The organism is Streptomyces cinereoruber (assembly GCF_009299385.1).
In the GTDB taxonomy this organism is placed as follows: Bacteria; Actinomycetota; Actinomycetes; order Streptomycetales; family Streptomycetaceae; genus Streptomyces; species Streptomyces bikiniensis.
Window position 1 is genome coordinate 3,187,293 of the sequence record NZ_CP023693.1, and the last position, 225,046, is coordinate 3,412,338.

Here is a 225,046-nt window from a genome sequence, read left to right on the forward strand (position 1 = left end):
TGCAGGTCGGCGAGCTGGTCGACGGGGGTGGAGGCGAGGAAGTACGCCGGCAGGCCGGGGTCCTCGACGAGCTTGCGGTAGGCGGTGTGGGCGGCGTCGGAGACGGTGTCCATGGCCGCGTCCCAGCGGGCGAGGGCCTCGTCGGACTGGCGCGGCGCGGTGTGCAGGGCGGAGGCCTGCAGGGTGGCGGCGACGGTCAGTTCGAGGTTCTCGCGGGCGAGGGACGGGATGAGGTACTTGTCGGAGATGACCTCGCCCTGCTCGGTGACCTTGATCTCGCCCTCCAGGGTGCCCCAGGGCTGGGCGAGGATCGCGTCGTGGGAGGGGCCGCCGCCGCGGCCGACGGTGCCGCCGCGGCCGTGGAAGAGGCGGAGGCGGACGCCGTAGCGGTGGGCGACGTCGCGCAGGCGCCGCTGGGCGCGGTGGATCTCCCACTGGGAGGTGGTGATGCCGCCGAACTTGGAGGAGTCGGAGTAGCCGAGCATGACCTCCTGGACGTCGCCGCGGAGCGAGACGAGGCGCCGGTAGGAGGGGTCGGCGAGCATGTCGTCGAGGATGACGTCGGCGGCCTTGAGCTCGTCGGTGGTCTCCAGGAGCGGCACGATGCCGATCTTGGCCCAGCCGGCGTGCAGGTCGACGAGGCCGGCCTCGCGGGCGAGGACGGCGGCGGCGAAGACGTCGTCGGCGCCCTGGCACATCGAGATGATGTAGGACTCGATGACCTCGGGGCCGAAGCGCTCGAAGGCCTCCTTGACGGTGTGGAAGACGCCGAGGGTCTTCTCTCCGGCGGCGTCGAGGGGGGCCGGGGTGGGGGCGAGGGGGCGGCGGGAGCGCAGCTCCTTGGCGAGGAGCTTCTGCCGGTAGTCGCGGGGCATGTCGGCGTAGCGCCAGGACTCCTCGCCGAGGCGGTCGAAGAGCTGTCCGAGGGCGTGGTGGTGGGCCTCGGCGTGCTCGCGGACGTCCATGGTGGCGAGCTGGAGGCCGAAGGCGGAGAGGGTGCGGATGACCCGGTCCATGCGTCCGTCGGCGAAGAGGGCGCCGCGGTGCTCGCGCAGGGAGGTCTGGATGAGGGTGAGGTCGTGGATCAGCTCGGCGGTGCCGAGGTAGTCGCGGCCGTCCTGGTGGGGGGTGCCGTTGGCGAGGCGCTCACGGGTGTTGACGAGCTTCTGCCGGACGCAGGTGGCCTTGAGCCGGTAGGGCTCCTCGGCGTTGAGGCGCTTGTAGCGGGGGCTGATCTCGGGGAGGAGTTCCAGGTCGCGCTGGAGGGATTCCAGGAGTTCCGGGGTGGCTCCGGTGTAGCGGATGGAGTTGGAGAGGAGTCCGCGCAGGAAGTCGACCAGTTCGAGGGCGTCGGTGATGCCGTGCTCGTGCTGGAGGATCAGGATGTCGCGGGTGACCTGGGGGGTGACGTTGGGGTTGCCGTCGCGGTCGCCGCCGATCCAGGTGCCGAAGGTGAGGGGGCGGGTGCCGGCGGGCAGCTCGACGCCGACGCGCTCCAGTTCGGCGGCGAGGTCCTCCAGGACGTCGCCGACGGCGCCCGCGTGGAGCTCGTCGAGGTAGTAGATGGCGTTGCGGGCCTCGTCGGCGGGCTCGGGGCGGACCACCCGGAGTTCGTCGGTCTGCCAGATGAGGTCGATGTTCTCGGCGAGGCGCAGGTCGGTGCGGCGCCGGTCGGCCTGGCCGACCGGGGTCTCCAGGAGGGCGGCGATCCGGCGCAGCTTGTTGAGGACGGAGCGGCGGGCGGCCTCGGTGGGGTGCGCGGTGAAGACGGGGCGCACGTTGAGGTTCTTGACGGTCTCGCGGACGTGCTCGGGGTCGCCGTCCTTGAGCATGTCGACGGTGCGGGCGAGGAGGCCGCCCTCGGCGGCGCGCTTCTCGCGCAGTTCGCGGCCGCGGTGGACCTGCTCGGTGACGTTCGCGAGGTGGAAGTAGGTGGAGAAGGCGCGCACGAGCTTGGCGGCCGTCTCGAGTTCGACGCCGCGGAGCAGCTCGGCGGCGGCCTCGCCGTCCTCGCGGGTGAGGCCGCGGACGCGCTCGACGAGGTCGAGGAGGTCGTGGCCCTCCTGGCGGACGAGGGTCTCGCCGAGGAGGTCGCCCAGTCGGCGGATGTCGGCGCGCAGCTCGGTGCTGGCGGTGGGGGTCTGGTCGGCACTGCTCACAGGTGCGGCTCCTTGCAGTGTTTGAGCACGTCTGGAGGTGTTCTGGAGGCTTGCGGACCGCGCTGTCCGACGCACCAAGGATAGGTGGCCGTCCCTCCGGTGGCGGCCGGGGCCCTCTTGTGCCCTCTTGCCGCGCGCCACGACGCTGCCATACTTACGACACCGTAGGTTACGGAGCCGTAGCCACGGGACCGTTCACGTGCGCGTTTCCGCGCGCGTCACCCCTTCTGCCCCTCACCCCCAGGGAGACCCATGACCATGAGCCCCGAGATGACCTCGGCGCCCGAGGCGCCGGACAGTCCGGACGGCGCCGGGGCGCTGCCCTTCGCCACGCTGGGCGGTGACAAGAAGGGGTCGGTCGAGCAGATCGCCCTGTCGCTGTTCATCGTGGTGCCGTTCCTGGCGCTGCTCGCGGCGGTGCCGCTGGCGTGGGGCTGGGGGGTGAGCTGGCTGGACCTCGGTCTGATGGTGGCGATGTACTTCATCGGCTGCCACGGGATCACGATCGGTTTCCACCGGTACTTCACGCACGGGTCGTTCAAGGCGAAGCGGCCGCTGCGGATCGCGCTGGCGGTCATGGGGTCGCTGGCGGTGGAGGGGCCGCTGGTGCGCTGGGTGGCGGATCACCGCAAGCACCACAAGTTCTCGGACGCGGAGGGCGACCCGCATTCGCCGTGGCGGTTCGGGGAGACGGTTCCGGCGCTGATGAAGGGCCTGTGGTGGGCGCACATCGGCTGGATGTTCGACGAGGAGCGGACGCCGCAGCACAAGTACGCGCCCGATCTGATCAAGGATCCGGCCATCCGGGCGATCTCGCGCCAGTTCGTGCTGTGGACGATCGTGTCGCTGGCGATCCCGCCGCTGGTGGGCGGTCTGGTGACGTGGTCGTGGTGGGGGGCGTTCACGGCGTTCTTCTGGGGCTCGCTGGTGCGGGTGGCGCTGCTGCACCACGTGACGTGGTCGATCAACTCGATCTGTCACGCGGTGGGCAAGCGCCCGTTCAAGTCGCGTGACCGTTCGGGGAACGTGTGGTGGCTGGCGGTGCTGTCCTGCGGCGAGTCGTGGCACAACCTGCACCACGCGGACCCGACGTCGGCGCGGCACGGGGTGCTGCGCGGGCAGGTCGACTCCAGCGCGCGGCTGATCCGCTGGTTCGAGAAGGCGGGCTGGGCGTACGACGTGCGCTGGCCGGCGAAGTCCCGCATCGAAGCCCGGCGCCAGAGCGTGTCCGCAGACGCGGCATGATGGAGGACGTGGCGATCGAGGGCAGGACCGGCGGCAGTGGCGGCAGCGGCGGAGAGCAGAAGCCTCCCCGGCGCGGGCGCCGGGTGCGGATGACGGGCGCGGAGCGCCGGGAGCAGCTGCTCGACATCGGCCGCACGCTGTTCGCCGCGAAGGGCTTCGAGGGCACCTCGGTGGAGGAGATCGCGGCGAAGGCCGGGGTCTCCAAGCCGGTGGTGTACGAGCACTTCGGGGGGAAGGAGGGGCTGTACGCGGTCGTGGTCGACCGGGAGATGCGGCAGCTCCTCGACGGGGTGACGGGGGCGCTGACGGCGGGGCATCCGCGGGAGCTCCTGGAGCAGGCGGCGTTCGCGCTGCTGGACTACATCGAGAACTACACGGACGGTTTCCGGATCCTCGTGCGGGATTCTCCGGTGGCGCAGTCGACGGGCACGTTCGCGTCGCTGATCAGCGACATCGCCACGCAGGTGGAGGACATCCTGGGCCTGGAGTTCAAGGCGCGGGGGTTCGATCCGAAGCTGGCGCCGCTGTACGCGCAGGCGCTGGTGGGGAGTGTGGCGCTGACGGGCCAGTGGTGGCTGGACGTCCGCAAGCCGAAGAAGGCGGAGGTCGCGGCGCACCTGGTGAACCTGGCGTGGCACGGCCTGGACGGCCTGGAGCAGAAACCGCGGCTGATAGGGCACCGGAAGAGCTGACGGAGGGCGGGAGCCCCCGGGGCCGGAAGGGGCGGGCCCGGCAATCGGAGGGGTCTCCGGTTGCCGGGCATATTCGTTGATGCCCTGTCGCACCGAGGGGATATGCTCCTGCCACAGCCGGGAGGGTGTTCGCCCCTCGCACGTGTCTTCGACGTGCGGACGTGTCGCAGAGCCCCTCCCCGGTCCACTGTCATTCTGATCCCTGGGGGGGATCTTTTGCGTTCTGTGTCCTCCACGCGTGCGCGCCTCGCGGCCTGCACCGCCCTCGCCCTCTCCGCGGGCATGCTGCTCGCGACCCCGGCGTCGGCCGACGAGCCCTCGCCCCGCCCGGTCGCCGAGAAGTCGGCGACCGCCTTCACCCCGCCGCCGGTCCTGGAGCGGCCGACGGCCGGCGCGCCCCGCGCGGGCGCCGCGGCCACCACCGGCGTCGGCGCCTCTCCCCAGCTGTCGGACTTCGACGGCGACGGGTACAGCGACCTGATCTACCGCGCCTGGAACGGAAACCTCTACACCAACACCCCGACGAGCGACGGGCCCTTCCTCGGGGACACCTCGGAGCCCGTCAAGGACGTCATCCCGATCGGCAACCAGGACGGGGACGCCAGCGGCCCCGAGGTCCTGACGCTCTCGGCGCACGGCGTGCTCTCCCTGTACACGGACGCCACGCCCACCTACGCGTCGTACGCCTGGCAGGGCGGGGGCTGGCAGATCTACAACAAGGTCCTGGCGCCCGGCGACGTGAACGACGACGGCCGTGCGGACCTGGTCGCCCGTGAGCACAACGGCGACCTGTACCTGTACTACGCCACCGGCAACCGCTACGCGCCGTTCTCCGCGCGCGTGAAGATCGGCGTCGGCTGGAACGTCTACGACCAGCTCCTCGGCATCGGCGACAACAACGGCGACGGCTGGGCCGACCTGGTCGCCCGTGACGCCTCCGGCGGTCTGTGGTTCTACGCCGGCAAGGGCGACAAGTCGTCGCCGTTCGCCGCGCGCCGGTCCATCGGCGTCGGCTGGAACGGCTACAACCAGATCTTCCCCGTCGGCGACGACAACCACGACGGCAACGGAGAGATGATCGCCCGCGACCTGAAGGGCACCTTCTGGTACTACACGGGCAAGGGCGACGGCACCTTCTCGGCCCGCCGGCAGATCGGCACGGCCGGCGGGTGGGCCGGGGTCCCGCAGTTCGGCGGCGCGGGCAACATCCCGGTCACCGGCGCCAAGGAGGGCCTCTACGCGCGGGACAAGGCCGGGACGCTGTTCTGGTACGGCAGCACCACGACCGGTCAGATCGGCAAGCGCGACCAGGCCAGCGACACGGGCAACTGGGCGGGCGCCGTCTTCACGCACCTGTCCACGCTGAACCCGGACGGTTCGTCCGACCTCGCGCAGATCTACCAGAACGGCCTCTACGTCGACAACGCCTACATCGGCTCCGGCTGGAGCGCGTACAACGCGCTCGTGGGCCCGGGCGACCTGTCCGGCGACGGCAGGGGCGACCTGCTGGCCCGGGACAAGGCCGGCGTCCTCTACCTGTACAAGGGCAACGGCTGGGGCACCGGCTTCGCGACCCGGATCAAGGTCGGCACCGGCTGGGGCGCGTACAACGCGCTCGTGGGCGCGGGCGACTACACCGGCGACGGGCGGGCCGACATCGTGGCCCGCACCCCGGGCGGCGATCTGTACCTGTACGCGGGCACGGGCAGTGCGACGACCCCGTTCAAGGGCCGGGCGAAGATCGGCGCCGGCTGGAACACGTACACCAAGCTGGTCGCCCCCGGCGACCTGAACGCCGACGGCAAGGGCGACCTGCTCGGCGTGGCCTCCAACGGCGACCTGTACTCCTACCTGAACACCACGCCGGGCAAGTTCACGGCGCGGAGCAGGATCGGCTACGGCTACGGGATCTACAACACCATGTCGTGACGGCCCGAGGGCCGTGGGCGCCCCGCACCGGGACCTCCGGTGCGGGGCGCCCGCGCGTTCACCCCGCCCGCGTTCAGGCCGGTTTGCGGGCGACGGCGAAGATCCGCCGGAACGGGAAGACGGTTCCGTGCGGACCGGGCGGGTAGGCCTCGCGCAGGAGGGCGCGGTACTGGCCGAGGAAGGCGTCGGCCGCCTCCCGGTCGTCGTCCAGGGCGGTGAGGACGGGCCGCAGGGCGGTGCCCTTCACCCAGTCGAGGACGGGGTCCTCGCCCTGGAGGAGCTGGCAGTACGTGGTCTCCCAGACGTCCGCCTCGCAGCCGAGGCCGATGAGGCGGTTCAGGTAGTCGGCGGTGTCGAGGACGTGGACGAAGCGGCGGCCCTGATCGCCGAGGCGGTCGCGCCACTCGGGGGTGTCGCAGAGCTCGCCGAGCAGGGCGTGGCTGGGCGAGACGAAGTTGCCGGGGACCTGGAAGGCGAAGGTGCCGCCGGGGCGCAGTCCGTCGATCCAGGAGGCGAAGGACTCGGGGTGGTTGGGGACCCATTGGAGGGCCGCGTTGGAGACGATCAGGTCGTAGGGCTCGTCCGGGGTCCAGTGGGCGGCGTCGGCGGGCCGGAAGTCGATCCAGCCGCCTCCCCGGGTGGTCCCCGCCCAGTCCTTGTCGGCCCGTTCCAGCATCTCGGGCGAGAGGTCGAACCCGGTGATGTGCGCGTCGGCCCACCGGTCGGCGAGGAGGGCCGTCACGTTGCCGGGGCCGCAGCCGAGGTCGGCGATGCGGGCGGGCCGGTCTCCGGCCGGCAGCCGGGGTATTCGGGCGAGCAGGTCGAGGAAGGGCCGGGCGCGGTGTCCGGAGTGGCGGAGGTACTGCTGTGGATCCCAGGTGGGTGCGGCGGATTCCACGGAATGCATGTTCGAAGCCCCCTTGCTGGAACGAATGGCCGAAACGGAACGGTGTTCCGGCCGGGTCCCTTCCCCATAGTCCAGCGAAATATATCTTGGTGACAAGAATCTTTAAGTAAAGAAACTTGCCATCAAGAGACTTTATGTCAACAGACCCTCTACACTGATCGTCATGGAGGACGAGGTCGACCGACTGGTCGCAGCATGGCGCCGCGAGCGCCCGGACCTCGACGTGGAACCGCTCGAGGTGCTCAGCCGCGTCTCGCGGCTCGCCCGGCACCTCGACCGCGCCCGTCGGCTCGCCTTCTCCGAGCACCAGCTGGAGCCCTGGGAGTTCGACGTCCTCACCTCGCTCCGCCGCGCCGGAGCGCCCTACCAGCTCTCCCCCGGCCAGCTCCTCACCCAGACCCTGGTCACCTCCGGGACCATGACCAACCGCATCGACCGGCTCGCCAAGAAGGGCCTGGTCGAGCGGCTGCCCGACCCCAGCGACCGCCGCGGGGTCCTCGTCCGGCTCACCCCCGAGGGCCGCGACCGCGCGGACGAGGCGCTCGCCGGGCTCCTCGCCCAGGAGCGCGCCATCCTGGCCCGGCTCTCCGGCGCCCAGCGCGCCGAACTGGCCGCCCTGCTACGCCGGCTGACCGCCCCGTTCGACAACATCCCCGGCTAGTACGGCCGCGGCCGCGGGCAGCGGTTCCGCCGGGCCCACGCCCGCGCGGCGGGCCAGGGCCACCGCCGCCAGGGTCGAGTGCACGCCCAGCTTCCCCAGCACGTTCTGCATGTGGGTGCGGACGGTGTGCGGGGAGAGGAAGAGGCGCTCGGCGACCGCCTTGCGGCCCAGGCCCGCGACCATGCAGCGCAGCACCTCCCGCTCGCGCGGGGTCAGCGACTCCACCAGCCGCTCGCTGTCCGTGCGGTGCTTGCGGGCCGCCGTCAGCTCCCGCAGGACACCCGTCAGCAGGGCCGGAGGCAGGTGCGTCTCGTCCCTGAGGACCCCCCGGACCACCGCGAGCAGCCGCTGGAGCGAGCAGTCCTTCGCGACCCAGCCCGACGCCCCGGCCTGGAGGGCGAGCGCGGCCCGGTGCGGGTCGTCCCGCTCCGCGAGGACGACGGTGCGGACGGCGGGCTGCACCCGGCGCACCCCGGCCACCAGCGAGATCCCGTCCACCGCGCCCTCGGCGTCGTCGGGCACGGCGCGGGCCGGTGCCGTGCCGGGCGGGCCCGCGCCCAGCTCGGCGTCGACCAGAAGCACGTCGAACCTGCGCCCCTCCGCCGCGCCGCGCTCCAGACAGCGCAGGGCCGCCGGGCCGCTGCCGGCCGCGGCGACGTCGACGTCCGGCTCCGCCGCGAGGGCGGCGGCCAGCGACTCGGCGAAGATCCGGTGGTCGTCCACCACCAGGACCCGGATACGTGCCACGGACACCCCCATGCGTCGAGGAACGGACCGGCGCGGGCACGGCGCCGGGGGCGGGTCCGTCGTGGGACACGGCCGCCGCCGTGCGTGGATGGATACCCCGCTCACGGCGCCGTACCCGGCGGGTCGCGCCCCCTGAACGGCGCCGGCCCCCGCCGACGCCGTCCCTCAGGGTAGGGGCGGGGGGTCACGGCGGGGGCCGAAACGGGGAACTGCCGAGGGCGGAGACCGGAACCGCCGGCGGCCGGCGGCCGGAAAGGGCTCCTCAGAGGCGGCGGGGCCCGTCTACGGAGAGGCCTCCGCTCCCCGGACGCGGCGGGCGCCCGCCGACGGGACGGCCGGGAAGACGCCCGGGGCCGCGTGCCCGGCCGCGGCGAAGGCCTTCTCGACGGCGGCGGCGACCTTCTCCGCCCGGTCGGTCCCCACCAGGACGACGGCCGAGCCGCCGAAGCCGCCGCCGGTCATCCGGGCGCCGAGCGCCCCGGCCGCGTTCGCCGCCTCGACCACCAGGTCCAGTTCGGGGCAGGAGACCCGCAGGTCGTCCCGGAGGGAGGCGTGGCCCTCGGTGAGGACCGGACCGACCGCCCGGGGGTCCCCGGCGTCCAGGAGCGCGATCACGCGCTCCACGCGCGCGTTGTCCGAGACGACGTGCCGCACGTACCGCCGTACCGTCTCGTCGTCCAGCCGGGCGAGCGCGTCGGGCAGACGCGCGGCGTCGACCTCGCGCAGGGCGCGCACGCCGAGCGCCCGCGCGCCCGCCTCGCACCCGGCGCGCCGCTCGGCGTACGCGCCGTCCCCGAGCGCGTGCTTCACGCGCGTGTCGACGACGAGCAGCGTCAGCCCCTCGGCGGCCGGGTCGAAGGGGACCTGGCGGTGCGACAGGTCGCGGGTGTCCAGGTGGAGGGCGTGGCCCTCCAGCGCGCAGGCGGAGGCCATCTGGTCCATGATCCCGCAGGGCACGCCGACGAAGGCGTTCTCGGCGCGCTGGGCGATCCGGGCCAGCTCGGGCCGGGAGAGGCCGAGGCCGAACAGGTCGTTCAGGGCGAGCGCGGTGACGACCTCCAGGGCGGCCGAGGAGGAGAGTCCGGCGCCGGTCGGCACGGTCGAGGCGAGGTGCAGGTCTGCGCCGGTCACCGGGTGCCCGGCCTCCCGCAGCGCCCAGACGACCCCGGCGGGGTAGGCCGCCCAGCCGCCGCCGGAGAGCGGCTCCAGGGTGTCCGTATCGAGCTGGACGATCCCGCCGTCGACGTCGGCCGAGTGCAGGCGCAGGACGCCGTCGTCGCGGCGGGAGACGGCGGCGACGGCGGTGTGCGGCAGGGCGAGCGGCAGCACGAAGCCGTCGTTGAAGTCGGTGTACTCCCCGATGAGGTTGACCCGCCCGGGGGCCGCCCAGACCCCGTCGGGGGCGGCCCCGTAGAGGCTCTGGAATCCGGTGGCGACGTTCACGGGCGCTCTCCTTCTCCGCTCCGGGCGAAGGCCCAGGCGTCGGCGACGACGTCCGCCAGGTCGGGGCGGGAGGGGGTCCAGCCGAGCCGTTCGCGCGCGGTGTCGGCGGAGGCGACGAGGACGGCCGGGTCGCCGGGGCGGCGGGGGGCGACGGTCTCGGGGACCGGGTGGCCGGTGACCTTCCGGACGGTCTCGATCACCTCGCGGACGGAGAAGCCGTTGCCATTGCCCAGGTTGCAGACCAGGTGCTCGCCCGCCGTCACCGCGTCGAGGGCGAGGAGGTGGGCCTCGGCGAGGTCGGCGACGTGGATGTAGTCGCGGACGCAGGTGCCGTCCGGGGTCGGGTAGTCCTCGCCGTACACGGAGATCGCCTCGCGGCGGCCCAGGGCGACCTGGAGGACGAGCGGGATCAGGTGCGACTCGGGGTCGTGGCGCTCGCCGTACGGGCCGTACGCCCCGGCCACGTTGAAGTACCGCAGCGAGACGGCGGCCAGGCCGTGGGCGGCGCACTCGCCGGCGATCATGTGGTCCACGGCGAGCTTGGTCGCCCCGTAGGGGCTGGTGGGGGCGGTGGGGGCGGTCTCGGGGATCGGCACGGTCTCCGGTTCGCCGTAGGTGGCGGCGGTGGAGGAGAAGACGAGGCGGCGGACCCCGGCCGTGCGCATGGCGGCGAGCAGGGCCGTGGTGCCGCCGACGTTGTTCTCCCAGTACTTCTCGGGCTTCTCGACGGACTCGCCGACCTGGGAGGAGGCGGCGAAGTGCAGGACGGCGTCGTAGGAGCCGTCGAGCCACCGCGCGGCGTCCTGGACGCGCCCCTCGACGAACTCGGCGCCCTCGGGGACGGCTTCGGCGAAGCCGGTGGAGAGGTCGTCGAGGACGGTGACCCGGTGGCCCCGCTCCAGGAGGTGGGCGGCGACGACGCTGCCCACGTACCCCGCCCCGCCCGTCACCAGATACCTCTGCCGCGTCATGCGTCTGCCACCTCTCGGAGTCGTCGGGCCGCGTCCTCCGGCCGCACGTCGTTCATGAAGGCCCCCATGCCGGACTCGGTGCCGGCGAGGAACTTGAGCTTGTCCGGGGCCCGTCGGACGGTGAAGAGCTCCAGGTGGAGCCCGAAGTCCTCGCGCCGCCCGTCCGTGAACGGCGCCTGGTGCCAGGCGGCGATGTAGGGGGTCGGCGGCGCGTCCGGGCCGAAGATCCGGTCGAAGCGCCTCAAGAGTTCCAGAAGGACCTGTGGGCACTCTGTGCGGGCGCCGCCGTCGAGGGCGAGCAGGTCGGGCACGCGCCGCTTGGGGTGCAGGTGCACCTCGTACGGCCAGTGGGCGGCGTACGGCACGAAGGCGATCCAGTGGTCGGTCTCCAGGACCACCCGCTCGCCGTCCCTCTTCTCCCGGGCGACGACGTCGTCGAAGAGGTTCCGGCCGGTCGCCTCGCGGTGCGCGTCGATCCGGCGCCTCATGGCGGCCGTCCGGGGCGTCACGTAGGGGAAGGCGTAGATCTGGCCGTGGGCGTGGGGGAGGGTGACGCCGATCTCGGCGCCCCGGTTCTCGAAGCAGTAGACCTGCTCGACGCCGGGGAGGGCGGAGAGTTCGGCGGTGCGGTCGGTCCAGGCGTCGAGGACGAGGGCGGCCCGCTCCTCGGTGAGGTCGGCGAAGGAGTCGGTGTGGTCGTCGGTGAAGCAGACGACCTCGCAGCGGCCGACGCCGCCGGAGAGGGAGGGGAAGCGGTTCTCGAAGACCGCGACCTCGTAGCCCTTCTCGGGGATCTCGCTCTCGCGTCCGTCCCGGGAGGGGCAGAGCGGGCAGGCGTCGGCCGGCGGGAGGTAGGTGCGGTCCTGCCGGTGGGAGGCGACGGTGACCGGGTCGCCGGTCAGCTCGTCGTACCGGATCTCGGAGCGGGAGACGACGCGGGTGAGGGGGCGGGGGTCGACGGCGTCGCGGACGGTGTCCGCGCGCGCGTCGTAGTAGATGAGCTCGCGCCCGTCGGCGAGCGTGGTGACGGTCTTCTTCACGGGATGCCCTCCGGGCAGAACCAAGCGCGATCAAACAGAATCCCGCACAAAAAATCACATTCAAACATCGCCGTCAATGGCGAAGCCGGCCCCGGCCCGGGGCGGGGCGGGATTCTCGCGATTCCGGCGGGCAGGCGCCGGACAAGCTCCGGGCGGGCGCCCTAAGAGGCGTCCCTGGGGCCCGGGATCGCTCGGTCCAGGAGGCCCGTGCGGGCTGCCAGGGCCGCTGCCTCCAGGCGGGAGCCGACGCCCAGTTTCATCAGGACCCGCTGCACGTGCGTCCGCGCCGTGCTCGGCGCGATCCCCATCCCCACCGCGATCACCTGGGTGTCCTCGCCCTCCGCGACCCGCACCAGGACCTCCACCTCCCGCCGCGTCAGGAGCCGCAGCAGCCGCTGCCCCTCGTCGTCCGGCTGCTCCGACGGGTGCAGCAGCTCCGCGAAGGCGCCCTGGAGCAGCTGCGGCGCCACCGCCGACTCCCCCGCCCTGGCCTTCACCAGGGCCCGCTCGACGCCCTCGATGCGCTCGTCGTGGCGGACGTATCCGGAGGCCCCGGCCGCGAACGCCGCCGCGATCCCGCGCGGCGACGGCACCGGGCCGAGCACCACCACGGCCACCTGCGGCCGTTCCCGCTTGATCCGCACGACCGGGTCGAAGACCCCCGGACCGTCCGGCGCCGCCGTGCCCAGGAGGCAGACCTCCGGTGCCCGGCCCACCACCAGCTCCGCCGCTCCCGCCACCGGCGCGGCCGCCGCGAGCACCCGGTGCCCGCGCAGCTTGAGCGCCGAGGCGAGCGCCTCCGCGTGCAGCCGGTGGTCGTCGACCACCACGAGGCGTACGCCCATCCCCGTCATTCCCCCTTCTCCGAGGCGCGCCGGAGCTCCGGCGGGCCTGAACCCGGCAAGCTACACGCTCCCCCGCCCCGTATCCCGCCAATCCCGGACATCGGAACGCCCGCGGGCCCCTCCGGTGGTCCGGAGGGGCCCGCGGGCCGTGCGGTCCGCCGTCAGCGCGGGACGGCGAAGGAGACCAGCAGGTAGTCCTTGGAGCCGGTGCTCGACTCCCGGGGCTTGCTGATCAGGTTGTCCGAGAGGAAGAACCGGCCGTCCTGGTACCGGAGGTCGGCGCCGTTCAGGCTGAAGCTCCGCTCCGGGTTCTGGGACGTCTTGTCCGCCGGGTTCTCCAGGAGCAGCGTCTCCTTCATCGTGGCCCCGTCGACCGAGACGATCCGGCCGCCCTTGTCGTACGGCGCCTCCTTGTAGGCGATGATGTTGGCGCCGTCCATCCGCATCGGGACGAAGGTGTACTGGTCGCCCGCGTCGGCCTTCTCCGGCGCCATGCGCCCGGTGGCCAGGTCGAAGGCGATGATCTCGTTGGTCTCGGAGCCGTACTCGCCCGTGCTGCCCTCGTGCTCCTCGGTCGGCACGTACAGCTTGCCGTTGCCGACGAGCGCCTGGGTGCAGGACTCGACCTGGGTCGTGCGGCAGCGGGCCGCGTACTGCTCGGCGTCCGCCGTGATCTTCGCCTTCAGCTTCCCGGTCGTCTCGTCGATCGAGAAGAAGTCCGAGATGCCGCTGCCGTCGCCGGCGCTCTCGCCGACGTCGGCCGCGACGACCAGCGGCTTGCTGGAGACGACCGAGGCGTACTTGACGCCGGCCGGCATCTTGAACTGCGAGAGCGGCTTGCCCGACACCGGGTCCAGGTTCTGGATCAGGACGCTCGGGTTGTCGTACGTGCCGCACTTGCGGACCGCGACGAGGGCCGGGCCGCCTCCGTAGCCCAGGTCGTAGCAGCGGTCGCCCTCGTCCTTCGGCTTCCAGCGCGGGTTGCCGCTGGCGAGGTCGAAGGCCGCGCCCCCGTCGGTGCCGCCGGCCGCGACGGTCGTCCCGCTGAGCGTGACCTCGCTGAGCCGGGCCTTGTCGTCGCCGACGGAGACCGCGTCGGACCACACCAGCTTGCCGGTGTTCAGGTCGACCACGCCGACCTGGGTGCACGGCTGGAAGTAGCGCGGCGCGACCCGCTTGGTGGCCTCGAAGAGGATCGGCAGCTTGCCGTCGGCGCTGACGTGCCGCGAGGCGCCGCACATCTGGCCGGTCAGCGGCAGCGTCCACAGGACACCGCCCTTGTCCAGGTCGTAGGCGACCAGCGAGTCGAGGCCCGGCTTCACGAACGCCTTGTCGGTGATCCAGGAGCCGGAGACGTCGGTGACGTCCGGGACCTTCGGGATGTCGATCTTGTAGGCCACCTTCGCCTGCGTATTGGCGGGCACCTTCTCCTTGCCGCCGCCACCGCCGCCGCCCTTGCCGCCGGTGTCACCGCCGCCGGTCGCGGGGCCCTGTGTGGTGCCGTCCGGGCCCTTGGCCTCCTCGGAGCCGTCGGAGTTGGCGTACCAGATGCCGAAGCCGACGATCAGGGCGACCGCGACGGCCGCGGCGATGACGATCTGGAGCTGTGCCGACAGCTTCTTGCCGCCGCCGGGGGCCGGGGGCGGGACGGGCGGGTACGCGCCGTACTGCGGCTGCGGCTGCGTGGGGTAGCCGTACGGGGCCTGCGGCTGCTGCGGCTGCGTCGGGTAGCCGTAGCCCTGGTCGGGCTGGGGCGGCTGGGGCTGCCCGGGGTAGCCGTACGGGGCCGTCGGCGGCTGCTGCGGGTAGCCGTAGCCCTGGTCGGCCGGGGGCTGCTGCGGGTACCCGTAACCGGGCCCGGACTGCTGCGGGTGGCCGTAGCCGGGATCCTGCGGCGGAGGCGTCGGGGCCCCGAAGCCGCCCTGCGGGTCCGGCGGTTGGTTCGGCGGGGGCGGGGGTGGCTGCGTCATCGGTCCGTGTACCTCACTTGCTGAAGGCCATCATCGTCTTGACCAGCTTCTCTTCCTTGTCGTTCGTGGCGGAGACGCGTCCGCTCGCCACCACGAAGGCGCCGTTGCCGTAGGCGTAGCCGGCGCTGTAGAAGCTGTTCTCGATCTCCGCGGTGGAGGCCGGGTGCTGGAGCAGGATCTTCGGCGCGCCACCCGTCGGGGCGATGGTGGCGACGGCGCCGCCCTTGTTGTACGAGGACTTCACGTACGTCAGGACCTCGGAGCCCTCCATCCGCAGCGGCACCACGGTCTGCTCGCCGGGGGCCTTGGAGCGCCACTTGGCCTTGCCGTTGTTCAGGTCGAAGGCGACGACCTCGTTGGCCTTGCCGTAGCCGGTCTCGGTGGCCATGTAGAAGGTGTTCGCGTCGGCCGCGACACCGGTGCAGCCCTGGAGGTTCTTGCCGAAGATGACGAAGCTGCCGCCGCACGAGGGGGCGAACTTGTCGGTGCCGCCCTGGATGTTCGAGCGGAGCTTGCCGTCGGCCCGGAGGGAGAAGATGCCCCACTTCTTCGGCTCGCGCTGGGTGGCCGAGACGACCAGCGGGTCGACCGAGTAGACCTTGTCGACCTCCCAGCCGGCCTCCAGCTGGAAGGTGAACTTCGGCTTGCCGGTGTCGGGATCGACCTCGCCGACCGCCTGGACCTTCTTGCCGCCGCTGCCCGAGGAGCAGTTCATGGCGGCGACGAGCTTCTTGCCACCCGCGTAGGCGAAGGGCTTGCAGCCGGTGGTGGGGCCGGTGAAGAGCTGCCGGCCGTCGGTGAGCGAGAAGCCGTACGCGCTGCTGGAGCCGGCCGCGGTGACCGTGTTGCCGCTGATGGCCAGGGTGTTGTCGGAGAAGGCGAAGAAGCCGGTGGCCTTCGGGACGGCCTTCTTCCAGCCGGGCTTGCCGGTCTTCAGGTCGATCTGCTGGAGCTCGGTGCACTTGGCGCCGTCCTTGGCGCTCTCCTCGTACCCGAAGACCATGATCCCGTTCGCGGAGGGCTCCGTCGGGGCCGCGCACAGCTGGAACGGCAGCGGGACGGTCCACTTCACGGCGCCCGTGGTGAGGTCGTAGCCCTCGACGCTCTTGTACATGGCCTTGACGACGGTGTCGCCGACGATCCAGGGGCCCTTGACGTCGGCGCCGTTGCGGGGCAGGTCGACGGTGTTCTTCGTCAGCCAGTTGACCTTGGCCTCGCCGTCCTGGCGGCCCGCGTTGAGGTCCTCCTCGCCGTTGCGCCCGTCGCCGGAGCCGTCGCCCTCGTCGACCGACTCGGACGGCTTGGGGGCGCCGGAGGTCGGGGCCGCGGTGGCGGTGGGCCGGGCCACCGGGTCCTTCTCGTCGTCACCGCCGCCGACGACGGCCCAGGTGGTGACGGCGGCGATCAGGACGGCCGCGGCGGCCACACCGGCGACGAGCGCGGTCCGGTTCTTGCCCGGACCGCCGCCGGGCGGCGGGGTCGGGGCGCCGGGGTATCCGGGCTGGGTGGGATAGCCGCCGTAGGGGCCGGGCTGCTGGCCGTACGGGCCGGGCTGCTGGCCCTGCTGCGGGTACCCGTAGGGCGGCGGCACCGGCTGCCCGTAGGGGCCGGGCTGGCCCGGCTGCTGGCCCGGCTGCTGCGGGTAGCCGTAGCCGGCCCCCGGCTGCGGGGCCTGCCCGTACGGGCCGGGCGCGGCCGGCGGCGGGCCCTGCGGCGGGGTGGGCGGGCCCGGCGGGACCGGGGGCACGGGCGGCTGTCCCTGCTGCGGGGACTGGCCCGGGGACTGGTTCGGGTCCTGAGGGGCTCCGAAGCCCCCCGGCGGCTGGTTGCTGGGCGGCTGCGACATGGCTGGTTCCCCCTAGGCGTGAACGGGTTTTCTTTCTACCACCCACGCCATGGCGCAAAAGCGACCGGTCCGCCCCTTGTTCCCAAGGGAGGACCGGCCTGTGATGCCCTCGTTATGCGTCCTCGGCCAGTTCCAGCCAGCGCATCTCCAGCTCCTCACGCTCCGCGACGAGTTCGCGCAGCTCGGCGTCGAGCTTCGCGACCTTCTCGAAGTCGGTGGCGTTGTCCGCGATCTGCCCGTGCAGCTTCGCCTCCTTCTCGGAGACCTTGTCGAGCTGCCGCTCGACCTTCTGCAGCTCCTTCTTCGCGGCGCGCGCGTCCGCGGCCGAGACGCCGGGCTTCGGCTGCGCGGGGGCGGCGGCGGGCGCCGGGACGGACGCCTCGACGGCCCTGCGGCGCCGCTCCAGGTACTCGTCGATGCCGCGCGGCAGCATCCGCAGCGTCTTGTCGCCGAGCAGGGCGAACGTCCTGTCGGTGGTCCGCTCGATGAAGAACCGGTCGTGGGAGATGACGACCATGGAGCCCGGCCAGCCGTCGAGCAGGTCCTCCAGCTGGGTCAGGGTCTCGATGTCGAGGTCGTTGGTGGGCTCGTCGAGGAAGAGGACGTTCGGCTCGTCCATGAGCAGGCGCAGCAGCTGGAGGCGGCGGCGCTCGCCGCCGGAGAGGTCCGCGACCGGCGTCCACTGCTTCTCCTTGGAGAAGCCGAACTGCTCGCAGAGCTGCCCGGCCGTCATCTCGCGGCCCTTGCCGAGGTCCACCCGGTCGCGGATCTGCTGCACGGCCTCCAGGACGCGCAGGGTGCCGGGGAGCTCGGTGACGTCCTGGGAGAGGTAGGCGAGCCGGACGGTCTTGCCGACGACGATCCGGCCGGCCGGCGGCTGGACCTCGCCGCCGCTGCGGGCCGCGTCCGCGAGGGCCCGCAGGAGTGAGGTCTTGCCCGCGCCGTTGACGCCGACCAGGCCGACGCGGTCGCCGGGGCCGAGCTGCCAGGTGAGGTGCTTGAGCAGCTCCTTGGGCCCGGCGGTGACGGTCACGTCCTCCAGGTCGAAGACCGTCTTGCCCAGGCGCGCGTTGGCGAACTTCATCAGTTCGCTGGTGTCGCGCGGCGGCGGCACGTCGGCGATCAGCTCGTTGGCGGCCTCGATGCGGTAGCGGGGCTTGGAGGTGCGGGCGGGGGCGCCGCGCCGCAGCCAGGCCAGCTCCTTGCGCATCAGGTTCTGCCGCTTGGCCTCCTCCGTGGCCGCGATCCGCTCGCGCTCGGCGCGGGCGAAGACGTAGTCGGAGTAGCCGCCCTCGTACTCGTGCACGTCACCGCGCTGCACGTCCCACATGCGGGTGCAGACCTGGTCGAGGAACCAGCGGTCGTGGGTGACGCAGACGAGCGCGGAGCGCCGGTTCTGCAGGTGCTGGGCGAGCCAGGCGATGCCCTCGACGTCGAGGTGGTTGGTGGGCTCGTCGAGGACGATGAGGTCCTGGTCCTCGATGAGGAGCTTGGCGAGCGCGATCCGGCGCCGCTCGCCGCCGGAGAGCGGGCCGATGACGGTGTCCAGGCCGTTCTCGAAGCCGGGCAGGTCGAGCCCGCCGAAGAGGCCGGTGAGCACGTCGCGGATCTTGGCGCTGCCAGCCCACTCGTGGTCGGCCATGACGCCGATCACCTCGTGCCGGACGGTGGCCTCCGGGTCGAGCGAGTCGTGCTGGGTGAGGACGCCCAGGCGCAGGCCGCCGCTGTGGGTGACGCGACCGGTGTCGGCCTCCTCCAGGCGGGCGAGCATCCGGATGAGGGTGGTCTTGCCGTCGCCGTTGCGCCCCACGACCCCGATCCGGTCCCCTTCGGAGACGCCGAGCGAGACGCCGTCGAGCAGGGCACGGGTGCCGTACACCTTGCTGACGTTCTCGACATTGACCAGGTTGACGGCCACGTTGACTCCTGTACGGGGTGATCGATCGACGTCCAGGGTAGACCGTGGGGCGACCCGTCACTCTCCGTCACTGACGGGGTGGGGTGCGGGCGGCATCCGATCCGGGCCGGTCCGCGCGAACGCCCCTCCCGCCGGGGTGATCACCACTAGGGTCTCTCCGGCGGATCGGGGCCGGGCGGCCCCGATCCGCGGACCTCACGGGGGAGGGATGTCACGCATGGAACGACTCGCCGGGAGCGACCCGCGGCAGGTCGGCCCGTACACGCTGGTCGGCAGGCTGGGCGCGGGCGGCATGGGCGCCGTGTACCTGGGGCGCTCGTCCGGGGGCCGCACGGTGGCCGTGAAGGTGGTGCGGCCGGACCTGGCGGGGGACGACGGGTTCCGGGACCGGTTCCGGCGCGAGGTGGCGGCGGCGCGGCTGGTGTCGGGGGCGTTCACCGCCCCGGTCGTGGACGCCGACCCGGACGCCGGGGTGCCGTGGATGGCGACGGCGTTCGTGCCGGGCGTCCCGCTGAGCCGGGCGGTCACCGCCCACGGGCCGCTGCCGGAGGCCGCGCTGCGGATGCTGACGGCGGGCCTCGCGGAGGCCCTGGTGGGGGTGCACGCGGCGGGGGTGGTCCACCGGGACCTGAAGCCGGCGAACGTGCTCCTCGCCCTCGACGGGCCGCACGTCATCGACTTCGGCATCGCGCGGGCCACCGACGGCACGACCCTGACCTCCACCGGCTCGGTGATCGGCTCGGCCCCGTACATGTCCCCCGAGCAGGCCCTCGGGCAGCACCTCACCCCGGCGAGCGACGTGTTCTCGCTCGGGACGACGGTCGCCTTCGCCGCCCTCGGGGAGAGCCCCTTCGGGGACGGCGCGGGGGCGGCGGTGCTGTTCCGGGTGGTGCACACCGAGCCGGACCTGTCGGCCGTCCCGGAGAGCCTGCGGCCGCTGGTCGAGCGCTGCCTGGCCAAGGACCCGGAGGAGCGCCCGGCCCCGCGCGAGGTGATCGCCGCCGTCGCGGGCGCGGACCCCGGCGCGCCCTCCGATCCCCGGCTCGCGCTGCTCGCCGGGGCCCGGCCCGGCGGCGCCCCGGTGGACATGCCGCGCCTCTCGGACGGCTGGCTGCCGGAGCCCGTCGCCGCCGACGTCCTGGCGCTGCGGGCGGCGCTCGCGGCGGAGCTGCCGCCCGCCGCCGAGCCGGCCGCCACCGACCCGTACTCCTCCCGTCCGTCCTCCTCCGATCCGTACTCCTCCGGCCCGTCGGGTCCCGAGTCCGGTCCGGCGGGCTCCGAGCCGCCCGGTACGGCCCCGACGCGGCCGCTGTCCGGCCCGCCGCCCGCCGACGCGCCGCCCGCCGGGCCGAACGGCCGGCGGCGGCTGCTCCTCGGCCTGGCCGCCGGCGCGGTCGCCGCCGCGGCCGGGGCCACCTGGGCGCTGGCCCGGGGCGGCGGGAGCACCGACGAAGGCTCCGGCGGCGCCGGGGGGAGCGCGAAAGGCGGCGGGGGCACGGCGTCGCCCCGCCCGTCCGCCGACGCGGTGCCCGACGCGAAGCTGGCCTGGCAGGCGCGGCTGCCCGCCTCCGTCGCGCAGGTGCTCCCCGGCGGCGGGATCGTCGCCTGCGTGATGCCGGAGACGGTCGTGGGGCTCGACCGCCGGGGCCGTACGGCGTGGACGGTGAAGGTCGGGGACCACGACCTGCTCCCCTCCGTGGCGGGCCCGAACGTGCAGACGCTCGCCGCCGTCGACGGCGACCGGCTGTACGTCTCCGGATCGAGGTTCGCGCTGTCCGGCTCCCGGGCCGGGGTGCTCTCCGTCCGCATGACCGACGGCAAGGACGCCCGGGTGACGCTCCTGGACGACCCGCCCGCCATCGGCGTGCTCTCCTTCCCCGGCGTCCGCGGGGGCCGCGCCTTCCTCTCCCCCATGCTGCAGGCCGGAAGCGGCACGACCTCGACGGCGGTGTGGGCGCTGGACCTGGCCGGACGCCGGACCGCCTGGGTCCACACCCCCGAGGCGCTGCCCGTCTTCTGGGGCCTGCCGCAGAGCGGCGGCGGCCTGCTGTACGCCGACACCCAGCAGCTCGTCGCCCTGGACGCCGGGGGGAAGACCGCCTGGACGAAGGAGACGGCCGCCGTCCTGGTCGGGGCGGCCGGACGGTACTTCCTCGCCGCCGACAAGCAGGGCACGCTGTCCGCCCTGGACCCGGCGGACGGCCGGGCGGTGTGGAAGGTGCCGAAGGTCGTCCCCGCCTCCGCCCGGGGCGGCGGCTGCGCGACCGACGAGAAGGGCGAGACCGTCTTCGTCCTCCTCCAGGACGGGGACGGCGGGCTGTCGCTGGCCGCCCTGGGCGCGGCGGACGGGAAGGCCCGCTGGCGCACCCCGCTGCCCGTCGAGCCCGAGGGCGGGTCCCTCGGGGGCGTGGGCGCCCGGCTGCTGTACGCCGACGGGAACGTGTACCGGATGGGGGCCGACGGAACGCTGTGGGCGTTCTCCGCCGCGAGCGGCGCGGCGCGCTGGAAGTACGGCGGCTTCAAGGGGAGCGACCTCCTGAAGATCGCCTGGAGTGCCGGTGACCGGAGACTGTGCGTCTCCGACGTCGCGGCGACGACCGTCGCCGCGCTCGACGCGAACGGAGCCTGAGGATGAGCCCGCTGGAACCGCTGGATCCCGCCGACCCGCCCCGGATCGGCCCGTACGCCCTCCTGGGCCGGCTCGGCGCCGGCGGCATGGGCGCGGTCTACCTGGGCCGCTCGCCGGGCGGCCGGACCGTCGCCGTGAAGCTGATCCGCCCCGAGCTGGCCGACGAGGCGTTCCGGGCCCGGTTCCGGGCCGAGGTCACCGCCGCGCGGGCCGCGTCCGGCGCGTTCACGGCGCCCGTGGTCGACGCGGACCCCGACGGGCCGGTGCCGTGGATGGCGACCGCGTACGTGCCGGGCGTCTCGCTCGGCCGGGCGGTCGCCGCCCACGGCCCGCTGCCGGAGGACGCGCTGCGGGCGCTCGCCGCCGGGATCGCCGCGTCCCTGGAGACGGTCCACGCGGCGGGCCTGACCCACCGCGACCTCAAGCCCGGGAACGTCCTGCTGGCCCTCGACGGGCCGCACCTCATCGACTTCGGCATCGCGCGGGCCGTCGACGGCACGGCGCTCACCGCCACCGGCATGATCCTGGGCACCCCGGCGTACATGTCGCCCGAGCAGGCCGTGGCGGGCCCGGTGGGGCCCGCGAGCGACGTGTTCTCGCTGGGCTCGACCCTGGCGTTCGCCGCCCGGGGCGCGGGCCTCTTCGACGGCGGGGCGCCGACGGACGTGCTGCGGCGCGTGGTGTACGAGGAGCCGGACCTGTCGGGGGTGCCCGAGGGGCTGCGGCTGCTCGTCGCCGCGTGCCTGGCGAAACGCCCGGAGGACCGGCCCACGCCCCGGCAGATCGTCGGGATCGTGGAGCGGGGGGCGGCCCCCCTGACCTCCGGCGCGTGGCTGCCGCCGGCCCTGATCGCGATGATCGAGGAGGCCGCCTCGGTCCTCGCGCCCTCGGTGACCCCGACCCCTCCCCCTCCCCCGGCCCCGGCCGCGCCCCCGGCTCCTCCCGCCGGGGCCCCGGCCACCGGGCCGACGCTGCCGTTCCCGCCGCCCGTCCCCGCCGCTCCCCCTGCGCCGCCCGCGGTCCCCGACCCCGGCCGCCGCCGGCTGGTGCTGTTCGGCCTGGCGGGCGGCGCCGCGGCCCTCGCGGGCGGCGGCACCGGCCTCGGACTCTGGCTCGCGGGGGACGGGGGCGACGACCCGAAGAAGGCCGACGGGAAGCCGCAGGCCGGGAAGCAGGAGACCGGCCCCGCCCTCACCGACCCCGAGCGCCCCCTCGGCACGAAGACCACGGCGAAGCCCCTGTGGACGGCGCCGGTCTCCGAGCCGCTGGTGCAGCTCCTGCGCGAGGGCGACACGATCGTCGCCCTCAGCACCAAGAACATGTGGGCCTTCGACGGCACGGGCCGCAAGAAATGGGGTCCCCTGGCCCACCCGGCGGAGCTGTCCACCGGCGCCTACGGCGGAGGGCTCGTCGCGACCGTCGGCGGCGGCACGGTGTACGGCGTGATGCGGCAGGGCGCGAGCGGGCTCTCCCAGGTCCTGCGCGCCGTCCGCCTCGACACCGGCGCCGAGGCGTGGACCGTCCCGCTGCCGTACGAGACGTCGAACCAGGTGTCCGTGGTCGGGATGCTCGACGGGCGGGTGTACGTCGACGGGACGGCGAGCACGGGCGGCTTCGACCCGAAGAACCCGAAGAAGGGGTTCACGATCGCCTCGGGCCCGTTCGTCTGGTCCCTGGACCCGGCCACCCGGAAGGGCTGGCAGGTGATCCTCACGGACCCGGAGGTCAAGTACCCCCAGGGGCAGCTGCTCGTCCCGTCCTCCGGCACCAGCCTGTTCTGGGCGAGCCGGCAGACCGACGGCAGCGCGCAGAAGATCGCGGCGCTCGACGTGCGCACCCGCAAGCTCCTCTGGGAGCAGCCCTCGCCCGGCGCCGAGGCCGCGGCCGGCTCGTACGACGTCCTGCTGCAGGGCCGCCACACGCCGTGGCGGGACGGGCCGTACGTCTCGGCGGGCGGCCTGTTCCTCCACGTCTCCGACCGGCTCCACGCGGTCGATCCGGCGAACGGGAACGTCGTCTGGTCCTCCCCCGAGGTCCCGCTGAAGACGGTGGTGGCGAGCCCCGACGGGAAGACCGTCTACGCCGCCGCCATGGCCCCCACCGCCCTCGCGATCCGGGTGTACGCGCTCGACGCCCGCACCGGCGCCGTCCGCTGGGCGGGCTCGGTCGACACCCTGGAGCAGGGGGGCGGCGGCCTGCCCGTGCTGCAGAGCGCGGACGACACCGTCTACCTCACCGCCGGCGGGCACCTGTGGGCCCTGGACGCGGCGGACGGCCGGGCCCGCTGGACGTACCGGCTGTCCACCTCGGTCGGCAGCGGCGTGCTGCGCGCGTTCCGGGCGGGCGGCGGGAAGGTGTACGCGATGGGGACGAAGGGCCTGGTGGCGCTCAGCGCGACCGGCCGGTGACCGCCCCGGGCGCCCGGCCCGCCCGGCCCGCCCGGCCCGCCCGCTCCACGGCCAGCCAGCCCGCCAGGATCAGCGCCACGGCGGCCGGGGCCGTGACCGGGAGGACGATCAGGGTCGCCGTGTGACCGTCCAGGAGCCCGGCGAAGCCGGTCAGGGAGAGGCCGAGGACGCCGAGCAGGGCGAGGGTGATGCCGAGCGCGGCGAGCGGGCCGCCCGTCCCGGTCGCCGGGGCGGGCGGGACCGGGGCCTCGAAGCGGCGGAAGGCGGCGACGAGGAGGGCGGCGAGCACGGCCGCCGCCGCGAGCCGCAGCGGCACCTGAGCCCACCAGGCCCCGGAGGCGGGCTCGGGCAGCCGCACGCCGGAGCCGAGGAGCACCCCGTACACCCCGAGCATGGCCGTCAGGTGCCAGAGGAACGCGGTCATCGCGACCCCGTTGGCGGCGACCACCGCCCGCCAGACCCCGGCGCGGGCGGCGAACCGGGCCCCGGGCCCCCTCAGCAGCTCGACCGCGCCGACCAGCCACAGCCCGTGGCAGAGCAGGGCGAGCGTGGGCGGGGCCATGTTGGAGACCTTCTCGCCCGGCATCCCCACCATGGAGAGCGGGTACGGCCCGAGGGCGACGAGCGCGGCCGCGCCGGCCAGGCCCGCGCCGGCGAGCAGGGCGGGGCGGCGGATCATGCCGTCGGCGCGCAGGAAGCCGAGCTGGTGGACCGCCAGCCACACGAAAGCGAAGTTCAGGAACTCGACGAACGGCACGTGTACGGCGAACCGCAGGAGGTCGACGGCGACCGTGCCGCCCGCGAGCACGGCGAACGCGCCCCAGCCCCACCGCTCGTGCAGCTTCAGGAGCGGCGGGGTGAGGGCGACCATCGCCAGGTAGATCCCGATGAACCAGAGCGGCTGGGTGACGAGCCGCAGCGCGACCCCGGTGAGCCCGCCGTCGGCGCCGAGCAGCGGGAGCACGAGCGCGGCGGCGCCCCACACGGCGACGAACACCATGGTGGGCCGCAGCAGCCGCTGGAGCCGGGCCCGCAGGAACTCCGCGTACCGGGGGCGGGAGCGGCGGGCGAGGGCGTGCGAGAAGCCACCGACGAAGAAGAACACCGGCATGACCTGGAACACCCAGGTCACCGCCTGGAGTTCGGGCACGACCGCCAGCAGGTTCCCGACCTGCCCGTCCGGGCCGACCGCCGCCATCAGCCAGTGCCCGAGCACGACGACGGCGAGCGAGGCGACCCGGAGCAGATCGACGTACCGGTCCCGGGTGGCGGGCGTGACGGCGGCGAGGTCACGCGCGCGGAGGCGGTTGCCGCTTCCCGTGCCGGGGCTTCCCGTGCTGCTGCTTCCCATGGGGGTACGGTCCCGCGGGGGCCCGGTCCGGGAACAGGGCGCGGGTACTCAGCTGCCGGGTGAGTACGGGGGCTCCGGCCGCCGGTCCCGCAGGCCTCGGACGAGGGCCCGGGCGGAGTCGACCATGAGGCCGGGCACGACGACGAGGAAGAGCGGGACCGGGATCCGGTCCGGCAGGAGTGCCGGGGGTTCGCCGTGAACGAGCCAGAGGACCGAGGCCCAGCAGCACGCCCCCGTCACGAGGGCGTGCGCCACCGGCCGTACCCGTGCCGGCACCGGCTTCCGCCGCTTCTTCACGTTCCCCCTGGCCCGCCGCCCCGGCCCGTCCGGTCCGGCGGGCCAGGGTGGCAGGCGCGGGTGAAGGGAAGGTGTCAGTCCGGCAGAATCGTCGCCCCGGCCGCCGGGGACGTCGCCGTGCGGGCCGTGCGGCAGGTGCCCGAGGCGGTCAGGGCGGCGGCGACCGCCTGTGCCGCCTCCGCGTCCTTCACCAGGAACGCGGTCGTCGGGCCCGAGCCGGAGACCAGGGCGGCGAGCGCGCCCGCTTCCGTGCCGGCCGCCAGGGTCGCGGCGAGCGAGGGGCGCAGGGAGAGCGCCGGGGCCTGGAGGTCGTTGGCGAGGGCGCCCGCGAGGGCGGTGGTGTCACCGGTGCGCAGGGCCTCCAGGAGGGCCGGGGAGGCGGCCGGTTCGGGGACGTCGGTGCCCTCGGTGAGCCGGTCGAACTCGCCGAAGACGACCGGGGTGGAGAGCCCGCCGTCCGCGACGGCGAACACCCAGTGGAAGGCGCCGCCCACCGGCAGCTCCGTCAGCTTCTCACCGCGGCCGGTGCCGAGCGCGGCCCCGCCGACGAGGCTGAACGGCACGTCGGAGCCCAGCTCCGCGCAGATGTCGAGGAGTTCGGCGCGGGGAGTGTTCAGGCCCCAGAGCGCGTCGCACGCGAGCAGCGCGCCCGCGCCGTCCGCGCTGCCGCCCGCCATGCCGCCGGCGACCGGGATGTCCTTGGCGATGTGCAGGTGCACGTCCGGGGCGATGCCGTGCCGGGCGGCGAGGAGTTCGGCGGCGCGGGCCGCGAGGTTGGTGCGGTCGAGCGGCACCTTGTCGGCGTCCGGGCCCTCGCAGGTGACCGTCAGGGCCTCGGCGGGGGTGGCGGTCACCTCGTCGTACAGGGAGACGGCGAGGAAGACGTTGGCCAGGTCGTGGAAGCCGTCGGGGCGGGCCGCGCCGACCGCGAGCTGGGCGTTGACCTTGGCGGGGACGCGGACGGTGACGGACCGCCGCCCCTCGCCCGTACCGCCGCGCACCGGCTCCGTACCGCCGCTCATGCCTTCGCCTCCGCGATCCGCGCGAACTCCTCCACCGTCAGGGACTCGCCGCGCGCCTGCGGCGAGATCCCGGCCTTCACCAGGGCCTCCTCGGCCGCCGCCGGGGAGCCCGCCCAGCCCGCGAGGGCCGCGCGGAGGGTCTTGCGGCGCTGCGCGAAGGCCGCGTCCACGACCGCGAAGACCTCCTGCCGGGTGGCGGTGGTCGCCAGCGGCTCGGTGCGGCGGACCAGGGAGACCAGGCCGGAGTCGACGTTCGGCGCGGGCCAGAAGACGTTGCGGCCGATCGCGCCGGCCCGCTTCACCTCGGCGTACCAGTTGGCCTTCACCGACGGCACCCCGTACACCTTGTTCCCCGGCCGGGCGGCGAGCCGGTCCGCGACCTCGGCCTGGACCATGACGAGGGTCCGCTCGATGGTCGGGAAGCGCTCCAGCATGTGCAGCAGGACGGGCACGGCCACGTTGTACGGCAGGTTCGCGACGAGCGCGGTCGGCGCCGGGCCCGGCAGCTCCTCGACCAGCATGGCGTCGGAGTGCACGAGCGCGAAGCGGTCGGCGCGCGCGGGCATCCGGGCCTGGATCGTGGCGGGCAGCGCGGCGGCGAGGACGTCGTCGATCTCGACGGCGGTCACCCGGTCCGCGGCCTCCAGGAGGGCCAGGGTGAGGGAGCCGAGGCCGGGCCCCACCTCCACCACCACGTCGTCGGGGCGCACCCCGGCCGTGCGGACGATCCGCCGGACGGTGTTGGCGTCGATGACGAAGTTCTGGCCCTTCTGCTTCGTGGGGCGCACGCCGAGGGCGGCGGCCAGCTCACGGATGTCGGCGGGGCCGAGGAGGGCGTCGGGGGTTTCGGGACCGGTGGTGTCGCTCACCAGTACAGACTAGGGCTTGCCCGGCACCCGGCCCGTCGCACGCCCCGCCCCGCGACCCGCCGCACGCCTTGTCGCACGCCCCGCTCCGCGACCCGCCGCTCACCCGCCCAGCCTGCGCCCGCAGTGGGGCCACGGGCTCGCGCCCCGCTGCACGTACAGCTTCTTCGCGCGGAAGGTCTGCTCGGCGGCGGGCGCCTCCTGGGCGGTGCCGGTGCCGCCGAGCGAGCGCCAGGTGGCGGGGTCGAACTGGTACAGCCCGCCGTACGTCCCCGAGGGGTCCACGGCGTCCGGCCTGCCGCCGGACTCGCAGGCGGCGAGCGCGGCCCAGTCGAGGCCGTCGGTGCCGGCGACGGAGGCGGGCGGGCGGCGGGTGCCGACCCGCACCGTGCGGCTGACGGGCTCGCGGACCAGCTCCTCGCCGATCCGGCGGGGCCGTCCCTGCACGCCGTTGACCGTGCGCAGGGCGTACGTGACGCGGCGCAGGCCGTGGACGCCCTGCCGTTCGACGACCTCGGTCCCGGCGAAGAGCTCCGGGTCGCGGACCCGCTCGACGGCGTACGGGACGGTCTCCTCGCGCACCCGCCTGCTGTCGGTGATCCGCAGCACGGCGACCGTCTGGCCGTCGCGCGGGAAGGAGCCGGGCTCGACGGAGAGGGCGTCCTGCCCGGCGAGGACGATCCCGGACTCGGCGAGCGCCTCGCGGACGGTGGCGGCGTTGGTGCGGACGGTCCGCTCGCGCCCGTCGGCGAGGAAGGTGACGGCCCGCTCGGTGCGCACGTCGAGGGCGAGGCCGTGCCGGGAGATGGCGGCCGAGCGGGAGACCGAGAGGTAGGCGCCCTCCGCGCGGACCCCGAGCTGCCGCAGCGCCTCCTCGACGTTCCGCGCGGTCGTCCACACCCGGTGGCGGCGCCCGTCGAGGGTGAGGGTGACCGGGCGCCCGTAGCGGACGACGACTTCGTCGCCGTCGGTGAGGGCGTGGCCGGCGGCGGGGGCGACGATGTCGTGCCCGTCGACGGCCAGGCCCTCGTCGTCGAGGAGCTCCCCGACGTCGTCGGCGAAGGTGTGCAGGGTGCGCGGGACGCCGTCCACGGAGAGCCGGACGGTCTTGTCGTCGGCGACGAAGGCGGTGGTGCCGCCGGCGAGGAAGGCGACGACGAGGGCCTGCGGGACGAGCCGCCGCAGCCCGTCCCCGGCGGACTTCGCGAGCCCGGGGGCTCCGGAGGGGCCGGTGGCGGGCCCGGAGGCCCTGCGGCGGCGGGCGGCGCGGCGGGCCCCGGCGCGGGTGCCCTGGCCGGGGACGGCGACGGGAACGGTGCCGGGGGCCGTACCGGGGGCGGCCCCGGGCACCACCAGCGGTGCCGCCTGCGTCGGCTGTTCGTGCAGGGAGAGACCGGCGGGGGGTGTGCCGCCCCGGCGTCCGGCCCGGTGACTGCCCTGGGAAGTGCTCACGAGGCCGGGACCCTAGCCCCGACCCCGGTCACGCTCCACGGCGACCCGACTACTTCCCGTAACCGTTATGGATCGGTGACAGTAGGTGCGGCGCCCTCGCGCTCAGTAGTCGAACGCGCGGGCCGTGTTCACCGCGATCGCCTCCGCCAGCTCGTTCTCCCCGATTCCGCGCACCTCCGCCATGGCCCGGACGGTGACCGGGATCAGGTACGAGGCGTTGGGGCGGCCCCGGAAGGGCGCCGGGGTGAGGAAGGGGGCGTCGGTCTCGACGAGGACGAGCTCCAGGGGGGCGACCGCGAGGGCGTCCCGGAGGGGCTGGGCGTTCTTGAAGGTGACGTTGCCGGCGAAGGACATGTAGTAGCCCTTGGCCGCGCAGATCTCCGCCATCTCGGCGTCGCCGGAGTAGCAGTGGAAGACGGTCCGGTCGGGGGCGCCCTCCTCGTCCAGGACGCGCAGCACGTCGGCGTGGGCCTCCCGGTCGTGGATGACGAGCGCCTTGCCGTGCCGCTTGGCGATCTCGATGTGGGCGCGGAAGGAGCGCTCCTGCGCGGCGACGCCCTCGGGTCCCGTGCGGAAGAAGTCGAGGCCGGTCTCGCCGACGCCGCGCACGTGGGGCAGGGCGGCGAGCCGGTCGATCTCGGCGAGCGCGTCGTCCAGGGCCGCGTCCCCGCCGCCCTCGCGCGCCCCCTGCCGGGACCAGCCGTCGGGGTCGCCGAGAACGATCCTGGGGGCTTCGTTGGGGTGCAGGGCGACGGCCGCGTGCACGTTGGCGTGGGCGGCGGCCGTCTCGGCGGCCCACCGGGAGCCCTTCACGTCGCAGCCGACCTGCACGACCGTGGTGACGCCGACGGCGGCGGCCTTCACCAGGGCCTCCTCGACGGTCCCGGACTGCATGTCCAGATGGGTGTGCGAGTCCGCGACCTCCACGAGGAGGGGTTCGGGCAGCGGCGGCGGGGCGTCCTTGGCACTCATGGCCCCGATCGTACGAGGACCACGAGCGCCGGGGACGCGCCCTTTTCCGCTAGCCGCGCCTGCGGAAGGGGTGCAGCAGGTCCGACAGGTGCCAGTGGTGCGGCACGGGCGGGACGTCCGGGCCCTCGGTCAGCTCCTGCCCGATGGGCCCGGCGGGCCCGATCGGCTTGGTCTCCTTGGATCCGCGTCCGTGCTTCTCCGTCGCGGCGATCAGGTCGAGCACCGAGGACACCTGCCCCGCCCGCATGATCCGGACGACGTGGCCGCCGCAGTTCAAGCAGGTGGGGCTGGACAGCGGGGACGGCACCCGCTCTCCCCCGGCCTTGTAGACGACGAATTCCTGGCCGGCGGCGTCGACGTGGTGCTCGATGTCGTACGCCTGCTCCCAGCCGTATCCACAGCGCATGCAGGCGAAGGCGTACGCCTCGTGGACGACGGATGTACCGGTGCCGGTGATCTCGCTCATGCCAGCTCCTCTCCACTGATCAGTGGACGCCTTTTCGGGCCGGAGCGCATCGGCGCGGGTCGAACCATGGGGGGCTTTTGGCCCTTCCCTTGCCTAGCGCCCTGCGAAGAGTCCCGGCGCCGGTTTCGGCTTTGCCTTTCAGGTTAGCCCTTTACCGTTTCCGGGGCTCTGCGCGGCTTTTCCGGGAGCCTGCGCTGCCGCGTTCTTTGCCGCGACGACGGCATCGAACACCTCCCTCTTGGGAAGGCCCGCCTCAGCGGCGACGGCGGCGATCGCCTCCTTCCGGCGCTCCCCCGCCTCCTCGCGCACCCGCACCCTGCGTACCAGCTCCTCGGCGTCGAGTTCGGCGGGCCCGGTCTCGGGGGCGCCCTCGACCACGACGGTGATCTCGCCCCGTACGCCCTCGGCCGCCCAGGCGGCCAGCTCGCCCAGCGGGCCGCGCTTGACCTCCTCGTACGTCTTGGTCAGCTCGCGGCAGACGGCGGCCCGGCGGTCGGTGCCGAAGACCTCGGCCATCGCGGCGAGGGTGTCGTCGAGGCGGTGCGGGGCCTCGAAGTAGACGAGGGTCCGGCGCTCGTCCGCGACCTCCCGCAGCCGTCCCAGGCGCTCGCCGGCCTTCCTGGGCAGGAAGCCCTCGAAGCAGAAGCGATCGACGGGCAGGCCGGAGAGGGCGAGGGCGGTGAGGACGGCGGACGGGCCGGGCACGGCCGTGACCTTGACGCCCTCCTCGACGGCGGCGGCGACGAGCCGGTAGCCGGGGTCCGACACGGACGGCATGCCCGCGTCGGTCACGAGCAGCACCCGCGCCCCGCCGACCAGGGCCTCGACCAGCTCGGGCGTCCGGGCGGACTCGTTGCCCTCGAAGTACGAGACGACGCGCCCGGAGGTGTGGATGCCGAGCGCCCGGGTCAGGCCGCGCAGCCTGCGGGTGTCCTCGGCGGCCACGATGTCCGCGTTCTCCAACTCGGTGGCGAGCCGGGGCGGGGCGTCCGCGATGTCGCCGATGGGGGTCCCTGCGAGTACCAGCGTTCCTGTCACAGGTGCCATCCTCCCAGCCCGGACAGGCGACTCGCACAGGCGCGTTCCCTACGATGGCGCGGTGACCAGTACCGCACCCGAGACCCTGGAGGGCCGGCAGTCCGTGGCAGAGCCCTCTTCGTGGCAGCAGCGGCTCCGGCGCTTCGGCTACGCGCCGCCCGCCGGAAGCGCCGCCCCCGTCGGGCTGCGGGAGCGGCTCGACCCCCCGTACACCCGTCCCTCCGCGCGCGTGTGGTCGCTCCTCGGCGTCGGCCCCGGGCAGGCCGACCGGCTGTGGCGGCTCCTCGCCTGGGGCGGTCCGCTCCTGGTCACGGCGGTCGCGGGGCTCCTCCGGTTCTGGAACCTGGGCAAGCCGAACGCGGTGATATTCGACGAGACGTACTACGCCAAGGACTCCTGGGCGCTGATCAACCAGGGGTACGAGGGGGCCTGGCCGAAGGACGTCGACGGGACGATCCTGCGGGACCCGGGGTCGGTCGTCGTGCCGACCGACCCGGGCTACGTCGTGCACCCGCCGATGGGCAAGTGGGTGATCGGCGTCGGCGAGAAGCTGTTCGGCTTCGAGCCGTTCGGCTGGCGCTTCATGGTGGCCCTGCTCGGCACCCTGTCGGTCCTCATGCTGTGCCGGATCGGGCGGCGCCTGTTCCGCTCGACGCTCCTGGGCTGCCTGGCGGGCCTGCTGCTCGCGGTCGACGGGCTGCACTTCGTGATGAGCCGCACCGCGCTCCTCGACCAGGTCCTCATGTTCTTCGTGCTCGCCTCCTTCGGCTGCCTCGTCCTGGACCGCGACCGGGTCAGGAAACGGCTGGCGGCGGCGCTCCCGGAGGACGAGGAGGGGGTGCTGCGGCCGGACGCGGAGATCGCGGAGTCCCTGCGGTTCGGATGGCGGCCGTGGCGGATCGCGGCCGGCGTGATGCTGGGGCTCGCGGCGGCGACCAAGTGGAACGGCCTGTACGTCATGGTGGCCTTCGGCCTGATGACGGTCCTGTGGGACGTGGCGGGGCGGCGCACGGCCGGCGCGGTCCGCCCGTACGTCTCGGTGATCAGGAAGGACCTGGTCCCGGCGTTCGTGTCGGTGGTGCCGGTCGCGATCGTGACGTACCTGGTGACCTGGACCGGCTGGATCGTCGGCGACAAGGGCTACTTCCGCACCTGGGCCGCCGACCAGGACAAGCTGCACGGCGGCGGGACCTGGAGCTGGCTGCCGGACTGGCTGCGCAGCCTCTGGCACTACGAGACCGAGGTCTACTCCTTCCACGTGGGCCTGACCTCGCCGCACACGTACGAGTCGAACCCCTGGTCCTGGATCGTCCTCGGCCGCCCCGTCTCGTACTTCTACGAGTCGCCGGCCCCCGGCACGCAGGGCTGCCCGGCCGACGCCGGGGAGAAGTGCGCCCAGGAGGTCCTGGCCCTCGGCACCCCGCTCCTGTGGTGGGCCGCCTGCTTCGCGATCCTGTACGTCCTGTGGCGCTGGGCCTTCCGCCGCGACTGGCGCGCGGGCGCGATCGCCTGCGGCGTCGCGGCCGGCTGGCTCCCCTGGTTCCTCTACCAGGAGCGCACCATCTTCCTCTTCTACGCGGTCGTCTTCGTCCCGTTCCTGTGCCTGGCGGTCGCCATGATGCTGGGCGCCCTCATCGGCCCCCGGGGCTCCACGGAACGCCGCCGCACCTTCGGCGCGGTGGCGGCGGGATGTCTCGTCCTCCTCATCGTCTGGAACTTCATCTACTTCTGGCCGATCTACACGGGCACGCCGATCCCGCTGGAGGACTGGCGGGGGCGGATGTGGCTGGACACGTGGGTCTAGCGGGGAGAACGTGGCGATGGGGCGCGACCGGTGGTCGCGCCCCATCGGTTGTCGCTGGTGGCTCGCGGTGGCTGCCGACGGCCCTCGGACGGCCCGGGAGCCGGCCCACCGGTTCCGCCACCGCGCAGGCAAGAGCAAGGTCCGGGGCGTGAGCGAGGTGGCGGCCACGGCGTTCGCCGACGCCGTCACCGCTCGTCACCACGTCAAAGGCCAACCCGTTCGTCCACAGCGGCAAACACCGTCGCCGTACCGGACCAAAGGTCGTGCATGCGGGCCTTCTGCCGTCGTACCTGTCAGTGGGGGCCGATGGGGCGATGAAACCGCGTAGCGGCGGGCGGAAGCCTGCGGATACGGTCCTCGCTGTGGCGCGTTGAATCATGCACGCGTCACATCAGGGAGGGAATTCATGCGTACACCCCTGTTCCGGCGTCTGGCCGCCACGGCCGCCGCGCTGGGACTCACTTCGCTCGGCCTGCTCGGCGCGGGCGCCGCGCCCGCGCAGGCCGCGGTGAGCGACTGCCCCACGGGGTACTTCTGTGCGTGGGCGAACACCGACAGCACGGGGTCGATGTTCAAGACGCAGTCGAGTAAAGCCACGCTGGGCACGTGGGACAACAAGTTCCGCCTGATCATCAACCGCACGCCGGGCTTCGCCTGCACGTTTGACGAGCCGAACTACGAGGACGGGGCCGGACGGTACGGGAACGACGGTTACACCACCACCATCGCCAGCAGGTCCGTCAGCTCGGTGAAAATCGTCCGCACGATCCGGGAGTGCGAGGGGCCGGCGTACCCCTACTGGATCTCGGAGACCTCGCCCAAGGCCGCCGGATTCGGCGACATGAACGGCGACCGGAGGGCGGACGTCCTCGTCCGCGACCTGGTCGGACGCCTGTGGTTCCTGCCCGGCGTCGACGGCAGCGGCCGACTCGTCGGCACGGGCGGCTGGAACACCTTCAACGCCATGGTCCGGCACGGCGACTTCAGCCGGGACAACCGCGAGGACGTGATCGCCCGCGAGGCGGCCACCGGCAAGCTGTGGCTCTACCCCGGCACCGGGACCGGCGGCCTCGGCACGCGCAAGCTGATCGGCAGCGGCGGCTGGAACACCATGAGCCGGATCGCCGCGTTCGGCGACCTGACCGGCGACGCGCGCTCCGACCTGCTCGCGGTGGAGAAGTCCACCGGGAAGCTGTGGCTGTACCCGGGCACCTCCACGGGCACCCTGGGCGCGCGCAAGCTGATCGGCACCGGCGGCTGGAACGGCATGAACGCCCTGGCGGGCGTCGGCGACATGAACGGCGACGGCCGGGCCGACTTGTACGCCCGCGAGGCGTCGACCGGCAAGCTCTGGCTCTACCCGGGCAAGGCCGGTGCGCTCGGTGCGCGGGTGCTGGTCGGCAGCGGCGGCTGGAACGGCATGCCGACGCTCATCGCCAACGGCGACTGGTCGGGCGACGGCCGCCCGGACCTCATCGCGACGAATGCCGCCGACGGCATGCTGTACCGGTACGCGGGTACGGGCAGGGGCGGCCTCGGAGCCGGCGACTGGCTCGGCGGCGGCGACTGGCAGGACCTGAACGGCGCCTTCTGACCCTCGCAAGGGCCTCCGCTTCCGCGCGGGGGCCCTTCCCACACCCGGCAAGGTCCGCTGCCGTACCAGGACGAAAACCATCCGCCGCCGACGAAACGGTTACCGGACGAAGGTCGCCGAGGTCGCCCTGCTTGCGACCGTCACGGCCCAGGGACGGCCCAGCCTCGGCACGGCGGCCCCAGAAGCCGGAGGAGTCGCTGGTCAGGGCCGTACGGGCCGGGATTCGCGAGGCTTCATCCACTTCTGGCCGATCTGCACGGGAACGCCGATCCCGCTGGAGGACTGGCGGGGGCGGATGTGGCTGGACACGTGGGTGTAACGGTTCCGGGACGGGTGTGACGGACATAAAGAATGTTGCTCGACACCCCCGGGAATCCACTGCTTGACTCGTGGGTCCACACGGGGAGGGAAACGCAGTCATGCGCAGTGGAGCCAAGGTCGCGATCGTCGGAGGGGTCTTCGCGGTCGTCGCGGGCGGGGTCGGTTACGGGGGCTACAACCTGTGGAACGGGGTCACGGGCGGCGACTCGACCGTGAACACCCGGAGCGAGGCCGCGCCGGAGAAGAGATCGGGGCCGGTCACCGCCGAGGAGACGACGGCCGTCTCGAAGGAGTTCCTGGCGGCCTGGGCCGCCGGTGAGTCCGACAAGGCCGCCCAGTTGACGAACGACCCGGTCACGGCGGGCCCCGCGCTGCTCGCCTACAAGGAGGGCGCGAAGGTCTCGAAGGCGGTGATCACACCGGGGACGCCGGTCGGCACGAAGGTGCCGTTCACGGTGAGGGCGACGGTCTCGTACGAGGGCGTGTCCAAGGACCTGGCGTACGCCTCCGAGCTGACGGTGGTCCGGGGCCAGACCACCGGCCGGCCGCTGGTGCAGTGGCGGCCGGCCGTCCTCCACCCGAAGCTGACCGCCGGCGCGACCCTGCGCACCGGCACCGCGAAGGTCGCCTCCGTGAAGGCCGTCGACCGGAACGGGGCCGAGCTGACCAAGGAGAAGTACCCCTCGCTCGGCGTCGTCATCGACACCCTGCGGCAGCGGTACGGGGCGCAGGCGGGCGGCACGACCGGCGTCGAGACCTGGATCGACTCGGGCAGCGAGTCCGTCGCCGACACCCCCCTCCTGGTCCTGCGGCAGGGGAAGCCGGGCACCATAAAGACCACCATCGACGCGAAGGTCCAGGCGGCGGCCGAGAAGGCGGTCAAGACGTACGGCCAGGCCTCCGTGGCGGCGGTCGAGCCGTCCACGGGCGCGATACGGGCGGTGGCGAACAGCCCGGCGGAGGGCTTCAACGCGGCCTTTCAGGGGCAGCAGGCCCCGGGCTCCACGATGAAGATCGTGACGGCGGCGATGATGATGGAGCACGGGATCGCCGGCCCCGACGACCGGGTGGAGTGCCCGCCCGACGTCCAGTGGCTCGGCAGGACCTTCCAGAACCTGGACCGCTTCGAGATCAAGAACGGCACCCTCACCGAGGCGTTCCGCCAGTCCTGCAACACCGCCTTCATCAAGGCGATCACCCCGCTCAACAAGAAGGGCATCGCGGACACCGCCCTCGGCGAGACCGCCCGCCGCTACTTCGGCATCGGAGCCACCTGGGAGGTCGGCGTCCCGACGACGCCGACGGACGGCAGCGTCCCCGCGTCGGACGGACCCGAGACGGCCGCCTCGTACATCGGCCAGGGGAAGATCACGATGAACGCCCTGAACGTCGCCTCGCTCTCCGCGACCGTGAAGAACGGCGGCTTCCGCCAGCCGTACTTGGTGGCGAAGGAGTACGGCGACCGGGAGTTCGCCACGGCCGAGCGGCTGCCCCGGGGGATCGCCTCGGGGCTGAGCACGATGATGAGGGCGGCGACGACCCCCGGCGGCACCGCGGCCAAGGCCATGACGGGGGTGCCGTCCCCGAAGGGCGCGAAGACGGGTTCGGCAGAGGTCGACAACCAGGGCACGTCGAACAGCTGGTTCACCGGCTACTCCGGCGACCTCGCCGCGGGGGCCGTCGTCCAGGCCGGCGGGCACGGGGGCGACGCGGCGGGCCCGGTGGTGGCGCAGGTCCTCAAGGCGGGCTGAGCGGGCGGCGGGGCCGGGCCTCTCAAGGAGTGAAAGCCGATCGCGTGGCCCGTACACGGACCGCTGGCGTCCCCCCCATGACGACCGACCGCACCGCCTACCCCCTCTTCGCCTCCGCTCTCCAGGAGTTGGGGCTCGACGTCGAGGTCCGCCGCTTCCCCGACGAGACCCGCACCGCGCAGCAGGCCGCCGACGCGATCGGCTGCGCGGTCGCGGAGATCGTGAAGTCCCTGGTCTTCGCGGCGGACGGGGTGCCGGTGCTCGTCCTGATGGACGGCGCGTCCCGGGTGGACGTCGAACGGGTACGGGAGGAACTGGGCGCGGAGAAGGTGACCCGAGCCGACGCGAAGGTGGTCCGGGAGACGACGGGATACGCGATCGGCGGCGTCCCGCCGTTCGGCCACCGCACCCGGACCCGAGTGCTCGCGGATCGGGGCATCCTCGCCCACGAGGTGGTGTGGGCGGCGGCGGGCACCCCGCACACGGTCTTCGCGGTCGACCCGAAGACGCTGGTGACCCATGCGGGCGGCACGCTGGTGGACGTGCGCGAGCCTGCGGAGTGACCTCGCTCGTCACGCGCTCCGACCGGCCGAACGTTCAGACGCAAGCCTGTCATTCGGCTTCGGTCCGGGCACGAGGGCTCAACTCTCCGCGCCAGTAACCCCCTTGAAGTTCTTGCACCCTCCCTCGCAGCAGTCGACCGTACGATCCCCCGCCCGCATCACCACGGTTCACCATCCACGGGCAGCTCGGCCCACACCAGCTTGCCGGGGCCGCTCCGGTCCTCGACGCCCCATCTCGCGGCAAGGGTGTCGACCAGTGGGAGCCCCCGCCCGCCTTCCGCTCCTTCTTCGGCCGGAAGAGCCATCGCGGGCCGTCTCTCCGAGGCGTCATGGACTTCGACCCGCAGTCCTCCGGGGAGTCGGATGAAACGCGTCTCGACCTCCCGGCCGGGCACCCGGCCGTGGCGCACGGCGTTCGTCAACAGCTCGGACAGGACCAGCGAGGCGACACCCTCGATGGCGCCCCACTCCCACCGTTCCAGCGTCCGGCGCAGCTCGTGTCGGGCAAGTGGCACACTCTTGGCCGTCTGTCGCCAACGCAACACGATCGACTCGGCGTTCTGCGGTTTCACCGAAGCGGTGTCCATCAGGCCACCTCCTCACCGCGGTCGATCCGAGGCGGTAACGGACTCGGAGCCGGGCCGGCAAGGTGAATAGGGTTGTTCACGTGACGCTCCTCGAAGCGTTGGCCATGCCCCCAGACCGGTCGCTCGGTCGTGGGGGTCCGTTCATTCCGCAGCTCACCTACTCACTGTCCTAGGACTGCGGAACGCAGAGGCAACAGTGACGCACAGTCCCGAGACTGTCAACAGTCCTGGGACTGTGTTTGACTGAAGCGTTGAAAGGAGCTGGCGTGACACCCAAGTGGCGGGAACTCGCGGACAAACTGGCCGAACGCATCAGGAGCGGCGAGTACGCCGCCGGTCAGCGGCTTCCCCACATCCGGGACTTGGTGGAGGCCGGCGAGGGGTCGAAGTCCACCGTTCACGCGGCTTACAAGGCCCTGGAAGCCGAAGGGCTTGTCACGTCGTCCCGGGGTCACGGCACCGTCGTGCGCCATCAGGCGCCGTTGAAGCGGCTCGGCATCGCCCGGTACGACAAGGCCAAGTGGCGCGACGGCGACGAGGTCGCGTTCATCGCCGACCGGGTCGCCTCCGGGCGTGCGTACAGACGCGGGGAGCAGACCCAGACCGTCAGTCGTACGACCGCACCCGCGACCGTCGCCTCCGCGCTCGGCGTACCCGAGGGCGCGGACGTCTACGCGAGGGCGCGCCTGGTCAAGGAGGACGGTCGACCGACGCACACCCTGACCAGCTACTACCGTCCCGAGCACGTCGAGGGGACGCGGCTCGTGGATCCGGCCCCCGGCCCCGCCGGACGTGGTGGCGGCTTCCGCGTGCTCTACGACGCCGGGTACGAGATCGACCGCATGCGCGAGGAACTGCACGCCCGGACGGCCACGCCCGAGGAAGCCGCGCAGTTGCGGCTGGCGCCGGGCGAGTGGGTCGTGGAGCTGCACCGGACCGCGTACACGGCGGACGGCACCGTCGTGGAGTTCGCCGTCGGCGTCCACGCGGCCACGCGGTTCGCCTGGTCCTACGAGTTCGAGGTTCCCGACAGCGCCCGGGAGGAAGCACCGTGATCCCCGATCGGTTCATGGCCGACGCCCGGCTCCTCTGGGACTTCCAGCGGATGGGGCACGCGCCTCGGCCCTGTTCCGTGGCCGTCGGGCTCGGGAGTCACGATCTCGGGGTGGCCGACGTGGCGGTGGAGCTGTACCGGCGGGGCATGGCGCCGTTGATCGTGTTCACCGGGGCCACCAGCCCGACGACCCGGGACCGGATGCCGCGCGGCGAGGCCGTGCACTACCGGGAGCGGGCGGTGGAGGGCGGGGTGCCCGAGGAAGTCGTGCTCGTGGAGACGCGGGCGCGGAACACCGGGGAGAACATCCGGTTCTCCCGGGAACTGCTCGCGGAGCGGGGCGTGGACGTGTCGTCCGTACTGCTCGTCAGCAAGCCGTACGAGGAGCGGCGGGCGTACGCCACCGCCCGGCGGCTCTGGCCGGAGGTGGAGGTCGTCAGCGCGTCCACCCCCTTGGCGCTCGGCGCGTACGTCACGTCCGTCGGCGACGCCCGGCTCGTCCTCGACATGCTCGTGGGGGCCGTGCAGCGGCTGATCGTCTACCCGGCCCGGGGGTTCATGATCGAGCAGGAGATCCCCGAGGACGTGGTCGCCGCGTACGAGCGGCTTCGGGGTGCCGGGTTCACCGGGCGGCTCGTTCCCGAGTGAGCGGGGCGGCCGTCAGGCCGCGTGGGCGCAGAGCGGGCCCGGGGCCGTCGTCGGGATGCGCATGCGGCGCAGGAGGTCGCGGGTGGCGCGGAGGGTGAGGGTGCTGTGCCAGGTGGTGCCCGGGTGGCGGGCGCGGAGGTGGGAGAGGGCCCGGGTGCCCAGGCCGCTGCCCCGGAAGCGCTCGTCCAGGGCGACGTCGGTGATGACGCCCCGGGCGCACCGGGCGCACATCCGGTAGTGGATCTCCCCGACGACCTGGCGGGCGTGGACCAGGAGCAGGCGCTCCTCGCCGGGGCCCGGGTCGTCCGGGACGTGCGTGGACAGGAACTCGACCGCCCCGTACGCCAGGAACCGGCGGCGCAGGCGGGTGGTGAGCCTGCCCGGTCGGGAGTGCCTGGCCGCGGGGCGGTCGGTCGGCGGGGTCAGGGCTGAGCCGAACATGGTGCTGCTGCCGGGGCGCGCATGGTGTCCGTTCATGGAACCCGTGTGCCCCGGCCCCGGGGAGGTATCCCCCCGGGGCCGGGGCACGCGTCAGTGCCGGTGTCGCTCAGCGGCGCCCGCGGTGGCCCCGGACGATCCGGCGCACGAGCAGGAAGCCGGCCAGGGCCGCGGTCGCGGCGACCAGCGGGGTCCTGTTGGCCTTCGCCTTCTGCGCGACCGCCTCGGCCTTCTCCAGGACCGGGTCGGGGGTCTTCTCCTTGACCAGGTCCGTGGCGGCCGCCGTCTTCTCCTTGACCTGCTCGGTCGCGACCGCCGCCTTCTCCTTGGCCTGCTCCGTGGCGACCGCCGTCTTCTCCTTGACCAGGTCGGCGGCCACCACCGCCTTCTCCTTGGCGCGTTCGGCCGCGACCGCCGCCTTCTCCCGTGCCGCGGCGACCTTCTCCTCGGCCTGCGCCTTGACGTCCGCCTTGGCCGCCAGCGCCTCCACCGTGCGCCCGAGTTCGTCGCGGGTGTGCTCGGCCTGCTCGCGCAGTTCCCCGAGGTCGTTCGCGGTCCTGCCGCCCTGCGTCCGGTGGTTCATCGGTGCGCCCTCTCCTTGATCTCGGCCACGTCGGCCCTGACGTTGTCGATGGTCTGCTCCGGGGTCGGCGCGCCGGCCTCCTCGATCCGCTTCTTCCCGGCCGCCGCCATGCCCGCCGCGCCCGCCGCGAGCAGGACCGCGACGATCAGGGCCGAGGCCCAGATCGGGAGGACCAGGGCGAGGGCCGCGATCACGGCGACGACGAGGGCCTGCGCGGCCAGGACGCCGACCAGGCCGGCGCCGCCGAACAGGCCGCCGCCCGCCCCGTACCGCTTGCCCTTCTGCGTCATCTCGGCGCGCGCGAGCCGCATTTCGTCGCGTACCAGCTCCGAGAGCTGCTGCGACGCCCGCGAGACGAGGTCGCCCACCGACGCGTCGGCGGCGCTGCCGTGGACCGGTCGTTGGATGGTGCTCATCGCGTCCTCTCTTCGTCCGTTCCCGCACTTCTCCTCTCCTGCGCCTGCTCGGTCGGAGCGTTTTCACACGGGCCCGTTCGCCCCCGGCGCCCCTCAGTCGCCCAGTACCTCCGCGAAGTGCCGGTTCACCGCGAGGAGTCCGCCGTCGACGCGGAGGACCGTGCCGGTGACCCAGGAGGCGTCCGGGGAGGCGAGGAAGGCGACGGCGGCGGCGATGTCCTCGGGGGTGCCGACGCGGCCCAGCGGGTAGACCCGCTCGGCGAGGGCCGCGAGGCCGGTCTCCTTGCCCTCCCACGCCCGGGTCGCGATCGTGCCCGGGTTGATCTGGTTGACCCGGACCCCGCGCGCCGCCGCGTCCCCCGCCAGGGTCCGGGTGAAGGAGGCGAGTCCGGCCTTGGCCGCGCTGTACGCGTGGTTGCCGAAGTCCGCCTCCGCGTTGACCGACCCGATCGTGACGATCGCCCCGCGCCCGCCCGCCGCCAGGTGCGGCAGCGCCGCCCGCGAGCAGCGCACCGCCCCCATGAACGTGACGTCGTGCTGGACGGCCCAGACCTCGTCCGGCTCCTCCTCGAAGCGGTCCCGGTCGGGGGCCACTGGCCCGAGCGCGTTGTTCACGAGGACGTCGAGGCCGCCGAAGGCCTCCACCGCGTACGCCACGGCCGCGTCCACCGACCCCTGGTCGGACACGTCGCAGCGTACGGCCTCCGCCCCCGGCACCTCCGCCGCCGTCGCCCGCGCCGCCTCCTCGTCCACGTCCGTGACGAGGACCCGCGCGCCCTCCGCCGCCAGGCGCCGCGCGGTCGCCGCGCCGATGCCGCGCGCCGCGCCCGTGATCAGTACTCCGTACCCGTCGAGTCGTGTCCCGAGGTCGATGCGTCCCGCATGCTCCGTGTGCTCCATGGGGTGATCACAGCATCGGCGGCGACGGCCGCGCCAGAGGACCGGGCAAGTGAAAGGGGTCGCCCGGCGCGCCCGTGATCACCTACTGTCGTGCCCATGGGTCAGCTCGTCGCCGTCGCGGTCATCACCGTCCTGGCCGTCATCAGCCCCGGCGCGGACTTCGCGATGACCGTCCGCAACAGCTATCTGTACGGGCGGACCGCCGGGGTCCTCGCCGCCGTCGGCATCGCCCTCGGCGTCCTCGTCCACGTCACGTACACCATGCTGGGCGTGGGACTGCTGCTCTCCAGGACCCCGGCGCTCTTCACCGCGATGAAGCTGATCGGCGCCGCCTACCTGGTGTACGTCGGCTACCGGACCTTCGTCACCAGGCCCCGGGCGGACATCGACCTGTCGGACGGGGGCGGGATGTCGAAGGCGGGGGCGCTGCGCACCGGCTTCCTGACGAACGCGCTCAACCCGAAGACCATGCTGTTCGTCCTGAGCACCTACACCCAGGTCGTCAGCGCCGACACCCCCGTCCTCCAGCAGGCCGGCTACGGCCTGTTCATGTCGCTCGCGCACCTGGTGTGGTTCTCGCTCGCCGCGCTGCTCTTCTCGCAGGAGAGCCTGCGCGCCCGGCTGCTGCGGCGGCAGACCGTGCTCAACAAGGCGATCGGCGCCGTGCTCGTCGGCCTCGGTGTCGTCCTCGCGCTGACGCCGTCGACGGCCTGACCGCCCGGGGTACGCATCAGGCCGTCGAGATCCGCTCCACGCGCGGCTCCGCGATCGCCCGGTAGTCCTCGGTGGAGAGGGCGAGCGAACGGTCCAGCCTGGCCGCGTTGAAGTAGAGCTCCGGGTGGACGAGAAGGTCCGGGTCCACGATCAGTTCGAGCCGCTCGTCGAAGGCGAAGGGCAGGATCGTGCCGCTCGGGGAGCCCGCGAGGTCCTCCGCGATCTCCGGGGAGGCGAAGGAGACGTACGTGCCGCCGTACAGCGCCTTCACCGCCGCCAGGTCGATCCGGCGGTCGCCGGGGACGACCGCCAGGACGAACCGCTTCTCCTTCTTGCCGATCTTGACCATCGCGATGATGCACTTGGCCGCCTGCGCGAGCGTGTTGCCCCGCAGCGCGCTGACCGCCTCGGTGGCGCCCTCGGGGGCGTGTTCGAGCACCCGGTGGGCGGCCCCGCGCTCTTCCAGCAGGGCGATCAGCTTCTCGTACGTGTCGGTCGTACCGGTCAGGGGTCCTTCGGTCCCCACGGCATCCGTGGTCATGCGGCCGCTCCTCGCTGTCTCGCGTCAACTCGCCTCTGTCACCTGCGGATCGACCCTACGCCCGCCACCGCCGCCACCGCACGCACGAGCGCCTGGGCGCGCGGGTCCGCCGTGACCGTCTTGCGCATGCCGTTGGTGACGTACCCGAAGGCGGTCCCGGAGTCGGGGTCCGCGAAGCCGAGGGAGCCGCCGCGGCCCGGGTGGCCGAAGGACGACGGGCCGAGGAGCGGCGAGGCCGGGCCGTGCAGCATGTGGCCGAGGCCGAAGCGGGTGCCGACGAGCAGCACGCGGTCCGGGCCCGCGGACTCCTCGGTACGGGCGAGGGCGAGCGTCTCCGGGGCGAAGAGGCGCTCGGCGCCGTCGACCGGGCCGAGGGTGGCGGCGTAGAAGCGGGAGAGGGCGCGGGCGGTGGCGACGCCGGCCGAGCCGGGGAGTTCGGCGGCCCGGTAGGCGGGGTCGTTCTCGTCGGGCTTCGGGTCGATGACGCCGAAGGCGCGGCGGGTGAGGGAGTCGGGGTCCCGGTAGGCCTCGGTGACCGCGCGCTTGGGGCGGAGCCTGAGCGCGCCGCTCCCGGGCGGTTCGACCTCCTCGACGGGGCCGATGCGGCCGACCCGGTGGGCCTCCGCGTCCGGGAGTCCGATCCACAGGTCGAGGCCGAGCGGGTCGGCGATCTCCTCCGCCACCCAGCGGCCGACGGTCCGGCCGGTGACGCGGTGGACGAGGCCGGAGAGCAGCCAGCTGAAGGTGTGGGCGTGGTAGCCGTGGGCGGTGCCGGGCTCCCAGACGGGGGCCTGGGCGGCGATCGCGGCCGTCGCCGTCGGCAGGTCGGCGGCTTCGGCGAGGGTGAGCGGCCGGTCGAGGACGGGGACGCCGGCCCGGTGCGCGAGGAGGTCCCGTACGGTCGCGCGGTCCTTGCCCGCCGCCTTGAACTCGGGCCAGTACGCGGCCACGGGGGCGTCCAGGTCGAGCAGGCCGCGCTGGTGGAGGAGCAGGGGGACGGCGGCGGCGACGCCCTTGGTGGCCGAGCGGACGACCTGGGCGGTGTCCTCGGTCCAGGGCGCCCCGCCACCGGCGCCGGCGCCGTCCGCGCCACCGCCACCCGCCTCTGCGGCCTCCCCGTCGCCGTCCTTCGCGCCCGCCCACAGGTCCACGACCCGCACGCCGTCGCGATGGACGGCGACGGCCGCCCCGCGCTCGCCGCGCTGTTCGAAGTTGCGCAGGAACGCGTCCCGGACGGGCTCCCAGCCCGCCGCCACCGTGCCCCGGACGTCCACGTTCCCGCTCCTCGCCTTGCCGTGCTCCGACCCCCCATGGTGCAACGCGGCACGTGGGGGGCCGATTCCGGGGCCTCGGAACGGCTCAGGCCACCGACTGAGGTACGAAGCCGAACGGCAGCTCCAGGCGGTGCCGGGCCATCAGCTCCCCGTCCGCGAGGAGCGCGCCGGTCGGCCCGTCGGCGGCGATGACGCCCTCGCTGAGGACCACCGCGCGCGGGCAGAGCTCCAGGGCGTACGGCAGGTCGTGGGTGACCATCAGGACGGTGACGTCCAGGGAGCGCAGGACGTCGGCGAGTTCGCGGCGCGAGGCCGGGTCCAGGTTGGAGGACGGCTCGTCGAGGACGAGGATCTCCGGCTCCGTGGCGAGGACCGTCGCCACGGCGACCCGGCGGCGCTGCCCGAAGGAGAGGTGGTGCGGGGGCCGGTCCGCGTACTCCGCCATCCCGACCCGCTCCAGGGCCCGCCGCACCACGGCGTCCAGTTCGGCGCCGCGCAGTCCGGCGGCGGCCGGGCCGAAGGCGACGTCCTCGCGGACGGTCGGCATGAAGAGCTGGTCGTCGGGGTCCTGGAAGACGATGCCGACCTTGCGGCGGATCTCGGCCATGTGCTTCCCGCCGACCGGGAGCCCGGCGACGGTGACGGTGCCCGCGCCGCCGGTGAGGATGCCGTTGAGGTGGAGGACGAGGGTGGTCTTGCCGGCGCCGTTGGGGCCGAGCAGGGCGACCCGCTCGCCGCGCCCGACGGTCAGGTCCACCCCGAAGAGGGCCTGGTGGCCGTCGGGGTAGGCGTACGCGAGGCCGCGGACGTCGAGGGAGGGCGGAGGGGTCATCGGAGGGTCCATCCCAGGAGGCAGATCAGGAGGGCGGTGAGCGGCAGCGCGGCGGCGTGCGCCCACTGGGCGCGGGTGGCGGTCGTCTCGTCCGGGACCGGCATGGTGCCGGTGTAGCCGCGGCTGACCATGGCCAGGTGGACCCGTTCCCCGCGCTCGTACGAGCGGATGAAGAGCGCGCCCGCGGACTTGGCGAGGACGCCCCAGTGGCGCACGCCCCGCGCCTCGAAGCCGCGCGAGCGACGGGCGACGGACATGCGGCGCATCTCGTCGGTGATGACGTCGCCGTACCGGATCATGAAGGAGGCGATCTGGACGAGGAGCGGCGGCAGCTTCAGGCGCTGGAGGCCGAGGAGCAGGGCGCGCAGTTCGGTGGTGGCGGCGAGGAGGACGGAGGCGGCGACGCCGAGGGTGCCCTTGGCGAGGACGTTCCAGGCTCCCCACAGGCCGGGGACGCTCAGCGAGATCCCGAGGACCTGCGTCTGCTCGCCGGGCACGACGAACGGCATGAGCAGCGCGAACGCGACGAACGGCACCTCGACGAGGAGCCGCCTCAGCAGGAAGCCGGCCGGGATCCGGGCCTTCGCCGCCACGGCCGTGAGGAGCGCGGCGTACGCGGCGAAGGCCCAGACGGCCTCGCGGGGCGTCGAGACGACGACCACGACGAAGCCGAGGGCGGCGACGATCTTGGTGTGCGGGGGCAGCCCGTGGACCGGCGAGTGCCCGTGCCGGTAGAGCTTGTGGGCGTGGCCCGCACCCATGTCAGGCGCTTTCCGGTGCGGCGGTGCGTCGGCGGCGGACGACCAGGAAGACGCCGGTGCCGGCGGCCAGGGTCGCGCCCACGCCGATGACGCCGGCCAGGCCGCCGGAGAGGCGCTCGGCGGCGATGCCCCGGACGCCGTAGTCGGCGAGCGGGGAGTCGGCGGTGGCGTGCTCGTACTCCTCGGCCTTGGCGTCGATGCCCTGGTCGGCGGCGACCTTCTCCAGGCCGTCGGGGCTGGCGGAGGCGTAGAAGGAGACGAAGCCGGCGAGGACGAGGGCGGTGACGACGCCGCCGATCCACAGCTTCCGGGGGGAGCCGGCGAAGGCCGGGGTGGCCGGGGTCGCGGGCGCGGCGTCGACCAGCTCGCCGCCCACCCGGAGCTTGAGCGGGGCGGTCAGGCCGCGCGCGCCGTACACCAGGTCGGGGCGGACGGCGAGGACCGCGCCGACGGTCAGCATGGTGATGACGGCCTCGCCGATGCCGATGAGGACGTGGACGCCGACCATCGCGGTGAGGACCTTGCCGAGGGGGACGTCGGTGGTGCCGCCGACCGCGTATACCAGGGTGAAGGCGGCGGCCGAGGCCGGTACGGAGACGAGCGCGGCGACGAAGGAGGCGAGGGTCACCGAGCGGCGGGTGCGCGGCAGGACCAGGACGAGGCCCCGGAAGAGCGCGTAGGCCGTGACGACGGTGACGACGCCCATGACGTCGATGTTCACGCCGAGGGCGGTGAGCCCGCCGTCCGCGAAGAGGACGCCCTGCATGAGCAGGACGACCGCGATGCACAGGACGCCGGTCCAGGGGCCGACGAGTATCGCGGCGAGCGCGCCGCCGAGGAGGTGTCCGCTGGTCCCGGCGGCGACCGGGAAGTTCAGCATCTGGACGGCGAAGACGAAGGCCGCGACGAGCCCGGCGAGCGGAGCCGTCCGCTCTCCCCCGTGGCCTTCGGCACGGGAGGCGCCCCCAAGCTCGCGGCGGGCCCCGCGCAGGCTGACGGCGACGGCGCCGGCGGCGACGACACCGGCGACGGCCGATACGGGGGCGTTGATGAATCCGTCAGGTACATGCACGTCGGCATGATGGGCGCTCCTGCGAAGGGCTTGCAAGAGCGCATGGGTCACATCATGGCCGCACCTTTCCCCGCATGAGCCGTGCGATCACGGGGAAGAAGTGCCACATTGGCTTATAGAAGGACAAAACGTCAGGAGCCACCGATGGCCACCGCCCCTGCCCCCGCCGTCGACGACCGTGCCAAGGGTCGGATCATCACCGACGCCCCGCTCTCCCGACCCGTCCCGGTGGCCCTGCGCTACGACCCCGGCTACTCCCCCGCGACCGTCCGGTTCGTCTTCCCCGGCGCCGTCGAGTGGTCCTTCCCGCGCGCCCTCCTGGAGACGGGTCTGCGGACCCCGACCCGGCGCGGCGACATCGGCGTCTGGCCGTGCGGCCGGGTGCAGACGGTGGTCGAGTTCCACACGGAGGAGGGGGTGGAGGTGGTCCAGTTCGACACGGCCGCCCTGCTCCGCTTCCTCCGCCACACGTACTCCTCCGGCCCCGCCGGGGCCTCCCGTACGGCGGGCACGCGAACGCCGTCGGCGCGTCGCTGAGACGACACGCCGACGGCGTCGGGGGTACTGCCGGAGGCCTCAAGGGCCGAAGGCGTCAGGAGCCGGAGGCGTCAGACCTTCACGAGGTCCGGCTTCTCCTCCGAGCCGGCCCCGTCGACGTGCTTGGCGAGGCCCTCGCCCTCCACGTCCACGTTCGGCAGGAGCCGGTCCAGCCACTTCGGCAGCCACCAGGCCTTGTGGCCGAGCAGCGCGAGGACGGCCGGGACGATCGCCATGCGGACCACGAAGGCGTCGAAGAGGACTGCGACGGCCAGGCCGAAGCCGATCATCTTGATCATCTGGTCGGTCATCCCGATGAAGCCGGAGAAGACCGCGATCATGATCACCGCGGCGGCGGTGACCACCCGGGCGCTGTGCCGGAAGCCGGTCACGATCGCCTCGCCGGGACGCTCGCCGTGGACGTACGCCTCCCGCATCCGGGTGACGAGGAAGACCTCGTAGTCCATCGCGAGGCCGAAGACGACGCCCACCATGAAGATCGGCATCATCGACATGATCGGGCCGGTCTGCTCGACCCCGAAGAGGCTGCCGAGCCAGCCCCACTGGAAGACCGCGACGACCGCGCCGAGGGCCGCGACCACCGAGAGCAGGAAGCCGAGGGCCGCCTTCAGGGGGACGAGGACCGAGCGGAAGACCAGGGTCAGCAGCAGGAAGGCGAGGCCGACGACGAGGGCCAGGTAGGGCACCAGGGCGTCGTTCATCTTCTGCGAGAAGTCGATGTTCATCGCGGTGGCGCCGGTGACGAGGACGTCGTCGCCGGTGGCGCCGCGGATGTCGTGGACCAGGTTCTCGGTGGCGACGGAGGACGGGCGGTCCTTCGGGACCACCGTGATCATCGCGGCGTCGCCGGCCTTGTTCGGGGTCGCCGGGGTGACGGCGGCCCAGCCTTCGAGCTTCTTGATCGCGGAGACGGTCTTGTCGGCGGTGGCCTTGTCGCCGTCCACGACGACGAGCAGCGGGCCGTTGAAGCCGGGGCCGAAGCCGTCGGACAGCATGTCGTACGCCCGGCGCTCGCTGGTGGAGACCGGCTTGGCGCCGTCGTCCGGCAGGCCCATCTCCAGGGAGGCGGCGGGCACGGCGATCGCGCCGAGGCCGAGGACGCCGACGAGGAGCACGAGCACGGGGCGGCGGATGACGAAGCGGGCCCAGCGGGTGCCGCCGTTCGGCTTGCCCTCCTTGGCCTCCTCGCCGGTGGCGGCGCCCTCGCCCGCACCGGCCTCCGCGCCCTTGCGCTGCTTGCGGCCCAGGACCTTGTCGCCGGCGAAGCCGAGCAGGGCCGGGATCAGGGTGAGCGCGATGAGGACGGCGATGACGACCGTGCCGGCGGCGGCGAAGCCCATCTTCGTCAGCATCGGGATGTTGACGACGGCCAGGCCGACGAGGGCGATGACGACGGTGAGTCCGGCGAAGACGACGGCGGAGCCGGCCGTGCCGGTCGCGCGGCCCGCGGCCTCCTCCTTGTCGCGGCCCTCGGCCAGCTCCGCGCGGTAGCGGGAGACGATGAAGAGGGCGTAGTCGATGCCGACCGCGAGGCCGATCATCATCGCGAGGGTGGAGGTGGTGGAGCCGAGGTCGAGGACGTTGGCGAGCGCCGTGATCGAGGAGACGCCGATGCCGACGCCGATGATCGCGGTGAGCAGCGGGAGTCCGGCGGCGACGAGCGAGCCGAAGGTGATGACGAGCACGATGCCGGCGATGACCACGCCGACGATCTCGCCCGCGCCGGTCTCGGGCATGGTCTGGAGGGCGTCGCCGCCGACCTCGACCGTCAGGCCCTTGCCCTGCGCCTGCTCGCCGGCCTGCTTCAGGGCCTCGCGCGTCCCGTCGGTCAGCTCCATGGCGTTGACCTTGTACGCCACGGAGACGTAGGCGGTGGAGCCGTTCTGGGAGACGGCCTGCGTGGTGTACGGGTCGGCGACCGAGACGATCTGGTCCGAGCCCGACTTGAGCGCGGCGACGGTCTCCTCGACGACGGCCTTGTGGGCCGGGTCGGTCACCTTCCGGCCCTCGGGGGCCTTGAAGACGATGCGGGCGGTGGCCCCGTCGGCCCCGGCGCCCGGGAACCGCTCTTCGAGCAGGTCGAAGGCGCGCTGGGCCTCGGTGCCGGGGATCGAGAAGGAGCTGGAGGTGGCGGCGGGCGCGGTCGCGGCGCCGACGCCGGCGAGCGCGAGGAGCGCCACCCAGAGGAGGGCGACGAGCCGTCGGCGCCGGAAGGCGGAACGACCGAGCTTGTACAGGAACGTGGCCACGGGGGCGTACTCCCGGTGTTGAGGGACAAGGGCATGGGGAGCCGGCCCGACGGCGTGAGCGGCGCGACGTCAGGTGGAGAGGGTGGTGCCGGGGCCTCCGGGGAGGCGGCCCCGTGGGGCTCAGACGCCGAGTGAGGGGAGCACGACGGCGTCGACGTAGACGCTGAGGAACGCGTGGTCGACCGGCTGATCCTCGATCAGCGGGCGGGCGACGAACGCGCCGATCAGCATGTGCGGGACGAGCTTCAGCGCCGGGTTCCCGGCGTCGACCTCGCCCCTGCGGACCGCCCGGCGCAGCACTTCCTCGAAGCCGTTCATCTCGGGTTCGATGAGGAGTTCGCGCAGCGCCCGGTGCAGGTCGGGGTTGTCGTGGACGGCATGGGCCAGACCCCGCATCAGCGCGGAGTCCTTCTCCATCTGGCAGTCGTCGGTCCGTTCGAGCATCTCCCGGAAGTCGCCGCGCAGCGATCCGGTGTCGATCTCGGAGAGGTCGGACGGCTTGTTGGCGCGCAGCGCCCGGGCGACCAGCTCGGGCTTGCTCCCCCACTGGCGGTAGAGGGTGGCCTTGCTGGAGTGGGTGCGGGCGGCGACGGCGTCCATGGTGAGGGCGTCGTAGCCGACCTCGCGGAGGAGGTCGAGCACGGCCGCGTACAGCTCGGACTCCCGCTCGGGGGTGAGCCTGCTGCGTGCCATGCCGTGTCTCCTGCCCAGCGGATCGACAGAGTGCGAACGAAACCGTTTCGTACAGTACGACGGTACCCCCGCCTCCAGCGAAACGAAACCGTTTCGTACGTGTTCTGAGCCACACCCGGACCACGTACCCGAAGACGCCCGCAAACACGTACGAGTTGCCACGCCCCCTCCGCGCGGAAAGCATGGGGAGGTGAGTGACGACGTCGCGTATCTCCGCTTTCCGCACCTCCACGACGACCTGCTGTGCTTCGCCGCCGAGGACGACCTCTGGGTCGCCCCCCTCCCGGCCGAAGGGGAGCACCCCGGCCGGGCCTGGCGGCTCACCGTCGACCGGACCCGGGTCGGGCACCCGCGCTTCTCGCCGGACGGACGCCACATCGCGTACACGAACTGGCGCAGCCTCGACCCCGAGATCCACCTCGTGCCGGTCGGCGGCGGGGCCGCCCGGCGGCTGACCTACTGGGGCTCCACCGACACCCGGGTCTGCGGCTGGACGCCCCCCGACAAGGACGGCCGCTCCGACATCCTGGCCGTCTCCTCGCACGGTCAGCCCTTCTCGTACTACTCCTGGGCCTACACCGTGCCCACCGACGGCACCCCGGGCCGCCGGCTGCCCTGGGGGCCGGTCTCCGACATCACCGTCACCGACGACATCACCGCCCCCGGCCACGACGGCGAGCGGTGCACGCTCCTGCTCACCGGCAAGCCGCCGCACGAGCCCGCCGCCTGGAAGCGGTACCTGGGCGGCGCCACCGGCCGGCTCTGGCTGCACGGCACGCGGCTGCTGGCCGACCTCGGCGGGCACCTGGACTGCCCGATGGCCGTGGGGGGCCGGATCGCGTTCCTCTCCGACCACGAGGGCGTCGGCAACCTGTACTCCTGCCGGCCCGACGGCACCGACCTGCGCCGCCACACCGACCACGACGACTTCTACGCCCGGCACGCCTCCAGCGACGGGCGGCGGGTCGTCTACCAGTGCGCGGGCGAGCTGTGGATCGTGGACGCCCTCACCCCCGACTCGCGCCCCCGCCGCCTCGCAGTGCGGCTCGGCGGCCAGCGGGTCGGCCGGCGGTGCTACCAGGTGCCCGCCGCCCACCACATCGACTCCCTCTCCGTGGACGAGACCGGCCGGGCCAGCGCCGTCTCCGTCCGGGGCAGCCTGTACTGGCTGACGCACCGCGACGGCCCGGCCCGCACGATCATCGACTCCCCCGGCGTCCGGGTCCGGCTGCCCGAGATGCTCGGCAGCGGCGGCCAGGTCGCCTACGTCACCGACGCCGACGGCGAGGACGCCGTCGAGGTCGCCCACCTGCCGCGCGCCAGCGGCGACCGGCCGCCGCGCCGGCTCGCCTCCGGGGACCTCGGGCGGATCGAGGAGCTGGTCTCCGACCCGGACGGCGAGCGGCTCGCCCTCGCCTCCCACGACGGCCGGCTCCTCCTCCTCGACGCGACCGAGGAGTCCAACGGCGAGGTCACCGAGCTGATCAGGTCCGTCAACGGGCCCGTCCGCGACCTCGCCTTCTCCCCCGACGGCGACTGGCTGACCTGGTCCCACCCCGGCATCGGCCGCTCCCTGCGCTCGATCAAGATGGCCCGGATCTCCGGCCCCGGCGCCCGCACGGTCGTGGACGTCACCAACGGGCGCTTCGAGGACGAGAACCCGGTCTTCACCCGGGACGGGCGCTACCTCGCCTTCCTCTCCTGGCGCGGCTTCGACCCGGTGTACGACGTGCACACCGGCGACCTGTCGTTCCCGCTGGGCTGCCGCCCCTACCTCGTACCGCTCTCCTCCGCGACCCCGTCCCCGTTCGCGCTGCTCCCGGACGGGCGCCCGGCGGCCGGCGGCCTGGACCCGGCCGACGACGACACGGCCCCGGCCGAGGGCACGGTGACGGTGGAGATCGAGGGCCTGGCCGAGCGGGTCACGCCGTTCCCGGTGGCCGCCTCCAAGTATTCCGCGCTGCACCCGGTCAGCGGCGGCGGCCTGGTCTGGCTGCGCTGGCCCATCTCGGGCGCGCTCGGCGAGACCTTCGCCAACCCGGCCGACACCTCGGGCCGCCCCACCCTGGAGCACTTCTCCATCACCAAGGCCCGCAAGAGCGAACTCGCCTCCGACCTGGACTGGTTCGCGGTCAGCGGCGACGGCACCCGACTGGTCGTCGCGGACGAGGGCGAGCTGCGGGCGGTGCCCGCGACCGAGGCCGGGGACGGCGACTCGACCGTCTACCTGGACCTGCGGCGCATCCTGCACGAGGTCGACCCGGGCGCCGAGTGGCGGCAGGCCTTCGACGAGGCCGGGCGGATCGTCCGCGCCTACTTCTGGGAGCCCGGCATGGGCGGGGTGGACTGGACGGCGGTCCTCGACCAGTACCGGCCGCTGGTCGAACGGGTCGCGTCCCCCGACGAGTTCGCCGACCTGCTGCGCGAGGTCATGGGCGAGCTGGGCACCTCGCACGCGTACGTCACCCCGGCCCGCCGCAACGAGGGCCCGCCGCACTACCAGCGGCCCATGGGCCTGCTCGGCGCCAACCTCGTGCCCCGCGAGGCCGGCTGGACGGTGAAGCGGATCCTGCCCGGCGAGTCCTCCGACTCCAAGGCCCGCTCCCCGCTGGCCGGTACGGGCATCCGCGAGGGCGCCGTCCTCACCCACGTCGACGGGCGGCCCGTGGACCCGGTCACCGGCCCGTACCCGCTGCTCTCCGGCACCGGCGGCACCACCGTCGAGCTGACCTTCACCCCCGCCGAGGGCGAGGGGCGCGCCCGGCGCGTCGCCGTCGTCCCGCTCGTGGACGAGCGCCCGCTGCGCTACCAGGACTGGGTCGCCAAGCGCCGGACCGTGGTCCGCGAGCTGAGCGGCGGGCGCTGCGGCTACCTCCACATCCCCGACCTGGGCGGCTCCGGCTGGGCCCAGTTCAACCGCGACCTGCGCATGGAGGTCTCCCGGCCGGCCCTCATCGTGGACGTGCGCGGCAACGCGGGCGGCAACATCAGCGAGCTGGTCATCGAGAAGCTGACCCGCCGGATCCTCGGCTGGGACCTCACGCGCAACGCCCAGCCCGTCAGCTACGCCTCCAACGCGCCGCGCGGCCCCGTCGTCGCCCTCGCCGACGAGGCCACCTCCTCCGACGGCGACATGATCACCGCCGCGTTCAAGCTGCTCGGCCTCGGGCCGGTCGTCGGGCAGCGCACCTGGGGCGGGGTCGTCGGCATGACCGGCCGCCACCGGCTCGGGGACGGCACGCAGATCACGGTGCCGATGAACGCGGCCTGGTTCCCCGAGTACGGCTGGTCCCTGGAGAACCACGGCGTCGAGCCCGACCTCGCGGTCCTGCGCACCCCCCTGGACTGGGCGGAGGGCCGCCACGCCCAGCTGGACGACGCGGTCCACGTCGCCCTCGCGCTCCTCGCGGAGACCCCGGCGGCGAGCCCCCCGGCGTACGAGGACCTGCCGGACCGCTCCCGGCCGAAGCTGCCGCCGAGGCCGGAGGGGTAGGCCCCGGAACCCCTACCCGGCCCCGTACGCCAGATCCAGCTCGTACGAGGTGCCCGGCCGGCCGTCCAGCACCACGCTGCCGACCGCGCCGAACCCGATCCGCCCGAGCACGGCCCTCGACCCCGGGTTGTCGAGGGTCGTGACGGCGGTCAGCCGGCTCAGCCCGTACTCCTCGCGGGCCAGCCGGCACACCTCCCGCACCCCGGCCGTCGCCGTCCCGCGCCCGGCGGCCCGCTCGGCGACCCGGTAGCCCAGCTCGGCGCTCCCGTCGGCGACGTCGACCAGGTTGAACCGCCCGAGGACCTCCCCGCCCTCCCCCACGAGCACGTGGAGGTGGACCGTCCCGGCCTCCTGCTCGTCGAGCAGCGCCCGGTGCCGCTCCTCGAACCCGGCGAAGTACGCGTCGCCCCGGTCGGGCACGGACGCGGCGAAGTAGGCCCGGTTCTCCCGCTCGAAGACGAGCAGGGCGGGGGCGTGGTCGGGTCGGAGTCGTTCGAGTGCGGCCATGGGCGCCACCGTACGGAGAACCGGGGCGCGGGACGAGCGGTTTCGCTCCGGACCACGGGCGCGCGTGGAGGGGGCGGCCCTCGCGGGCGAACGCGCGGAAGGGCGCACCCGGCGTGCCGGGTGCGCCCTTCGCGTGGAACAGCCGGGTCAGGCCTGGCGGTTACGGGCCCGGTCCGCGCGGTCCTGGACCTGCTGGCGGGCGTCGCGGGCCTCGTCACCGGAGCGCTCGCGGCCCTGGGAGGCGCGCTCGGACGCCTCGTCCCTGGCCTTGCCCATGGCCTCGTTGGCCTGGTTCTTGAGCTGCTCGGCCTTGCCCTTGAACTGGTCCTTCATACCCATCGAAGTTCTCCTAGCGAGGTGGGGGACGTCGTGTCCCCGGCCTCGATCAGCCTCGCACGGGCGGACATTCCACGCATTTCGATCAGTCACGGACCGTGAACCCCGGGCCCCGCCCAGGCCTTCTCCGCCCGGACCCTCTCCGTTCAGACCTTCTCCGTCCGCTCCTGCTCGTCGGCCGCGCCGCCCGCCCCCACGAGCCCCTTCGAGACCGAGCCGAGGCGCGGCTCGAAGCGCTTCATCTCGCGCTGCCCCACGGTCGCGATCACGCCGGGCAGGTAGCCGCGGATCGACTGCATCCCGCGCAGCCACCACTGGGCGTAGACGTGCGGCGAGCGCCGCTCGATGCCCGCGACGATCCGGTCGACGGCCGGGCCGAGGGGGTACGTGCGGTTCGACGGCCACGGCAACCGCTGGCGCAGCTCCCGCATGACGTCGTCCTGGTCGGCGCCGCGCACCATGTCCGTGTCGGTCCAGGAGAGGTAGCCGACGCCGACCTTCACGCCCTTGTACGCGACCTCGGCGCGCAGGCTGTGCGCGAAGGCCTCGACGCCCGACTTGGAGGCGCAGTACGCCGTCATCATCGGGGCCGGGGTGATCGCGGCGAGCGAGGCGATCTGGAGGAAGTACCCGCGGGACTCCATGAGGACGGGCAGGAACGCCCGGGCGGTCACGGCGCCGCCGATCAGGTTGACCTCGATGACCCGCCGCCAGGAGACCGGGTCGGAGTCCACGAACGGGCCGCCGGACGCGACACCGGCGTTGGCGACGACGATGTCGACCTTCCCGAACCGCTCCTTCACCTCGGCCGCGACCCGGGCCATCGCCTCGTGGTCGGTGACGTCGGCGTGCCACCAGTCGGCCTCCGTGTGGAGCCGGCCCGCGACCTCCTTGAGCTGCTCGGGCTCCAGGCCGACGAGCGCGATCTTCGCGCCGCGCGCGGAGAGCTTGCGGGCGAGGAGTTCGCCGACGCCGCGGGCCCCTCCGGTGACGACCGCGACCTGTCCTTCGAGACCGACCCTGCTCATGCGTCCTCCTTGGCGTTCACGGTGGTGGTGTCCTTCACGCCCAGGTACGTGAGGGTCAGTTCGCGGATCTGCGCGGTGACGGCCTCGGGGGCCTCCACCGGGGTCATGTGTCCCATGCCGGTCAGCTCGACCAGGCCCGTGCAGTGCGGCAGCGCCTCGGCCATCGCGCGGGAGTGGGCGGCCGGGGTGAGCCGGTCGGCGGTGCCGACGAGCACGGCGACCGGCAGCCGCAGCGCCCGCACGCCCCGTTCGAGGTCGAGCCCGGCGAGGACCTGCGACCAGCCGTGGCGCGGGCCGCGCGGGCAGGCGTGCACGATCCGGGCGCAGGCGTCGACCTTCTCGGGCGCCGAACCGGGGCCCATCGTCGCGTACTTGAGGATCTTCTTCGAGACGGCGTTGACCGGCCCGAGCGGCGCCTTGGAGCCGAGGACGGCCGCGGTGAGGCGGGTGCGCAGGCCGCCGGGCCCCAGCGGTACGACGGTGGCCTCGGCGGTCAGCCGGGAGGGGCCGGTGGAGCAGAGCAGGACGGCGGCGGCGTGGTCGCGCAGGCCGTGGCGCTCGGCGGCGGCCATGATCGTCATGCCGCCCATGGAGTGGCCGGCGAGGACGGCCCGCTCACCGGTGGCGAGGGTGGCGGAGAGCACCGCCTCCAGGTCGTCGGCGAGCGCGGTGGTCGAGTAGCCGCCGGGGCCGGGGTCGGGCGAACGCCCGTGGCCGCGCTGGTCGTAGGCGATGACCCGGTGGTCGGTGGCGAGGGCCCGGATCTGCTCGGCCCAGAAGGCGACGGAGCAGGTCCAGCCGTGGGCCAGGACGACGGCGGGGGCGCCCTCGGGGCCGTACACCTCGACGTGGATGCGGGAGCCGTCGGTGGAGGTGACGGTGAGTTCGCGGGCCCCGGGGAGCGGGGTCAGGTGCCGGTTCGCGGTGCGGTCGCTCACTTGGCGGCCTCCTTCTTCGTGCGGGAGGGGCGGGACGCGGCGGCGGGGGCGGTCCTGGGCGCGCGGATCACCTCGTACTCGGAGAGGTCGACCTGCCGGGTCTCGCGCCGGAACTCGCCGGTGGTGCCGGGCCAGAGGGTGGTGTTGCGGCCGTTGGCGTCGAGGTACCAGCTCTCGCAGCCGCCGGACTTCCAGACGGTCCGCTCCATCCGGGCCTGCACCTTGCGGTTCCAGGCGTTCACGGCGGAGGGCCGGGCGGCGAGGGCGGTGCGGCCGCCGAGGACGTTGAGCTGGCGCAGGTAGTCGGCCATGTAGTTCAGCTGGGACTCGATCATCAGGATCATCGAGGAGTTCCCGAGGCCGGTGTTGGGGCCGATGATCGTCATCCAGTTGGGGAAGCCGGCGGCGGTGGCGCCGCGCAGCGACTCCATGCCGTCCTTCCAGACGTCGGCGAGCGAGCGCCCGTCGGCCCCGATGACGCGCGGGGCGATCGGCATGTCGGTGACGTGGAAGCCGGTGCCGAAGACGATCGCGTCGACCTCGGTCTCGCTGCCGTCGGCGCCGACCAGGGTCGAGCCGCGGACCTCGCGCAGACCGGAGGCGACGACGTCGACGTTGGGCTGCGCGACCGCCGGGTAGTACGTGTTCGACAGCAGGATGCGCTTGCAGCCGATGCGGTACGAGGGGGTCAGCTTGGCCCGCAGCGCCGGGTCCTTGACCGCCCGGGCGATGTTGGCCCTGGCGAGCTTCTCGACCAGGCCCAGCTCGCCGGGGTGCTTGGTGAAGGCGCCGACCTGGAGCTCGCGGATGCCCCAGAGCAGGCCGCGGCGGAGGGTCGCGGTGAAGGGCAGGGCGCGGTGCAGCCGGCGCTCGGCGCCGGTGATGTTCCGGTCCATGCGGGGCATGACCCACGGGGGCGTGCGCTGGAAGAGCGTGAGCCTGCGGACCTGCGGCTGGATCGCGGGCACGATCTGGATGGCGGAGGCGCCGGTGCCGATCATGGCGACGCGCTTGCCGGTGAGGTCGTAGTCGTGGTCCCAGCGGGCCGAGTGGAAGACCTTGCCGGGGAAGTCGGAGAGCCCCGGGATGTCGGGGATCTTGGGGTCGGAGAGCGGGCCGGTCGCGGAGACGACGACCTCGGCGCTGAAGGACCCGGAGTTGGTCTCGATCTCCCACCTCAAGGCGTCGGCGTCCCACTCCATCCGCAGCACCTCGTGGTTCAGGCGCAGGTGCGGCCGGATGCCGAAGGTGTCGGTGACGTGCTCCAGGTACGCGCGGATGTGGCGTTGTCCGGAGAAGGTGCGGGGCCAGTCCGGGTTGGGCGCGAAGGAGAAGGAGTAGAGGTGGGAGGGGACGTCGCAGGCGCAGCCGGGGTAGCTGTTGTCGCGCCAGGTGCCGCCGACGGAGTCGGCCCGCTCCAGGACCACGAAGTCGGTGATCCCCTCGCGGCGCAGCCGGACGGCGGCCCCGAGGCCCCCGAATCCCGATCCGATCACCGCCACCCGTGCGTGCTCGTGCTTCGCCATGCCGCCTCCCGTGCGCCCGGCCCGATTCCGCCAGCAATCACTGGCATGGTGGGGACTGTAGAGCAGCTCCCTACCGAGCGGTAGGGGTACGACGAGGGAAAGTTACCGGCGGTACAACATAGGCTGGCGGACGTGGCAGAAGGATCGGGTCCCGGAACGGGCGAACACGGGGGGCCGGGCGCGGGCGGCGCTCCGGCGGGCACGGGCGCCGGTGCGGCGGGCTCGGGGGCATCGGCGGGTGCACCGGCGGACACGGGCACGGGCCCGTCGGCGGGCGCACCGGCCGACGGGGGCGTGCGCGAGTACCGCATGGAGGAGCTGGCCGCGGCGGCCGGCATCACCGTGCGCACCCTGCGCTTCTACCGCGAGCGCGGCCTGATCCCGCCACCCCGCCGCGAGGGCCGGATCGCCTGGTACGACGAGCAGCACCTGGCCCGGCTGCGGACGATCGCCGCCCTCCTGGAGCGCGGCCACACCCTCAACGGCATCGCCGACCTCACCACCGCCTTCGAGAGCGGCCGGAACGTCCGCGAGGTCCTCGCCATCGACGTCCCCAGCGAGGAGGAGCCGGTCCGGCTCACCCCCGAGGAACTGGCGGACCACTTCGCGAGCGAGGTCACGCCCGAGAACCTGGCCGCCGCCCTCGACCTCGGCTACCTCGTCACCGACGGCGAGGAGATCGTCCACATCAGCCGCCGGCTCCTGGACGTCTCCGCCGCGCTCGTCCGCGAGGGCGTGCCGCTCGCGGAGGTCCTCAAGGCGGGGGCGAGGGTCCGCGAGCACGCCGAGGCGCTCGCGGAGCTGTTCACCGAGCTGCTCCGCTCCCACGCGGCCGAGGAGGACCTGTGGCGGCTGCGCCCGCTCGCGAAGAGCGTGGTGGAGGCGGAGCTGTCGATGGCCCTGGACCGCCGCCTGCGCGACAGCCCCTGAGACCTCCGGCCTACAGGTCGTAGACCGCGGTGACGGGCGCGTGGTCGCTCCACCGCTCGTCGTGGGTGGCGGCCCGCTCGACGTACGCCTTCACGGCCCTGGCGGCGAGCCCCGGCGTGGCGATCTGGTAGTCGATGCGCCAGCCGCTGTCGTTGTCGAAGGCGCGCCCGCGGTAGGACCACCAGGAGTAGGGGCCCTCCTGGTCGGGGTGGAGCTCGCGGACGACGTCCACGTACCCGCCGTCGTCCCCGTCGAGGACCCGGCTCAGCCACTCCCTCTCGTCGGGCAGGAAGCCGGCCTTCTTCTGGTTGGCCTTCCAGTTCTTGAGGTCGGCCTCGCGGTGGGCGATGTTCCAGTCGCCGCAGACGACGACCTCGCGCCCCTCGGCGGCGGCCCGGGCCCGGAGGTCCTTCAGGTACGGCAGGAACTCGCCCATGAAGCGGTACTTCTCGTCCTGGCGCTCGGTGCCGACCTCACCGGAGGGCAGGTAGAGGCTGGCGACGGTCACGCCGGGCAGGTCGGCCTCGACGTACCGGCCGCTGTCGGCGAACTCCAGGCACCCGAAGCCGACCCGGACCGCGTCCGGCTCGCGCCGGGTGTAGAGGGAGACGCCGGCCCGCCCCTTGGCGGTGGCGGGGGCGTGCACGGCGAACCAGCCCTCGGGCGCCCGCACCTCCGGCGGCAGCTGGGCCTCCTCGGCGCGCACCTCCTGGAGGCAGAGGACGTCGGCGGAGGTCCCGGCCAGCCACTCGACGAAGCCCTTCTTGGCGGCGGCGCGGAGTCCATTGACGTTAGCTGTCGTGACAGTGAGCATCCCGGGAGAATACCGACACCCGCCACCCGCACACACGTACGATGAAACGCATGAACATCCGTCCCACCCCCTATGACCACCCCGACGCCGTCAAACTCAACGACGAGGTCCAGGCGGAGTACGCCGTCCGCTACGGCGACGAGGGCGACGTCACACCGCTGGACGCCGGGATGTTCGTCCCGCCCCGCGGCCTCTACCTGCTCGCGTACCACCCGGAGGGCCACCCCCTCGCCACCGGCGGCTGGCGCACGCAGGACGCGAACGACCAGGGGTACGCGGACGGCGACGCCGAACTCAAGCGCATGTACGTGATCCCCGAGGCTCGCGGCCTGGGCCTGGCCCGCCGCATCCTGGCGGCCCTGGAGGCCGACGCCCGCGCCGCCGGCCGCACCCGCATGGTCCTGGAGACGGGCACCGCCCAGCCGGAGGCCATCGCCCTCTACACCTCCAGCGGCTACGCCCCGTGCGTCAAGTTCGGCCACTACCGGGACTACGAGAACAGCCGCTGCTACGCGAAGCCCCTGGCCTGACGCGCCGGGCCCGTCAGCCGCCGCCCCCGCCCGCGGTGCGGCGGCGACGGTAGGCCCGCGCGGTGCCGAGTCCGATGAGGACGCTGGGGAGGACGACGAGGACCCCGTTGACGGTCGGGTCCTGATCGGCGATCAGGAGATCCGCCAGGGAGGACAGGGCGAAGACGCCGGCACCCGTCACCACCAGGAACAGCGCGAGCTCGTTCCACCGGTCCTTCGAGCTGTGGGTCACGCTCCGCATAGTGCCCCGGCCCGGCCCGGGGCTCCGCGTCGCCTCGCCGGAAAAGCGGGAATCCCGCCCGATCTTCCGATCGGACGGGATTCCGTTTGTCTGTGGACCTGTGGGGATTTGAACCCCAGACCCCCTCGATGCGAACGAGGTGCGCTACCAGACTGCGCCACAGGCCCTTGCGACGTGTGAAACATTAGCACCCCGATCGGCGAGAACAAAAATCGCTTCCGCCGCAGGTCAGCCGAGGGCGTCGGGGACGGCTCCCCGGATCAGCTCGTGCCGGTACCGCCACCTGATCTCGGTCAGGGCGTCCTCCGCCTCCCGGCGGATGTCGGGGTGGGGATGGTCGAGGAACCGCTTGGCGAGCGGTATCGCCGCCTTGTCGTACGTGGAGCCGAGGGCCGACAGGACGTAGGCGAGGAGCGGGGGGTCGAAGCGGTCCGCCGCGTCGGCGAGCGGTTCCACCAGCGGGAGGGGGAGCGTGTAGCGCGTGCCCGCCGTACTGATCGCGTGCAGGGCGGCTTCCACGACGCCCCTGTCCTCGTCGTCGGACAGGGCGATCCGGGCCATGCGTCCGACGATCCGTTCGGTGTCCTCCTGCGTCAGCGGGGCCGGTTCCAGGAGGTCGCTGATCTCGTCCAGGCGGAAGTCCCGGTGCGGCGTGGCCGGGTCGTCGAATTCCCTCCAGGCCTTCTCGATCCGGGCCGTGAGGCGCGCGTATCCGTCCATGTCCATGGGCGGGAGCTCAGGGCCCGCCCCGCCGGGGTCACTCGTTGGCGGCCCGGGGGCGGTCGTCGTCCGCGTACTGGTCGAAGAGGGGGGTGCGGCCGTGGTCGCGGTCGCGGCGGGGGGCGGCCGGGCGCTTGCGGGGGGACGGGGCGGGGGCCGGGTCGGCCGCCGTGGAGGAGCGGGCCGCGCTCCAGGTCTCCGGATCCGTGATGTCGACGCCGCCCGACGCGCGCGGGGCGACCGGGGCGGTGACGTACGTGGGCAGCGGGACCGGGACCGGGTCCCAGCTGTCGCCGCGGGCCGGGCGGCGCTCGCGCTGCTGGTCCACCCACTCGGCGTGGTCGGTCTGTTCGACCAGGGCGCGCCGGTCCGCCTCCTGCGGGGAGACCGCCGGGGCCGTCGCGGGCGCCTGGTCGGCCTCCGGTTCGGGCGTCGGGGCGGGGCGGCGGCTCTCGCGCAGCCGGGCGGCCGCCGCCTCGGCGCGGCGCCGGTCCATCACGTACACGAAGCGGCGCCGCTCCTGGATCCGCAGGTGGACGATGTACGCGCTGAGGAGCAGGGCGGGGACGGCCGGCGCCCACAGGAAGGGGAGGCCGCCGACGGCCGCGACGACCGCGCCGAGGGTGAAGGCGAGGAAGAGGACGATCGTGGTGCGGCGGCGCCGGGCGAGGACCTTGCCGCGGCGGGCGCGCTCGGCGGCGCCCCGTTCCGCCCCGGGACCCGCGGGCGCGGGTTCGGGGTCCGGCGCGCGGTCCGGGAGTTCCAGGCGCGCCTCCGTCCTGGCCGCGGGCGCGGAGAAGGCCCGGACGTCGACCGAGCTGAGGTGCTCGGTCGCCGCGTCCGGGTCCACGTCGGGTGCCGGGCCCTGCGCCGTACGGTCCCGCTCCTTGAGCTCCTTGGCGTAACGGCGTTCCATGCCCGCCCGTCCGGAAAGCAGCCGGATGGCGGTGCTGAAGCGTTCCGTCGGACGGGCTTCGTTCAGCTCGTCCTGCCTGCGGAGCCACATCGGTACCAAGTAGGCGGCCCAGGCCCCGACGATGACTGCATAGATGAGGCCGCTGCTGCTCACGGTTCACACGGTAGAGGGGTTCACGGGAGGCCATAGGCCAATTGGCCCGGTGTGTCGCACGATCTGGCTGATATCACTGAACTTTTTTGTGATTGTTCAGATCGATTGACCGTCAACTCCCGACTGAATTCGAACACTTATTTCATTCTTGCCTGGCGCCAGCGCCTCAGCAGTCCTTCCGACACCTCTTCCACCGTGAGTGCGAAGACCAGATGGTCCCGCCACGCCCCGTCGATGTGGAGGTAGCGGGGCCGCAGCCCCTCCTCGCGGAAGCCCAGCTTCTCCACGACCCGGCGCGAGGGGCCGTTCTCCGGGCGGATGCACACCTCGACGCGGTGCAGGCCGACCGTGCGGAAGCAGTGGTCCACGGCGAGCGCGACCGCCGTCGGCATCACCCCGCGCCCGGCCACCGCGCTGTCCACCCAGTACCCCACGTGCCCCGAGCACATCGAACCCCAGGTGATCCCGGCCACCGTCAACTGGCCGACCAGCCGCCCCTGGTACTCGATCACGAACGGCAGCATCCGGCCCGCGTTCGCCTCCGACCGCAGGTGGCGCACCATCTGACGGTAGGTCGGGCGCTGGGTGGCCGGGCCGCCCGGGGGCGGCGGCGGGACCGTCGCCTCCCAGGGGCGCAGCCACTCGCGGTTGCGCCGGTTCACCTCGCGCCAGGCCGCGTGGTCCCGCATCCTTATCGGTCGCAGGACCACCTCGCCGTCGGCGAGGACCGCGGGCCAGGACGGGATCACGACGGTCTCGGATGGTCGCCGCCGCGGATCTGGTCGACGGCGTGCCTCAGGAGCGGCTCCAGGACGGCCAGGCCGTCCCGCACGCCGCCCGACGAGCCCGGCAGGTTCACGATCAGGGTGCGGCCCGCGACCCCGGCGAGGCCCCGGGAGAGCGCCGCCGTCGGCACCTTCTCCCGGCCGTACGCGCGGATGGCCTCGGGGATGCCCGGGATCTCCCGCTCCAGGACGCGGCGGGTCACCTCGGGGGTCAGGTCGGTGGGCGAGATGCCCGTGCCGCCGGTGGTGACCACCAGGTCGTACCCGGCGTCCACGGCCGCCCGCAGCGCCGCCTCGACGGGCTCGCCGTCCGGGACGACCTGCGGGCCCTCGACCGCGAACCGCAGCGCGGTCAGGGCCTCGGCGATCAGCGGGCCGCCCTTGTCCTCGTACACCCCGGCCGACGCCCGGTTGGAGGCGGTGACGACCAGGGCCGAGTAGGCGTCCGCCGGGGTCTCCGCGGGCCCGGTGGGCTCCGGGTGCTCGTGGGTGCCCGCCACCCGTCCGGCGCGGGTCACGACTCGCCCCGCGTCCAGTGGCCCGACTTGCCGCCCGTCTTCTCCTCCACCCGCACGTCGGAGATGACCGCGCCCTTGTCGACCGCCTTCACCATGTCCACGACCGTCAGGGCCGCGACCGAGACCGCCGTCAGGGCCTCCATCTCGACGCCCGTGCGGTCCGTGGTCTTCACGGTCGCCAGGATCTCGACCGCGTCGTCCGCGACCGACAGGTCGAGCGTCACGCCCGAGACGGCGAGCGGGTGGCAGAGCGGGATGAGGTCCGGGGTCCTCTTGGCGCCCATGATCCCGGCGATCCGGGCGGTCGCGAGCGCGTCGCCCTTGGGGACCCCCTCGCCGCGCAGCAGCTCGATCACGCGCGGCGAGACGAGGACCCGTCCGCTGGCGCGCGCCGTGCGGGACGTGACGTCCTTCGCGGAGACGTCGACCATGCGGGCCGCACCCGCCTCGTCGATGTGGGTGAGACCTTGCTGCGTGCTCATGGCCGTGACACTCCCGGTCGCTGTGTGGGACGAGACACCGTACCCCCACACCGGCCCCCTCAGCCGAGGAGGACCACTTCCAGCTCGGCGCCCGGGTCCACGCTCTCCGTCTCCTCCGGGACCACGACCAGGCAGTCCGCGTGCGCGAGGGCCGCGATCAGGTGGGAGCCGGCACCGCCCACGGGAGTGACGGCGCCGGTCTCCCGGTCGTACACCCCGCGCAGGAACTGGCGGCGGCCCGCCGGGGAGCGCAGGGGGCCGTCCGCGTCGAGGACCGCGCGCACCCGGGGCCGGTGCAGGTCCTCCACGCCCATCAGGGCGCGGATCGCGGGCCGGACGAACAGCTCGAAGGAGACGTACGAGGAGACCGGGTTGCCCGGCAGGGCGAGCAGCGGGATCCGCTCGGCGCCGATCGCGCCGAAGCCCTGCGGCTTGCCCGGCTGCATGGCCAGCTTGCGGAAGTCGACCTCGCCGTCGGCGGTCAGCGCCTCCTTCACCACGTCGTACGCGCCGACGCTCACCCCGCCCGTGGTCACGAGCAGGTCCGCGCGGATGAGCTGGTCCTCGATGGCGGAGCGCAGCGACTCCGCGTCGTCGGCGACGGCCCCCACCCGGTAGGCCAGGGCTCCGGCGTCCCGGGCGGCGGCGGCGAGCGCGAAGCTGTTGGAGTCGTGGATCTGGCCCGGGCCCAGCGGCTCGCCCGGCTGGACCAGCTCGCTGCCGGTGGAGATGACGACGACCCGGGGGCGGGGCCGCACCCGGACCGTGCCGTGTCCGATGGCGGCGAGCAGGCCGATCTGCGGCGGCCCGAGGACCGTGCCGGCCGCCAGGGCGAGCTCGCCCGCGCGGACGTCGCTGCCCCGCGCGCGCACGTGGGCGCGGGCCTCGGCGGCGCGGTGCACCCGGACCTCGCCGGCGGCGCCCCCGGGGGAGGTGCTGGCGGCGCTCATGCCGGTGGCCGCGCCCCCGCCCGTGCCGCCGTCGGTCCACTCGACGGGGACGACGGCCTCGGCGCCGGGCGGCAGCGGGGCGCCGGTCATGATCCGGGCGGCCTGGCCGGGGCCGACCTCGGGCAGGCCGTCCGCGCCGGCCGCGACGTCGCCGATCACCGTGAGGACGGCGGGGAACTCCTCGGTGGCCCCGGCGACGTCGGCGACCCGGACCGCGTAGCCGTCCATGGAGCTGTTGTCGAAGGGGGGGAGCGCGACCGGCACCGTCACGTCCTCGACGAGGACGCAGCCCTGGGCGTCGAGGAGTTGCAGTTCGATGGGTTCGAGCGGGGTCACGGAGGCGAGGACGTCGGCCAGGTGCTCGTCGACCGTCCACAGGTCGCGGGCCGGGCCCGCGCAGGGGTCGGCGGCCCCCTTCCCGTGGTCGTGGTCGTCGTGGGACGGCGACGGTGCCGTGCTGCTGCTCAAGGCCTACATCTCCTCGCTGACGTATCTCCGGAGCCAGGCCCGGAAGTCCGGTCCCAGATCTTCACGTTCGCACGCGAGTCTGACAATGGCACGCAGATAGTCGCCCCGGTCGCCGGTGTCATAGCGGCGCCCCTTGAACACGACGCCGTGCACCGGGCCGCCGATCTTCTCGTCCGAGGCGAGCTTCTGCAGGGCGTCGGTCAGCTGGATCTCGCCGCCGCGGCCCGGTTCGGTCTCCCGCAGGGTCCCGAAGACGGCCGGGTCCAGGACGTAGCGGCCGATGATCGCGTAGTTGCTGGGCGCCTCGCCCGGGCCGGGCTTCTCGACCAGATCCGTCACCTTCACGACGTCCCCCTCGGCAGTGGCCTCGACGGCCGCGCAGCCGTACAGGTGGATCTGCGAGGGCTCGACCTCCATCAGGGCGATCACGCTGCCGCCCTCCCGCTCCTGGACCTCCACCATCCGCGCGAGCAGCGGGTCGCGCGGGTCGATCAGGTCGTCGCCGAGGAGGACCGCGAAGGGCTGGTCGCCGACGTGCGGGGCGGCGCACAGGACGGCGTGGCCGAGGCCGCGCGGGGCGCCCTGGCGGACGTAGTGCATGGTGGCGAGGTCGCTGGGCTCCTGGACCTTGGAGAGGCGCTCGGCGTCGCCCTTCCGGCTCAGGGCCTCCTCCAGCTCGTAGTTCCGGTCGAAGTGGTCCTCCAGGGGACGCTTGTTCCGGCCGGTGATCATCAGCACGTCGGAGAGGCCGGCCGCGACGGCCTCCTCCACGACGTACTGGATGGCCGGCTTGTCGACGACCGGCAGCATCTCCTTCGGCGTCGCCTTGGTCGCCGGGAGGAAGCGGGTGCCGAGGCCGGCGGCCGGGATGACAGCCTTGCTGATCCGGCCGAGCCTGGGGAGCGACTGATTCATGCGGTGCACCCTAACGGTTCGGAATGAGAGAAAGATGTGGCTCCGATTAACTTCCTCCACATAAAGGCAGTTACAAGAGCTTCGCGTATTCACAGAGGATCGCCATGACACCGGAGACGTCCGAAAAGACCTTGCTGCGCAGCCGACTTCTGGGGGCCCGCGCCGCGCTGCTCCCCGAATTCCTCGTGGAATCGGCCGAGTCCTTCGCCCGGCAGGGGGCGGAACTGCCCGAGCTGGCCGGGGCGTCGACCGTCGCCGCGTACGTGTCCGTGGGCCGCGAGCCGGGCACGCGCGCGCTGCTCGACGCGCTCCACGCGCGCGGGGTGCGGGTCCTGCTGCCGGTGCTGCTCCCGGACAACGACCTGGACTGGGCCGCGTACGAGGGTCCGGACCGGCTCGCGCGGGCGGGCCGGGGGCTCCTCGAACCGGTCGGGCCCCGGCTCGGCCCGGAGGCGGTGTGCGCGGCGGACGCGGTGCTGCTGCCGGGGCTCGCGGTGGACGCGCGCGGGATGCGGCTGGGGCGGGGCGGCGGCTCGTACGACCGGGTCCTCGCCCGGCTCGTGCGGGACGGGCGGGACCCGGCCCTGGTGGTCCTCCTCTACGCGGACGAGGTGGTCGGGCGGGTCCCGGAGGAACCGCACGACCACCCCGTGCACGCGGTGGTGACCCCGGAGGCGGTGATCCGTTTCCGGGCCGCCGCCGCGCCTACGGCTTGAGGACCGGCGCGTCCTCCGCCACGGCCTGATCGCTACGGCTTGAGGACCAGCGTGTCCTTCGTCGCCGCGTCCACGGCCTCCTTGCCGTAGGCCCAGTCGTACAGCTCGCCCTTCGCCCACGCGTCCGTCTGGTCGGTGTAGTGCGTGTGGAAGGCGTGGCCGGAGGCGCCGGTGAGGTTGATCCACCGGGACTTGTCCCAGTCGCCGACGTTGACGACCATCCGCATCGACGGCACCCAGATGACCTCGTAGCCGCCGGCCGCGTTCCAGCCGGTGGCGTCGACGGCCGCCTCGCCGCCGCCCAGGTTCCACGGGCCGCGGTTGAGGAGCCGCTGCACGACGCCGGGTCCGGCGGTGCCGAGGGTCTGGTTCTTCAGGGTCAGCTGGTGCAGCCGGCCCCAGCTCCAGGTGGAGACGTCCTTGCCGAGCTTGGCGGTCAGCTCCCAGCGCGCGTCCTTCATGGCGCGGGCGAGCAGCTGGTCACGGGTCTCGGTGGCCTGGTCGGTGCGGTTGCCCGGGGTGGTCCACCACGCGCTCTTCTCCTGCTTGAGGAGCGGGCGGATGACCTCGTACCAGCGGTCGCCGCCGTCCGGCTGCGCCGAGTCGGGGTCGCGCTGGCCGCACTCGCGGACGAGCTTGTTCTGCTCGTCGACCGGGCCGGTGGCGTCGGCCGGGCGCACGTTGATGCAATCGCCCTCGGCGCGCACCTCCTTGGGCAGCTTGTTGCCGAAGGCGAGCTTGAGGACGTTGCGCCAGACGGCGTTGAAGTAGGCGGCGGCGGCCGAGTCGGGCTCCTGGGTGTAGTCCCAGCCCTCCAGGAGCTTCTGCGCCTCGCGGACGTGCGGGTCGGCGATGTCGATCTTGAGCAGGAGCGGGTTGAGCAGGGTCGCGATCTCGCTGCGGTTGTCGGTCTGCATGGTCCGCATGTCGTCCGGCGAGATCTTGCCGCCGTCCTTGATCTTCGACTCGATGAGGTCGTTGATCCGCTGGCTGCGCGAGCCGTAGCCCCAGTCCTCGGTGAGCAGGTCGGGGTAGTTCTTCGGGTCGATCACGGCCTGGTTGGCGGTGACGATGTAGCCGCGGTCCGGGTCGTACTCGTAGGGCAGCTTCTCGAAGGGGATGTAGCCCTTCCACTTGTACGAGGAGTCCCAGCCGGGCGCGGGCAGGGTGCCGTCGCCCTTGGTGCGCTGCGGGATCTTGCCCGGGGACTGGTAGCCGATGTGGCCCTCGGTGTCGGCGTAGACCAGGTTCTGGGAGGGGACCTCGAAGTTCTCGGCGGCGGCCCGGAAGGAGGCGAAGTCCTTGGCGCGGTCGATGGCGAAGATCGCGTCCATCGACTTGCCGGGCTGGAGGGCGGTCCACTGGAGGGAGACGCCGTAGCCGGTGCCGCGGTCGGGGGCGGCGTTGCCGACGGGGGCCTTCTGGCCGACCGTCTCCAGCTCGGAGGAGCGGTCGGAGACGAGCGGGCCGCGCTCGGTGGAGCGGACGGTGATCTTGCGGTCGGTGCCGCCGGCGACCTTGATGGTCTCCTCGCGGGTGGTGAAGGGCTTGACCTTGCCGTCGACGAGGTAGCCGTCGGGGCCGATCTTCTCCAGGTAGAGGTCGGTGACGTCGGCGCCGAGGTTCGTGAGGCCCCAGGCGATCTTGTCGTTGTGTCCGATGATCACACCGGGCATGCCGGAGAAGGTGTAGCCCGAGACGTCGTAGCGGCAGGTGGCCGAGACCGAGCGGCAGTGCAGGCCCATCTGGTACCAGAGGGACGGCAGCTGCGGCGCGAGGTGCGGGTCGTTGGCGAGCAGCGGCTTGCCGGAGGTCGTGTAGCGGCCGGAGACGACCCAGGAGTTCGAGCCGATGCCGTTGCCGTTGGGGCCGAGCAGGTCCGGGACGCCGTCGAGGACCTCGGAGAGGGCGGCGAGCTGGGACGTCATGCCGTCCGAGTCGCCGGTGCCGTTCTCCGAGCCGCCGGTCCCGGTCGAGCCGTCGGAGCCCTCCGAGCCGGCCGGGTTGGTGCCCGGGGTCTCGCCCGTCCCCAGCTCGTCGTCGCCGCCCTTGCCCGCGGGGTCGAACTTACCGGTGGACTCGTCCACCCCGCCCTTGTCCACGATCGGCTGGTGCAGCGCGTACGGGTACTCCGGGTAGAGCTGCTTGATCTGCGCCGGGGTCAGCCGGCTGGTGAGCAGCGAGCGGTCGATCTCGTCCTGCATGTTGCCGCGCAGGTCCCAGGCCATCGCCTTCAGCCAGGCCACCGAGTCGACCGGGGTCCACGGCTCGATCGTGTAGTCGTTGGTGAGGGCCAGGGCCGCGTACTCGACGGAGACGTCGCCCGGCTCCCGGCCCTTCAGGTAGGCGTTGACACCCTCCGCGTACGCCTGGAGGTACTTCTTGGTCTCCGCCGACAGGACCTTGTCGTACTCCTCCTGCGCGACCCGGCGCCAGCCGAGGGTGCGCAGGAAGGAGTCCGTCTCGACCTGGCCCTCGCCGAACATCTCGGAGAGGCGGCCCGCGGTCACGTGCCGGCGCACGTCCATCTCGTAGAACCGGTCCTGCGCCTGGACGTAGCCCTGCGCGCGGAAGAGGTCCGTCTCGTTGTCGGCGTAGATCTGCGGGACCCCGAGGGCGTCCCGCTTCACCTCCACCCGGCCCGAGAGGCCGTCGAGGCGGATCTCGCCGGTGGTCTGCGGGAACGAGCCCCGGACGGTGCTGACACCCCAGTAACCGCCGGCCCCGACGCCCGCGACCAGCACGAGGACCAGGAGGACGAGGAGCAGGCGGGCACGCCGCCCTTTCTTCTTGGCGGGGGGCGCGGACGTGTTGGAGGGCATCGCTGTCCTTCGAGGGGCAGGGTGGTCCTGGAGTACGGGAGCCACCTTAGGCGCAGCGTCCGGACGGCTCGGACGCGGTGTCAGGAAGAGAACCGTACTGGTGAGCGGGTGAGCCATCGGGAACGCGTCAAGGAAACGTTAAAGATTAGGTAAGGTAACGAAGTGTCGTCCGCTGAAGGAACGATCCAGCCGCATATGAGGGGAAGGACCGGCCACTGACTGTCCACCAGCTCAACGAACTCCTGCTCGTCAGCTCGCTCGTGCTGCTGATCGCCGTCGCGGCCGTGCGGATCTCCTCCCGGAGCGGCCTCCCCAGCCTCCTGCTGTACCTGGGGATCGGCGTCGCCATCGGGCAGGACGGCATCGGCAACATCGCCTTCGACAACGCCGAGCTGACGCAGGTCATCGGCTACGCGGCCCTCGTCGTGATCCTCGCCGAGGGCGGCCTCGGCACGAAGTGGACGGAGGTCAGGCCGGCGCTTCCGGCCGCGGCCGTCCTCTCCACCGTCGGCGTCGCGGTCAGCGTCGGCGTCACCGCCGCCGGCGCCCACTACCTCGTCGGCCTGGACTGGCGGCAGGCCCTGATCATCGGCGCCGTCGTCTCCTCCACCGACGCCGCCGCGGTCTTCTCCGTGCTGCGCAAGGTGCCCCTCCCCTCACGGGTCACCGGCACCCTGGAGGCCGAGTCCGGCTTCAACGACGCCCCCGTCGTCATCCTGGTCGTCGCCTTCTCCACCGCTGGACCGATCGACCACTGGTACGTGCTCCTCGGCGAGATCGCCCTGGAACTCGCCATCGGCGCGGCCGTCGGCATCGCGGTCGGCTTCCTCGGCGCCCTTGGACTGCGACGCGTCGCCCTGCCCGCCTCCGGCCTCTACCCGATCGCCGTCATGGCCATCGCCGTCGTCGCGTACGCCGCCGGCGCCCTGGCCCACGGCTCCGGGTTCCTCGCCGTCTACCTGGCGTCGATGATCCTCGGCAACGCCAAGCTGCCGCACGCGCCCGCGAACCGCGGCTTCGCCGAGGGGCTCGGCTGGATCGCGCAGATCGGCATGTTCGTCCTGCTCGGCCTGCTCGTCACCCCGCACGACCTGATCAACGACTTCTGGCCCGCCGTCGTCATCGGCCTGATCCTGACGATGGTCGCGCGGCCCCTGGAGGTCCTGGTCAGCCTGCTGCCGTTCCGCATCCCCTGGCAGGAGCAGGCCCTCATGTCCTGGGCCGGCCTGCGCGGAGCCGTCCCCATCATCCTCGCCACCATCCCGATGGTGGCGCAGGTCGAGGGCAGCGAGCGGATCTTCAACATCGTCTTCGTCCTCGTCGTCGTCTACACCCTCATCCAGGGCCCGACGCTGCCCTGGCTGGCGAAGGCGCTCAGGCTCGGCGCCTCCTCGGACGCCTCCGACCTCGGCGTCGAGTCCGCGCCCCTGGAACGGCTGCGCGGCCACCTGCTCTCCGTCGCCATCCCGGAGGGCTCCCGGATGCACGGCGTGGAGGTCGCCGAGCTGCGCCTCCCGGCCGGAGCGGCGGTCACCCTCGTCGTACGGGAGGACAAGAGCTTCGTACCGGGGCCCGCGACCGTCCTGCGGCACGGCGACGAACTCCTGGTCGTCGCCACCGACCCGGTGCGGGACGCCACGGAGCGGCGGCTGCGGGCGGTCGGGCAGGGCGGCAAGCTGGCCGGCTGGCTCGGCACGGGGGGCGGCTCGACGGCACTCGGCCCGCCACCGGGGACGGAGACGCGGTTCCATCGGACGGGGCAGCGGTCCGGGCAGCGGCAGAAGAAGCCCGCGCGCTGACGGTCGGCGACTGAGACGTAGGACACACAGTCCCCGTGATCGCAGGAATCGATGAAGGGGAGGGAGCGTTTCCCAGGCGGGAGGTCGCTCCCTCCCTGTACCATGAAGGCACACCTGATCGAACCAACTCTGCCTGACGCAGAGCTGGCGCGACCGTATGGCGGCCGTGGCGCCCCTCCGCAGTGGGGCCGGCCCGGTATCTACCGCAGTTCCGCGCATGAGGACAGCTCTCGGCGACACCCGCACCACCGTGCACGGGGAGCGCTACCAGGCGGCGGAAAGGCAAGGACCGTGGCGTCCACGGTCAACACGGGCACGGTCGACACCGACAAGCGGCCCGACACGGGCAAGCGGCCCGGTTACGGACAGCTGCTGCGCACCCCCGGCGCGCTGTCCTTCCTGCTCCCCGGGTTCGCCGCCCGGCAGCCCTTCGCGATGCTGACCATCGGCATCGTCCTGCTCGTCCAGCACACCACCGGCTCCTTCGGCAGCGCCGGCGCGGTCGCCGCCGTCACCGGCGTCTCCATGGCGCTCTTCGCGCCGCAGAGCGGCAAGCTCGCCGACCGGTTCGGCCAGCGCGCCGTCCTGGTCCCCGGCGTCCTCGTCCACACCGCGTCCGTCTCGCTGCTCGTGGTCCTCGCCCTGGCCGGCGCCCCGCTCTGGGCGCTGTTCCTGGCCGCCGTGCCCGCCGGCGCCTCCGTGCCGCAGGTCGGACCGATGGTCCGGGCCCGCTGGGCGGCCAAGCTCGACGGCACCCCGCTGATGCCGACGGCCGCGGCCTTCGAGTCCGTCACGGACGAGTTCACCTTCGTCGTCGGCCCCGTCCTCGCCACCGCCCTGTGCACCGGCGTCCACCCGGCCGCCGGTCTGATCGCCGAGGCCGGCCTCACCCTCGTCGGCGGCCTGTTCTTCGCCGCGCAGCGCGCCACCCAGCCCGCGTACGGCCCGGCCGCGTCCCACGCCTCCGAGCCGCACCGCTCGGCGCTCTCCGTGCCCGGCGTCCGCGTCCTGATCGTCGCCTTCCTCGGCATCGGCTCCGTCTTCGGCGGCATGCAGGTCTCCCTCACCGCCTTCAGCGAGGAGATCGGCAACCCCGGCGTCAACGGCCTGCTGTACGGGGTCTTCGCCGCCGGCAACATGCTCGCGGGCATCGCCATGGGCGCCGTCGCCTGGAAGACCGGCCCCCTCCGCCGCCTGATCCTGGGCTACGCGGGCCTCACCGTCGCCGCGTCCCTGCTGTGGTCCGTGCACTCGGTGCTGCTCCTCGGCGCCCTGGGCCTGGTCGTGGGCCTGTGCATCGCGCCCGCCCTGATCACCGGCTACACCATCGTGGAGACCCTGATCCCGGCGTCGGCCCGTACGGAGGCCTTCACCTGGCTCACCGGCGCGGTCGCACTGGGCCAGGCGGCGGCCGTCACGGTCGCCGGCCGCCTCGCCGACGCCCACGGCGCGAGCACCGGATTCCTGGTGCCGCTGGCGGGCACGGCACTGGCCCTGACCACGCTGGTCCTGCTGCGGTCGCGGCTGAAGCCGCGCGAGGCGAGCCGGGTCGCGGCGCGTGGTATCGGTCACCGCGTGCCGGTGGCGGTGGACTGAGACCACGGAATACGTCACTATGGATCGTCGTTAGCACTCGATGAGTGTGAGTGCCAGGAGGAAGTCAAGTGCCGACCTACCAGTACCAGTGCACCGAGTGCGGCGAAGGCCTCGAGGCGGTGCAGAAGTTCACCGATGACGCGCTGACCGAGTGCCCCAGCTGCAAGGGCCGCCTGAAGAAGGTGTTCTCGGCCGTCGGCATCGTCTTCAAGGGATCCGGTTTCTACCGGAACGACAGCCGCGGCTCGTCGTCCAGCAGCTCGCCGGCGTCGTCCTCGTCGAAGTCCTCGACGTCGGCCCCGGCCTCGTCGGGTTCGGCCTCGTCGTCGGACGCGAAGCCGGCCGCGGCGGCCTCGTCGTCGTCCTCTTCCTCCTCCTCGACGTCCTCGTCGAGCACCGGAAGCTCGGCCGCCTGATCCCGCTCTTTCCTGAGGGCCCCGTCGCGTGCGACGGGGCCCTCAGGCGTGTCCGGGGCCGCCTCGGGCGTGCCCGGGGCCGGTGAGGAGGGGGCGGCGGGTCACTCGGGAGGGTGAGGGAGTTTTCCACAGGCGCCGGGTGATCCCCAGGTCGGAGCGGGACGGTGGCGGGGCGAGGAGAGTGGGGGCCGCTTCCCCTCCTTCTCTCCTTCTCCGGACAGGCGGCGTCCCATGACGACCACGAACGACTCGCTCTCCCCCGTCTCCGTGCCGGCGCCCTGTGCGGTGCCGGCCTTCGAGCCCGTACGGGTACGGGGTGCCCGACCGCACCTGCGCAGGGCGCTGCGGCGGGGGCGGCGGGTGCCGGTGGTGCTCCTGGCGCTGATGGCGGCGGCGCTGGCCGTGGCGGGAGCCGTGAGCGGCAGGCCGTCGCCCGGGAGTACGAAGGCCGCCGCCGTTTCCCCCGCGCGCCCCGCGCCGGCCGTTCCCCTGGTGTCCGCGCCGGTGCGGATCGCCGACGCCGCGACCGTGCGGCTGCTGCGGCCCGGGGACCGGGTCGACGTGATCGCCGCGCCCCACGCGCCGCCGGGCGGGGAGGGCGAGGCGCGGGTGGTGGCGTCGGGAGCCCGGGTCACCGAGGTCCCCCGGGCGGACGGGGACGTCCCGGACGCGGGGGCGCTCGTCGTCCTCTCCGTGCCCCGGGCGACGGCCGCGACGCTGGCGGGCGCCGGTGTCACGTCCCGGCTGGCGGTGATCGTGTGCTGATTCGCACGCACACCCTGTCGAGTAACCGTCCCGTGTGTACGGATTGGACGCCCTCGCTCCGGGCACGGCGTAATGGCACGGCACGCAGCACGAGTGACGGAGACGAAAGGCACCTTGGTGGCGAAGAAGGAAACCGTGCTGGGAGGCTTCAAGGCCTTCCTGATGCGCGGCAATGTGATCGACCTGGCGGTGGCGGTCGTCATCGGCGCCGCGTTCACGAACATCGTGAACTCGGTGGTCAAGGGCATCATCAACCCGGTCGTGGGCGCCTTCGGCACCAAGGACCTGGAGAGCTACTCGACCTGCATCAAGGACCCCTGCCAGGTGGTCAATGGCGAGATGCAGGGCATCCAGCTCCAGTGGGGCCTGGTCCTCAGCGCGGTGCTGAGCTTCCTGATCACCGCGGCCGTCGTCTACTTCCTGATGGTCCTGCCGATGGCGAAGATCCTCGCGAAGCGCGCCGCGCACGACAAGGCGAAGGAGGGCGTCCAGGAGACGATGGAGGTCAGCGAGCTGGAGGTGCTCAAGGAGATCCGCGACCACCTGGTCGCCCAGCGCGGCCCCGCGACGGGCACGGGGACGGCTCCGGGTGCGGGGCCCGGCTCCGGTCCCGGTTCGGGCTCGGGCGCCGGTGGTGGCACGGGGGCACACCCCACCTCCTGACCGGCGTCGTGCGCCGGGTTCAGAGGTGGTGCGGCGGCTTCTCGTCGAGGAAGCGCGCGAGGTCGGCGGCGCTGTCGCCACCGGTAGGAGGCCGCTCGCCCCACCCGCGGTCCGTGTCGTCCGCGGACTGGCGGTCCAGCGGATCGTCGAAGACGATGGCCGGCCTGGGCCTGCCCTCGGGGCGGGCGGGCGCGCCGGGTCGCTCCGTGTCTCGCGGGCCGTGGGCGGGGGCGGTGCTCATCCCTTCAGGGTACGCCCGCCGCGCCGTTCCGCGCCTGTACGATCCGCGGCCCTCTCCGTCCGGGGCCCGGGGTCAGCGGTCCTTCGGGTCGAGCAGCCAGAGGCCGAGGACCACGAGGAACGACAGGACGAGGAAGCCCGCCCCCCACCAGGCGGTGCCGGTGTCGCCCGACATCCACTCGTTCACCACGATCGTCAGGCCCCAGAGCTGGCCGACGACGACCGAGAGCGCCAGGACGAGGCGGGCGGTCAGCTTCGCGGAGCGCTCGGGCTCCTGCTCCGCGCCGGCTCCCGGTCCCGGCCCGGTGTGCCGGATCCGGGGATCGCCGTAGCCGCTGGTGGGCCGGGTCTGCGGGTAGCGCTCGTGCAGCGGGCGGTTCAGGCGCGGCTGGACGCTGCCCGGGGTGTACGCGGGGGGCCGGGGCGGTTCCGTCGGGCCCGGGGCCGGGTCCGGGGCCTCCGGGTCGCGGGGGAAGGGGCTCTCGCTCATGTCCGCTCGCTCCTCTCCGGCACCCGCGCGCCCGTGTCCGTACCCGCACCCGTACCGGCGCCCGTGCCCGCCCCCGTACGCGTACCCGCTCCCGCGCTCTCGGCCGAGGCGCCCGGGCAGCCCAGGCGGGCGGCGAGGTCCGGGCGGTCCGGGCCGAGTTCGCGGCACAGGCCCTCGCGGGCGCTCTCGCCCGAGCGGGCGGTGCCGACCGCCCAGACGCTGCCGTCGGTCTCCTCCACGAGGAGCACCTTCGGGAGGCCCCGGGGCGGCGGGCCGGCGGTGACCTCTCCCGTGCGCGCGTCGAAGACGCCCTCGTGGCAGGGGCAGTACAGCTCGCCCTCGCTCCCCCGGTCCTTGCGCCACAGGACGGCGCAGGCGAGGTGGGTGCAGACGGCGGAGTAGCCGGCGAGGGTGCCGTCCTCCAGGCGGACGGCGACCGCGCGGTCGTCGGCGCCGGGGTAGCGGAAGGCGAGGGAGTCGCCGGGCAGGATGCGGTCGGCGATCCGCTTCGGTTCGGGGGCGCCGTCGCTGTCGCCGTGCCGGTGCAGGATGCCGGAGGCGACGCCGATGCCGCCGACGGCGAGGCCGCCGGAGACGGTGGCGACGATCCGCAGGTAGTCGCGGCGGGTGGTGAGGGAGTCGGCGGCGATCCGGTCGTGGAGCGCGTCCTGGGCGGCGTCGGTGCCGGGGTCCGGGGCGGGCGGCTGGGGGTCGGTGACGCTCAACGGACGTCCTTCCCGTTGATCTCCACGACGGGCAGCCCGCCGGGCACCGGCCACTGGACCTTGTCGGCGGGGACGACCATCGCGACCCCGGTGGAGACGGTGGTGGTGCCGAAGGTGAAGGAGTCGGCGACCTGGACGCCGGGGCGCTCGGCCCGCAGTTCGTCGACGGTGCCGTAGAAGAGGGCGCCGGTGGGGCAGACGGTGGCGCACATGGGGGCGAGGCCGTAGGCGGTGCGGTCGTAGCAGAGGTTGCACTTCATCTGGAGCTTGGCCTGGAGGTCGATCTTGGGCACGCCGAAGGGGCAGGCGTTGACGCAGTTGGCGCAGCCGATGCAGCGGGTGGTGTCGGCCTGCTGCACGACGCCGTCGGGGGTGACGAGGATCGCGTCGGCGGGGCAGACCTCGGCGCAGGGGGCGACGGGGTCCTCGCAGTGCATGCAGACGGTGGGGAGGGAGGCGACGGAGTGGCCCTCGTCGGGGTAGTCGAGGTGGATCATCGACTTGCCGCGGTGGGAGTCGCATTCGCGGCAGGCGGAGACGCAGGCCTGGCAGCCGATGCAGCGGCCGGGGTCGATGAAGATCGTGCGGCCCATCATGTGCGGGTCAGCTCCTCTCGGCGGTGCCGCGGCCCTGGGGGGAGGTGGGGGGCAGCGGGTCGGTGCGGGAGACCTGGGCCTCCGGGTAGGCCGGCCGGCCGGGGGGCGTGGGCGGGGCGGGGACCTCGTCGATGCGTTCGGCGGCCTCGACGCGGGCGGCGCACACCTTGTATTCGGGGATCTTGGAGCGCGGGTCGAGGGCGTCGATGGTGAGGGCGTTGGCGGCGGTGGGGACGGGCCAGTGGTAGGGCACGAAGACGGTGTCGGGGCGGATGGCCTCGGTGACGAGGGCGGGGAAGACCTCGCTGCCGCGGCGGGTGACGACGCGGACGGGGTCGCCGTTGCGGAAGCCGTGGGAGGGGTGGACCTCGACCCAGGGCCGGGGGGTCTGCTCCACGAGTCCGGCGAGGCGGCGGGTCTGGTTGCCGGAGAGGAAGTGGGCGACGGTGCGGCCGGTGGTGAGCGAGAGGGGGAACTCCTCGCTGTACGGGTCCATGGGCGGGTGCCACTCGACGGTCTGGAGGTGGATCTTGCCGTCGGGGTGGTAGGAGCGGCCGTCCTCGAAGAGGCGGGGGGTGCCGGGGTGGTCGGTGGTGGGGCAGGGCCAGGCGATGCCGCCGGTCTGCTCCAGGCGCTCGTAGGTGATGCCGTAGTAGTCGTTGACGGTTCCGGCGGAGGCGACGCGCAGCTCCTCGAAGACGGAGCGGGAGTCGGGGAAGTCGAACTTGTCGCCGGCGCCGAGGCGGCGGGCGAGTTCGCACATGACCCAGGTGTCGGTGCGGACCCCGGCGGGGGGTTCCTGGGCCTTGTTGTGCTTGACGACGCGGGCCTCGGCGTTGGCCATGACGCCCTCGTCCTCGGCCCAGACGGTGACGGGGAGGACGACGTGGGCGTTGGCGGCGGTCTCGGAGAGGAAGAAGTCGAACTGGGCGTGGAACTGGAGGGTGTCGTAGCCGTTCTTGACGGTGGCGTAGTTCGGGAGGGAGACGAAGGGGTTGTTGCAGATGCCGATGAGGCCGCGGATCTCCTGGCGCTGCATCTGCCAGACCATCTCCATCATGGAGGTTCCGGCGGCCGGGAGTTCGGTCTCGTCGATGCCCCAGATCTCGCAGATCTGGCGGCGGTGCTCGGGGTTGGTGATGGAACGGCCGCCGGGGAGGAGGTCGGACTTCTGGCCGTGTTCGCGGCCGCCCTGGCCGTTGCCCTGGCCGGTGATGGTGCCGTAGCCGGCGCCGGGCTTCCCGATGTTGCCGGTGGCGACGCAGAGGTTGATGACGGTGAGGCAGTTCTCGACGCCCTGGGAGTGGTGCTCGATGCCGCGGGCGTGCCAGGCCATGGCCCGGTCGGCGCCGGCGAACATGCGGGCGACCCGGACGATCTGCTCCTCAGGGACGCCGCAGATCCGCGCCGCGCGGGACGGCGGGTACTCGGCGACGGTCCGCTTGACCTCGTCCCAGCCGGTGGTGTGGGCGGCGAGGTGGGCCTCGTCGGTGAGGCCCTCGGCGACGACGACGTTGAGGACGGCGTTGAAGAAGGCGGAGTCGGTGCCGGGCTTGAGGGCGACGTGGACGTCGGCGGTGCGGGCGATCGCGGTCTCGCGGGGGTCGATCACGATCAGGGTGGCGCCCCGGTCGCGGGCTCCCCACACGTACTGGGTCATGACGGGGAAGCACTCGCCGACGTTGGAGCCGGCGATGAGGAGGCAGTCGGTGAGGAGGATGTCGGAGAAGGGGTTGCCGGCGCGGTCGATGCCGAAGGCGAGCTTGTTGGCGCCGGCGGCGGAGACCATGCAGAGGCGTCCGTTGTAGTCGACGTGCCTGGTCTTCAGGGCGACCCGGGCGAACTTGCCGACGAGGTAGGTCTTCTCGGAGAAGAGGCTGGCGCCGCCGAGGAGGCCGAAGGCGTCGTCGCCGTATTCGCTCTGGATGCGGCGGATCTCGGCGACGGTGTGGTCGAGGGCCTCCTCCCAGCTCACCTCGCGGAACTCCTCGTCGCGGTTGCGGCGCATGAGCGGGGCGGTGAGCCGGTCGGGGTGGTTGACCTGCTGGTAGGCGTTGATGCCCTTGGGGCAGAGCCGCATCCGGTTGATGTCGTGGTTGCGGGGTTCGACGCCGAAGACCTTGCCGCGGTGGTCGACCCGCAGGTACATGCCGCACTGGACGCCGCAGAAGCAGCAGTGGGTGGGGACGAGGGTCTCCTCGTTCTGGTCGGCGTGCCAGCGGTCGGCGGGGATGCCCCCGGCGTCGCGGAAGTTGCGGGAGCCGGGCGGGGCGAGGGAGGGGTCGAGCGACAGGGGCCGCCCCGGGACGGTCCCGGGGACGGTCCCGGGGACGGCCGCGGGGTCGGCCGCGGGGTCGGTGGCGCTCACTTGAAGCCCTTCTTCACGTGGTCGAGGTACGCGGTGCCGCGCAGGACGCGCTTGCAGCGGGGGCAGTACTCGGCCCAGTCCGCGAAGCCGAGGTCGAGGTCCCGCATGGTGCCCTGGAGGTTCTCCACGTACGGGGCGGTGTCGATGGGCCGTCCGCAGCGGCGGCAGGCGAAGACCTCGCCGCCCTCGTCCTTGCGGCTGGAGGTGTACTTGAAGAGCTGCATGCCGACGGCGGCGGGCCGCTGCACGATGTGGAAGAACTTCCCGAAGGGGATGTAGATCAGGGTGAAGACGACGGACACCATGTGGAGGACGGCGAGGAACTCGTAGCCGCCGCCGTGCAGGAAGATCGACGAGAAGGTCAGCAGCAGCCCGGTCACGGAGATGACGATCAGGGCGAGCAGGGGCACCAGGTCGTAGGCGAAGCGCTGGCCGGTGATGGCGCCCCGGTCCTTCATGCGGCGCCAGAGGAAGTAGCCGGCACCGGGGATGACGAGGACGGCCGCGATGTCGAGGCCGTGGAACATGAGCCAGCCGAGGACGCTGAGCGAGTCGAAGCCGAGGATCTTGAAGCCCCAGATCCGCATCTCGTAGCCGGGGCCCGCGCCGGTGGAGGAGGTGAAGGTGAACCAGCCCCAGGTGAGCGGGAAGGTGATCGCGGCGGCGAGCAGGCAGCCCCAGAAGATGAGCTGGTGGGCGGCCCAGCGGGCGTGGGAACGGGCGCCGAGGAACTTCTGGAAGCCGAGGTAGGTGGCGATCATCCTCGGCAGGGCGGTGGGGGCGCTGCGGAAGTTGGCGACGGAGAAGAAGGAGCCCCAGCCCTTGCGGAAGAGGCGGCGGGCGCCGGGGGCGGAGATCCAGACGGTGTAGCGGTAGGCGACGCCGAAGGCGAGGAAGACGGTGGCGACGGCGTAGGGCAGGAGGGCCGAGTCGAAGTCGCGGAGCAGGCGGCTGCCGAGGACGATCGCGACGACCAGCAGGGCGGAGACGACCGCGCCGACCAGGGAGGCGCGGCGGCGCACGGCGCCGGGGCTCTGCGGCGGGTCGGCCGCGGCCGGGTCGGTGGCGCCGGGGGTGCGGGCGGGCCCGCCCGGTGGAGGGGTCGGCTCGGCGGTCTGCGGTGGCTCGGTCACGCGGCCACGGTAAGGCCGAATGATACGTTTCGCGGCTTTTACGGGGGCGGCGTGGTGCGGACGTCGCTCGGACGGAGTTCAGGCCACGGGCCCGGAAGACCGGGCGCGCTCGGGGGATCTGACCGGGGGCGGGGACGGCGCGAGGAGGTGCCGGGGCGGCATGAAGGGACGTCCGTGAGCGGGGGTCGGGGGCGGGCTGACCGAGGGTGGGGGCGGCCGGGCCGGAGGGCGGGGACGACCTGGTCGGGCCGGTGACGCGTGTGGCAGGTGGCCGGAAAGGACCGGCCCCTGATGTGCTGTGCCCATGACTAGACCTCTCCTTCCTCTCACGGCCCGCTCCCGTGGGGAGGCCCATCGGGCCGCCACTCCGCTGGAGCTCTTCTTCGACCTGTGCTTCGTCGTCGCCGTCGCCCAGGCGGGCGCCGAGCTGGTGCACGCGGTCGCCGAGGGGCACGCGGGCTCGGGCATCGCGAACTACGCGATGGTCTTCTTCGCGATCTGGTGGGCCTGGATGAACTTCTCCTGGTTCGCCTCCGCGTACGACAACGACGACGTCCTCTACCGGGTCGTCACCCTCGTGCAGATCGCGGGCGTGCTGATCCTGTCCGCCGGTGTCTCACGGGCCTTCGAGGAGCACGACTTCCTCGTCGTGTACCTCGGCTACCTCGTGATGCGGCTCGCCCTCGCCTTCCAGTGGACGCGTGCCGCCCGCCACGCGACCGACCCGGCCGAGCGGACGATGTGCCACCGGTACGCGGGCGGGGTGCTGCTGTGCCAGGTCGGCTGGCTGGGGCTGCTCCTCGCTCCCGAACCCGCGCGCGCGTGGGTCTTCCTCGTCATGGCACTGGCCGAGCTGGCCGTGCCGCTGTACGCGGAGCGGGCCTCCACCAGCGCCTGGCACGCGCACCACATCGCCGAGCGGTACGGCCTGTTCACGATCATCGTGCTCGGCGAGACCGTCGCCGCCGCGACCGTCGCCGTGAAGTCCGGCATCGTGGAGAACGACGCCCTGGACGAGCTGCTGCCGATCGCCGCGGGCGGTCTGCTCCTCGTCTTCGCCGCCTGGTGGGTCTACTTCGTGGTGCCCGCCCACGACCGGCTGACCTCCAGCCGCCAGGCCTTCCTCTGGGGATACGGGCACTATCCGCTCCTCATGTCGGCCGCCGCCATCGGCGCGGGCCTGGAGATCGCCGTCGAGCAGGCCGTGGGCGAGGCGCACGTCTCCACGCTCTCCGCCTCGGCCGCCGTGACGATCCCGTCGGCCCTCTTCCTGCTCCTGGTGTGGCTGCTGCACGCCCGCTACTTCAAGGTCGGCACCGCCCAGCAGCTCGTCCTGCCGGTGGCGGCGCTCGCGATCCTGATGTGCTCGTTCGCGGGCCGCTGGGCCGTCCTCGCGGCCGGTCTCGTCGCGGCGGCGGCCGTCGCGACCGGGGTGGTCCTGACCGCCCGGAACCCGGCGACGCGGGGCGCCGGGGCCTGAGCACCGGACGGGGGCCCGTGGTAGGCAGGGCGCATGACGGAGCCCGGGAAGACGACGGACGGCCAGGACGGGATCACCGATGTGGGCGGGCTGCGCGTGGGGCACGCGCGCGTGGCCGGGCCCGGGGCGCTGAGCGGCACCACGGTGGTGCTCGCCCCGGAGGGCGGCGTGACGGCCGCCGTGGACGTGCGGGGCGGGGGGCCGGGCACGCGGGAGACGGACGCCCTGGACCCGAGGAACGTGGTGGCGCGGATCGACGCGGTCGTCCTGACCGGCGGCAGCGCGTACGGCCTCGACTCCGCCTCCGGGGTGGCGGCCTGGCTGGCGGAGCGGCACCGGGGCGTGCGGGTGGGCCCCGATCCGTCGCACGTGGTGCCGGTGGTGCCCGCCGCGTGCGTCTTCGACCTGGGCCGGGGCGGCGACTTCGCGGCCCGGCCGGACGCGGCGACGGGCCGGGCGGCGGCGGAGGCGGCCCACGCGAGCGGCGACCGTGCGCGCGTGGACACGGGCGCGGTCGGCGCGGGCACCGGGGCCGTGGTCGGCGGCCTGCGGGGCGGCGTCGGGACGGCGAGCGCGGTCCTGGAGTCGGGGATCACGGTCGGGGCGCTGGTGGTGGTGAACGCGGTGGGTGCGGCCGTGGACCCGACGACGGGCGTTCCGTACGGGAGTTACTTCGAGGACGGCAGGACCGTCTTCCCGGACCCGGAGGTGCACGGGGCGGCGCTGCGGCGGCTCGCGGAGGCGCGGGCGGCGGCGGCCCCGCCCCCGCTGAACACCACGCTCGCCGTGGTCGCGACGGACGCGGCGCTGACCCGCGCGCAGGCGCGGAAGGTGGCGGGCACGGCGCACGACGGCATCGCGCGCGCCGTGCGGCCGGTACACCTGATGAACGACGGGGACACGGTCTTCGCCCTGGCCACCGGCGCCCGGGAGCTGCCGGAGGGGCCGGGTCCGCTCGCCCTGAACGCGATCCTGGCGGCGGGCGCGGACCTGGTGACCCGGGCGATCGTCCGCGCGCTGCTCGCGGCCCCCGGCGGCCTGCGCGGCCCGGGCGGGGACTTCCCCTCGTACCGGGAGCTGTACGGACCGCAGGCGGAACCGTACTCCCGTTAAGGGGAAGGGAGTTGGGGAGGGAAGGGCGGGAACTTCCCCCGTACTCCTTTCGTTTTGCCGGAACACCGGACACGATGTCAGACCCAGGGACTACGTTAAGCAAGCACCAAGTGACATGCGGCGACGGCCTGGAGATCCCCTTGAACGATCCGCAGGATCACCCCGATCCGTACGAGACGACCGAGGCGCACGTCGAGCGGCTCCTCGGCCGGGCGCTCAACTCCTTCGACCTGCCCGATCCGACCGTCGAGCGCCTCGCCACGGCGCTCGCGCACTCCAGCGCGCTGCACTCCTCGCACCACAGCGCGTCGCTGCACCGCACGACCCACCGCCACACCTATCTGCTCGCCGACGGCAGCACCCTCAGCCTGTGGGAGCTGGTGCACGACGCCGGCCGGGACGGCGTCGAACGGCACGAGCTGTACACGGAGGAGGCGGAGGCCCGGCTCGCCGCCTCCCGGCTGCCCTCCGGGCCGCCGACGCGCTGGTCGGCCGAGTACGCCGACGGGCGCGTCCTCGACGAGGACGACGACTTCGAGCTGCTGAGCGCCCTGCTCGCCCGCCCGATACCCGCCCAGCCCCGGATGTACGTCCCGGACAACTCCGCCGACCACGCGCGCCGCGTCCTGCGGCGCGCGGAGAACGCGGACCGGCCGGGCGAGGAGACGGCCCGCCGCCTCCGGCTCGCCTTCGCGCACCACATCACGCAGGCGTTCGGGCGCCACTGCCCCGTGGCGGGCGGCCGGGACGCCGGCTTCACCCTCTACGAGCACCAGTTCCTGCTGCTCGACGGCAGCGAGGTCAGCCTCTGGGAGGTCGAGCACACGGCGACCCCCGACGGGCGTCACATGTGCGAGGTGTACGAGGACGAGGACACGGCCCGCGGGGCGATGGAGTCCCGCGCCCGGGTGCGCTGAGCCCCGCCCGTAGGACCGTAAGCCCGTACGCCCGTGCGTGCGGAAGGGCCCTCGCCCCGGGACGGTCTCCCGGGGCGAGGGCCCTTCCGAAGAGGTCGCGCTCAGTGCGTGAGCGCCGGCTCCTTCTCGACGCCCGGCTCCGGGGCGGGCTCGTCGCCGCCGCCCTCCAGGTGCTGCTTCGGCTTCGCGGGCAGCGCGAACATCACCAGGAAGATCACGGCGAGGACGCCCGTCACCCAGCCCAGGGAGTTCTGGAAGGCGTCGACGAACGCCGCGCCCGTCTCCGCCGGGGCCTTCCCGAGGCGCTCGTCGTCGATCACGCCGAAGAAGACGACCGACACCAGGCCGAGGCCGAGCGCGTTGCCCATCTGCGTGGTGGTGTTGATCAGGCCCGAGGCCGAGCCGGCGTGCTCGCGCGGCACCTCCGAGAGGACCGCGTCCGTCAGCGGCGCCACGATCAGGCCCATGCCGAGGCCCATGACGACCAGCGGCGGGACCATCTGCCAGGACGAGATCCCCGTCCCGTACCGGCCCGCCTCGAAGAGGTAGAGCAGGACGCCCGCCGTCATCGTCAGGGCGCCCGCCTGGAGCACCTTGCGGCCGAAGCGCGGCACCAGCTTCTGCACCGACAGGCCGGCGGCCACCGAGACGGCGATCGAGAACGGCACCCCGGTGAGGCCCGCCCGCAGCGGGGTCCAGCCGAGCCCGATCTGCATGTAGAGCGTCCAGACCAGGAAGAAGATGCCCATCACGATGCCGAAGGTGAGCTGGACGGCGATGCCGGCCGCGAAGCTCTTCACCCTGAACAGCGACAGCTCGACGAGCGGCGAACCGTCCTTGCGCGTCTTGTACCTCTCGTACGCGACGAGGATGCCGAAGACGGGCAGGCTGCCGGCCATCATCAGGTGGCCCCACATCGGCCAGTCCAGCTCGCGGCCGCGCGTCAGCGGGTAGATCAGCATGAGCAGCGCGGCCGTCACCAGGAGCACGCCGACCAGGTCGAGGCGGAGGGCCTTCGGCGCCTTGGACTCGATGATGTACTTCCGGCCCAGGAGCAGGCCGGCGATGCCGACCGGCAGGTTGATGAGGAAGATCGGGCGCCACTCCAGGCCCGCGATGTTCCACTGGGTGAGCAGCGCGCCGAGCAGCGGGCCGGAGACCGCGCCCAGGCCGACGATCGCGCCGAAGAGCCCGAAGACCTTGCCGCGCTCGTGCGCCGGGAAGGTGACGTGGACGATCGACAGGACCTGCGGCACCATCATCGCGGCCGCCGCGCCCTGGAGGAGGCGGGAGGCGACCAGCATCTCCGGGCCGGCCGCGAAGCCGCAGAGCGCCGAGGCGAGCGTGAAGCCGGCGGTGCCGAGGAGGAAGAGGCGCTTGCGGCCGTAGATGTCGCCGAGCCGCCCGCCGGTGATCAGTCCGGCGGCGAACGCGAGCGCGTACCCGGCGGTGATCCACTGGATGGCCCCGAAGGAGGCGCCGAGGTCCCGCTCGATGCTGGGGATCGCGATGTTGACGATCGTGGCGTCGACCAGGTCCATGAAGGCGGCGGTCATGACGATGGCGAGGGCTATCCAGCGCCGCTTGTCGCCGGAGTCGGTGCCGGGCCCGGCCGGGTTCGCCGCGTCCGTGACGGCGTCGTGTGAACTCATACGAAGAAAGATAGGAGTCATATAGGTCAGGTCGTGTCCTAGATCGGCCGCATCCTGGACGGCATGACGGACACTCCGGCACGACTCCTGCATCTGCTGTCGCTCCTCCAGACCCCGCGCGAGTGGCCCGGAAGCGAGCTCGCCGAACGCCTCTCGGTCTCCCCGCGCACCATCCGCCGGGACATCGACCGGCTCCGCGACCTCGGCTATCCGGTCGAGGCGACCCTGGGCGCGGTGGGCGGCTACCGGCTCGTCGCCGGTACGGCCATGCCGCCGCTGCTCCTCGACGACGAGGAGGCCGTCGCCATCGCGGTCGGCCTGCGCGCCGGGGCCGGGCACGCCATCGAGGGCGTCGAGGAGGCCTCCGTACGGGCCCTGGCGAAGCTGGAGCAGGTGCTGCCCGCCCGGCTCCGGCACCGGGTCTCCACCCTCCAGAACGCGACGATCCCGCTGACCCGGGGCGACGGCGCCACGGTCGCGCCCGCCACCCTGACCGCGCTCGCGGGCGCGGTCACCGGGCGGGAGAAGCTGCGCTTCGGCTACCGGGCGGGCGACGGCGCCGAGACGAAGCGCCTGGTGGAGCCGTACCGGCTGGTCTCCACCGGATACCGCTGGTACCTCGTGGCGTACGACCTGGGGCGCGCGGACTGGCGCACCTTCCGGGTCGACCGGGTCAGCGACCCGCTGGCCACCGGGGCCCGCTTCACCCCGCGCGAGCTGCCGGCGGACGACGCGGCGCAGATGCTCACCCGCTCGACGGCCCGGTCGCAGCCGGAGCTGGACCTGGACGTCTCCTTCGAGGCCCCGGCCGACTTCGTGACGGCCCGCCTCCCGGCCCATCTGGCCCCGGCCGCGACGGGCCCCGCGACCTGCCGGCTGCGCGCCCGGACCGCCGACTCGGTCGAGTGGCTGGCGCTGCGCCTGGCCCTGGTCGACGCCCCCTTCACCGTCCACGGACCGGAGCCGCTGCGGGCATATGTGGAGGGCCTGGCGGGGCGGCTCGCGGCGTCGGTGCGGGGGTAGGCGCGCGGCCGGGGGCCGGGGACGGGCGTCGTCCCCGGCCCCCCGGGCCGACCGCGGAAAGGCCTCAGGCCACCGCGTCGAAGCCCGTGTCGCGGGCCATCTTCTTCAGCTCCAGGAGCGCGTGCTTCTCGATCTGGCGGATCCGCTCGCGGGTCAGGCCGTGTTCCTTGCCGACCTCGGTCAGCGTCCGCTCGCGCCCGTCCTCGATGCCGTACCGCATGCGGATGATCGAGGCCGTCCGGTGGTCCAGCTTGTCGATGAGGTCGTCCAGCTCCTCGCTGCGCAGCAGCGTGAGCACCGACTGCTCCGGCGAGACCGCCGAGGTGTCCTCCAGGAGGTCGCCGAACTGGGTCTCGCCCTCGTCGTCCACCGACATGTTCAGCGAGACGGGGTCCCGCGCCCAGTCCATGACGTCCACGACCCGCTCCGGCGTCGAGCCGAGCTCGGCGGCGATCTCGGCGGGCTCGGGCTCGCGCCCGTGCTCCCGGTTGAACTCGCGCTGCACGCGCCGGATCCGGCCGAGCTCCTCCACGAGGTGGACGGGGAGCCGGATGGTGCGGGACTGGTCGGCGATGGAGCGGGTGATGGCCTGCCGGATCCACCACGTGGCGTACGTGGAGAACTTGAAGCCCTTGGCGTAGTCGAACTTCTCGACCGCGCGCACCAGGCCCGCGTTCCCCTCCTGGATCAGGTCGAGCAGGGGGAGCCCGCTGCGCGGGTAGCGCCGGGCGACGGCCACCACGAGCCGCAGGTTGGACTTGATGAAGAGGTCCTTGGCGCGCTCGCCCTCGGCGGCCAGCGCTTCCAGCTCCTCGCGGGACGCGCCGCCCGCCTCGCTCTCCACCTCTTCGTCCAGGATCTGCCGGGCGTAGACCCCGGCCTCGATCGTCTGGGAGAGCTCGACCTCCTTGGCGGCGTCGAGCAGGGGCGTGCGCGCGATCTCGTCGAGGTACATGCCGACCAGGTCGCGGTCGGCGATCTCCCCGCCCACGGCGCGAACGCTGCTCGCCCGCTCCGCCCCGCTCTTCGCGGAGGTCTGACGGCGGGCGACGGCACGGGTTGCCATGCGTGCTCCCTTGCTGAGTAGGTCGCGACACCCTTTCGGGTGCCCTGCATCCGACGGAAACAACGACTGGAATCAGGACAGAATTCCCACCCGGCACATGGATTTTCGCGATCATGCAGTATCCTGCGCGGCTTCCGCCCCTGCGGGCATGCCGCCGGAACCGGCGGAGGCGCAGGTCAGACCGGGCACGGAGGGGGCTGCGGCGTCGCTCACGGGGCCCTCGACCACACTGTCGGTGAGACCGCGCTCACATCCGGCGCCACCCCTTCAGACGCGGGGCGAGGGCGGCCGGTTGCCTCCCGGGGACGGTCAGCCGAACTGCACGGACCGCTTGGCCAGGCCCATCCAGAAGCCGTCGATCACCGACCGCCCGGCGTCGAGGTCCCCGGCCGCGTCCGCCGCGCCCAGGGTGACGAAGAGGGGCGCGAAGTGCTCGGTGCGGGGGTGGGCGAGGCGTCCGGCGGGCGAGGCGTGCGCGAAGTCGAGGAGGGCGTCGACGTCCCGCGCGGCGAGGGCCTCGTGGCCCCAGGCGTCGAACTCGGCGGACCAGCCGGGCACGCCGCCCCCGGGGTGCCGGAGCGCGGCCAGGTTGTGGGTGAAGAAGCCGCTGCCCACGATCAGGACGCCCTCGTCGCGCAGCGGGGCGAGCCGGCGTCCGACGTCCATGAGCCGGCGCGGGTCGAGGGTGGGCAGGGAGATCTGGAGCACGGGGACGTCGGCGTCCGGGAACATCTCGACGAGCGGCACGTACGCGCCGTGGTCGAGGCCCCGGTCGGGGACGTCCTGCACGGGCGTGCCGGGCGCGCGGAGCAGCTTGCGGACGCTCTCGGCGAGCGCGGGCGCGCCGGGGGCCGCGTACGCGACCCGGTAGTAGTGCTCGGGGAAGCCCCAGAAGTCGTACACGAGGGGGACGGTCTCGGTGGCGCCGAGGGCGAGCGGGGCCTCTTCCCAGTGGGCGGAGACCATCAGGATCGCCTTCGGGCGCGGCAGGCCGGCGGACCAGGCGGCCAGCTCGCCGGGCCAGACGGGGTCGTCGGCGAGCGGCGGGGCGCCGTGGGACAGGTAGAGGGCGGGCATCCGTTCCGGCGTGACCTGCATGGCGACCACCTCGACCTTCCATGGTTCTTGAAACTTCAAGCTTATGGACAGGCACCTTAGCCCCATTTAGTTCAACTTTCAAGAATGAGTCGTACGATGGGACCCATGGGAGACATGACCGAACCCCGCTGGCTGACCGACGAGGAGCACCACGTCTGGCGCGCCTACCTCCACGCCACCACGCTCCTGGAGGACCACCTCGACCGCCAGTTGCAGCGCGACGCCGGAATGCCTCACGTCTACTACGGCCTGCTCGTCCAGCTCTCCCAGGCGCCCCGCCGCCGCATGCGGATGACCCAGCTGGCCAAGGACGCCAAGATCACCCGCTCCCGGCTCTCCCACGCCGTGGCCCGCCTGGAGAAGAACGGCTGGGTGCGGCGCGAGAACTGCCCCTCCGACAAGCGCGGCCAGTTCGCCCGGCTCACGGACGAGGGCATGGAGGTCCTGCGGAGGAACGCGCCCGGCCACGTGGCCGCCGTGCGCCAGGCCCTGTTCGACCGGCTCTCCGCGGAGCAGGTGAAGCAGCTCGGCGAGATCATGCGGGTGATGGCCGAGGGCCTCGAACCGACGGACCCGGACGCGGACCTGCCCTGGCTCCGCTGAGTACGCGAGTGCGCGCGTACGCGGGGCCAGGGCAGGGGCACGGGGGTTCCGGCGGTCAGTGCGCGACGACCGGGATCCTCACCTCGTCGTCCGCTCCCGTGCCGGACCCGGCGACCACGCCGCCCTCCGGCTTGCCGGTGTTGATGAGCGCGAAGGCGATCGCGGCCGAGACGGCCAGGATGCCGACCGCCCACCAGATGGCCGCCGCGTACCCCTCGACCATGCCCTGGAGCTGGAGCAGCTTCTGGGCCGCCGGGGTGGTGGCGCCGGCCGCGTGGTCGGCCAGGTAGGCGGTGGTGGCCGAGGCGGCGATCGTGTTCAGGAGGGCGGTGCCGATGGCGCCGCCGACCTGCTGCGAGGTGTTGACCATCGCGGAGGCCACACCGGCGTCGCGCGGGTCCACGCCGTGCGTCGCGAGCGACATCGCCGGCATGAACGCCGTGCCCATGCCCAGGCCGAGCAGCAGCTGCGCGGGCAGGATCAGACCGGTGTACGAGGTGCCGATCTCCAGCTGGGTGAGGAGCAGCATGCCGACGGCGGCGGTCAGGAAGCCCGGCGCCATCAGCAGGCGCGGCGGGACCCGGGTCATCAGGCGGGTGCCGATCTGGGTCGAGCCCACGATCATGCCCGCGATCATCGGCAGGAACGCGAAGCCCGTCCTGACCGGCGAGTACCCCTTCACGATCTGGAGGTAGTACGTGAGGAAGAGGAACAGGCCGAACATCGCGATGACGGCGAGGCCGAGCGACAGGTAGACGCCGCCGCGGTTGCGGTCGGTCAGGACGCGCAGCGGGAGCAGCGGGGACTTCACGCGCGCCTCGGTGAGCACGAAGGCCGCGAGCAGCACGGCGGAGCCGACGAAGAGGCCGACGGTGCCGGCGTCGCTCCAGCCCTCGGACTCGGCGCGGGTGAAGCCGTACACGAGGGCGACCAGGCCGAGCGTGGACAGGATGACGCCGGGGACGTCGAGCGGGGAGCGGTTGCGGCCGTCCGCCGGCTCGCGGACGACGAGGTACGCGCCGACGGCGGCGACCACGGCGAACGGGATGTTGACGAAGAAGGTCCAGCGCCAGTTCAGGTACTCGGTGAGGAAGCCGCCCAGGATCAGGCCCACGGCGCCGCCGCCGCCGGCGATCGCGCCGTAGATGCCGAAGGCCTTGGCGCGCTCCTTGGCGTCGGTGAAGGTCACGGCGAGCAGCGAGAGCGCGGCGGGCGCGAGGAGCGCGCCGAAGGCGCCCTGGAGCGCGCGGGCGCCGAGCATCGTGGCCTCGCCGGTCGCGGCCCCGCCGAGGGCGGAGGCGGCGGCGAAGCCGGCCAGGCCGACGACGAAGGTGCGCTTGCGGCCCCACAGGTCGGCGATCCGGCCGCCGAAGAGGAGGAGGCCGCCGAAGGCGAGGGCGTAGGCGGTGATGACCCACTGCCGGTTGCCGTCCGAGATCCCCAGGTCCTGCTGGGCGGAGGGCAGGGCGATGTTCACGATCGTCGCGTCGAGGACGACCATCAGCTGGGCGAGGGCGATGAAGACCAGGGCCTTCCAGCGCCCGGGGTCGGGCGTGGGCGCGGTGCGCGCGGGGGTGCCGGCGATTTTCGGCATGGGTGGAGCCACCTCTTGGTGCGTACTGGCGGAAAAAGGACGTAAGTCTGTGCGGGCGCCCGGGCCCCGGGACAGGGGCCTTCGGCGAGGGCCTACGGAAGGGTCACGACGGGCAGGAGTCGCGCCTCAGGGCCTCCAGGGTGGCGGTCGTCCCGGGCAGCTCGGAGCGCGCGGGCGCCTCCAGGCCGTCGAGGAACAGCTGCAGGTGGCGGTGGACGAACGGGGTGAAGGCGGCGCAGGCGGTGCCCGGCAGCGGGCGGGTGAGCTGGGAGACGGCCAGCATCAGGTCGCCGACGCCGACGTCGGCGCGGAGCCGGCCGGCCCGCTGCGCCCGGTCCACGATCCCCTGGACGACCCCTTCGAGGCGGTCGCGTTCGGCCACCAGGTCGGGGTGGTCCCGGTCGAAGGCGCCGTCGAGCATCAGGCACAGGGCGCCGACGCGCTCGTCGGCGGCGCCGTGGACGAAGCGCCGCAGGGCGGCGAAGGTGTCGGCCTCCTCGGCGGCGGCCCGCTCGGCGAGCTCGGCGACGCGGGCCATGAGGGAGAGGACGACCTCGCGGACGAGGTCGGCGCGTTCGGGGAAGTTCCGGTAGAGCGTGGCGTTGCCGACGCCGGCGCGGCGCGCGATCTCGTCGTACGGCACCTGGGAGCCGGACTCGACGAACATCTCGCGGGCCGCCGTCACGATCCGCTCGCGGTTGCGCAGGGCGTCGGCCCGCGGCCGGGGCGCGCGGCGGGCGGTCGCGGTGCCGGTGTCACTGGTCACGTCACGTCCTCCTCGGAATCACGGGGTCGTCGGGGTGCGGCTGGTTCTGCGGGTCGAGCCCGTCCACGGAGGACGCATCCGGGGAAAGGTTCCCCGCTTCGCTCGACACAGGCGTAAACGGGGGCGCACTCCCCGGTTATTTCCGGCCACTCCTGTGACCCCGGTCACACAATCCTCGTTTCACGGAATACCCACGATCGGGCCACCCGGCGCGCGCGCCCGAACCGCCCGTCACAGGCTGATCGGACAGCGCGGATCCCGCCCGCACGCGGAAACGGCCCGTCCGCCGACCTGCCCCCACCGGAGAGGCGACGCATGCAGCACCCCCGCCGACGGATACGCAGACCCGTCGCCCTGGCGGCGACCACGACCCTCTCCCTCACCCTGCTCGCCTCCGCGAGCACCACCCTGCCGGAGCCCGTCCCGGCCTCGGCGGGACCCGTCGCCGCCGCGCCCACCAGCGCCCAGCTGGCGCCGTGCCGCATCGCCACGACGATGGGCGTGCAGATGTCGGAGGGGCTGCCCACCGCCCCCGGGTACGTGCACTCCACGGGCCTCGTCAGGGCCCTCAACCTGATGATCGACTTCCCGGACGCCGTCGGCGACGGCACGGCGATGGGCCGCTTCCGCGAGTTCTTCCCGCAGACCGCCGACTGGTTCCGCGTCAGCTCGTACGGCCGGCTGCACTACCGGGCCGAGGCCCCGATACCCGACTGGCTGCGGATGCCCCGGGCGTTCTCCGCGTACGGGATCGAGCGCGGCTCCCCGTACGAGCCGGGCTACCGCTCCCTGGTCGAGGACATCGTGAAGGCGGCGGACGAGCGCGTGGACTTCAGCGCGTACGACCTGGTCAACGTCCTGGTGACGCCGAACGCCGGGCCCTCGGCCCTCGACACCGTCCTGTCCGTGACCTTCTCCGGCAACGACGACGCCCCGTACGCCGACGGCGTGCCGCTGGCCAACACGTCCTTCGTCTACAGCCGCCAGGACGACGGCTCCGGCAGCTTCGCGGAGACCGGCTACCGGGTCCTGCCGCACGAGAACGGGCACGTCTTCGGCCTGCCCGACCTCTACACCGCCGACGGCGGCGGCTCGGTGGGGCACTGGGACATCATGTCCGAGGACTGGGGGGCCAACAACGACCTGCTCGGCTGGCACAAGTGGAAGCTGGGCTGGCTCGACAACGAGCAGGTGAACTGCGCCTCGGCCGCCGGCACCACCGAGTACGACCTCACCCCGCTCGCGGAGCCCGGCGGCCCCAAGCTCGCGTTCGTCCCCCTCTCCGGCACCTCCGGGTACGCGATCGAGGTCCGCGGCCCGGGCGGCAACGACGAGGCCGTGTGCGAGCGGGGCGTCCTCGTCTACCGCGTCGAGTCCGACGTCGACACCGGGCACGGCCCGGTGACCGTCTCCGACAGCGAGCGGGCCAGCGGCGGCTGCACGCGCCGCGCCAACGTCCACGCGGAGCTGTCGGACGCGCCGTACGGGCCGGGCGAGAGCTTCACGGACCGCGCGAACGGCGTCCGGATCACGGTGCTGCACGAGGGCGCGGACGGCGCGTACCGGGTGCGCGTCACCCGGGACTGAGCGTCACCCCGGACCGAGCCGTCACCCGCGACCGGGCGCTTCCCGGCCCACCGGCTCCCCGCCTTCGAACAGCCCCCGCAGCTCCCGCTTGAGGATCTTGCCCGTCGGGTTCCGGGGCAGCTCCTCCTCCCGTACGAGGACGCGGGCGGGCACCTTGAAGGCGGCGAGGCTCCCGCCGACGTGCGCCCGCAGGGCCTCCGGGTCCGGCGCCGTCCCGGGCCGCCGCCGCACGACGGCCACGACCTCCTCCCCCAGGACGGGGTGGGGGACGCCGAGGACGGCGGCGTCGAGGACGTCCGGGTGCGCGTGCAGGGCGGCCTCGACCTCGACGCAGTACACGTTCTCGCCGCCCCGGACCACCATGTCGGTGAGCCGGTCCACGATCGAGACGCGTCCGTCCGCGTCCACGCGCGCGAGGTCCCCGGTGCGGAACCAGCCGTCGTCGGTGAAGGCGGCGCGGGTGGCCTCCTCGTCCTCCCAGTACCCCCGGACCAGGGACTGCCCGCGCAGCCACAGCTCCCCCACGCCCCGCGCGTCGGGCCGGTCGATCCGCACCTCGGTCGTGGGCGAGGGGCGGCCGGCGCTGCCGGGGTGGGCGCGGTACTCGGCGCCGAAGTGCGCCAGGACGCCGCCGCAGGTCTCGGTGAGCCCGTAGCCGTTGCGGGGCTCGACGCGCTCCCCGTACGCCTCGGTGAGCCCGGCGACGATGCCGGGCGGGGCGGGGGCGCCGCCGGTGCTGAGCAGGGTGAGGCTCTCCAGCGGGTCGCCGTCGCTCCGGGCGCGTTCGAGGAGCTGGAGGGCGGTGGTGGGCACGCCCGCGTAGTGGGTGACGCGGTGTTCCCGGATCAGCCGGAGGGCCTCCCCGGCGTCCCATTTCCGCATCGTCACGAGGGTCCCGCCGGCGGCCATGACGCCGTAGAAGGAGGTGAAGGCGGCGACGTGGAAGAAGGGGAAGGTGGTCAGGGAGACGGGCGCGGGCCCGGTGCCGGGGACGTCTCCGCGCGCGAGGGCCGCGGCGGCGGCGAAGTACCGGGGGTTCATGGCGGCCCCGGCCTGCGCGAGGTGGGTGGCGACGGCGCCCTTGGGGCGGCCGGTGGTGCCGGAGGTGTAGACGATCGTGGAGTCGTGCTCGGGGAGGACGTCGACGGGCGGCGGGCCGAGGTGCGGGTCGCGGTCGGGCACGTACGCGTCGAAGCCCTCCCCGGCCGGGCCGTGGAGGACGATCCCGGGCACCTTCCGCTTCCGGGCCCACGCCCGCGTCCGCCCGGCCCGCTCCCCGTCCACGAGCAGCGCGCGGGGCGCGCAGTCGTCGAGCGCGTACGCGCACTCGCCCTCGGTCCACCAGGCGTTGAGGGGTACGGCGACGAGTCCGGCGAGCTGGGCGGCCCAGAAGGCGACCTGCCACTCGGGGAGGTTCCGCAGGGCGAGGGCGACCCGGTCGCCGGGCACGAGTCCGTACGCGCCGAGGAGCCGCCGGGCGAGCCCGCAGGCCTCGTCGAAGAACTCGCGGTAGGTCGTGCGGGCGCCCTCGTGCACGAGGAACGTCCGGTCCCCGTAGGCCCAGGTCGCCTCCACGAACTCCCGCAGGGTCCGCGGCCCGTGCGCGTACGTCCCGTCCTCGACGGCGAAGGGCGCCCCGTCGGCCGTCAGCCTCCCGATCCCGTCGGCCACCGGGCCACCTCCCACGCGCTCGCCCCCGTCGGACAGCCGACGCTAGGCGGCTCCGGTTCGGGAGGTCAACCGGGGGCGGGCGCCTCCCCCGGGGTGCTCAGATCGTGTTCTGGGCGACCGTGCGCCAGACCTCGGCCGCCAGGTCCGGCATGTTGGCCGTCTGGACCTGTGCGGCGATCTCCCGGAGGCGGTCGAGGACGCCCCGGTCGCCCGAGCGGAGCGCGACGAGGCTGCGCAGCACGTCGAACCGGACCTGGTCGCGGTAGGACAGCAGGTGCTTGCCGTCCTCTCCGGAGGCGAGGAGTTCCTCCGTGCGCTCCGGCCGGCCCTGGTGGAAGGCCAGCTTCGCCTGGAGGAAGCACATCTCCTGCTGGTGCCGGGGGCTCCCGATGAGCCGCAGCGCGGGCTCGGCGGCCTCCAGGAACTCTTCGGCCTCGGCCGTGCGGGGCGGGTCGGCCGCCAGGGAGAGGGACGCGCCCGCCAGCCGCAGCCGCAGCCAGAGCGTGAGGTCGTCGCGGCTGTCGACGACCTCCATGGCCCGGGTCAGGCACTCCGCGGCGCGGGCGTCGTTGCCCTGCCGGGCGGCCACCGTGGCGGCGCTCCAGTACGCCTGGGCCGCCAGCGCGCCGCCGGCCCCCTCCAGCGAGCCGCACACCTCGTCCACCAGGCGCGCGGCCTCCGCGAGGTCGCCGAGCTCGGCCTGGCAGGACGCCAGCAGGAGCCGGGCGCGTACGGAGTCGGCGGCGGAGATGCGCATCCGGCGTTCGTCGCCGAGGACCTCGACCACCGCGTCCCTGGCGGACTTCACGTCGCCGAGGTCGCGGTCGCAGTGCGCGAGCCTGAGCCGGGCGCGGCCCTGCAGGGCGGCGCGGCCGAGCCTCCTGCCGAGTTCGTCGAGGCCGGCGAGGGCCTCGCGCTCCCGGCGGAAGTCGCCCAGCACCTCGTGCACCCGGGCGAGTTGGGCGAGGGCGTGCCAGCGGGTCAGGTCGTCCGCCTCGCCGGCCGCCTCCAGGGCCTCGGTGAGGAGGGTTCCGGTCCCGGCGTCGAGATCGCGTTCCGGCATGGCGGCGACGACCGCGACGACCTCGGTGAGGCTGTCCTCGGGCCGGTCGTCCTCGAACATGTCGACGGAGATGCCGAGTCGTTCCGCCAGGTAGCCGACGGCGTGTTCGGTGGGGCGGCGGCTGCCGGATTCGAGCCTCGACAGATATGCGGCCGACATTCCCGTTCCGGCGAGGGTGACCTGGGAAATGCCGCGCTGCTGTCTCAGCTGACGCAGCCGCTTGCCGAATCCGGGCTGCTCAAGCACTGTGCACCTCTGTCGGGAAGCTGTTCTCCGCCTTTCCGGGATTCGGGGGGATCCGAAAAGGGGGCGGGTCGCCAATGACCCACCCCCTCATGTTTCCACACCGGGTCATCGACTGGCAAATATTGCCCATCGGGGCAATTAAGCCAACCCTTTGCTCACCCGGCGCATTCCGGCCGTCACGGCCAGTCGATCACGATCACCCCCGCTGCGGCCTGCGGCGCCGATGCGGCGGAATCCCCCGGGAAAGCGGATCCGCCGGCGATCGCCGCGGCGGCCAGCAGTACGACAACACCGCCGGTCAGTCGCCGAACAATCCTCATCTTTCATTCCCCCCTGCCAGTGGCGCACTTCCGGCCAGGCCGGTGTGCGCCGAATGGAACGCCGCGCAGGTGAAGTCCCGGTCGGCGCGTTCGAGAGGAGATTAGATCAGGCCGATGATCTTTGGCAATACTTGTCAAAGTTTGTCAGATCGGGTGACCGGATCGGGTCACATCACGTCCAGCGCGGCGTTCGCGCGGCTGCGCCACTCGAAAAAGCGGAGCAGGCCGTAGGCCAGTACCGCGTACCCCAGCGCGACCGCCGCCTCCAGCCCCAGGCTTGTCCAGATCTCGGCGGTCGACGCGCCGTCGAACAGGGCCCGCAGCGCGGTGATGGCGTGGGAGAGCGGCAGGACCGATCCCACCGCGCTCATCCAGCCCGGCATCGCCTCCGCCGGCAGGTTCGCGCCGCTGAAGAGGAGCAGCAGGGTGAAGGCGGCGTTCGAGATGACGAAGACGTCCCGGATGCGGACCGCCAGCGCGCCGAGCGCGAGCCCGAAGAGCGCGCACGAGGCCGCGGCCACCACGAAGACCTGTGCGAGGCCCAGCAGCACCGAGGCCGGCAGCGAGAGACCGAGGAGCAGGGAGCCGACGCCCATCATGAAGACCATGACGACGAAGCCGTTGAGCACGTACGGCAGGACCCGGCCGCCCCAGATCAGCCCCCGGGACCGCGGGCTGAGCAGCACCGCCCCCAGCGTGCCGTACCGGCGCTCGTTGGCGACGGCCATGATCCCGCCGTACACGCAGGGCACGCTGGTCGCGAGCACCGCGTTCCCCAGCAGGTAGAAGCGGTCGTCCGCCACGCCCAGGTTCCGTCCGACGTGGACGAAGAAGAAGATCTGGAACAGCGGGCTCACCAGCAGGGTGCCGATGAACATGGGCGGGGTGGTCCAGTTGAACAGGGCCCGGTAGGACAGGCCCCCACCGTGGAAGGTCAGGCGCAAGGCGCGCGTCAGTGCAGTCATCACCGTGTCTCCGCTGTGTTCCGGCGCTCAGGTCAGTGCGAGGGTGCCCGCGCCGCGGGCGCGGCGCTCCACCCAGACGAGGGCGATCAGGGCGAACGCCACGTAGCAGGCGCCCAGGCCCAGGGCCGCCAGCGACGGCACCAGGACCTCTCCGCCGTTGGTGGCCGCCTGCATCGCCCGGGCGGCCCAGCTCGTCGGCAGCGCCCAGGTCACCGGGCGCGTCCACTCCGGCAGGGTCGCCGTGGAGACGAGCACCCCGGAGAACATCCACACCGGGTAGTCCAGGGCGTTGGCCAGGGCGTTGGCGTTGCGCAGCAGCACGAAGGTGGCCGCCATGAGGATGCCCATCATGCCCAGGGCCACGACGCACACCAGCATCGCCGGGACGAACAGTCCGGGGGACGCCGGGGCGAAGGGGATGTCGAAGAGCAGGACGCCCCACGCCACGGTGGCCACGAGCGAGTAGAGGCCCACGAACGCGGTGGCGAAGGTGATCGGCAGCAGGACGAGGGAGAACCGGGTCGGCGCCGACACCAGGGTTTCGAGCGTGCCCATCCAGCGCTGTTCCTGGATCGCGCCGCCGGCCCCGAAGAGGACGGCGGACCAGACGCCCATCAGGCCCGCGCCGACCGCCGCCTGGAGCAGCCGGTCGGGGTGGTCGCCGGCCTTGAACAGGTAGACCGCGAGCGTCGCGTAGACGAGCGGCGAGAAGACGGCCATCACCAGCTCGACGCCGGAGCGGGAGAGGTGGAGGACGTGGGTGCGCAGACCCACCGCCATGAGCCGCCAGAAGCGGTACGGGCCGCGGGAGGTGCCGTATGCGGTCATGCCTCGCTCCCCGTGGCCGCGGTGTCGTCGATGATCGAGAGGTAGGCGTCCTCGAGCGTGGGCTCGCGCGTCGTCACCTTGCCGGTGCGCAGGTCGGCGAGGGCGGCCAGCACGGACGCGTGGCTGCCGTGGGACGGCAGGGCGTGCACGGTCACGACGTCGACCGTGCCGTCGGTCTCGGCGGTGGCCCGCTCGATGCCCTCGATCTCCCGCAGCCGCCGCAGGTGCTCCTCGCCGACCGCGTCGTGGACCTGGATCTCCAGGACGTCGAGCTTGCGCACCCGGTCCTTGAGCTCGTTGGGCGTGCCCTCGGCCCGGACCGTGCCGGAGGCGATGACCGCGATGCGGTCGCACAGCTCGTCGGCCTCGGCCATGTAGTGGGTGGTCAGCAGGACGGTGGTGCCGCCCCGGACCAGGTCGGCGACCGTCCGGCGCAGTTCGCGGGCGGCGGCCGGGTCGACGCCGATCGACGGCTCGTCCAGGAAGAGGACGTCGGGGCGGTGGAGCAGGCCGCGCGCGATGTGGAGCTTCTGCCGCATGCCGCGCGAGTAGCCCTCGACGCGCTCCTTCTCCCGGCCCTTCAGACCGACGGTCTCCAGGAGTTCGTGGATGCGGGGCAGCTGCTCGCGGGGCTCGACGCCGTACAGCTCGGCGAAGTACCGCAGGTTGTCGAGGGCGGACAGCCGCTCGTAGAGGCCCCGGTCGCCGCCGAAGACGTAGCCGATGCGCCGGCGCACCTCCAGGGGCTGCCGGGCGACGTCGTACCCGAGGATGCGGGCGCTGCCGGAGGTGGGCAGGAGCAGCGTGTTGAGCATCTTGATCGTGGTGGTCTTGCCCGCGCCGTTCGGGCCGAGCAGGCCGAAGAGTTCGCCCCGGCCCACCTCCAGGGAGACGCCCCTGACGGCGTCGATCGTCTTGCGCTGGGGTTTGAGCCACCCGGTCCGCGTCCGGTAGGAGCGGGCCAGGTCCACGGCCTCGATCGCCAGGTCGGTGGTCATCGGTGTTCCCGTCTCAGTCGTGGGGGGTGGTGGCCGGCGCGGGCGCGGCGGTCGGGCGCAGCAGGCCGAGGTCGAGGGAGTCGTCCAGCAGGTTCCGGAACGCCTCGGGGCGGGTGTCGAGGGCCGCGCAGGCCTCCGCGAGGGTGCGCGTGCCGTCGAGGGAGCGCAGCAGGGCCGTCCACGGGTCGTCGGGCCCGAGCACGTACTCCAGGGAGCCGTCCACGGCGAGGTACGCGGTGCCGGCGTCGTCCCGGAGCAGTTCGACGTGGTCGGCGAGGGCCAGGACGCTGTCCGGCGTCCAGCGCGGCGCCGCGAACACCAGCTCCTCGACGCGCGGCGCCTCGGTGTCCCAGTCGGTGATCCGGTGGGCGGGGCGCACGGCGGGCAGCAGTACGGCGGTCTCGACGAGCGGCGGGGGGAGTTCGGCGACCATCGTGTCGAGCAGGCACAGGTTGAGCAGCGGCAGGAGCCGCTCCACGTGGGCGGAGAGCGGCGCGTCGGCCAGGCGGCGGAGCAGGGCCCGGACCCGGTCCGCGTCGAGCAGTTCCCGGCCGCGCGGGGTGGCGAGGGCCTCCTCGACGAGCGCGCCGCCGTCGCGGGTGAGCATCCCGATGAAGGGGCGGTGGGTGTGCTGCATGCCCTCGCCGTAGAAGAAGGGCACCTTGGGGCGGTGGACCACCTCGGGCGGGAGCAGGTCGGCGACCGCCTCGCGGACGATGGCCTTGTCCCACAGCAGGCGCTCGCGCCGGGCCGCGGGGATGGACGCGACGAGTTCGACGAGGCGGCGGTCGAGGAAGGGGACGCGGGCCTCGGTGCCGCTGCCGGCCGCGGTGCGGTCCTCGTGCCAGCAGTTGAACTGCTCGACGTCGCGCATCTTCGCCGCCACGAAGGCGCCGTAGGGGTCGCGGCCCAACAGGTCGCGGGCGGGGCCGAGGGCCGCGTCGGTGAGCAGGCCGCCCTCGGCCCCCTCCCACCACGCCGCGAGCCGGGGGCGGCCGTCCTCCAGCCTGCCGCGGCGGGCCAGTCCGCCGAGGGCGCCCTCGAAGGCCCGCCAGCCGCCGTCGCCGACGCTGGTGGTCGAGTAGCCGCCGCAGAACTCGTCGGCGGCGGCGCCCAGGAGCATGCCCTTGATCTCGGGGTGCTCGGCGCGCACGTACCGGTGGAGTTCGTGCTTGTAGTACTGCTCCGGGCTGCACGTCGGCATCTCGGTGAGCCACAGCAGCCGCTTCCACTCCTCGGCCGTGGGCACGTGGGAGGCGTCGAACCGGACCTGGTGGTTGGCGACGCCGAGCTTGTCGGCGACGAGGCGGGCGTGCCGGGCGTCGCCGTTGACCACGGTCGAGCCGCTCAGCACGGAGAAGGTCTGCAGGTCCGTGGTGCCGGCGGCGAGGGCGGCGACCGCGGCCGAGTCGACGCCGCCGCTGAGGAAGAGGCCGATGGACACGTCCGCGGTGGCGCAGGCGCGCACCGAGTCGGCGAGCAGGTCGCGGAACTCCCCGACGATCTCCGCGTCGGTGCGGGTGGAGTCGCCGTCGAAGTCGGGCAGGGACCAGTAGGTGTGGCGCCGGGTCGCGCCGTCGCGCAGGTCGATCTCCAGGACGGTGCCGGCCGGGACGGACTCGACGCCCTCGAAGTAGGTGGTGGGCGGGGCGAGGTCCAGCGAGGGGGCGGACGTCACGGTGGGGTTGACCAGCGCGGCGTCCCAGTCGACCCGGCGCGGGGTGGCGGGGTCGGCGAAGAGCGCCTTGATCTCGGAGGCGAAGGCGATCCGGTGCTCGTCGCGGGTGTAGAAGAGCGGCTTCACCCCGAAGTGGTCGCGGGCGAGGAGCAGGACGTCGCGGCGCCGGTCCCACAGCACGAGGCCGAACATGCCGCGCACGTCGTCGAGGAAGTCCAGGCCCTTCTGCTGGTAGAGGTGCACGAGGACCTCGCAGTCGGAGCCGGTCCGGAAGCGGGTCCCGGCCGGCAGCGTGGCGCTGAGCTCCTTGTGGTTGTAGACCTCGCCGTTGGCGATGAGGACGACCGAGCGGTCCTCGCTGTAGAGCGGCTGGCCGCCGTTCTCCGGGTCGACCAGGGAGAGCCGGGTGAAGGCCATGCCGACCCGTCCGCGGCGGAGCAGCTCCTCCTCGTCGGGTCCGCGGTGCGCCAGCGTGCGGGCCATGGTCGCCAGGATCGCGTCGGCTTCGACACCGAGGTCCTGCCCGTCGATACGGGCCAGACCGCCGAGTCCGCACATGCTCCCGTTCCTTTCTGGTGGGTGGAAAAGAGGAGGGGCGCCTCCGAAGGTGAAGAAGAGGCGCCCCGGTCCGCTACTGGATTCAGCGGTTGTTCATCATGACGCGGGAGAAGTCGATCTTCTGCACCTGCGGCTTGGTGTACTGCTGCATGAGAAAGCACCTCATCATTATCGGAATCCACCGCCCCGGCTGATCCGGTGCGGTGTTGACGAGATGATGCTAGGAGGAATTCCGGAAGCCCCGCAACCCCGATCCAGAATTTATTTTCCGGCCCCGAAAAAGGAAATGCCTCCAAGCCGTTCCCGAAATTCGAGAACGGCTTTTCCGACCCCGTGGGGGAAGGAATTCAGGAGGTTTTCCGGTCAGTCGCCGAGCCGGATCAGCTCCTCGTCGAGCAGCCAGGCGAGCATCTCCGCGGTGTCGGTCAGCGCCGTGCCGGCGTCGATGCCGTACCGCTCGGCGACCGCCCGGGCGATGTCCTCGACCCGGCCGGTGCCGTCGATCCGCCGCCAGATGAACGCCGCCACCTCGGGCAGCTCGTACGCCTGGTCGTAGCGGGCGAGCAGGATCGCGCCCTCCGAGGACCGGATGCGGACCTCCAGGCCGTGCCGGGGCACGGCGCGCCCGTGGACCTCCGCCGGCATCAGACCTCCACCTCCATCGAGACGCGCCGCACGCAGCCGATGACGTCCTCGATCCAGCGGCCCGGGTCGCCGGGGTCGTAGTCCCGCATGGTCTCGATCCGCCAGTACCGCTCGAAGGGCAGCACGGCCGGCGCCGCGGCCCGGTACTTCTTCGACCGCCACTTGGCCGTGGTGCCGTACTCCCCGTGGTGCGCGAGCAGGGCGTCCGCCGCGTACCCGAAGGCGAGCTTCGCGGTGAGCAGCGCGCTCTCCGCGTCCCCCGCGCCGAGCTGGCCGAGGGCGTCCTCGGCGAAGGTGTCCGCGAGGTCCAGGCTCCGGGCGGCGATCGTCCGGCCGAAGGCGGACTCCCGCAGCGTCCGCTGCCGCTCCGCCAGCCACGGCGCGCCGTCGAGGGCCACCGCGTGGCCGAGCTTGACCAGCGCGTCGCGCTCCACCTGGCTCACGGTGGCGCCGACGTCGCGCCCTTCGCGGTAGGCCTCCCAGGAGACCTTCGCGAGGAGCTGTCCGAGCTGGTCCGCGGACCAGTACTCGACGTCGCCGCGACGGTCCCCGAGGGTGGGGACGGCCACCGGCACGCGGTCCGGGGACAGCGCCACCGGGTGGAAGTCCTCCACGCCCTCCGGGCGGGCCGGCCCGTCGGTCACCACGTAGAGGTCGAGGTCGCTCGTGGCGTTGCCCCAGCCGCGCACCAGGGAGCCGGCCGCGTACACGCACAGGTGTCCGTCCGGCAGCAGCCCCCGCTCGCGCAGCAGTCCGAGGAGGCGGGGGCCGTCCTCGGCCGTGATCGTGTCTGTCATCAGCCTGTCCTTCCGTCCTTGCTTCACAGCAGTCCGTGCGCGGCGAATTCCGCGCGCACCTGCTCGTCGTCCAGTGCCCCGACCGAGGCGAAATGCCGGACCGTCTGCTGGGAGACGGTTTTCGCATAAGCCGTCACGGCCGCGTCCGGAAAGAGTTCGGTGACGATCCGCCGGGCGTCGTCGCGGGAGAATCCGTAACCGACGACCTCCCTCTCCACCGACGGCACGTCGGGGTCCGTGAATATCCGGATGAGGCGGGGCACCCGGAGGGCCGCGCGGCGCCGGGTGGCCGGTGTCAGCTGCCCCCACAGGTGGCGCAGGAAGACCGCGAAGTAGGCGTGGTGGCGGCCTTCGTCCAGGGCGTGGTCGCGGACGGCCTCGCGGACCGCCGGGACGATGCTCCGGTCGTTCCCCATCTCCGACAGCTGGGCCGTGATGAGGGTCTCCGAGACGATCACGAAGAGGATCTCGGTGAGGGCCGTCAGGTCGTCCGGGGTCTCCTCCAGGTACCGCTCCAGGCGGGTGACGAAGTACGGCACCTCGGGCAGCTCCGCGCGGACGTCGGTGGCCCGGCGCACCTGGGCGGCGAGGTCCGCGGAGGACAGCGCGTGGTACGCCTCGTCGCAGTAGATCTTGAACGCGTCCAGCCGCATGGCCTCGGGCAGCCGCACCCCGATCGTGCCGTGGGCGATGCCGAGCACGGTCCGGTTGACCACCAGGTGCTCCAGCTTGGCCGTGAAGTCCAGGTACCGGTAGAGGTGGCGGACGAGCACGTCGCGGTGGATGTCGGGCCGTTCGCCGCGCAGGTCCGCGATCAGCGGGTGGGAGGCGAGCGGCACCAGCTCGGGGGCGAAGAAGCCCTGGTCCGCGGCGGACGGGCCGAGTTCCCGGCGGTCCGCCGAGCGGACCGTGGCCCGCTCGTACCAGTTGCGGAACGGGCTCGCGTACGCGTCGGTTCCGTCCTCGCCGGCCTTGGCGTGGACCGCGGCCCCCGCCCCGTCCACGGCCCCGCCCGGGTCATCCCGCCGGGCGAACAGCGCCTGTTTCGGGCACAGGCTCACCGCCGCGCACCCCATGAACAGGCCGACCGTGCCGCACATGCTTCTCCCCTTCGATGACCGGGGCCGGCCGCTTGGGCAGCGGCGGATCCGTCTGGTTGCGGTTGATCCGGGCGGTGTCCCACAGCTCGGCGAACCGGGCGGCCCGCCCGCAGTGGTAGTAGGCCTCCTCGACGTGCACGAGCGAGCCCCAGAGCAGGCGCTCGCGCTCGGCCGCGTCGAGGGGCAGCGCGGCCCACCGCGGGTCGCCGCGGGTCAGCGGTTCGGCCCGCCCGTTGACCCGGGCGGTCTCGGGCATGCCGGGGAGGAGGAAGAGCAGCCCGACGCCGGGGCTCCGCTCCAGGTTCCCCAGGGTCTGCAGCAGGCGGTTGCCGGACTCCTCGGGGAGGAACAGCGTCCGCTCGTCCAGGACCCGGACGAAACCGGGGGCGCCGCCGCGGGGCGAGGCGACGCAGCGCCCGTCCCCGTCCGCGCTCGCCACCACGACGTACGGCGACAGTTCGACGAAGCGGCGCAGCCAGGGGTGCAGCACCGGCGAGAGCTTGGCCCGCACCCGGGGCAGCGGCTCGCCCCACCGCTCGACCAGCGCGGCGCGCACGGAGGCGGCGGGCGCGGGGTCGGTCGGCGCGGGACCGGCGGGCGCGGCCGGCGCGGAGTCGGTCGGCGCGGCGCGCACGGAACCGGTCGGTGCGGTCTCGTGCGGGTTCACGGCACCATCACCGTGCCGCCGTTGACGCCCAGCGTCTGCCCGGTGAGGTAGCCGGCCGCGTCGCCGACCAGGAAGGCGACCGTGTCCGCCACGTCCTGGGCCCGGGCCACCCGGCCCAGCGGGACCTTCCGGCCCTCGGCCAGGAACCCGTCCTCGTCCAGGCCCGGCTGGGCCGTCCGCGTCACCCCCGGCGCCACGGTGTTCACCGTGATGCCGTACCCGCCGAGCGCCCGCGCCAGCGACTTGCCGAGGCCCACGAGCCCGGCCTTGCTCGCCGCGTAGTGCGCGCCCTTCGGCGAACCGGTGAGGGCCGCGCTCGACGCCACGTTCACGATCCGTCCCGAGCGCTGCGGGACCATCATCGCCGCCGCCTCCTGGGAGCAGAAGAAGGCCCCCTTGAGGTTGGTGTCGAGCACGAGGTCCCACCCCGCCTCGTCGATGTCCAGGACCTGCGCGCGCGGGAAGACGCCCGCGTTGTTGACGAGGATGTCGAGCCGGTCGAAGCGCCGGCCGACCGTCTCGAACAGGGCGGACACCTGACGCCGGTCGCGGACGTCGGCCGGCACCGCGAAGCAGCCGTCGGGCAGCTCCTCGCCGTCCGGCGCAGGGGCCGCGCCGGGCGGGTGGTTGACCGCGACCCGGGCGCCGAGCGAGGCGAGGGTGACGACCACGGCCCGGCCGATGCCGCTGCCGCCGCCCGTGACGAGCGCGGTGCGTCCCGCCAGGGACGGGACGGCGGTCACGCGCGCGCCCCCGTCTGCCGGCGGACCTCGTCGAGGACCCGGTACACCTCCAGGCAGGACGAGAGCGGCGAGTCGCCGGGCCCGCCCCGTACGACGGCGCGGTGGAAGGCCTCCAGCTCGGTGGCGTAGCCGGTGCGGCCGTAACCGCCGCGCCGGGCGGGCCAGTCGTACCGGAGGGTCTCCTTGCCGTCCAGGGCGCCCGCGCCGGGGGAATCCGCCGGCCGGGCGACCGTCAGGGTGTTGAAGTCGTCCAGGAGGCCGACCACCCCCTCCTCGGTCACCAGCTCGCAGCGGTATTCGAGGCGGTTGGAGTAGTTGCCCACGAGGAGGGTGGCGAGCCGCCCGTCCGCGTACTCCAGGAAGACGCGGATCGCCGTCCGCCGCGCGTCGATGTCCGCGCGGCGGGCCGTGATCCGGTCGGGGACGCCCAGCTCGCGCAGCGCCAGGTCGACGGCGTGCGTGCCGAGGCCCTGGAGCAGGCTGTCCTCCACCGTGGCGCAGCCCCAGACCGGCGCGGTCGGCTTGGCCGAGACCAGCCGCACGTCCAGGGCGCGCAGCTCTCCGTGCGGGCGCAGGGTGTCGCGGAGCTTCCGGTAGGACTGGCCGTGGGGGAAGTTGAAGCCGACGAACGCCACCGTGCCGGGCGGCGCGGCCCGTTCGGCGGCGACCAGCTTCTCCAGCGTCGCGGTGTCGGGCGCCGGGGGCTTCTCGGCGAAGACGCTGACGCCCGCGGCGAGGGCCCGCTCCAGGACGTCGGCGTGCAGCTCCGGGGAGCCGGCCACGACCAGGGCGTCGACCACGGGCCCGGCCGGGCCGTCGAGCAGCTCCGTCCAGTCCTCGGTCCACAGTTCGGCGCCCCAGCGCCGGGCCGCCTCCTCGGCGGCCTCGGGCCGGCGGGCCGCCACGGCGGTGAGCCGGGCGCCGTCCAGTACCGCCAGGGCGGGCAGCAGGTTCTCCCGCGCGTGGCCGCCGGGGCCCACGACCCCGTAGCGCAGCGCTCCCCGCCCCGGGGTGAGCCGTCGGATGGGCATTCAGATGATCCCCAGCTCTTCCAGTCGGCGGCACCAGAAGTGGTACTTCTCCTTGGTCATCTGACGCTCGGCGCGGCGCTCGGCGGACTCGCGGTCCTCGCCGACCCGCCAGAACATGGTGCCGACCTCGGCCGTCTCCGGCTCGATCTCGGACAGCTCGCCGCGTCCGGTCGCCTCCTGGTCCTCCTGGTGGCGGCGCAGCGCCTCCTCGCGGCCGCGGGCCTCCTTGAACATGACGGGCGCCCGGTCCTTGACCGGGTTGCCGCGCAGCACCAGGGAGATGGTGCCCAGTTCGGTGAAGGGGGTGGAGTGCAGGGCGTTGTGGTGGATGGTGAAGCACTCGCCCGCGCGGTCCTCGTGCAGCATCAGCGGCTGGACGTCGTCCGGCAGGGTGTTCTCGTCGAAGCCGTTGCGGGCCACGTAGTTGCGGTGCAGGTAGGTGCCGCGCAGCACCAGGTTGGTGAAGGAGAAGCGGTGGTTGTGGGCGAGCTGCTGCTGGTGGTCGGTGGACATCCGGAGCCTGATGCGCAGGCCCTTCTCCACGTCGTCCCAGAGCACGATCTTGTCCTCGACCACGTCCTCCTCGCACTTGGCCCACAGGTACGGGTCGTGCTCGACGGCCAGGAGGAGCCGGCGGAAGAGGGCCTTGTCCGCGGCGAACTCGCGGATCAGCCGCTGGGTCAGCTCGGCGGCGGCGGGCAGGTCGTCCCAGTCGATGGGGCCGACGTTCTCGAAGAGCTCGACGACGGTGTTGTTGACGTGCACCCGGTCTGCCGTCTCGACGGTCATGGCGGTTCTCTCTCTGAGGGGCACCGGTCGTCCGGTGCGGAGGGGAAGGGGGCGGGCCGGGCGTCAGATGACGCCGAGCTTCTCCAGTCGCTCCCGGATCTCGCGGTACGCGTCGAGGCCCATGGCCTTCTGCCGGCGCCGCTCCTCGGGCTCGTCCTGGCGGCCGAAGCGCCACCAGAGGGTGCCCTCCGCCTTGTCCATGATCACGGAGCGGTCCTTCTCGACCGGTCCGCGCAGGAAGAGGGAGACGGTGTCGGGGGTGGTGAACGTGGTGTGGAGGGCGCTGTGGTGCAGCGTGTAGCAGCTGCCCGGCTCCTCGCGGCGGACGATGTGCGGCGTCAGCCGCTCCTGCACGCCCTCGGCGCGCGGGTCCGGGTTGTGCCGGCTGAGGTACCGCCGCGCCTCCGGGTCGGGTCCTTCGGCGTAGAGGTCGCCGTCGAAGTGGTACCAGGTGTGGGTGTAGCCGCCCGCCACGATGCGGCTGGAGAAGGAGAACCGGTGGTCGTGCGGGCGGTCGAAGTGGTCCTCGGTCGAGATGTGCAGGCGCAGCCGGACGCCGCGGTCGAGGGCGTCGTACAGGACGATGTAGTCGAGCAGCTGGTGCCGTTCGCACATGGCGAGCAGCTCCGGCTTGTTCTCCACGTCGTAGACCAGCTTGCGCAGGGACTCCTTGTCGTCCGCGAGGCGGTGCACGACGTCGCGGGTGATCTCGCCGGCCCTCTCGAAGTCGGACCAGTCGACGGTGAGCCGGTCGAGGTAGTCGATCACGGTTTCTCCTTGGTGCGGGAGGGGTTCGGGCTGCGGCCCGCCCCCGGCGGCGAGCGTCTCCCCGTAGGCCCGGCGGAGCCGCAGGGCGAGGGGGGAGTCGGCGGCGGGCAGCCGGTCGAGCTCGTCCGCCGGTCGCCGCCCGGCGGCGACGTCGGCGAGCGTGTCGGCGAAGATGTCGAGGTCGGAGGTGCCGACCAGGTCGCGGGTGGGGCTCATGGGGTTCTCCTCAGCGTGCGCACCGCGGCCACCACGGCCGCCGCGGTGTGCTCCGGTGGGTCGTCCGGGTGCGGGACGAGGACGAGCCAGTCGCGCTCCGCGGCCATGCGCAGCAGGGCGCGGCGGACGACCGACTGGTAGTCGCGGAAGGCCTCGTGCGGCGGGCCGGTGAAGCCGTCCCAGCGGCCGAGTTCGGTGTCCTTGAACGTGTCGCGGCGCGACCGGGCGACCTCCGGGTCGACGTCGAGGAGGACGGTCAGCGCGGGCTCCGGCACGGGCGCGAAGAGCGACTCGACCCAGTGGGGGTCGAGGGGCTCGCGGATCAGGGTCTTGGCGATGTTCCGGTAGTACCAGCCGTCCATCACGGTGACGGTGTCCGCGTCCGTCAGCTCGGGCCGGAGCCGGGCGAGTCCCGCGTACCAGGAGGCGATCAGCAGGATCCAGTGCGCGGCCCCGTAGGTGTCGCCGTGCGCCTCGGGGGAGGACCAGACGAGGTCGCGGAGGGCCGCGGCGCGGGCCGCGGTGGCCGGGTCGACGGCGCCGACCTCCTTCTTGCCGGCGGGGACGGCCCCGTCGGGGCCGAGCGCCTCCGCGACCAGCCGCGCCACGGTGGTCTTCCCGCTGCCGTCGATGCCTTCCAGGACGATCAGCACGACGGGGCTCCGTCCGGCAGGTGTGCGTCCAGGGTGTCCCCGTCCGGCAGGTGGCCGTCCAGCAGGTACCGGACGATGCCGTCCTCGTCGTTGGGGGCCGTGACGACGGACGCGCGGGCGAGGACGCGGGGGTGGGCGTTGGCGGGGGCGACGGCGCGGTCGGCCACGGCGAACATGGACAGGTCGTTGAGGTGGTCCCCGTAGACGGTCAGCCGGGCGCCGTCGAGTCCGGCCTCGCGGGCGAGCCGGCGCACCGCGAGGCCCTTCTCGGCCTCCGGGTGGGCGATCTGGATCTCGGTCCAGCCGGGTGCGTAGTGGTTGGCGGCGGCCGTGACCCCTGCGGTGTCACCGAGGGCGGTACGGAGCGCGTCGGCCGCGGCGTCGGCCCCGGCGTCCGGGACGAAGGCGACGAGCTGGGCGGTGCGCGCCCCGGCGACCGCCGCGTACGGGTCGGGGCAGCGGCGGAGCCGCGGGTCGCCGTACGCCCGCTTCTCCTCGATGTACCAGGCCGTCGCGGGGTCGTCGCAGGGGCCGTGCAGGACGTGGTCGGCGGTGCCGTCCCAGGTGGTGAGCACGGGTTCGGCGGCCAGCCGGGCGAGCGCGTCCAGCGCGGCGGCGGCGGTCTCCGGGCCGAGCGTGGCGTGCGCCAGGTGGCGTCCGGTCGCGAGGTCGGTGCGGAAGGCCCCGTTCAGTTCGACGACGGGCAGGGTCAGCCGGACCCCGGCGAGCAGCTCGCGGATGGCGACGGCGCTGCGGGCGCTGGCCACGGTCAGTGCCGTACCCGCGTCGAGCAGGGCGTTGAGTCCGTCGCGGGCGTAGTCGCCGAGGGTGGCGTCGGAGCGCAGCAGCGTGCCGTCGAGGTCGAGGACGTGCAGGCCGAGGAGACGGTCGTCGGTCACGGGCGGGCCTCCGGGGGCCTCGGGGCGGCGCACAGGGACGGGATCAGGGCGCGCAGTTCGGCGAGGGAGCCGAGGACGCGGTGGGCGTCGGCGAGCCGGGCGCGCGGGGTGAGGACGGCCAGGCCGAGGACGGTGGCGCCGGCCGCGCGGGCGGCGGCGACTCCGCGGGCGCTGTCCTCCACCACGAGGCACCGCTCGGGGGCCACGCCGTGGTGGGCGGCGGCGCGGAGGAAGAGGTCGGGGGCGGGTTTGGGGCGGGCCACCTGGTCCGCGCCGATGACCCGGTCGGCCAGCCGGGGGGCGAGGCCGGTGAGTCCGAGGGTGACGCGGATGCGGTCGGTCGTGTCGTTGGAGGCGACGCAGTAGGGCACGCCCCGGGCGTCGAGCTCGTCCAGGACGTCGTGGACGCCGGGCATCGGTGCCAGTTCCCGCTCGAAAGCGGCGAAGAGCCGGGCGTGGAAACGGGCGCCGAAGTCGTCCGGGAGGGGCGTGCCGGTGCGCCGGCGGACCGTGTCGAGCACGTCGGCGAAGGACTTGCCCAGGTAGTGCTCGACGGCGTCGGCGAAGGGCGTCGGCACGCCCTCGGCGGTCAGCGCCTCGGCGAGGACGCGGTTGCCGAGCGTCTCGCTGTCCACCAGGACACCGCTGTTGTCGAACACCACGAGCTGGTGCGACACGGTCCCTCCTTCGACTTCCTTGACAGGCTTTGCCAGTCATTGCCAAGTCAACGTAGGCAACTCTGACAAGCCAGTCAAGGCCTACACCTCCCCTTTCAGCAGGCTTTTCCCGGTACATGGGCCCGTCGGCGGTCCGCTTCCATGTCACGCACAGATGCCCCTTGCCCTGGAACGGCACGGTGGTATGGTCAAGCCTCCCGCCCAGTCAGGCAACATTTGTCAAAGGCTTCTTGACAGAAACCGGCAACACGAAGAGGGATGATCGATGGCGAACCCGTCCGGCCCGGCCGAGCAGTCCCACGCGACGCTGCTTCCGGTGGAGGTCCACTGCCACGGCTTTGCCGGCGTGGACTTCTCCGAGTTCTCCCGGCTCGACCTCGAACTCCTGGAGGAGATCTGCGCCCGGGAGGGGGTGCTCAGCATCCCGACGCTGTACCTGCACCACCACCGGCTGGGCGAGTTCGAGAGGTTCATGCGCCGCTACGACGCGATGCGGCGCGCCGGACGGATCCCGCACGTCGTCGGCGTCGCCCTGGAGGGTCCGCTGCTCTCCAGCCACGGCGGCACCCCGGCCGACACCGTCTGGGCGCCGACCCGCTCGGAGTGGGAGCGGCTGGCCCGCCTCGGCGAGTACGGCCTGTGCTACATGGTCCTCTCGCCGGACGCCTTCTCGCCGGCCTCGGACTTCCACGGCCAGACCTCCGCGCGCCACCCCGGGTTCGACTGGGTCGTCCCCATGCTGCTGGGCAACGGGGTCCGGCCCGCGCTCGGCCACTTCACCCGGACCGACCCGCTCCTGAGCGCCCGGCTGGTCAAGGACATCGTCGACATCGCCTGGGCCTCCGAGTGGAACGGCACCGGCGCGCGGGTCGTGACCGACCACCTCTTCAACGACATGCCGCTGAACATCCGGCACGCCTTCCGCACCACCCGGGCCCGCGCGGCGCGCGAGGCGACCCTCGCCTCCTACGACCTGCCGGGCTGGACCCTGGACGCGATGGACGAGATCGCCGGGCCGGTGCCCGCGGCCATCATGCGGGAGGCCGCCGCCGGCCGCATCGCCGCCTGCATCAACTTCGACGGCGAACACGTCGACCTGGCCATCGCGAGCCGCGCGGTCACCCTGATGGGCCTGGAGAACTCCATGATGATGACCGACCGCTGCGACTCCGCGCGGCTCGGCGGCCAGGACCTCACCCAGGGCGAGGAGAACGGCCTGTGGTACCAGTCCGGCGGCATCGTCGCGGCCGGATCCCAGCCGCTGGCCCAGCAGATACGCAACGCCATGGGCCGGGACCTCAAGGGCGACGGGCTGTGGGACCTCGCCGCCGGCACCGCCCACCGCGCCTTCGGACTCGCCCCGCTGGAGGCCGGCCAGCTCCCGGACGGCATGCTCGCGGCCACCCGGGCGCAGTGGGCCGCCCTCGACGTCGCGGACGCGGCGTGACGCGGACCGCCGCCTCCGCTTCCCCGGCCGCCTCGGCCCTCCCGGACGCCGCCGTGTCCCCGGACGCCTCCACCTCTCCGTACGGCTCCGTGGACGCCCCCGGTCCGATGCCGCTGCGGCGGGTCGGTGGGAGCGGGCCGCTGCGGATCGGGGTGCTCGTCTCGGCCACCGGCGCCAACCTGCGCACCCTGCTCGACCTCCAGGACGCGGAGCCCGACCAGTACCGGGTGGCCCTCGTCGCCTCGCACGGCACCCGGTCCCCGGCCCTCGCCGTCGCCCGCGAGCGCGGCGTCGAGGCCTGGACCGGCGACTTCGACGCGTACTGCGGCACGGCCTCCCGGGCCGTCACCCCCGAGGCCCGCGCCGCCTACCGGCGCCGGGCCCGGCAGTGGCACGACGGGCTCGACGCCCGCATGGCCGCCTGGGAGGAGGAGAACGGCCCCCTCGACCTCGTCGTCCTCGCCTACCACCGCTGGATCGAGGGCGACCTGCTCACCCGCTACCAGGGGCGGATGATCAACCAGCACCCCGGCGACCTCACCGTGCTCGACGCGCGGCACCGCCGGGTGCTGATCGGCAACGACCCGGTGGCCGAGGCCATGCGGCTCGGCCACCCCACCACCCGTACCTCCTGCTTCCTCGTCGACGGCAGCCACGACGGCGGGGCCGTCCTGTGCCAGGGGCCGCCCGTCCCCGTCCGGCCCGACGGGGACGCCCCGGCCCAGGAACGGGACCAGAAGCTGCTCAGCGACCGGCCCTGCCTGGAGTGGACCGTCCGCGCCTTCGCCGCCGGCTCCCTCGCCCTGGCCCCCGGGACGCACCCCGACGGAAGCCGCGTCGTCCTCCTCGACGGCGCCCCGCTGCCCCTGGGCGGCAGACGCCTGACCGCGCCGGCCGCACCCGCACCCGCACCCGCACCCGCACCCGCACCCGCACCCGCAGGGAGATGAGACCGTGTCGCACTCCGCCGTCGACGCCCGCGCCCTGGACTCCCTGACGCGGGACCCCCGCAAGGCCGAGGCCTACCGCCACGACCCGTACATGCGCGAGGCGCTCGCCTCGCTCGCCCCCGCCCTCGGGACCGACGCGCTGCACCGGCACACCTTCGTCGTCCTGAAGCCCGACGCCGTGGCCGGACGCCGCTGCGCACCGGTCCTCGGCATCCTGCGGGACCTCGGCTGGCACCCGGTCGCGGCCACCACCGTGCGCTTCGACCCGCTCCTGGTACGGGAGTTGTGGCGGTACCAGTTCAACGCGGCCTCCGCCCAGCGGATCGCGCTGGTGGACCCGCTGCTGTCCTCGGGCCCCTCCCTGCTCGTCCTCCTGGAGGACCGCGGGACGGACCGGGAGCTGCCGGCCAGCGTGCGCCTCACCGCCGCCAAGGGCTCCGCCGAGCCCTCCGCCGCGCGCAGCGGCGACCTGCGGACCCGCGTCGGCCGGGTCAACGGGCTGCTGAACTTCATGCACACCGCCGACGAACCCGCCGACGTGGCACGGGAGTTGCAGCTCTTCTCGTACCAGACCGGCTGGGCCTGGTGCGCCGGGCCGCTCCTCGGCACCGCGCCCGCCGACCCGGCCGCCGCCGAGGAGACCCTGCGCACGCTGCTGCGCGCCGCCGAGGCCGAGACCCCCGCCCACGACCTGCGGCTCGACGCGAGCCTCGACCGGCTGGCCGCGCTGGACGGGCCGTGGGGCGCGCGGGCCCGCGAGGCGGCGGACCCGGCGCGGATCGAGGAGTGGCTCCGCCTGCTCCGCCGGGCCCCGCTCCCGGACGGCGACGCCCGCTGGGACGTGCTCACCGTGCTGACCGGCTGGATCCACTGCAACGAGGAGGGCGTCGCGCCGCTCATCGCCACCACGCCCGCCGGGGCCTGGCGCACCACCGCCTCCCGTCGCACGGAAGAAACCGACGGCCGCACCGAAGAGACCGACAGCCGCTCCACCCCCCACCCCGCGCCGAAGGAGGCGACAGCCGCATGACCGTCACCGTCCCGCCGTACGCCGGCGCCGGCAACCTCATCTACCGGGCCGATCACGTGCCGCGCTTCGTCCGCGCCGAGGGCGGCTACCTGCACGCCGCCGACGGGCGCCCGTACCTCGACGCCGAGGCCGCCAACGGCACCGTCGCCTGGGGCTACGACAAGCGGATCCTGCGCGACGCGCTCGCGTACTGCGAGGACATGCCCGCGCTCCCGTCGTTCTGCGAGTCCGACCTCCGGCTCGACGTGCTCCAGCGCCTCGAACGGCTCTTCGGCGAGGCCGTCGGCGCGCCCGGCCGGGTCGAACTGGACCTGGGCGGCGCCCAGGGCATGGAGACCGCCCTGCGCATCGCGTTCAGCGCCGTCGGACCCGGCACCGTCGTCGTCTTCGAAGGCGCCTTCCACGGCCGCTCCGGCGTCACCAGCATGCTCAGCTCCAGCCCCCGCTACCGCGAACTCCTCGCGGCCTGGGGCCTGGAGGTGGTGCGCCTGCCCAGCCCCGACTGCGGGCGCTGCCCCCACGCCGCCGCGTCCCCCACCGCCGGCTGCGGCGCGGGATGCGTCGCGGCGGCCAGCCGGTGGGGCTCCGAACTCTCCGGCGTCGGCGGCAGGGGCTTCGCCCGCAAGGTGAGCGCCTTCGTCTTCGAGTCCGTCCAGAACGTCGGCGGCATGGCCGAGCCCGACCCCGCGCTGCTGCGCGCCGCCGTCGCCCACGCCCGGGACAACGGCGCCGTCGTGATCGCCGACGAGATCTTCACCGGCATGCACCGCACCGGCCCGCGCTGGGGCTTCCAGCGCGCCGGCGTCACCCCGGACGTGGTCGTCGCCAGCAAGGCCCTGACCAACGGGGCCGCCGCGCTCAGCGCCGTCTGGGCCCGCGAACCGCTCGCCGACCCCGCCACCTACCGGCCGGGCAGCCACTCCTCCACGTACATCGGCATCCCGCACGCCCTGGGCGTCGTCCGCGCCGTCCTGGACCGCTGGGACGGCTGGGCGGACCCGGCCGGGGACATGGACCGGCTCGCCGACCGGATGACGATCCGGCTGGAGAAGCTCCGGGCTGCCCACCCCGACCTGGTGAGCGGCTGCCGGGCCTTCGGCGGTGCGGCCCGCCTGGTGCTGACCGGCGACCACGCGCCCGCGCTGCGGCGCCTGTGCCTGACGGCCGACCCGGACACCGGGCTCGTCGTCGCCTCGACGGGGATGGCCCCGGACGTCATCAACATCCATCCACCGCTCGTCGTCGACGACCGCGACCTGGACGTCATGACGGACGTCCTCGACCGGGCGCTCGGCCTGCTGCGCGAGACCCTGGAGGCCCGCCCGTGACGATCTGCCCGCCGGCGGAGGACCCACTGGTCTGCCTCTGCGCCCGCGTCCCGGAGAGCGCGATCCTGGCGGCGAAGTGCTCGGGCGCCCGCGACGTCCCGGCCCTGCGCCTCGCCACCGGCGCCAACACCGGCTGCGGCGACTGCCTCCCCGACCTCGAAGAACTCCTCGCATAACCGCGGGCGCACCCGGCCCTCGCGCCACCCGTCCATCCGCGGACCACCCGAAGAACTCCTCGACCAACCGCGGGCGCACCCGGCCCTCGCGCCGCCCACCCGTCCGCGGACCATCCGACACCGCCGCGCCGCGCACGCCCGCCGCTGCCCGGGCGCGGTCGGTCCTGCCCGTTTGGAGCATCGTGAACACCTTCGACCTCGTCATCGTCGGCGCCGGCCCGGCCGGTCTCGCCGCGGCCCACCGCCTCGCCGGATCGCCGTACCGCGTCGCGCTCGTCGACGGCGGCAAGCCCGTCACCGCCCGCGACCGCTACGCGGCGGAGGACCTGACCCGCGGCCACGGCGGCGCCGGCCTGTTCTCCGACGGCAAGTTCTCCTTCTTCCCGTCCGCCAGCGAGCTGTGGACGCTGCCGCGCGCCGAGGACCTGCGCGCCGCCTACGACTGGACCTGCGAACTCCTCGGCTCCTACGGCCTCGACACCCCGCCGTACCCGTCCGACCCGACCGCGTACACGGTCGGCTCCGGCGAGTGGGTGCTCAAGGAGTACCCCTCCGACTACCTGTCGCTGGAGGCCCGGCTGCGGCTCACGGAGGACATGGTCGCCGCGACCGACGCCACGGTCCTGACCGGGTCCGAGGTCGTGAAGACCGCCTACGACCCGGTGGCCGACGCGTTCCGGCTGGTGCTGCGCGGCGCCGACGGGCAGGAGTCCGAGCTGGTCGCCCGCCGGCTCCTGCTGGCGAGCGGCCGGTTCGGGCCGCTCGGCCTCGACACGCTGACCTCGGAGCACTCGTTCCGGCGCCTGGAGGTGGGCTTCCGCATCCAGCAGCCCGCCGACCGCGCGTTCTTCCGGGACATGAAGCAGCTCGACCCCAAGCTGCGCTTCCGCGAGGAGGACGGCGGGGTCGAGTGGCGCACCTTCTGCGCCTGCCGCGACGGCGAGGCCGCGCTCACCGAGACCCAGGGCCTGTGGACGGTGTCCGGCCGCTCCGACTGCCCGCCCACCGGCCGGTCCAACGTCGGCTTCAACACCCGGATCATGGACGAGGAGGTGGCCCGCCGGGCCATGGCCCCCGCCCTCGCCGCGATGGCCGACGAGGCGTCCCACTTCACCGTCCCCATGACGGCGCTCGTGGACGGCGAGCCGGAGGCCGTCGCCACCTTCGACCGGGTCTACGGTCCGGAGCTGCGCGAGATCATGGTGCGCGGCCTGTCCCGCCTCGCCGACGCCTTCCCCGTCATCCGGGACGAGGAGACGCAGCTGATCGGCCCCACCCTGGAGGGCGTGGGCTGGTACCCGCGGGTCGACGGCGACCTGCGCCTCGCGGACGCCCCCGCGTGGGTCGCCGGCGACGCGTGCGGCCTGTTCCGCGGCATCGTCGCGGCCATGATCAGCGGCCACTACGCGGCCGACTCCGCCCTGCGCGACCTGGCGGGCGCCCGGTGACCGACGGACCCGACCCGCGCCCCCGGCCCGTCGTCGGGGTCGGTACGCTGCTGCTGCGGGCCGACGGGGCCGTACTGATCGGCCACCGGATCAAGCGGGGCGAGGCGCCGTCCTGGTGTCTGCCCGGCGGTTCGGTGGAGGCGGGCGAGACCTTCGAGGAGGCCGCGCTGCGCGAGACGGCGGAGGAGTGCGGCATCGACGGGGCGACGGACGCGCGCGTCTTCACCGTCGCGCTGCACACCGGCGCCGGCCGGACCCACGTCACCGCGGGCGTGGTGGCCCGTGCGATCGCGCCCGAGCCCGTGCCCGCCACCCCGGAGCCCGAGGTCTTCGACCGCTGGGTGTGGGCCTCCCCCGAGGAGCTGCCCGCTCCGCTCTTCCCCGCGAGCGCGGCCCTGCTCGCGGCCTGGCGCGGCGAGCAGGGACCGCCCGGCTGGACGTACTACCCGGCGGACGGCGCCTCCGCCGGGACCGGTGCCGTCCGGTGAGCCGGCTGCACGTCTTCGACCTGGACGGCACGCTGCTGCGCGGCACCACCGCGAGCCTGGAGATCGCCCGCCGGCTCGACCGGCTTCCCGAACTGCTGCTCCTGGAAGGCGAGTTCGCGGCCGGCACGCTCGACACGCGCGGCTTCGCCGCGGCGGTGTGCCGGCTGTGGGCGGAGCTGACGCCCGAGGTCGTGGCGGACGCGTTCGACGCGGCCCCGTGGATCGGCGGGCTGCCGGAGGTCCTGGCGGACATCCGGCGGCGCGGCGAGCACGCGGTCGTCGTGACCATGTCCCCGGACTTCTTCGCCGGGCGGCTGACGGCGCTCGGCGTCGACGAGGTGGTCGCCTCCGTCTTCCCGCCGCTGCCGCTGCGGGGCGCACCCGACCCGGCCGGCATCCTGACCCCCGCCGACAAGGTCCCGGCCGTCGAGCGGATCCGCGCGCGGCTCGGTCTGGGCCGCGAGGCCTGCGCCGCGTACGGGGACTCGGTGTCGGACGTGCCGCTGTTCCGCGTACTGGAGCACACCGTGGCCGTGAACGCGGACGCCACCCTGCGCGGGCTCGCCCGCCACCGGTACGACGGGGACGACCTCGGGGCGGCCTACCGCCTCGCCCGGTCCTCCCTGGCCGGCGGGGCTCCCCCCGGCGCCGAGCCGTCCCCTCCCGCCGCGCGGGGAACCCGTACGCCCGTCCGCGAGGAATCCGCATGACCACGACGTCCCCGCAGGCCGATGCCGCCTTCCGGTTCGACCGGCGGGCCTGGACGACCCTGCTCGTGCTGTGCACGGCCGTGCTCTTCGAGGGCATGAGCCTGTCCGCGATCAACGTCCAACTGGCCGACATCCGGGCCGATCTGACGCCGAGCCCGGACCAGCTGCAACTGGTCGCGAGCGCGTTCCTCGTGGCGTACGCGGGTCTGCTCCTGGCCGGCGGCGGCTGCGCCGACCGGTGGGGCGGACGGCGGGTGTTCCTCGCCGGGGTGGCGGTCTTCGGCCTGGGGTCGCTGGGCGCGGCCCTGGCCCATGACGCGCTCCTCCTGGTCCTCGCCCGGGCCGTCCAGGGCGCGGGCGCCGCGATCACCGCGCCGGCCGCGGTGTCCCTGATCGTCGCGAGCTTCCCGGAGGGCTCCCCGCGCAACCGCGCGCTCGGCGTCTTCAGCGCGATGGGGGCGGTGGGCTTCTCGCTCGGCGTCGTCAGCGGCGGGCTGCTCACGGAACTGTTCGGCTGGCGGAGCGGTTTCGTCCTGTACGTGCCGCTGACCGTCCTGGTCCTGGCCCTCGGCAGCCGTCTCCCCGACCCCCCGGAGGCCACGGGCGCGGTCCGGCGCCCCCTGCCCTACGGCTCCGCGCTGCTGGTCACCGGCGGCCTGGCGGCCCTCGTCCACGGGGTGGGGCGGGTCGGCGCGGCGCCCGTCGCCGGGGTCGCCGCGGTCGCGGGCGCGGGCCTGCTCGCCCTCCTGGTGTTCCTCGCCGTGCAGCGGCGGGCCGCCGCCCCGCTGCTGCCGCTCGGTCTGGTGGCCGACCGGCGCATGGCGGCGGCCTGCGTCGCGCTCGGCGGCGCGTTCGCGGGCGTCACCGGCGCCATGTTCCTCGTGGCGACCGATCTCCAGGACCGGCAGGGCTGGTCGGCGCTCGCCGCCGGTCTCGCCTTCCTGCCGCAGGGCGTCGCCGTGGGCGTGCTGTCCACGCCCGCCGCCCGGCTGGCCGACCGCAGGCCGCCGGCGCTGCTGCTGCTCCTCGGGCTCGGCGTGATCGCCGCGGGTCAACTGCTGTACACGACGGTGCCGTCCGGCTCCTACGCCACCCATCTGCTGCCCGCCGCGCTCCTCGTGGGCGCGGGCATCGCCGTGGCCTACCCGGCGGCGGTCATGCTGGCCAGCGCCGCCGCGGGGCCGGCGGACCAGGGCACCGCTTCGGGGGCCCTGGTCACCTGCCAGCAGGCCGGCGGGGCGCTCGGCGTCGCGGTGGCGGCGGGTCTCCAGAGCGCCGCCCCCGGCGCCTTCGGGGTGGGTGCGCCGGGGCTGTGGGCGTGCTTCGGCTGCGCCGCGCTCGCGCTGCTCGGCTGCGCGGTGCTCGTACCGCCGCGCCGGGCGCGCTGACCGGTACGCGCCGCGCCGCCGTTCGCCCTCCGCCCCTCATGACGTCGGGCCCCGGCTTCTGCCGGGGCCCGACGTCGTGGTTTCGCCCTTCGGCGTCCGGGGGCGGTCCGTCACGCCGACCGGACGAGGGCCAGGGTCTCCGCGAGGTTCTTCCAGATCTCCGCGGCGAGGTCCATGTGGCCCGTCTCGTGGGCCTTCCGGGCCAGCGTCTCGATGGCCCGGACACCGGCGTCGACGTGCCCCGACCTGATCTCGATCAGCTGGGCGAGGACGTCGAACCGGACCCGGTCGCGGAACTCCAGCCCCCGCGCCTCGGCGCCGATCTCCTCGCACAGGGCGCGCGCCGCCCCGATCTCCCCGGCGTGGAAGTGCGCGTGGGCCCGGATCGTACGGAATTCGAGGCGCTGCCGGGCGGTGCCGACCAGGGCGACGGCGGGCTCGGCCTCGTCGAGGGCCTGCCGGGCCCCTTCGAGCCGGCAGGGGTGCATCTGCAGGCGGAGCGAGGCGGCGGCGAAGCGCAGCCGCATCCACAGGACGAGGTCGTCCCGGCTGCTGCCGAGCTCCACGGCCTCGGCGAGCCGGGCCTCGGCGGCCGTGTGGTTGCCGTGCCGGACGTAGACGCCGGCGGCCGTCCACAGGGCTTCGACCCGCAGGGGCCGCGAGGTGTCCCGGGAGAGCAGTTCCAGGTCCGCCACGTGCTTCAGGGCGTCGGGCAGCCGGCTCGACTCGGCCTCCGTGGAGATCAGGACCATGAGCGCGCGGACCGCGTCGGCCTGCGGCAGTTCGTGCTCGATCGCGACGGCGTAGGCGGCGGCGGCGAGGTCGTGGGCCGCCTTCACGTCGCCGAGCGACCGGTGGAGGCGGGAGACGAGGACCAGGGAGCGGGCCCGCAGTTCGGGGATCCCGCTCTCCTCGGCGATGCGCAGCAGCTCCTCGCCCTGGGCGAGCAGGTCCTCGTCGGGGGTGTCGTCCCGCCGGATCCGGGCCCGCGCCCACAGGGCCAGCCAGCGCAGCGGGGCCCCCAGGCCGGTCCGCTCGGCGCCGACGCGGTCGAGGAGTTCGCCGACGTGTGCGGCGCCGCTCTCCGCGGTGACCGCCTTGACCAGGTCCTCCACGGGCTCCCGGTCCGCGGCGGACGGGGCGGCGAAGGCCGATTCGGCCACGCCGAGCCGTTCGGCGAGCTGGGCGACGACCTTGGGCGTGGGAGGGCGGGCGCCGGACTCCAGTCGTGAGAGGTACCCGGGGGACATGGCTCCGTCTGCCAACTGCGCCTGGGACAGCCCCCGTTCCTGCCGGAGCATGCGCAGTCGCCTGCCGAAGTGGGGCTGATCGACCACCGCTGAAACCTTCCTTGCCGATGGAACAAGGGGGTGGGGGAAGGCGCGATCGCGCCTTCCCCCACCCCCTGTCACTGACAGCTTGCCTATCGGAGAAGCATTTGTCAATTTTTGGCAAAAAGCGAGGCAGTCACCAGGTGGCGTCCTGGTGCCCGCCACAGCGGTCCGACGACGGCCGTCACGGCCAGTCGATCATCGGAGCCGCGTGACCCGCGAGCGCGACCGTGCGGCCGAGCGGCTCGTCCGTTCCGGCGCCATCGGCGTGTCCCACGCCGAGGACGATGGCGAACAGACCCAGAACAGCCGCGATTCGACGCGTACATCGCATGACAAATACCCCCAAATGAAGCGAGCGAGAAGTTCGGTGACCGGATGGCCGGGCCCACCGTCCCCCTTGTCGGCGGAGGGAGCGGAGAAGGCGCGGCGCCGGCCGGCACCGTGTCGTCCGAGTCGGACAGGACGTCACGTTAACCCTTGGGCACAGCTCTGGCAAGACATTGCCAAACCCATGACCATCATGGAAAGGTGATGTCATCAGCGCGGCAAACTCCTGCCTGTACCTGGCACGGTGCCGCGCGTCGCTTCCCCGTCAGGCGACCCGAGGAGAGAACCCGATGCCGGATCCGACCCTGGGCGCCCAGGACCGCTGTGTCGTCGTGGTGAACGGAGAGGGCCAGTACGCGCTCTGGCCGGAGTTCGCCCCGCCGCCGGCCGGCTGGACCCCCGTCCACGGTCCGGCCGACCGTGCCTCGTGCGTCGCCCACGTCGACGCGCACTGGACGGACATGCGACCGCTGAGCCTGGTCGACGCCCTGGACTGAGCGACGCCCCCGTGCGACGCCCGGTCGCCCACCCCGCCGAATCTGGAGGTCTGCCGTGGAGGCAACCCGCCCGCCCGGATCCCTCTTCAAGAACAGGGCGTTCGCCCTCTTCTGGGCAAGCCAGTCGGTCTCCTTCCTGGGGACCCAGATCAGTTACGTGGCACTGCCCCTCACCGCGGTCGTCGTCCTCGACGCGACCCCGATGGAGGCGGGCCTCCTGGGCGCCCTCGAATCGCTGCCGTTCCTGCTGTTCGGCCTGTTCGTCGGCGTCCTGGTGGACCGGAGGGCCCGGCGGCCCCTCCTGATCGGCGCGAACCTGATCCGGTTCGCCGCGCTGGCGTGGATCCCGGTGGCGTACCTCCTGGACATCCTGACGATCGCGCAGCTGCTCCTCGTGACGTTCCTGGTGGGCGTCATGACGGTCTTCTTCGAGATCGCCTACATGTCCTACCTCCCGGGGCTCGTCGGCAAGGACCGGCTGATGGAGGCCAACGGGCGGCTCCAGGCCTCCGCCTCGACCGCCGAGGTCGCCGGACCGGGCATCGCGGGCGGTCTCATCGGCGTGCTGAGCGCCCCCCTGGTGATCGCCGTCGACGCCGTCAGCTACCTGGTCTCCGCGCTCACCCTGCTGCGGCTGCCGGCGGACGAGGCGCCCCGGCCCGAGGCCGGCGCCGACGCCGAGGGCAAGCAGTCGGTCTGGGCCTCGCTGCGCGAGGGCTTCTCCCTCGTCGGCCGCAACCCGCTGCTGCGCTGGTGCACGATCGCCGTCTTCTTCCTGAGTCTGTTCTTCAGCTCGGTGATGGCCGTGTACTTCCTCTACCTCATCGACGAGGCGGGGCTCAGCTCCACCGCGGTCGGCCTGATCGTCGCCGTCGGCAGCGTCGGCGGTCTCGTCGGCGCCCTGCTGTCCGACCGGCTGATCACCTGGCTGGGCGTCGGCCCGACGCTGGTCTCCGCCGTGGCCCTCCCCGGCTTCGGCTTCCTCCTCCTGGCCACCGTCGACGGGAACTCCCTCGGCGCCGCCGTGCTCGCCGGCGTCGCCACCTTCATCGGCTTCTTCGGCATCCCCGTGTGGGACGTGACCGTCATCAGCTTCCGCCAGACGATCACGCCCGAGCACCTCCAGGGCCGGGTCAACGCGACCGTGCGCTCGCTCTCCTGGGGCACCCTCGCCGTCGGCTCCCTGATGGGAGGCGCCCTCGCCACCGGCCTCGGCCTGCGCGAGACCGTCGTGATCTCGGCGATCGGCCTCTTCGTCCCCTCGCTGATCGTGCTGCTCTCCCCCGTGCGCCGGATGCGCCGGCTGGAGATGCCGGAGGAGACCCCGACGGACGACCCGAGCCCCGTCGGCTCCCACTAGCGCCCCTGTCCGATCCCGACCCTTCCGTGCCACCCCCTTCGAAGGAGGAACCCGACGTGGCGGCCATCGCATCCGTGCGGGACCGGCTCCCCGACGAGCCGTCCGCGCCCGGGCTCCCCACCGACCGCCGGCGGACCGCCGGGAGCCGCGCGGCGCGCGACTCGGTGACGGTCCCGCTCGACGGACCGGTCGCGGAGCGCCTGGACCGGGTCGCCGACACCCTCGGCACCGACCGGTTCACGGTCCTGACGACCGTGTTCGCGCTGCTCCTCAGCCGCTACTCGGGCACGGCCGACGTCGTCGTCGGGATCACGGCTCCGGAGGGCCCGGAGGCCCCGACCACCCCCTCCCCCCTGCACGCGCACGTGGACGAGGCCCACACCTTCGCCGACCTCGTCGCCGCCGTACGCGACACCCTGGCGGAATCCGCCGACACCCCGCCGCCCCGTCCGGACGACTCCCCCCACACCCCCACGCCGTTCCGGACCCTGACCGGCCCCCGGGGCGCCGGCCCCGCGCCGCTCGCCGACCTGGCGCTGCTCTGGGACGCGCCCGCCGCCGACGGCATCCGGTCCGGCACCCTCGCGTACGACCCCGCGCTGTTCGACCGCGCCACCCCCGAACGGTTCGCCGCGCAGTTCGCGACCCTGCTGGAAGCCGCCCTGGCCGCCCCCGGCTCGCCGCTCCACGCCCTCGGGCACACCACGCCCGAGGAGCGGGCGCTGCTCACGGCCTGGGGCACCGCGCCGGCCCGGGCCACCGCCCCCCGCAGCGTGGTCGAGGCGCTCCTCGACCACCCGGCGGCGGACCCCGACTCCGTGGCCCTGGTGTTCCCGGACGGCACCCTGACCCACGCCGGGCTCCGCGCCCGCGCGGAACGGGCGGCGGACGCCCTGCTGGCCCGCGGGGTGCGCCCCGAGGACACCGTCGGACTGGCCGTCGAGGCCTCGTCGGCGCTGGTCGTCGCGATGCTCGCGGTGCTGACGGCCGGCGCGGCGTACGTACCGCTCGACCCGGGCCACCCCCACGCCCGGCTGGCCCACATGGTGGAGGACAGCCGGACCCGCCTGGTGATCGCCGACCGGGAGGTCGCCTTCGGCGACGGGGTCGCGGTGGTCCGGCTCGACGAACTGGAGGCGTGGGACGCGCCGGAGGCGGGGCCCGGCGGCCCCCCGGGCCGGCCCGCGCGCCCGCACCCCGAGCAGCGGGCGTGCGTGCTCTACACCTCGGGCTCGACCGGCCGCCCGAAGGGCGTCGCCATCACCCACCGCGGGATCGTGCGCCTGGTGTGCGGGACCGACTACCTGGACTGGGGCCCCTCCGACGTGGTGGGCCAGGTCGCCAACACCTCGTTCGACGCCGCCACCTTCGAGATCTGGGGGGCGCTCCTGAACGGCGCCCGGCTGGTGGGCGTCCCCAAGCACGAGGTCCTCGACCCCGCAGCCCTCCGCCGCCGCGTCGAGACCGACGGCATCACGTCGATGCTGCTCACCACGGCCGTCTTCCACAAGTGCGCCGACGCCGACCCGGGCATGTTCGCACCGCTGCGCACGCTCTTCTTCGGCGGTGAGGCCGCCGACGTGCGCCGGGTGCGCGCGGTGCGGCGGGCCGCCCCCGGCGTACGCCTCGTCAACGCCTACGGCCCGACCGAGGGCACCACCATCGCGAGCCGCCACGACGTCGGCGACCCGGCCCCGGAGGACCGGATCCCGATCGGCCGGCCGATCACCGGCACCGAGCTGTACGTCCTCGACCGGCGCGGCCGGCACGCCGGCGTCGGACTGCCCGGCGAGCTGCACATCGGCGGACCGGGCCTGGCCCGCGGCTACACCGGCCGGCCCGGCCTGACCGCGGAACGGTTCGTACCGAGCCCGTTCGGCACCGGCGAACGCCTCTACCGCACCGGGGACATCGCCCGCTGGCGCGCCGACGGCACCCTGGAGTACCTCGGCCGCGCCGACGCCCAGGTGAAGATCCGCGGCGTCCGCATCGAGCCCGGGGAGATCGCGGCCGTGCTCCGCGACCACCCCGGCGTCCGGGAGGCGGTCGTCGTCCCGAGGGGCGAGGACGACCGGCGGGCGCTGGCCGCCTACGTCGTCCCGGCGGACGGGGAGCGGGCCGAGCCGCGCGCCCTGCGCTCCTTCGCGGCCGAGCGGCTGCCCGCCGCGCTGGTCCCCGTCTGGTACGTGAGCCTCGACGAGCTGCCCGTGACGCCGAACGGCAAGGCCGACCTCGCGGCGCTCCCCGAGCCGACGGGCGACGACGAGGCCCGGTCCCGCGCCTTCGTGCCGCCCCGGGGCGCGACCGAGAAGCTGGTCGCCCGGGTCTGGTCGGAGCTGCTGGGGCGGGCGGAACTCTCCGCGGACGACGACTTCTTCGCGCTCGGCGGGAACTCCCTGCTGGCGGCGCAGGCCGCCGGCCGGGTCGCGGCCGGGCTCGGGGCCGACATCGGCCCGCGGAGCGTGTTCGAGGCGCCCACGGTGTCCGCCTTCGCGCGGCGCGCCGCGGCGGCCGGGTCCGCCCGGACCGCCCCGCCGCTGCTCCCCGCCGGCCCCGCGCCCCAGCCGCTGTCCTTCGCCCAGCGGCGCCTGTGGTTCCTCGACCGGCTGACCTCAGGCGGCCCGCTGTACAACGTCCCCCTGGCCCTGACCCTGACCGGCGACCTCGACCCGGACGCCCTGCGCGCCGCGGTGCGGGAGCTGGTGCGGCGGCACGCCTCGCTGCGCACCCGGCTGACCGCCACGGACGGCGGCGACCCCGTGCAGACGGTCGACCCGGCCGGCGAACCGGCCTGGACCGCCGAGGACCTCGGCCGGCTTCCCGGGCCCGAACGGGCCGCGGCCGCCGAGGAGCGCGCCTGGGCCGAGGCGGCGCTGCCCTTCGACCTCTCCGCCGGGCCGCTCGCCCGCTTCCGCCTGCTGCGCCTGGACGCGCGGCACGCGGTCCTCCTGGTCACCCTGCACCACGCCGTCTCCGACGGCTGGTCGGTCGGCGTGCTCCTGCGGGACCTCACCGCCCTGTACCGGGCCGCGCTCGACGGCGGGGCCGCCCCGCTGCCGCCGCTCCCGGTGCAGTACCCGGACTACACCGCCTGGCAGCGCGCCCTCCTGGACGGCCCGGTCCGCGACGTACAGCTCGGGTACTGGCGCGACTGCCTGGCCGGCGCGCCCCCCGTCCTCGACCTGCCCGCCGACCGGCCCCGCCCGGCCCTCCCCCGGCACGCCGGCGACACCGTCCCGGTGCGGCTCCCGGCCAAGGTGACCGCCCGGCTCGGCGAGGTGGGCACCCGGCTCGGGACGACCCGGTTCATGACCCTGCTCGCGGTCTTCTCGCTGCTCCTCGGCCGGTACGCCGGGGTGCGGGACGTCAGCGTCGGCACCCCGGTGTCGGGCCGGACCCGCCCGGAGGTCGAGGACCTGATCGGCTTCTTCGTGAACACCCTGGTGCTCCGCTCCCGCTGGGACGAGGAGCAGACCTTCGCCGAGTTCCTCGCCGCGGTCCGCGAGGGCGTCCTGAGCGCCTTCGAGCACCAGGACGTGCCGTTCGAGCACGTCGTGGAGGCCGTCCGGCCGCCCCGCGACCCGGGCCGGACGCCGCTGTTCCAGGTGATGATGGCGATGCAGGACGTGCCCCGGGAGGTGCCGGTCGCGCCGGACCTCGCCATGACGGTCAGCGAACCCGCCGCCTCGGTCGCGAAGTTCGACCTGACCCTGGTCTGGGAGGAGTCCTCCCTGGAGTCGGGGGAGCTGCGCGGCGCGATCGAGTACGACGTCGACCTGTTCGACCGGGCGACCGTGGAACGGTTCGCGGGGCACTTCACCACCCTCCTGGAAGCCGCCCTGGCCGCGCCGGAGACCCCGCTGCACGCCCTGTCGATGCTCGGCGGGGCCGAGCTGGAGACCCTCGTCGGCGGCCCCGGCACCGGCGCCGCCGACACCCCGGGCACGCTGCTGGACCTCCTCGCCGACGCGTCCGCGCGCTGGGGCGGGCGGACCGCCGTCAGCCAGGACGGGCGGTCGCTGACCCACGCCGAACTGGCCGCCCGCTCCGACCGGATCGCCCGCCGCCTGCGCGCCCTCGGCGTCGGGCCGGGCAGCCGCGTCGTGGTGTGCCTGGAGCGCTCCCTCGCCTGGCCGGCCGCGCTGATCGGGGTCATGAAGACCGGCGCCGCCTACGTCCCGGTCGACGCCGGGGCGCCACGGGACCGGCTCGACCGGGTGGTCGCCGACGCGGAGGCCGCCCTGGTCCTGGGGTCCGCCGCGACCGCCGGACGGGCGGGCGGCACCGTCCCGTTCCTCACCGTCGAGGAGGCCCTGCACGGCCCCGCCGGAGACGCCGCAGACGCCGGGGACTCCCGGGACGGCACCACCGACCCGGCCGGGGACGCCGCCGGGCTCCCCGCCGTCCCCCCGGGGGCCACGGCCTACGTCCTCTACACCTCCGGGACCACCGGCGCCCCCAAGGGCGTGTGCGTCAGCCAGGCCAACCTCGCCCACACGCTGGGGGCCGTCGCCGACCGGTACGGCCTGCACCCGGACGACCGGGTCCTCCAGTTCGCCTCCCTCGGCTTCGACGTGGCCGCCGAGGAGCTGTTCGGCACCCTGATCCGGGGCGGCCACGTGGTGCTGCTCCCGGCCGGCCCGGTGCCGGGGATCGCGGAGCTCACCGGCCTGGCCCGGCGGGACCGGCTGACCGTGCTCAACCTCCCCGCCTCGTACTGGCACGAGTGGGTCGCCGTCCTCGACCGGCACCCGGTGACCGACTGCCCCGGGCTGCGGCTCGTCGTGGTCGGCAGCGAACGGGTCGACGCCGGACGGCTCGCCGAGTGGCGGGCCGCCGCGCCCCCCGGGGTGCGCTGGATCAACGCGTACGGCCCGACGGAGACCACCATCACGGCCACGCTGTACGAACCGGCACCCGGGGAGCCGGGCGGCGGCACGACCGTGCCCATCGGCAGGCCGCTGCCCGGCGTCCGCGCGTACGTCCTCGACGAGCGGCTGCGGCCGGTCCCGCGCGGCGTCCACGGCGACCTGTTCCTCGCCGGCCCCGGCGTGTCCCAGGGATACCTGGGGGACCCCGGGCGGACGGCCGCCGCCTTCCCGCCCGACCCCTGGGGGCCGCCGGGCGAGCGCATGTACGCCACGGGCGACCGGGTCCGCGCGACCGCCGACGGCACCCTCGAATTCCTGGGCCGCACCGACCACCAGGTGAAACTGCGCGGCTTCCGGATCGAGCTCGGCGAGATCGAGGCCGCCCTGACCGCGCACCCCCGGGTCCGGGACGCGGCGGCGCTGCTCCGCGAGGACGTGCCCGGCAAGCCCCTCCTGGTCGGCTACGCCGCCCTTTCCGGGCCCGTCACCGACGCCGAGCTGCGCGAGCACCTCGCCCGGAGGCTGCCGGAGTACATGCTGCCCGCCGCGCTCGTCCTGATGGACGCGCTGCCGCGCGGCGAGCGCGGCAAGACCGACCGGCGCGCCCTGCCCGCGCCCGCGACGCAGGGCGGCACCGCGCGCGCCCCGCTCCGGGGCGAGGCGGAACGCCTCGTGGCCGCCGTCTGGGCCGAGGTCCTGGCGGTGGACGAGGTGGGCGCGGAGGACAACTTCTTCGAGGCCGGCGGCCACTCGCTGCTCCTGCTGCGCGTGCAGGCCCGGCTGACCGAACGGCTCGGACGGCAGATCCCCGTGGTGGACCTGTTCGCACACCCCACCGTCCGGAGCCTGGCCCGGCACCTCGCCGAGGGCGAGGAGGACCCCGCCGCGACCGGGGACGCGGGGCGCCGCCGGGCCGCCGCACGCAAGGCGCACACACGCGCACGGACACCGCGGAGGACCACGCGGTGACGTCCGAAACCTTGGAGACAGGAATGACGAACGAGATCACGGACGAAGGCGCGGCGCCCGCGGGCGCGGTCGCCGTCGTGGGCATGGCCCTGCGATGTCCCGGGGCGGACACCCCGGAGGCCTTCTGGCGGAACCTGGCCGGCGGCGTCGAGTCGATCAGCACGTTCACCGACGGGGAACTCCTCGCCGCCGGCGTCGCGCCCGACGAGGCCGCCCGCCCGGACTACGTGCGCCGGCTCGGCGTGCTCGCGGACGTGGAGGGCTTCGACGCCGCCTTCTTCGGCTTCTCGCCGCGCGAGGCCCAGATGCTCGACCCGCAGCACCGGCTGCTCCTCGAGTGCGCCTGGGAGGCCCTGGAGCACGCGGGCGGCCCCGTGGAGGGGACGGACCTGGTCACCGGCGTCTACGCGGGCGTCGGCGAGAGCGCCTACCTGCACCGCAACCTGCTGCCGAACGGCGACCTGGTGGCCCGGGTCGGCGAGTTCCAGACCTCGCTCGGCAACGACAAGGACTTCGTGCCGACGCGGATCTCCTTCAAGCTCGACCTGCGCGGGCCCAGCGTCAGCGTCCAGACCGGCTGCTCGACCTCGCTCGTCGCCGTCCACACCGCCTGCCAGGCCCTGAACGGCGGCGAGTGCGACGTGGCGCTCGCCGGCGGCGCCACCGTGATCCCGGAGCGCCGCGGCTACCGCCACGAGCCGGGCGGCATCAAGTCGTCCGACGGGCACTGCCGGGCCTTCGACGCTGCCGCGGACGGCACCGTCGCCGGCAGCGGCGCCGCCGTCGTGGTGCTCAAGCGTCTCGAGGACGCCCTCGCCGACGGCGACGTGATCCACGCGGTGATCCGCGGCTCCGCCGTCAACAACGACGGCGCGCGCAAGGTCGGCTTCACCGCGCCGAGCGTCGAGGGCCAGGCCGACGTGATCACGGAGGCCCTGGCCGTCGCCGACGTGGAGCCGTCCACCGTCTCGTACGTGGAGGCCCACGGCACCGGCACGGCCCTCGGCGACCCCGTCGAGGTCGCCGCGCTCAAGCGCGTCTTCGACGGCGGGCCGGCCGGGAGCTGCGCCCTCGGCTCGGTCAAGACCAACGTCGGGCACCTGGACACGGCGGCCGGCGTGGTCGGCCTCGTCAAGGTGGTCCTCGCGCTCAAGGCCAGGCAGCTGCCGCCCTCGCTGCACTTCGAGCGCCCCAACCCCGAACTGGGCCTGGAAGACAGCCCGTTCTACGTCAACACGGAGCTGTCCCCGTGGCGGGGCGAGCGCCTGCGCGCGGGCGTGAGCTCCTTCGGCATCGGCGGCACCAACGCCCACGTCGTCCTGGAGGAGGCGCCCGCCCGGGCGCCGCGCGCCCCGCGCACCGAGGACGGCGTCCGGCACGTGCTGCCCCTGTCCGCCGCCACCCCCACCGCGCTCGCGGCGTCCGCCGCCCGGCTCGCCGAGCACCTGCGGGCGCACCCGGAGGAGCGCGTCGAGGACGTGGCGCACACCCTGCGGCACGGCCGCCGGCAGCTCCCCCGGCGCGGTTACGTCGTCGCGGGCGGCGTCGCCGAGGCCGTCGAGGCGCTGGACGCCGGGCTCCTGACCGCCCACGGCACGGGCGACAAGCCCCGGGACCGGGCGACCGTCCTCGCCTTCCCCGGGCAGGGCGCCCAGCGCGCGGGCATGGCCCGCGCCGTGTACGCGCGGGAGGCGGTGTTCCGGGCGGAGGCCGACCGGGCCGCGTCCCTGCTCCTGTCGCTGGCCGGCGTCGACGTACGGTCGGTGCTCGGGCTCGGCGGGCGGTCGCCCGAGGACGGGGCCGCGGTGCACGAGACCTCGCTGGCGCAGCCGGCGCTCTTCGTCCTGGAGTACGCGCTGGCGCGGCTCTGGGAGTCGTGGGGCGTCCGCCCCACGGCGATGGTCGGGCACAGCGTGGGCGAGCTGGTGGCCGCCTGCCTGGCCGGCGTGATGTCCCTGGAGGATGCGCTGCGCCTGGTCGCCGCGCGCGGCCGGCTGATGCAGGCCGCGCCGACCGGGGCGATGACCGCCGTCCCGCTGCCGGAGGGCGAGCTCGCGGAGCTGCCCGACGGACTGGACCTGGCCGCCGTCAACGGGCCGCGCGAGTGCGTGGTGGCCGGCACCGAGGAGGCCGTCGCGGCCTTCGAGGCGCGGCTCGCCGGGCGCGGCGTCGTCTCGAAGCGGCTGCGGACCTCCCACGCCTTCCACTCGCGGCTCATGGACGGGGCGGCCGCCGCCTTCGCCGACGAGGCCGCCCGGATCGAACTCGCGCCGCCGCGCGTCCCGTTCGTGTCGAACGTGACCGGCACCTGGATCACCGACGAGGAGGCCACGAGCCCGGCGTACTGGGCGCGCCAGATCCGCGCCACGGTCCGCTTCGACGACGCCCTGGCGGCCGTCCGCGACACCGGGGCCGTCCTCCTGGAGGCCGGTCCCGGCCAGGTGCTCACGCGGCTGGCCCGCGCCGCCGGGATCGACGCCGTCGCGTCGCTGCCGACCACGGCCGGTCCGGACGCCCCGGACGCGCCGGACCTGCCGCGGGCCGTCGGGCAGCTCTGGTGCGAGGGCGTCCCGGTGGACTGGGCGGCCCTGTCCGGCGAGGCCCGGCCGCTGCGCACCGTCCTGCCCACCTACCCCTTCGAGCGGGAGCGGTGCTGGGTCGATCCGCCGCGCGCCACGGCCCCCGGCGGCTGCGGATGCGGCCACGGAACCCCCGGCGCCGGAACCGCCACGGAGGAGACGGCGACCGAGGAAGCCCCGGCCGCCGCGCAGGCGCCACACAACGCCCCCGCCCTCACCGACCCGACCGAGCGCGAGGTCGCCGCGGTCTTCACCGACCTCCTCGGTCTCGCGTCCGTCGGACCGGAGGACGGCTTCTTCGAGCTGGGCGGCCACTCGCTGCTCGCCACCCAGCTGGTCACCCGGATCCGCGGCCTCTTCGGCGTCGAGATCTCCCTGCGCGACTTCATCGGGCGGCCGACGGTCCGCGGCCTGGCCCGCGCCGTGGACGCCGCGCGGGCCGGCACGGAGGCCGGCGCGCCGGAGGCGCTGCCGGTCATCACGCCCGACCCCGCCGCCGAGGCGGAGCCCTTCCCGCTGACCGACGTGCAGCAGGCCTACTGGATCGGCCGCACCGGCGTCTTCGACATCGGCAACGTCGGCATGCACGGTTACGAGGAGTTCGAGGCGACCGGCCTCGACCTGCCCCGGCTTGAGCGGGCGTTCCGCCGGCTGATCCGGCGCCACGGCATGCTGCGGGCGATCGTGCTGCCGCAGGGCGAGCAGCGGATCCTCCCCGAGGTCCCCGACTACGTCATCGAGACCCAGGACCTGCGCGGGCTGCCCGGCGACGAGGCGACGGCGGCCCTGGAGGCCACCCGCGACGCCATGTCCCACCAGGTCTTCGCGCCCGAGCGGTGGCCCCTGTTCGAGCTGCGCGCCAGCCGCATGGACGGCGACCGCACCCGGCTGCACTACAGCATCGACGGCCTGATCACCGACGCCCGCAGCTCGAACCTGCTGCTCGGCGAGCTCTCCGCGCTCTACCGCGACCCGGACGCCGAACTGCCCGAGCCCGCGCTCTCCTTCCGCGACTACGTCCTCGCCGAACGGAGCCTGGAGGAGACCGGGCTGTACCGGCGCGCGGAGGCGTACTGGCGCGAACGGCTGCCGGACTTCGCCCCCGCCCCCGACCTGCCGCTGGCCCGCGACCCCCGCACCATCGACACGCCCCGCTTCAGCCGGGTCGGCGGCACCCTGGACAAGGAGCGCTGGGACCGGGTCAAGGCGGCGGCCGCCCGGCGCGGCATCACGCCCACGGCGCTGCTCGTCGCCGCGTACGGCGAGGCCATGGCGACCTGGGCCACGCACCGCAGGTTCACCCTCAACCTGCCCATGGCCAACCGGCTTCCGCTCCACCCGGGCGTCGACGCCGTCGTCGGCGACTTCACCTCGGTGACCCTGCTGGAGGTCGACACCACCGCGGGCGACACCTTCGCCGAGCGCGCCCGCGCGGTCCGGGACCAACTGCTGACCGACATCGACCACCGCCTCTTCAGCGGCGTCCGGGTGCTGCGCGAGCTGAAGCGGGTGCGCCCCGAGGCGGCCATGCCGGCGGTGTTCACCAGTCTCTTCCTCGACCACGGCCAGGACACCGGGCTCGGCGAGGAGGTGTTCAGCATCTCCCAGACGCCCCAGGTGTGGATCGACGCCCAGGTCTTCGAGCAGGACGGCGACCTGGTCCTGGACATCGACGCGGTCGACGAGCTGTTCCCGGCGGGTCTGGTCGCCTCGGTCCACGGGGCCACGCTGGAGCTGCTGCGGTGGCTGGCCGAGTCCGACGAGTGCTGGGGCCTGCCGCTGCCGTCGCTGCTGCCGGCCGAGGACGCGCGGCACCGCGAGGCGTACAACCGGACGGACGGGCACCTGCCGGACGGCCTGCTCCACGAGCCGTTCTTCGCCCGCGCCGGGCGCACCCCGGACCGCCCGGCCGTGATCACCCGCGACCGGACCCTGAGCTACGGCGAACTCGCGGGCCGCGCCCGGGTGATCGCCGCCCGCCTGACCGCACTGGACGTCCGGCCGAACGACCTGGTCGCCGTGGTCATGGAGAAGGGCTGGGAGCAGAGCGCCGCGGTCCTCGGCATCCTGGCGTCGGGCGCGGCGTACCTGCCGGTCGACGCGGAGCTGCCCGAGGAGCGCGTCCGCTTCCTGCTCGAACAGGGCAGGGTCCGCGCGGTGCTGACCCAGTCCTGGATCGCCGGCCGGATGTCCGGCCCGCTGGGCCCGGACGGCACGGTGTTCGCCGTGGACGGGCTGCCGTCCGACCCGGGCCCGGAGCCGGCCGCCCGGCCCGCCACGACCCCCGGGGACCTCGCCTACGTGATCTTCACCTCCGGTTCGACCGGAGTGCCCAAGGGCGTGATGATCAGCCACCGCGGCGCCCTCAACACGGTCGTGGACGTCAACGACCGCTTCTCGGTCGGCCCCGACGACCGGACGCTCGCCCTGTCGTCCCTGAGCTTCGACCTGTCGGTGTACGACGTCTTCGGCCCGCTGGCCGTCGGAGGCGCCGTCGTGGTCCCCGACCCGGCCGCGCACCGCGACCCCGCGGTCTGGCTGGAGCTGGCCGAACGGGCCGGCGTCACCCTGTGGAACTCCGTACCGGCGCTGATGGAGCTGCTGGTCGAGCACATGACGGTGAGCGGGACGACCAGCGACGCGCTGCGCCTGGTGATGCTCAGCGGCGACTGGTTCCCCGTCACCCTGCCGGAGCGCGTCCGGCGCACCCTGGGCACGCCGGAGATCGTCAGCCTCGGCGGTGCGACGGAGGCGTCCATCTGGTCGATCCTGCACCCCGTCGGGGAGGTGCCGGCGGACTGGCCGTCCATCCCGTACGGCTCCCCGATGCGCAACCAGACCTTCCACGTCCTCGACGAGAACTTCCTGCCGCGCCCGACCGGCGTCCCCGGCCGGCTCTACATCGGCGGCGTCGGCCTGGCCGAGGGCTACCTCCGCGACGAGGCGAAGACCGCCGCGAGCTTCGTGCGCCACCCGGTGACGGGCGAGCGCCTGTACCGGACGGGCGACCTGGGCCGGTTCCTGCCCAGCGGCGAGATCGAGTTCCTCGGGCGCGAGGACTTCCAGGTCAAGATCCAGGGCTACCGGATCGAGCTGGGCGAGATCGAGACGGCGCTGCTCCAGCACCCCGGAGTCCGGGGCGCCGTGGCCGTCGTCCACGGCCGGCCGCAGGGCGCCAAGCGGCTGATCGCGTTCGTCGTCCCGGAGGAGGGCAGGCCGGTCCCGGCGGACGTACGGGAGTTCCTCGGCGCCAAGCTGCCCGGCTACATGGTGCCCGAGACCGTCCTCGCGCTCCCCGAACTGCCGCTCACCGCCAACGGCAAGGTCGACCGCAAGGCCCTGGTCGTGCCGGACGAGCCGGCCGAGGCCGCCGCGTACCAGCCGCCGGCCTCGGACGTCGAGCGGACCGTCGCCGGGGTGTGGGCCGAGATGCTCAAGGTCGAGCGCGTCGGCCGGCAGGACCACTTCTTCGAGCTCGGCGGCGACTCGCTGACCGCCATGCGCACGGTCGTGCACCTGCGCAAGGCGCTCGGCGTCGAGATCCCGATCCGCGTCATCTTCGACAACCCGACGCTGGAACGGATCGCCGGGGCGATCGACGCCGTACGGGACGGTGCCGGGGCGGACGCCCAGGACGGGCCGGTCCGCCGGCCCGACGGCACCGGGCCGGTCCCGCTGACCGCCGCCCAGTCGCGGCTCTGGTTCCACGAGCAGCTCTCCCCCGGCAGCACCACGTACAACCTGGTCCAGCCGTTCCGCCTCACCGGCCCGCTGGACGTCGAGGCCCTGCGCCGGGCGTTCGAGCTCTTCGTGGAGCGGCACGACGTCCTGTCGCTGACCTTCGAGGCGGCCGGGGACGGCCCGCGCCAGGTCCCGGGCTCCGGCAAGGCGCTGGACTTCCAGCTCGCCGACGTGGCCGACGACCCGGAGAAGCTGGCGCCCGAGCGGGTGATCGCCGAGGAGACCCGTACGCCCTTCGACCTCTCCGGCGGCCCGCACTTCCGGGTCCGGCTGCTGCGGGAAGGACCGGAGCGGCACGTCCTGGTCGTGTCCGTGCACCACATCGTGTGGGACGCCTGGTCCACCTCGATCATGGTCCGCGAGATCGGCGCGCTGTACCGGAGCGGGACCGGGGCCGTGCTGCCCGAGCCCGGCGTCGGCTACGCCGACGTCGCGGTGTGGGAGGCCCGGCAGGCCGCGTCCGGCGCGTTCGAGGAGCAGATCGACTTCTGGCGCCGCGAACTGGCCGCGCTGCCCGTCCTGGCGCTGCCCACCGAGGGCGTGGTCGAGGACTCCGGGGCGATCGAGGGGAGCCGCGCGCCCGTCACGGTCGAACCCGCGGTGGCCTCGGCCTTCCGGGAGGTCTGCACGAGCGGGCGGGCGACCACGTTCATGGGGTACCTGGCCGCCTGGCAGGTGCTGCTCCAGTGGTGGTGCCGCCAGCAGGACGTCGTCGTCGGCGTGCCGGCCGGCCACCGCGCCCATCCGCAGCTGGAGAACACGATCGGGTTCCTGGTCAACAGCCTCGCGATCCGCACCCGGTTCACCGGCGACCCGACCTTCGCCGAGGTGCTGGGGGAGGTCCGCGAGCGGGCCCTGGAGGCGTACGCCCACCAGGACGTGCCGTTCGACCACGTCGTCCAGGCCGTCCGGCCGGCGCGGCGCGCGGGCGAGTCGGCGCCGGTGTACCGCACCTGGTTCCTCCTCGAGGACGTGCCGCTGCCCGAGTGGGACGTGCCCGGCGTGCGCGCCGAGGAGCTGGAGGCGGAGTTCCTGCTCTCGGTGCACGACATCAAGCTCACCCTGGTCGCCACCGCGGACGGCGGCATGGAGGGCGGCATCGACTACCGCACCGGTCTCTTCTCCGACGCCACCGTCCGCCGGCTGACCCACTGCCTGCACGCACTGGTGACGCTGCTGTCCACCGCGCCGGACACGCCCCTCAGCCGGATCAACCGGGCCCTGGAGGACCTGTGGGAGGGCCGCGACGGGACCCGCGGGAAGCGGACCTGGAAGCGGACCCCGGCACGGCGGGTGCCCGTGCGCGAGGCATGAGAACCAGCCAGGCACGAGGACCCACGAGGGATGAGGACCACCCGTCCGCCGGCGCCCGCACCGGGCGCCGGCGGCCCCGAGACAGCCGAGGAAGAATGAATGCTTGACGCAGAGCGATACCGAGACGACCTGCTGCGGCTGGGGCTGCACAAGGTCGCGCACCAGGACGAGACGCTCCTGGACCACATGTTCCGGGCGTGCGCCATCCTCCAGGACATGAAGGCCGGCGAACACGTCTGCCTCGCGGGCCTTTTCCACGGCGTCTACGGCACCGAGGGACTCCACAACGACAACGTCGAGTCCATCCCCGAGGCGAAGCGCGCCGAGGTCCGCGGCTTCGTCGGCCCCCGCGTGGAGGAGATGATCCACCGCTTCTCCGTCATGAACTACGCGTCGCTCGGCAAGAGCTTCCGCAACATCATGCGGCCCACGGGACAGCCGGCCCTCAAGGACCGGCGGACCGGCGAGGACATCCCGATGGACCGCGAAGAGTTCCTGGACCTGCTGCGGATGAAGCTCGGCGACGTCCTGGCCCACATGCCGCAGCAGGTCGGCCACTCCCATCTCAACCTCCCGGCCGAGTACGCGGGCTTCTGGCAGATCGCCGCCGAGTACCTCGGACCGGACGCAGTCGACACATGGAACACGCACACCAAGGGGCAGTTGTGGATCGAACCGGAGCCGAGCCGATGACGCAGACCTGGGAAGGCTTCCGCCTGTCGAAGCAGCAGCAGCACCTCCTCGGCCCGGCCACGGGCGGCCGGCCCGGCCGCCGGGTCGCCGGGGTGACCCTCGCCGCCGCCCTCGACCCCGGCGTGCTCGCCGACGCGGCGAGGGACGTCGTCACCGCGCACGAGAGCCTGCGGACCGCCTACCGCAAGGTCCTCGGCGGGAACAGCGCCGTGCTCATGGTCATCGAGGACGAGCCGCGGGTCCTCGTCGCGGAGCGCTCCGGCGACGCCGCCGCGTTCGCCGCCCTCGTCCGCGAGGAGGCCCGCGCGACGGAGGCCGGCACCGGCGACGAGCGGGCGGAGGCCGTCCGCCTGACCGTCTTCACCGGCACCGACGGGCAGCGCTCGCTGATCGTGTCGGCGCCCCGGGCGAGCATGGACACGGTCTCGGCCGAGGTCTTCCTCCGGGACCTGCGGGACGCCTGCGCCACCCGGCTCGCGGGCTCGCCCTGGAGCCGCGACGACATCGTCCAGTACGCCGACTACGCCCAGTGGCAGGCCGAGGAGGGCGCCCCGAGCCCCCGGCAGCGCGAACTCGCCGCCGACCGCGAGGCCGAGCTGGCCGCCCTGCCGCCGCTGAACCTGCCGCTGGAGCTGCTCTCCGACGACACCGACCGGTCCGCCCTGGAGTGGACGGTCCCCGCGCCCCTGGCCGAGCGGCTGCGCCGCCTCGGCGAGGACTGCGCGGGCGGACTGCCCGCCGTCCTGCTGACCGGCTGGACCGCCGCCCTCTGGCACGCCGCCGGCCGCCCGGAGCGCCTGGCGGTCGAGGCCCTGCTCGCGCGCCGCCCCTTCCAGGAGGTGCAGGGCTCGATCGGCCTGTTCGAGACGTCCGTACCGGTCCTCGCGTCGGTCTCCGACACGACGACGCTCGGCGACCTGCTGCGCGCGGTCGACCTCGAACTCGACACCTTCGAGCAGGCCGACGAGAGCGCCGTGGACCCGGCCGCCCGGCACGCCTCGGGCCTCCCTGGCTTCTCGTTCCACGACGCCGCCGGCTTCGCCGCGGACCCCGCGCCGGCCTTCACCGGCCTGTGGATCGAGCCCGCCGACGACGCCCACAAGGTCGCCCTGGCGGCGCGCGCCGCGGACGGCGAGCTCCGCCTCGTCCTGCGCCACCAGACCCTCGGCATGGCCGACGGCGGCGCCGAGGCGCTGCTCGTCTGCCTGCGGGCCGCCCTGGAGGCCCTGGCCGGCGACCTCGGCGCCGCCGTGCCCGCCCTGGCCATGCTGGACGAGCGGGCCGCCCGGGAGCTGGTCGAGGCCACCAACCCGGCCCGGCCGCAGGACCGGCCGGCCGCGCACTGGCACCGGCGGGCCGAGGAGGCCGCGGAGCGCACCCCGGACGCCCCGGCCCTGCGGACGGCCGGCCGCACCTGGAGCCACCGCGAGCTAGACGAGGCCGCCAACCGGCTCGCCGGCGAACTCGCCGGACGCGGGGTGCGCCCCGGCGCGCTGGTCGGGCTCTGCCTGGAGCGCTCGGACCTGGCGGTCGTCGCGATGCTCGCGATCGCCAAGGCCGGCGGCGGCTACGTGCCGATCGACCCGGCCCTCCCGGCCGAGCGCCGCTCCGCCGTCCTCGCCGTGATCGGCCACGGCCTCGTCGTGGCGACCGCCGAGACCGCCCCGGCCCTCCCGCCGGAGTGCGACACGGTCCTCCTCGACGCGGAGCTGACGGTCTGCGCCGGCCGCGGCGCCGAGCGCCCCGACGTCACGACGTCCGACGACGACCCCGCGTACGTCATCTTCACCTCGGGCTCCACCGGTACGCCGAAGGGCGTGCTCATCGGCCACGGGCAGCTCGCCGCCTACCTCGACGGCGTCCTCGACCGGCTCGGGCTGACCGGCCCGGTCTCCTCGGTCGCGCTGGGCACCCTGGGCACCGACCTCGGCAACACGGCCCTGTTCCCGCCGCTGCTCACCGGCGGCGAACTGCTCGTCGTCGCCCCGGAGGTGTCCGCCGACGCGCAGGCGCTCGCCGAACTGCTCTCCGCGGAGAGCTACGACCTCCTCAAGATCACGCCCTCGCACCTGGAGGCCCTGTTCACCGTGGCCGAGGCGCCGGAGCGGCTGATGCCGCGCCGGGCGCTGGTCGCGGGCGGCGAGCCGTTCGGCTGGGGCTGGTTCAACCTGTTCAAGGGCTACCTCGGCGACTGCCGCCTGTACAACCACTACGGCCCGACCGAGACCACGGTCGGCGTCCTGTGCGGCCCGGCCACCGCCGACGACGACCTGGCCGCCCTGGCCTCCAGCGTCCCGCTCGGCACCCCGATGCGGCACGCGCGGGCCTACGTCCTGGACCCGCAGCGCCGGCCGCTGCCGGCCGGCGTCCCCGGCGAGCTGTGGATCGGCGGCTCCTCCGTGGCCCAGGGCTACCTGAACCCGACCGAGGAGCAGCGGGAACGATTCGTCGCGGACCCCTTCGTCCCCGACCCGGCGGCGCGGATGTACCGCACCGGCGACAAGGCGCGCCTGCTGCCCGACCGCACCGTCGAGTTCCTCGGCCGCGTCGACCGGCAGATCAAGCTCCGCGGCTTCCGCGTGGAGCTCGGCGAGATCGAGGCCGTCATGCGCACCCACCCGCGCGTGACCGGCGGCCTCGTCGTGGAGGCCGGCGAGAGCACCGGCGCCCACCTCGTCGGCTACCTGATCGACGCCGAGGGCGAGCGCGGCTCCGCGGAGTGGCTCCGCCCGTACCTGGCCGAGCGCCTCCCGGACTTCATGCTGCCCGCCCACCTCGTGGCCCTGGACGCCTTCCCGCTGACCGGCAGCGGCAAGATCGACGCCTCGATGCTGCCCGAACCGGGCTTCTACACCCAGGGCTCCGGCTCGTACACCGAGCCCCGCACCCCGACCGAGAAGGCCGTGGCCGGCATCGTGGCGCAGCTGCTGCTCCTCGGCCGGGTCGGCGCCGACGACGACTTCTTCGACATCGGCGGCCACTCGCTGCTCGCCACCCAGCTGGTCGCCCGGCTGCGCGAGGAGTTCAAGGTGGGGTTCAAGCTGCGCAACCTCTTCGAGTTCCCCGTCGTGTCGGAACTCGCCGCGTACATCGACCAGCTCCTGGAGAAGAAGGAGGCAGAGGCGTGTTGACCCGGACCGACGGCACCGCCCCGAGCGGGCGCTTCAACCGGACCCGGAGGTCCGTCGCGGTCAGCGGCGAGACCCTGGTCCGCACCGCACCACTGACCGGGGGGACGCGGGCGGTCCTCGTCACGCCGACCGTCCCCGGACTCGACGCGCGGGAGTGGCTGGCGAGCTCGGGCGGCGCCCTGGCCCGGCTGCGCGACGCGCACGGCGCCGTCCTGCTGCGCGGCTTCGCCCCGCTCGGCGCCGCCGGCCTCGCGGAGCTCGCCACGGGCCTCGACGGCGGCCTGCGCGACTACGACAACCGCTCCACGCCGCGCCGCCGCGTCGACGGCAACGTCTTCACCTCGACCGAGTACCCGGCCGACCAGACCATCCCCCAGCACAACGAGATGTCGTACACCGACGCCTGGCCGGCGACGCTCTTCCTCACCTGCGTCGTCCCCGCCGCCACCGGCGGCGAGACGCCCGTCGCGGACGGCGCCCGCGTCCTCGCCCGCCTCCCGGAGGACACCCGGGAGCGCTTCGAGCGGCACGGCGTCATGTACGTGCGGAACTTCGGCCACGGCATGGACCTCAGCTGGCAGGAGGTCTTCCAGACCGGGGACCGCGCCGAGGTCGACGCCTACTGCGCCCGGCACGGCATCGAGGCGGAGTGGCTGGGCGGCGAACGGCTGCGCACCCGCCACGTGGTGCAGGCGACCCTCACGGCGCGGGCGACCGGCGAGAGGGTCTGGTTCAACCAGGCGCACCTCTTCCACGTCAGCTCGCTCCCCGGGCACGTCGAGCGCGAGCTGCGCGCCGAGTTCGCCGAGGACGAGCTGCCCCGCAACGCCCTGTACGGCGACGGCACGCCCCTGGACCCGGCGGACCTCGCCCGGGTCCGGGAGGCCTACGCGGCCGAGGAGATCGCCCTGCCCTGGGAGGCGGGCGACGTCATGATCGTCGACAACGAGCAGTTCTCGCACGGCAGGAACCCTTATTCCGGGGACCGTTCCGTCCTGGTGGCGATGGCATGACCGACCCGACCGTCTTCGAGGCCGTGCGGGAAGAGATCGCGTACGCCTTCGACAACACCGTGTTCTTCCGCAAGCACATGGAGGCCAACGGCCTGCTGCCCGCGGACATCCGGGAACCGGCGGACCTCCTGAGGCTTCCGCCGACCTCGAAGTCCCACTACCGGCGCAACTTCCCGGCCGGCGTGCTCGCCAGGGGCTACACCCTCAACTCGCCGCACGTGATGCGCTTCCAGAGCTCCGGCACCTCCGGCGAGCGGCTGAACAGCGCCATCCTCTCGTACGACCTGGCGCGCCGGCAGGCGACCGCCCTCGGCGTCAACCGCCGCTTCGACGAGCTGTGGCGCCCCGGCAGCCGCCCGAAGATCTGCCGCTTCGCACCGCCGAACTGCTCGGACGTCGAGTGCGCGACGGGGTTCTCGACCATGGAGGACCGGATCCTCGCGGACGGCACCCTCGTGCTGACCGTGGCCCACGACCTGCTGGCCACCCCGGAGTGGCAGATCGTCAAGGCCCTCGACGAGATCGAGCTGTACGAGCCCGACCTGCTGGTCGTGGACCCCACCCACTTCGCGTTCCTGACCCGGTGGGCCCGGCGGCTCGGCCGCACCATCACCTCGCCGCGCCGCCTGCACGTGGTGTGCGGGTACACCCTCATGACCCGGGTGGCGCGGCGCCAGATCGAGGAGTTCATGGGCCCGGAGCTGCCGATCGGCGACATGATCGGCATGTCCGAGCTCGGATACCTCGGCTTCGAGTGCCACCTCGGCCACCGGCACATCAACGACCGGGACTTCCACGTGGAGTTCGTCCGGGGCGGGAGGCCGGTGGCGGACGGCGAGACGGGCGAGCTGTACGTCACCACCGTCGACGACGGCCTGGTGCCGCGCATCCGCTACGCCACCGGGGACCACTTCACCCCGCTGGGCGGCCGCTGCGACTGCGGCAGCGACCTGCCGCTGGTGCGGATCGAGGGCCGGGCCACCCACATGATCCGGCTGGCGGACGGCCGGACCGTCACCCCGGGCGCCGTGGACGCGCTGGTCGGCGACGCCCCCGGGATCGACCTCTACAAGCTGGAGCAGGACCGGACCGGTGCGTGCACCTTCCGGTACGTCCCCAACGCCGACGCGCGGCCCGACGAGACCGCCGCGCTCGCGCTGCGCCTCACCGGGGCCCTGGCCCCGAACCCGGTCCGGGTCGAGGCCGTCGAGTACATCGCCGGCGAGCGCAGCGGCAAGTTCCAGCCGTGCGTCTCCCAGATATCCGCGGAAGGTGCGTGATGAGCGTGCAGCACAGCCACCGGGACGACTTCCCGGCCCTGCGCCGGAAGATCGACGGGGAGGGCATCTCCTACCTGGACAACGCGGCCACGACCCTCAAGCCGGACTCCGTCATCCGGGCCGTCACCGAGTACTACGAGACCAACGGCGCCAACATCCACCGCGGGAAGCACCGGCTGTCCGAGGAGGCGTCCGACTCCTACGAGGCGTCCCGGGTCCTGATCGCGAACCACCTCGGGGCCTCGGCGAACGAGGTCGTCCTCACCCGCAACACCACCGAGGCCCTCAACCTCGTCGCCCAGGGCCTCGACCTGGACCCGGACGCGTACGTCGTGGGCTGCATGGACGCGCACCACTCCCAGATGCTGCCGTGGCGGCGGGCCGGCCGGCTCGCCCTGACCCGGGTGGACGCCGACGGCCGGCTCGACCGCGAGCACTTCCGGGAGCTCCTGCGCGGCCGGCCGAAGGTGGTCGCGCTCACCCACTGCTCCAACGTCACCGGCGTCGTCCACCCGGTGGCCGAGCTGATCGCCGAGATCCGTTCCGCCACCGACGCGGTCGTCGTCCTCGACGCCGCCCAGTCCCTGCCCCACCAGCGGATCAACGTGCGCGAGCTGGACGTCGACTTCCTCGCCTTCTCCATGCACAAGATGCTGGGCCCCACCGGGGTGGGCGTCCTCTTCGGCCGGAGCCGCCTCCTCGCCGGGCTGCGCCCGCTGGCGGTCGGCGGCGGCATGGTCGACTGGGTCGACCTCGACGGCAGCGTCGACCGGCGCACGCCCTACGTCTTCGAGGCGGGCACGCCGGCCATCGCCTCCGTCATCGGGTCCGGCGCGGCCGTCCGGTACCTGGAGGCCCTGGACCCCGGGGCGCTCCACCGGCACGAGCGGGACCTGGCGGCGGCGCTGGTCGGCGGGGCGCTCACCAGCCCCGGGGTCCGCCTCGTCGGCCCGGCGGAGCTGACCGACCGGATCGGGCTCGTGAGCCTCCGCCTGGACGTGGGCGTCCCGACCGGGGACGTCGCCCGCATGCTGAGCGACTCGTACGGCTACATGGTGCGCAGCGGCCACATGTGCTCGCAGCCCCTGGTCACCGGCCTGGCCGGCGGCGAGATCCTGCGCGTCTCCGCGTACCTGTACAACGAGGTCGCCGAGATCACGGGCTTCTACGAGGCGCTGAACGAACTGCTCAGCTGCATCGGCCCGGCGGCTCCCGTCGGCGCGAGGCGCTGACGGCGCCAGTACCGGCGACCGGTGCCGTACCGGATCGGTCAACCATCGAACGACGGAGGTGTCACATGTCTGGCCCGCACCCCCTGACCCTGGTGTGCTTCCCGCACGCCGGCGGCGGGATGGGGCGTTACCGGAGCTGGCGGGACGACCTGCCCGACGGCGTCGAGCTGGTCCTTCCCGACCTGCCGGGCCGGGAGGGCCGGCTCTTCGACGAGCCCTTCCCGGACGTCGCCGCCGTCAGCGCGCACGTGCTGCGGACGCTCGGCGCGGAGCTCCCGGCCGGCGGGCGCGTCGCGTTCGCCGGACTCAGCTACGGAGCGCTCGTGGCGTACGACGTGGCCGCGCGCCTCGAAGCGGCGGGGAAGCGGGTGGAGGCCGTGTTCGCGGCGAGCCAGCGGGCGCCCGCCACGCCCCTGCCGCCGATCGGCTGGCGCGCGATGGCCGACGCGGAACTCCTCACGGAGCTGGCCGAGATCGGCGGGATGAGCCCGGACCTGGAGGTCGAGGAGGAGTTCCTGGAGCTCTTCCTCCCCGCCATCCGGGCGGAGCTCCACGCGAGCGAGAGCTACCTCAGGCCCTCCTCGTACGCGCGCCTGCGGTGCCCGGTCTTCCTGTACCACGGCACCGAGGACGCGGCGATCCCGGCCGGCTCCACCCTCGCCTGGCGCGACGAGACCGACCGCCTCCGGTCGCGGAGCCTGCCGGCCGCCCACTTCCTCACCGGCCCGGACGGCGAGGACCTGTGGTGGGAGGCGCTGCGGCGGGACCTGGTCGCGTGCGCGGCCAGCCCGGGAAGCCGGCCGGCGCCCGCCCCGCCCTTCCCGGCGGGCACGGAAGCGGCCTGAGGCCCGGTCGCCGGAGGCCGCTCACCCCGAGGAGCCGGGGGCGGCCTCCACCGGCGGGTGCCCGCACCGCGCGGAGGGGGACGGCACTTCCGCGACCCGGACCCGTCAGACCGTGCAGCCGAGGGCCTTCTTCACCTCCGGCACGAAGTCGAAGGTGAACGCCTCGATGTTCTTGCGGCGTTCGGCGACCTCGTCGTCCGCCGTGCCGTCGACTGTGACGAGAACACTGAGGTACGCAGCTCCGGGTGCCGTGCACCCCGTGTTCACCATGGCCGCGGCGTCACCCAGCGCTCCCTCGCCCGGGAACGGCAGGCCGCTCATCTTCTCCCGGTTGGTGAAGCGGAACGCGTCCACCTCGTCCATCGGGTCGTAGAGCTTGTCCACCTTGCCGACACGGAGGTACACGGCCCGTTTGCCGTCCACCCGGATCTCGCAGTGGCCGCGCGTGTCCTCACCCGTCTCGACGAGGGAGCCGCCGACGACCTCGATCTCCTCCCCGTCAGGCAGGAACGGGTCGAGCGCCGTCCGGTCCACGGTGATCCCGCAGGCCTGCTCCGGGACTGCGTACTCGCGTCCCCCGCCGCACGCGGTAAGGGAGAAAGAGACGACGGCGGCGAGTGCGTACGCCACCCCGCGACGTGTTGACCCCGTCATTGGACGCCCGCCACTCCCTCGGCCTTCTTGTTGCCGTCGTTCGCGGAGCCCTCGATCTGGGCGTACACGCCGTGCTCCTTCGAGAATCCCTCGTGCGTCGGGTCCTCCGCCCATTCCTTGTTCTCCTGGTACCAGATGTCCGCGAGCTTCTGCAGTTCGAACCTGCGGTTCTCATAGGTCTTGGTGTGATCGCTGGTGGCATCGGCGTTGATCCGGTTCTGCTCGTCCTCCAGCATCTTCGAGGTGATCAGGTCCACCACGCGCTGGGCCGCGTCGCCGGCCGGGTGCCATGGTGTGACGAGGCCGCCGATCACGTGGTACCTCCCTGCCTTCTCCCACGAGGCGTCGGCGAGCTTCTCGCCCTTCTCGTCGTTCGTCGCCTGGTAGCGGGCTTCCTCCAGGAAGCCGATGGTGCGCCCCGCCCTGTCCAGGCTGTCCTCCGGATGGGTCTTCTCCGTGTAGATGTCGGCGGCTATCGCTCCGTGCATCTGCTTGTTCAGGAGGGTGTACGACTCCTGGTTTCTGGAGATCTGCTTGCTGACCTCCATCAGCTGCCCGGAGTCGAGCTCGTGCTTGACGAGAGGGCTGCTCATCGACTTGTGGACCCAGTCGCTGTGGCTTCCCATGGAGTACGCCATGTCGTCCCGCAGTTCGGCCGGGAAGTCGTTGCCCGTGCTCGCCAGGATGTCCAGCGTGCGCTTCATCGCCTCGCGCCGCTCCGGGGGGTGCTCCCCGAACTCCGACTTGGGCGCGTCCGGCCCGGTGGCGCCCGACACCGCCGCGAACATCGCCTTGCCCGTGGCGTCCAGGGATTCGTTCGGGCCGTCCTTCAGGGGGGAGTCGTCGAACGACGGGCGCTCCTTCAAGACCCACTTCGCGTTGTCCTGAGGTTCCGTCGTGTTGAAGAACTGCGTAGCTGCGTCAGGGCTGTTGGAGAGCGCTGTCATGAAGCCGGTCATCGGATCGCGGCCGAACTCGGCGTCCCCGATGAAGTTCATCTTCAGGGACGGCTCCATCAGGTAGAACCGGTCCGGGATCTTCATCTTCTGCTCGGTGGCGACGAGTTCGCTGCCGTACTTGTTGAGGAACCGGTCGTCGTAGTCGCCGGTGCGCATGAGGTTGCTCATGATCTGGAAGCCGTAGGCGTCCCCGGTGCGCGTGTGGAACCGCTCGCCGCCCAGCTTGACCATGTCGTTCTCCCACTGCCGCATGGCGGGGCTGTCGGACTGGGTGGCGCCGCCGAGGACGAACCCGAGGTTCTTCTGGAAGTCGCCGAGCTGGGCGAGCTGGGTCCGGGTCAGGTCCTTGGTGCTGTCGGGGCTCGACAGGTCGGCCCAGAACTCCAGCATCGCCTTCGGCCCCACCTGCGTGGCGAACTTCTCCTGGAACAGCGGGTCGTTCCGGTACGAGGCGAGGAGCCCGTTCAGCTTCCGGAACTCCTCGGGCGACATCTCGTCGCCCTTCTCCTTCAACAGCTTGGCCGCTTCCTCGGCCTTGCGCAGGGCGTCGATCGCGGAGTCCCGATCGCCGTACTCGGCGCCCGAGAAACCGGCCCCGGCCTGGTCGACGAGGGCGCGCAGGACGGTCGCGGCGGTCGAGTCGCTCTCGGTGGCCCGGTCCAGGATGACCTGGATGTCGTCGCGCAGGTGCTCGGCGTCCTGGGGCGAGTGGTCCGGGACCTCGTGGCCCTTGGCGGCCCGGTCCGGGTGGATGATCATCGTCACGGTGAACCCGCCGGGTATCTGCGCCACCGTGAGGTTCTTCTTGCGGCCGCGTTCCAGCGCCTGCTCGAGCTGCTGCTTGTAGCTCACCAGCTCGTCGTGGGTGTCCTTGAGGATGTCGTGGATGCTCTTCGCCTGCGTGTGGGCGTCGGCGAACTCGCCCGCCGTCTTGGTGATGAACTCGCGGGAGACCGTGGCGTTCACCCCGGCCCAGTTCGCCTTGTCGGCCTTCGCCTTCAGGTCGTCCCGGGCGTCGGTCTCCAGGGTCTTGAGCTTGTCCACCACGCCCTTCCAGGCGGTGATGGCCTGGCTCAGCTGCCCGAAGCTGCCCTGTCGCAGCGTTTCGAGGTCCATCAGCGCTGCGTCCTCTCCGTGAAGCCCTCGTCCAGCGTCGCGATGCTGCTCACGATCCCGTAGACGTAGTGCTCGTCGCCGGCGTGCGCGTTCTGCGTGAAGTCCATGCGGTTCGATATGTGCGCGCAGGCGTCCAGCAGGGTCTTGAGCTGCTTCTCCCAGCGCTCCTGCACGTGGTCGAGCGCGCCGCCCAGGGCGAAGCCCTGCGTGCTCAGGTCCCTCGCGGCCGACTGGCTGACGGACCAGGCGTCGCGGCCGTACTTGCCCAGGTTGTCGAAGAGCCGGAACGCCGAGTCGCCGACGGCGGCGAGGTCCTGCTGGTCGGCCTTCAGGTCACCGCCGGGAGGCGCGCCGCCGGGACTCTCGTCCGGCACGCGGTTCAGCTGCATCCCGGTGGACCGCTGCCCCGCGGCCTCCGACTTGAGCTGCTCCCATTCATCCCAGGCCATCAGTTTCCTTCCCCGTGCACGGCGGCTCCGCCGTGGCATCGACCCGCTCTCGTGGAACGCCGTCAACCGGTCAACCCTTGACGATCTTCGGCGGCCGGTCCATACATGCCACCACCCATCTTTTCCTACAAGCACCCCCTGTCACAGGTTTTCCCTCCGAGCCCCTGCCGCGGGCTTCGCACTGCGGCCTCCACGACGAGCGCCCCGAGGGCGAACCCGACGGCGTCTTCACCGCCCCGCCGACGCCCGCCGGACCGACCGCGGCGGGACTCCACGCCATCCCCGGCCGTCCCACCAAAACCACAGGTCACCCCAGCCCCACGAGCCGTCCTGGGGAACGCGGCCCCCCGGCCGGACGCCCATCCGCTACCCTGTTCCCTGGTCGGCCGTCGGCACGGCTCCCGCCGGGCGGCGATGCCCCCCGACGGGATCCGCTTCGCGTCCGACCGACGGGCTTGGCCTCCTCGCCGAAGATCCACCCCTGGATCTCCTCCGAGGTCCCCCAAGCCCCCGCCTTCGTAGCTCAGGGGATAGAGCACCGCTCTCCTAAAGCGGGTGTCGCAGGTTCGAATCCTGCCGGGGGCACGCTGGTAGAACCGCTCCGCCCCTGGTCAGAGGCTATATCGACTGATCAGGGGCGGGGCGTTCACAGGGACTCAGAGGGTCTTCAGGGGGGTTCGCGGGGTGCGGCGCCCCCTAAATCCCCCCTAAATGATCATGCTGTCCGCCCAGGTCAAGGGCACAAAGACGGCGAGCCCCCCGACCGCATCATGGTCGGGGGGCCCGCTCTTTTGTGCCGGACCCGTCCGGGGGGTCACCAGGTGCAGAGGCCGGCACGCCTAGGGGGACTACCGGTGCGCGTACCCGCTCAGCCCCAGCCGATGTCACCGGCCGGAGCGGCAGGCGGAACGGACGCGGTCGGCGTCGGAGAGGCCGGCGGGGCACCCCAGCCGATGTCGCCCTCCGTCGAGGTGACACGCTCCTCGTCGGCCGCAGTCGCGCCAGATACCGGGACGGCCACTGCGGCAGCGGCGAGCGCCGCAGCGGCGAGCGCCTTGATCACCTTGATTCGAGTCACAGGAAGCCCTTTCTTCGAACAAGCTTACGTATCTCTCGTTCCCTACGAGGGTGCCACGCGCCTATGCCAGGATCTAGACCTGGGGCGCTGCAACATCACGCGATGCGACGAATCGCAACGCGCTGCGAAGGGGTGGGATCGTGCAAACGCACAACGGGATAGCCGAGCAGCCGCTGTCACCGGAGGAACAGGTGGCCTACAAGGCCATCGCCGGCGGAGGGTCGGCCGACGAGGAGAGCGCTCGCCGACTGGCGGACAGGGGGCTCGTCGTCCGAGACCCGTACGACATCACTCGCTGGGTCGCGATCGACCCGCGAGCGGCCGCGCAGCGGCTCCTCGCCGAAGAGCAGGAAGCGCTCGCCCGGAGCCTGGAACGGATGCGGCAGGTGCCCGTCATCGAGGGCCTCTACGCCCATTTCGAGGCTCACCGGCTGTACGGGGGCCCAGGCTCCGAGCTGCTGCCCACCATGGCGCAGGTGAACGACCGGCTCGGGTCCGTCTCCGCGCTCGCGACGGCGGAGATTTGCAGCGTGCAGCCGACGCCGCCCGCCGAACGGAACGCGGGCGCGCGCCAGCTGGGGAGCGACCGGAGCCTGGCCCTGCTCTGGAGCGGGCGCATCGGCATGCGCCTGGTGTACGGCCTCGCAGCGCTCATGGACGAGGCAACGCGGGAGTACGCGGATGCCTTCATGGAGGCCGGGGGCCAGATCAAGGTCTCCCCGTCGCGCGAGCAACGCATGGTCATCATCGACAACGACAATCTCTTCATCGACGATCACGTGATCGCGGGTACGGAATCGCACAGCGGATGGCACGTCCGCGATCGGGCGACGGTCGCATGGGCGCGAGCCGGATTCGACCGCCTCTGGGAGAGGGCTCGGTGGTGGTCGGAGGCGCTCGCGGAAGCTGGCGACATACGGCTATCGCCGCGGCAGCTGGACATCTTGGCCCTCTTCGACGCGGGCCTCGACTCCCGCGCGGCCGCACGGGAGGTGGGAATCAGCCCGCGCACCCTGGCAGCGGAGCTCACGGAGGCAAAGGCCTCCCTGGGCGTCTCCACGACGTATCAGCTCATGGGCTGGTACGGGCGGTGGGCGGCCCGCGCGAAGGCCTGAATGAGCGAGCCCCGCCCGCGGCATCATCGCAGGCGGGGCTCGCGCTCGTGTGCCCCTGGAGGCACGTCTACGGGTACTCCCCGAACCCTTCCAAGATCAAACTTTTTACCTTGTCAGGTAAAGACAGAATGATCATGGTCGCCGGACTTTGGAGGGATGCCCTCCGAACAGCCTGCGTGGGTCCTCAGCCGCCGCCAGGCGATCGGATCCCGCATCCGCGCCGCCCGTGAACACGCGAACCTGTCCCAGGTCGAGCTCAGCAACCTCTGCGGCGTCGACCACAAGACCATCCACCGCATCGAGTACGGCACATCCGACCCGGGGCTCGGCCTCTTGCTCCAGATCGCGCACGCTGTCGGCGTCCCCCTCCCGGAGCTCGTGCAGTAGCCCCGGCCGGCGACGGGGGACGCCGGCCGGGGCGGTCTGGGCCTGCTCGGCCGTGGTCCGCCGTGACCACGGACGAGCAGGGGATCAGAGGCGCCGGAGCTGGCGCTGTACCGGGGAGACGAGCCGCTGGTCTTTCGCGGCGGTGCACTCGGCGGCGGTCTGGTGCCAGTACACGGTGGGCCGGGCGCCGGACGTGGATACGGGGGTTTCCTCGCGGGCCTCGCCGTCGATGACGTACCCGCAGGCCTGGCAGCGCTTCACGACTCGGCCCCCTTGTGGCAGGGGCAGTCACAGCGCTTCGCCGGGAAGACCTCGGTGGTGCCGACGTAGACCGCGCCGGGCTTGCACCACTTGTGCTCGTCGAACTGGCAGTCCGGCCGCAGCACCGTGGGCCCTGTACGGGGTGGGGGGGGCTGGGTAGCGTGGGTCATGACGAGACCTCCCGAGGGTTCGTCCGCACCCCCGGACCGGTCGCACGGTCGCGGGGGTCTGTTCTCTCCCCAGTGTGGTCTACCGGGGTCTACCGCACCATACTGCGGTCGCACGGTACACCGCAGCTACCTAGCGTCGACCGGATGAGTACCGACCTGGACCGGACCCGCCCTGTGTGGCGGCAGATTGTCGCGGTGATCGAGCAGCGCATCGCCGACGGCACGTACCCCGTTGATGCCCGGGTCCCCTCCGTGGTCGAGCTGTCCGCCGAGTTCGGGGTCGCGGCGTCCACTGCGCAGAAAGTCCTCGCCCACCTGAAGGCGGAGGGCCGGGTCCGTACCGAGGTCGGTCTCGGGACCTTCGTCTCGCACCCCGAGGACTGACCCCGGATACGACGAAACCGCCCCCTCCGCCGGAGCGGAGAGGGCGCGGTCACGGCTTGTCGAGGTGCTTGGTACGGGCGTCGACGCGGTCGACGGCGTCCCGGAGGCTGCCGCCCGAGTTGGGCCGCACCTCGTGCTTGATGTCGGCGGCCTTCTCCTCGAGGGAGCCGAGGCGCTGCATGACCCCGGGGCGCTCGGGGACTCCGGGGCGACCTTCCACGCCGAACCAGTCGTCGAAGAACTGGCCTATGCGCCGGCGGAACTGCCGGAGGCTGCGGGTCCAGCGGTAGAGGAGGGCGGCGGCGCCGCCGAGGGCGACGAGGGCGGCCGCGATGGCGGCCGCGCTGTCGAGGCCCGGTATGCCGGTGGTCACGGGCGGCCGTCCTCCCCGTCCCGGCGCTGCACGGCCTTCTTGAAGAACTCGGAGAAGTCGTCGCCGTGGTGGCCGAGGTTCAGGGTCACCGTACGGTCTCGGGCCTCGGTGGTGCGGAGCCAGGACGGGAGGAGCCGCTGGACGCCGGGCAGGGCCATCACGCGGGTGAGGGCGCCCGCGACGGCGAGGGCGCCGGCGACCCAGGGCAGGGCCTGGGGGATGCCGGCCGCCGAGACGATCGCGGGCAGGACGATCGCGATGCCGAGGGCGGTCTGGAGGACGGTGCGCACGGTGCGCTTGGCGGCGTCGGACATGGTGGGGTGCCTTTCAGGACCAGAGCAGGTGCCAGGTGAGGGGGCCGGGGTAGCCGTCGGCGTCGCCGCGGAGCTCGGCGCGGGAGCGCTGGAAGTCGGCGACGTTCTTGCGGTCGGCCTCGCCCCACTGCCGGGACGGGCCGACGCGGTAGTGCCGCCCGAATCCGCGCTTCACGAGCTGGCGGCCAAGCTGCTCGATCGCGGGGCTCGACTGCCCGAGGGCGAAGGCGGCGCGGCCGGGGAACGGCGGGCGCTTGACCGGGGCGGGCTTGGGCGCGGGCGGCGTCGGCTTCTTCGGCGGCTCCGGCGCGACGCGGTCGAGGCGCTCGGCGATCCGCGCCCGCATCGAGCCCATGGAGAAGCCGCGCGGGTCGGACTTCCCGGGCTGCCACTCCAGGTGTCCGATGACGGACCGTTCGCCCCAGCCGTACGCGCGGCAGATCGCGGCCGCCGCGCGCTCGATCGCCTCCAGCTGGACGGCTGGCCACGGGTCCCAGCCGTCGCCGAGGTTCTCGCACTCGAACCCGTAGAAGTACCGGTTGCCGTCCGTGGTGGTCTCGTCGTCGGCCGGGGCCGGGCGCTCGGCGATCACGGCGTCCAGGACGTCGTCGTCGCCGAGGCCGGCGTGGTTCGCGCGACCGGAGGACAGCAGGTGGATGGTGCCGTCCTTGGCGATCACGCCGTGGCACAGCGGCCCCGGCAGGCCCGCGTACCCGTCGTGGCAGATGCGGACGGTGGTGGCGGTGCCCTTGGTGACGGTGTGGTGGATCATCACGCCGTGCACCGGGCCGAAGGGGCCCTTGTGGTTGCGGTTGTGGCTGGACCACCCGGGGTGCTCGACGACCGTGCAGCCCTCGGCACGGAGCGCGGCCAGGAGCCGGGTGGCGGACAGTGGTGCGGCCATGGGTCCTCCAGGAACGACGAAGCCCCGGGCCGTGGTGGCGCCGGGGCGGGGTGGGTGCGGGCGGGGTCAGGGGGTCGGCTCGGGCTCCGGCTCGGGGGGCCGCCACGTCTCGGCGTGGGTCTCCAGCCGGGTGATGTCGAGGATTTTCTCTCCGTTCATCGTCGGCAGGAGGTCGGCGGCGAACTGGCGGATCAGCACGTCCACGGCTTGGTCGTCGAAGACGTTCGCGGGGTAGCTGGGGATGCCGACGGAGATGTGGGTCGGGCCCCATTCGGGGTGCCACAGCTGGATGTCGTAGGCAACACCGGCCTGGTCGAAGCCGGGGAATGCGGGCATGGGTACCTCCGGGTCAGGTGGCAGAGATGCGGGTGATGCCGAGGGTGACGACGGCGCTGATGTTCGAGCCGCTCTGGGTGTTGAGGTGGAGCTCGATGTAGCCGCCTGCGGCCAGCGTGACGACTCCGGTGGCGGTGACCTGCATGTTGCCCGCGCTGCCGCGCTGGGTGCCCACGCGGGTGCCCAGCGCGGGGGTGCCCGCGCCGTTGGCGCGGATCTCGCCGCGGGCGTCCGCGGTGCTGAGCGAGCCGGGCCAGGTGATGCCGCCGTGGATGAGGTAGACGCCGGCGGTCGGGGCGACCAGGCGGGTGGCCTGGGCCGGTGCCCACATGCCGGAGTGGTTGCCGGAGAGGGTGCCGGTGAAGGCCACGGGTGTGTAGGTGGACGATCCGGTCGGGACGGTGAACGCGCTGACGAGCGCCTGGACATGCGGCTGTACCAGGCTGTTGATGTGGGCGGCCGGGATGGTCTGGCCCGGGTAGGCGATCGGGTCGGGCACGGGGGCCTCCTCTCAGAGTCCGTAGACGGCGGGGTGGGCGAGCGAGACGGCGGCCCCGGCGCCGTGCGGCTTGATGACCCCGTTGACGGAGCGGGTGACGGTCGCCTGCTGCGGCGTCGAGGAGACGTTGTCGAAGCTGAAGTTGACCGGGAGGGGGTTGGTGGTGGTGGAGCCCAGGACGGTACGGATACCGGCGACCCCGGGAGTGGTGAGGCTCCCGTCGGTTGCCGTCACCTGCCACGGCGGCTCCAGCGTGCCCCGGGGCCAGACCTTGGCCGCGAGCGCGGTGCCCTGGACCGACAGCCGCAGGGTGTACCAGCTGCCCGCGCCGAGGGTCAGGCCCGTCGAGAAGGCCGCCAGCTGCGTTTCCGTGCCGCCGACGACCTTCCGCAGGGACAGGGTGATCGCCCCGCCGGCCGCGACGAGCAGGCGGCCCGTGTAGTAGTCGGAGGTGCTCGCCCGGCGGGCCATCAGGTGGATCTCGGCGGTGCCGCCCGCGGGGACGACGGCCATCGAGACGTCGGCCCGCAGGTCGATGTCGGCGACGGTGACCGGGACGGTGGTGGCGCGCAGGCCGCCGCGGACGGCGGTGGCGTGCACGCCGACGCCGCCCGTGACCAGGTACTCGGACGCGGTGCCGCCCGAGCGGGTCCAGGGCTGCCCGGACTCCGCCGTGCCCCACCCCGACGCCTCGACGCGCCCGAACGAGTCGGCGATCACGCCCCGGATGGCGCTCGCCCGCACGACTTCCCCGCCGACCTGGAGGTCGATGGGGAACTGGGCCGGGTCCGTGGTCCAGGGCAGGCCGATGGTCGGGGTGAGCAGCAGCGTGGTGTCCGTGGCAGTCGCCGCGGTGGTGAGCTGGGAGCCGGCGGTGTCGTACTTCCCGTGGGCCGGGGTGTCGTAGACGCCGACGGTCCAGGGGCGGCCCGGGTCGCAGGTGAACGTGATCTTCCAGGCCCGGTCGCCGATCTCCTCGGTGTAGCTGCGGATGAGGAGGTCGACCGGCCCGCGCCCGTACTCGGCCGGAAGGTTCTCCAGCCGCAGGATGTCGCCGACGTCGGCCGCCAGGAGCTGGGCGGCGAGCTGGTAGGCGCGCGGATTGGCCAGGTCGACGGTCACCTGCGGGTAGCGCAGGCCCTCGTGGGTGCCCAGGTGCAGCCGCCACCAGGCCTGTCCGACGGTCTGCTCATCGGCCGCGAGCGAGACGGTCTCCTCCTCCTCGTACTCGCCGACGCCAGCGGGCGGGTCCTGCACCGACATCCGGCCTGTGGTGAGGGTGGCCGTGTGTTCGGAGCCCTCCGCCCGCTTGACGGTGATGACATTGCGGGTGAGGCGGTCGCCGTCGATGGGCTTGAACTCGCCGCTGATCAGGCCCTGGGCGTAGTCGAGGGTGACGGTGGGGGCCTGGGTGTAGAGGGAGCGGCGGGTCCGGTAGAGCAGCGCGCGGGCGTCGCGGCGGTCCAGGAGGAGGCCCATGTCGGCCTTGCTCCCGGCCTCCAGGACGTCGAGGAACTGAGCCATGCTCTGGATGCCGAGCGGCTCGGTGTCGAACGGGTCGCCGCTGACCACGACGGGGACGCCCTGCTCGCCGCAGACGCGGGCGATCCTCCGCCCGGCGGGCTCTCCCACGTGCCCGGTCAGGGCCCCGTACAGGGATGCGGACGAGGGCGGGGCGGCGCCCCAGTAGGTCACGTACCCCAGCGACACCGCCCCGGAGCCCGACGATCCCAGGAGCGCGGTGTACTGGACGACCTCCAGCGCGGTGCCGGGCGTCGTCACGTAGGCGCTCACCCGGTTGACGCCGTCGATGTGGAGGGCCCAGCGCTGGTCGGTGCCCGACATCCAGGTGTGGAGCCGGATGTGGTGGGGCCGGCCGTCGAAGATGTTCGCGTCGGTGACGTCCACCGGGTAGGAGCCGGTCTCCAGCTCGATCTGGTCGACCCACACGGACATCTTGTTGGCCGCGCTGTCCGCGGTCACGGTCCACCGCAGCTTGCCGTTGCCGGTGCCGCGGTCGTAGAGGCGCATCACCTCCAGGTTCCCGGTGCCGGCGCGGACCCAGTCGACCGCCCACTCGTTCACGGCCGTGGCCGACGGGGGGCAGTCCGCGGTCATGTCGCTGGCCGCGCCGGTGTCGACGCGCAGCACCTTCTCGGTCCACTCGTTCAGGCTGCCCGCGCCCCACGTGAAGCGGCTGAGACCGCCGGAGGACAGGGCGGGGGCGGTCCCGACGAGCGGGGCGCCCGAGGTCGCGGAGACGCCGTCGGTCAGCGGCCAGCACTCGATTGGGCCCAGCGAGGTGATGGCCCGCCGCAGCGCGGACGGCAGCGGCTTCTTCCCCGTGCCCAGCCGCCGCAGGATCCCGGCCGGGGTGATCGGCACCGTCGAGTCGGCCCCGGAGATGTGGCGCTCCGGCTGCCACGCGGGCACCTCCCCCTCCAGCCGCGTATGCCGGTTGGACAGGGTGGCGGCGCCGGCCGTCGTCCATACCCGGCCGTCGGGGGCAGTGAAGCTGCTGGCACCCGCGACGGCCCCGGTGAAGTCCAGGGCCACCTTGCGGGTGTTGGTGGCCGCGTCCCACAGCTCGAAGGCGTAGAAGCGGCCCTTCAGCCCAGGGCCGGTGTGGCCGGGGAAGTGCCCGAGCCGCAGCCCGGCGGTGCCGTCGTAGACGGCCGTGGTGCCGGGGTAGGTAGTGGATCTCAGCAGGTGCCACACGGCCGCGTCGATGCGCGGCGCCCAGTAGAAGTGGACGCCGTGACGGCCGGAGCCGGTGTCGACGTCCAGGACGACGCGCAGGGCCATGCGGTGCCCGGGCCCCGCAGAGAGCACCTGCCCGGTGCCGGCGGCCATCTGGCTGCCCGCGGTCCCGTCCGGGTACCAGTACAGCTGCATGCCGTTGGTGGTGAGCCACAAGGCCCAGGAGTACTGGCCGCCGACGCTGCGCGAGGCGAGCTCCTGGCCTGCGGTGTAGTCCTCGGGGGCGATCTCCATCCGCAGGTCGAGGTCGGTCACGGCCAGGTCCGGCGAGTCCGGGCAGGTGAGTGCCGAGGTCGTGTCCCCCGGCAGCAGCAGGTACGGGCGGCCCGCGTCCACGCTCACCCGGATCGGGGTATTGCGGCCGATCTTCCCGTACAGCGGGGCCGCCGGGTCGTGCGCGGACACCTCGCCGTGGCGGTTGCCGAGCCGCATGGTCGCGGCGGTCGGTTCCGCGCGGGTGCCCTTGCCGGTGAGGCCGCGGGTGATGGTGACGGCGTCGGCCTCCCGCACGCTGACGGGGTGCCAGGCGCCGTCGTAGAAGAGCTCGGTGGTGCGCGGCGGCGGCAGGCTCGGCATCGGTTACCCCTCTCCGAGGCGGATCACGGACCCGGCCGCCTTGGTGTCGACGACGGCGCGGAAGAACTTCACGAACTCGTCCTCGCCCCCTCGTACTTCCAGGACGACGCGCTGCTCCTGGGAGCTGCTGCCGACCTGGACGACGGGCCCGGCGACGCTGCGGAGCATGCCGTCGAGGACGGACAGGGGCAGGACGGCCTCCTGCTCGCGGCCCTCGCCGATCACCGCGAGCGTCGCTCCGGTGGTGACGCCGCCCTCGGCGAGGAACGGGATGTAGGGGATGGAGGGGATGTCGATGCCGGGCAGCCGGTTCACCTGTGCGATCAGGCTGTTGTTGATGGACCAGATGCCCATGTTGACGAGGTAGATCGCGCTGTTGAGGGCGTCCTTCAGCCCGTTGGTGATCCAGGACCACAGGCCGGAGCCGATCGAGGCCAGACGGCCGGGCAGTGCGCTGAACCAGTTGGTGAGGTCGTTCCATGAGTCCTCGACGGCGGCCGTACCGTCCTCGACCCAGCCGGGCAGGGTCTCGGTGAAGAACCGGCCGATGGGCTGGAAGATGTTGCGGTCCAGCCAGCGCCAGCCGGTGATCCAGGGCTCGGTGAGGTCGTGCCACAGGCCTGCGGCGGCGTCCGCGCACCAGTCCCAGGCCTCGCCCAGGCTCTCGGTGATGTCGTCCCAGGCCTTGGACGTGGCCGCCACGATCTCGTCCCAGTAGACGATGACCAGCACGATGACGGCGATCAGGGCCATGATCCCGAGGATGATCCACGTGCCGGGGAACGCGAGCAGGGCCATGTTCCACAGCCACTGTGCGGCGGTGATGATGCCGATGGCCACGGCGAACGTCATGATTCCCACGACGAGGCCCTCGACGAGCTCGGGGTTCTCCGAGACCCATTCGGAGAACTCGATCAGGTAGGGGAGGAACATCTCGCCGAGCGTCGTGGACAGGTCGCGCCACGCGGAGTCGAGGCTCTTGGACTCCTCCATGGTCGTGGTGATCTTCTCGGCGGAACCGGCCGCCATGTCCAGGCCTGCTGCCGCGTCGGCGCCGGTCGCCTTCAGGTTCAGCAGGGCGTTGCCCATGTCCTCGCCGGGGCCGCCGAAGAGAGCGGCCTGGAGGCTGGTCCTCTTGGTCTGGTCCTCGACCTTCCGCAGGGCGGTGGTGACCATGTCGAACGCCTCGGTGCCCTTGCCCGAGTTCATCATCTTCTGGATCTTGGCGACGTCGAGGCCGAGCTCCTTCAGCGGCTCCTTGACGGCCTCGGTGTCCGCCATCAGGAGCGTGAACTCCTTCAGGGCGTCGCCCATCTTGTCGAGCTCGAAGGTGGGGTTCTTCGCGGCCTCGGTGAGCAGGCCCATCATCTCGGGCCCGGTGAAACCGAGTTGATCAAAGAACTCGCCGTACTCGCGGGTGAGGACCGGCAGCTCCTCGCGCAGGGCGGGCGGGAGCTTCTGCGCGGTCGCGGCGAGGAGGTCCATCGCTTCCTGGCCGTCCTTGGCCAGGCCGGTCTTCAGCATGGTGCCGACGGCCTGCGTGGCCTCGTTCACGTCGAACTCGAACACTTCGCTGAGGGCGAGTGCCTGTTTGGTGAGGCTGCCGAGCTCCTCCTCGCCGACGGCGCCGATACCGCCGAGCTGGGAGGCGACCGCGCCGACGGCGGACGAGACGTCGTCCATGGACTCGCCGAACCCCGCCACGTACACGTCGCCCGCGACGTCGCCGGCCTTCTCCGCCTCCTCGGCGGTCAGGTCCAGTTGCGCGGTGAGCTTGGCCGTGGCGCCCTTCATGTCCATGGCCGAGGTCATCCCGACGATGAACGCGGCACCCACGGCCGCGCCGGCGGCCCCGGCGGCGATGCCCTGGAGGCTGGCCCCGGTGTCCTGGGCCGCCTGGTCGGCGTCCTGGGCGGCCTGCTGGGCGGAGTCGCCGATCTCGTCCAGGGCGCGGGCGGCGTCCCCGGCGGCGTCGGCGACGTCCCGGGCGGCCTGCTCGGCGGCGTCGCCGACGTCGCCGAGCTCGGCCTCGGTGCGGCCGGTGGCGTCGGCGATGTCCCGGCCGGCCTGCTCGGCGGCGTCCGCGATGCCGTCGAGCGCGCGTTCCACATCGGCGGCGGCCTCGTCCGTTCCGGCGGTGAGGTCGCCCGCGTCGACACCGACCTCGACGAGCAGCTCACTGAGCGTCGGCATCGTGGCCTCCCGCGGTGTGGTCGGTGCCGCCCAGGAGCGCGGTCACGGTGCGGACGGTCTCGAACATGTCCTCGGGCGAGGGCGGCGCCTGGTCCCACGTGGGGATGAAGTCCCTCGGGGTGGCCTTGCGGCCCTTGCCCGCCACCGAGTTGGCGGTGACGGCGGCCCGGATCCCGTGCAGGACGTCGGCGCGGGTGGGGCCGAGGGGGCCGGTGACCTGCTCGTAGGCCAGCCAGTCGGTGAGCTCGTCGGAGTCGATATCGGCGAGCATGTGCCGGATGGACCGGGCCCCCAGGTGCGCCGCTAGCCGGTGGTAGAACTGCCGGTCGGCGGAGCTTCGGATTTTCCCGCCGCGGCCTCCACGGCCTCCTCGCCGAGCCCGTTGACCCGCTTGGCGACCTTGGCCAGGCGCTCCAGGACCCCGGCGTCCTTCTCACCCAGGGCCTTGATCTGCTTGTCGGTGACGAACAGGCGGCGGCCCTGCTCGTCGACGAGGCAGCGGGCCAGGAGCCGGGCGTACTGCTCGCGCAGCTCGACGCCCTTGGGCCGGCCGTTGGGCCCGAGGATGACGGTCTCGGCCTGGTGGGAGTTGCGGTCGGTGCCGCTCATCGACTGGATACGGACCTCGCCGCCCCACTCGGGAACGGGGACGTCCTCGTAACGGCGGTCGGCGGCGGCGCCGATCTGCTCGGCGGTCAGAAGTGCCATGTGGGGGTCCTCCTCAGGTGATGGTCGGCTTACCGGACACCTGGAACGTCAGGGTGCCCGTGAGCTTGTTGTCGAAAGGCGCGGTCCTCTGGAAGCCGGTCATCACCGCGCTGAAGTTCCACGTCGCGGTGATCGGGGCGGGGAAGACCAGCTGGTAGTTGCGGGGCTCGGTGTCCTCCAGGTCCTCCACAAGGACGTCGTGGAGGTCGGGGTCGTAGTTGATGTCGATGGACACCTCGCCCGCGTTGATCAGGCCGCCGACGAACTCCCTGTACCGGTTCGGGGAGTCGTGGGAGGTGACGTCGAGGGTGTCGCGGCTCAGGTTCGGGCCGGAAAGGTTGGTGGCGTTGCCAAGCGCGGTGAAGACCTCGGGGCCGGCGCCGTCACCGCGCTTCAGGATCGTGCCGAATGCGTCGCGTCCGGGCATGGGTGCCTCCTCGGGCATGGGCGAGCCCCGGGCCGTCGGGCCACGGGGCGGGGTCAGGTGGGCTGCTCGGTGACGATCCGGTACCGCAGGACGAGGTGGCGGATGTCCCCGGGGGGCTCGGGGTCGGTGAGGATCTGGCCGTACTCGTACCGGGTGACGAGGTGGTCGTAGCCGGGCAGGGTGAGCGGCTGGTGGTCGAGCAGGGCAGTCAGCCGGGCGCCGATGGCGAAGGCCTGCCCGTTGCCCTCGGCGCGGGTCCACGTGTGCAGGGTGAGGACGGTCTGCCAGCCGTAGCCGCCGTGCCGGTTGTCCGGGGTGTCGATCGCCTCGCCCACAACGACGAACGGATACGGGGTGTCCTCGGGGGTGTAGTCGTGCACGCCTCCGGCGAGGAGGTCGGCCAGCTGCGGATCGCCTGTCAGGCGGGCGTACACGGCTTTCTGGATGGGCCAGGACGGCGGGGCGGGGACCGGGGGTGTCGTCACGACGGCAGCCTCCGGTTGATCTCCGCCCGGAGCCGGTCCTCGAACTTGGTGCGCTCCTCCTCGATGGCGGGGCCGAGTGCGGGCTGAGCGGGGATGCGGCGGGTGCCGAGCTCGTGCTGCGTGGCGTACCAGTCGGTGCGGTCCTTCCAGCCGACCTTCGCCGACAGGCCGCCGCGGGCGTAGTAGATGCCGACGTGGTCGCGCAGGTTCCCGGTGCGCACCCGTACGCGCGCGCGGGTGCCGGCGCGTACGGCCTCGGCGGAGGCCTCGACGGCGGCGAGCGACCCCTCCATGACGACGGCGGCCAGCCCGTCGAGGTCGCGGCGCATCCGTTCCAGGCCCTGGAGGCGGACCCGGGCCGGGCTCCGGCCGCCCCGGCGGCGGGCCATCAGCGCTCCAGCTCGAAGCAGGCCACCGTCAGGTCGGTGACGGCGTCGTAGCTGAGCGCGGCCCGCCCGTTCGCGCCCCGTACGAGCGAGGTCAGCGGCAGGATCTTGGACTCGCCTGCTGGCACGGCCACCGTGACGTCCGCGATGGGCAGACCGGAGACCGTCCCCGGCGTCGCGATGGTGACGGTCCTCGACGAGGCGCCGCCGTTGCGGACGTACAGGAACCGGCCGGCGCCGACCGGGGCGGTGTCGCCGCCGGAGGACGCCGCGATGTCGGAGCCCTCCAGGCTGACGCCGCCCGCGACCGGGACGAGGACAATAGGCAGTGCGGCCATGATCAGGCCCCTTCCTTCTCGACGAGGTGGCACTCGGCCTTTCGGTAGACGGGTGCGGACGGCTCGACGACGGACACGACGCGGAAGGTCTGGCTGCCGCCGCGCAGCTCGTCGCCGCGCCGCACGTCGGCGCCGGGCAGGAGGTAGACGGAGTGGGTGTGCTCCGCGCCGCCCTGCTGCGCGAGCAGCTGCTCGGCCGCGGACGGCTGGTCGACCTTCGCGAACACGTCGGCCTGGCGGACCAGGGCGGTCTCCCAGCCGCCCCCGCCGTCCGGGGACCGGACCGTGCGCCAGACCTCCAGAACCCGGTTCAGCAGGTGCGCGATGTCCATACGCTCACCTGCTCTCCGGGCCGCGCGCGTACGGCTCCAGGAGCCGTTCCTCGTAGGCGGTCAGCGCCTCGCCCGTGCGCTCCTTGTCGTAGGTGACCGACCGGTCTCCGAGGGACTCGGCCGCCACGGCGGTCGACGCATGGACCCAGGCACGGCCGGCAACCTGGAGGCACACCTGCTTGAACAGTGGCGGCAGGACCTCGTAGCCGTGGCTGTAGACCACCACCACGTCGGCGTCCAGCGGCCACACGCCGGACAGGGCGGTGAGGATGCCGTGCCGGTTGACCCGGTAGCCGGTGCTCAGCAGCGGCAGGCCGCCGTCGACCGTGACGGACAGGACGGCGGTGACGGGCATCTCCGGCAAGTTGATGACCCGGCGGCCGTTGCCGACGAGGTGCAGTACGTCGTTCCCGACCGCATCCACGGTCTGGCGGATGCCGCCTCGGATCACGACCTCGGCCGCCGCGATCTTCTCGGCGGCCCGCACCTCGTCGATGACCGGGAGCCCCAGGTGGACCCGGAGCTCCTCGGGGGTGGCCCACGGTGCGGCCACGGCTCACCCCCTACTCGTCGTCGGTGTCGGGCTTCTTCGCGGTGCGCGGGGCGCGCTTGGTCGCGGTCCGCTTGCGCGGCGCGGGCGCCTTGCGCTCCTCGGGCTCCTCGGCTTCCGGGGACGCCTCGGCCGTGGTGGCCTTGGCGTCCTCGGAGGCCTTCGCCTTGCGGGCGGCCGAGGCCCGCGCGCGGTTGCCGTCCCGGCCCGCCGCGCGGGTCGCCGGGCGGGCGTGCCCGGCGGCGATCCAGGAGCGGGCCAGGTCGTCGTCGACGGTGACGGTCTGGCCGTTGCTGTAGCGGTGGCCGGCGCCGTCGGCGACGGAGGCGACGGAGACGATCCGGATCCTCATCAGGCTGCCTTCATGACGAGGATCCGCAGGGCCTGCGGGCGGACGACGTCGCCGCCGACCCGCTTGCGGATCTTCCAGCCGACCATGCCGTCCTCGGAGTACAGCTCGGTGAGGACCTTCACCGTCATGCCCTGCCGGTCGTAGATCCGGTACCCGGCGTTGAAGTCGCCGAAGGCGGCGACCCGGGCGGACGCGGCGACGGCCGCCATGTCCTCCTGGTTCTCGACCTCGAACCCCAGGAAGGTGTTCGGGCGGCCGGCCTGCATGCTGGGCTGCCACAGGTACCGGCCATCGGCGTCCTTCAGGGTGGCGATGGCCAGCTCGGTCCCGGACGGGATGGTGAACTTGCCGTTCCGCCGGTACTGCTTGGGGGTGGCGTAGATCAGCGCCATCATGTCGTCGGTCGTGATGGCCGTGGCCCCGGCCGCGGTGACCGTGGGCACGCCGCCGGCGGCGGTCATGTAGCCGACCGGCTGGTGGGCCGCGTGCCCGCCGCCGATGGTGAACGCGGTGTCTTCGGCCTCGGCGCACGCGCGGGCGAAGGAGTCGCGGATGAAGCTGTCGAGGTTGACGTCGGAGTCGTCGAGCTCGTCCTCGCCGACCTTGGCCAGGCCGTAGAGGTCCTCGACGTAGGTGTACTCGTCCGTCGGGGCGGAGGGCATGGAGTCGGTGAGCGTCTGCTCGTTGGTCTCCAGCTTGCCCCAGCCGACGGACACCTCGGCCAGGGACCGGCGCCGCACGCGGTTGCTGGAGATCGACCGCTGGGAGGCGAGGCCTCGCATGATCGTGAGCTCCGGCAGGGAGCGGTTGATCTCGGTCTCCAGGTCCTCGGGGACGAGGATCTCTCCGGCCGCGTTCTCCACGAGCGCGCGCTGCTCGGGCGCCATGCGCGGCAGGCCCCGGCGCAGCGCCTGGTAGAACGCGGAGCGCCGCTCCTGGGCGCGCTGCTCGTCGCCGCCGGGGCCGCCGTCGTCCGGGCGGTTCGCGCCGCGGCGGATCGGCTCGGCCATCTGCGCGGCCCGCTGCTCCTCGGCCTCCTGGCGCTCGATGCGCTCGGTCAGGCCGGTGAAGTCGGTCTCGTGCCGGTCGTAGGCCGTGCGCTCCTCGCCGGTCAGGCCCCGGTTCTCGGCCTCGGCGGTCTGGGTGATGGCCCGCATCGACTCGACGATGCCGGCCCGCTGCTGGCGCAGCTCCACGCTGGTGGGCATGGGGTTCTCCTCACGGTGATGGGGTGGTGGGGTGGTCCCGGGCCGGTCGGCCGGGAAGCAGGTCAGAGCTGGGCGAGGAGCTCGTACTCGCGCAGCTTGTGCCGGGCGCGCTCCAGCGGATACGCGTCGTTCGGGCGGGAGCGGTCGGCGGCGGCGAGCAGCTCGTCGAGGGCGTCGCGCGCGTTCTGGACGAGCTCGCGGTTGGTGGCGGAGAGGACCTTGCCCGCGCGCGTCTCGGCGAGCGCGCGGGTGATCTGCTCGGGGTCCGGCTCGCGCGGCGCCTGCCCGAGCTGCCGGGCGGCGGCCGAGCGGAGCTCCGCCGACGTCGCGGCGAAAGCCGGGTACGTCACCACGCTCACGTCGCCGCCGTCGAGGTCGATGCCGAAGACCTCGTGTGTGTTCCCGGCCCAGCCGTCGGCGGTCACCCAGAACCCGAAACTCATCTGGTTGATGTCGCCGCGCTCCAGGGAGACGGCCAGGTCCCGGGCGTAGGAGACGCTCGCCATGTCGGCCTCGACGAGGACCCCCGCGTCGTCCTCGACGAGCGAGGCGGTGCCGGCCGCCGTGCGGGCGAGCAGGAGGTTCGGGTCGTGGTTGATCAGGAACCGCACGTCCGGGTTCAGGCCGAGGGTACGGGTCGCGGCGCCGGGCATGATGCGCTCGCGCCAGCCGCCCATGTCCTCGGACAGAGAGTCGTAGACGATCGCCCGGCCCCGGAAGGCGAGGGTGCCCGCCTCCTCGTCGGCGGCCCGGACCTGGAGGTCGGTCAGCGGGAAGGCGCGGACCTCACGTGTGCGCACGATGGCGCCTCCTCTACTTGTTGAACTGGAGCCGGCACGTGCACCCGGCGATCTCGTCGACGCCCAGGCGGTGATCGTGCGGCCACCGGCCCTGGCGGGATCCGATGCTGAACTCCTCGCGGATGCCGACGGTCTGGCCGTCCGCTCGCGCGTGGGTCTTCCTGGGGTTGGGGTCCCACACCCGCCACGTCTTCGTCAGGGCGCCGCCCTGCTTCGCCCCCTCGTGACCGGCGAAGCTGGCGGTCTGGGAGACGCGGGCCTGCGCGAGGACCCGCGCCCGCGATTCGGACATGCCGTCGAACATGGCGCGGACCTCGGTCCGCACCTCGGCCGGGGCCGCCTTCAGGTCGATGGTGCTCGCCAGCTTCTTGACGGTGGTCTCGTTGATGTTCGTCGCCGTCGCCGCCGAGGAGGCCGCGAGCGCGGCCGTGGTCTCCTCGACGACGAACGTCCCGCCCAGCTCGGCCGCCGTCGCCGCCCCGACCTCGGCCGTCATGCTCCGCGCCAGCTGGAACAGGAGCTCGGTCAGCTCCTCGTTGTCGGCCGTCAGGTCGATCAGGTCCTCGGCCGACGCGTCCGGGGTCAGGCCGAGGGCGGCCAGCACCCGGTCGCCCTGCTCGGCGAAGAACGTGGAGATTGCCTCGTAGTGGCGGGTGATCCACGAGGGCATGTCCTCCACGGACGGCGTCTCGGCCGTATCGCCCGCCCGCACGTGGCGGCCGGGAAGCGAGCGCTGCGCGGGCGGCGCCGAGCTGCCGAGCGGCTGCATGTTGAGCGGGACGAGGAGGTCGTCCCCGCCCTCGACCGGCGGCTCGTCCTCCTTCGCGCGGATCTCGTTGGTGGACATCCACCCCCACTGCTTGGCCTGCGCGTAGGCGGTGAACCGCTGCGGGGTGTCGCCGCGCAGAAGGGCGTCGGGGTTGAACTTCAGATACAGGGACGGGTCGCCGAGCAGGCGGCCGGCCGTGCGCTCCAGGCGGGTCAGCCACGGGAGCAGGGAGTAGATGACGTAGCCGAGGGACTGCTGCTCGATGCCCGAGCCCCACGACGTCGAGCGCTCGACGTCGCCGATCATGTGCGGCGGGACACCGAAGATGCCCGCGATCTCCGCGCGGGTCAGCTTGTAGACCTCCAGGAACTGGGCGTCCGCCGGGCTGAGCGACGTCTTCTCCCACTTGGCGCCGGCCTCCAGGAGCGCCAGGCCGTGGGCGTTCTCGAACCCCTCGTGGAGGTCCTTCCACTGGCGGGTCAGCCGCTCGTACTGGGCATCGTCCAGCTTCCCCGGGACGGACACGAGGCCGCCCGGGGAGGCGTCGCGCTTGAAGAAGCTGCCGATGTACGAGGCGGCGGCGTAGCCGGTGGCCACGGACTGGCGGGCCATGCCGATCGGGGACAGGCCCTCGACGGGGTCGACGCCGAACGCCTTGAAGTGCAGCAGGTTCTCCCGACGGACGAGGCCGCCCTCCTCGCGGATCGGCGCCCACTCGTCGCCGTCGAGCGTGATCTTGTAGACGAGCTCTCCGGTCTCCTTCACCCGCCGCGGCTCGATGCTCGTCCAGGCCACCGGCCACAGGCCCACCGGCAGGCCGCCGTTCGAACGCTCGACGTAGACGGCCGCGTTGCCCCGGATGAGCATCCACCCCAGGACCTGGGCCCAGAACTCCCCGGCCTCCAGCTGCGGGTTGGCCTGGTAGGTCAGCAGCGGGGCGAGGGGGTGCTCCATCGCCGGGAGGCGGGCGCCGCCCTTCCGCTCGTACACCCCGGCCGGCAGCATGCTGCCGGTCTCGGCGAGCAGCCGCACGGAGGAAAACACGGCGGCGACCTGGAGGGCCCGCTCGGGGGTGACGTTGATCCCGGCCGCCGTCGCCCTGGAGGTGAGCGAGGGCAGCGACTTGGCCCGCTTCTGCGGTCGCCGGGCCTGGAACAGAGCACGCAGGACGGGCATCAGCTGTCACCCTTCCGCGGGATGTTGCCGAGCGCCACCAGGACCACGGCCAAGACGAGCAGCGTGACGGCGGCGCCGACGGCGCCCCACAGGCACGCGGCGAGCAGGACCGCCCCGGTCGCTCCACACGCCAGGCCGATGGCCTCGCACACCCACTGGGCTTCTTCGCTCACGACAACGCACCCCCTCGGGTCAGCTGATAATCCGGATGCTCGGCTCCGGGACTTCCTCGGGCTCGGCTCGCAGCAGCTGCATGGCAACCGCGTTCAGCCCGGAGGCGACGCCGTCGATCCGCTTGGACGACACCTTCCGGTCGGGCTTGACCGGCTTCACGTAGCCGTCCGCGTTGGCCTTGATGCCGACACAGTCCGCGTGCCACCGCAGGATCGGGTGCCCGCCGTGCGAGACCCGGCCGGACAGGACATAGCGCTCCAGCTGCTGGCACGGCTGGTTCAACCCGGCGTACCCCTGCGACACCTGCTCCATCTCCACCCCGGCGTCCGCCAGTTCGGAGACGGTCTCGGTCGCGTTCCACCGGTCGTAGCCGACGGCGAGCAGGTTGAACCGCGGCACGACCTCGTCGGTGACGAGGGCCCGTACGGCCCGGTAGTCGACGACGTTTCCTTCGGTGATCCGAAGCGCCGGCCCGAGGTGCGCGGCGGTCTTGGACCACCGCAGCAGCGGCACCTTCGTGCGCCGCTCCAGGTCCTTCAGGTTGTCCTCGGGGAGCCAGAAGAACGGCACCCAGATGTACGGCTCCGTCGGGTCGTCGGTGACCGGCGGGAACCACAGAGAGAAAGCCGTGAAGTCCGTGGTGCTCGACAGGTCCAGGCCGCCGTAGCAGTCCCGGCCGGCGAGCGCGTCCAGGTCCACCGGCACCGGCACACCCGAGGGCGTGCGCGCGCTGGCGTCCCAGGCGTCCATGGACAGCCACCGGGTGGTCTGCTTCGTCCGTACGTTCAGGTGCAGCCGCAGGTACCGGTTGAGCTGCTGCGGCGAGCGCTTCGCCTGGGCCGCCTTGCCCTTGAGGTAGTCGGCCAGGACGGTGATCCCGTAGCCGGGGTTCGCCGTGCGCAGGGTGTCCTCGGTGAACGGGTCGAAGTCCTCGACCGTGTCGTCCGCTCCGAAGACGACGCCGAAGACGGTGGGGTCCTCGGCGTGCCCGCCCGCGAGGGTCTCGATCTCCTCGCGCTTGGTGGCGTAGATGGAGCCGAGCTCGCCGCCGTCGTCCGCTGTCGTGATGAACACGATGAGCGGCTGGGTGCGGGAGCCGACGCCGGTCTCCAGGGCGTCGACGACGTCCGGGTTCTTGTGGACGTGGACCTCGTCGATGATCCCGCCGTGCACGTTCAGGCCGTGCGCGCGCAGACCTTCCGAGGACAGGGCCCGGAAGATGGAGTGCGTGACCGGGTGCTCCAGGATCTTCTTCTGGATGCCCCGGCGCCCGAGCTTCTTCCGCAGCGGCGGTGACCCTGCGGCCATGTTCGCCGCGGCCCGGAAGACGATGCCCGCCTGCTCGCGGTCGCCGGCCGCCGCGAACACCTCGGCGCCCTGCTCGCGGTCCGCGAACGCGAGGTACAGGCCGAGGCCGGAGCACAGCGTGCTCTTGCCGTTCTTCCTCGGGATCTCGAACCACACGGTCCTGATGACCCGGTAGCCGTCGGGCCGCTTGAGACCGAAGACGGGGGCGACGAGGTAACGGACCTGCCAGTCCATCAGCCGGAACTCGCGGCCCGCGTGGCGGCCGATGAGCTGCTTCAGCAGCAGGAAGAACTTCAGCACGCGCTCGACGGCGAGGCGGTCGAACCACGTTCCGGGCGGCGCCGGTATCGGGGTGGCGAGCAGCGGCCGGCGGCCCTGGGTCATCCACTCCGTGGAGTCGACGAGCCCCTCCTCGACCCACCCGGCGATCGCCTGGTCGATCTCGGCGGTGAGCTGCGCGCGTCGTGCCTCAGTCGAGGATGTCGTCCTCCTGGTCATCCGCTGCCTCCGGCTTCACCGATCGGAGGCGCGCGCTCGGGGTCAGGAAGAGGTCGCGCGCCAGCGCCGCCACCGTCGTCGCCGCCTCCCGCCAGATCTGCCACGCCGGGTTCTTCGCCGGGCCGTTGCCCGCGCGCCGCTCGGCCACGAGATCGTCGCCCTGGAGCAGCTGCTCGGCCGCCACGAACTTGGACCACGCCGCGCAGTACGCGGAGAGGACCGCGCGGTCCACCTTGGCCAGGACGCCGAGCGCGTCGAGCTGCGGGACCACGCGGGCCCACTCGGCCTGCCCTTCGTCGTCCAGCCACGACGGGATGTCGGGGACAGAGGGGGCGGCGGTGACCCGCTGCGGTGCGGGCCGGCCACCGGGGTTGCCGCGCAGGGCACGGACGTTGTCCGGCTGGGGGATCGGGCCACGGGCTCCCATGGTCACCTCCAGGGCGTCAGGCACCCGCCACCCGCAGGTGGCCGGGCGGTTACAGGATCCTCAGGAAGGCGGCCGAAACTCGCGGTCACGCGCGCGACACCCCCGCCTGCGCTGAATCCCCGCCCCACCGGCAAGATCCGCAACCCCCCTGGGGGGCGGACGCCCTGCTCGGGGTCCCTGCGCGATCACCTCGGTGGAGCGGTCTGGTCGGCGCGGTAGGTGCGCCACCAGGTCTCGATGGCGTCGATGGTACCGGGGGGCCTGTCGTCGCGTCTCGCCCTGCGCACACACTCGTCCTCGGCGGTGGCGAGCAGGACGGTGCGCGCGCCCTCGGGGGCGAGGTGGGCCCGGTCGGAGGCGCGCGGCGCGGTCGCGATGATCCACACGCGAGCGACGTCGTGCCTCCGCTCCAGGCGGGCCACGACGGCGTCGCGGGCCTCGGCGATGAAGGGGACGAGGGGGCGGGGGTGGTCGTGGGGGTGGGGGGATCCCAGCGCCTGGGCGAGGGCGTCCCAGTCGACGACGAGGTCCCCGCGCTCGGCCCGCTCCCGTACGTACGACGTCTTCCCCGAGCAGGGCGGGCCGCACACGAGCGTGACCTCGACGGCTCCGACCCGCTTGGGCCCGGCCCCGGCGAACCCTGTCTCTCGCGCCGTCTTGGCGTCGTGGCACGGCTTGCACATGGCCTGGAGGTTGGCGCGGTCGAACGCGAGCAGCGGGTCCCCGCGGTGCGGCCGGATGTGGTCGACCACCCTCGGAGGCCGGCCGCACTGGGCCCGGCACAGCGGCTCCTCGGAGAGGACCTGATCACGCAGGAGCGCCCACTGCGGGTCGGCGTACACCCAGGACCACTCGGCCCGGGTGGCGGCGGCCTGACGCTGGGAGGGGCGGGAGCAGCCGCACCGGCCGCCCGCAGTGCGGAGCTTGCGGCAGGCGCCGCACCTCGACGGCGGACGGCTGGGCATCAGGCCACGTCGAGCGTGCCGGTGACCACGAGCGTGCCGCGTGCGCCGCACACCTTCGCGAAGCCGTCCAGCCTGCCGCTGGACCGCATGAAGAGCTCCTCTTCCTTGGGGGTCACCTGATCGATGACGAGGGCGAACGGGACGGCCAGGCCGGTCCCGTGAGTCGCGTACTGGTCATCGGCCGGAAGGTGAAGGATCTGGATGCGGGCCATGGGTGCCTCCAGGTACGCGAACGGCCCCGACCGGGAGGGGTGGTCGGGGCCGTCGTAGCGCCCGTTTCCGGGCATGACTGTAGGCCGAAAGCGTGGCCCATCTATCCGCGCACGTCAAGCCGCCTTCGTCTTCCCGCTGCGGGGCTTGGCGGCGGCGCGGGCGGCCTGAACGTCCTCGACGCGGAAGACGGGGCGGAGGGGGGAGCCGCCGCAGCGGGTGAGGATGCCGCGTCGTACCCAGTCGCGGATGGTGGCGGGCTGCACTCCGGCGGCGAGGGCAGCGAGGGATGTGGTGAGGGTGCCGGCGGGCGGCTGGACGTACTCGCTCATGTGTCCATGATCTCGCGCGAGCGCCCCACCGGGCGCTGTTCCGGTGGGGCGCTTCGAGCAGCGCGGGCAGCCTGTCCGCAATCAGTCCAATGCTGATGTGGCCACGGTACGGCCGGGCACTGACAGGGGCCCTGGAGGCCTTCTCTCGCCGTGCCGACGGGCCCCGCTACCCGCGCTACTTCCCAGGTCAGCGCCCCTTACCGCCCCCGTGACCGGGGTAAAGGGGTCCCGCTACTTTCGGCGCCCGCGCGGAAGGGGCCGGACCCGTCGGTGACAGGTCCGGCCCCGGCCGGTCGGTAGTGGGGGAAGGCGCTACCCGGGCTGCTCGGTGAAGGGGACGGCGCCTTCGATGTCGCGCCGCTGGTACCCGGCGCCGTTGGTGCCGTCGATCTTCACCTGCTTGCTGGAGCGCTTCACGCCGGCGAGTTCCAGTTCCTTGGCGAGCTTCTCGGCGTCCCAGTCGCCGTAGGTGTCCTCGTCGAGGTTGACGAGCCGCTGGAGCAGGTCGCGGGTGAACATCCTGGGGGCGTGCCGCATGGCCTCCAGGACGTCGGAGATGACGGGCGGGATGCGGTGCCCGTGTTCGGCGGCCTCGGTGACGACGTCGCCGGCGGCCTCGCCGGTGAGCTGTCCGGCGTCCTTGCGCAGCGCCCGGCCTTTGGCGCACAGCTGGTTGAACTCGGCGGTGGTGAGCAGGTCGTTCTTCACCGTGGCGAAGGACGCGGGCCCGGTGACCAGGACGACGACGCCCTTGTGGTCCTCGGAGAGCACCGACGCGTCGGCGCCCATGGACGCCTTGCCCTTGCCGAGGACCATGTCGGAGGACGTCTGGTCGGTGACCTGCGTGCACGCGCGGATGGTGATGATCTCCCGCAGCTTCGTCGGCACGGACTCGGCGTCCGGGCGCTGGGAGGCGTAGTTGGAGATGAACCCGGCGGCCGGCCCGCGGCGGGCGATGCGCGCCATGTCGTCGATGATCGCCTTGCGTTCCTTCTCGTCGGAGACGGCGATGAACGCCTCCTGGAGCTCGTCGACGGTGAAGAAGATGAACGGCATGTTGTAGCGCTCGACGATCTCCGGGGTGAGCTTGCCCTCGGGGCAGATGCTGGTCGGGAGCTCGCGCAGGATCGCGAAGCGGCGTTCCATCTCGGTCAGCAGCTCGGCGAGCATGGCCTTGAACGCCGCGATGGCGTCGTCTTCGGCGCCGAGGACGAGGCGGTGGGCAACCTGTCGCATCTGCATCCAGTCCTGTCCGCCCTTGAAGTCGGCGACGTAGTGCCGCACGTAGGGGTCGAGCAGGCCAGCGGCGGTCATGAGCCGCTGCGTGAACGTCTTCCCGCGCCTCGGTAGGCCGCCGAAGAACATCGACTGCCACACCACCGGCACGGAGATCCGGTTGCCGCGCGCGTCGTGGCCGAAGGGGATCGGGTCCCAGATGGAAACCCGCGTGGCCTTGGCGAGCGGGGACTGAACCGGGTCGGCGAGGTACGGGTCATCGTCGGCGACCCACATCGAGACCCTGCTCGCGTTGCCGCCCTGGGCGGCGCGGACGCGGGACATGACGACCTGGATCTCGTCTACGCCGAGTTCGGCGGCGATGGTGGTGCGCTTCGCCAGGACGTCGGCAGCAGTCTTCCCGCCGCCCTTCGGCAGGTCGAAGACCACCGCCCAGCCGCGGCCGTCGCGGACCGGGCCCATGATGCAGCTGACCTTCGGTCCGTCGTCGTCTCCGCGGCCGCTTTTGAGGAGGCCGGACGCCCTGAGCGCGTCGTTGAGCTGCTGCGCGGACATGTCCACGCGGATGGGCGGGGCGGCCTGGTCGAGCAGCTGCACGTTCTCGCCGCGGCCGAGGTAGACGAGCGGGGCGGCGATGGCCCCGGTGATTCCGGTCTGGAGGAGCGGCGGGGCGAGGTAGATGCCGAGCGCGGCCGTGGCGACGCCGACGGCGGCGGCGCCGAAGCGCCAGCGGCGGCTCCGGGTGCGGATGCCGTGCGCGATCTGGAGCCGGGCCGCCAGCTCGACGTCCTCGGGCTTGGCCTTGGACTGGGCCCGGAGCGCCTGGACGACTGCGGTGTGGTCCTGCGCGGACAGGGTGGGCCACAGGCCGGTGGTGGCCCGGTAGAAGCCGCGGGCGGTCAGCCACACGGTCTTGACCGCGTACTTCGGCACGCGGATGCCGTGGAAGCGGGTGTGCCACCAGCACAGCCGACCGAGCGCGACGGTGTTGGCCTTGAGCAGGGCCGGGGTGCGGGCCCACGGAGGCAGCACCGGCTCGTCGGGGACGGTCAACCAGTCGGCGAGCGGGTTGTCCGGCCGGTCGACCGCCTCGACACCCTCCTGCTCGCCCTCGGGCTTGGGCGCCGGTGGTTCGGCGGTCACGGTGTACTTCGGCTTCAGCAGGTTCACGGCGGCGACCGCGTGCCCGTTGACGGGCCGGTCGATGATCTCGGTCATGATGGGCACTCCTGCTCTCACGAGGGTGGGTGGGCCCGGGGCGGCCGTGCTTCCGGCAAGTCGTCCGGCCGCCCCAGGGCGTAGCTACTTGGCTTGCTCGGCGCGCTTGCGGGCGCCGTCGAGGATGCCGTCGACCTTGCGTTCCAGGTCGGACCGGTCGACGTGCTCACCGGCCACGGAGCGCTTCGCCATGCGGGCGACGCACCAGGCGACCTGCGCGTGCTCGCGGGCGGTGAGCTTGGGGTACGGGTCCTTCATCACCGGCGGCCCTTCTTGTTGTTCTCCTGCATGGCCCGGGTGAGGGCGTCGAGGTTCTGGAGGGCGTTGCCGCCGCCCTCGGCGAGGGCGTAGGCGAGGGTGTCGGCGGCCCGCTCGATGTCGGCGGGGTTGCTGGAGGTCGCGTCGCGCTTGATCTCGGCGGCCTTGTCCTTGAAGAAGCCCATGACGATGGTCCTTTCGAATCGGCCGGGGCTGTCCCGGCTCCCCTTGGCCCCCGTGCGAGACGGGGGCCGCGGGCAGCCGGTCAGCGGCGGCGGTCCTTCTGCATGTCGATCCACAGGCCGCGCAGGACGAGGACGCAGATGGTGACCGCGACGGCGGAGACGGCGACGGCCACGAACCCGACGGCGAGGGACACCGCGAGGAACGGGGCGGCCACACCGACCGCGACCCACTTCGCGGGGCTCTGCTGCTGCACCGGCGCCGGCGCCTGGACGGGCTGCTGCGGGGTGAGCTGCTGTGCCTGGAGGATCGCCAGGACCATGGCCACCTGCTCGGCGTTCGCCTGGGCGTCGACCGCGTCCCGGGCGGCCTTCTCGATGTCGCTCACGATGCCCCCTCGGTGACCACCTGGCGGCGGAGCTCGGTCGCCTCGCGGCGGGACAGGTTCAGCTCGTCCCGCAGCTGCTCGATGGTGACCCCGCGGGCCCCCGACCTGACCGCCTGACGGTGCAGGGCACGGGCCCTCTTCCGCAGCTCAGTCGGGCTGAGCGCGACCGTCTCGGTGACCACCTGCCGGGGCTGCTCGGCCGGTACCGCCGAGGCCTGCGCCGTGACCTCCTCGACGGGGTCGACGGGCACCAGCCGCTCCTCGAAGGAGTCCAGCCGGTACGTCGGCCGGGCGGGCTCCAGGGCGGTCATCTCGCCTGTCGCGAAGTCGTCCCACATAGGCGTCTTGGCGGGCAGCAAGATGACCGGCCGGGTGACCACTGCGGGCGCCTCGGTGACCGGCTCGGGCCGGGCGGTCAGCGGCAGCAGCCGGACACCGGCCGGCACCACCTCGGGCAGCGCGGGGGCCTCCTCGGCGACGGCCTCGGGCGCCTCGGCCGTCGCTTCGGGCTGGGTGTCCGGCGCGGCCGGCGTCTCCCGCTTGGCGAGGGCCTGGTGGATCTGCCGCATGAGGGCGCCGAACGCGAGGAGCGCGGCCGTGGGCGGTACGGCGGCCACGACGTAGTCGAGGACGGGCACCGTGCCCGGGTCGCGGGTGCCGGTCACCCCGGCGACGTTCAGGACGATGGAGCCGACCGACCCGACCGCGGTCAGGGCGATGGCCCAGCCGTCGACCCGCTTCGCCAGGGCGGCCCGCAGCATCAGCAGCTCACCCGCGACGATGAACAGGTCCAGCGTGGCCGGCCAGGCCCACGCGCGGGCCGGGGCCTGCCCGAGGCCGTGCCCGAGGGCGACCTCGGCGAGGTGCGCGTAGGACAGCCAGAACGCGGCGCCGGTCAGGGCGATGATGACGACACCGGCGCCGATCGCGAGGGCTCGGAAGGCGTTGAGGTTCTTCACCGGCCCTCCTCGGCGTCGAGGGCGGCGAGGAGCGAGCGGAGCCGGTAGTCCAGGGTCGTGGCGGCCATGAGCATGGCGCCGAGGCTGTGGGGGTCGGCGGCCGCGCACTCGGCGACGGCCTCGCGGGCGAGGCGCCGGGCGGTGTCGACGGAGAGCAGGATCGGGAGCACGGCGCGCTCCGGGTCGTGCAGCTGGTCGAGGCCTTCGGTGGACACAGTGGTCATCGCCCCGTCCTCATCTGCTTGTCGAGCTCGGCTCGGACCCGGGCCCCGTCGGCGTAGTCGGCGGCGCAGGCTGCCGGGGTGGCCGGGGCGGTGACGATCCGGTTGTCGCGCGGGGTGCGGTCGGGCTCGGGGGTGGGTTCGGGCTCGTAGGCGAGGAGGTCAGCCACGGCGGGCCTCCTCGTGGGTGACGGTGCTCGGGGCGCGGCGGACCCAGCCGGTGGCGATGACGCGGCGGGTGGGCGGGGGGCTGGGCTCCGTACGGGGGGCGTGGGTACGCTCCATGTGCCTGCTCCTGTCTGGTCAGGGGTGGGCGCGCCCCGGCCGGGCTCTCACACACCGGCCGGGGCAACTTGTTGGTGCGAATCGAGCGTAGCGACCTCCTAGTCATATGGCTAGTAGGTCAGGGAAGATGGTGCCATGACCGAGCCCGAAGGAGGGCCAGAGATGTTGTCACTGCGCGCGCTGGCGGACCGCCTGGTCGCCGACGGAGTCGTGGAGAGGATCAGCCATCAACGGGTGTCCCAGCTCGCCCGGGAGGACCCGGAGTTCCCGCCCGTGGTCAAGATCGGCCGGGCGAGCGCCGTGGACTACCGCCTGGCCCGTCCCTACTTCGCGGGCCGGGTCACAAGACCGGGGTGGCGTACCGACTTGAAGGGCAAGCCGCCGGCCGCCGAGTAGCACGAGGGCCCCCGTCCGGATCTCCGGCGGGGGCCTCGTCATGTCCGGGCGGCGCCTACCCGGCCTGCGCGAGACGGTCCTTGGCCTCGGCCTCCTCGTAGTCGATCCACTCTCGCAACGCGGTCCAGGCGGACGGCTCGTACACCGTCCCGCACCACCGGCACGTCACCGTCCGGTCCCCGGGGAAGTGCCGCAGGACCGCGCCGCACACGCCGTCGGCCTCGTCCTCGCTCACCAGCTGCGGGCACATCCCGAGCCGGGTCCCGCGCTCTTCGGCCAGGCGCGGGTGCACGACGCTCGCGGCCGACCCGTGCAGGTCCCGGATCGCGCGGGCGAGGTCGCCGGCGGCGGGCCAGGACTCGGCGGCCCAGCTGAGGGAGTGGGACAGGGCCCCGGCCGCCAGGGTGATCCGGTTGAGGATGCCGACGCCGAGGACGGGCTCGGCCCAGCCGCGGGCGGCGTGCAGCTCGGCGCGCTGCCTCTCCAGGACGCCGACCATGCCTCCGGGGCCGCGCAGGTCGAGGACGTGCTCGGCGACGGGCAGCGGCGCCTCGGCGGCCGGGCCCCGGCCGCCGTGCTGGGTACCCCGGGCTGCGGGCGGCAGGAAGGCGCCGAGCGCGCGGTACAGGGCGGGCATCCGAAGCAGCTGCTCGTCGAGGGTGCGGGTGCACCTGGTGCAGAGGTAGCCGGTGGTCGGGTGGGTGTCGCACATCGGGCAGGGGGTCACAGCTCCTCCGGGTGGGCGCGGGCGGTCTGGGGCCGGTCGGCGACGAGCCGCCGGACGGCGTACGGGACGTCGGGCCAGAGGACCTCGCCGCCGAGCTCGCGGCGGACGGCGTTCAGGTAGCCGGCGAGCCGGTCGCGGGCCACCTCGGCCTCCACGATCGCGTCCTCGGCGGCGCGAATCCGCCTGTGGATCTGCTCGGAGCTCTGCTCCAGGCCGATCAGCCGTCGCCGCAGCTCGTCGGACGCGTCGAGCTCGGCGGTCACGTACTCCAGGAGCAGCGCGGCCTCGGCGGCGGAGAGCCGGTCGAGGCGGCCGAGGAGGACGCGGAGGGTCGTACGGCGCTCCTCCCGCTCGCGAACGCGGGCCTTGCGCGTGGGGTCGTGTCGGTTGCTCATGAGGTGCTCCGGGGTGTGGGGGCCGCCCGGGTGCGGGGCGGCCCCGTGGGCGGGTGAGGGTCAGGCGAGGACGGCGAGAACGCGCTCGCCGAGCCAGCGGGCGGCGTTCACCGAGACGGCGTTGCCGACGCCGAGGATCTGGTCTTCCTGCGAGGAGTCCGGGAGGACGTAGTCCGCGGGGAAGCGCTGGGCGGAGGCGAGTTCGCGCGGGGTGAGCATCCGCAGGGTGCAGTCGTCGACCGTCGGCGCCGGGCGTACGAGGCTGTGGTGCGGCTTGCACGCCACGGTGGTGAGAGGCTCGGCCGCCGTACGCACCGCGCCCTTCCTGCCGTTCGGGACGATCAGGGCGTGGTGCTTGCCCTGGGCGGAGACGGCCGGGACGGCTTCGGTGACCGCGACCGGCGAGGTGTTCCGGCGGAGCACGGCGACGTGCGGGGCGTGCCCGAACTTCTCCAGGCCGGCCGCGACCCGGGCCCGCGTGGACTCGGCGTACGGGGTGAACACCTTCCGGTCCGGGCGGCCGTCGCCAATCCGGGTCCCGGGCCTGTCCCAGTCGATGACCTCGGAGATCGGCCGGACCGTCGGGTCGAGGATCAGGTGGCCGCACTCCCGGTTCGGGCACCGGTAGTCGTACTGCACCCCCCACTTCCCGATCTTCCGGCGGCGCGGGTTGCGCCAGACCTGCCGCGCCCGGACCGGACCGCAGCCGGGGCACACGGCCTCCGGACGGACCTCCAGGTCGGGCAGCGGGATCCCCTTGCGGGTGAACACGATGTAGAGGCGGTCCCGGTGCTGCGGCGCGAGGAGGTTGTCACCGCCACCGAGGTGCGCGGACGAGGCGCACACGATCTGGAAGTTGTAGCCGAGGATCTCCATGCCGCTCAGCCACCAGTCGAACAGGGCCCAGTCGAGCGCGAACTCCACGACGTTTTCGCAAAGGATCACGTCGTACCGGTGGACCTCGGTGGCGGCGATGATGTCGAGGGCGGTCGCCCGGGTCCGCTCGAACTTGCCCGGGGTGTGGCCGTCGAGGGTGAGCTGTCCTCGGTTGCGGCGCCGCCCGCCGGCGGGGCTGATCTCGGTGCAGATCGGGGAGCCCCACAGGATTCGGGTGCGCGGCAGGGACCGCTTGTCGTACGCGTTGATGTCCTCGACGAGGTGGACGGTGTCCGGGTGGTTCGCCTGGTGGGCGGCGACCTGGATGCGGTCGTGGTTCATGGCCAGGCGAATTCGGTAGCCCGCCTCGGCGAGACCTGTGGAGGCGCCGCCGAGCCCGGCGAACAGGTCGGTCACGTCGGGGGCCTGGTCGTGCACGAAGACTCGGCGGCAGCGGCGCGACTGGGGGGTGCGAAGGTCGATCATCAGGTCTTCCTCATCTGTGGTGGGATGGGTGGTGCGCCCGGACCTGTTAGCGGCAGGTCCGGGCGTTCACGCGGCGGGGAGAATCAGGGAGCCGAGGACGGACGCGACGCGGTCGGTGTCGATCAGGTCGGCGACGTCGCCCGCCGTACTGCCGCGCGGGACCGTGAGGCCGAGGCGCCGGCAGAGGCCGAGTTGCTTCGGGGACGGCTGGCGGCTCCGCCACCCGGCCTGCCGTGCGACGAGCGCGGTCGGGGCGAGGCGCCGGGCCTGGTCCTCCAGCCAGGCGAGGGCCTCGGCGAGCGGCCGGGCGACGTCCTCGCGGGGCGCCTCGATGCCGCCGACCGTGGTCCAGCGGCGCATCCGGTACAGGCGGGTGTCCGGGACCCGGGCCAGGAAGAGCACCTGATCGCTGCCCACCCGGATGAACCAGACGCCGGACGGGGTCCGGAGCCAGCGCACGCCGCTGCTGCCGAAAAGGTTGATCTCCTCGGCCTCGACGCGGGCGGCGAGCTGGCGGCGCTCGGCGACGACGGCGGCCTCCTCGACGGCCTCCCGCAGGCTCCGCCCCTCCTCGACCGTGTCGACCTCGCGCGCGGTGAGGTCGACCATGCTCGCGAGCTTGTGGCGGGTCGAGGAGCCCATCACGTCCAGGACGAGCGCGTCCCGCTTACCCGGGGCCGGCCGGAGCCCGCGGCCGACCATCTGCACGTACAGGCCGGGCGACTTGGTCGGCCGGGCAACCACCACGCAGCTCGTGTGCGGCGCATCGAACCCCTCGGTGAGCACCATGCAGTTGGTGAGGACCTGGACGTCCCCAGCCTCGTACCGGGCGAGGGTCGCGCGGCGCTCGTCGCGGCCCATGTCGCCCCACACCGGGGCCGCCGTGATCCCGGCCCGGCGCAGGGACTCGGCGGCGGCCTGCGCGGTCGCGACCGTCGGGGTGAAGACCACACCGGGCCGGTCCGGGGCGTGGTCCACGTACGCCTTCGCGATGGCGTCGAGGGCGCCGGAGTCCTCCAGGGCGCGGCCGAGCTGGCCGTCGACGAGGTCGCCGCCCCGGGCGCGGACCGTGTCGAGGTCGAGGGTGTCGACGGTGACCCGCTTGCCACGGACGTCGCACAGGTACCCGTCGCTGATCATGTCGAGGATGTCGAGGGTGAACACGACGTCCTCCCAGACCTCGGCGAGGCCGCCGTCGGTGCGGGTCATGGTCGCGGTGAACCCGGCCGTGGGCGTGCCGTCCCAAGCACCGAAGTGCCGCAGGACTTCCATGTAGGTGGGGGCCGCGGCGTGGTGGCACTCGTCGACGATGATCAGGCCGATGTCCCGGATCGCCTCGCGGCGTCGCGCGACGGCCAGGGTCTGCACGCTGGCCACGATCACGTCGGCATCGGCGTGGTCGTCACGCTGGGCCTTGACGATGCCGACCCGCAGCATGGGGTCGACCGCGAGGAGCTTGGAAGCGGCCTGTTCGAGCAGCTCCTCACGGTGTGCGATGACGAGCGCTCGACGTCCGCCGAGGTTGTCGAGCATCTGGTGGGCGAGGTGGGCGAAGGCCACCGTCTTGCCGGCGCCGGTCGGCAGGACAACTGCCAGCCGGGTGTGGCCGTTCGCCCACCCCTCTCTGAGGGAGTTGATTGCGTCGAGCTGGTACGGGCGAGGGGTGAAGGACATTGGGACACCTCGATTCGGTGGGAGGAGAGGGCGGTACGCGCTGCGTACCGGCTGCGTACCGGCTGCGTACCGGGTCTAAAGCGGCTCTGACCTGCTGTTATGTCTCTCTCTGGAGCTAGTGGTACGCAGGTACTCAGGAACAGACAGGGGTCGATGTGCGCAGGCACGCACGCACGCACACGCACGCGCGCCCATGCCCGAGGGGTGCCATTTCCTGGCGAGTGCGTACCGCCCCTCCAACGGAGGTGGAAACATTGCTGACCTGCGGCGATGCGACCTCTTGGGCGGTACGCAGCGTGTGCGTACCGCCCGCTCCGATGGTGCTCATGCGGCCTCGTCGTGGTCGCCGAAGGGCATGCCGGCCGGTGTGAAGACGAGGCACTTTGCGCGGGCGCCGTCGAATCGACGCGGGACGAGGTGGGCGGGCCGCTGGCTCTTGAGCGTCTTGACGTACCCGGTATCCACCCAGCTGCCGACCACGGCGTCGAGGGAGTAGTCGGCCTCGGCAAGGATCTTGCGGACGCGCTCGGGCAGGAGTGCCACCTCGGTCACGCCGTCCTTGTCGGTGGACAGGACTCCGAGCCAGCCGGAGTACGGGGGTCGCTCGCCGAGGGCGGTCCGGGTGGTGGTGTAGAGCTCGTGGGCGTGTCCGGCCACGTACTCGCGCAGGACGTCCAGCGCCATCTCAGGCCGGTTGTCGGTGGGGTTATGGGCAGTGAACAGGGTGCGCCACACGTCGTGGGAGAGCGGCTCGTACGGCAGGAGTCCTGCCCGGCACGCCAGGGCCTCGGCCAGGACGAGGACGGCAACCATGGGAGCGCGCCGGTTCGTCATGTCGCCGCCGCCGCGGAACTCGTCGACGAGCGTGCGGTGGTGCTCCTTGAGCTTGTTCGGGCCGTTGGGCTGGGCCAGGCCGCCGAGGACGTAGCGGATGAACTCCGGCCCGGCGTGCCCGTGGTTGGCGAGGACGCCCTCACGGGCAGCTGCGGCGACCGCGCCGCCGCCGTCCCCGAACGGAGCGATCGTCGTCCCCAGGATGCGGGCCGCCGCGCCCTGGCTGGTGGTGAAGGAGAGCGCCGGCCGCTCGCCGGACGACAGGAGAATGGTCTCCCAGGGCAGCATGTTGCCGAACGCCCCGCCGGACCGGGCCTTTCCGTGGTTCATCGGTAGCTGATAGAGCACCTCGTCGATGAGCGAGTCATCCGTCACGGCCATGGTCTCGTCGAAGACCGTGACGATGCCGCGCACCAGGTTGAGCCGCTTCTCGATCGCGTAGAGGGTCGTCCGCCAGTTACTCATCGCCGAGGCGTGCTCGGACGGGTCGGCCCACACGCTGAGCGCGACCTGCAAGGCCGTGGTCTTGCCCTTCGTGGAGCGGCTGGAGATGTCCAGGGTGAAGCTGTTCAACCCCAAGGGCTTGAGCAGCGGCGCGGCGAGCGCGGCAGCGACGGCGACGCGCGGAACCGGGTAGTCGGCGAGCTGCTCGATGGTCGCCTGCCACTCCTCCAGCGTCCCTTTCCTGGCGTGTGCGCGAGCGGGCCCGCGCTGCTCCTCGAACGGGACATCGACTTTGATCCCGTCCTCGGGCGAGCAGACGAACGTCCCGTCGTCCTGCCAGCCGAGCCAGCGGGCCAGCTGCTCGGAGGGGATGCGGCCCACGTTGTTGGACTCGAACTCGGCGAGCCACTTCTCGACGGCCCTCGCGTCGCCCTCGACGGCCGGGAACCCGGAGGAGCCGAGGGTCTCGATCAGCTTGCGGCCCCGCTTCGCCGTCTCGCGGCTGACGATGCGGGAGATCCGCCGGGGCCGCCCGAGGCTCCGGTCGATCCACGAGAGCTCCACGTACTGGTCACCCTCGGGGTCCTCGAACGTGGCCGTCACCACCAGAGGGGCGAAGGTGACACGGAGCCAGTTCTCTCCGCTGGTGCTGAGGACCTCCACGCCTCGGCCCGTGAGCCGGTAGTCGTACGGCGTGCGGACGGTGTCGGGCAGACCGAAGGCGCCGGCGTAGTCGTAGCCGCGCGGGTCGTCCGGCGCCCGCTCCTCGGGCGCCTGGTCGTCCTGCTCGGTTACCGCAGAGGGGGCGGGCGGTGTGGCCGGGGCAGGGGTAGGGGCGGGCTGGACGGGGGCGGGCGGGTGACTGCCGTAGCCCTGGCGGGCCAGGTCGCGGGCGGCCGCCTTGTGGTCGCCACCGTGGTTCAGGAGCGCGAAGGCGCCGAATTTGCTATAGGGCGTCTCGGGTGCGAAATGGCTGCCGGTGGCGAAGACGAACAAGCGGTCGTGCTCGTCACGTCCCGTTGTTGCCTTCACGCCGCCGACGCCGTCGGCCCATCCCCAGTACGTTTCGGTGCCCCTGGTGTGAAGCGGGCGGAAGATACCGCGCAGGATCTCCGCCCAGTCGGCGCGCGCTTCGAAGTCGTCGCCGGGCCGCAGAGTGCCGTCGGGCCGGGGCGGCGCCGGACGAGGGGCCGTAGCCGCCGGCGCTTCGGGGCGGGGCAGCTGGTCCATCATCCGGCAGACGGACCGGATCGCGTCCATGGTGTCCGCGCTCAGGACCGGGATGGTGTCAGGGCCGCCCGCTAGGCGGACGTACGGCCGACCGGTGGCGTGCACGGTGCCGCTCGACGGCTCGACGAGCCCGTACCCGCCCTCACCCCGGGTCTCGATCAGGACTCGGACGATGCGCGCGTTGGGCCGCTCGCGCAGCTGCTGGCGGTCCGCCTCGGTGTACTCGTCCTCACGGGCGAGCCTGGAAGCGAGCTTCCGGTTGCCGGGGACCTCGCCGCCCTCGACGCGGACGCGGTAGTGCCGGCCGCCCGACGGGGACTCCGTGACCCAGCCATTGAGGATGGCGGCCCAGGGCTCGCCGAGGCCGGATCCCTCCATGACCTCGGTGACCTTGTCGAGGAGGTTCTCGCGGATGGCGAGGCCTTCGAACTCGATGAGCTCGATGTTCCCGGAGACCTTGCCGTAGAGGATGGCGATACCGCGGGGGCGGTCGCCGCCGAACCATGTGTCGTGCTGCTCGGGCGTGGTCCGCTCGACCTTGTGCTGGAGCCACGATACGGACGGCTTCTTGGTTCCGTCGGCCTTGATGGGGAGGACGCACAGGCCCGCGCCGTGCAGCTCGGCTGCGGCGGCCCGAAGGCCTGTGGTCTGCACGTCGGTCACTTGGTGGTCTCTCCGTGGTACTGGGCGGGGTGCTGGGACCGGATGTCGGCGATGAACGCGCGGACGGTGTCGAGGCCGTCGCGGAGGACAGTGACGGGGCCGACGCGGGGCTGGGGGCAGTCGGGGCGCACGCACTCGTACCGGGCGCGCTTCCCCTCCAGGTCCACATGCAGGACGCTGTCGAAGGCGTTCATGGGGGCTCGTTTCAGGAGGCGCGGCGGGTGCGGCGGGTGAAGGGGTCGACCTCGCCCGCGTCCTGGATCGCGCGGATGTGCCGGGCGGCGAGCCGGGGGAAGCGGCCGACCTTGGTGAACGGGATCCGGCGGGCTTTGATCCGCTCGGCGACCCAGTTCTCCGTGACCCCGAGGAGGACGGCGGCCTCGGCCGGCGTGTAGAGGCGGAGCTCGGGGTCCAGCGGCGGGTTCATCTGGGCGACGAGGTCGGTAAGCGCGGCCTGGAGGGCGGCGACGAGGCCCGCGTCGGGCGCGGACGGCTCGATGGTGGCGGTGGTCACGGTGACTCCCTGGTGATGGCATCGCGGGGTACGTCCAGAGCCCTGGCGATCCCGGTGAGTGCGTCCTCGCTGGCGCCCCTGAGCCCGCGCTCAAGGCGGGACAGGTGACTGGGATGCATCTCCGCGAGGTGCGCGAGGTGTCGGACAGACCACCCGCGAGCCGCACGGAGAGCCCGGATTGCGGCTCCGTTCGTCTTCACGAGGTGGACAGTACCCCTCCCGATACCTCGCGGCAAGGTGTTCGCGAGGCATCGGGAGGTGTTCGCGTGGGTTCAGGGAGTCAAGGGCGCACGCGAGGCAACACTTTTGGGGCGCGGGGACCGGTCTTTACTGGTCAATAGCCAAAGGGCATCTGTCGGTGTTGCCTCACCGTGAGGCATCATGGGGCCATGCATGAGGACTGGGGGCTTCTCGCCACCGAGATCAAGTCGGCCCGCAAGGCCCGCAGCATGACTCAGAAGGAGCTCGCGGCGGCGGCTGACATCGGGTTTTCCACCCTCCAGCGTCTGGAGGCGGGCGCACCCTTCACCACGTGGCCGCCCTCTCTCGACAGGGTCGCGCGCGTCTTCGGCTGGACCCCCGAGTCCCCGCGCCTCATTCTCGCTGGCGGGAAACCGGTCTTCGCCGACGTGCGTAGCGGCGAACCTGTCGGCCGGAGTCGAGACCTGCCGGCCCGTGTCGAGCAGGCCCTCGCCGAGGGGGACCTCGTCGACACCGAGGTCCTGGAGCTGCCCGGCGGTCTGAACGTGGTCGTGGTCGGCCGGGCCGTCGGCCCTCGGAGCGCCGAGGAGCGCGCCGAGCTTGCGGACGCTCTACAGGAGTGGGCCCGTGCCCAGCGGAAGCTGAAAGGCCTCGCCGACGAGGCGTAGACCTGACGTATAAGCACCCGAACACCTCCCCATTCCTCGCCAACACTCTGTTGAATGTGGTTCTATGTGAGGCACCTGTTACGGGGGGTCACCCAACAGGCACATGGGGGGTCCGCGTGCGGATCGCTATCACAGTGGAGCGGGTTCACTCGATCCCGCGCGGCGTGAAGATGGTCCTGGACCGTTCCGGAGAGCGGCCCATCCTCTGGGTGCATACCGACGTGCCCGAGGCCATCGTCCGGCGAGTGCTCGACGCAGTCCAAGCCGAGCAGTAGCCACCGACGCGCCCGGCCGTAGCGGTCGGGATCCAGTCTCGGGCCTGCCGCCGGATCGCCGACCGACGCGGCAGGCCCCTTCATGTTCAGGGGGTTCCCCTTGGCGCACGCCGAGAAGGTCTTCAAGGTCCGCGACGGGCGGAAGACGAAGCAGTTCACCTGGAGAGCCAGGTTCTTCGAGCCGGATGGCAGCGTTGGCAGTGAGTCCGGCTTCGACACGAAGAAGGCAGCCGAGGACTGGGGCCGCGAGCAAGAACGGCTCATCTCCATCGGCATGTGGGTGGACCCGCGGAAGCGGTCCACCACCTTCGGCACCTTCGCGCGGACGTTCATGTCCACACGACGGAAGCGCGGCCGTACGAACGGCACCCGCTGGGAGCGGCTGGAGTCTCACATCCTCCCCCGCTGGGAGCACGTGCCGATGGGAGCGATCACGTGGTTCGAGGTCGACTCCTGGCAGATGACGATGAGCTGCGAGGACGTCACGCGCGGGCACTGCGTCTCCCTCATGTCCACGATCATGACGGCAGCCGTAGACGCGGGGTACCTCACCGTGAACCCGCTCTTCGGCCGGCGCCGTACGCGCGACACCTCGGCGGACATGGCGGCCCCGAAGCCGTCGAAGGTCGGCACGGACGGAACCGTACGGCCCGAGGACGTGATCCTGGTGGCCGAGCGCCTCGGGCCCGGACGCGGGCTCCACGTCCTTGCTACCGGGTTCCTCGGGTTCCGCTGGGGCGAGGGTCTCGGACTGCACCGGGACAGCGTCCTGTTGACCCGTCGACAGCCCTGGGGCGCCGGAGAGTACGTCTGCCCGATCATCCGTATCGTGCAGGAGTACGCCGAGTACGAGGAGCGCGGTCCGGACGGCGAGAAGCTGGGGTACCGGCTCCAGCTCGAACCGACGAAGAACGACGGGTCCACCCGTGATGTCGACGTGCCGCCGTTCCTCGCGACGCTCCTCCGCTACCACCTGGCGGACTGGCCGCACCCGCACGTCTTCACGACGCCGAGCGGGAAGCCCTGGCGCCGGGGGAACTGGTCCCGGGTGATGCGACCGGCGTGCGACGGGCGCGAGGAGCGGGAGAAGCGCCAGGGCGTGTCGTACCGGGCGGCCTGGGAACCGATCCTGCCCGGCCTGGACATGCGGGCCCTGCGCGGTCTCCACGACACCCTCCAGGCGCAGATCGGCGTGAAGGAGCCGCTGGCGTTCGAGGCGGCCGGCCACCGGCGCCCCGGGATCAAGCGGCACTATCAGCGGCCGACCCCCGACATGCGGCAGGAGCGCCTCGACGGCTTGGAGGAGGTGTTCTGGAGGGCGATGGGTACCCTGGAGAAGAGGACGTTGTGGGGTCGGGTCGACCTTCGGAAGGTGCGATAGCGCCAGACCCCGAAATGACCCCTAAACGATCTCTACCGAGAGCGTCGAAGCTGATCAGAGGCTACATAAAAGCCGCTCTCCTAAAGCGGGTGTCGCAGGTTCGAATCCTGCCGGGGGCACTACCGCAGAGGCCGCCCGGGGACTTCCCCGGGCGGCCTCTGCCATCAACGTCGGCGGCCTCTCACGGCCTGATCAGACCAACTGTTCCCAAGGGTTAATCACCATGGCGCCGGTCCGGGCGAGGTGCTTGGTATTGCGGGTGGCCACCGTCCAGCCGTTGGCCAAGGCCGTGGCGGCGATCAGCGCGTCCGGTGGGTCGATGCCGGCACCGGCTGATTTCAGCGCCTTGTGGATGCTCAGGTACGCGGCCGCTTCCGGTTCACCGATCGGTGCGATGCGTCCGGCGTACTCGTGCCGCACGGCGGCGAGCGCCTGGCCGTAGCGAGCCTTGCGCACCGGATCCGCCGTGGCGTCCACGCCTGCCTCGATCTCGGCCACGGTGATCACGCCGAGGAAGCGGTTGGGCCGGGGCGTGGACCGGAACCAGGCCAGCACACGATGGTCGGGCTTGGGCCGCGCCGTGAGTTCGGCGACGACGTTCGTGTCGAGCAGGTAGATCACTCGGCGTCCGGCTGCTCGTCGTAGGAGCGGGCTCCGAACTCCATGCCCTCGAAGGGCCGGGAGAGCAGGAACTCCTCGAAGCCGTCGTTGCTCAACGCCACCCAGCGGTGCAACATCTCGGGCAGAGCCTCGATCGCCGTGTCGGCGAGTTCCGCGTCGAAGTGCCTGCGCTGGTCATCGGGCAGGGAGTCCCGGATGTCACGAATGGTCCGCAGCGGGTGCGCCGTCGAGTGCGGTGGGTGAGGAACCTCGCTTGGGGCGGTGGTCATCGGCATCCCCTCCACTGAATCGGGCCGCGCGCTTCTGCTGATCCCAGGTTAACGGCGTCCGGACCGTTTGCTCAGCCCTTCGAGAGCCACACCACCTGCCGCAGCCGGAGACCGGCCCGTCGGCAGACCGAAGGGCGTCCGGCCGGGCCGGACCACCCGCGACGACCCCGGCATGACGACCGTCCGCAGCACACATTGGGCCGGGAAGTACTGCGAAAGGGCGAGGGCACGTTTCCGCAGGTCAGGCACGCACAAGTGAACGTTTTCCAGGGTCACGGCCCTGCCCGGAAGGGTCTCCTGAAGCGGCTGTCGCTGGTTCGAATCCCGCCGGGGCGCTGCCCGCGCGGCGGGCCCGTGCATCGAAGACCCCCGTCCCTCGTGGGCGGGGGTCTTCCGCGTTCCTCGGGGCGGGCGGCGGGCCTCAGGCCGTCTCCGTCCCCGCCCCCGTCAACTGCTCCGCCAGCTCCCGTTCGCTCTCCTCCGGGAGGGAGGTCTTGAGGACGGTGCCGCCGAAGGGTTCCATGGCGGCGGCGAAGCGGTCCTCGGTGATCCTGGAGGCCATGATCACGACGGCGGCCGCGCCGGGGGCCAGGAGGTCGCTGACCTTCTGGCGGAAGCCGCGGTCGACGCCCATCTGGTTCAGCTTGCCGACGAGGCCGCCGAGGGCCGCGCCCACCAGGCCGATGCCGGGGGTCAGGACGACCATGCCGAGGACCAGGCCCCAGAGCGCCCCGGCCGTGGCCGACAGGGCGATCTCCTCCGTCCTCGCCGGGGTGTCCACATGGGTCTCGCCGTCCTCGTCGACCCGGACGACGGCGAGGCCCTTCAGCTCGACCACGTGGTCGTCGCGGAGCCGCTGGACCGCCTTGAACGCCTTGCGGGCCACGGCGTGGTCGTCGTAGCCGATGACGACGAGTTCGGACATGCGGGTCTCCTCCGTACGGGGGGCGGTGGCGGCTCAGTACCTCTGCGCCTTGGTGAGCCTCGGCGTCAGGACCGGCTCGGCCGGCTGCCTGCTGATGACCAGGGGCTGTTTCCGCGCGCCCGGCGCCAGGTCCTCGGCGCCGACGAACTGCGTCTCGACCACCTTCCCCGACGGGTCGAGGAAGTCGACCTGGGCCGCGTACGACGCCTCCTCGTCCGTCTTGTTGGTGATGGTGACGACCACGGTGAGCAGGTTGTTCGTGTCGGCCCTCGGCTTGCCCGTCATCGCGACCTCGTCCAGGGCGTTCCCCCGGCCCTGCACGCCCTTCAGCGCCTCCTCGGCCTGCTTGCGGGAGCGCTCGGTCTCCGCCCCGATCGACGCCGCCCGCTCGGACTCCCGCGCGGACGCCGAGGCCGCCGCGGACGACGCCGACTCGCGCGCGGCGGAGGCCGCCGACTCCGCCGCCGAGGCGAGGGCGGACGGGGCCCCGCCCGAGAACGAGGCCGTGCCGGGGGCCGTGGGGGCGTCGCTGAACGCCGGGGCGCCGCCCTCGTCCCCGCCCGAGTCGCAGGACACGAGGCCGGCCGCGCCCAGCGCGGTGACGACGACGGCGACGGCCGCGCCCGCCGCCCGGTTGCGGAGCCGCTTCCCGGCGGTGCGGGACGGTGTGGTGCTCATGGGGTCTCCCGGGGTCAGTAGCGCAGTACGGCGGCGATGCGGGCGGCGTCGGCCAGGGAGTCGTCCCGTACGAACCGCACCTCGGCCCCGGTCTCCAGGGCCTGTTCGACGATCTCGTCCACGATGTCGTCGCGGGCGTCGAGGTCGGAGGCCTCCGCCGGTTCCAGGTGGTCGCCGTGGTCCCGTACGACCGCCCGGTGGTGCTCCTCGACGGCGAGCAGGTGGATCCGGCCCTCCTTCGCCGCCCGCCACACCTCGTCCAGGCCGCCGGCGTACTCCCGCCGGCCCCGGGCCGCGTCCAGCTCGGCCAGGACGGTGGTCGTCAGGGCCGCCTCGTGGGCGTCGGTCAGCGGCTCCACCGCCTTCCGCACGGCCTCCGCCGGCCCGTGCCCCAGGCCGCCCTGCCGGACCGGGGTCGTCCCCTGCGGCAGGGCCCCGGTCTCCTCCAGGAGGGAGACGGCGGGCGCCTCGCCGATCACGTACAGCGGGCGCGGCTCGGAGGCGAGGACGGTCCGCAGCGCCTGGTGCGCGTCCCGGAAGAAGGCGCGCGTGTCCTCGTCCTGGAAGGTGCTCGGCACGTCCCCGACGCGCTCCTCGCGCTCCACGTCCTGGGGCTCCAGGCTCCGCTCGAACGGGAAGCCGTCCCCCGTGTGCTCGACGGTCCGCTCCGGGCCGCCGCTCCACAGCGCGACCCGGTCGGCGGCCACGGTCAGCGCCCAGTACGGGCGTTCGGCGGCCTGCGCGGCCACCAGGTTGCGGGTGAGGAAGGTGTCCGCGAGGACCACCCGCTCCGGCACCTCCCGGGCCACCGTCCACACCTGGTGCTCGCCGGGCGCCGCGAAGACCACCAGGCCGTCCTCCGCGTGCACGAGGTCGATCTCGGCGGCGGCCCGCTCCAGCTGGTCGAGCACGTCCGCGCGCCGCTCCCGCGTCACGCCCGGGTCCTCGTCCAGAGCCTTCTCGGCCCGCGCGAGGAGGTTGCGCAGCCGTACGGGGTCCTGCGAGCTGTCCGGTTCGCGGCGGTGCGTCGGCATCACGAGCGACACGGCGGGGTACGGGCGGGGCTGGCGCAGCTTGGCGAGCGCGTCGGCGCTGAGCGCGGGGTGCATGGGAGGCCTTTCGGGTGGGGGAGGGACAGACCTCAGGGCCTGAGGGTCTGAGGTCCTCGGAGGTACGGGGCGGGGCCCGGGCCCCGACTCGCGAGGTCGCGGTGGCCGGACACGCCCTAGGGGGCCGTGTCGGAGACGTGGACGGGGCCCGGGCCGTCCGGTCGGCCCGTGAGCTGTTCCGACAGTTCCCGTTCGTCCTCGTCGCTGAGCGAGGTCTTCAGGACCGTGCCGCCGTGCGGCTGCATCGCCGCAGTGAACTTGTCGTCCGTGATCTTCGACGCCATGATCACGACCGCCGCCGAGCCCGGCTTCAGCAGGTCGCCGACCTGCTCGCGGAAACGGTCGTCGACGCCCGACCTGGCGAGCCTGCCGACCAGGCCGCCCAGGGCCGCGCCCGTCACGAGGCCGACGCCGGGCAGCAGGAACAGGATGCCGAAGATCGCTCCCCACAGGGCGCCCGTGGCGGCGGTGGAGGCGACGACGCGGCTGGAGGTGTCGACGTGGGTGCGCCCGTCGGCGTCGACCGAGACCGTCGCGAGCCCGTTCAGGCGCACGACGTGGTCCCGTTGCAGGTCCTGCACCGTACCGAGGGCCCGTTCGGCCTCGGCGGGGTCGTCGTAGCCGATGACGATGAGCTCGGACATCCCTGTCCACCTCCAGAAGGCGCCGTGCGGGGCGCCGCGGTCCACGCACCGACATCCTTGTCCGGGATGTCCGTTTTCGCGACTCGGGTGGAGGCGCCCGGCCCCTATGGGCGGCGGCTCAGCGCAGTTCCTCCGGGCAGGCCGTGCCCCGGGAGAGCTTGTACGGGGAGCCGAGCCTGTAGGTGCCCGCCTTCGGCGCGACCAGCTCCGTCCACTCGTCGCCCTGCGCGTCCGCCTCCGTCCGGAACAGGCAGCCCTCCTCGTTGGCGAAGACCTTGGGCAGCTCGGTCTCCGACTCCTCGCGGGCCGCCTTCGACTCCTCGGTCTCCTGCGGCGGCGCGATCTTGTCGCCGTTCTCGTCCATGAGGGCGAGCCACGGCGAGTACGGCACCCGGATGAGGACCCGGCCGGGGCTGTCGACCCGGATGACGACCTCGTTCGCCGCCACGCTCTCGACCCGGGCGGGCGGCTCCGCCAGCGGGGTCGGGTCCGCGACCTCGTACAGGCGCCAGTTCTCGTCCGACCAGACCTGCTCCAGGTAGGGCAGGCCCTTGTCGACCAGCTCCGCCTCCCGCTCGGCGCCGGAGTCGGGGGCGCCGGTCGGCAGGACCACGAAGTGGACGGCCCAGCGGTCGAGCCAGTCCTGGTAGTTCACGGCGTTGAGGGTGTCGTCGTAGAAGAGCGGGTTGCGCTCCATGTCGGCCTGCCGGTTCCAGCCCCGCGCCAGGTTGATGTACGGGCTGAGCGCGGAGGACTCGCGGTGGCTGGAGGCCGGCACGACCTCGACCCGCGCCTTGCCCGCGCCCCGCACCTGGAGCTGGTTGACCAGAGGCGCCAGCTCGCGCGCCCAGGAGGCGTCCGGGGCGGTGCGGATGACGTCGTCGACGCTCTTGAAGCCGATCCAGAGGTTCAGACCCGCGAAGGCGAGCAGCAGCGCGTACCAGCGGCGCGAGCGCGGCGCGGTGTACGGCAGGGCGGCGAGCAGCACGACCCCGGCGAAGAGCATCGGGAGCCGCGAGATGTTCGAGCCGATCTGGGAGTCGATCGCCCAGGTCAGGAAGGTGCCCACCGTGTACACGGCGGCGGCGGTGCGGACCGTCCGCCAGTCCTTCGGCACCAGGAAGAAGACCAGGACCCCGAAGACCATCGGCAGCGCGGCCGAGCCGAAGGCCATCGGCTGCGTGCCCGAGAAGGGGAAGAGCCAGGAGGAGAGGGCGACCACGGCCACGGGCGCGAGGCCGAGGGCGTACGCGCCGGGGCGCCGCTTGTTGAGGAAGAGCGCCGCCGCCGCCACCCCGAGGAAGAGCCCGGCGACCGGGCTGCACGCGGTCGCGAGCCCGGCGAGCGGGGCGGCGACCACGGCCTTCGCCCAGCGCTTGCGGCGCCAGCGGTGCGGCCAGCAGAAGACGGCGGCGACCGCGCCGAGCGCGAACATCATGCCGAGGCCGAAGGTCACCCGGCCCGACAGGGCGTTGCAGAGGAAGGCGAAGACGCCCGCGACCGCGCAGGCCATCGGATTGCGGACCGCCCGCACCCGCACCAGGATCAGCGCGGTCAGCGCGGCCGACAGGGTCCCGGCGATCATCATCGTGGTGCGGACGCCGAGCAGCGACATCAGGTAGGGCGAGACGACGCTGTACGAGACCGGGTGCATCCCGCCGTACCAGGCGAGGTTGTACGCGGAGTCCGGGTGCCGTCCGACGAACTCGGCCCACGCGTCCTGCGCGGCCAGGTCCCCGCCGCTGTTCGCGAAGAGGAAGAACCAGAGGACGTGGGTCAGGGCGGCGAGCCCCGTGGCCACCATGACGGTGTGACGGCGCTTCCGCCGCCGCACCGGAGCGGTCGCTTCCGGGGCGGGCCGCTGTGCCGGTAGCGGTATTCGCGAGAGCGAAGGGGTGCTGGGCGCGGCGGCGGGAACGGGCTCCGCGCCCGCGGTGGACACGGAGGGCCCGGTGGCCCCGGTGGACGCCGAGTACCCGCCGGCCCCGGAGGACGGTGAGGACCCGGTGGACGGTGAGGACCCGGTGGGCGCCCCGGAGGGGGCGGAGGAGCCGGAGAGCGGGTCGGGGTGCGGGTCGGGCGGGGAGGAGTCCGCGCGGTCGGCGCGTGTCGGCTCGGCGGTGGTCACTGCGGCCCTCTCCCGTACGTCCCGTCTCACCCCGCGCGGAGGCCCGCGCGTGCTTCTCGTCCCCCGGAAACGCTAACAGCAGGACGCCCCGGAGAACCGGGGCGCCCATCCGAGCGGGTGGCCCTCCGGCCGCGCCGCTCAGCCCACGCGGGTCAGCTTCTTGTCGAAGCCCGGCTCCGCCAGGTCGGTCTGGAGGGCGACCGGGGAGCTGACCTTCCCGGCGCCCGTGCCGATCGACACCTGGCCGACGACGTCGCCCGCCTTGCCGCTGTGCGGGACGGCCTTGCCGCCGTCGGTGAGCTCCAGCTCGACCTTCAGGCCCGGCCAGCCGACCGCCTTGAGCTCCTTGGTGGCGACCACGGGGGTCTTCCCGCCGAGGCCGTCGTCCACGTAGCCGAGGACCTGACCCTTGCGGACCACGGGGGCCGAGGCGACGTCCTCCTGCGCCTGCTTGATCAGCTCGTAGCTGTAGTCGATGGAGAGCTGGAGCTTGTCGCCCAGGTACTTGGCGTTCTTGGCCCCCATCACGATGCCGAGGATCCGGCGGTTCTGACCGTCGACGATGGTGTTCGCCGACCAGAGGAGGTTGCCGCCGGCCGGGGTGGAGGAGCCGGTCTTGATGCCGCCCACACCCGGCTTGAGCAGGATGCTGTTGTTGTTCTCGATCCGCCCGGGGATGCCGTCGATGGTCACGTTCGGCGTGTTCACGATCTCGCGGAACACGTCGTACTGCATGACCGCCTTCGCCAGCTTCAGCTGGTCCTGCGGCGTCGAGACCGTGCTGTCGAGCAGGCCGGACGGGTCCGTGTACGTGGACTGGGTCATGCCCAGGTCCTTGGCGGCGGCGTTCATCTTCTCGACGAACGCGGCCTCGGAGCCGGCGTCCCAGCGGGCGAGCAGCCGGGCCACGTTGTTGGCGGAGGGGATCATCAGGAGCTGGAGCAGCTCCTTCTCCGAGTAGGTCTGGCCCTCCTGGACCGCCGCGGTCGACTCGTGCTCCGCCTTGCCCTGCTCGGCGGCCTTCTTGTCGATCTCGATCTCGGGGCCCTTCTCCTTCCCCTTGAGGGGGTGGTCGCGGAGGATCACGTACGCCGTCATCGTCTTGGTGACGGACGCGATCGGGGCCGGCTTCTGGGGCCCGTACGTGCCCATGGAGCCGACGCCCTCGACCTCGACGGCGCCCTGCCCCTCACCGGGCCACGGCATCTTCAGCTCGCCGCCCTCGAAGGTGAAGGTCGGCGCGGCGGAGAGCTTCAGGGCGGGCGCGGGCAGCGGGCGGACCATCTGCGCGATCACGAAGACGATCATGAGGAGCAGGACCAGCGGGGTCCAGATCCGGATCCGGCGCAGGGTCGTCCGCAGCGGGCTCGGCGGCGGGGGCGGGGTGTTCGTCAGCTCCGCGAGCAGGTCGAGCGGGGGGAGCGGCGGCAGCGGCTGCTGCCGGGTCCGCTCCGGCTCGGCGAGCGCCGGCGGCACGGAGGCGGACGCGGGCGCGGGGGCGGGCTCGACGGACTCGGCCTCCGGCGCCTTCCGCTCGGCCGGGATGTCGGGCCGCAGCGGCAGGAAGGTGCTGGTGCGCTCGCTGTCGGAGTCGGATACGGAGTCGGTGCCGACGCCCGCGCCCGCCGGACCGGCCGGGAGCTTCAGGGCGGTCGTCGGCTGGTCCACCGGCGGCCGGATCATCTTGAACATGGCGGTCGGCTGGTCGACCGGCTTCTCGTCGGCGGAGGCGTCGTCGGACGCGTCGCCGGAAGCGCCCTCGGAGGGACCGCCGGAGGCGTCGAGGCCGGCCTCGGGAGCCTTGGCGTCTCCGGAGCCCTCAGAGCCCTCAGAGCCCTTGGAGCCCTCGGCGGGCGCCGGGGCCTTCTCGGACTCGGCCTTCGCCCCGGCGGGCGCCTTCCGGGCGGCGAACCAGGAGTCGGCGGGCGCCTCGCCCTCGGTCTCGTCCGTCTCGTCCGTCTCGTCGGTCTCGTCGGCGGACGTCTCGGCCTTCACCGGCGCGGCAGGCTCCTCGGCCGGCTTCTCGGCCGCCGCCCCGCCCTCGCCGTCCTCGCCGGACTCGCGGCCCGGCTCTTCCCCGGCCGTGGCGGCGTCCTCCGGCTCCCCGGCCGGCTCGTCGTCCTCCCCGGGACCGTCCGCGGCCTCCTCGGGCGCCGCAGGCTCCCCCTCGGCCTTCCCGGGCTCCTCCGCCGCCGTGGCGACCCACGCCGCCACGGCCGCCTTGAGCCGCTCGCTCCCGGGCTCGGGCGCAGACGCGGACTCGTGCGCGGACTCCGTCTCGTGCGCGGACTCCGGCTCGGGCGCCGACTCCGCCCCCGCCTCCTCGTCCGGTTCCGCCCCGGCGGCCCCCTTCGGGGCGTCGCCCTCGGGCGTACGCGGGGTCAGGTTCTTGAACACGGCGGTCGGCTGGTCGACCCGTACCGGCGAGTCCCCGCCCTCCGAGTCCCCCAAGGGCTCCGACGGCTCCGAAGGCGCTGACTCCCGGAGTACGGAAAGCCGCGGATCCCGGCCGCCGCCGCCCGAGGCCGCCGTCGTCTCCGACGACCCCTGCTGCTCCGCCCTGTCGGGGGACTCGCCCGCCACCGTGCCTCCTCCATGCGTCATACGTACGTCCGAACCGTCTACCAGTGTCCTGTGTGAACCCCTTGGCCCCCGTGCTAGACGAGAACGACATACCTACCGGTTCCCGGATGAACCACCCGGGCGCTCTCGACAGATGAATGTGAGAGGGGTCACCCTGTCATTCATCCACGCGGGGAGGCATGGATGGGCAGGAGCCGCAGAACTATTCCGGAGGAGCTTCTGCTGCTCGCTCTGGACCCGACCACGGGTACCACAGCGCAGCCGCAGTCGCTCGACCTCGGCCTGGCCGGAGCACAGCTAGTGGAGCTGGCGCTGGCAGGCCGGATAGCCCCTGACGGGGATCGTATCGCCGTGGTGATGCCACGGCCGACCGGAGATCCGACACTGGACTCCGCACTGGAACTGCTGCGCAGGCGCGGCAGCCCGGTCCGGGCCGTCCACTGGATAGGCGGGCCCCGACTGGGGCTCCGTCAGACGTATCTCTCGCATCTGGAGCGATGCGGCATGGTGCATGCCGTGGAGGGCCAGATGTGCGGGGTGTTGCCGACGACTCGCTACCAGGCGACGGACACGGCGATCAGTCGGGAGATCCGTGCCCGGCTGGACAGTGCGATCCGCACCGGCGTACCGCCGGACCCGCGGACCGCGGCGCTCGCCGCGCTGGCCCATGCGGTCGGTCTCGGCAAGCACCTCTACCCCGGCAACGAAGGACGGTCGTCGCGGTCCCGGCTGCGCGACCTGATCCGGCACGACCCGATGGGCGGACTCGTGGCGCACGCCGTGATGGACGTCCAGAACGGCGCGGGGGCGCAACCGCGCCGAAGCGCCCCGGGCGTTCCGGCGCAGCCACACGGCGGAATGGCCCGCGCGGCGGCGCACTGAGCACCACGGCACCGCGGCGACAAGGCGCCGCACGAACCATCCCGGGAGCCGCACAACAGTGCGGGGCGGTCTGGACGACCGCCCCGCACATGTGCGTTGTCCCCGTTTCCCAGCGCACACACGGCCTTTGGTGGCAGTCTGCCAAGCGGTAGACACTCACAGCTACGCAGCAGACAGCCGGAGGTGCAGTTTCCGTGGCGTCCAACGTCAACCCCACCGTCAGGCGACGCCGATTGGGCCAGGAGCTGCGCAAGCTCCGGGAGGCGAAGAACATGACGGCCGAGCAGGTCGCCGAGCGCCTCCTCGTCTCCCAGTCCAAGATCAGCCGTCTGGAGAACGGCCGCCGTTCCATCAGCCAGCGCGACGTCCGCGACCTGTGCGGCGTGTACGAGGTCGAGGACGAGCGCATGGTCGACTCCCTCATGCAGATGGCCAAGGACTCGCGCCAGCAGGGCTGGTGGCACGCCTTCGGCGACATCCCGTACAGCGTCTACATCGGTCTGGAGACGGACGCGGAGAGCCTGCGGATGTACGAGCCGCAGATCATCCCCGGACTGCTCCAGACCCACGAGTACGCCGAGGCCGTGATCGCCGGCGCGCTGCCGGAGTCGACGCCCGCGGACATCGAGAAGCGGGTCCAGGTCCGCACCCGCCGCCAGGAGCGGATCCGGGACGAGGAGCGCCCGCTGCGCCTCTGGGCCGTCATCGACGAGGGCGCGCTGCACCGGATCGTCGGCAGCCGGCAGTTGATGGTGCAGCAGCTGGAGCACCTGCTCGAACAGTCGCAGCTGCCGCACGTCACCGTGCAGGTGATGCCGTTCGACATGGGCGCGCACCCGGGGATCAGCGGCCAGTACTCGATCCTGGAGTTCCCGGACGCCTCGGACTCCAGCGTCGTCTACATCGAGGGCGTCACGAGCGACCTGTACCTGGAGAAGGCCCAGGACGTCGGCAAGTACAGCGTCATGTACGAGCACCTGCGGGCGCAGGCGCTGAACGTCGACCAGACCAGGGAGTTCATCTCCAAGATGGCCAAGAAGCACGCCCAGGGCTGAGACCCGGACCGAGGGGCAGGCACGGTACACCCGGTCATCGCTCCCACGGAAGCCCAGTTGGAATATGCCACTCGGACGTGTGAACGCCGGTCCCGTCGCCCGGGACCGGCGAGTAGCGTCGATCACGTCGTCAAGAACGTTGGCGCGACACACCCCACTGGCAGAAACTGGCAGAACCGGAGCTGAGCAGCATGGCGATTATGCAGGGTGGTACGGACACCTGGACGAAGTCCTCCTACTCGGGTGGGAACGGGGCCTGCGTCGAAGTGAAGTCCCCCGTCGTGGCCGCGATCGCGGTGCGGGACTCGAAGGCCCCCGAGGGCCCGTCCCTCTCGTTCGGACCGGGTTCCTGGAACGCCTTCGTCGGCGAGGTGAGCAACGGGGCCCTCTAGGGCCCCGGGTGCGCGCGAGCCGCCACCCGCGCGACGAACAGAGCCCTCTCGTCCGGTCCGCCGTCCTGGCCGAGGGGGCTCGGTCCTTTTCCGGAACGCCCTCCGCGCGCGGCTCAGCCCCTCGGGTAGCGCGCCAGCCAGCCCGGCGCGGACTCCGCCGGGGTGTGCAGGGCGGCGCCCTGGGTCATCTCCATCGAGAAGTCGTCCGCCAGCTCCAGGACCGTCCCGCGGCCCTCCAGATCGGCCAGCCAGGCCGGCGGGAGGGCCGTGTCGCCGTGCAGGGCGCCCAGCAGGGCCCCGGTGAGCGCGCCGGTCACCGACGAGGGCCCGTCGTGGTTCACGGCGAGCCGCAGCCCGTGCCGTACGTCCTCGCCGACCAGGGCGCAGTAGACGGCCGCCGCCAGCTGCCCCTCGGCCCGGTCCTCCGCCGCCCCGAGGGCCGCCACCCGCTCCGCGTCCGGCACCCCCTCCCGTACGGCTCCGAGGGCGCGGCCGAGCGCCTCGGTGACCGGCTCGTGGCCGGGGTGGTCCGCGAGCCGCTCCAGGGCCCCGGCCACCGCCGCCTCCACGGGGCCGCCGCGGGCCAGGCCGTGGACGGTGACGGCGAAGGCGCCGGCCGCGAGCAGGGCGGCCGGGGCGCCATGGGTCTGGGCGGCGCACTCCACGGCGAGCCGGTGGACGAGCTCCGGCTCCCAGCCGACGAGCAGGCCGAAGGGGGCCGAGCGGACGAGGGCGCCTGAGTCGCCGGCCTCCGGGTTCTTGGGCTTGTCGGGGGTGCCCAGGTGCTCGTCGCCGAGGCCGGTGAGGCAGGCGCGGGGCGGGTTGCGGCGGGTGTAGAGCCACTCCTCGCGGGCGAGCCAGCCGTTGTCCTTGCGGCGCTCGTCGGGGCCCCAGTCGCGCTGGGTGGCGGCCCAGCGCAGATGGGCCCGGTGGACGTCGGTGGGCGGGTGCCAGGCGCCGGTGTCGCGGCGGACCTGGGCGCGGATCAGGCCGTCGACGGTGAAGAGGGTCATCTGGGTGGCGGCGGTGACGGCGCCCCGGCGGCCGAACGCGGGGACGGGGTCGGTGAGTCCGTCAGGTCCGTGGGCCTCGCGCAGCTCCGCGAGGGAGGTTCCGTCGGCGCCCGCCCCCAACGCGTCGCCGAGCGCCCCGCCGAGCAGACAGCCCCGCACCCGGGCCCGGAAGTCCTGCTGCTCGGCACGGCCCCACACGGCTGCGGCTGTCGTGGCCACGACGTGCCCTCCCCCGGTCGGCGGTTCGCTGTCGGTTCCCTCGCCGCACTGTAATGGACCGGATGTGCCCGTCCGGGGGACGGAACGTTATGTGTTCCGACGCCCTTCGGTCCGGTTTTGACCACAGTCGGTCAGGTCCCGGGCCCGTCACGGAGGGAGCGGCCTCCTCACTCCGCAGGCAGTACCGGGAGGAGTTCCGGCAGGTGCCCGTCGGAGGCCTCCGCCGCGCGCCGCCGCTCCTCCGGGACCTCCCCGTACAGGGTGGTGCGGGGCTTCGCCGGGCGGCCCGCCGCCTCCGCGATGGCCTCCAGGTCCTTGATCGAGCGGTACGAGCCGTAACTCGACCCGGCCATGCGGGAGATGGTCTCCTCCATCAGGGTGCCGCCCAGGTCGTTGGCGCCCGAGCGGAGCATCTCGGCGGCGCCCTCCGCGCCCAGCTTCACCCAGCTGGTCTGGATGTTGGGGATGTGCGGGTGGAGGAGGAGGCGGGCCATGGCGGTGACCGCGCGGTTGTCGCGGACGGTGGGGCCGGGGCGGGCGATGCCGGCGAGGTAGACGGGCGCGTTGGTGTGGATGAAGGGGAGCGTCACGAACTCCGTGAAGCCACCGGTCTGCTGCTGGACGCGGGCCAGGGTGCGGAAGTGGCCGAGCCAGTGCCGGGGCTGGTCCACGTGCCCGTACATCATCGTGGAGGAGGAGCGCAGGCCCAGCTCGTGGGCGGTGGTGATCACCTCGATCCAGGTGGCGGTGGGCAGTTTGCCCTTGGTGAGGACCCAGCGGACCTCGTCGTCGAGGATCTCGGCGGCGGTGCCGGGGATCGAGTCGAGCCCGGCCTCCTTCGCGGCCGTCAGCCACTCGCGGATCGACAGGCCGGTGCGGGAGGCGCCGTTGACGACCTCCATCGGGGAGAAGGCGTGCACGTGCATGCCGGGGACGCGCTCCTTCACCGCCCGCGCGATGTCGAAGTAGGCGGTGCCGGGCAGGTCGGGGTGGATGCCGCCCTGCATGCAGACCTCCACCGCGCCGACCTCCCAGGCCTGCTGGGCGCGGTCGGCGACCTGGTCGAGGGAGAGGGTGTACGCGTCGGCGTCGGTGCGGCGCTGGGCGAAGGCGCAGAAGCGGCAGCCGGTGTAGCAGACGTTGGTGAAGTTGATGTTCCGGGTGACGACGTACGTGACGTCGTCGCCGGCCACGTCACGGCGCAGGTCGTCGGCGATCCGGGTCAGGGCGTCCAGGGCGGGCCCGTCGGCGTGCAGGAGGGCCAGGGCCTGCGGGTCGGTGAGCCGGGTGGGGTCGTCGGCGGCGACGGCCAGCGCCTCGCGCACGTCGGTGTCGATGCGCTGCGGGACCATCCCGGGGGCGGCGGCCTCGCGCAGCGCCTCCCAGTCCCCGTACACCTCGTCGAAGTCGTCGCGCCGGTCGCCGGTGCGGCCGTCGGTGTCGATGGTGCGGTGCAGGTCGGTGCGGCCGGTGGCGGCGAAGGCCTCGTCGGGCTCCTGCCAGGGCAGGCCGCGCACGGGCGCGTCGGGGTTCGCGAGGCCGGTCCCGGGGTCGGCGAGGGCGCGGACGTGCGGGAGGAGCCGGGGGTCGAGCCAGGGTTCTCCCCGGGTGACGAACTCGGGGTAGACGCAGAGGCGTTCGCGCAGCTCGAAGCCGGCGGCGGCGGAGCGCTCGGCCAGCTCCTCGATCCTCGGCCAGGGGCGCTCGGGGTTGACGTGGTCGATGGTGAGCGGCGAGACGCCGCCCCAGTCGTCGATGCCGGCCGCGATGAGTCGCTCGTACTCGGCGTCGACCAGGTTCGGCGGGGCCTGGAGGCAGGCGGAGGGGCCCATGATGAGCCGGGCGACGGCGACGGTGGCGACCAGGTCGTCCAGCTCGGCGTCCGGCATCCCGCGCATCGCCGTGTCCGGCTTGGCGCGGAAGTTCTGGATGATCAGCTCCTGGACGGAGTGGTACGCGCGGGCGACGCGGCGCAGCGCGAACAGCGACTCGGCCCGCTCCTCCAGGGTCTCCCCGATGCCGAGGAGCAGCCCCGAGGTGAAGGGCACGGAGGAACGGCCCGCGTCCTCCAGGACCCTGAGCCGTACGGCCGGTTCCTTGTCGGGGGACCCGTAGTGGGGGCCGCCGGGCTCGGACCACAGCCGGGTCGCGGTCGTCTCCAGCATCATCCCCATGGAGGGCGCGACGGGCTTGAGGCGCTGGAAGTCGGTCCAGGACAGCACCCCGGGGTTGAGGTGCGGGAGCAGCCCGGTCTCCTCCAGGATCCGGATCGCCATGGCCCGCACGTACGCGATCGTGTCGTCGTAGCCGTGCGCGTCGAGCCACTCGCGCGCCTCGGGCCAGCGGTCCTCGGGCTTGTCCCCGAGCGTGATCAGGGCTTCCTTGCAGCCGAGTTCGGCGCCGCGCCGGGCGACGTCCAGGACCTCGTCGGGCGACATGAACATCCCGTGCCCGGCCCGGCGCAGCTTGCCGGGGACGGTGACGAAGGTGCAGTAGTGGCACTTGTCGCGGCAGAGCCGGGTCAGCGGAACGAACACGCTCTTGGAGTACGTGATGACGCCCGCCCGCCCGGCCGCCTCCAGACCGGCGTCCCGCACCCGCCCGGCGGACGCCACCAGGTCCGCCAGGTCGTCCCCGCGCGCCCGCAGCAGCACGGCGGCCTCGGAGACGTCGAGCGCGACCCCGTCCCTGGCCCGCCTCAGGGCCCGTCGCATGGCGTTCTCGGTGGGACGTGCTGCCTGGTGATCGGTCATGGAGCGAGCATACGAGCGGGCGGGGGGAGGGGGCCCGGGTCCCGGCCCCCCCGCCCCCGGCCCTCGGCGCCGACTCCCAGTACACGGCACCCGGTCAGGCGTTCACAGGTACCGCGCGTACCCGTCGAGCACCCCCAGCACCTCCCCCTCCTCCCCCGGTGGCAGTTGGAGGACGGCCTCCTCGCAGCCGAGGTCCGCGTAGTACGCGAGTTTGTCCGGGTTCGGCAGGACCGCGTACGGGACGACCCGGAGGGCCTTCGGGTCGCGGCCCGCCTCCTCCCAGGCCGTCCGCAGGGCCGGGAGGGCGTCCGCGAGGCCCCGGCCGCCGATCGGCAGCCAGCCGTCGGCCTGCGCGGCGATCTGCGCGAAGAGCTTCGGGCCCGCCGCCCCGCCGAGGAGGATCCGGGGCGCGCCGCCGGCCGGCTTGGGCCAGGCCTCGGAGGCGCGCACGGACTCCCCCGACTCCCCTGCGTACGCGGTGGGTTCGGGGGCCCACAGGGCCTTCATCAGGTCGATCCGGTCGCGGCCGAGCCTCCGGCGGGACGCCCACTCGACGCCGTGGTCGGCGGCCTCCTCCCTGTTCCAGCCGAAGCCGACGCCGAGCGTGAAGCGGCCGCCGGAGAGGTGGTCGAGGGTGGCGACCTGCTTGGCGAGCGCGATCGGGTCGTGCTGGGCGATCAGGGTGATGCCGGTGCCGAGCCCGAGGCGTTCGGTGACGGCGGCGGCCTGCCCGAGGGCGACGAAGGGGTCCAGGGTCCTGCCGTACTCCCGGGGCAGCTCGCCGCCCGCCGGGTAGGGCGTGGTCCGCTCGACGGGGATGTGGGTGTGCTCGGGCAGGTAGAGCCCGGCGAACCCGCGCTCCTCCAGCTCGCGCGCCAGGCGCACCGGAGTGATGGTCTCGTCGGTCAGGAAGATCGTGGTCGAGATCCGCATACCGGCACGGTAGGGGGTGGGGCGGGGTTTTCCGAGGCCCGTGCGGGCGCGCGCACCGGAGAAACCGGCTGCGCCCCTCTCACCCCTCCCCTACCGTGGCCCGGTGCTGAAGCGAATCGAGGCGTACTACGACGCCGTCCCCCGGTCCTCCGCCCGCGCCGAGGAGTTCGGCCCGCTGACCCTCTTCGTACGGGAGGGGGAGGGCTGGCCCTTCTACGCGCGGCCCGCGCTCGGGCACGAGGGGGAGGTCCCGGTCGCGGCCGTGGAGCGGGTGCGGGCCCGGCAGCGGGAGCTGGGGGTGCCCGAGGCCTTCGAGTGGGTCGCGGAGACGGCGCCGGGGCTGCGGGCGGCCGTGGAGGCGAGCGGGCTCGCCGTGCACGAGCACCCGCTGATGCTCCTGGAGGGCGCGCCCCTCACCGTACCGGAGCCCGCGGGCGTCACCGTACGAATGGTGGACGCAGACGATCCGGGCCTGGAGAGCGCCGTCGCCGCCCCGTACGCCGCCTTCGGCTTCCCGCCCGAGCCCGGCACCGCCGAGCGGACCGCCGCCCGGATCACGGCCGGCCTGACCCGGCTCGCTGCGGCCTTCGACGACACGGAGGACGGTACGGCGGGCGGTACGAAGGGGGCCGCCGCCCTCGCGGCCGGGCAGCACCAGCCCGTGGGAGGCGTCTCCGAGGTCGTCGGCGTCGGCACGGTCCCGGCGGCCCGGCGCCGGGGGCTCGGCCTCGCGGTCACGGCCGCCCTGGTGGCGGACGCCCGCGCCCGGGGCGCGGAGCTGGTGTTCCTGTCCGCCTCGGACGCGGACGTGGCCCGGCTCTACGGCCGGCTCGGCTTCCGCACGGTGGCGACCGCCCTCATCGCGGAGCCGGAGGCGTAAAGGCGCGGGACACGGGGCACGGGGCACGGGGATCGTTCCGGGGCCGGGAAAGAATTTCGGGGAAAGTCCTCCGGTCGTGTCACATCCCCGGCCCCCGCTCCGTCGTTGCGGTGAAGGCACACCCCGAACGAGACGCCGAGGAGCGATCACCATGACGCACACCCCCGAGGCCCGCATGACCAACCCCGCCTACGTCCTGTCCGAAGCCGGCCCCGCGATCCAGGGCCTCGTGAAGGCCACCCGCCAGGGCGGGGTCTCGGAGGAGATCCTGGAGCTCGTGCACCTGCGGGCCAGCCAGATCAACGGCTGCGGCTTCTGCGTGGACTACGGCGTGAGGAACGCCCGGAAGGCGGGCGTGAGCGACGAGAAGCTGTTCGCGGTCTCCGCCTGGCGCGAGTCCCCGCACTTCTCGGACGAGGAGCGGGCGGCCCTCGCGCTCGCCGAGCACGCGACCCGCATCGCCGACAGCACGGACGCCGTGCCGGACCCGGTGTGGGACGCGGCGGCCGACCACTTCGACGAGAAGCAGCTCGCCTCGATCGTGCTGATGATCAGCCTGACGAACTTCTTCAACCGGCTGAACGTCACCGTCCGGCAGCCGGCCGGCGTGGCGATCTGACCGTACGGGGCCGTCCCGGCGAGGTCGTAACCGGACCCGCCCGCCCCGCGTTGGAGCGGGCATGAAGAGGATCCTCACCGCCGTGGCCCTGACCGCTTTCGCCGCCGCCGGTGCCGCGGGGGCCGCCGGCACCGCGGCCGCCGACACCGGCGGCGTGAACCTGCCCTCGGTCGTCCCGCTCAGCGGCGTCCTGGACCCCGGGGCCACACCGGCCGGCACGCCCGGCCTGCCGCCCGCGAACGCGGCGGTGGAGCGGCTGCTGCCGAAGCTCTGAGCCCCTGTACGTTGCTGGACGTACGAAGGCGGCGGGACCCCCCACGGGCCCGCCGCCTTCGCGTCTTCCGCGACTCAGGAGTACGCCGGTCCGCTCAGTCGGCCACCACCAGGGACGGGGTCTCCCTGGTCAGGACCTCGCCGCGGAAGAAGGCGGGGCTGCGGCGCTGCATGACCAGCATGATCACCACGCCGAGGAGCAGCAGGCCGACGCCGATCACGAAGACCGAGCCCATGCCGAGGACGGCGGAGCCGGAGCCGTACGCCGGGTCCCACATGTCGTACAGGGTCTTGCCGAAGACGGCGGTGAGCATGAGGCCGCCGAGCAGCGGCATCAGGCCCTTGAAGGCGAAGTCCCGGAAGGAGCGGAACAGCTCCTTGCGGAAGTACCGGACGCAGGCGAAGGCCGTCAGCGCGTAGTAGAAGCAGATCATCAGGCCGAGGGCGTAGATGGTGTCGACCAGGACGTGCTCGCTGACCAGGGTCATCACGGTGTAGAACGCGCCGGTGGCGACGCCCGCCACGATCGTGGCCCGGCCGGGGGTCTTGAAGACCGGGTGGACCTCGGTGAAGGACTTCGGCAGCGCCTCGTACGTGGACATCGCGAGGACCGTGCGGGCGACCGGGATGAAGGTCGTCTGGAGGCTCGCGGCGGCGGAGGCCAGGACCGCGACGAAGAGCAGGACGCCGAGGGTGGGGCCCATGACCGGGCCGGCGAGGGCGGCGAAGACGTTGTCGGAGGTCTCCGGGTTGGCGAGGCCGAGGCCCTGCTCGCCGGAGCCGACGGCCATCTGGGCGGCGATGCCGGTGGCCAGGTACGAGCCGACCAGGACGACCATCGCGATGAGGGCGGCGCGGCCGGGGGTCTTCTCGCTGCCGGTGGTCTCCTCGTTGGTCGCCATGCAGGCGTCCCAGCCCCAGTACATGAAGATCGAGAGCGAGAGTCCGGCCGTGAAGGCGGCGAAGGACTGCACCGCGAAGGGGTTCATCCAGGACCAGGAGAAGTCGACCGAGGTCTCGAACGAGCCGGCCTTGGTGAGGGCCATGCCGACGAAGACGGCGAGGACGACGAGCTGGAGGCCGACGAGGGCGTACTGGACGCCCTTGGTGGCGGTCATGCCGCGGTAGCTGATCGCGGTGGCGGCGGCGATGAGGGTGAGGCAGGTGACGATGTGGACGGCCTTGTTGCCGTCGAGGGCGGCGACGGACTCGCTGCCGGTGATCTCGCCCGCGAGGAGCCAGAAGTACGAGGTGGCGACGCCGGCCAGGTTGGAGAGCACGATGATCGTCGCGATCACCAGGCCCCAGCCGCACATCCAGCCGATCTTGGGCCCGAAGGCCTTCACGGTCCAGGTGAAGGAGGTGCCGCAGTCCGGCATGGCCTTGTTGAGCTCCCGGTACGCGAAGGCGACGAGGAGCATCGGGAGGAAGCCCGCGAGGAAGACGGCGGGCATCTGGAGCCCGACCTCGCCGGCGGTGGAGCCGAGCGTCGAGGTCAGACAGTAGACGGGGGCGACGGTGGAGACGCCGATGACGGCGCTGCCGAGGAGGCCGACGGAGTTCCCGCCGAGGCCTTTGGTGCGCACGCCGTGGGTGTCGCCCGGGGCGTCGACGCCCCTTACCGTGTCTCCGGCCAGCGGCCGTGCTTCCACCTGAGTCATGAACAGGACGTTAAATGCTGCGGTTTCCCTACCCGAAAGATTGAAATCCGCGTGACCGGTCGATTACCGCCTTGCATTGATGGGGTCTGAGCGGGCACTCGCCAATGATTGAAAGATCGACCAACCGGACCACCCGACCAACCGGTAGGTCCGTCGATCGGCGTCCGATATGCGGGAACCGCAGCGTGGCCCGAAATGTCCGTTTCTAAATTTTCCCGAGGAAATTTTCGTGGGCCGGGCTCGGGGGCCGGGGGGTGCCACCAGGGGCTTCGGCGGGGAGAGAGCGGGGGCGGGGCGTGCGGCGGGGTCCGGTCGCCCCCCGCCCGTCTCCCGGCGAGATGCTGCCCGCCCCCGCCGAGACGCCGGCCGACGCCCCGTACAACGGTCCGGCAACGCCCCCGCTCCGGCCGACCCGATGCTGACGGACTCCCCCCGGACAAGGCAGACTGTCCCGGGCGAAACCAGCGGTACGGCAGGGGGAGCTATGGACCGTGAGGACGGGCCGCGAGTCCCGGCGCAGCGGGCTGCGGAAACGGGCGGGAACGCCCCGGCAGCCCTGGAAAGCCCGGCGGGTACGGAGGCCGCGGCAGGTACGGAGGCCCCGGCCGGGGCGGACGAGGGCGCGGACGCGCACCGCGGCGCGGGCAACGGCAACGGGGCGCTGCGCTTCGGGGTGCTCGGCCCCGTACGGGCCTGGCGGGGCGGCGAGGCCGTGCCCACCGGGTCGCCGCAGCAGCGCGCCCTGCTCGCCGCCCTCCTCCTGCGCGGCGGCCGCACCGCCACCGCCGCCGAGCTGATCGACGCCCTCTGGGGCGAGGAACCGCCCTCACAGGCCCTCGCCGCCGTCCGCACCTACGCCTCCCGGCTCCGCAAGGCCCTCGGCCCCGAGGTCCTGGTCAGCGAGTCCGGCGGCTACGCCCTGCGCGCCTCCGCCGCCGTACTCGACCTCACCGCCGCCCAGGAGCTGGCCGGCGAGGCCGAGAAGCTGCGGGCGGGCGGGGACCGCGCGGCGGCCCGGGCGCGGCTCGCCGAGGCCCTCGACCTGTGGGACGGCGAGGTCCTGGCCTCCGTGCCCGGCCCGTACGCCGAGGCCCAGCGCACCCGCCTGGAGGAGTGGCGGCTCACCCTCCTGGAGACCCGGCTCGACATCGACCTGGAGGTCGGCGCGCACGCCGAGGCCGTCTCCGAGCTGACCGCGCTCACCGCCGCGCACCCGCTGCGCGAGCGCCTGCGCGAACTGCTCATGCTGGCGCTCTACCGCGGCGGACGGCAGGCCGAGGCGCTCGCCGTGTACGCCGACACGCGCCGGCTCCTCGCCGACGAGCTGGGCGTCGACCCGAACCCCGAGCTCTCCCGGCTCCAGCAGCGCATCCTGCGGGCCGACGCCGAGCTGGCCCGGCCCGTCGAGGAGCCCGCCCCGGCCGCCGCGCCCGTCGCGCGCCCGGCGCAGCTGCCGGCGACCGTGCCGGACTTCACGGGCCGCGCCTCCTTCGTACGGGAGCTGGGCGCCCGGCTCGCCACCGCCGAGGGGCACGTCATGGCGGTCTCGGCGCTCGCGGGCATCGGCGGCGTCGGCAAGACGACCCTCGCCGTGCACGTGGCCCACGAGGCGCGGCCGCACTTCCCGGACGGGCAGCTGTACGTCGACCTCCAGGGCGCCGGGTCCCGGGCCGCCGCGCCCGAGACCGTCCTCGGCTCCTTCCTGCGCGCGCTCGGCACCCCGGACTCGGCCATCCCCGACTCGCTGGACGACCGGGCCGCGCTCTACCGCTCCACGCTCGACGGGCGCCGGGTCCTGGTCCTCCTGGACAACGCCCGCGACGCGGCCCAGATCCGCCCGCTCCTTCCCGGTACGGCGGGCTGCGCGGCGCTGGTCACCAGCCGGATCCGGATGGTGGACCTGGCCGGGGCGCACCTGGTCGACCTGGACGTGATGTCCCCGGAGGAGGCGTTGCAGCTCTTCACCCGGATCGTGGGCGAGGAGCGGGTGCGGGCCGAGCGGGAGGCCGCGCTCGACGTGGTCGCGGCCTGCGGCTTCCTGCCGCTGGCCATCCGCATCGCCGCGTCCCGGCTGGCGGCCCGCCGCACCTGGACGGTGTCGGTCCTGGCGGCGAAGCTGGCGGACGAGCGGCGGCGGCTCGACGAGCTCCAGGCGGGGGACCTGGCGGTCAAGGCGACGTTCGAGCTGGGCTACGGGCAGCTGGAGCCGGCCCAGGCGCGCGCCTTCCGCCTCCTCGGCCTGGCCGACGGGCCGGACATCTCGCTCGCGGCGGCGGCCGCCGTCCTGGACCTGCCGCTCTGGGACACGGAGGACCTCCTGGAGGCCCTGGTCGACACCTCCCTGCTCGAATCGGCGGCCCCGGGCCGCTACCGGTACCACGACCTGGTCCGGCTCTACGCACGCGCGTGCGCGGAGAGGGACGAGCAGCCGCCGTCGGAGAAGGAGGCGGCGCTCTCCCGGCTCCTCGACTTCTACCTGTCGACCGCCGCCCGCGTGTACGCCATCGAGCGCCCCGGCGACCGGCTCGTGGACCACCTGGAGCCCACCGAGTACGACGGCCTGTCCTTCACCGACCGCCACGAGGCCCAGGACTGGCTCTACGCCGAGGCCAACTGCCTCCTGGCCACGGTCCGCCGGTCCGCCGCCTCACCGGCGACGCTGCGGCGGGGGGTGGACCTGCTGTGGGCGTCGCTGGACCTCGGCGAGTCGGGGGCGAACTCCAAGGAGTTCGAGGCCACGGGCGTCGTCGTGCGCGACGCCGCCCGCACCCGCGCGGACGCCAGGACCGAGGGCCGCGCCCTCATGGTCCTCGCGGGCGTCCACCACACGGCGGGCCGCTTCAAGGAGGCGGACCGCGACGCCGAACTCGCGCTGCCGCACGCGGAACGGGCCGGGGACCCGGTGCCGGCCTGCTGGTCCGCCAACGCGCGGGGGATCATCGCGCTGTACCAGAACCGCTTCGCGGAGGGCGAGCAGCACCTCACCCGGGCGATCGAGCGCTTCCGCGGGATCGGGGACGAGCCGGGGGAGGCGAGCGCCCTCTGCAACCTGTCGCGCATCCACCTGGCCATGGGCCGTACGTCGAGCGCCATAGCCCTCGCCAGGCAGGGCACCCGCATCTACGACGCGATGGGGCACGCCCTCCGGGGCGCCAACGGGCGGTACGCCCTCGGTCTCGCCCTCACCCAGGACAACCAGCTCGCCTCGGCGGCCGAACACCTCCGCGAGGCGCTGGCGGTCTTCGCCGACAGCCGGCAGCGGCTGTGGGAGGGCATGACCCTCTTCCGGCTGTCCGAGGTGGACCTCGCCGCGCGCCGGCACGCACAGGCGGCGTCGAACGCCGAGATGGCCCTCACCGTGCTGCGGGGCATCGGCGGCGAGTGGCGTCGGGGCAACGTCCTCACCGTCCTGGGCCGGGGCCTCTTCGGCATCGGGCAGAGCGGCCGGGCGGTGGTCTGCTGGCAGGAGGCGCTGGGCATCTTCGAGGGCCTCGGCGCTCCGGAGGCCGACGAGGTCCGCGCGCTCCTCGTCCCCGCGACGGCCGCGTGACCGCGGCTGCCAGGGCGTTCATCGTTCGTTTATCGCCGCACGGCATGCTCTTCCCCATGACGAGCCGTCGCGTCGGGGGGCAGACGGATCGTCGGTGAGGGCCACCACCCGGGAGTACTAGGGTGATCGGCCCCGGAGATTCGCCCGGCTGTCCAACGGGGGAACGGCCGGGCGAATCTCCTCACGACACGGACATCACACGCAGGAGTTGACGAGCATGACCGATTCGATCAAGCAGGACCCGATCACCACCAAGGACATGCACGCCACCTCGGAGCCCGCGGTCGGCGCGATCACCGCGAAGATCACCGGCCCGGCCGACGAGGCCGTCACCACCAAGGACATGCACGCCACCTCGGAGCCGGCGATCGGCGCGATCACCGAGAAGGTCACGGGCGACGAGGAGCACGTGGCGAAGCCGGCCGACTAGTCCACTCCCGACGGGGAACGGTCGCGGCGGCGACTTCGGGGGAGCCGCCGGGGCCGGACGGGTCCGGTCGACGGGGGAGCACACGGGCTCGGGGGACGTCCGGCGGAACCAGGGGGGATCCGCCCGACAGGGCCCGTGCGCGACGCGGTCGGACCACCGCACAGGAAGGGGTCGGGCAACTGCCCGGCCCCTTCGGCACGTCCGGCTACGGGCGCGCGTCGAGGCGGTGCCGGAGCGAGCCGTCCGGGCCGAAGACGTCCATCAGGTAGCCCCGTTCGAGGGAGACGCCCTCCTCGCGCTCCAGGTAGCCGGCGACCGAGACCTCGAGCGCGTCGAACCGCCCGGCGTCCCGTTCCTCCCCGCGCGTCCACACGGTCACCAGGGGAACGCCCCCGGGGCCGGCGGCCCGCTGGATCCCGTACACGTCCTCCGCCCCGCCGGACCGGCGGTAGCGCTCGGCGGTCCGGGACGCCTCGTCGGGGGCGGCGGTGGCGGTGACCGTGGGCCCGGGGGTGACGCTCGGGTCCCGGCGGTCCGGGTCCGCGTCCCGGGAGGTCGCCGGGGAGCAGCCGGAGACCAGGAGGACGCTTCCGAGGCAGACCGCCAGGGCCGCCGGACGGGTGAGGGAACGCATCGGGTCATTGTCGTGGGGGTACGCGCGGGCCACCAGGCCCCGCCGCCGGAACGGCTCGATTCCGACGGCCCGCACCCGTCCCCGGGCCGCGTGGCGGGTCCCTCCGACCCGGCGTAGCGTCGGGAGCGAGAGCCGGACCACCCTGGAGGCCGCTTCGATGATCCGCAACGTCGCCGGCGCCGTCCTGGCTCTCGCCGGAGCGACGGCCGCCGTTCTGAGCCCCTTCCGTGCCTGGTACGACGGCCGTCACGGGCGCGACTACGCCCTGGACGAGCTGTTCACCGGCATCAGCGAGGCGAAGGCCGACCTCTGGTGGTCGCTCCTGCTGCCCTTCGCCTTCGCCGCCCTCCTCACCCTCGTCGGCCTGGTGCTCCGCTCCCGGCTCCTCGTCGCCCTCGCCGGGCTCGTCGTCCTCGGCTTCACCGTCTTCTGGATGGTCCGCGTCGGGCAGTACGAGGGCAGCCTCACCGTCGGCGGGGACGGCACGGGCCTCGGCGACGGGGTCGCGAACGCCCTCGGCGGCGGGATCCTGCTGCTGCTCGGCGCGCTCGTGATGTCGGGGCGGAGACGGAAGAGGGAGCGGCGGGAGGACCGGCGGGAGGTCTTGAGGGAGCCGGAGGAACCGAGGGCGTACGCGCCCCCGTCGGGGCCCGACCCCCGCGCGACGCCCGTGTCCGACCCGTACGGGGCGCCCGCGGGCGATCCCCGGGAGGCCTCCTCCCCCGGCCCCTACGACCCGTACGACCCCTACGGGTCCGAGCCGACCCGGACCTTCGACGTCCCCGGACAGGGCCGGGACCGGGATCAGGGCCGGGAGTGGGGTCAGGGGCCGGATCAGGGCCAAGACCCGGACCGGGACCGGGGCCCGGACCAGGGCGGGCCCGGCACCGGGCCCCGCTGAGCCGCCGGGCCGCCGGTCGGCCGGTCGTCAGCGGGGCGCCGCCGCCCCCCGCCCCGTCGCCGTGCCCTTCACCGCGTCCAGCGCGTACACGCAGCGGTCCTTGCTGCACGCGTACACCACCCCGCCCTTCGCCACCGGCGAACCCGTGATCTCGCCGCCGGTCGCGAGCTTCCAGCGCAGCTGCCCGCCGGTCGCGTCCAGGGTGTACAGGACGTGGTCGGCCGAGCCGAAGTGGATCCGGCCGTCCGCGACCACCGGGGAGCCGACCAGCTCGCCGCCCGCCGCGAACCGCCACCGGGGCGTGCCGGTGACCGCGTCGAGCGTGTAGAGCGCGCTGCCGCTGCCCACGTGCACGTTGCCGTCCGCGACGAGCACCGGCTCGGCCGACTGGCGCTGCTCGGTCGCGATCCGCCAGCGGTCCTGCCCGGTGGTGGCGTCGAGCGCGTACACCGTGCCCAGGTGGTCGGCGAGGTACACCCCGCCGCCGGTGACGGCCGGGCCCGGCGCGAAGGCCGGCGGGGAGAGGAAGACAGCCGGCGCCTCGAAGTGCCAGCGGACGTGCCCGGCCGCGATGTCGATCGACAGGACCCGGGTCCCGGCCGCCACGTACACGTAGCCGTCCTCGGCCGGGGCCACCCGTACGGGTACTCCCCCGCAGGAGGCGGCGTCCCCGATCGGGTACGACCAGCGCTCCGCCCCGGTCCGCGCGTCGAGGGCCCACAGCCGGGCGTCCCGCCACACGTACACGGTGTCGCCGTGCACGACGGGCCCCGCCTCCGGGGTCTCGAAGTCGGTCTGGGCCCCGGTGACCTCCCACAGCTTGGCGCCGTTGGAGGCCTCCCAGCCCTGGACCCCGCCACCGCGCGTCCCGGTGACGACCGTGCCCCGGTCGACCTTGAGCGCGTACACCCAGGCGTCGGTGCGCAGCCGCCAGCGCTCGCCGCCGTCGCCGGCGTCGAGGGCGTACAGGGTGGGCCCGTCGGAGGCGTGGATGCGGCCCCCGGCGACGGCCATGGACCAGGCCACGTCCCGGGTCTTGAACTGGCGCCGGCCGCTGCCCGTGTCCAGGGCGTGCACCTCGAAGGAGGTGACGTACAGCAGGTCGCCGTCGACGACCGGGGTTCCCCAGACGTCGTTGGACATGCGGAAGCGCCAGGGCCGCCAGTGGCCGGGCTCCGGCGGGGGCGGGGTCGGCTCGGCCCCCTGCGCGGGCACGTTCAGCGGGCGGGAGCCGGGCGCCGGGCCGGGCTCGGCGCCGTGCGGGCCGCCGCCGGGCGGCCTGATCCAGCCGGTCGCGGGGCCCGCGTCGGCGCCCCGGCCGACGGCGAGCGCCGCCCGGGTGTCGGCGACCCGGGGGCCGGGGCCGATGGGCACGGTCCCGCCGCCGAGCCGCACGGGGCCGCCCGCGCTCCCGGCGGGGCCCGCGTGCCGGCCGCCGGCCGGGGCGGGCTCGGGCCGGCCGCCGTTCCCGGGCCCGCGGTCCGGGCCGTACGGGTCGGGGAACGGGCCCGGCGGGTCCGCCGGCGGCGGGGGCACGGGCGGGACGGGCGGCGCGGCCACCGGCCGGTTGCCGCCGCGCCGCCGCTCGATCATGGCGGTGGCGCTCAGCGGCAGCCAGGCCGAGGCCGTGCCGCTGTCGTCGCTGCCGGGACCGAAGAGGTGCGGGGCGAGCTGGGCCTGGAGGTCGGCCGGGCTGGGCCGCCGGGCCACGTCCATCTGCATGCAGGACTCGATGAGGGGCCGCAGCTCGTCGGGCAGGCCCTCCAGGTCGGGGCCCTCGCGGAGCAGCATGAAGACGGTCTCGACCGGGTTGGCGCCGTGGTAGGGCGCGTGGCCGGTGGCGGCGAAGACCAGCATCGAGCCCAGCGAGAAGATGTCGCTGGCGCCGGTGACGCTGCGCGAGTCGCGGGCCTGCTCGGGCGACATGTAGGCGGGGGTGCCGACGGCGACGTTGGTCATGGTCAGGCGCGTGTTGGAGACGCCGGACGCGATGCCGAAGTCGATCACCCGGGGGCCGTCCTCGACGACGAGGACGTTGGAGGGCTTGAGGTCGCGGTGGACCAGGCCCGCCCCGTGGATGGACTGGAGGGCCTCGGCGACGCCGGCCGCGAGCCAGCGCACGGCCTGGGCCGGGAGCGGCCCGCACTCGTTCACTATCTCTTCGAGGGAGGGCGCCGGTACGTAGGCGGTGGCCAGCCAGGGCACGGCGGCGCGCGGGTCGGCGTCGACGACGGCGGCCGTGTAGAAGCCCGAGACGGCCCGGGCGGCCTCCACCTCCCGGGTGAAGCGGACCCGGAACAGCTGGTCCTCCGCGAGCTCCGTGCGCACGGTCTTGATCGCCACGCGCCGGCCCGAGGCCGAGCGCGCGAGATAGACCAGGCCCATTCCGCCCGCGCCGAGCCGGCCCAGCACCTCGAAGGGCCCGATGCGTCTCGGGTCGTGCTGCGTCAGCTGCTCCACTTGCCTGCCACCTCCCCGTACGGGCCATGAGGGTACAGCCCCGTGGCCCTGATTCTTCCTGTCCGGCGGCCCGGTGGCGAACCCGGGGGCGGATCGGGGTGTCGCCCGGTACGGGGGGCGGGCCGGTACGGGGTGCCCCGGGCGGGACGGGTGCGGGCTTACCGGTCGGTACCGTCCGATTCCGGTGCGGTGCGGGGTGCGGTCGCCGGTCCGTCCTCCGGCTCGGCGAGCACCGCGAAGAGGGCGCCCTGATTGTCGCGGAGGACGGCGACGCGGCCGTGCGGGGTGTCGCGGGCCGGGGCGACGACCCGGCCGCCGAGCCGGACGGTGGTGTCGCAGGCCCGGTCGCAGTCCTCGACGCAGAAGTAGGTGAGGACGTGGCCGGGCATCTCGGCGGGGAAGTCGTCGGTGATCACGGCCCGGCCGCCGAAGGCGCTGTCGTCGCCGGGCCGGGAGCCGGGCGGCGACCAGATCCGGTAGTCGAGGTCGGGGCCCGCGCCCTCCTCCTCGGGGTCGGCCTGGCGGCCGAGGTAGCCGAAGACGGTGGCGTAGAAGGTGTCGACGGCGTCGGGGCGGCGCGTGTACACCTCCATCCAGCAGAAGGCGCCCGGCTCGTTCACCGCCGCGAAGCCGTCGTCGTCGCCCGCCTGGCGGAGGCCGAAGACGGCGCCGCCGGGGTCGGCGGCGAGCGCCAGGACGCCGAAGGGGCCGACGGGGTACGGGTCCATGACCATCCGGCCGCCGGCGGCCCTGATCCGGGCGGCGAGGGTGCCGGCGTTCTCGGTGGCGAGGTAGACGGTCCAGGTGGTGGGCATGCGGCCGTCCCGCTTGGGCACGAGCCCGGCGACCCGGCGCCCGCGCAGCAGGGCCTCGTCGCGGTCGGGGTCGAAGGTCCAGCCGAAGAGCTCGCCGTAGAAGCGCTTGCCCGCCTCCAGGTCGGGGAGCTGCGCGTCCACCCAGCACGGGGTGCCCTCAGTACGTACGGCCATGGCTCCACGCTAGGACGGCGGCACCGGCCGCGCGCGACCCGGCGGGCGGGCGGAGGGGCGGTCCGGCGGGGTGGGACCCTTGTGGTGCTTGGGTTGTCCACCGAAGTTGTCCACAGACTGTTCATAACTCTATTCGGGTACGGGATCCCCCGTTCGGCCCTCGCGCCCCCGGCACCGCCCGCCCCTCCCCGGCGCCGAGATTGGCTCAATACCGACCGTCCCCTTCCCCTCACCCTCCGCGCCGCACCCGCGCCCACCTCGCACAATGCGGACGCACGGGGGTGCACCCCATTTGCAGTCGGCCGAATCGCGCCCCGAGGCCCCGTCGGTAAGCTGACGGCATGACAGGACAAGTACGCACCGTCGACGGCCGCGTGGCCGGTCGACGCGGTCAGGCGACGCGGCAGAAGCTGCTCGACTGCCTCGGTGAGATGCTCAGCTCCTCGCCCTACCGGGACGTCAAGGTCATCGACGTGGCCCGCAAGGCGGGTACTTCACCCGCGACGTTCTATCAGTACTTCCCGGACGTCGAGGGGGCGGTTCTGGAGATCGCGGAGGAGATGGCGAAGGAGGGCGCCGGCCTCGCCGACCTCGCCTCCGGCCGCTCCTGGGTCGGCAAGGCCGGCTGGCAGTCCTCCGAGGAACTGGTCGACGGCTTCCTGGACTTCTGGCGGAAGCACGACGCGATCCTCCGCGTCGTGGACCTCGGCGCGGCCGAGGGAGACAAGCGGTTCTACAAGATCCGGATGAAGCTCCTGAACTCGGTCACCAACTCCCTGACGGACGCGGTGAAGGAGCTCCAGGCCAAGGGCAAGGTCGACAAGGACGTCAGCCCCGCCGCGATGGCCGGCTCCCTGGTGACGATGCTGGCCGCGGTCGCGGGGCACCAGAAGGGCTTCCAGACCTGGGGCGTGAAGCAGGCCGAACTCAAGCCGAACCTGGCCCTGTTGGTGCACCTGGGCATCACCGGCAAGAAGCCGACCAGATAGCCGAACCCCTCCTTCACCCGTCCTGTCGCCGACGCCGGCGGCGGCCCGCACCCACGGACCGCCGCCGGCGTCGCCGTCTCTGCCGCCCCCCGTGACTACCGTGACCCCATGACGACCGACTTCGACCGCGCCCTGCGCTCCCTGCGGGTCTGGGACACCGCGCTGCCCGCCTTCGACCCGGCGGGCGCCCCGCCCGGGCCGCTGGCCCTCTTCCACGACTGGTTCACGGCGGCGGTCGCGGCCGGGCAGTCCGAGCCGCACACCCCCTTCCTGGCCACCGCGGACGAGGACGGCCGCCCCGACGTGCGGGTGGTGATGCTGCACGGCGCCGACGCGCGCGGCTGGCACTTCGCCTCGCACTCCACCAGCGCCAAGGGCCGCCAGCTCGCCGCCCGCCCGGAGGCCGCGCTCGGCTTCTACTGGCCGGTCCAGGGCCGCCAGGTCCGGGTCAGGGGCCGTGTCGCCACCGGCACCCCCGAGGAGGCGTACGAGGACCTCCACGCCCGCACCACCGGCGCCCTCGCGGCCGCCCTGGTGGGCCGGCAGAGCGAGGTCCTGGACTCCCCGGAGACCCTGGCGGAGGCGAGCGCGGCGGCCTGGCACCGGGCGGAGGCGGAGCCTGACGCCCCGGCCCCCACCTGGACCCCGTACACGGTCGAACCGGACGAGGTCGAGTTCTTCCAGGGCGACGAACGCCGCCGCCACGTCCGCCTCCGCTACCGCCGCGACCCGTCGTCGCCCGACGGCTGGACCCGTGAACTCCTCTGGCCGTAAAGCCCGTCGACCGCCCCCTACTCGCTCCCCGCCGGATACATCTCCTCGACCTCCCGCGTGAAGTCCCGGAGCACCGCGCCCCGCCGGAGCTTCAGGGACGGGGTCAGGTGGCCCGAGGTCTCCGAGAAGTCGGTGGTCAGGACGCGGAAGGCGCGGATGGACTCGGCGCGGGAGACGAGCCGGTTGGCGTCGTCCACGCCCCGCTGGAGGGCGGCGAGCAGTTCCTCGTCGCGGGTCAGTTCCCAGAGCGCCAGGTGCTCCTTGCCCCGCATCCGCCGCCAGTGCGACAGGCCCTCGTGGTCCAGGGTGATCAGGGCCGTGACGTACGGGCGGTCGTCGCCGAGCACCATGCACTGGGCGACCAGCGGGTGCGCCCGCAGCCAGTCCTCCAGCGGGGCGGGGGCCACGTTCTTGCCGGCCGAGGTGACGATGAGGTCCTTCTTGCGGCCGGTGATCCGCAGGTAGCCGTCGGCGTCGAGCGAGCCCAGGTCGCCGGTGGGGAACCAGCCGTCGTCGGTGTACGGCACGGCCGCCCCGCGCCGCGCGTCCCAGTACCCGGCGAAGACGTGGCCGCCCCTGAGCCAGACCTCGCCGTCGTCGGCGATCCGGACGGCGGTGCCCGGCAGCGGCCAGCCGACGGTCCCGGTGCGCGGGCGGCGCGGCGGGGTGACCGTGGAGGCGGCCGTGGTCTCCGTCAGGCCGTACCCCTCGAAGACCTCGACGCCCGCGCCCGCGAAGAACTCCGCGAGCCGGGCGCCGAGCGGGGAGCCGCCGCAGATCACGTACTTCACGCGTCCGCCGAGCGCGTTCCGTATCCGCCGGTAGACCAGCGGGTCGTAGAGCGCGCGGGCGGCGCGCAGCGGCAGCGAGGGCGAGGCCTCCTGGCCGTAGCGGCGGGCGACCCGGGCGGCCCGGTCGAAGGAGGCGGCCCTGCCGCCGCGTTCGGCGGTGGCGCGGGCGGTGTTGAAGACCTTCTCCAGGACGTACGGGATGGCCAGGAGGAAGGTGGGCCGGAAGGCGGCCAGGTCGGCGAGGAGGCCGTCGCCCTCGACGGAGGGCGCGTGCCCGACCCGCACCCGGGCGCGCACGCAGCCGACGGAGACCATCCGCCCGAAGACGTGCGAGAGCGGCAGGAAGAGGAGGGTGGCGGGGGGCTCCTTGGTCTCCGAGACGAAGACGGGGTGGAGGAGCCGGACGGCGTTGTCGACCTCGGCGAAGAAGTTGGCGTGGGTGAGGGCGCAGCCCTTGGGGCGGCCGGTGGTGCCGGAGGTGTAGACGAGGGTGGCGATGGTCTCGGGGGTGAGCAGCCCCCGGCGGGCGGCGACGGCCTCGTCGGAGACCCGCTCCCCCGCCCGGCGGAGCAGTTCGACGGCGCCGGTGTCGATCGCCCAGAGGTGGGCCAGGCCGGGGAGCTGACGCCGTTCGGCGGCGACGAGCCGGGCCTGCTCGGGGTCCTCGACGACGCAGGCGGCGGCGCCGGAGTCCTGGAGGATCCAGCGGGTCTGGAAGGCGGAGGAGGTGGGGTAGATCGGGACGGTGACGAGTCCGGCGGCCCAGGCGGCGAAGTCGAGCAGGGTCCACTCGTAGGTGGTGCGGGCCATGAGGGCGAGCCGGTCGCCCGGCTGGAGGCCGTGGGCGACGAGGCCCTTGGCGACGGCGTGCACCTCGGCGGCGAAGACGCCGGCCGGGACGTCGTACCACTCGCCCTCCGGTCCCTTGCGGGAGAAGAGGGGGGTGTCGGGGTCCTGGCGGGCGTTGTCGTAGGGCAGGTCGGCGAGGGAGCCGCGGGCGATCCGGGGGGCCAGGGCGGGGACGGAGACCTCCCGCACCTCCCCGTCGACCAGGAGCTTGTGCGGTTCGACCGGCTCGGTCCCGGCTGCGGCGGTGACGACGGACACGTGCGGCTCCTCGGTCTTCGCGACGAACTGGGACGTGCGGGGCGTACGAGGTGTGCGGGGACGTGCGGGGACTGCGGGACGTACAGAGACGTACAGGGACGTGCGGGCTAGCGGGACGTACGGGCGAGCGGGGCCGAACCGGTGTGCCGTACAGGCGCGTTGAAGCCCCCGCCGATTTAACCAGTCAGTAACCTTACTGTGCGGTAAGGCTCAACGGGGAGACCAGCGCTCGCTTTTCATGAGGTTCCCGAGCCCGGCCCAGGCGAAGTTCATCAGCGTCGCGGCCGCCTCCTTCGCCGTCACGCCCGGCGTCTCGTTCGCCCAGGTCGCCAGGGACTCCGCCGAACCGACCAGGGCCTGCGCGAGCGCGGTCACGTCCCGCTCCGTGATCGTCGCGGCTCCGTGCGCCTCACGCGCCGCCTCGCCGATGAGCCCCGCCACGTAGACCGCGATCTCCTCCCGCATCCGGGACGCCTCGGTCGCGAACGGCTCGCCCTGCGTCCGGGCCTGCCGGCTCAGCACCACCCAGGAGTCGGGGTGCTCGGCGGCGTACGTGAAGAAGGCGAGCAGTCCCGCCCACAGCCGCTCGTCGGGCGGCAGCTCCCGGCCCTCGACCCCGGCGGCCACGGCGGCGAGCAGCGCCTCGGCCTCCCGCCGGATGCAGGCGGTGAAGAGCTCCTCCTTGGAGTTCAGATAGAGGTACACCAGCGGCTTGGAGACCCCGGCGAGCTCGGCGATCTCGTCCATGGAGGCCGTCTGGTACCCGTGCCGCGCGAAGCTCCGCACGGCCGCGTCCAGCATCTGCCGCTCCCTCACGGCACGCGGCAGCCGCCGCGCCTTCGCACCGTCGGCCATGACGCCCACTCCCTGCTTCCCGCCGCTTCCAAGATCTTTCGAACACCCCCGGAGCAGCCTAGGGCCTGTCCGGCGGATCAGGGTCGGGCAGGACGCGGCGTCCGGTGCATGGGGTCTCCCCGGGCCCGCAAGGGCCCGGGGGAAGGCTCGCAAGGCGCCGGAGCGGGTCGATGGCGGAGCTGTCGGGCCGTTTCGGCAACGCGGCGTGGGGGCACCTCCCGTGCCCGAAGGGCTACGGGGGAGCCGTGCCGGGCGTCGCGGCCCCGGCCGTGATCCGCCGGACAGACCCCGGTGCCCCCGCCCGGCAGGGGACGGGGGCACCAGGAGCCGTTACGTGTCGGTCAGGCCGCGACCAGGACCTTCTCGTCCTCGGTCCGCGTCTCGGTCGGGTCGTCGATCGGGGACGACGAGGCGTTCTCGTACGCGGTGTGGTCGAGGATCTTCTCGCGGGCGGCGACGATCACCGGGATCAGCGCCTGGCCCGCGACGTTCGTGGCGGTGCGCATCATGTCGATGATCGGGTCGATCGCCATCAGGAGGCCGACGCCCGCGAGCGGGAGGTCCAGGGTGGAGAGGGTCAGGGTCAGCATCACGGTCGCGCCGGTCAGGCCGGCCGTGGCCGCCGAGCCGACCACCGAGACGAAGGCGATCAGGAGGTAGTCCTGGATGCCGAGCTGCACGTCGAAGATCTGCGCGATGAAGATCGCGGCGAGCGCCGGGTAGATCGCGGCGCAGCCGTCCATCTTGGTGGTGGCGCCGAACGGGACGGCGAAGGAGGCGTACTCCTTCGGGACGCCGAGGCGCTCGGTGACCTTCTGGGTGAGCGGCATGGTGCCGACCGAGGAGCGGGAGACGAAGGCCAGCTGGATGGCCGGCCAGGCGCCCTTGAAGAACTGGACCGGGCTGACCTTGGCGACGGTGGCGAGCAGCAGCGGGTAGACGCCGAAGAGGACGATCGCGCAGCCGACGTACACGTCGGCCGTGAAGGTGGCGTACTTGCCGATCAGCTCCCAGCCGTAGTCCGCGATGGCGAAGCCGATGAGGCCGACGGTGCCGATCGGGGCGAGGCGGATGACCCACCACAGGGCCTTCTGGAGCAGTTCGAGGACCGACTCGGAGAGGGCGAGGATCGGCTTGGCGCGGTCGCCGAGCTTCAGGGCGGCGATGCCGGCGACGGCGGCCATGAAGACGATCTGGAGGACGTTCAGCTCGGTGAAGGGCGTGATGACGTCCGTCGGGACGATGCCGGTGAGGAAGTCGATCCAGGAGCCCTCGCGCTTCGGCATCTTGCCGTCCTGCGGGGTGAGGCCGGTGCCGGCGCCCGGGTTGGTGATCAGGCCGATCGCGAGGCCGATGGCGACCGCGATCAGGGAGGTGATCATGAACCAGAGCAGGGTGCGGGAGGCGAGCCGGGCGGCGTTGTTCACCTTCCGCAGGTTGGTGATCGAGACCAGGATCGCGAAGAAGACGAGCGGGGCGACGGCCAGCTTGAGCAGCTGGACGAAGATGTCGCCGACCTGGCCGAGGGTCTCCTTCAGCCAGGAGACGTCCTGGCTGCGGGCGATCCAGCCGAGCAGGGCGCCGAGGACCAGACCGACGATGATCTGGGCCCAGAAGGGGACCTTGGGTATCCGGGACGAGGGCTTGGACTCAGGAGCCTCGGAGGCCCCGGAGGCCTCGGAAACGGACGCGGACACAGACACACTCCACAGGGCGTATCGGGGGAATACGGGGACGGGGGTGCGGCGCACACGCGCGTTCGTGCGCGGGGCCGCTGCATGCTGCCGGGGAGGTCAGAGCTCGCGGCGACAACAGGCCGCGGACATACAGCGGCAGAGATCGACGTGCAGGCGCGCCACGAGCGGGTTGCTCGCGGCGTCGGTGAGGCGCGCTGCGGTCTTCATGTCGAACACGTTAACACTTGAACTTTGAGAACCTCAAAGCTCTTCTTTGGGGTGCGGGAGCGTCCCGCCGCCTCCGAAACGCAGAGAACCCCAGGCAGGAGCCTTGGAAGCTCCCGCCCGGGGTGAAATGTGTGAGGAACCTTACGGAACCCTTACACGTCCTCCCGGGTCCGGTTCTCGGCCAGGCGCCCCTTCGCTCGGTCGACCTTCTCCACGATCTCGGCGCTCATCTCGTCGCGCTGCCCGCGCAGGAGGACGAAGCTCAGCGGGGCGGAGACGACGATGGAGAGGACGAGGACCCAGAGCAGGTTGGAGTCGCCCAGGCCGCGCGGCAGCGCGCCGACGTAGACGAGGCCCCACAGGGCGAGGAAGCACCCGGCGAAGATCCCGAGCCGCAGCACCGTGTAACGGAGCATGTGAGTCCACTCTTCCTGTTCCGAAAAGATCCCATACGGGACGAGCGTCCTCCCAGTGAAGCACGGGACCGCCGGGCCCCCGGTACCGGCCCTCTTGAGCACCCGCTAAGTAATGGATAATCTCAGCTATGACCCTTACGTTCGAGATGGACCCGGCGGTCGGTCCCGCCCTGCGCGACGGCGTCCTCGCCCTCTGGGCCGACGTCTCCGACGCCGGCGGCGCCGTCGGCTTCGTCCCGCCCGTGACCCCCGACGAGATCCGCCCCGCCCTGCTCCGGCACCTCGTCGACATGGCCCGTGGCGACACCCGCCTGCTCGTCGGCCGCGACGAGGACGGCGAGGTCGCCGCCACCGCCTTCTTCACCTTCAACACCCACCCCCTGATGACGCACTGGGTGTGGCTCTACACCGTGATGGTCCACCCCCGTCACCAGGGCAGGGGGCACGGCCGCGACCTCATGGCGGCGGTCGAGCGCACCGCCCGCACCGCCGAGGGCTTCGAGGCGATCGAGGCGATCCGGCTCACCTGCCGGGGCGGCACCGGCGTCGACGGCTTCTACGCCAGGTCCGGCTACAAGGAGGTCGGCCGCGTCCCCGGCGCGATCCGGGTCGCCCCCGGAGACGACCGCGACGACATCGTCATGCTCCTCCCCCTGACCTGACGGACCGGCCCACCCGACCGGACCGGGCACAGGATGTCGGGTCCGGCCCCCCGGTCCCTTCCTACGGTGAGGACACGGAAAAGGAAGGACGGCCCCCGTGCTGGAGCGGCTGAACCAGGCCCTCGACCACATCGAGGAGCACCTGCGCGGCGACCTCGACCCGGCCGAGCTGGCCCGGATCGCGACGACCTCGGAGTACCACTTCCGGCGCCTGTTCTCGGCGCTCGCGGGGATGCCGCTGTCGGAGTACGTGCGGCGCAGGCGGCTCACCGTCGCGGGCGCCGAGGTGCTCGCCGGCGAGCGGACGCTCCTGGAGGTCGCGGTGCGGTACGGCTACGGCTCCGGGGAGGCGTTCGCCCGCGCGTTCCGCGCGGTGCACGGCGTCGGCCCCGGAGAGGCCCGCCGCACCGGGGCCGCGCTGCGCTCCCAGCCGCGCATGTCCTTCCGCCTCGTCGTCGAAGGGAACAGCAGCATGCGGTACAGGATCGTGGAGAAGGACGCCTTCCGGATCGTCGGGCGCGGGGCCCGGGTCCCCCTGGTCCACGAGGGCGAGAACCCGGCGATCGCCGCCCACATCCGGTCCATCGGCCGGGAGGGCCTGGCCCGGCTCGCCCGCCTCTCGGACGGGGAGCCCGGGGGCGTCCTGTCGGCGGTCACCCACCTCTCGGACAGCCGCGAGGAGGGCGCCGAGCTGGACTACTGGCACGGGGCGGTGAGCGGCGCCGACGTCCCGGAGGAGTTCGACGCGCTCGACGTGGCCGCCGGGACCTGGGCCGTCTTCGAGAACGAGGGCCCCTACCCGAAGGCCCTCCAGTACCTCTGGCGGGACGTCTTCACCCAGTGGTTCCCGTCCAATCCGTACGCGAGCCGGCCGGGCCCCGAGCTGCTCTCCGTACAGCCGTCGGAGGACTGGACGACGGCGCGGGCGGAGCTGTGGATCCCGGTGGAGCGCACGGAGGCATGAGAAAGGGCCGGCGAGGAACCCCTCGCCGGCCCTTTCGCCCCGGGAATCAGACCCGCATCGGCTGCGGCGACTCCCGCAGCTCCGCGTCCGGGCCCGGGTACTCGCGGATGATCTCGTACCGCGTGTTCCGCTCGACCGGCCGGAAGCCGGCGTCCCGGATCAGTTCGAGCAGGTCCTCGCGGCCCAGCTTGTTCGGCGTGCCGTAGTTGTCGGCGTCGTGCGTGATCTTGTACTCGACGACCGAGCCGTCCATGTCGTCGGCGCCGTGCTGGAGCGCGAGCTGCGCGGTCTGCACGCCGTGCATGACCCAGAAGACCTTGACGTGCGGCACGTTGTCGAAGAGCAGCCGGGAGACCGCGAAGGTCTTCAGGGCCTCGGCCCCGGTCGCCATGGTGGTGCGCGCCTGGAGCTTGTTGCGGACCTTGCCGTCCTTCATGTCCACGAAGTCGTGCTGGTAGCGCAGCGGGATGAAGACCTGGAAGCCGTTCGTCTCGTCCTGGAGCTCGCGCAGCCGCAGCACGTGGTCCACGCGGTGGCGCGGCTCCTCGATGTGGCCGTAGAGCATGGTCGAGGGGGTCTTGAGCCCCTTCTCGTGGGCGAGCCGGTGGATCCGGGACCAGTCCTCCCAGTGGGTGCGGTGGTCCACGATGTGCTGCCGGACCTCCCAGTCGAAGATCTCGGCGCCGCCGCCGGTCAGCGACTCCAGACCGGCCTCGATCAGCTCGTCGAGGATGTCGGAGGCGGAGAGCCCGGAGATCGTCTCGAAGTGGTGGATCTCGGTGGCCGTGAACGCCTTGAGGGAGACGTTCGGGAGGGCCTTCTTCAGCTCGGAGAGGGAGCGCGGGTAGTACCGCCAGGGCAGGTTGGGGTGCAGCCCGTTGACGATGTGGAGCTCGGTGAGGTTCTCGTTCTCCATCGCCTTCGCGAGGCGCACGGCCTCCTCGATGCGCATGGTGTACGCGTCCTTCTCGCCCGGCTTGCGCTGGAAGGAGCAGTAGGCGCAGGAGGCGGTGCAGACGTTGGTCATGTTCAGGTGCCGGTTGACATTGAAGTGGACCACGTCGCCGTTCTTGCGGGTCCGGACCTCGTGGGCCAGACCGCCGAGCCAGGCGAGGTCGTCGGACTCGTACAGGGCGATGCCGTCCTCACGGCTCAGCCGCTCACCGTCCCGGACCTTCTGCTCCAGCTCACGCTTGAGCCCCGCGTCCATGCGGCCGCCTCCCTTTTCTCCGAAATCAGACTTCGTTGTTCACCGTACTCTCAGCCCCGCCGCCGACCCCCCTCCGCCCTCCCCGGTCCTCCCCCGGTCTTCCTCAGTCCTCCTCGGGCA

General features: G+C 73.3%; 209 protein-coding genes, 2 tRNA genes and 1 pseudogene (2 of these 212 only partly in view). 68 read left to right on the forward strand and 144 right to left on the reverse strand.

What is annotated here, in order from left to right:
• Nucleotides 1-2,159: the 5' portion of a phosphoenolpyruvate carboxylase gene (gene ppc / locus CP977_RS14105; RefSeq protein ID WP_062754870.1), read on the reverse strand. 571 nt of this gene lie to the left of the window's left edge; the window shows 2,159 of its 2,730 coding nt (coding positions 1-2,159); it begins with the start codon at nt 2,157-2,159; its stop codon lies beyond the left edge, outside the window.
• Between the two features lie 252 nt (nt 2,160-2,411).
• Between ppc and CP977_RS14110 the strand changes: the two genes are divergently transcribed.
• From CP977_RS14110 to CP977_RS14120, 3 genes are all read left to right on the forward strand, one after another.
• On the forward strand, nt 2,412-3,404 hold the full coding sequence (locus CP977_RS14110) for an acyl-CoA desaturase (RefSeq protein WP_062754868.1): 993 nt from the start codon (nt 2,412-2,414) through the stop codon (nt 3,402-3,404).
• A complete protein-coding gene (locus tag CP977_RS14115) occupies nt 3,404-4,096 on the forward strand; it encodes a TetR/AcrR family transcriptional regulator (RefSeq protein ID WP_062757048.1) in 693 nt (230 codons plus the stop codon). Before CP977_RS14110 ends, CP977_RS14115 begins: the two co-directional genes overlap by 1 nt.
• Nucleotides 4,097-4,321: 225 nt before the next feature.
• Nucleotides 4,322-6,025 (forward strand): FG-GAP repeat domain-containing protein, encoded by a 1,704-nt coding sequence (locus CP977_RS14120; protein ID WP_308017212.1) that lies wholly within the window; start codon nt 4,322-4,324, stop codon nt 6,023-6,025.
• A gap of 73 nt (nt 6,026-6,098) precedes the next feature.
• Here the strand turns inward: CP977_RS14120 and CP977_RS14125 are convergent, their stop codons facing one another.
• Nucleotides 6,099-6,932 carry a trans-aconitate 2-methyltransferase gene (locus tag CP977_RS14125; RefSeq protein WP_062754864.1) on the reverse strand — a complete coding sequence of 278 codons (834 nt, stop codon included), beginning with the start codon at nt 6,930-6,932 and terminating at the stop codon, nt 6,099-6,101.
• 163 nt (nt 6,933-7,095) lie between these two features.
• Between CP977_RS14125 and CP977_RS14130 the strand changes: the two genes are divergently transcribed.
• Nucleotides 7,096-7,593 (forward strand): MarR family winged helix-turn-helix transcriptional regulator, encoded by a 498-nt coding sequence (locus CP977_RS14130; protein ID WP_062754862.1) that lies wholly within the window; start codon nt 7,096-7,098, stop codon nt 7,591-7,593.
• On the opposite strand, the gene CP977_RS14135 is transcribed toward CP977_RS14130, so the two are convergent.
• From CP977_RS14135 to CP977_RS14170, 8 genes are all read right to left on the reverse strand, one after another.
• On the reverse strand, nt 7,552-8,340 hold the full coding sequence (locus CP977_RS14135) for a LuxR C-terminal-related transcriptional regulator (protein ID WP_062757047.1): 789 nt from the start codon (nt 8,338-8,340) through the stop codon (nt 7,552-7,554). The genes CP977_RS14130 and CP977_RS14135 overlap by 42 nt on opposite strands.
• A gap of 282 nt (nt 8,341-8,622) precedes the next feature.
• Entirely contained in the window at nt 8,623-9,783 is a 1,161-nt protein-coding gene (galK, locus tag CP977_RS14140) for a galactokinase (RefSeq protein WP_152370203.1), read from the reverse strand.
• Complete coding sequence (gene galE, locus CP977_RS14145) at nt 9,780-10,754, reverse strand: UDP-glucose 4-epimerase GalE (RefSeq protein WP_062754858.1); 975 nt, start codon at nt 10,752-10,754, stop codon at nt 9,780-9,782. Before galE ends, galK begins: the two co-directional genes overlap by 4 nt.
• The gene (gene galT, locus CP977_RS14150) at nt 10,751-11,794 is read right to left on the reverse strand and encodes a galactose-1-phosphate uridylyltransferase (RefSeq protein ID WP_062754856.1); all 1,044 of its coding nucleotides are present in this window, start codon (nt 11,792-11,794) and stop codon (nt 10,751-10,753) included. Before galT ends, galE begins: the two co-directional genes overlap by 4 nt.
• 161 nt (nt 11,795-11,955) lie before the next feature.
• Nucleotides 11,956-12,639, reverse strand: coding sequence for a response regulator transcription factor (locus CP977_RS14155; protein WP_062754854.1), 684 nt, complete (start codon nt 12,637-12,639; stop codon nt 11,956-11,958).
• Nucleotides 12,640-12,800: 161 nt separating this feature from the next.
• Complete coding sequence (locus CP977_RS14160; protein WP_152370204.1) at nt 12,801-14,609, reverse strand: outer membrane protein assembly factor BamB family protein; 1,809 nt, start codon at nt 14,607-14,609, stop codon at nt 12,801-12,803.
• 13 nt (nt 14,610-14,622) lie between these two features.
• Complete coding sequence (locus tag CP977_RS14165; RefSeq protein ID WP_062754850.1) at nt 14,623-16,455, reverse strand: outer membrane protein assembly factor BamB family protein; 1,833 nt, start codon at nt 16,453-16,455, stop codon at nt 14,623-14,625.
• 112 nt (nt 16,456-16,567) lie between these two features.
• On the reverse strand, nt 16,568-18,373 hold the full coding sequence (locus tag CP977_RS14170) for an ABC-F family ATP-binding cassette domain-containing protein (RefSeq protein ID WP_062754848.1): 1,806 nt from the start codon (nt 18,371-18,373) through the stop codon (nt 16,568-16,570).
• 217 nt (nt 18,374-18,590) lie between these two features.
• Between CP977_RS14170 and CP977_RS14175 the strand changes: the two genes are divergently transcribed.
• Together CP977_RS14175 and CP977_RS14180 are read left to right on the forward strand one after the other, a co-directional pair.
• The gene (locus tag CP977_RS14175; protein ID WP_152370205.1) at nt 18,591-21,002 is read left to right on the forward strand and encodes a protein kinase domain-containing protein; all 2,412 of its coding nucleotides are present in this window, start codon (nt 18,591-18,593) and stop codon (nt 21,000-21,002) included.
• A gap of 2 nt (nt 21,003-21,004) precedes the next feature.
• Nucleotides 21,005-23,410, forward strand: a complete 2,406-nt coding sequence (locus CP977_RS14180) for a protein kinase domain-containing protein (protein ID WP_109187181.1) — start codon at nt 21,005-21,007, stop codon at nt 23,408-23,410.
• On the opposite strand, the gene CP977_RS14185 is transcribed toward CP977_RS14180, so the two are convergent.
• The 8 genes from CP977_RS14185 to rsmI all read right to left on the reverse strand — a co-directional run bounded on the left by CP977_RS14185 (nt 23,391) and on the right by rsmI (nt 30,883).
• On the reverse strand, nt 23,391-24,761 hold the full coding sequence (locus CP977_RS14185; protein ID WP_152370206.1) for an acyltransferase family protein: 1,371 nt from the start codon (nt 24,759-24,761) through the stop codon (nt 23,391-23,393). The genes CP977_RS14180 and CP977_RS14185 overlap by 20 nt on opposite strands.
• A gap of 48 nt (nt 24,762-24,809) precedes the next feature.
• Nucleotides 24,810-25,037, reverse strand: coding sequence for a hypothetical protein (locus CP977_RS14190; protein ID WP_152370207.1), 228 nt, complete (start codon nt 25,035-25,037; stop codon nt 24,810-24,812).
• Nucleotides 25,038-25,132: 95 nt separating this feature from the next.
• Nucleotides 25,133-26,080 (reverse strand): 4-(cytidine 5'-diphospho)-2-C-methyl-D-erythritol kinase, encoded by a 948-nt coding sequence (locus CP977_RS14195; RefSeq protein WP_109187183.1) that lies wholly within the window; start codon nt 26,078-26,080, stop codon nt 25,133-25,135.
• A complete protein-coding gene (gene rsmA, locus CP977_RS14200; RefSeq protein WP_062754834.1) occupies nt 26,077-26,949 on the reverse strand; it encodes a 16S rRNA (adenine(1518)-N(6)/adenine(1519)-N(6))-dimethyltransferase RsmA in 873 nt (290 codons plus the stop codon). Before rsmA ends, CP977_RS14195 begins: the two co-directional genes overlap by 4 nt.
• A gap of 99 nt (nt 26,950-27,048) precedes the next feature.
• Complete coding sequence (locus tag CP977_RS14205) at nt 27,049-28,398, reverse strand: resuscitation-promoting factor (RefSeq protein WP_152370208.1); 1,350 nt, start codon at nt 28,396-28,398, stop codon at nt 27,049-27,051.
• A 102-nt stretch (nt 28,399-28,500) separates the two neighbouring features.
• Nucleotides 28,501-29,370, reverse strand: coding sequence for a TatD family hydrolase (locus tag CP977_RS14210; protein ID WP_152370209.1), 870 nt, complete (start codon nt 29,368-29,370; stop codon nt 28,501-28,503).
• Between the two features lie 49 nt (nt 29,371-29,419).
• Complete coding sequence (locus tag CP977_RS14215; RefSeq protein ID WP_062754830.1) at nt 29,420-29,836, reverse strand: hypothetical protein; 417 nt, start codon at nt 29,834-29,836, stop codon at nt 29,420-29,422.
• 138 nt (nt 29,837-29,974) lie between these two features.
• Complete coding sequence (rsmI, locus tag CP977_RS14220) at nt 29,975-30,883, reverse strand: 16S rRNA (cytidine(1402)-2'-O)-methyltransferase (protein ID WP_183953333.1); 909 nt, start codon at nt 30,881-30,883, stop codon at nt 29,975-29,977.
• 52 nt (nt 30,884-30,935) lie between these two features.
• Between rsmI and CP977_RS14225 the strand changes: the two genes are divergently transcribed.
• From CP977_RS14225 to CP977_RS14240, 4 genes are all read left to right on the forward strand, one after another.
• The gene (locus CP977_RS14225) at nt 30,936-32,678 is read left to right on the forward strand and encodes a dolichyl-phosphate-mannose--protein mannosyltransferase (protein ID WP_062754826.1); all 1,743 of its coding nucleotides are present in this window, start codon (nt 30,936-30,938) and stop codon (nt 32,676-32,678) included.
• Nucleotides 32,679-33,084: 406 nt separating this feature from the next.
• Entirely contained in the window at nt 33,085-34,272 is a 1,188-nt protein-coding gene (locus tag CP977_RS14230; protein WP_062754824.1) for a peptidase inhibitor family I36 protein, read from the forward strand.
• 419 nt (nt 34,273-34,691) lie between these two features.
• Entirely contained in the window at nt 34,692-36,344 is a 1,653-nt protein-coding gene (locus CP977_RS14235) for a penicillin-binding transpeptidase domain-containing protein (protein WP_152370210.1), read from the forward strand.
• A gap of 77 nt (nt 36,345-36,421) precedes the next feature.
• Nucleotides 36,422-36,907 carry a YbaK/EbsC family protein gene (locus CP977_RS14240; protein ID WP_152370211.1) on the forward strand — a complete coding sequence of 162 codons (486 nt, stop codon included), beginning with the start codon at nt 36,422-36,424 and terminating at the stop codon, nt 36,905-36,907.
• A gap of 158 nt (nt 36,908-37,065) precedes the next feature.
• Here the strand turns inward: CP977_RS14240 and CP977_RS14245 are convergent, their stop codons facing one another.
• Entirely contained in the window at nt 37,066-37,494 is a 429-nt protein-coding gene (locus CP977_RS14245) for an ATP-binding protein (protein ID WP_062754818.1), read from the reverse strand.
• Between the two features lie 266 nt (nt 37,495-37,760).
• Between CP977_RS14245 and CP977_RS14250 the strand changes: the two genes are divergently transcribed.
• Nucleotides 37,761-38,549 carry a GntR family transcriptional regulator gene (locus tag CP977_RS14250; RefSeq protein WP_062754816.1) on the forward strand — a complete coding sequence of 263 codons (789 nt, stop codon included), beginning with the start codon at nt 37,761-37,763 and terminating at the stop codon, nt 38,547-38,549.
• A 14-nt stretch (nt 38,550-38,563) separates the two neighbouring features.
• Nucleotides 38,564-39,196, forward strand: coding sequence for a YdcF family protein (locus CP977_RS14255; RefSeq protein WP_104860695.1), 633 nt, complete (start codon nt 38,564-38,566; stop codon nt 39,194-39,196).
• Nucleotides 39,197-39,208: 12 nt separating this feature from the next.
• On the opposite strand, the gene CP977_RS34060 is transcribed toward CP977_RS14255, so the two are convergent.
• The 4 genes from CP977_RS34060 to CP977_RS14270 all read right to left on the reverse strand — a co-directional run bounded on the left by CP977_RS34060 (nt 39,209) and on the right by CP977_RS14270 (nt 41,533).
• Nucleotides 39,209-39,673: a GNAT family N-acetyltransferase gene (locus CP977_RS34060; protein WP_159057790.1), complete on the reverse strand. Its 465-nt coding sequence runs from the start codon at nt 39,671-39,673 to the stop codon at nt 39,209-39,211.
• A 70-nt stretch (nt 39,674-39,743) separates the two neighbouring features.
• On the reverse strand, nt 39,744-40,217 hold the full coding sequence (locus tag CP977_RS14260; protein ID WP_152370212.1) for a DUF3618 domain-containing protein: 474 nt from the start codon (nt 40,215-40,217) through the stop codon (nt 39,744-39,746).
• Nucleotides 40,214-40,633: a phage holin family protein gene (locus tag CP977_RS14265; RefSeq protein WP_152370213.1), complete on the reverse strand. Its 420-nt coding sequence runs from the start codon at nt 40,631-40,633 to the stop codon at nt 40,214-40,216. Before CP977_RS14265 ends, CP977_RS14260 begins: the two co-directional genes overlap by 4 nt.
• A gap of 93 nt (nt 40,634-40,726) precedes the next feature.
• A complete protein-coding gene (locus CP977_RS14270; protein ID WP_152370214.1) occupies nt 40,727-41,533 on the reverse strand; it encodes an SDR family NAD(P)-dependent oxidoreductase in 807 nt (268 codons plus the stop codon).
• Between the two features lie 96 nt (nt 41,534-41,629).
• Here CP977_RS14270 and CP977_RS14275 point away from each other — a divergent pair, with 96 nt between their 5' ends.
• Entirely contained in the window at nt 41,630-42,247 is a 618-nt protein-coding gene (locus CP977_RS14275; protein ID WP_062754806.1) for a LysE family translocator, read from the forward strand.
• Nucleotides 42,248-42,263: 16 nt separating this feature from the next.
• Here CP977_RS14275 and CP977_RS14280 read toward each other — a convergent pair whose 3' ends face one another.
• The 5 genes from CP977_RS14280 to CP977_RS14300 all read right to left on the reverse strand — a co-directional run bounded on the left by CP977_RS14280 (nt 42,264) and on the right by CP977_RS14300 (nt 46,727).
• Nucleotides 42,264-42,788 (reverse strand): YbaK/EbsC family protein, encoded by a 525-nt coding sequence (locus CP977_RS14280; protein WP_062754804.1) that lies wholly within the window; start codon nt 42,786-42,788, stop codon nt 42,264-42,266.
• Between the two features lie 38 nt (nt 42,789-42,826).
• Nucleotides 42,827-44,062 (reverse strand): serine hydrolase domain-containing protein, encoded by a 1,236-nt coding sequence (locus CP977_RS14285; protein ID WP_152370215.1) that lies wholly within the window; start codon nt 44,060-44,062, stop codon nt 42,827-42,829.
• Nucleotides 44,063-44,147: 85 nt separating this feature from the next.
• On the reverse strand, nt 44,148-44,894 hold the full coding sequence (locus CP977_RS14290) for an energy-coupling factor ABC transporter ATP-binding protein (protein WP_229991645.1): 747 nt from the start codon (nt 44,892-44,894) through the stop codon (nt 44,148-44,150).
• Complete coding sequence (cbiQ, locus tag CP977_RS14295; RefSeq protein ID WP_062754798.1) at nt 44,891-45,655, reverse strand: cobalt ECF transporter T component CbiQ; 765 nt, start codon at nt 45,653-45,655, stop codon at nt 44,891-44,893. The genes CP977_RS14290 and cbiQ overlap by 4 nt, the downstream gene beginning before the upstream one ends.
• Nucleotide 45,656: 1 nt before the next feature.
• Entirely contained in the window at nt 45,657-46,727 is a 1,071-nt protein-coding gene (locus CP977_RS14300; protein ID WP_152370217.1) for an energy-coupling factor ABC transporter permease, read from the reverse strand.
• Between the two features lie 144 nt (nt 46,728-46,871).
• Here CP977_RS14300 and CP977_RS14305 point away from each other — a divergent pair, with 144 nt between their 5' ends.
• Entirely contained in the window at nt 46,872-47,264 is a 393-nt protein-coding gene (locus CP977_RS14305) for an SsgA family sporulation/cell division regulator (RefSeq protein WP_062754794.1), read from the forward strand.
• Nucleotides 47,265-47,335: 71 nt separating this feature from the next.
• Here CP977_RS14305 and CP977_RS14310 read toward each other — a convergent pair whose 3' ends face one another.
• Together CP977_RS14310 and CP977_RS14315 are read right to left on the reverse strand one after the other, a co-directional pair.
• Nucleotides 47,336-49,534 (reverse strand): MMPL family transporter, encoded by a 2,199-nt coding sequence (locus CP977_RS14310; RefSeq protein ID WP_062754792.1) that lies wholly within the window; start codon nt 49,532-49,534, stop codon nt 47,336-47,338.
• Nucleotides 49,535-49,654: 120 nt separating this feature from the next.
• Nucleotides 49,655-50,227: a TetR/AcrR family transcriptional regulator gene (locus tag CP977_RS14315; RefSeq protein WP_062754790.1), complete on the reverse strand. Its 573-nt coding sequence runs from the start codon at nt 50,225-50,227 to the stop codon at nt 49,655-49,657.
• A 190-nt stretch (nt 50,228-50,417) separates the two neighbouring features.
• On the opposite strand from CP977_RS14315, the gene CP977_RS14320 reads away from it, so the two are divergent.
• A complete protein-coding gene (locus CP977_RS14320; protein ID WP_062754788.1) occupies nt 50,418-53,720 on the forward strand; it encodes a S41 family peptidase in 3,303 nt (1,100 codons plus the stop codon).
• Nucleotides 53,721-53,732: 12 nt separating this feature from the next.
• Here the strand turns inward: CP977_RS14320 and CP977_RS14325 are convergent, their stop codons facing one another.
• The 5 genes from CP977_RS14325 to CP977_RS14345 form a co-directional block, all read right to left on the reverse strand.
• A complete protein-coding gene (locus CP977_RS14325) occupies nt 53,733-54,227 on the reverse strand; it encodes a GNAT family N-acetyltransferase (RefSeq protein WP_152370218.1) in 495 nt (164 codons plus the stop codon).
• Nucleotides 54,228-54,374: 147 nt separating this feature from the next.
• Nucleotides 54,375-54,566 carry a hypothetical protein gene (locus CP977_RS14330; protein ID WP_062754784.1) on the reverse strand — a complete coding sequence of 64 codons (192 nt, stop codon included), beginning with the start codon at nt 54,564-54,566 and terminating at the stop codon, nt 54,375-54,377.
• Between the two features lie 143 nt (nt 54,567-54,709).
• Complete coding sequence (locus CP977_RS14335; protein WP_062754783.1) at nt 54,710-55,591, reverse strand: SDR family oxidoreductase; 882 nt, start codon at nt 55,589-55,591, stop codon at nt 54,710-54,712.
• Nucleotides 55,588-56,502 (reverse strand): alpha/beta fold hydrolase, encoded by a 915-nt coding sequence (locus CP977_RS14340; RefSeq protein ID WP_062757044.1) that lies wholly within the window; start codon nt 56,500-56,502, stop codon nt 55,588-55,590. The genes CP977_RS14335 and CP977_RS14340 overlap by 4 nt, the downstream gene beginning before the upstream one ends.
• 23 nt (nt 56,503-56,525) lie before the next feature.
• Entirely contained in the window at nt 56,526-58,055 is a 1,530-nt protein-coding gene (locus tag CP977_RS14345; protein ID WP_152370219.1) for a flavin-containing monooxygenase, read from the reverse strand.
• Between the two features lie 309 nt (nt 58,056-58,364).
• Between CP977_RS14345 and CP977_RS14350 the strand changes: the two genes are divergently transcribed.
• A complete protein-coding gene (locus tag CP977_RS14350) occupies nt 58,365-58,985 on the forward strand; it encodes a MerR family transcriptional regulator (RefSeq protein ID WP_152371566.1) in 621 nt (206 codons plus the stop codon).
• Between the two features lie 10 nt (nt 58,986-58,995).
• On the opposite strand, the gene CP977_RS14355 is transcribed toward CP977_RS14350, so the two are convergent.
• Complete coding sequence (locus tag CP977_RS14355) at nt 58,996-59,799, reverse strand: exodeoxyribonuclease III (protein WP_109187195.1); 804 nt, start codon at nt 59,797-59,799, stop codon at nt 58,996-58,998.
• Nucleotides 59,800-59,849: 50 nt separating this feature from the next.
• On the opposite strand from CP977_RS14355, the gene CP977_RS14360 reads away from it, so the two are divergent.
• On the forward strand, nt 59,850-60,329 hold the full coding sequence (locus CP977_RS14360) for a GNAT family N-acetyltransferase (RefSeq protein WP_062754777.1): 480 nt from the start codon (nt 59,850-59,852) through the stop codon (nt 60,327-60,329).
• A 13-nt stretch (nt 60,330-60,342) separates the two neighbouring features.
• On the opposite strand, the gene CP977_RS14365 is transcribed toward CP977_RS14360, so the two are convergent.
• From CP977_RS14365 to galU, 9 genes are all read right to left on the reverse strand, one after another.
• Nucleotides 60,343-60,561, reverse strand: coding sequence for a hypothetical protein (locus CP977_RS14365; RefSeq protein WP_152370220.1), 219 nt, complete (start codon nt 60,559-60,561; stop codon nt 60,343-60,345).
• Between the two features lie 102 nt (nt 60,562-60,663).
• Nucleotides 60,664-60,737, reverse strand: a tRNA-Ala gene (locus CP977_RS14370).
• Nucleotides 60,738-60,798: 61 nt separating this feature from the next.
• Nucleotides 60,799-61,296 (reverse strand): HEAT repeat domain-containing protein, encoded by a 498-nt coding sequence (locus tag CP977_RS14375; RefSeq protein WP_062754772.1) that lies wholly within the window; start codon nt 61,294-61,296, stop codon nt 60,799-60,801.
• Nucleotides 61,297-61,327: 31 nt separating this feature from the next.
• Complete coding sequence (gene sepX, locus CP977_RS14380; protein WP_152370221.1) at nt 61,328-62,359, reverse strand: divisome protein SepX/GlpR; 1,032 nt, start codon at nt 62,357-62,359, stop codon at nt 61,328-61,330.
• A gap of 137 nt (nt 62,360-62,496) precedes the next feature.
• On the reverse strand, nt 62,497-63,108 hold the full coding sequence (locus CP977_RS14385; protein WP_152370222.1) for a GNAT family N-acetyltransferase: 612 nt from the start codon (nt 63,106-63,108) through the stop codon (nt 62,497-62,499).
• Complete coding sequence (locus tag CP977_RS14390; RefSeq protein ID WP_062757042.1) at nt 63,105-63,644, reverse strand: MogA/MoaB family molybdenum cofactor biosynthesis protein; 540 nt, start codon at nt 63,642-63,644, stop codon at nt 63,105-63,107. The genes CP977_RS14385 and CP977_RS14390 overlap by 4 nt, the downstream gene beginning before the upstream one ends.
• Before the next feature lie 14 nt (nt 63,645-63,658).
• Nucleotides 63,659-64,144: a cyclic pyranopterin monophosphate synthase MoaC gene (gene moaC / locus CP977_RS14395; protein WP_062754770.1), complete on the reverse strand. Its 486-nt coding sequence runs from the start codon at nt 64,142-64,144 to the stop codon at nt 63,659-63,661.
• 59 nt (nt 64,145-64,203) lie between these two features.
• Nucleotides 64,204-65,562 (reverse strand): molybdotransferase-like divisome protein Glp, encoded by a 1,359-nt coding sequence (gene glp / locus CP977_RS14400; protein WP_372460714.1) that lies wholly within the window; start codon nt 65,560-65,562, stop codon nt 64,204-64,206.
• A gap of 3 nt (nt 65,563-65,565) precedes the next feature.
• Nucleotides 65,566-66,477, reverse strand: a complete 912-nt coding sequence (gene galU, locus CP977_RS14405) for a UTP--glucose-1-phosphate uridylyltransferase GalU (RefSeq protein WP_152370223.1) — start codon at nt 66,475-66,477, stop codon at nt 65,566-65,568.
• 104 nt (nt 66,478-66,581) lie between these two features.
• Here galU and CP977_RS14410 point away from each other — a divergent pair, with 104 nt between their 5' ends.
• Nucleotides 66,582-67,193 (forward strand): 5-formyltetrahydrofolate cyclo-ligase, encoded by a 612-nt coding sequence (locus CP977_RS14410; RefSeq protein WP_062754766.1) that lies wholly within the window; start codon nt 66,582-66,584, stop codon nt 67,191-67,193.
• A gap of 32 nt (nt 67,194-67,225) precedes the next feature.
• Here the strand turns inward: CP977_RS14410 and CP977_RS14415 are convergent, their stop codons facing one another.
• Nucleotides 67,226-70,015, reverse strand: coding sequence for a penicillin acylase family protein (locus CP977_RS14415; protein WP_152370224.1), 2,790 nt, complete (start codon nt 70,013-70,015; stop codon nt 67,226-67,228).
• Nucleotides 70,016-70,275: 260 nt separating this feature from the next.
• Here CP977_RS14415 and CP977_RS14420 point away from each other — a divergent pair, with 260 nt between their 5' ends.
• From CP977_RS14420 to mscL, 5 genes are all read left to right on the forward strand, one after another.
• Nucleotides 70,276-71,814: a potassium/proton antiporter gene (locus tag CP977_RS14420; RefSeq protein WP_062754762.1), complete on the forward strand. Its 1,539-nt coding sequence runs from the start codon at nt 70,276-70,278 to the stop codon at nt 71,812-71,814.
• A 291-nt stretch (nt 71,815-72,105) separates the two neighbouring features.
• A complete protein-coding gene (locus CP977_RS14425; protein ID WP_109187200.1) occupies nt 72,106-73,410 on the forward strand; it encodes an MFS transporter in 1,305 nt (434 codons plus the stop codon).
• Between the two features lie 68 nt (nt 73,411-73,478).
• A complete protein-coding gene (locus CP977_RS14430) occupies nt 73,479-73,826 on the forward strand; it encodes an FmdB family zinc ribbon protein (protein WP_152370225.1) in 348 nt (115 codons plus the stop codon).
• 231 nt (nt 73,827-74,057) lie between these two features.
• Nucleotides 74,058-74,591, forward strand: a complete 534-nt coding sequence (locus CP977_RS14435; RefSeq protein WP_062754758.1) for a hypothetical protein — start codon at nt 74,058-74,060, stop codon at nt 74,589-74,591.
• Nucleotides 74,592-74,705: 114 nt separating this feature from the next.
• The gene (mscL, locus tag CP977_RS14440) at nt 74,706-75,254 is read left to right on the forward strand and encodes a large conductance mechanosensitive channel protein MscL (RefSeq protein WP_104860491.1); all 549 of its coding nucleotides are present in this window, start codon (nt 74,706-74,708) and stop codon (nt 75,252-75,254) included.
• Nucleotides 75,255-75,273: 19 nt separating this feature from the next.
• On the opposite strand, the gene CP977_RS14445 is transcribed toward mscL, so the two are convergent.
• The 6 genes from CP977_RS14445 to CP977_RS14470 all read right to left on the reverse strand — a co-directional run bounded on the left by CP977_RS14445 (nt 75,274) and on the right by CP977_RS14470 (nt 80,806).
• Nucleotides 75,274-75,495, reverse strand: coding sequence for a hypothetical protein (locus CP977_RS14445; protein WP_030216943.1), 222 nt, complete (start codon nt 75,493-75,495; stop codon nt 75,274-75,276).
• A 72-nt stretch (nt 75,496-75,567) separates the two neighbouring features.
• Nucleotides 75,568-75,984, reverse strand: a complete 417-nt coding sequence (locus CP977_RS14450) for a hypothetical protein (protein WP_152370226.1) — start codon at nt 75,982-75,984, stop codon at nt 75,568-75,570.
• On the reverse strand, nt 75,981-76,709 hold the full coding sequence (locus tag CP977_RS14455) for a Rieske (2Fe-2S) protein (RefSeq protein WP_229991644.1): 729 nt from the start codon (nt 76,707-76,709) through the stop codon (nt 75,981-75,983). The genes CP977_RS14450 and CP977_RS14455 overlap by 4 nt, the downstream gene beginning before the upstream one ends.
• A complete protein-coding gene (locus CP977_RS14460) occupies nt 76,706-77,305 on the reverse strand; it encodes a 4Fe-4S dicluster domain-containing protein (RefSeq protein WP_062754751.1) in 600 nt (199 codons plus the stop codon). Before CP977_RS14460 ends, CP977_RS14455 begins: the two co-directional genes overlap by 4 nt.
• 7 nt (nt 77,306-77,312) lie before the next feature.
• Nucleotides 77,313-79,598, reverse strand: coding sequence for a molybdopterin oxidoreductase family protein (locus tag CP977_RS14465; protein ID WP_152371567.1), 2,286 nt, complete (start codon nt 79,596-79,598; stop codon nt 77,313-77,315).
• Nucleotides 79,599-79,669: 71 nt separating this feature from the next.
• Nucleotides 79,670-80,806, reverse strand: coding sequence for an MFS transporter (locus tag CP977_RS14470; protein WP_152370227.1), 1,137 nt, complete (start codon nt 80,804-80,806; stop codon nt 79,670-79,672).
• A 304-nt stretch (nt 80,807-81,110) separates the two neighbouring features.
• Between CP977_RS14470 and CP977_RS14475 the strand changes: the two genes are divergently transcribed.
• From CP977_RS14475 to CP977_RS14485, 3 genes are all read left to right on the forward strand, one after another.
• Nucleotides 81,111-82,286 carry a low temperature requirement protein A gene (locus tag CP977_RS14475; RefSeq protein WP_152370228.1) on the forward strand — a complete coding sequence of 392 codons (1,176 nt, stop codon included), beginning with the start codon at nt 81,111-81,113 and terminating at the stop codon, nt 82,284-82,286.
• Between the two features lie 33 nt (nt 82,287-82,319).
• Nucleotides 82,320-83,399 (forward strand): P1 family peptidase, encoded by a 1,080-nt coding sequence (locus CP977_RS14480; RefSeq protein ID WP_152370229.1) that lies wholly within the window; start codon nt 82,320-82,322, stop codon nt 83,397-83,399.
• Between the two features lie 140 nt (nt 83,400-83,539).
• Nucleotides 83,540-84,316 (forward strand): DUF6227 family protein, encoded by a 777-nt coding sequence (locus CP977_RS14485; protein ID WP_062754740.1) that lies wholly within the window; start codon nt 83,540-83,542, stop codon nt 84,314-84,316.
• 101 nt (nt 84,317-84,417) lie between these two features.
• On the opposite strand, the gene CP977_RS14490 is transcribed toward CP977_RS14485, so the two are convergent.
• The gene (locus tag CP977_RS14490) at nt 84,418-85,968 is read right to left on the reverse strand and encodes an MFS transporter (RefSeq protein ID WP_062754738.1); all 1,551 of its coding nucleotides are present in this window, start codon (nt 85,966-85,968) and stop codon (nt 84,418-84,420) included.
• Nucleotides 85,969-86,031: 63 nt separating this feature from the next.
• Between CP977_RS14490 and CP977_RS14495 the strand changes: the two genes are divergently transcribed.
• Nucleotides 86,032-86,991 carry a helix-turn-helix transcriptional regulator gene (locus tag CP977_RS14495; RefSeq protein ID WP_062754736.1) on the forward strand — a complete coding sequence of 320 codons (960 nt, stop codon included), beginning with the start codon at nt 86,032-86,034 and terminating at the stop codon, nt 86,989-86,991.
• A gap of 64 nt (nt 86,992-87,055) precedes the next feature.
• On the opposite strand, the gene CP977_RS14500 is transcribed toward CP977_RS14495, so the two are convergent.
• Together CP977_RS14500 and CP977_RS14505 are read right to left on the reverse strand one after the other, a co-directional pair.
• Complete coding sequence (locus CP977_RS14500; RefSeq protein WP_109187207.1) at nt 87,056-88,057, reverse strand: sigma-70 family RNA polymerase sigma factor; 1,002 nt, start codon at nt 88,055-88,057, stop codon at nt 87,056-87,058.
• Between the two features lie 309 nt (nt 88,058-88,366).
• Complete coding sequence (locus CP977_RS14505) at nt 88,367-89,155, reverse strand: dioxygenase family protein (RefSeq protein ID WP_062757039.1); 789 nt, start codon at nt 89,153-89,155, stop codon at nt 88,367-88,369.
• Between the two features lie 96 nt (nt 89,156-89,251).
• On the opposite strand from CP977_RS14505, the gene CP977_RS14510 reads away from it, so the two are divergent.
• Nucleotides 89,252-89,758 carry a MarR family winged helix-turn-helix transcriptional regulator gene (locus CP977_RS14510; protein ID WP_104860490.1) on the forward strand — a complete coding sequence of 169 codons (507 nt, stop codon included), beginning with the start codon at nt 89,252-89,254 and terminating at the stop codon, nt 89,756-89,758.
• 55 nt (nt 89,759-89,813) lie between these two features.
• Here the strand turns inward: CP977_RS14510 and CP977_RS14515 are convergent, their stop codons facing one another.
• Nucleotides 89,814-91,352 carry an MFS transporter gene (locus tag CP977_RS14515; RefSeq protein ID WP_062754730.1) on the reverse strand — a complete coding sequence of 513 codons (1,539 nt, stop codon included), beginning with the start codon at nt 91,350-91,352 and terminating at the stop codon, nt 89,814-89,816.
• 103 nt (nt 91,353-91,455) lie between these two features.
• Entirely contained in the window at nt 91,456-92,118 is a 663-nt protein-coding gene (locus tag CP977_RS14520) for a TetR/AcrR family transcriptional regulator (protein WP_062754728.1), read from the reverse strand.
• Nucleotides 92,119-92,433: 315 nt separating this feature from the next.
• On the opposite strand from CP977_RS14520, the gene CP977_RS14525 reads away from it, so the two are divergent.
• On the forward strand, nt 92,434-93,705 hold the full coding sequence (locus CP977_RS14525) for a M6 family metalloprotease domain-containing protein (RefSeq protein WP_062754725.1): 1,272 nt from the start codon (nt 92,434-92,436) through the stop codon (nt 93,703-93,705).
• 21 nt (nt 93,706-93,726) lie between these two features.
• On the opposite strand, the gene CP977_RS14530 is transcribed toward CP977_RS14525, so the two are convergent.
• The 18 genes from CP977_RS14530 to CP977_RS14610 form a co-directional block, all read right to left on the reverse strand.
• Nucleotides 93,727-95,376 carry a class I adenylate-forming enzyme family protein gene (locus tag CP977_RS14530; protein WP_062754723.1) on the reverse strand — a complete coding sequence of 550 codons (1,650 nt, stop codon included), beginning with the start codon at nt 95,374-95,376 and terminating at the stop codon, nt 93,727-93,729.
• A gap of 97 nt (nt 95,377-95,473) precedes the next feature.
• Nucleotides 95,474-96,685, reverse strand: coding sequence for a helix-turn-helix domain-containing protein (locus tag CP977_RS14535; RefSeq protein ID WP_062754721.1), 1,212 nt, complete (start codon nt 96,683-96,685; stop codon nt 95,474-95,476).
• Nucleotides 96,686-96,861: 176 nt separating this feature from the next.
• A complete protein-coding gene (locus tag CP977_RS34065; protein WP_159057789.1) occupies nt 96,862-97,005 on the reverse strand; it encodes a hypothetical protein in 144 nt (47 codons plus the stop codon).
• A gap of 167 nt (nt 97,006-97,172) precedes the next feature.
• A complete protein-coding gene (locus CP977_RS14540; RefSeq protein ID WP_109187210.1) occupies nt 97,173-97,970 on the reverse strand; it encodes an ABC transporter permease in 798 nt (265 codons plus the stop codon).
• A 27-nt stretch (nt 97,971-97,997) separates the two neighbouring features.
• Nucleotides 97,998-98,798, reverse strand: a complete 801-nt coding sequence (locus CP977_RS14545; RefSeq protein ID WP_062754717.1) for an ABC transporter permease — start codon at nt 98,796-98,798, stop codon at nt 97,998-98,000.
• Complete coding sequence (locus CP977_RS14550) at nt 98,795-99,796, reverse strand: ABC transporter ATP-binding protein (RefSeq protein WP_062754715.1); 1,002 nt, start codon at nt 99,794-99,796, stop codon at nt 98,795-98,797. The genes CP977_RS14545 and CP977_RS14550 overlap by 4 nt, the downstream gene beginning before the upstream one ends.
• Nucleotides 99,797-99,809: 13 nt before the next feature.
• On the reverse strand, nt 99,810-102,032 hold the full coding sequence (asnB, locus tag CP977_RS14555) for an asparagine synthase (glutamine-hydrolyzing) (protein WP_062754713.1): 2,223 nt from the start codon (nt 102,030-102,032) through the stop codon (nt 99,810-99,812).
• A gap of 363 nt (nt 102,033-102,395) precedes the next feature.
• Complete coding sequence (locus tag CP977_RS14560) at nt 102,396-102,677, reverse strand: PqqD family protein (protein ID WP_152370230.1); 282 nt, start codon at nt 102,675-102,677, stop codon at nt 102,396-102,398.
• On the reverse strand, nt 102,677-103,474 hold the full coding sequence (locus CP977_RS14565; RefSeq protein ID WP_062754711.1) for a hypothetical protein: 798 nt from the start codon (nt 103,472-103,474) through the stop codon (nt 102,677-102,679). The genes CP977_RS14560 and CP977_RS14565 overlap by 1 nt, the downstream gene beginning before the upstream one ends.
• 23 nt (nt 103,475-103,497) lie before the next feature.
• Entirely contained in the window at nt 103,498-104,574 is a 1,077-nt protein-coding gene (locus CP977_RS14570; protein ID WP_152370231.1) for a diiron oxygenase, read from the reverse strand.
• The gene (locus CP977_RS14575) at nt 104,492-105,241 is read right to left on the reverse strand and encodes a pyridoxamine 5'-phosphate oxidase family protein (protein WP_062754707.1); all 750 of its coding nucleotides are present in this window, start codon (nt 105,239-105,241) and stop codon (nt 104,492-104,494) included. Before CP977_RS14575 ends, CP977_RS14570 begins: the two co-directional genes overlap by 83 nt.
• On the reverse strand, nt 105,238-105,984 hold the full coding sequence (locus CP977_RS14580; RefSeq protein WP_062754705.1) for an SDR family NAD(P)-dependent oxidoreductase: 747 nt from the start codon (nt 105,982-105,984) through the stop codon (nt 105,238-105,240). The genes CP977_RS14575 and CP977_RS14580 overlap by 4 nt, the downstream gene beginning before the upstream one ends.
• Nucleotides 105,981-107,015 (reverse strand): Gfo/Idh/MocA family protein, encoded by a 1,035-nt coding sequence (locus tag CP977_RS14585; protein ID WP_062754703.1) that lies wholly within the window; start codon nt 107,013-107,015, stop codon nt 105,981-105,983. Before CP977_RS14585 ends, CP977_RS14580 begins: the two co-directional genes overlap by 4 nt.
• Nucleotides 107,016-107,804: a hypothetical protein gene (locus CP977_RS14590; RefSeq protein ID WP_062754701.1), complete on the reverse strand. Its 789-nt coding sequence runs from the start codon at nt 107,802-107,804 to the stop codon at nt 107,016-107,018.
• Nucleotides 107,805-107,867: 63 nt separating this feature from the next.
• Nucleotides 107,868-108,788, reverse strand: a complete 921-nt coding sequence (locus tag CP977_RS14595) for a hypothetical protein (RefSeq protein WP_199834596.1) — start codon at nt 108,786-108,788, stop codon at nt 107,868-107,870.
• A complete protein-coding gene (locus CP977_RS14600) occupies nt 108,785-109,441 on the reverse strand; it encodes a dTMP kinase (RefSeq protein WP_152370232.1) in 657 nt (218 codons plus the stop codon). The genes CP977_RS14595 and CP977_RS14600 overlap by 4 nt, the downstream gene beginning before the upstream one ends.
• Nucleotides 109,435-110,340: an HAD hydrolase family protein gene (locus tag CP977_RS14605; protein ID WP_159057788.1), complete on the reverse strand. Its 906-nt coding sequence runs from the start codon at nt 110,338-110,340 to the stop codon at nt 109,435-109,437. The genes CP977_RS14600 and CP977_RS14605 overlap by 7 nt, the downstream gene beginning before the upstream one ends.
• Nucleotides 110,337-111,017 carry an HAD family hydrolase gene (locus tag CP977_RS14610; RefSeq protein ID WP_062754695.1) on the reverse strand — a complete coding sequence of 227 codons (681 nt, stop codon included), beginning with the start codon at nt 111,015-111,017 and terminating at the stop codon, nt 110,337-110,339. The genes CP977_RS14605 and CP977_RS14610 overlap by 4 nt, the downstream gene beginning before the upstream one ends.
• Nucleotides 111,018-111,282: 265 nt before the next feature.
• Here CP977_RS14610 and CP977_RS14615 point away from each other — a divergent pair, with 265 nt between their 5' ends.
• From CP977_RS14615 to CP977_RS14655, 9 genes are all read left to right on the forward strand, one after another.
• Nucleotides 111,283-112,464 (forward strand): hypothetical protein, encoded by a 1,182-nt coding sequence (locus tag CP977_RS14615; protein ID WP_183953332.1) that lies wholly within the window; start codon nt 111,283-111,285, stop codon nt 112,462-112,464.
• Nucleotides 112,461-113,414 (forward strand): formyl transferase, encoded by a 954-nt coding sequence (locus CP977_RS14620; RefSeq protein ID WP_152370233.1) that lies wholly within the window; start codon nt 112,461-112,463, stop codon nt 113,412-113,414. Before CP977_RS14615 ends, CP977_RS14620 begins: the two co-directional genes overlap by 4 nt.
• A 4-nt stretch (nt 113,415-113,418) precedes the next feature.
• On the forward strand, nt 113,419-114,444 hold the full coding sequence (locus tag CP977_RS14625; RefSeq protein ID WP_152370234.1) for a nucleoside-diphosphate kinase: 1,026 nt from the start codon (nt 113,419-113,421) through the stop codon (nt 114,442-114,444).
• Nucleotides 114,441-115,772, forward strand: a complete 1,332-nt coding sequence (locus CP977_RS14630) for an aminotransferase class III-fold pyridoxal phosphate-dependent enzyme (RefSeq protein WP_062754691.1) — start codon at nt 114,441-114,443, stop codon at nt 115,770-115,772. Before CP977_RS14625 ends, CP977_RS14630 begins: the two co-directional genes overlap by 4 nt.
• On the forward strand, nt 115,769-115,948 hold the full coding sequence (locus tag CP977_RS14635; RefSeq protein ID WP_109187218.1) for a (2Fe-2S)-binding protein: 180 nt from the start codon (nt 115,769-115,771) through the stop codon (nt 115,946-115,948). The genes CP977_RS14630 and CP977_RS14635 overlap by 4 nt, the downstream gene beginning before the upstream one ends.
• Nucleotides 115,949-116,130: 182 nt before the next feature.
• Nucleotides 116,131-117,396, forward strand: a complete 1,266-nt coding sequence (locus tag CP977_RS14640) for an FAD-dependent oxidoreductase (protein ID WP_062754687.1) — start codon at nt 116,131-116,133, stop codon at nt 117,394-117,396.
• On the forward strand, nt 117,393-117,884 hold the full coding sequence (locus CP977_RS14645; RefSeq protein WP_167308925.1) for a nucleotide triphosphate diphosphatase NUDT15: 492 nt from the start codon (nt 117,393-117,395) through the stop codon (nt 117,882-117,884). The genes CP977_RS14640 and CP977_RS14645 overlap by 4 nt, the downstream gene beginning before the upstream one ends.
• The gene (locus CP977_RS14650; RefSeq protein ID WP_063915173.1) at nt 117,881-118,594 is read left to right on the forward strand and encodes an HAD family hydrolase; all 714 of its coding nucleotides are present in this window, start codon (nt 117,881-117,883) and stop codon (nt 118,592-118,594) included. The genes CP977_RS14645 and CP977_RS14650 overlap by 4 nt, the downstream gene beginning before the upstream one ends.
• On the forward strand, nt 118,591-119,982 hold the full coding sequence (locus CP977_RS14655) for an MFS transporter (protein ID WP_152370236.1): 1,392 nt from the start codon (nt 118,591-118,593) through the stop codon (nt 119,980-119,982). Before CP977_RS14650 ends, CP977_RS14655 begins: the two co-directional genes overlap by 4 nt.
• A 110-nt stretch (nt 119,983-120,092) precedes the next feature.
• On the opposite strand, the gene CP977_RS14660 is transcribed toward CP977_RS14655, so the two are convergent.
• On the reverse strand, nt 120,093-121,319 hold the full coding sequence (locus CP977_RS14660; RefSeq protein ID WP_063915172.1) for a helix-turn-helix transcriptional regulator: 1,227 nt from the start codon (nt 121,317-121,319) through the stop codon (nt 120,093-120,095).
• A 614-nt stretch (nt 121,320-121,933) separates the two neighbouring features.
• Between CP977_RS14660 and CP977_RS14665 the strand changes: the two genes are divergently transcribed.
• The 10 genes from CP977_RS14665 (at nt 121,934) to CP977_RS14710 (ending at nt 145,168) form a co-directional block, all read left to right on the forward strand.
• Entirely contained in the window at nt 121,934-122,140 is a 207-nt protein-coding gene (locus tag CP977_RS14665; protein WP_062754677.1) for an MbtH family protein, read from the forward strand.
• 55 nt (nt 122,141-122,195) lie between these two features.
• Nucleotides 122,196-123,500, forward strand: coding sequence for an MFS transporter (locus CP977_RS14670; protein ID WP_229991643.1), 1,305 nt, complete (start codon nt 122,196-122,198; stop codon nt 123,498-123,500).
• Between the two features lie 56 nt (nt 123,501-123,556).
• Nucleotides 123,557-129,340, forward strand: a complete 5,784-nt coding sequence (locus CP977_RS14675; protein ID WP_167308924.1) for a non-ribosomal peptide synthetase — start codon at nt 123,557-123,559, stop codon at nt 129,338-129,340.
• A 23-nt stretch (nt 129,341-129,363) separates the two neighbouring features.
• Nucleotides 129,364-136,974 carry a non-ribosomal peptide synthetase/type I polyketide synthase gene (locus tag CP977_RS14680; RefSeq protein ID WP_152370238.1) on the forward strand — a complete coding sequence of 2,537 codons (7,611 nt, stop codon included), beginning with the start codon at nt 129,364-129,366 and terminating at the stop codon, nt 136,972-136,974.
• Between the two features lie 99 nt (nt 136,975-137,073).
• A complete protein-coding gene (locus CP977_RS14685) occupies nt 137,074-137,667 on the forward strand; it encodes a DUF6817 domain-containing protein (RefSeq protein WP_062754669.1) in 594 nt (197 codons plus the stop codon).
• Nucleotides 137,664-140,798: a non-ribosomal peptide synthetase gene (locus CP977_RS14690; protein ID WP_208420701.1), complete on the forward strand. Its 3,135-nt coding sequence runs from the start codon at nt 137,664-137,666 to the stop codon at nt 140,796-140,798. Before CP977_RS14685 ends, CP977_RS14690 begins: the two co-directional genes overlap by 4 nt.
• Nucleotides 140,792-141,811 carry a TauD/TfdA family dioxygenase gene (locus CP977_RS14695; protein WP_229991642.1) on the forward strand — a complete coding sequence of 340 codons (1,020 nt, stop codon included), beginning with the start codon at nt 140,792-140,794 and terminating at the stop codon, nt 141,809-141,811. Before CP977_RS14690 ends, CP977_RS14695 begins: the two co-directional genes overlap by 7 nt.
• On the forward strand, nt 141,808-143,091 hold the full coding sequence (locus tag CP977_RS14700) for a phenylacetate--CoA ligase family protein (protein WP_152370240.1): 1,284 nt from the start codon (nt 141,808-141,810) through the stop codon (nt 143,089-143,091). Before CP977_RS14695 ends, CP977_RS14700 begins: the two co-directional genes overlap by 4 nt.
• Nucleotides 143,091-144,323 carry an aminotransferase class V-fold PLP-dependent enzyme gene (locus CP977_RS14705; RefSeq protein ID WP_062754663.1) on the forward strand — a complete coding sequence of 411 codons (1,233 nt, stop codon included), beginning with the start codon at nt 143,091-143,093 and terminating at the stop codon, nt 144,321-144,323. The genes CP977_RS14700 and CP977_RS14705 overlap by 1 nt, the downstream gene beginning before the upstream one ends.
• A 65-nt stretch (nt 144,324-144,388) precedes the next feature.
• A complete protein-coding gene (locus CP977_RS14710) occupies nt 144,389-145,168 on the forward strand; it encodes a thioesterase II family protein (protein ID WP_152370241.1) in 780 nt (259 codons plus the stop codon).
• Nucleotides 145,169-145,273: 105 nt separating this feature from the next.
• On the opposite strand, the gene CP977_RS14715 is transcribed toward CP977_RS14710, so the two are convergent.
• The 3 genes from CP977_RS14715 to CP977_RS14725 are packed head-to-tail and all read right to left on the reverse strand — an operon-like array spanning nt 145,274 to nt 148,346.
• A complete protein-coding gene (locus CP977_RS14715; RefSeq protein WP_152370242.1) occupies nt 145,274-145,798 on the reverse strand; it encodes a hypothetical protein in 525 nt (174 codons plus the stop codon).
• A 20-nt stretch (nt 145,799-145,818) separates the two neighbouring features.
• Nucleotides 145,819-147,897 carry a hypothetical protein gene (locus CP977_RS14720; RefSeq protein ID WP_062754657.1) on the reverse strand — a complete coding sequence of 693 codons (2,079 nt, stop codon included), beginning with the start codon at nt 147,895-147,897 and terminating at the stop codon, nt 145,819-145,821.
• The gene (locus CP977_RS14725) at nt 147,897-148,346 is read right to left on the reverse strand and encodes a hypothetical protein (RefSeq protein ID WP_062754655.1); all 450 of its coding nucleotides are present in this window, start codon (nt 148,344-148,346) and stop codon (nt 147,897-147,899) included. Before CP977_RS14725 ends, CP977_RS14720 begins: the two co-directional genes overlap by 1 nt.
• Before the next feature lie 512 nt (nt 148,347-148,858).
• On the opposite strand from CP977_RS14725, the gene CP977_RS14730 reads away from it, so the two are divergent.
• Nucleotides 148,859-148,931, forward strand: a tRNA-Arg gene (locus CP977_RS14730).
• 283 nt (nt 148,932-149,214) lie between these two features.
• On the opposite strand, the gene CP977_RS14735 is transcribed toward CP977_RS14730, so the two are convergent.
• Nucleotides 149,215-149,424, reverse strand: a complete 210-nt coding sequence (locus tag CP977_RS14735; protein ID WP_152370243.1) for a hypothetical protein — start codon at nt 149,422-149,424, stop codon at nt 149,215-149,217.
• 140 nt (nt 149,425-149,564) lie between these two features.
• Between CP977_RS14735 and CP977_RS14740 the strand changes: the two genes are divergently transcribed.
• Both CP977_RS14740 and CP977_RS14745 read left to right on the forward strand, forming a co-directional pair.
• Nucleotides 149,565-150,539, forward strand: coding sequence for a helix-turn-helix domain-containing protein (locus tag CP977_RS14740; protein WP_152370244.1), 975 nt, complete (start codon nt 149,565-149,567; stop codon nt 150,537-150,539).
• 156 nt (nt 150,540-150,695) lie between these two features.
• On the forward strand, nt 150,696-150,926 hold the full coding sequence (locus CP977_RS14745; RefSeq protein ID WP_152370245.1) for a helix-turn-helix domain-containing protein: 231 nt from the start codon (nt 150,696-150,698) through the stop codon (nt 150,924-150,926).
• Between the two features lie 84 nt (nt 150,927-151,010).
• On the opposite strand, the gene CP977_RS34070 is transcribed toward CP977_RS14745, so the two are convergent.
• Together CP977_RS34070 and CP977_RS34075 are read right to left on the reverse strand one after the other, a co-directional pair.
• Nucleotides 151,011-151,187, reverse strand: a complete 177-nt coding sequence (locus CP977_RS34070; protein ID WP_167308923.1) for a hypothetical protein — start codon at nt 151,185-151,187, stop codon at nt 151,011-151,013.
• Nucleotides 151,184-151,357 carry a hypothetical protein gene (locus tag CP977_RS34075; protein WP_167308922.1) on the reverse strand — a complete coding sequence of 58 codons (174 nt, stop codon included), beginning with the start codon at nt 151,355-151,357 and terminating at the stop codon, nt 151,184-151,186. Before CP977_RS34075 ends, CP977_RS34070 begins: the two co-directional genes overlap by 4 nt.
• Before the next feature lie 144 nt (nt 151,358-151,501).
• On the opposite strand from CP977_RS34075, the gene CP977_RS14750 reads away from it, so the two are divergent.
• Nucleotides 151,502-151,741 (forward strand): GntR family transcriptional regulator, encoded by a 240-nt coding sequence (locus CP977_RS14750; RefSeq protein ID WP_152370246.1) that lies wholly within the window; start codon nt 151,502-151,504, stop codon nt 151,739-151,741.
• 49 nt (nt 151,742-151,790) lie between these two features.
• Here CP977_RS14750 and CP977_RS14755 read toward each other — a convergent pair whose 3' ends face one another.
• From CP977_RS14755 to CP977_RS35195, 33 genes and pseudogenes are all read right to left on the reverse strand, one after another.
• Nucleotides 151,791-152,114, reverse strand: coding sequence for a hypothetical protein (locus CP977_RS14755; RefSeq protein WP_152370247.1), 324 nt, complete (start codon nt 152,112-152,114; stop codon nt 151,791-151,793).
• A gap of 104 nt (nt 152,115-152,218) precedes the next feature.
• Nucleotides 152,219-152,428 (reverse strand): annotated as a pseudogene (locus CP977_RS14760) (hypothetical protein); the annotation flags it as partial.
• A 13-nt stretch (nt 152,429-152,441) separates the two neighbouring features.
• Nucleotides 152,442-153,332, reverse strand: a complete 891-nt coding sequence (locus CP977_RS14765; protein ID WP_152370248.1) for a peptidoglycan-binding protein — start codon at nt 153,330-153,332, stop codon at nt 152,442-152,444.
• Between the two features lie 66 nt (nt 153,333-153,398).
• Complete coding sequence (locus CP977_RS14770; protein ID WP_152370249.1) at nt 153,399-153,668, reverse strand: hypothetical protein; 270 nt, start codon at nt 153,666-153,668, stop codon at nt 153,399-153,401.
• A gap of 13 nt (nt 153,669-153,681) precedes the next feature.
• Nucleotides 153,682-154,167: a hypothetical protein gene (locus tag CP977_RS14775; RefSeq protein ID WP_152370250.1), complete on the reverse strand. Its 486-nt coding sequence runs from the start codon at nt 154,165-154,167 to the stop codon at nt 153,682-153,684.
• Nucleotides 154,168-154,179: 12 nt separating this feature from the next.
• The gene (locus CP977_RS14780) at nt 154,180-157,503 is read right to left on the reverse strand and encodes a hypothetical protein (protein ID WP_152370251.1); all 3,324 of its coding nucleotides are present in this window, start codon (nt 157,501-157,503) and stop codon (nt 154,180-154,182) included.
• A 3-nt stretch (nt 157,504-157,506) separates the two neighbouring features.
• The gene (locus tag CP977_RS14785) at nt 157,507-159,696 is read right to left on the reverse strand and encodes a phage tail tape measure protein (protein ID WP_152370252.1); all 2,190 of its coding nucleotides are present in this window, start codon (nt 159,694-159,696) and stop codon (nt 157,507-157,509) included.
• Entirely contained in the window at nt 159,680-159,967 is a 288-nt protein-coding gene (locus CP977_RS14790; protein WP_152370253.1) for a phage tail assembly protein T, read from the reverse strand. Before CP977_RS14790 ends, CP977_RS14785 begins: the two co-directional genes overlap by 17 nt.
• Nucleotides 159,968-159,999: 32 nt before the next feature.
• The gene (locus CP977_RS14795) at nt 160,000-160,404 is read right to left on the reverse strand and encodes a hypothetical protein (protein ID WP_152370254.1); all 405 of its coding nucleotides are present in this window, start codon (nt 160,402-160,404) and stop codon (nt 160,000-160,002) included.
• A gap of 13 nt (nt 160,405-160,417) precedes the next feature.
• Nucleotides 160,418-160,831, reverse strand: coding sequence for a phage tail tube protein (locus CP977_RS14800; protein WP_152370255.1), 414 nt, complete (start codon nt 160,829-160,831; stop codon nt 160,418-160,420).
• Nucleotides 160,832-160,884: 53 nt separating this feature from the next.
• Nucleotides 160,885-161,316, reverse strand: a complete 432-nt coding sequence (locus tag CP977_RS14805; protein ID WP_152370256.1) for a DUF3168 domain-containing protein — start codon at nt 161,314-161,316, stop codon at nt 160,885-160,887.
• Complete coding sequence (locus CP977_RS14810) at nt 161,313-161,705, reverse strand: HK97-gp10 family putative phage morphogenesis protein (protein WP_152370257.1); 393 nt, start codon at nt 161,703-161,705, stop codon at nt 161,313-161,315. The genes CP977_RS14805 and CP977_RS14810 overlap by 4 nt, the downstream gene beginning before the upstream one ends.
• Nucleotides 161,705-162,040, reverse strand: coding sequence for a hypothetical protein (locus CP977_RS14815; protein ID WP_152370258.1), 336 nt, complete (start codon nt 162,038-162,040; stop codon nt 161,705-161,707). Before CP977_RS14815 ends, CP977_RS14810 begins: the two co-directional genes overlap by 1 nt.
• Before the next feature lie 2 nt (nt 162,041-162,042).
• Complete coding sequence (locus CP977_RS14820; RefSeq protein WP_152370259.1) at nt 162,043-162,372, reverse strand: head-tail adaptor protein; 330 nt, start codon at nt 162,370-162,372, stop codon at nt 162,043-162,045.
• A gap of 4 nt (nt 162,373-162,376) precedes the next feature.
• Nucleotides 162,377-162,925: a hypothetical protein gene (locus CP977_RS14825; RefSeq protein ID WP_152370260.1), complete on the reverse strand. Its 549-nt coding sequence runs from the start codon at nt 162,923-162,925 to the stop codon at nt 162,377-162,379.
• Between the two features lie 10 nt (nt 162,926-162,935).
• Nucleotides 162,936-163,274 carry a hypothetical protein gene (locus CP977_RS14830; protein ID WP_152370261.1) on the reverse strand — a complete coding sequence of 113 codons (339 nt, stop codon included), beginning with the start codon at nt 163,272-163,274 and terminating at the stop codon, nt 162,936-162,938.
• Nucleotides 163,274-164,482, reverse strand: coding sequence for a phage major capsid protein (locus CP977_RS14835; protein ID WP_152370262.1), 1,209 nt, complete (start codon nt 164,480-164,482; stop codon nt 163,274-163,276). The genes CP977_RS14830 and CP977_RS14835 overlap by 1 nt, the downstream gene beginning before the upstream one ends.
• Nucleotides 164,483-164,544: 62 nt before the next feature.
• Nucleotides 164,545-165,282, reverse strand: a complete 738-nt coding sequence (locus CP977_RS14840; protein ID WP_152370263.1) for an HK97 family phage prohead protease — start codon at nt 165,280-165,282, stop codon at nt 164,545-164,547.
• Between the two features lie 13 nt (nt 165,283-165,295).
• The gene (locus CP977_RS14845) at nt 165,296-167,227 is read right to left on the reverse strand and encodes a phage portal protein (RefSeq protein WP_152370264.1); all 1,932 of its coding nucleotides are present in this window, start codon (nt 167,225-167,227) and stop codon (nt 165,296-165,298) included.
• A complete protein-coding gene (locus CP977_RS34080; protein ID WP_167308921.1) occupies nt 167,227-167,400 on the reverse strand; it encodes a hypothetical protein in 174 nt (57 codons plus the stop codon). The genes CP977_RS14845 and CP977_RS34080 overlap by 1 nt, the downstream gene beginning before the upstream one ends.
• Before the next feature lie 19 nt (nt 167,401-167,419).
• Nucleotides 167,420-169,207, reverse strand: a complete 1,788-nt coding sequence (locus tag CP977_RS14850) for a terminase large subunit (protein ID WP_152370265.1) — start codon at nt 169,205-169,207, stop codon at nt 167,420-167,422.
• Nucleotides 169,179-169,634: a phage terminase small subunit P27 family gene (locus tag CP977_RS14855; protein ID WP_152370266.1), complete on the reverse strand. Its 456-nt coding sequence runs from the start codon at nt 169,632-169,634 to the stop codon at nt 169,179-169,181. The genes CP977_RS14850 and CP977_RS14855 overlap by 29 nt, the downstream gene beginning before the upstream one ends.
• Before the next feature lie 185 nt (nt 169,635-169,819).
• Nucleotides 169,820-170,599, reverse strand: coding sequence for an HNH endonuclease signature motif containing protein (locus CP977_RS34460; RefSeq protein WP_183953331.1), 780 nt, complete (start codon nt 170,597-170,599; stop codon nt 169,820-169,822).
• Nucleotides 170,599-170,886, reverse strand: a complete 288-nt coding sequence (locus CP977_RS14865; protein WP_152370267.1) for a hypothetical protein — start codon at nt 170,884-170,886, stop codon at nt 170,599-170,601. The genes CP977_RS34460 and CP977_RS14865 overlap by 1 nt, the downstream gene beginning before the upstream one ends.
• 39 nt (nt 170,887-170,925) lie before the next feature.
• Nucleotides 170,926-171,141 carry a MerR family transcriptional regulator gene (locus CP977_RS14870; protein WP_152370268.1) on the reverse strand — a complete coding sequence of 72 codons (216 nt, stop codon included), beginning with the start codon at nt 171,139-171,141 and terminating at the stop codon, nt 170,926-170,928.
• A 312-nt stretch (nt 171,142-171,453) separates the two neighbouring features.
• Complete coding sequence (locus CP977_RS14875; protein WP_152370269.1) at nt 171,454-173,595, reverse strand: DUF3631 domain-containing protein; 2,142 nt, start codon at nt 173,593-173,595, stop codon at nt 171,454-171,456.
• Nucleotides 173,596-173,679: 84 nt separating this feature from the next.
• A complete protein-coding gene (locus CP977_RS34085) occupies nt 173,680-173,853 on the reverse strand; it encodes a DUF6257 family protein (RefSeq protein WP_167308920.1) in 174 nt (57 codons plus the stop codon).
• Entirely contained in the window at nt 173,853-174,038 is a 186-nt protein-coding gene (locus CP977_RS14880; RefSeq protein WP_152370270.1) for a hypothetical protein, read from the reverse strand. Before CP977_RS14880 ends, CP977_RS34085 begins: the two co-directional genes overlap by 1 nt.
• A gap of 80 nt (nt 174,039-174,118) precedes the next feature.
• Nucleotides 174,119-174,424: a hypothetical protein gene (locus tag CP977_RS14885; RefSeq protein ID WP_152370271.1), complete on the reverse strand. Its 306-nt coding sequence runs from the start codon at nt 174,422-174,424 to the stop codon at nt 174,119-174,121.
• Nucleotides 174,421-175,383 carry a DUF2637 domain-containing protein gene (locus CP977_RS14890; RefSeq protein ID WP_152370272.1) on the reverse strand — a complete coding sequence of 321 codons (963 nt, stop codon included), beginning with the start codon at nt 175,381-175,383 and terminating at the stop codon, nt 174,421-174,423. Before CP977_RS14890 ends, CP977_RS14885 begins: the two co-directional genes overlap by 4 nt.
• On the reverse strand, nt 175,380-175,607 hold the full coding sequence (locus tag CP977_RS14895; RefSeq protein ID WP_152370273.1) for a hypothetical protein: 228 nt from the start codon (nt 175,605-175,607) through the stop codon (nt 175,380-175,382). Before CP977_RS14895 ends, CP977_RS14890 begins: the two co-directional genes overlap by 4 nt.
• Nucleotides 175,604-175,774, reverse strand: a complete 171-nt coding sequence (locus tag CP977_RS34090) for a hypothetical protein (protein ID WP_167308919.1) — start codon at nt 175,772-175,774, stop codon at nt 175,604-175,606. Before CP977_RS34090 ends, CP977_RS14895 begins: the two co-directional genes overlap by 4 nt.
• The gene (locus tag CP977_RS35195) at nt 175,767-175,889 is read right to left on the reverse strand and encodes a hypothetical protein (RefSeq protein ID WP_260321832.1); all 123 of its coding nucleotides are present in this window, start codon (nt 175,887-175,889) and stop codon (nt 175,767-175,769) included. Before CP977_RS35195 ends, CP977_RS34090 begins: the two co-directional genes overlap by 8 nt.
• A gap of 162 nt (nt 175,890-176,051) precedes the next feature.
• Between CP977_RS35195 and CP977_RS14900 the strand changes: the two genes are divergently transcribed.
• A complete protein-coding gene (locus tag CP977_RS14900; RefSeq protein WP_152370274.1) occupies nt 176,052-176,285 on the forward strand; it encodes a hypothetical protein in 234 nt (77 codons plus the stop codon).
• A 55-nt stretch (nt 176,286-176,340) separates the two neighbouring features.
• Here CP977_RS14900 and CP977_RS14905 read toward each other — a convergent pair whose 3' ends face one another.
• The 8 genes from CP977_RS14905 to CP977_RS35505 form a co-directional block, all read right to left on the reverse strand.
• The gene (locus tag CP977_RS14905; RefSeq protein WP_152370275.1) at nt 176,341-177,012 is read right to left on the reverse strand and encodes a hypothetical protein; all 672 of its coding nucleotides are present in this window, start codon (nt 177,010-177,012) and stop codon (nt 176,341-176,343) included.
• Nucleotides 177,009-177,407 carry a hypothetical protein gene (locus CP977_RS14910; RefSeq protein ID WP_152370276.1) on the reverse strand — a complete coding sequence of 133 codons (399 nt, stop codon included), beginning with the start codon at nt 177,405-177,407 and terminating at the stop codon, nt 177,009-177,011. Before CP977_RS14910 ends, CP977_RS14905 begins: the two co-directional genes overlap by 4 nt.
• Before the next feature lie 60 nt (nt 177,408-177,467).
• Nucleotides 177,468-178,769, reverse strand: coding sequence for a DNA cytosine methyltransferase (locus CP977_RS14915; RefSeq protein ID WP_152370277.1), 1,302 nt, complete (start codon nt 178,767-178,769; stop codon nt 177,468-177,470).
• Nucleotides 178,770-178,835: 66 nt separating this feature from the next.
• Entirely contained in the window at nt 178,836-180,443 is a 1,608-nt protein-coding gene (locus tag CP977_RS14920) for a DEAD/DEAH box helicase (protein WP_152370278.1), read from the reverse strand.
• Between the two features lie 324 nt (nt 180,444-180,767).
• On the reverse strand, nt 180,768-183,614 hold the full coding sequence (locus CP977_RS14925) for a DUF927 domain-containing protein (RefSeq protein WP_152370279.1): 2,847 nt from the start codon (nt 183,612-183,614) through the stop codon (nt 180,768-180,770).
• Nucleotides 183,611-183,808 carry a hypothetical protein gene (locus CP977_RS14930; protein WP_152370280.1) on the reverse strand — a complete coding sequence of 66 codons (198 nt, stop codon included), beginning with the start codon at nt 183,806-183,808 and terminating at the stop codon, nt 183,611-183,613. Before CP977_RS14930 ends, CP977_RS14925 begins: the two co-directional genes overlap by 4 nt.
• Nucleotides 183,809-183,819: 11 nt before the next feature.
• Nucleotides 183,820-184,128, reverse strand: coding sequence for a helix-turn-helix domain-containing protein (locus CP977_RS14935; protein WP_152370281.1), 309 nt, complete (start codon nt 184,126-184,128; stop codon nt 183,820-183,822).
• Nucleotides 184,125-184,328, reverse strand: coding sequence for a helix-turn-helix domain-containing protein (locus CP977_RS35505; protein WP_152370282.1), 204 nt, complete (start codon nt 184,326-184,328; stop codon nt 184,125-184,127). Before CP977_RS35505 ends, CP977_RS14935 begins: the two co-directional genes overlap by 4 nt.
• A gap of 189 nt (nt 184,329-184,517) precedes the next feature.
• On the opposite strand from CP977_RS35505, the gene CP977_RS14945 reads away from it, so the two are divergent.
• Both CP977_RS14945 and CP977_RS14950 read left to right on the forward strand, forming a co-directional pair.
• Nucleotides 184,518-184,997 (forward strand): helix-turn-helix transcriptional regulator, encoded by a 480-nt coding sequence (locus CP977_RS14945; protein WP_152370283.1) that lies wholly within the window; start codon nt 184,518-184,520, stop codon nt 184,995-184,997.
• 375 nt (nt 184,998-185,372) lie between these two features.
• Nucleotides 185,373-186,653 (forward strand): site-specific integrase, encoded by a 1,281-nt coding sequence (locus CP977_RS14950; protein ID WP_152370284.1) that lies wholly within the window; start codon nt 185,373-185,375, stop codon nt 186,651-186,653.
• 192 nt (nt 186,654-186,845) lie between these two features.
• Here CP977_RS14950 and CP977_RS14955 read toward each other — a convergent pair whose 3' ends face one another.
• The 8 genes from CP977_RS14955 to CP977_RS14990 form a co-directional block, all read right to left on the reverse strand.
• A complete protein-coding gene (locus CP977_RS14955; RefSeq protein WP_062754625.1) occupies nt 186,846-187,274 on the reverse strand; it encodes a type II toxin-antitoxin system VapC family toxin in 429 nt (142 codons plus the stop codon).
• Nucleotides 187,271-187,543 (reverse strand): hypothetical protein, encoded by a 273-nt coding sequence (locus CP977_RS14960; protein WP_062757033.1) that lies wholly within the window; start codon nt 187,541-187,543, stop codon nt 187,271-187,273. Before CP977_RS14960 ends, CP977_RS14955 begins: the two co-directional genes overlap by 4 nt.
• Before the next feature lie 421 nt (nt 187,544-187,964).
• The gene (locus CP977_RS14965) at nt 187,965-188,468 is read right to left on the reverse strand and encodes a DUF1269 domain-containing protein (protein ID WP_062754623.1); all 504 of its coding nucleotides are present in this window, start codon (nt 188,466-188,468) and stop codon (nt 187,965-187,967) included.
• Nucleotides 188,469-188,501: 33 nt separating this feature from the next.
• Entirely contained in the window at nt 188,502-189,146 is a 645-nt protein-coding gene (locus CP977_RS14970) for a hypothetical protein (RefSeq protein WP_109187241.1), read from the reverse strand.
• Between the two features lie 14 nt (nt 189,147-189,160).
• On the reverse strand, nt 189,161-190,255 hold the full coding sequence (locus CP977_RS14975; protein ID WP_062754619.1) for a baeRF3 domain-containing protein: 1,095 nt from the start codon (nt 190,253-190,255) through the stop codon (nt 189,161-189,163).
• Nucleotides 190,256-190,371: 116 nt separating this feature from the next.
• The gene (locus tag CP977_RS14980; protein WP_062754617.1) at nt 190,372-190,899 is read right to left on the reverse strand and encodes a DUF1269 domain-containing protein; all 528 of its coding nucleotides are present in this window, start codon (nt 190,897-190,899) and stop codon (nt 190,372-190,374) included.
• 118 nt (nt 190,900-191,017) lie between these two features.
• Nucleotides 191,018-193,027: an MFS transporter gene (locus CP977_RS14985; RefSeq protein ID WP_079131158.1), complete on the reverse strand. Its 2,010-nt coding sequence runs from the start codon at nt 193,025-193,027 to the stop codon at nt 191,018-191,020.
• 138 nt (nt 193,028-193,165) lie between these two features.
• On the reverse strand, nt 193,166-195,631 hold the full coding sequence (locus CP977_RS14990; protein ID WP_208420700.1) for a D-alanyl-D-alanine carboxypeptidase family protein: 2,466 nt from the start codon (nt 195,629-195,631) through the stop codon (nt 193,166-193,168).
• 162 nt (nt 195,632-195,793) lie between these two features.
• Between CP977_RS14990 and CP977_RS14995 the strand changes: the two genes are divergently transcribed.
• From CP977_RS14995 to CP977_RS15005, 3 genes are all read left to right on the forward strand, one after another.
• Nucleotides 195,794-196,492 (forward strand): GOLPH3/VPS74 family protein, encoded by a 699-nt coding sequence (locus CP977_RS14995; RefSeq protein ID WP_062754613.1) that lies wholly within the window; start codon nt 195,794-195,796, stop codon nt 196,490-196,492.
• A gap of 194 nt (nt 196,493-196,686) precedes the next feature.
• Entirely contained in the window at nt 196,687-197,547 is an 861-nt protein-coding gene (locus CP977_RS15000; RefSeq protein ID WP_053640749.1) for a helix-turn-helix domain-containing protein, read from the forward strand.
• Between the two features lie 191 nt (nt 197,548-197,738).
• Nucleotides 197,739-197,939 carry a DUF397 domain-containing protein gene (locus CP977_RS15005; RefSeq protein ID WP_062754608.1) on the forward strand — a complete coding sequence of 67 codons (201 nt, stop codon included), beginning with the start codon at nt 197,739-197,741 and terminating at the stop codon, nt 197,937-197,939.
• 113 nt (nt 197,940-198,052) lie between these two features.
• On the opposite strand, the gene CP977_RS15010 is transcribed toward CP977_RS15005, so the two are convergent.
• From CP977_RS15010 to CP977_RS15020, 3 genes are all read right to left on the reverse strand, one after another.
• A complete protein-coding gene (locus tag CP977_RS15010) occupies nt 198,053-199,171 on the reverse strand; it encodes an ADP-ribosylglycohydrolase family protein (RefSeq protein ID WP_152370286.1) in 1,119 nt (372 codons plus the stop codon).
• 167 nt (nt 199,172-199,338) lie between these two features.
• Entirely contained in the window at nt 199,339-201,924 is a 2,586-nt protein-coding gene (locus CP977_RS15015; protein ID WP_152370287.1) for a bifunctional FO biosynthesis protein CofGH, read from the reverse strand.
• Nucleotides 201,925-202,026: 102 nt separating this feature from the next.
• Nucleotides 202,027-202,857, reverse strand: a complete 831-nt coding sequence (locus CP977_RS15020; RefSeq protein ID WP_062754600.1) for an LLM class F420-dependent oxidoreductase — start codon at nt 202,855-202,857, stop codon at nt 202,027-202,029.
• A 103-nt stretch (nt 202,858-202,960) separates the two neighbouring features.
• On the opposite strand from CP977_RS15020, the gene CP977_RS15025 reads away from it, so the two are divergent.
• The 3 genes from CP977_RS15025 to CP977_RS15035 all read left to right on the forward strand — a co-directional run bounded on the left by CP977_RS15025 (nt 202,961) and on the right by CP977_RS15035 (nt 204,630).
• On the forward strand, nt 202,961-203,737 hold the full coding sequence (locus CP977_RS15025; protein ID WP_167308918.1) for a GNAT family N-acetyltransferase: 777 nt from the start codon (nt 202,961-202,963) through the stop codon (nt 203,735-203,737).
• A 151-nt stretch (nt 203,738-203,888) separates the two neighbouring features.
• Nucleotides 203,889-204,356 carry a carboxymuconolactone decarboxylase family protein gene (locus tag CP977_RS15030; RefSeq protein ID WP_062754598.1) on the forward strand — a complete coding sequence of 156 codons (468 nt, stop codon included), beginning with the start codon at nt 203,889-203,891 and terminating at the stop codon, nt 204,354-204,356.
• Nucleotides 204,357-204,417: 61 nt separating this feature from the next.
• Nucleotides 204,418-204,630 carry a hypothetical protein gene (locus CP977_RS15035; RefSeq protein WP_062754596.1) on the forward strand — a complete coding sequence of 71 codons (213 nt, stop codon included), beginning with the start codon at nt 204,418-204,420 and terminating at the stop codon, nt 204,628-204,630.
• 94 nt (nt 204,631-204,724) lie between these two features.
• Here CP977_RS15035 and CP977_RS15040 read toward each other — a convergent pair whose 3' ends face one another.
• Nucleotides 204,725-206,290, reverse strand: a complete 1,566-nt coding sequence (locus CP977_RS15040; protein ID WP_062754594.1) for an APC family permease — start codon at nt 206,288-206,290, stop codon at nt 204,725-204,727.
• 484 nt (nt 206,291-206,774) lie between these two features.
• On the opposite strand from CP977_RS15040, the gene afsR reads away from it, so the two are divergent.
• Together afsR and CP977_RS15050 are read left to right on the forward strand one after the other, a co-directional pair.
• A complete protein-coding gene (afsR, locus tag CP977_RS15045; RefSeq protein WP_062754592.1) occupies nt 206,775-209,840 on the forward strand; it encodes an SARP-family global regulator AfsR in 3,066 nt (1,021 codons plus the stop codon).
• A gap of 217 nt (nt 209,841-210,057) precedes the next feature.
• Entirely contained in the window at nt 210,058-210,270 is a 213-nt protein-coding gene (locus tag CP977_RS15050) for a hypothetical protein (protein ID WP_062754590.1), read from the forward strand.
• A gap of 205 nt (nt 210,271-210,475) precedes the next feature.
• Here the strand turns inward: CP977_RS15050 and CP977_RS15055 are convergent, their stop codons facing one another.
• Nucleotides 210,476-210,904, reverse strand: coding sequence for a hypothetical protein (locus tag CP977_RS15055; protein WP_062757031.1), 429 nt, complete (start codon nt 210,902-210,904; stop codon nt 210,476-210,478).
• 157 nt (nt 210,905-211,061) lie between these two features.
• Between CP977_RS15055 and CP977_RS15065 the strand changes: the two genes are divergently transcribed.
• Nucleotides 211,062-211,805 carry a hypothetical protein gene (locus tag CP977_RS15065; protein ID WP_152370289.1) on the forward strand — a complete coding sequence of 248 codons (744 nt, stop codon included), beginning with the start codon at nt 211,062-211,064 and terminating at the stop codon, nt 211,803-211,805.
• 27 nt (nt 211,806-211,832) lie between these two features.
• Here CP977_RS15065 and afsK read toward each other — a convergent pair whose 3' ends face one another.
• Together afsK and CP977_RS15075 are read right to left on the reverse strand one after the other, a co-directional pair.
• Nucleotides 211,833-214,265, reverse strand: coding sequence for a protein serine/threonine kinase AfsK (gene afsK / locus CP977_RS15070; RefSeq protein ID WP_062754588.1), 2,433 nt, complete (start codon nt 214,263-214,265; stop codon nt 211,833-211,835).
• A gap of 158 nt (nt 214,266-214,423) precedes the next feature.
• The gene (locus CP977_RS15075; protein WP_062754586.1) at nt 214,424-215,254 is read right to left on the reverse strand and encodes a VOC family protein; all 831 of its coding nucleotides are present in this window, start codon (nt 215,252-215,254) and stop codon (nt 214,424-214,426) included.
• A 341-nt stretch (nt 215,255-215,595) separates the two neighbouring features.
• On the opposite strand from CP977_RS15075, the gene CP977_RS15080 reads away from it, so the two are divergent.
• Together CP977_RS15080 and CP977_RS15085 are read left to right on the forward strand one after the other, a co-directional pair.
• On the forward strand, nt 215,596-216,243 hold the full coding sequence (locus tag CP977_RS15080) for a TetR family transcriptional regulator (protein ID WP_062754584.1): 648 nt from the start codon (nt 215,596-215,598) through the stop codon (nt 216,241-216,243).
• A 108-nt stretch (nt 216,244-216,351) separates the two neighbouring features.
• Complete coding sequence (locus tag CP977_RS15085; protein WP_062754582.1) at nt 216,352-217,017, forward strand: pyridoxine/pyridoxamine 5'-phosphate oxidase; 666 nt, start codon at nt 216,352-216,354, stop codon at nt 217,015-217,017.
• A 17-nt stretch (nt 217,018-217,034) separates the two neighbouring features.
• On the opposite strand, the gene CP977_RS15090 is transcribed toward CP977_RS15085, so the two are convergent.
• From CP977_RS15090 to CP977_RS15105, 4 genes are all read right to left on the reverse strand, one after another.
• Complete coding sequence (locus CP977_RS15090; protein WP_152370290.1) at nt 217,035-218,915, reverse strand: AMP-dependent synthetase/ligase; 1,881 nt, start codon at nt 218,913-218,915, stop codon at nt 217,035-217,037.
• Between the two features lie 210 nt (nt 218,916-219,125).
• Nucleotides 219,126-219,770: a TetR/AcrR family transcriptional regulator gene (locus CP977_RS15095; RefSeq protein WP_183953330.1), complete on the reverse strand. Its 645-nt coding sequence runs from the start codon at nt 219,768-219,770 to the stop codon at nt 219,126-219,128.
• A gap of 341 nt (nt 219,771-220,111) precedes the next feature.
• Nucleotides 220,112-221,467, reverse strand: a complete 1,356-nt coding sequence (locus CP977_RS15100) for a dicarboxylate/amino acid:cation symporter (RefSeq protein ID WP_062754578.1) — start codon at nt 221,465-221,467, stop codon at nt 220,112-220,114.
• Between the two features lie 359 nt (nt 221,468-221,826).
• A complete protein-coding gene (locus CP977_RS15105; RefSeq protein WP_062754575.1) occupies nt 221,827-222,090 on the reverse strand; it encodes a DUF4229 domain-containing protein in 264 nt (87 codons plus the stop codon).
• A gap of 128 nt (nt 222,091-222,218) precedes the next feature.
• On the opposite strand from CP977_RS15105, the gene CP977_RS15110 reads away from it, so the two are divergent.
• Nucleotides 222,219-222,752 (forward strand): GNAT family N-acetyltransferase, encoded by a 534-nt coding sequence (locus tag CP977_RS15110; RefSeq protein WP_152370291.1) that lies wholly within the window; start codon nt 222,219-222,221, stop codon nt 222,750-222,752.
• Between the two features lie 97 nt (nt 222,753-222,849).
• Nucleotides 222,850-223,716 (forward strand): AraC family transcriptional regulator, encoded by an 867-nt coding sequence (locus tag CP977_RS15115; protein ID WP_062754571.1) that lies wholly within the window; start codon nt 222,850-222,852, stop codon nt 223,714-223,716.
• Nucleotides 223,717-223,762: 46 nt separating this feature from the next.
• Here CP977_RS15115 and mqnE read toward each other — a convergent pair whose 3' ends face one another.
• Together mqnE and CP977_RS15125 are read right to left on the reverse strand one after the other, a co-directional pair.
• Nucleotides 223,763-224,926: an aminofutalosine synthase MqnE gene (gene mqnE / locus CP977_RS15120; protein WP_062754569.1), complete on the reverse strand. Its 1,164-nt coding sequence runs from the start codon at nt 224,924-224,926 to the stop codon at nt 223,763-223,765.
• A 103-nt stretch (nt 224,927-225,029) separates the two neighbouring features.
• Nucleotides 225,030-225,046 carry the 3' end of an Lrp/AsnC family transcriptional regulator gene (locus tag CP977_RS15125; RefSeq protein WP_030219133.1) on the reverse strand. It continues 439 nt past the right edge of the window, so 17 of the gene's 456 nt are visible here — the last part of the coding sequence; its start codon lies off the right edge, out of view — the gene reads right to left on this strand; it ends in the stop codon at nt 225,030-225,032.

Bases quoted from the DNA above. Each gene is read 5' to 3' on its own strand.
- asnB (WP_062754713.1), bottom strand. From the start codon at position 102,032: ATGTGCGGACTCGGCGGTCTGGCCCGTATCGACGGGCAGGACCTCGGT.
- CP977_RS14685 (WP_062754669.1), top strand. From the start codon at position 137,074: ATGCTTGACGCAGAGCGATACCGAGACGACCTGCTGCGGCTGGGGCTG.
- CP977_RS14710 (WP_152370241.1), top strand. From the start codon at position 144,389: ATGTCTGGCCCGCACCCCCTGACCCTGGTGTGCTTCCCGCACGCCGGC.
- CP977_RS14495 (WP_062754736.1), top strand. From the start codon at position 86,032: ATGACGGACACTCCGGCACGACTCCTGCATCTGCTGTCGCTCCTCCAG.
- cbiQ (WP_062754798.1), bottom strand. From the start codon at position 45,655: ATGGGTGCGGGCCACGCCCACAAGCTCTACCGGCACGGGCACTCGCCG.
- CP977_RS14875 (WP_152370269.1), bottom strand. From the start codon at position 173,595: ATGACCGAGATCATCGACCGGCCCGTCAACGGGCACGCGGTCGCCGCC.
- CP977_RS14780 (WP_152370251.1), bottom strand. From the start codon at position 157,503: ATGCCGAGCCTGCCGCCGCCGCGCACCACCGAGCTCTTCTACGACGGC.
- CP977_RS15105 (WP_062754575.1), bottom strand. From the start codon at position 222,090: ATGCTCCGTTACACGGTGCTGCGGCTCGGGATCTTCGCCGGGTGCTTC.
- CP977_RS14895 (WP_152370273.1), bottom strand. From the start codon at position 175,607: ATGACCACTGTGTCCACCGAAGGCCTCGACCAGCTGCACGACCCGGAG.
- CP977_RS14785 (WP_152370252.1), bottom strand. From the start codon at position 159,696: ATGCCGACGCTCAGTGAGCTGCTCGTCGAGGTCGGTGTCGACGCGGGC.
- CP977_RS14500 (WP_109187207.1), bottom strand. From the start codon at position 88,057: ATGGCAACCCGTGCCGTCGCCCGCCGTCAGACCTCCGCGAAGAGCGGG.
- CP977_RS14130 (WP_062754862.1), top strand. From the start codon at position 7,096: ATGGAGGACGAGGTCGACCGACTGGTCGCAGCATGGCGCCGCGAGCGC.
- CP977_RS14705 (WP_062754663.1), top strand. From the start codon at position 143,091: ATGAGCGTGCAGCACAGCCACCGGGACGACTTCCCGGCCCTGCGCCGG.
- CP977_RS14795 (WP_152370254.1), bottom strand. From the start codon at position 160,404: ATGGCACTTCTGACCGCCGAGCAGATCGGCGCCGCCGCCGACCGCCGT.
- mqnE (WP_062754569.1), bottom strand. From the start codon at position 224,926: ATGGACGCGGGGCTCAAGCGTGAGCTGGAGCAGAAGGTCCGGGACGGT.
- CP977_RS14570 (WP_152370231.1), bottom strand. From the start codon at position 104,574: ATGTGCGGCACGGTCGGCCTGTTCATGGGGTGCGCGGCGGTGAGCCTG.
- CP977_RS14975 (WP_062754619.1), bottom strand. From the start codon at position 190,255: ATGCACCCCGCGCTCAGCGCCGACGCGCTCGCCAAGCTGCGCCAGCCC.
- CP977_RS14765 (WP_152370248.1), bottom strand. From the start codon at position 153,332: ATGGCCGCACCACTGTCCGCCACCCGGCTCCTGGCCGCGCTCCGTGCC.
- moaC (WP_062754770.1), bottom strand. From the start codon at position 64,144: ATGAGCACGCAGCAAGGTCTCACCCACATCGACGAGGCGGGTGCGGCC.
- CP977_RS14915 (WP_152370277.1), bottom strand. From the start codon at position 178,769: ATGATCGACCTTCGCACCCCCCAGTCGCGCCGCTGCCGCCGAGTCTTC.
- CP977_RS14540 (WP_109187210.1), bottom strand. From the start codon at position 97,970: ATGACTGCACTGACGCGCGCCTTGCGCCTGACCTTCCACGGTGGGGGC.
- CP977_RS14180 (WP_109187181.1), top strand. From the start codon at position 21,005: ATGAGCCCGCTGGAACCGCTGGATCCCGCCGACCCGCCCCGGATCGGC.
- CP977_RS14845 (WP_152370264.1), bottom strand. From the start codon at position 167,227: ATGCCCGTCCTGCGTGCTCTGTTCCAGGCCCGGCGACCGCAGAAGCGG.
- CP977_RS14230 (WP_062754824.1), top strand. From the start codon at position 33,085: ATGCGTACACCCCTGTTCCGGCGTCTGGCCGCCACGGCCGCCGCGCTG.
- CP977_RS14490 (WP_062754738.1), bottom strand. From the start codon at position 85,968: ATGAGTTCACACGACGCCGTCACGGACGCGGCGAACCCGGCCGGGCCC.
- CP977_RS14110 (WP_062754868.1), top strand. From the start codon at position 2,412: ATGACCATGAGCCCCGAGATGACCTCGGCGCCCGAGGCGCCGGACAGT.
- CP977_RS14410 (WP_062754766.1), top strand. From the start codon at position 66,582: ATGACACCGGAGACGTCCGAAAAGACCTTGCTGCGCAGCCGACTTCTG.
- CP977_RS14830 (WP_152370261.1), bottom strand. From the start codon at position 163,274: ATGAGGATCCGGATCGTCTCCGTCGCCTCCGTCGCCGACGGCGCCGGC.
- CP977_RS14315 (WP_062754790.1), bottom strand. From the start codon at position 50,227: ATGGCACGCAGCAGGCTCACCCCCGAGCGGGAGTCCGAGCTGTACGCG.
- CP977_RS14330 (WP_062754784.1), bottom strand. From the start codon at position 54,566: ATGGGTATGAAGGACCAGTTCAAGGGCAAGGCCGAGCAGCTCAAGAAC.
- CP977_RS14245 (WP_062754818.1), bottom strand. From the start codon at position 37,494: ATGGACACCGCTTCGGTGAAACCGCAGAACGCCGAGTCGATCGTGTTG.
- CP977_RS14630 (WP_062754691.1), top strand. From the start codon at position 114,441: ATGACCGTCACCGTCCCGCCGTACGCCGGCGCCGGCAACCTCATCTAC.
- CP977_RS14345 (WP_152370219.1), bottom strand. From the start codon at position 58,055: ATGGCGAAGCACGAGCACGCACGGGTGGCGGTGATCGGATCGGGATTC.
- CP977_RS14655 (WP_152370236.1), top strand. From the start codon at position 118,591: ATGACCACGACGTCCCCGCAGGCCGATGCCGCCTTCCGGTTCGACCGG.
- CP977_RS14690 (WP_208420701.1), top strand. From the start codon at position 137,664: ATGACGCAGACCTGGGAAGGCTTCCGCCTGTCGAAGCAGCAGCAGCAC.
- CP977_RS14820 (WP_152370259.1), bottom strand. From the start codon at position 162,372: ATGGACATCGCGCACCTGCTGAACCGGGTTCTGGAGGTCTGGCGCACG.
- galU (WP_152370223.1), bottom strand. From the start codon at position 66,477: ATGAATCAGTCGCTCCCCAGGCTCGGCCGGATCAGCAAGGCTGTCATC.
- CP977_RS14800 (WP_152370255.1), bottom strand. From the start codon at position 160,831: ATGCCCGGACGCGACGCATTCGGCACGATCCTGAAGCGCGGTGACGGC.
- CP977_RS14725 (WP_062754655.1), bottom strand. From the start codon at position 148,346: ATGGCCTGGGATGAATGGGAGCAGCTCAAGTCGGAGGCCGCGGGGCAG.
- CP977_RS14165 (WP_062754850.1), bottom strand. From the start codon at position 16,455: ATGTCGCAGCCGCCCAGCAACCAGCCGCCGGGGGGCTTCGGAGCCCCT.
- CP977_RS14850 (WP_152370265.1), bottom strand. From the start codon at position 169,207: ATGACCAGGAGGACGACATCCTCGACTGAGGCACGACGCGCGCAGCTC.
- CP977_RS14290 (WP_229991645.1), bottom strand. From the start codon at position 44,894: ATGACCCCTCCGCCCTCCCTCGACGTCCGCGGCCTCGCGTACGCCTAC.
- CP977_RS14960 (WP_062757033.1), bottom strand. From the start codon at position 187,543: ATGACCACCGCCCCAAGCGAGGTTCCTCACCCACCGCACTCGACGGCG.
- CP977_RS14155 (WP_062754854.1), bottom strand. From the start codon at position 12,639: ATGGGCGTACGCCTCGTGGTGGTCGACGACCACCGGCTGCACGCGGAG.
- CP977_RS15075 (WP_062754586.1), bottom strand. From the start codon at position 215,254: ATGGCCGTACGTACTGAGGGCACCCCGTGCTGGGTGGACGCGCAGCTC.
- CP977_RS14980 (WP_062754617.1), bottom strand. From the start codon at position 190,899: ATGTCCGAGCTCATCGTCATCGGCTACGACGACCCCGCCGAGGCCGAA.
- CP977_RS14790 (WP_152370253.1), bottom strand. From the start codon at position 159,967: ATGCTCGCCGATATCGACTCCGACGAGCTCACCGACTGGCTGGCCTAC.
- CP977_RS34060 (WP_159057790.1), bottom strand. From the start codon at position 39,673: ATGAACGGACACCATGCGCGCCCCGGCAGCAGCACCATGTTCGGCTCA.
- CP977_RS14590 (WP_062754701.1), bottom strand. From the start codon at position 107,804: ATGACCGTCGAGACGGCAGACCGGGTGCACGTCAACAACACCGTCGTC.
- CP977_RS15030 (WP_062754598.1), top strand. From the start codon at position 203,889: ATGACGCACACCCCCGAGGCCCGCATGACCAACCCCGCCTACGTCCTG.
- CP977_RS15015 (WP_152370287.1), bottom strand. From the start codon at position 201,924: ATGACCGATCACCAGGCAGCACGTCCCACCGAGAACGCCATGCGACGG.
- CP977_RS14970 (WP_109187241.1), bottom strand. From the start codon at position 189,146: ATGAGCACCACACCGTCCCGCACCGCCGGGAAGCGGCTCCGCAACCGG.
- CP977_RS14585 (WP_062754703.1), bottom strand. From the start codon at position 107,015: ATGCCCATCCGACGGCTCACCCCGGGGCGGGGAGCGCTGCGCTACGGG.
- CP977_RS34460 (WP_183953331.1), bottom strand. From the start codon at position 170,599: ATGCCCAGCCGTCCGCCGTCGAGGTGCGGCGCCTGCCGCAAGCTCCGC.
- CP977_RS34075 (WP_167308922.1), bottom strand. From the start codon at position 151,357: ATGACCCACGCTACCCAGCCCCCCCCACCCCGTACAGGGCCCACGGTG.
- CP977_RS14665 (WP_062754677.1), top strand. From the start codon at position 121,934: ATGCCGGATCCGACCCTGGGCGCCCAGGACCGCTGTGTCGTCGTGGTG.
- CP977_RS14835 (WP_152370262.1), bottom strand. From the start codon at position 164,482: ATGCCCACCAGCGTGGAGCTGCGCCAGCAGCGGGCCGGCATCGTCGAG.
- CP977_RS14195 (WP_109187183.1), bottom strand. From the start codon at position 26,080: ATGAGCGGCGGTACGGAGCCGGTGCGCGGCGGTACGGGCGAGGGGCGG.
- CP977_RS14125 (WP_062754864.1), bottom strand. From the start codon at position 6,932: ATGCATTCCGTGGAATCCGCCGCACCCACCTGGGATCCACAGCAGTAC.
- CP977_RS14745 (WP_152370245.1), top strand. From the start codon at position 150,696: ATGCCCTCCGAACAGCCTGCGTGGGTCCTCAGCCGCCGCCAGGCGATC.
- CP977_RS14185 (WP_152370206.1), bottom strand. From the start codon at position 24,761: ATGGGAAGCAGCAGCACGGGAAGCCCCGGCACGGGAAGCGGCAACCGC.
- CP977_RS14595 (WP_199834596.1), bottom strand. From the start codon at position 108,788: ATGAGCCCCACCCGCGACCTGGTCGGCACCTCCGACCTCGACATCTTC.
- CP977_RS14415 (WP_152370224.1), bottom strand. From the start codon at position 70,015: ATGCCCTCCAACACGTCCGCGCCCCCCGCCAAGAAGAAAGGGCGGCGT.
- CP977_RS14505 (WP_062757039.1), bottom strand. From the start codon at position 89,155: ATGCAGGTCACGCCGGAACGGATGCCCGCCCTCTACCTGTCCCACGGC.
- CP977_RS14160 (WP_152370204.1), bottom strand. From the start codon at position 14,609: ATGACGCAGCCACCCCCGCCCCCGCCGAACCAACCGCCGGACCCGCAG.
- CP977_RS15055 (WP_062757031.1), bottom strand. From the start codon at position 210,904: ATGCGTTCCCTCACCCGTCCGGCGGCCCTGGCGGTCTGCCTCGGAAGC.
- CP977_RS14235 (WP_152370210.1), top strand. From the start codon at position 34,692: ATGCGCAGTGGAGCCAAGGTCGCGATCGTCGGAGGGGTCTTCGCGGTC.
- CP977_RS14375 (WP_062754772.1), bottom strand. From the start codon at position 61,296: ATGGACATGGACGGATACGCGCGCCTCACGGCCCGGATCGAGAAGGCC.
- CP977_RS14870 (WP_152370268.1), bottom strand. From the start codon at position 171,141: ATGAGCGAGTACGTCCAGCCGCCCGCCGGCACCCTCACCACATCCCTC.
- CP977_RS14945 (WP_152370283.1), top strand. From the start codon at position 184,518: ATGCATGAGGACTGGGGGCTTCTCGCCACCGAGATCAAGTCGGCCCGC.
- CP977_RS14450 (WP_152370226.1), bottom strand. From the start codon at position 75,984: ATGAGCGAGAGCCCCTTCCCCCGCGACCCGGAGGCCCCGGACCCGGCC.
- CP977_RS14435 (WP_062754758.1), top strand. From the start codon at position 74,058: ATGACGACCACGAACGACTCGCTCTCCCCCGTCTCCGTGCCGGCGCCC.
- CP977_RS14325 (WP_152370218.1), bottom strand. From the start codon at position 54,227: ATGGCCGCACTCGAACGACTCCGACCCGACCACGCCCCCGCCCTGCTC.
- CP977_RS34085 (WP_167308920.1), bottom strand. From the start codon at position 173,853: ATGAAGGACCCGTACCCCAAGCTCACCGCCCGCGAGCACGCGCAGGTC.
- CP977_RS14550 (WP_062754715.1), bottom strand. From the start codon at position 99,796: ATGACCACCGACCTGGCGATCGAGGCCGTGGACCTGGCCCGCTCCTAC.
- CP977_RS14175 (WP_152370205.1), top strand. From the start codon at position 18,591: ATGGAACGACTCGCCGGGAGCGACCCGCGGCAGGTCGGCCCGTACACG.
- CP977_RS14350 (WP_152371566.1), top strand. From the start codon at position 58,365: ATGGAGGAGCTGGCCGCGGCGGCCGGCATCACCGTGCGCACCCTGCGC.
- CP977_RS14255 (WP_104860695.1), top strand. From the start codon at position 38,564: ATGGCCGACGCCCGGCTCCTCTGGGACTTCCAGCGGATGGGGCACGCG.
- CP977_RS14815 (WP_152370258.1), bottom strand. From the start codon at position 162,040: ATGGCCGCACTGCCTATTGTCCTCGTCCCGGTCGCGGGCGGCGTCAGC.
- CP977_RS14545 (WP_062754717.1), bottom strand. From the start codon at position 98,798: ATGACCGCATACGGCACCTCCCGCGGCCCGTACCGCTTCTGGCGGCTC.
- CP977_RS14770 (WP_152370249.1), bottom strand. From the start codon at position 153,668: ATGCCCGCATTCCCCGGCTTCGACCAGGCCGGTGTTGCCTACGACATC.
- CP977_RS14930 (WP_152370280.1), bottom strand. From the start codon at position 183,808: ATGAACGCCTTCGACAGCGTCCTGCATGTGGACCTGGAGGGGAAGCGC.
- CP977_RS14270 (WP_152370214.1), bottom strand. From the start codon at position 41,533: ATGGAGCACACGGAGCATGCGGGACGCATCGACCTCGGGACACGACTC.
- CP977_RS15080 (WP_062754584.1), top strand. From the start codon at position 215,596: ATGACAGGACAAGTACGCACCGTCGACGGCCGCGTGGCCGGTCGACGC.
- afsR (WP_062754592.1), top strand. From the start codon at position 206,775: ATGGACCGTGAGGACGGGCCGCGAGTCCCGGCGCAGCGGGCTGCGGAA.
- CP977_RS14920 (WP_152370278.1), bottom strand. From the start codon at position 180,443: ATGTCCTTCACCCCTCGCCCGTACCAGCTCGACGCAATCAACTCCCTC.
- CP977_RS15035 (WP_062754596.1), top strand. From the start codon at position 204,418: ATGAAGAGGATCCTCACCGCCGTGGCCCTGACCGCTTTCGCCGCCGCC.
- CP977_RS14260 (WP_152370212.1), bottom strand. From the start codon at position 40,217: ATGAACCACCGGACGCAGGGCGGCAGGACCGCGAACGACCTCGGGGAA.
- CP977_RS15095 (WP_183953330.1), bottom strand. From the start codon at position 219,770: ATGGCCGACGGTGCGAAGGCGCGGCGGCTGCCGCGTGCCGTGAGGGAG.
- CP977_RS14995 (WP_062754613.1), top strand. From the start codon at position 195,794: ATGGGCAGGAGCCGCAGAACTATTCCGGAGGAGCTTCTGCTGCTCGCT.
- CP977_RS14810 (WP_152370257.1), bottom strand. From the start codon at position 161,705: ATGGCCCGCCGCCGGGGCGGCCGGAGCCCGGCCCGGGTCCGCCTCCAG.
- CP977_RS34065 (WP_159057789.1), bottom strand. From the start codon at position 97,005: ATGAGGATTGTTCGGCGACTGACCGGCGGTGTTGTCGTACTGCTGGCC.
- CP977_RS14615 (WP_183953332.1), top strand. From the start codon at position 111,283: ATGGCGAACCCGTCCGGCCCGGCCGAGCAGTCCCACGCGACGCTGCTT.
- CP977_RS15050 (WP_062754590.1), top strand. From the start codon at position 210,058: ATGACCGATTCGATCAAGCAGGACCCGATCACCACCAAGGACATGCAC.
- CP977_RS14210 (WP_152370209.1), bottom strand. From the start codon at position 29,370: ATGAGTGCCAAGGACGCCCCGCCGCCGCTGCCCGAACCCCTCCTCGTG.
- rsmI (WP_183953333.1), bottom strand. From the start codon at position 30,883: ATGGCACCTGTGACAGGAACGCTGGTACTCGCAGGGACCCCCATCGGC.
- CP977_RS14880 (WP_152370270.1), bottom strand. From the start codon at position 174,038: ATGGGCTTCTTCAAGGACAAGGCCGCCGAGATCAAGCGCGACGCGACC.
- CP977_RS14335 (WP_062754783.1), bottom strand. From the start codon at position 55,591: ATGAGCAGGGTCGGTCTCGAAGGACAGGTCGCGGTCGTCACCGGAGGG.
- CP977_RS14855 (WP_152370266.1), bottom strand. From the start codon at position 169,634: ATGGGAGCCCGTGGCCCGATCCCCCAGCCGGACAACGTCCGTGCCCTG.
- CP977_RS14990 (WP_208420700.1), bottom strand. From the start codon at position 195,631: ATGACGCATGGAGGAGGCACGGTGGCGGGCGAGTCCCCCGACAGGGCG.
- CP977_RS14360 (WP_062754777.1), top strand. From the start codon at position 59,850: ATGAACATCCGTCCCACCCCCTATGACCACCCCGACGCCGTCAAACTC.
- CP977_RS15005 (WP_062754608.1), top strand. From the start codon at position 197,739: ATGGCGATTATGCAGGGTGGTACGGACACCTGGACGAAGTCCTCCTAC.
- CP977_RS14445 (WP_030216943.1), bottom strand. From the start codon at position 75,495: ATGAGCACCGCCCCCGCCCACGGCCCGCGAGACACGGAGCGACCCGGC.
- CP977_RS14305 (WP_062754794.1), top strand. From the start codon at position 46,872: ATGGCCACCGCCCCTGCCCCCGCCGTCGACGACCGTGCCAAGGGTCGG.
- CP977_RS14480 (WP_152370229.1), top strand. From the start codon at position 82,320: ATGACGGAGCCCGGGAAGACGACGGACGGCCAGGACGGGATCACCGAT.
- CP977_RS14680 (WP_152370238.1), top strand. From the start codon at position 129,364: ATGACGAACGAGATCACGGACGAAGGCGCGGCGCCCGCGGGCGCGGTC.
- CP977_RS14265 (WP_152370213.1), bottom strand. From the start codon at position 40,633: ATGAGCACCATCCAACGACCGGTCCACGGCAGCGCCGCCGACGCGTCG.
- CP977_RS14565 (WP_062754711.1), bottom strand. From the start codon at position 103,474: ATGACAGACACGATCACGGCCGAGGACGGCCCCCGCCTCCTCGGACTG.
- CP977_RS15020 (WP_062754600.1), bottom strand. From the start codon at position 202,857: ATGCGGATCTCGACCACGATCTTCCTGACCGACGAGACCATCACTCCG.
- CP977_RS14215 (WP_062754830.1), bottom strand. From the start codon at position 29,836: ATGAGCGAGATCACCGGCACCGGTACATCCGTCGTCCACGAGGCGTAC.
- CP977_RS14910 (WP_152370276.1), bottom strand. From the start codon at position 177,407: ATGAGCAACCGACACGACCCCACGCGCAAGGCCCGCGTTCGCGAGCGG.
- CP977_RS14865 (WP_152370267.1), bottom strand. From the start codon at position 170,886: ATGCCCGGAAACGGGCGCTACGACGGCCCCGACCACCCCTCCCGGTCG.
- CP977_RS14720 (WP_062754657.1), bottom strand. From the start codon at position 147,897: ATGGACCTCGAAACGCTGCGACAGGGCAGCTTCGGGCAGCTGAGCCAG.
- CP977_RS14560 (WP_152370230.1), bottom strand. From the start codon at position 102,677: ATGCCGGCGGAGGTCCACGGGCGCGCCGTGCCCCGGCACGGCCTGGAG.
- CP977_RS15110 (WP_152370291.1), top strand. From the start codon at position 222,219: ATGACCCTTACGTTCGAGATGGACCCGGCGGTCGGTCCCGCCCTGCGC.
- CP977_RS15040 (WP_062754594.1), bottom strand. From the start codon at position 206,290: ATGACTCAGGTGGAAGCACGGCCGCTGGCCGGAGACACGGTAAGGGGC.
- galE (WP_062754858.1), bottom strand. From the start codon at position 10,754: ATGACGCGGCAGAGGTATCTGGTGACGGGCGGGGCGGGGTACGTGGGC.
- CP977_RS15085 (WP_062754582.1), top strand. From the start codon at position 216,352: ATGACGACCGACTTCGACCGCGCCCTGCGCTCCCTGCGGGTCTGGGAC.
- CP977_RS14700 (WP_152370240.1), top strand. From the start codon at position 141,808: ATGACCGACCCGACCGTCTTCGAGGCCGTGCGGGAAGAGATCGCGTAC.
- CP977_RS14280 (WP_062754804.1), bottom strand. From the start codon at position 42,788: ATGACCACGGATGCCGTGGGGACCGAAGGACCCCTGACCGGTACGACC.
- CP977_RS14965 (WP_062754623.1), bottom strand. From the start codon at position 188,468: ATGTCCGAACTCGTCGTCATCGGCTACGACGACCACGCCGTGGCCCGC.
- CP977_RS14240 (WP_152370211.1), top strand. From the start codon at position 36,422: ATGACGACCGACCGCACCGCCTACCCCCTCTTCGCCTCCGCTCTCCAG.
- CP977_RS14515 (WP_062754730.1), bottom strand. From the start codon at position 91,352: ATGCCGAAAATCGCCGGCACCCCCGCGCGCACCGCGCCCACGCCCGAC.
- CP977_RS14900 (WP_152370274.1), top strand. From the start codon at position 176,052: ATGTTGTCACTGCGCGCGCTGGCGGACCGCCTGGTCGCCGACGGAGTC.
- CP977_RS14525 (WP_062754725.1), top strand. From the start codon at position 92,434: ATGCAGCACCCCCGCCGACGGATACGCAGACCCGTCGCCCTGGCGGCG.
- CP977_RS14510 (WP_104860490.1), top strand. From the start codon at position 89,252: ATGGGACCCATGGGAGACATGACCGAACCCCGCTGGCTGACCGACGAG.
- CP977_RS35195 (WP_260321832.1), bottom strand. From the start codon at position 175,889: ATGGAGCGTACCCACGCCCCCCGTACGGAGCCCAGCCCCCCGCCCACC.
- CP977_RS14275 (WP_062754806.1), top strand. From the start codon at position 41,630: ATGGGTCAGCTCGTCGCCGTCGCGGTCATCACCGTCCTGGCCGTCATC.
- CP977_RS14115 (WP_062757048.1), top strand. From the start codon at position 3,404: ATGGAGGACGTGGCGATCGAGGGCAGGACCGGCGGCAGTGGCGGCAGC.
- CP977_RS14750 (WP_152370246.1), top strand. From the start codon at position 151,502: ATGAGTACCGACCTGGACCGGACCCGCCCTGTGTGGCGGCAGATTGTC.
- CP977_RS14355 (WP_109187195.1), bottom strand. From the start codon at position 59,799: ATGCTCACTGTCACGACAGCTAACGTCAATGGACTCCGCGCCGCCGCC.
- CP977_RS14460 (WP_062754751.1), bottom strand. From the start codon at position 77,305: ATGATGGGCCGCACGATCTTCATCGACCCCGGCCGCTGCATCGGCTGC.
- CP977_RS15065 (WP_152370289.1), top strand. From the start codon at position 211,062: ATGATCCGCAACGTCGCCGGCGCCGTCCTGGCTCTCGCCGGAGCGACG.
- CP977_RS14475 (WP_152370228.1), top strand. From the start codon at position 81,111: ATGACTAGACCTCTCCTTCCTCTCACGGCCCGCTCCCGTGGGGAGGCC.